Origin of the sequence: Bacillus sp. CH_70 (genome assembly GCF_038007045.1) — a bacterium.
GTDB lineage: Bacteria > Bacillota > Bacilli > Bacillales > Bacillaceae_G > Bacillus_A > Bacillus_A cereus.
Genome location: NZ_JBBOWL010000001.1, coordinates 747,501 through 978,186, shown reverse-complemented (window position 1 = coordinate 978,186; position 230,686 = coordinate 747,501). Strand labels below are relative to the sequence as shown.

The window sequence follows — 230,686 nt, the reverse complement described above, 5'->3', positions numbered from 1 at the left end:
ATAAAAATGCTACGCCTTGTTTATCCCATAGTCCTGGCGTAAAATATAGTTCTTTCGGATTTACAAGTGCTCCTAAGTTAATCGTGTTATTAAACATAAATAGGATTAATATTGGTATAGAGCATATCGCTAATTCTAAAAATGTTTTAGATAGACGCTTATACTTCCCTGCTCGTGACATTGGATCTGAAAAAATGTCATCTTCACTTTCTTCATCTACCTTTTTAAAATATTGCGTACCTGACCACCAATTACCAGCTATATGCTCCCAGCCACTATCTTCAAATAATGTGCAGTAATTAATAAAATCACTTTTTCTACTAAATACTCTATGGTCTATTTTAATCGTCGCATCTTCCGGTTCTGTATATCTAAATGTATAACCAAATGTATTGCTTTCTAGTTGATAGCCTTTCCAAGCCATCTCTTCTAACCATTTTTCCTCTTTCTCAAAGTCTAAAAAGAATTTCAATCTCCACATCATCGTTTCCCCCTAACTATACGTGTAACAAACTTTTTGTAACCGTAATAATGTGCTGCATTCTCATAAAGTCTAAATGCAATACTTCTTTCCCGCGTTCCGTAATGACATACACTTTTCTTCGTTTATCTTCGCTTTTTACCGATTCTATTAACCCTTGTTTTAATAAATTTTCAACCGCACCATACAATGTACCCGCTGCGATTTTCACTTGATGATTACTCAGTTCCTCCACCTTTTGCATAATTAAATATCCATGAGCTGGCTCTAACAAAGCTAAAAGAACGTAATACGTTGTTTCCGTTAATGGTAAATTTTTATCTCTATTCATAAAGACCTCCAATGTAACGATAAGTATATAGCTAAACTATATAGTTTAACTGAATAGTTTCATTTTATACAGTCAGACTGTATATGTCAAATGTAGAAATAACTTTACAATCCATAACAAAAACGCTACCTTTTTAAAAGATAGCGTTTTTGTTTTACCCTTGCTTATTCTTCGCCTTCATTTGCTCTTCATAAACAAACTTCGCGGTCATAAAGTCGTTAGAAAAATCTTTCAATGCATTCTTCATTACATTTAATTCTTCTTGTGATTTAATTTCAATACTGTTTAAGAAATCAAATGCTTTTGATTGTTCCTCCGCAACAAAGTTTTGTGTCATATAGTCATCTTGGAAATCTTGCTTCGCTTTTTCTTTTACTTTATTCATTGCCTCTGTTTTGTTTATGCTTTTCATAGGGTTTTCGAATGCTCCAGTAGGTTGTTCCGGTTTTGGCTCTTCTTTCTTTTCCAGCTGTTGCGCTGGTGCTGGTTGTTGTGGTTCTTGCTTTGGTTGTTCTTGTTGAACCGGCTGCTGTGCTACTTGTTGCTCTTTTTTCGCTAACTCATCTTTTAACTTCTTCACTTGCTCATCAAGAGATTTTTTTTCAGTTTCTAACACACTCATATCACTTTTCAACTTTTGCGTTTCTTCAAAATGTTCATCTACTAATTTATTATATTCTTTCTCAGAGTACATTTTTTCACTGGTTGATGTCGTTTTCTCTTTCGTAACAACTACATTAATAATTATAAATAAGGCTACAATTCCTATTAACGCAGCAAAAATCTTCTTTTTATCCATGATTAATCCTCCAAAATGTAAAATTTCAAAAATTATCATAACAGACCAATTCGTTTTCAACTGTCATATTTTGTCGAATCAATATAATAAAAAAAAGCATCTGAAACAGATGCTTTTTCTCATTCTTAATACGTAAACGTAATCGTCACTAAAGAATACCCTTCTTTCGCATTGTAAGGCTCCGCTTTATAAGAAACTCGATTTGCCCCTTGCGGATAATCGATTTCGCCAATTGCCTTTTTCACATCTTGCAGTGCACCATTCATTGATTGCTTGTACAGCACTTCAATTTTCTCTGGTTTCGCACTATAGCGCTGCTGCATTTTATTTTTTAATTCGGTATAGTTGTTTGCGATATATTCAGTTCCTAAATAGTTTAACTTTGTATCTTTTAATATTTGCTGATATGCAGGCGTTTTCGTACTACCTGCCGCAATTTTGTTTGTCAGTGTACTATAATAATTTGTTGTAGCTTGCGGATAGTCTCCGCGGTTCCACTCATGATTTCTTGCGATTTGTTCATCTGATAAATTGAAATACGAATACGTTACGCGGCCCTGTTCATCTGGAACCGGATCATCGAATGTTGTATCAAGGTGATACCATTTATTTTCGATTTTCACTAAATTCCAAGCATGAGGTTGTCCGTCCCCAGTTCCTGTCACGAAATGATTTTCAATTCCTGCTTCTTTTAATAATTGATACGTTAATAGTGCGTAACCTTGGCAAACCGCAGAACGATTTACTAGTGCTTCATATGCTGTGTAAGCTTTATAAGACGTATCATAAGAAACATGTTTTACTACGTAATCATGAATCGCCTTCACTTTTTCGTGATCATCCATTCCAACTTGAGTAATAGAAGAAACGATTGCTTTCGCTTGTTTCATGACATATTCCGTCTGTTCTTTCGTTTCACGATATGTAATCTTAAGCGTAAATGTATAATTTCCAGGTGATCCAGAAAGTCCATATGAAACATTCGATCTATTATTATTTGTATACTCATTTTTACTTGCAACTTCTTTATATGCGTTAAAAAGTGTATTCATCACTTCGTTTGTATTATTGTTTTTCGTTTTATATGGAAGTGTAATATTTGTCTCGTATGTATTAATACGCTTTTTTACTTCTTCTTTAAAAGCTGTTAATAATGCCGCATCTCCTGTGTCTTTCACATCAGCATTTTTATACTTCAAAGTTTTATATAAAAACTGCGCATACTGTTCACGTGTTACTGTGCCATACGGTTCAAAATTCCCGTTCCCTGTGCCATCTGCGATTCCATTTGACTGCACTGCACTAATTGCGTTTTCTGCCCAAAATGGATTTGGAACATCCTTAAAGGTATGTTTTTGTTTTGCCGCAAGATGGAAAGCATTTGTAAGAATTTGTGCCATTTCCGCACGACTCACAGAAGCTTTCGGTCTAAATTGGCCATTTTCATCACCTTTAAAAACTCCTAAATTCGTTAAAGTTAATACCTCTTCTGGAAACATTGTAGAACTTTGATTAATATCACCGTAAGGATTTTTAAACGTAGACCCATCCTTTAATACGTAACGAGTTCCATCATTACTAAACGAACCGCCTTGTTTATTCGGTACTAACACTCGATAAATTAAAGCCGCAACTTGCTCCCTTGTCGCAACATCTCCAAAACCAAATATCCCATTTCCATAACCGGAAATAATATTCTTACTCGCTAAATCTTTAATCGCAGGATATGACCAATGTGATGTCGGCACATCAGAAAAAACACCCACTTCAGCAGCTTTTACATCGCTACCATTTGTATATAACAACGCACCACCAATAAGTGATAATGATGTAATTGATTTTAATAGTTTTGTATACATAATGTCTTCTCCCAATACGTTCTCTATTTTTGTTGGTTTATGTCGAAAAATCTAAAAATATGACAAAATATATTATACAATTAAAAGTTTTTAAGGGATATATTGAATTTTAAAATATGCAAAAATTCATATTGTTATAAGGATTCATAGTGATATTATGTTATTTTACTTGCGAATATATAAATAAAAAAACGCTCATCTGAGCGTTTCATCTATATACTTATTAGTTACTTTTTCTTCACTTAGAACTCTTCTTCGGTAATCATCCTTCGATCTAACAACTCTTTATACTTCAATATTTCTTCAGCCCCACGGCTCTCCATGCGTATATTGTATAACACTTGTTGTATTGACCTTTGATTGGTCCGTTGAAACATTTACTCCATTTAGAGATAATTCTATTGAATTTTTCACTACTAATCACAAAAATATCTTATAATCTCTATATGACAAATTAATGTATTAAGAGTAGATAAAATGCCAGTTACACTCGAACTTATTCTTTTCATTCTTATAGCAATTAGTGCTGTTGGCTATTTAATAAAAGAATTTCAAAAAACTAGGAAACGAACACTTGGAATTTCACTAGAATTTTTAGTTCTTTTCTGGTCAATATGGAGAATATCAACTATTATAATCTAATTTATAAAACATAAATTCCTTCGAATGAAGTGAAACTCTAATCAGCGGGAATTTTATGGGATAAATTTACCAGTATTTTTACCACAACATTCATGTTAAAATCCCTTGTGAGTACGACATAACTCGACCTTATGAAGCTCCGCAGCTTTTATCGCGGAGCTTTTTTTATTAAAATTAACGCTTTTGTTCACTTTTTTGATACATTTACGAAACATTCATATGTTACGTTATATAAGTCCTTTTTTTAAATCTTATTCATTCTAGCAAAAAGTCCTAGTCCCCCTAGGGCTTTTTTGCATTCAAACAATGAGTTGTATTTTTTCTCAATAACCGAAACTACTTAACTTGGTAAAATAATAATCAGACTGGAATTTAATACCATATTACAATGGATCAAATCGCAAAAAGCACCTTAGGGTGTCTTTTTTATAAAGAATCAGTTTAAAAACTAAAAATAAAAGAACCTCAATAAATGAGGTTCAAAAAATCCACTATTTTAAATTACCTTCGTAAAAAGCAACTCCATTTTGAACATGTTTTAAGTACCACGTAATCGTCCCGCCACAAACATTTTCATTAAAACTATTAGCATATACTCCATTTGAGTAATAAAGAGTTCTTTTGAATTTACCATTAGAATACTCATAAGGAATTGAGCATGTTGCTTGCTTCGGAGAGCTCACAGTTTTTTGCGTATCAGCTGAAGCTGCACCAATTCCCCCTGTTAATGCAATACCTGTTGCTACTGCCCCTACTACTAATTTCTTGAACATAATAAATCCCCCTTTAATAGTTTATATAGCTTACAACTTAAATGTATCACTTTTGTAATTTATGTAAATATCTTGAATATGTAGAAATATTTATTTGATTATTGGTAATATTAGGATTTTATTTTATCAAATGGATAATAGAGGGATTAGAAAAGCATGTGAAAATACAGATAGGTTTATATTAAATGAATGTGGTTCAAATCGGCGAAAGGAACTTTTGGTGTCTTTTTTTGTACATAAAAAAATCTCACCATCTTATAGAAACGATAAGCCCTTTAAAACAATAATTGCAACTATATTAATTTTACATTACATTAAGGTTAGAGAATATCATACTAATAAAGTGTTAAATAGTAGGTGGGGAAAATGGAATTTAACGATTTGGGTATTACCATTAAAGAACTTAGAATTAAAAAAAATATATCACAATCCGACTTATGTCACGGAATATGTTCACAAAGTCAAATTAGTAAGATCGAAAAAGGTGTGATTTATCCATCTAGCATATTATTATATCAATTATCTGAAAGACTTGGTGTTGATCCAAATAATATATTTGCACTAACTCAAAACAAGAAATTAAAATATACAGAAAATGTAAAATATGTAATGAGGGATTGCATAAGGCAACATCAATATAAAGAGCTTTATGAAATAGTAACAAGAGAAAAATACACAAATAATTTTCAAACAAAAGAAGATAAACAATTTCTACTATGGCATGAAGCAATTGCTATATATTGTGTGAATAACTCAACAAAAGTGGCTTTAACTCTTTTAAATAATGCACTAAAACTAACTGTAACCAATATTGATTTTTTATCAGAGAGAGAAATAGATATTCTACATACAATGGCTATACTTCATGCAGAAAATAAAGAATACAAAAAAAGTATTACTATCCTTAAAAGATGTTTAAATAATTTTAACAAATTAGATTTTCCTAGAGATAAAGAAATTAAATTGAAAATCATTTATAATTTAGCAAAAAATTTAAGTTACACATATCAATACGAAGAAGCAATAAAATACATTGATAAGGGTATCCAATTAGCTATTAATCTAAATACTTTTTACTTATTGGGTGAACTATATTATGGAAAAGGTTCAAATTTATTAAAGCTTAAACAATATAATGAAGAAGATGTTGCTAATAACATGCAAAAATCATTATTTATATTTGAATTAACAAAAAACGAAAAAAAATTACAAATAATTAAAGAAGAATATTTTGAAAACAAAAATAACCACTCATAATTTCTTAAAAACTACTTATAAAGTTCACAGGAAAAATCCCAATAGTTTTTAAACCTAGAACCATATTATTGTTTCAATTCAGAGGAAGGCACCTTAGGGTTTCTTTTTTTATTTTCAAAAGGACCTGCTCAATTAATTCTTAAAAACATACTAAGAAACATTGTTTTATTTATCCCATTTTCATTCATGCTATATATAAAATTCTTTAATAAATCCACCTCAAACATACTTATATGCATAGGAGTATGTTTGAGGTGGAACTTCTTCAAATACTAGTTCCTTTTATAAACCGTTTTTTGATGTAGATGACATTATTCTCAATACAATAGAATGAATTATGGGAACATATTTAGCAATATATATCAAAAAACAATATTAAGAAAACCCCCTCCACCTTAAGGTAGAAGGGATCTTCTAATTTCTATTTCAAACTACCTAAAATTTCTGTAAAGATAACCCCAAGCGTATGTGCCCCTGCATCTGGATATCCTAAACTTCTTTCACCAACTACCGCTCCTCTGCCGAATGATCTTTCAACGATAGATTATATGCCTTGAAGTGCTGTTTGCAACATTTCAATTCAGATATACGACAGTAAAGAATACATCATCACTGTGTCAGCAAGCAAAAGTGTATTCTGCATTTCTGAAAACAGTAGATGGCAGATTATGACCTACTGAATCTGCTAAGAAAGAATATACAAGAACATCCTTAACATCCTCTTTATTTCCACTAATGATGACATCAAGAAAATCTTCTATTTGGAATTCTGGAGTAAATAACACAATCTTAGTTGTTCTGTTTGGTTCTAAAGAAACAAAAGTACGAGAGATTTCAACTAATTCATTTTGAGTTGGGAAAAAGGTGTTTCGACTTCTCTTAACAGTTACCGTTACATTACTAGTATGACAGCGTGAATCATTGTTTAACATAATGTTGAGAGCAGTTGGAATAATCCCATTTTCAGAAACTGGAACTCGAAACACTCCAGTAGATTTATGAGCCATATAATCACATCCTTCCAAAATAAAATATATTTACAATATATTAAATGCAAAAAACGTTCATTTTGATATGGACAAATTACATGATTAATATATCTATAATAACCCTCGGTATTACTAAGCCAATGTTTTAAAAGATTAACAAATATCGCGAGAACCAATCGAATGTATATTAAAAGTAAAAAGAATAAGTTGTCTAAAAGACCCCCTATTTTGAGCCAATAATGAGACATTATGTTAATCTTATATGTATAGCTGCACAAAATTGAGAAACTTAAGGAGACAGATAAATTTTATGAGAAAATTATCTATATTACTTACTTTCATTCTAGTATTAGTCAGTGTTACGGCTGCTTGCACACAAGATAAAACAGATAGTGCCGTTGAAAATGGTCCAATAGAAGAACCAACCGCAAAAAATGAAAATGAAGAATTAATAAATTTTGAAGAAAAAGAAGAGATGAGCCGCTTGGAACAAGGTATTTTATTAGTTGGCGAGAGTGTTAAGGGAGGCTATTACTTGGCCGCTGTTCAAAGTGCATATTTAAATGCTAGCAACGATTCCGTCATTGTTAATGTCTCTGTAAAAAATGTACGAGGTCAAACGATTGGACTATCAGAATTAAAATATAACTTAAAAGATGAAAAAGACGGAAAAATCTATAAAGGAAAGGTGCTTGATCAAAACCCTTCTGATATACAAGTTAAACCAAATGAAACGGTAGAATTGAAAATAGCTTTTGAAGTACCACATACCGTAGATGAATATATGTTTTATATTGAAAGCTCTTTAGACCCTCTACAAACATACTGGAAAATTGATAAGCTGCAATCACAAACAAACTAAGTCTAAAATAAGCAAAAAGCAATGAAAAATTTGATATAGATACAAATGAATACTATATAAACGTAAGACCATCGATTTAATGAATCGTTGGTCTTTTTCAAAAAATGCCCCATTAAAAACTAAGAGATAAAAAAGAACTAATCTCTAGAAGAGATTAGCTCAATATATCCAAAGCTATTATGGTACATAGTTTTATGAGCAAACGTTATATAATGTTGTATGGGATACATAACCTGTCATCCCTTTATATGTAACTTTTAACCACTGTTTAGAATTACTGTAATGACCTTGAACATATTCACCAGTTACCCATGTTCCAGTAATTTTCGTACCATCATTAAATGTATGTAAGACAGGTGAATCGACAGTATAACCACTGCGCATCTTTGCACCATATACACCTACCGTACCTCCCTTTGCACAAGCTGCTACTACATTTTCATTTTCAGTAGCATTCGTAGCCGCGAAAGCAGAGCCGTTAAATGTAAATAAAGTAAATATAAAAGCTGTTAGTACTGTACAAATAGATAAACGACGTAACAAAATAAATTCCCCCTTTTTTTATAATTTACTTCTTCACAAATGATTATCTTAAATATTCTAACTATTTTCAATATATTAATGTTGAGAAATATTAGTTGTATTTTTGAAATAAGATTTTATCAAAAACAGTAACAAACTCATATTTTACTGAGAAAGAACCGAAAGAAGTCTTCTACATATCAACTATATAAAAATCCCTCCACCTTAAGGCAGAGGGGACTTTCTAATTCCTACTTCAAACTACCCGCAATCTCCGTAAAGATAACTCCAAGCGCATGCGCACCTGCATCAGGATATCCTAAGCTTCTTTCGCCAACTGTACCAGCGCGGCCCATGCGAGCTACGATTTCTTTCGTGTACTCTGCTCCTTTAACTGCTGCTTCTGCACCTTTTTCAAAGGCAGTTTTCATGTCTTCTTCGTTTGAAGCGCTAGCTAACCAAGAATCTACACATGGAGCAAGTGCGTCAACTAATGTTTTGTCACCAACTACCGCTCCTCTGCCGAATGATCTTTCACCGATAGATTGTATGCCGTGAAGTGCTGCTTGCAACATTTCAGCGAACTCTTTCACTGTTAGCTCACGTTTTTCGCCTGCTGCTTTACTAGCTGAGCGGAATGCTCCGCCCCAAATTGGACCAGAAGCGCCGCCGCAATGTTCCATAATAATCATCGAACAACCGTCAAGGAATGATCCAATCGTTACATTCTCTTGTTCTACAATAGAATGCCACTCACGTTTTAATTGCTTAAATCCTTTTGCAACACTCATTCCGAAGTCACCGTCACCTGCATGTGTATCTAACTCACAGAACGGTACTTCATTTTTAATAATAATGTCGCTCATTTTATCAACGAGATAAATCATGTTGTTTAATGTAATGACATTATTTTTAATCACAGCGTGCTCTTCCACTGTTTCTAGTTCAAAGGAAACTTCCTTCTCTTCTGTTTCTTCAAGTACATTCACGTACTCTACACTTTCAACTGGTCCATCTACTTTAAACGCTGGTGTATTACATTCTTTTGATAGTAATGTTTTTAGCTCGTCATCTAACTTCATTACCGTTAAAGACATACCAGCCATATCAATACTTGTCATATAGTTACCGACGAATACTCTATTAATTTTAATGTTTCTTGCAGCTAGTTCTCTCGTAACGGCGTTGTTAAATAAGTAAAGTTCTTGCAGTGGTGTTCCGCCAAAACCGTTAACTAGAAGTGCGATTTCCTCGCCATCTTTTACTCCTAAATCTTTCATTAAATCATTTGTCATACGGTTAGCTAATTCATCAGCCGACAGCATTTTTTCACGCTTAATTCCTGGTTCGCCGTGAATACCTACGCCGTATTCCATTTCATCTTCCGCAAGTGTGAAAGTAGGTGATCCGCTCGCTGGAACTGTACAAGACGTTAACGCTAAACCGATTGTGCGCACGTTAGCCGCTGCTTTTTCTGCTACAGCTTTCACCGCTCCTAAATCCATACCTGCTTCCGCTGCTGCGCCGGCAATTTTATGAACTAAAATAACTCCCGCAACGCCGCGGCGTCCTACTGTATATAGGCTATCTTCTACCGCAATATCATCGTCCACTTTTACGTAGTCGACTTCAATTCCATCTTCCGTCGCTAAATGCGCACCGTTTTTGAAATTCATAATATCGCCGCTATAATTTTTAATAATTAATAACGTACCTTTTTTACTAGCTGTTTCTTTAATTGCTTGATATACCTGAATTTGTGAAGGTGACGCAAACACATCTCCGCACACAGCCGCATCTAACATTCCTTTTCCGACTAATCCTGCATGTGCCGGCTCATGACCACTACCGCCGCCGCTAATTAACGTTACTTTATTTTCGTTCATTTCTTTCTTCTTAATTACTTTATGTTTTTTCAAAAGCTCAAGCTCTGGGTGAGCCATAACCATTCCGTTACACATTTCCATTACTAATGTTTCTGGTTTGTTTATAATCTTTTTCATTGTAGTTCTCCCTCAATTCCTTTAATATATTGTGATATATTTGAAATCTTCTTCTTACTACTCATGTTAAAATGAAAGCGTTTTATAGTAAACGGACAAAATGGACAATCTGTCTAAAGACACCGCTCTCATTTATAGATAGGATTTTTATATTAATAACATTCTAGGGATGATTCAGATGACCTCTTCTATAATTTCTAAAAAGATAATCGCGAACTCATTGAAGTATTTAATGGAAACAGAGTCGTTTCATAAAATATCAGTGAGCGATATTATGTTACACTGTCAAATGCGTAGGCAAACTTTTTATTATCATTTTAAAGATAAATTTGAACTATTAAGCTGGATTTATAGAGAAGAAACGAAGGAAAACATTATCGATTTTCTTGACTATGAAACGTGGGAAAACATTTTCGATTTATTATTTGATTACTTTTATGAAAATCAAAAATTTTACCGAAATGCTTTTAAAGTTATTGAGCAAAACTCGTTTAATCACTATTTATTTGAGCATACGAAAAACTTATATATGAAGATTATTGATGAACTATCTGTGAGCTGTGGATTCAGCCTTTCTGATGAGACAAAAAATACGATTGCCTCCTTTTATAGTCACGGCTTCGTTGGAACGATAAAAGATTGGATTGAAAGTAAGTGCGAAGTAGATCCTTCCATTATGTCTTCTCTTATGAAAAATATGATAAACAATCAATTACTACTATTACTTGAGCAATCAGCAAAGTAATTAAAGGGTGGCAAAAGCAATGAAAAAGATTATGAATGATGTACAAAATATCGTTCAAGATATGCTGCATGGCTTTTATTTTGAACATAACGACAAAGTAAATTACGATGAAACAAATAACATCATTTATGTAAAAGGTATCGAAAAACTAAAGCAAGACGTCGCTATTATAAGCGGCGGTGGTAGCGGACATGAACCTGCTGATATTGGTTATGTAGGAAAAGGTATGCTTACAGCGGCAGTAAACGGCAGTATTTTCACTCCGCCTACAGTGGAACAAATTGTGGCGGCAACTCGCCTCATACCAAAAGATAAAAGTATACTATTCATCATCAAAAACTTTAAAGATGACGTAGAAAACTTTCTAGCAGCAAAGCAAATTGCTCAAGAAGAAGGAAGAAAAGTTGACCATATCATCGTAAATGACGATGTTTCAATTGAAGATGATGCTTCTTTTAATAAAAGAAGACGCGGCGTAGCTGGCACTGTTTTCGTCCAAAAAATATTAGGTGCGGCCGCTGAGAGTGGACATTCTTTAGAAGAACTAACAACAATCGGGCAAGCTGTCATCAAAAACTTACACACATTAGGAGTTGCTCTTTCACCTGCAAACGATCCAGTGAAAGGAAAAGCTTCATTCACATTAAACGAAGATGAAGTCTTTTACGGCGTCGGCATTCACGGAGAAAAAGGTTACCGTAAAGAAGCACTCTCCTCTTCTGAAATATTAGCGATTGAACTGATGAACAAACTAAAAAGTATTTACCGCTGGAGAAAAGGAGACAACTTCGCTATCCTTATTAATGGACTCGGCGCAACTCCATTAATGGAACAATACATTTTCGCAAACGACATTCGCCGTTTGTCTGAACTTGAAGGATTGCAAGTGACATTCGTAAAGGTTGGTACGCTGTTGACTTCTTTAGATATGAAGGGTGTTTCGCTTAGTTTGCTTAAAATAGAAGATTTGGATTGGGTGAAGTGGTTGAAGGTGGATGTTAGAGTGGGTAATTGGTAAGTAAAAATTATGATGATAAAAGCCTTTAACTATAACAAGTTAAAGGCTTTTTGCAAATTGAAATATCGCTCGAGCGTTCAAAAGAAATTCGTAATCACCTCACTGAATGATGACAGGTCTTCCAAATAAAGCTGGATGATAAATTAACATCGCCCCTACAAATGAACACACTAAACAAAAAACAGCCTCGTATTTTATAACTAGAGAAGAGTTGGTATCAAGCTTTTTCCCCTCTCTTCTTAATATCATTTTAAAAGCTCTATATAATAAATACCCAATAATTGCCCCGAGGGTATTCGTAAATAAATCATCAATATCTGTAATTCTATTATTTAGTAATTGATTTAACTCAATTGCCAGTGAAAAAAGAAATCCTGCACATACGGTGTTTTTTATTTTTTTAAACTGCGGCCAAATCATCGGTAATAAAAAACCTAACGGCATAAACAGTACAATATTCAAAAGATACGTAGTACTACCTGCCGTATCAAATAGAGTCAAATTGATTTGACTTACACGAATCCACGTTTCATATCTACTTATATCCCATACAGTCGCGATCTGCGTCACCCTATACACTAACGAAAGGTAGAATAGAAAAACATACACCCATAAAAAATGCCGAATAGATATAATTCTTTTCTCTTTAAAATAAACTCCAATTTGAAACACAATACAAAACATAATAGTAAAGAAATAAGTATACAAATAACTAATCAAAACTCCTGTATCCATGTAGAATCCCCTAACTTTACATTTTCATCTATGACTTTGTTTTTTTTAGTCTCCTTCATGATGTAACTCATTTATAGGATAGGAAAAACTTTTAAAATAAAGAGTGGGGTAAACATAAAGTTTTTCTTAAATCTTATGTTGGGTTTTATTATTACCAATCTGCTATTCGTTGTTAGGCAACAGTATGCTTAAACTTAGTTTTCACTCTATCCCTTCTCATCCCTCATACTGTAATACCCCAAATTAATAATAACCAAGAAATACCCGCCCATAATTCCGGCAGCGAATGTCCACATGAATTCATGGTGTTCAATTTCATACATAATAATCGCACCTAGTATTGCGGCTGCAAACCGATTTATCATTCCGAGCATCGGTGCTTTTTCTTTTTTTACAATGCTATCTCCGAACTTTTCAATACGCCTTCCTAAAATCCAGGCGCAGTACATACTCACCAAAAGGCCAATGCTTATCCCGACAAACTGGGCTGAAAAAGGCGTCAGAAACCATCCCAATAACATTACGCCTAGCAAACAATACATTTGTATGTTGAACGATCTTAATGCCATACGAATCATGTTATTCTCCTTTATCTTTCTCATTGTAATTCCGTATCATCAATCCAATCTTCCAGGCTTCAAGCTTTCAGCTATATCTTTTTTAAAATGAGGGAATTTGATTTTGCTCACCATTAAATAAGCGAGTACGCATGTACCAAACGCCACGGAAACTGGATTCTTTAAAAAACATAAAATGAGGAGACACATTGCCGCGAATGGGATTGGCATGCCGATAAAGGTCGGGAGTTTGCTTTGCTGTGTGTTAAATCTTGCAAGCCGAAGCATTCCGCAAATACTGTAAGCAAGTGCACATATCATCCCGATAGACTGCAAATTTTTTAAAGCGACACTATATGCAAGAATAGACGGTGCCACACCAAAAGTAACTAAATCCGCAAATGAGTCCAACTCTCCACCAATTTCTGAAACAGAATCCAGTTTCCGAGCGACCATGCCATCAAAAAAGTCAAACAGCATACCTGTAATAATAAAAACTGCTCCCAAATAAATATCGTGAACGAAAACAGCGTAAATAGCTAAAAGCCCACATATAAAATTTGCTATCGTAATCATATTTGGTATGAAACTCATAATACACTTCTCCTCCTTTCTACTAATTGCTTCATCTACGTTCTTACTCATTACAATTAAGATCCTTCTGCTTTTCTTCCAATATCACTTTATTTATTTTCGTTAACGTCTCGGTCATTTGCTCTAGGGCATTTATATCGATTTTAGAAAAATATTTCTCAATTAATACATCATCTAACTCAGACAACCGCTCTATATACTTACTACCGTTTGGACCAAGTGTAAGAAAATACTCCCGTTTATTATTAGGGTTTACTTGTTTTGAAATCATCTTCTGTTTCTCCAATTTCGATAAAACTTGGCTAACGGCACTTTTTGATATATTAAAAGTAGTCGCAATGTGATTTGCCGTCGTGTTTTCATTTAAATTAATATGAAATAGCATGCTCTCTTGCTGTCCTGTAAGACCGAACTCATCTTTTAACTCCTGGAATAGTAAAATGTAGAATTCATTATAAGCTCGGTTCATTTCATTAATTACTTCTTTATACGTTCTAGTCATAGCGTTATTCCTCCATGCTTTTATTTCGTTTTGTCAAATAGTTAAGTTTACTTAACTTAACTATAGTATATCGTTATGTTCGTGTAAAGGGAAATATAACTCTACACTTTACTCACAATGATACAAAAAAGAAGACACTCTTCTAAAACAAGTTTAGTCGCTTCTGTCTCACTGCTTTCCTCATCCAAATACTCGGTATGTCATTCTGAATAATCAAAAATAAAAACAATTAAATTCCATATAGACCCATTACTGGTTAAAATGTTATAATAAAATCACCCTACATAGTTACTCATAGCCAGACTGAGGAACTAGCGTCTTATTAAGTAATGCGCATAACTAAAATAAAAAAGACACTTTACGGTGTCTTTTTTATTTATATTCCTAGGAATTATCTCTTTTATAAACACACTCTATCAAACAGTAAAGGAGACAAACAGATGGAACATCCTGTTGCAAGAGAATTACGTTTTATACGGGTATGTCTTATCATTTTGATTATTGTCATTGCATTCTGGGACCGGGAGAAAACTGTGGAAATTACTGATCACGGTAGCGATCCTATTTTAAACACCAGCAATATGACCCAAGTTGGTGAGAATACATTTGCATACAAAGATGAATCGAATCAAATTAAAATATTTAAGTTTAATCCAGATACAAATGAAATAAAATTAATAAAAGAGTTTTATGCTAACGAATATTAATTACATGAATTAAATAATTCAAATCTGTAGAAGGCACTTTAAAGTGTCTTTTCTTTATGAACTACAAAGTATGAGGACCCAAGTCATTAGCTGCAATTACGACTAAGGCTTTTACTATATAAAAAATAAAACATAGTAAGAATAGAATACTCACTTAAATTATTTTTCACTTCACAAACTACATCCAAAAAGTTGGATAACTTCTTTTACTACTCATATTATTAATGAATAAAGCAATAACTACAATAACAACGGAGCCAATTAAAACTGGTGTTACTAAATAACTCCAACTATTTGCCCCTAAAATAACGATAATCGGATCGGCGCCTGCCGGAGGATGCGTCGTTCTCGTTAACATCATAACGGCTATTGCCATCCCCACCGCTAAAGCAATTGTCCAATATTCATTCCCAAACAAATGATATATTGATAGACCAATGAAAGTTGAAATCAAATGTCCTCCAATAATATTACGCGGCTGAGATAATGGCGCATTCCAAACTCCAAACGCTAATACACAACTCGCACCAAATGGAGCCATTAATAATTCTGTAGAGGTTATGCTCGTTAAATATGTTAAGGTAAGAATTGTTAAAAATCCCCCTAGTAGTCCCGTTAAAGAGTCCTTTACATTTACTTGTAATGGGCTTCTTCCTTTCCCTTTCATTTTTGTAAAATATCGTACACTTATTGGTTGAGGATCTTTCTGCTTAGTTGCTGTTATATTATCCATCGTTCTCCTCCTTTATTTACCAACAATTATAACTCGACATAACTAACCTGTAAATATTAATTTAAGGGGTTAGTTTTAAAATACAAAAAAAGAATCAACTGTTATAAGTTGATTCTCTAAACTTCTTCAAATTTTCGATCCTGAAATTTTGCTACCTTTTTCCGGTTCCCACATATTTTCATAGAACACCATTTTCGTTTTCCACTCTTATCTATAAATAATAAAACACAGTCAGGATTTGAACACCTTTTAAGGGAAATAAGCTTATTTTCTGCTATTAACGTTAAAGCGTCAAATGCAATTAACGATGCGAGTACATCCTCGATTTCTCCAACTGGGATAGATACTAGCTGCTGTTCAATGATTTTATATGTAAATGGTGCCTTCTCAATTTGTTTTTCTAAATACGTAATAAAATCATTAGAAATTTCTTGCTGATCAGCAATTGCCTCAAACTGTTTTCTCAATACTTCTCTTACCTCTAATATGCTAGATGTAACTTGATCCATTCGCTTCTGAATTCCTATAAGTGTTTTTTCATTCCAAAAAGGAAGATTAACCTTTATTACATGTAGCCATTCTAATACATCTTCATTTGTTATTAATAAATCATAACGTTGTCCACGCCTAACTAGCTCTGTATTTACTAAATCTAATGAGGGATTTCCAGATATAAGCGGGAATTGTTTTATTTCCTGCATGTACTCATCACCTTCTCTTTAAACAATCATATTCCAGATTAATACAGAAGTGCAACTTTTTTATAAACTACAAAGTATGAAGATTACAGCCTTTAGCCATAATTACGACTAAAGGCTTTTTGTATGTAAGTAAATGAAAAAGGAGCTTATTTTATGGAACATAATAAAAATGGAATTCTTGCTTTAATTGTTTTATTTTTAGGATTAGTGTTTTTTGTTAGTGGAATGGTTTATCATTTATGGGGAACGGTTTAAAAATAAATAATAATTCATTTAAGAAAAAGTACTCGTATGAGTACTTTTTTAAATGTCATATAAAAACATTCTAAACTTACTTACATGCATACAATCATCAATTATAGTTATATAATTGGGAAGATTATAAATTATCAATCTATATCTATATTGATTAGGAAAGGAGCTAAAAATGTTAGAAATCATTTTTGTTGCTGTATTACTTTTATCTAGTATCATTCCCATCTTTATCAAACGGGGTTTGACGAAAAAAAATGGAGTCATTTTACTAATAAATTATGCATTATTATTTGTCACCATCATTGTAATTGGTGCAAACTGGCGCATGATTCCCGCCTATTTCTTATTGTTCGTTTTAACATTACAAGTTTTTTTGAAACCAAAAACTACAGCCGTTTCTAAAAAGTTAGTGATGAAAGTTTTAAAAGGTTTAGGAATTATCGTAACTGCTATCGCAATGTTTACATTACCTTTACTTTTTCCGATCATAACACTCCCAGAGCCTACTGGAAAATATATAGTAGGAACGAAAGCTTTTCATTTAATTGATACAAATCGAAAAGAAACAACTGTACCAAATAATCATGGAAATCGTGAGTTAATGATAAAAGTATACTATCCTGCCGAAAAGGGATCAGGGAATCCTTCTGCCTATTTTGAGAACATAAACGAGCTGGCTGAACAATTGGCAGTAACAAACGGTGCACCGTATATCGTAACGACACATTTAGGGCTAACAAAAACACACTCTTATCAAGATGCTAAGCCCCTTCAAGATAAAGAAAAATTCCCCCTCCTTTTATTCGGCCATGGGATGGGATTATATGGTCAACAAAATACATTCCAGTTAGAAGAGCTAGCTAGTCAAGGTTATGTAATCATTGCTCTTAACTTCACAGGATATGCAGCAACAACGATTTTCCCTAACGGAAACCGTGTAGACTCTATACCAATTGAAAATACACCTACGGCCTTAAATACCATAGTTCAAAAATGGGAACAGGATACTACTTTTGTTTTAAACGAAGTAATAGAAGGTAATTTCGATAAAAGTTTTAAAACTATTGCAGACTTAATTAACTATGACAAAATTGGAATGTTCGGTCACTCTTTTGGCGGAGCAACTTCCGCACAAATGTTAGTAAAGGATACGCGTATTAAAGCTGCAATTGATATGGATGGCGGATTGTTTGGCGATCCAATGCCTAAAGACGGTCCTCAGAAACCATTCATGTTGATGAATGCTGAGGCTACGATTCATTATATGAAAGAAGCTAAGAATCAAAAGACAACCGGAGTCCAAAATGAACTATTGGAAATATCCTATTTAAGAAATAAAACGATTGAAAAACCGGGCGTGTACACAGTGGTAATTCCAAAAACAAACCATACTAGTTTTACAGATTTAGCAGCATTTTCACCTATTATTAATGAACCAGACGAAGATGTAGCCACAAACTACAAACTGATTAATAAACTTGTAACTAGCTTCTTCGATCAAAATTTAAAAGGCAAAAGCGAAAATCATTTAGAAGAAATTCAAAAACAACACCCTGAACTTCATCTCATTAAACACAAATAACTATTTTCCTAGTTATGTAACCCCTCTTTATGCTTGAGGGGTTTCCACTTTAACACAATTATAAAAAGGCCCCATTACTGGGGCTCTTAAAAAATAATAAGAATAAATGAATTAAAACAAATAACAGACAACTAAAATATATACGCTTTATATTATATAATCTATATATTTATGTAAAATTACATAAATATATAGATTATTATACGCTATACTAAAATAGGAGTCGACAATCGTTATTTTCTTCTTATTTTTAAAGCAATATGGATATACCTTCTTAACTCATTTGGATTGTACAAGCAAAAGAAGACATCTTACTAGATGTCTTCTTTTCTTATATTTTTATGAATTTCTTTGAGCAGATGCTCTCCAAGCACGAAAAGATGTTGGGTGTCCAGAATGAGCTCTTTGCTTTGCAGCAGCAACAGCTGGTTTTTCTTCAATAGTCTTTGGTTTTTCTTTCACAATTGCTGATTTTTCTTCAAGAGTATTCACAGCTGTTTGTATTTTTTCCAACTGCTCTTTTAAGGCTTGCTGTTCAATCTTTAAATCCGTAAGTAAACGTAAAATCATCTCAGAATTAGCCATAAGATCCTCCTCCCCCCAATACACAGAATAAAATACAATATGTAGCAGACGAAATACCGGTGACAAAAATAAGGTCGTCAACTCTTTTTAACTTCCAAAGTTCTTTTATTTTTTTAAGGACCTGCTCCATTCATCCTTAAAAACATAAATTAAATTAAATCCATTAATAAATGGTCTTTATGGAAGGAGGAGTTAATATGGGCTATGGAGGTAGTTGTGGTGGAGGCTGTGGTTTCGGCGGCGGATTTGCCTTACTTGTTGTGCTCTTCATCTTATTAATCATCGTTGGCGCTAGCTGTTGGGGCGGCGGATTCGGCTGCTAAGGAGAGGCACTCTTGAGAGTGTCTTTTTTTTGATATGTGACTCATATACATATTGCTCATAATTTCCGTTCTGGGGATAGTATAATATTAGCTCAGCATGTCAGCTTCCCCCTAATTATTAGTTGGTTCAAATCGATATAATTCTTTTAAATATAGGTTAAAACTATATTTCTCAATGAATAAAACAACTTAACATGGTAAAATAATATTTGGATGGGAGTCCAATATATTATTAAAATTAAGATGGTTCAAGTCGAAGGAAGGCACCTTAGGGTGTCTTTTCTTTATGAAAAATATCTACAACCTTTTCTTTATGACTTCTAACATCAACAAAGGGTGATACAAACTATTACATATGTTTGTACCACCCTTTATTGATGCGTTTAGACTTCACAGGTGCTGAAGTTTTAGACTTCTCCCTTAGTGTACCCATATTATTAGAACATCCTGTAATCTGTAGACAAAATGTAGCTAATAAAAAAAATATTAATAATTTCTTCAATAAATCCTCCTACATACATAAAACACCATATGTTACAAAACAAACATAACATCAACTCTTCATAAAAACAATATAATCCTTGGTCCTTAAGCTATCTCTTAACATAGGAGTACTTCTACATATTGATCAAGCTAAGATTTTAAAATATCCCCTACTTAAGGAATTTGTAAGTATCAAGTAAGAAAAACGAGAACTTTGTTTCGTATAATCAAAATATAAAGTGAAGGAAGAAAGATTATTTCTGGGATTAATATGCATGTGACAAGAGAAGAAATCTACGTTTTTTTAGAATAATAATATGAGTATGTCCAAGTTTTGGAGATTGCTTGCAAATATTTTTAAGTTTTCGCACCAGAACCCTAATTACCCTACCTGTTTTTTACCATCACATATTGGAGGTTAAAACATGAATAAAAAAAAGAAAATACAAAGATCAGTACTTACCTTTACCCTACTCTTTTCTTTAGGCGTTTCATCTTTCCCGCTTACAACAACTATTCACGCAGATACACGTGAGAAACAATCTGCTGAAAAGAAACTAGTCTCTTTAACGGAGCGTACATCATTATTTTTTGAATATCTCCAGCAAGGTAAGTATGCAGAGGCACTCCAGTTGACGTCTACTGCTTTTCAATCTAAGTTTACAGCAACCACATTACAAAACTGGTGGACAAAAAGTGGCTGGAGCGGGATAAAAAGCATGGGAACCCCCGTGATAAAAGAACGAAACTTGGTCCATCAGACGGTAGAAATTCCAGCAGCTACCGAAGGAACTACCATACCGCTACTCCTTAAATTCACACCTGGCGGGAAAGTAGATGAAATTGGAGAAAGGCCACCCGAGGAATCTTTTACCATCCCCCATCCTAGCTATGATCAACCTGACTCCTATCAAGAACGTGAAATCGTCATTGGAAATTCTACCTATCCGTTACCAGCCACATTAACAGTTCCGAAACATAAGCCTGGTGAAAAGCTGCCCGTAGTTGTTCTTGTTCATGGTGCTGGCATCCATGATCGCGATAGCACATATATGGGAACAAAAATCTTACGAGACATTGCGGTGGGCCTTTCATCCAACGGAATTGCAGTGTTGCGCTATGAAAAACGCACCTTAGAACATGCATTAAAGATGAGTGCAGAACCCGTTACGTTAGACCGTGACACTACAGATGATGCTATCTATGCAGCAAAATCAGCAGCGCAGCAGGAAGGCATTGATCCAAATAATATTTTCATTCTTGGACATAGCCTAGGAGCCGGCACAATGCCGCGTATACTGAGCAAAGCGCCTTCCTCACTTGTCCGAGGAAGTATCTTACTCGCACCACCTGCACGCCCTTTGACTGACATTGCCATTGATCAGTATGAATACCTTGGGGCGTCAAAGCAAGAAATCGATGAACTAAAAAGACAGGCTGCTTTTATTCAGGATCCTACTTTCAATCCTGACCATCCTCCAGCTGGCTACAATTTTGGGTCACCTCATTTTATGTATGATGTTTCTAGGTGGCGTCCAGTTGAAGAGACAAAATCACGAAAAGAGCCTTTACTCATTTTGCAAGGAGCACGCGATTATCAAGTAACAGTAAAAAATGAATATACAAAATGGCAAGAAGGGCTTGCAAACCGCGGGAATGTTCAGTTCAAAAAATACCCGAAATTGAATCATTTCTTCACGGAGGGTGACGGAGAATTAAGTCTTCCTAGTGAATACGAAATCCCTGCTAACGTTCCCGAATACGTCATCCAGGACATTATTACATGGGTTAACGAGACAAAAAAATAAGAAAACATCAAAAGCCTTCATGCAATTATCATTGCGTGAAGGCTTTTTGAAACTGGTGATTCAGAGATAGCTATTATAATGCATCAAAACGAAAATTATATTTTTCTACGTACTAAATAAAATGCTAAGGAACCCATAATAACAGGTGCAACGAAGTCAAAGAAATATGAAAAAGTAAAAGTAAAAAGAAAAAGAAATGGTATAAGTGTATAGATAACTGCTAGTCCTATAAATAAAGGAATTCCAAATTGAAACTCTCGACATCGTTTAATTTTCCTATATAAAACTTCCCCAATTAGGCAAGCTATAAGAGCTGGTATACTACCATAAGTGACGATAGTTTTTATGAACCCCTGTAAAACGTCTGGGTGAATAAAGCTAGGGTTAAAAATATATGAAATTAAGAACCATCCAAAAATAAAAGCAAATAGACTTGCAGCATAACTAACTACAAATTTTATCAAAGTAAGCAACGTAATCATCCTCACAATTCCCTAATATTATCTTCATTTTATCATTTTCTCTTAAAAAGATTCCAAAAGGGTATACTTGCCCTTCAGCTTTCTTTTTTAACGCTTGTTCAAGACCTATTTTTTGATGTTATTTTGTATAAAAAACTTTTGGGAGCAACCTGTTCTGTTAGGTTGATAGCGATGGGGTGCCGCCAGCATTTCGAAAAAAATCACGCTAAACAAAAAACTATAACAAACTTTCCATATGGGCAACTAAATTACATAAAAAAAGACACTCTAAGGTGCCTTTCTCCGACTCGATAACCACTTTAATTTTACTAATGTGTATTGGACTTTCCATCCTCATCAATGAATGGAAAGTAGAGATGCTTCAATTATGTACCGATCTGGAGCGTCTCCTATATAGTCAAAAGGATAACAAGTTGTTAATGTTAATGTTGGCTCACTTTTTTCTACAATAACTGTTCGATCTTCTGAATCTGTTATCCAATGCTTGTTAATTTCATATGTATATGTTTTATTTTCATATTCCACGATAAGTTGGTCATTTTCCTTTAATTGACCAAGCTCGGTAAAAACAGTATCTCTATGTCCACTTAAAACTGTATGACCATTTCCAGATGGTGTAGTAGTTAAGTCACTAACAAACATACCTACACCCTTTTTTAGTACTTTATCATCGGCTCCCCAATATATAGAGTATTTCTTTTGTATTTTAGGGATAATTAAATATGCTACTTTATCTCCTAACTGATGGTTTACCTTTGAAGCAGGAATTTGTACAGGTTCTTCTTGTAATGAAGTGTCAGTCTTTATCTCTGTCTCTATTTGATTGATGTTTTGCTTTTCATTTTCTTTAGAAGGTGTGGAGATCTCATATTGTTTAGCCTCGTTAGTTGTCAACGACTCTGCTGATTGTCTAGCACTATACCATTCTAGAAAATAATAAGAAAAGATAGTAAGTCCAATAACAGTTAAACATAAGCCTATCCATTGTTTTTTATTCACTCTTATCACTCCATTTGAAAACGACAGGATTTCTCCTGCCGTTTTAAGGAACTATTTTATGCGTTTGTCTTTTTACGACGGAACATTAATACAGCTCCAGCTAATGCTAATCCTAAGCTTGCTAGCATCATTGTAACACCGTTTGATGCTGTATTAGGTAATTTTTCACCTTGTTTTTTTGTTTCTTTTTTCACAACTGTATTAGTATTTTTCTTTGTTTCTTTTGCAGTTGTTTGAGGCTTAGTTTGTTCTTGTTTATTATTTGTTGTTTGGTTGTTTTGTTTTGAATTCTCTTGCTTAGTGTTTTCTTGTTTAACAGGTTCTTGTTTAGTGTTTTCCTGTTTAGTATTTTCTTGTTTAGGTTGTTCTTGAGGTTTAGTAGTTTCTTTATTTTCTGTTGTAGTATTTGTGCTCTTTGGATATTTATAATCTTCACATGGAATGCCGTCTTTATCATTATCTAAACGGTGCGGATCATTTCCAACACCATATCCATTTTGATCCCAGAATGCTTGAGCATCTTGTTGACTTTTAAAATGGCCACAGTTTTTTGTATCATTAGGACTCTTAGCTGCAAATGCAGAAGAACTGTACCCCACTGTTAATAGTGTTACCGCTGTTGCTGAAGCTAATAATTTTTTCATAAATTTCTTTATCCCCCTAAATGGTATGTATTTACATTGAAATATTTTACATTTAAAAAATTAAAAATACAATAATAATTTGTAGATAAATGTAAGATTTCTAGATAATAATACCAAACTATTAATTCATATATTGTCATATTATGTCGAAAGAAAATAAAAAAAGAGCCAAGGCCCTCTTTAATAACTACTAATAACCATAATCACTATTCTCACAGTAATATGAATTTGGTTTATCACAAAAAATATATGTTGTTTGTTGGATAAATAATGGCCTTGATGAGGCGTTAACTGAAGTGGCATTTAACATCCTCAAATAAGAAAGTCCTTGTATCTCCCTGGTGTTAATCTAATTGTTTGTGGAGTTGTGGATTTAAATGTTCTACTAGTCAATGTGACGAACGCAGCAAATACAAAGCTAAAACTAAAACAAATAAGAGTCTTAGTGTGGTTAGTTGTAAAATTTTCAAATAGAATAATTGTAGAGTTAGGTGGAATTTCAAGACTTGTAAGGTTAGTTTCTGATTCAAAAATTGTAAAGGTCCCTATAAAACTGTTGGTAGAGTTTGAAGAGTTACATGATTATCTTTATTGGAATCAAAATAAACTTACACATCCAAGCTGTTGATGATAGCTAATATTTGATGATCTGTCCATTTGCCATTAATCCTTATATTTTCTTTCGCTATACCTTCTTTTTTAAATCCCACTTTTTCTAATACACGAATAGATGCTAAATTATCAAGCATCGCTCCTGCTTCAATTCTATGTAGCTTTAATTCCCTAAAAGCAAAATCTACAACAAGTTGAAGAGCCTCTGTTGTATAGCCCTTTGCATTATGCTTCTTATCTAAAGTAAATCCCGTATAACAGCTTTGGAGGTCTCTCCTAACAATTTGAGTTAATGAAATGTCTCCGATAAGTTTATCATTTTGTCTTAAAAAGATTCCAAAAGGGTATACTTGCCCTTCAGCTGTCTTTTTTAGAGCTTGTTCAAGACGTATTTTTTGATGTTCTTCTGTATAAAAAACTTCTGGGAGCAACGGGCAAACTCGTTGAAAAAATTCGCGATTTCTAATATGTAAGTTAGCTAACTCGTTAGCATCAGCAGTTTTATAAAGCCGAATATAAATGTGCTTCCCTACTAGTTTCATAACATCCCTCCAACATTTTTATATGTCTAATGAGGAAAAAATATACCGTATACTATATACAGTTGGATATTATCAGGAATCATTTTGCACGAAAGAAAAGACACTCTATATGAGTGTCTTTTCCAATAGTTTTTAGCAGAAGCAAGAAGCTCCAACGATGATTAATAAAATGAATAACACAACTAATAAAGCAAAGCCTCCAGAAAAGCCACAACCGCCACAACTACCACCGTAACCCATAATAGTTCCTCCTTTAGATAAGAGGGGAAAACTAAGGTTCACTCATGTATTTTAATGGATTCGTTTCATCTTATGTTTTTTCGTATTGATTGAGCAGGTCCTTTCGAAAACTATTCACATATTAACTATATTTTTAAAAATGAATAATTTGACTATAACAATAAATAGATAAATTAATATAATGTATTAATTCTAAAAGAAGGGAGGAATAGCCATGCAATTAGTTTGTTTTAAAATAGTAAGTGGTCAGTATTTCTTGTTTGTAGAAGGTATTCAAATTCCTGTACCAATTCCAGCAGTTGCTGCAGCTTTATTAATTGGTTTAGGAGTAATTCCACTTTGTTCTTAATGTAAGGAATTCGGATCATTCCTATCTTTCCATTGGAAAAGCCTCAAGTATATGAATACTTGAGGCTTTTCTTATAATTGAGAAAGACACTTTAACGTGGCTGAAGATCTCCCGATTTAACTAATGCGGCCGTTACATCATCACCGAAAGTATTGAGACAGAATACTTGCTCGTCTATCTTATCCATTACTGTAGCTTCACCTATCTTGCCACCTTGAAGTTTAATAAAATAGTTATGTTCTTCTAAAATTTTACTAAAATCTCTATTTGCCCATCTTTCAGTAATTTCTAATAGCTCTTCTTTATTCTTGAAATTGTTTCCGTTTAGAATGTTTCTTACTTTCTCTGCATTCTTTTTGGACATAGGGGTTGCTCCCTTTCCTTCACACGCTTTTACTTTTTGATGAGTCATGCTATGCATAGCTGAAATCACTTCTTCTTCAGTAGAAGTTACTGTAATGTGAAGTTGTGCATTTGAGCCTTTCACTTCTGCTTCATTCGATAGTGTGTCTTCTTTATTAACCTCTGCAAAAACATGGTCCTCACTCTCAAGCGGGACTTCAGCAAACTGTAACATTCCATAAGTCATACCAGTTGCAAGTACTACTACACCTATAATAGATGTTAGCCAATACGTTAGCTTCTTGTCCATCTTCATTTCCCCTGTCTTCGTCTAAATATATTAACTAAAGAATACCATATTAAATTCCTTTTTATTGAAGAGTCTCTAATTGTTACTATAAAAAACGTGTAAATCGTTTAATAAAAATATAATAACTTCATAATCATGACTATGCCTATTCTCATAACAGGATCTATATACGATGTCACTAAATCATCTGGTGAACTATTAGTTATTAGTACGGCTTTGCATCCTTATTCTCAAAAAGGATAATTATTGTACATACCAATTCTTATGTATGAAGACACCCAAAACAAGTGTTACGAAAAAAATATAAAAAAGACATCTTTTCTAGGGAAAGATGTCTTTTTTATATAAACCTTAATGTTCGTTCTGTAAAACCCTCGCTGCCTTTACTCCTTCTTTCTCTTCTTTTAAGAATAACGATACGATAAATGCAACAATAATAAAGATTAACCCAAGTGCAAATGCACCTTGGAACCCTGACGTTAAACCGTTTAACTTCTCTACTGGATCCAGTGGATTTGCGGAGCTTTCCATATACTTAGTTGTTCCTGAAGACATTTTCGAAATAAAGATAGCTGTACCAATTGCACCAGCTACTTGTTGCAACGTACTAAATAGTGCTGTTCCGTGCGGATATAAATCTGGTGTTAATTGATTTAAACCGTATGTTTGTGCTGTCATGACAAACATGAGTCCAACCATTAATACGCTATGCATGACAATAATTTGTACCATTGATGTATCAGGAGTAATGCCTTTAAATAAGAACATTGCAATTCCTACTAAGACAATGCCGGGAACGATAATAACTTTCGGACTAAATTTATCAAATAGTTTACCTGCGATTGGTCCCATTATGGCGCTAATAACACTTCCCGGAAGCATGATAATTCCTGATTTAAAAGCTGTAACGAGTAAAACGGTTTGCAGGAACATCGGTAATAAAGTCATCGTTGAAAATAACGACATCATCACAATGACAATTAATCCAACTGATAATGTAAACATCGGAACTTTAAATGCTCGTAATTCTAAAATTGGATTCTCAATTTTCAATTGTCGAACGGCAAAAATACATAATGAGATAAGCCCAACAATTAAAGTGCCATATACTTTTGCATCGGACCATCCTAAATCACCCGATGCACTAAAGCTATACACAAGCCCGCCAAATCCTAATGTCGATAAAAGGATAGATGGGTAATCTACTTTTGGCCTTGTTAACTCTGAAACATTTTGAATGTACTTCATCCCAATCATAATGGAAATGATCACGATAGGAATAACAATATAGAATAACCAGCGCCAATTTAATGAATCCACAATTACTCCAGATAATGTAGGGCCAATTGCCGGAGCTGCCATCATCACGAGTGCGATTAATCCCATTGTCGCACCACGTTTTTCAGGTGGACAAATGATTAAAATCGTATTCATTAATAACGGTGTAATTAACCCCGTCGCTACAGCTTGGACGATACGGCCAATTAATAAAACGGAAAATGTCGGTGCGAATCCCGCAATTAATGTACCGACTAAAAACGTTACCATAGCGATCAAAAACATTTGTCTCGTTGTGAGCCATTGCTGAAGTAACGCTGTAATTGGAACTAAGACCCCAACTACTAACATGTAAGCTGTAGAAAGCCATTGAATCGTTGAAGCGGTTACGTCAAATTCTTTCATTAATACCGTTAACGCATTACCAAGTAATGTTTCATTTAATAATGCAACCATTGCTCCTAAAAGTAATGCAATTAAAATGGGGGTATGTTTCAAATTAGAAGTATCAACTTTGCCACTTGTAGGGCTCTTAGTTGTCATATTCATTTACAGATTCTCCTCCTGTTTCTTACTTAAAAAACTTTAAATACACCAGAACACATGTAATATAATATACATATGTAGATTAAAAAGGGAGAATCAATTTTCAGCCACTGTATATTTAATCTACAAAAAAGGAGAATTGTAGATGAATGATAATGAAAAACAACTTGATTTACGTATTAGACGTACACATAAATTACTGTGGGATTCCTTATTTGAATTAATGACGCAATCAAAACAGAAATATAGTACGATCACGATTAACCAAATATGTGACCGCGCAATGGTACACCGAACAACCTTTTATAAACACTTCGAAGATAAAGATGCTTTATTAGCATTTGGATTTAAACGATATAGCAAGATGATTGCTGAAATACCGGTTTCAGATCGATTAAGTAAACCATTTCAAGTAATGGAACAATTTCTACACCATGAAGAAATCGGTAAAATATTAGAAACACAAATGTCTGATGAACAATTTATTAACCGGACACAGCATTTAAGTCACGAAACGAGAAAACAAGAAATAGAAGCGTTAAATCAACTGCACAAAAATCATACGATGCCCAATGATTTAATCATTGAATTTTATTCAGGGGCAATCACCTCATTAAGCGCATGGTGGTTTAAAAGTGAAAGAAAAGTTTCTGCTGCTGAAATGGATAGGTATCTCCATCAACTTATTAATCGGGATATTTTTCAGTTTGAAAAGGAATAAGACTACACCTTTTCAATCATGCAATAAAGTGAAACTTTAATCAGCCCTCACCAATCGGACTTTAACGGACAGCCCGACCCCCACCTAACTTCTTTGCTTCCACTGAATTTTGAGGTGGGGGTCTTACTGCCCGTTAAAGCGGGATCAAATTGACCACAAAATAGGAATATGATATATTTTCCGTAGAATACTATATAAGTGTAACAGCGAATAAATTGGCATATAATAAAAAGAAGAGATGCGCTAACATCTCTTCCTTAACTGCTACCGTATAGGGTGGTGGTTATTATACGTTATTATTTTTTACGAAACCCACCCTTTTGCTTCCTACGGCGCGGAGTGGTTTTTTTGTTGTCCTTACCCAGAAGTTGCTTCCGCAAAAAATACGCTGAAACTTCGTCCACATCTTACGTCCTGATTCTGTACTATCTGTTCCGCTACCAGATACGTAAATGAATGTCATGTTTGGATTTAACTCCGCTAATGTTTTCGCGGCGGATAACATTAAATCAATGAAATAAAACGTCGATAAATTTAAGTTACAAATATTCGGAATTAATATTAAAATAAAAAATGAGGATAGGGGTATGGGATTATAAATTTTATACATAACGAGGGAATAGAAATGAAACTGCAATTAAAAGCGGATTTAGGGCTACTACTAGTTACATTCTTTTGGGGTGCATCCATCCTACTTACAAAGCTTGGACTTGATGGCATAGAAGAATATAATTTAATCGCATTACGATTTATTATCGCTTTTCTTTTATCAGGTTTAATATTTTACAAACATTTATTTAAGATCGATTTTAAAACTGTAAAATATGCATTTATACTCGCTTCTGTCTTATTTATCGTTTACATTTTCGCGACTTTCGGTACAAAGTATACAAGTGTTTCTAATGCTGGTTTCTTACTATGTCTCACAGTCATCTTCATTCCGATATTATCAGCTATATTTTTAAAACACATTCCAGAAAAGAAAGTTATAGTAGGAATCATTTTAACGATAATAGGAATCGGCTTATTAACATTAACTAGCGAATTCAAAATCGGTAACGGCGATATATTTTGCATACTGTCTGCCCTGTTTTATGCGATCCACGTCATCATTACTGGAAGCGTAACGAAACATGTGAATTCCATTGCACTTGGAGTAGTGCAACTCGGTTTCGTCGGCCTATTTAGTCTTATTTTCTCATTCATTATAGAAACACCAAAACTTCCTAGCACGATCGACTCATGGCTAATCATATTAGCTTTAAGCATATTTTGCACCGCAGTCGCATTCATCGTGCAAGTAATTGCCCAGCAATACACTACACCTACCCATACAGGTCTTATTTTTTCATTAGAACCGGTCTTTTCCGCAGGCTTTGCTTTCGTTTTCACAGGTGAAACGCTGACAGGAAAAGGATACTTAGGGGCTACGCTTATATTATTGAGTGTGTTAATTGCTGAGTTGGATTTTAAGAGTTTGTTGAGGCCTAATTATAAGAAGAATATAGAGTAAACATTTCAATATAATCAATAAACATACCCCAGAAAAATATGAGTTTATATTATTTTCATTCTCTTCACTTAGATTTTTTTTTAGATGCTATCTTCAAACAAGGTAGCATCTAAAAAATGTTAAAAGGAATCTCTCCTTAGTATCTTCTTATACTTGATGTAGTTTGCATACTTGACCTTTTCTACGTTCTTTAATTACTTACTGAATATAGTCATACAGATTTTTCGCTAACAATAAACAAGTTACTGTAATGAAAAGAGCACGAACATACCCGCTTCCTTTTTTTATAGCAAACTTGGAGCCAACAACTCCTCCAGCAATTTGAGCAATCCCCATTATAAAACCATATGCATAGTTTACTTGCCCTACATACATAAACATCAACAATGCACCAACATTACTTCCTAAATTAAGAAACTTCGCATTACCTGCTGCTTTTAAGAAATCATATCCAATAAATAAAAGAGAAAACATTAAAAACGAACCTGTTCCAGGACCTAGAAATCCATCATAAAAACCAATAGCAAAAATAAAAAAGGTAAAAATAATGACGTGTCGACCAGACAATTTCTTATGAGTGGAAATACTACCCCAATCCTTTTTGAATATCGTATAAATAGCGACCGCACCAAGCATAATCAACATCAATGGCTTCAGTACTTCTGGATTCATTAAATGAACGGTCCATGCCCCTATTATGGAACCTATGAAAGTGAGCGGAACTAATTTAAACGCCGATTTCAAATCAAGATTACCAGAACGATAAAACACAATATTACTAGTTGCACTTCCCATTGTCGACGCTAGTTTATTCGTAGCTACTGCACTTGCTGGATTCAGTCCTGTAAATAATAAAGCTGGTAAAGCAATGAGCCCACCACCACCTACAACTGAATCAATGAATGCAGCTAAAAATCCAAAAGCAATCAAAATCATTAATACAGATGGGTCTAAATAAAAATCCATACTATTAACCTCCCCTTTAGTCACTATTCGAATAGTAACTAATAATTTGCTAAATGTAAACAGTTATTGTAACGTTGAAATATAAAAGCAAACATCGGAGGACGAAAAAAGTGGACTACATAGTGCAACAGCTTAAAAAAATTGGTTTCAATGAATATGAAGCTAAATCTTATGTATCTCTTGTTAAACAAGGGCCTGTCACAGCCTACCAAGTGAGTAAGGATTCGGGTGTCCCAAGAGCGCGAATTTATGAGATTTTAGGTAACCTTGTAGAAAAAGGAATTGTCATGAAGGAAGAAATAAATGACACCACTCGCTATTCACCTCTACCTGTTGAAATCTTTTTACAGAAGGCGCAATCAGAATGGCAGTCTACTTATGAAGGAATAAGTGATTCATTAAAGAAACTAGAAACTTCCGAGGAAAAAACGGATAATCGAGTGATTACTTTAAAAGACAATAAAACAATCATTAGCTATTGTCAGGCATTAATAAAAAAAGCAGAACGACGTATTGTCATTTCAATGTGGGATGAGATGTATGAAGCGTTAAAAGAAGATCTATCTGAAGTAGCTGATAAAGTTACAATACAAGGTATTACCCTACATGTTGAAAATCCCATTAAAAATCTAGAAGCCCATCGCATAACACCTTATACAGAAACCTTGTCTACAGAACATTGGTTTATTGTATCGATAGATTCTAAAGAGATGATTTATGGACCATCACTTGAAGAGCGTAATATTGCTTTTTATACAGATGACCCCGTTCATATATACTTATTAGAGGATTATGTATGGCATGATGTTTTAGTAAATCGACTTGTCCGACGTAGCCAAGATGACTTGCAGCAATGGATTACTGCAGAAAGAAAGTCTTTCTTTATGGGGAAATGAGAAGCATATTCAAGAGCAAACCAAAAGATTTGCGTATTAAATCTAACAACTTCTCCGTACAAAAATAGCCGACTATTATATAATAAATATTCGGCTATTTTTGTATAAATTTATACAGACGCTGCCATTACCCCAGCGATTAATGAGATAAACGCTTCTCCCACTCTTTCACCTTTTCAATTGTTACATCTAATTTTTTAGCTATTTCTTCTACACTCATTCCTTTAAAAAGCATTCCAGCTGCCGAAAGTGCTTTATCAATTTCTTCTTGCTTCTCTTGTTCATATAAACGACCTACTTTTGTCATCCGTAACCACTCCTTTACCTTTTTATATGCCTTCTGCTATTTTATCATCCAATCTCCACAAATCGCCCAAACTCCTTCAAAAACCTCAATTTAAAATTCCCCACAGGCCCATTCCTATGCTTCGCCACATGAATCTCCGTCATCTCTTTCTGCATCGTTTCCTTATCATAATAATCCTCTCGATACATAAGCATAATGACATCCGCATCTTGTTCAATTTGTCCTGTCTCTCTTAAATCAGATAAAAGAGGACGCTTATCTTGTCTTGCTTCTACGGAACGAGATAATTGCGATAATGCTACTACACAAACATTTAATTCACGCGCCAATACCTTAAGCTTACGAGAAATTTCACTAATCTCTTGAAATCTATTACCCTTATGCTTCGAATCGCCCGTAATGAGCTGCAAATAATCTACAATGACTAAAAGCTTTTTATCACCGTGTTTCCGCTTTAACTTACGGGTTTGCATCCAAATATCTTGCACCGTAACACCTGCATTGTCGTAAATCTCAAATGGCAACTCACCAATCTCCGCAAACGCCTTACTTACCTTCTCCCAATCTTCCATCGCAAAACGATGCTTCGGATTTTTCAGCCTACCTCCTGACACTTCACCTATGCAAGAAGCCATCCTTTTTAACAATTGCTTACTACTCATCTCTAACGAAAACAATCCAACCGCCGCTCCAGACTTCGCCGCATGCAGTCCAACATTTAGTGCAAACGCAGTCTTCCCCATAGAAGGACGCGCACCAAGAACGACAAAATCACCTTCCTGCAATCCGCACGTCATTTTATTTAACGATGTATAACCAGACTCAATACCAGTAATCTCTTTCACATCTTGATGAAGCTCCTCATACAAATCAACTAATGCATCCTTCAAATCAAACTCACATACAGAGTCTTTCTCCTCTAACTCACAAAGTGCCGTAATCGTCTCACCAATAATTTTCTCACTCTTCTCCGCAATAAGGCGCTCGCCCATCTTGTGCCCGAGAACACCCGCCTGATACATTTTCCAGGCACCTCGAACAAGCCCCTCATAATAAGAGAAGTTGGCAGTTGTCGGCACACCATCCATTAACCCTATAAAATACTCCATTCCCCCGATCCCCTCTAAAAACTTTGGATCTACCCTAGAAATGAACGTCACAAGATCAATCGGTTGCCCCTCTTCTTCCATTTTTCGCATTAACTGAAATATAGACTTATGCACCGACAGAGAAAAATACTGCTCCGTCAAACGGCACTCCTTAATAAGCTCTCCATCAAGTAATAGAGAACCTAACACCGTCTTTTCCGCCTCCACATTTTGAATACTCATGGCCGCCACCCGCGCTCCGCTAAAAAGCGCTGCAACTCTTCCTCAGACGGCGCATTCTTCTCCCACTCCTCACACCTCGCCAAAAACTCCTCCGTCTCCCCCGTACTAACAGACGACTCCTTCTTCCTAAAGCTCTCCGTATCCGCCTCAACCTCAGATAATTTCGTAAATCCTTTCCCGTGCCAGCCTCTCAAAATCCCCTTCACATAAGCAACCGTCCGCTTATTATTCTCAAACGCAATTTGAAGAGCCTTCAGCACAAGCTCCTCTGACAAATCTTCCATCCACGCACTCAGTTCCTCCACAGTATGCGGAGACAAACTACCGAAATGTTGCTCATAAAAAGAAAACACGCGACTCCCCGTTTCCTCCTCTATAACCTCTTCTTCCTCTGTCTCCTCACAAACTGGCTCAACATCATCCACAGCCAAATCACTCGGCATACCGAAATGCGCTAAAAGCATCGGAACATTCAGCTCCTCCTCCACGCACTTCTGAAGAAACATATGTACAAACTCCTTATTCTTCACACCCTTAAGCTCACGAAGCACACACTTCTCCACATTCGTATTCGTCACCGGATTATAACGAAGCCAATTTAATACGAATAACTCCCGCGTCTCCGCATCATAAAGAATCTTCCCATAATCAACAAAGCGCTGCACAAGCTTATCAACAGTCTCCCGATTATAACCCGTCTCCATCTCAGCTAACCGCTTCGGAAAAGGAAAAATCCCGCACTGCGTCGTCTTCGAACAAGTTAACAAATAAACATAAAAATATCGCTCCTCCGGCGTCAAATCCAAAACAAAATCATCCTGCCAAAAATTCACCTGCACATTACGATATACCGCCATCCTAATTCCTCCCGTCTCCGTTCAAAATTAAAAGCCCCTTCATAATATATATGGGAGACTGGCCGGGTTTTTGGCGTGTTATTTTAAATTTTTTTTGACTACTACGGTGTTTGTTTTTGTGTTTGTTTTTGTTTTTTCTTAGTGATTTATTACTTGGTAGGGGCTTGTAAGGGGCTTAGGAGGGGCTAGTTATCGGTTACTTCGATTAGGAAGACTCGATCTGAGAAGCCGCCTCGTTCCTCTGCTTTCTTTTTTCGGATGTTGTTGATTTCTTCTAGTGTCGTGCCTTCGTGTTCGGCTAGGGTGTTGATTAGTTCTAGTAGGTCGGATAGTTCTTCTAGTTTATGTTCTTTTGTGTCTGCTTCTAGGTATTCGGTTAGTTCTTCTTGTGTTTTTTTGCAGATTTCTTTTATGTATTCTTCTTTAGGTAGAATTCTTGTTGTGGGTGTTTTTCCGTTGGATTTTATTATTTGTGGGACTTTGTTTCTGATTAGTTTGTTGTAGGTTGGCATGGGATTTTTCCTCCGTTTGGTTTTTCTTCTATTATAATGGAAAAGCAGTTTAACTAGGTGTTAAACTGCTGAATTGCTTCTTTTATATAGTTTTCTTCTTCGGTTGTGAAGATGGTTGGGAATTCGGATAGTGGGAGGTTTGATTTTTGGATTATATCCTCTATATCACTTTGAGGTGTATCAAGATAGTTAGTTACCTCTTCTATTACTTTGAAAAATTCCTTCAAGGTAATTTGAACGTCATGATGACTCGGATCCTTCTCTTCTGTCTTATACTTTTTAAACTTCCCTATCACATCCATAAATCGCCGATCAAACTTTTCTTTTAGTTCCTTATTATTATAAAACGCTCGAACACTACCCGTTGAAAAGTGTTCCTCTAACCATTCCTTATTTTCTTTCTCCCATATAAAAGTTTGTAAAAAAGAAGAAAACAAAGCGACATCCACTCGTTCTTCCTTTTGAAACTTCTTCGTCATCTCATCCATATGTAATAGTACCTTCGCAATTCTTTCTTGCTCTGCCAGAAGCACTTCTCTTTGAAAATGCATCTGTCTTAAAAAGTCTTCTGTCTCAATATCACGCTGCAATATAATATTTTGAATCTCCCCAAGCGAAAAACCAAGATGCTTAAACGATTGGATTTGCTGCAGCACATACAAATCATCTTTCGTATATAGCCGATGCCCACCTTCAGTATAATCACTCGGCTTTAATAAATTAATCTTGTCATAATAACGAAGCGTCCGCACCGTAACATCCCCAACACTTGCAAACTCACTAATCATCCACGCCATACCATCACCTACTCTGCTAACTTCTCTTTCACATACTGAAGCATACGAGAAAAACTCATCTCATTCTGCCTAAAATATTGAAACAAACTTATAACAAGTAACAAAAAAGGAACATTATCTCTATAACGATTTTCATACTCACTAATACCATCATAAAAGTACTCATATTTTCTTTTTCGTAAAACGATATAAATCGCAATAAACAGCACTGCAATCATAATCAAAAGTCGCTTCCCCCTTATTTCCTCTTCTTGTTTCATCACCTATTCTCCTTCCACCGTATACTTATCTTCTTTAAATAACGGAATTCGAATGAAATAACGATATGGTTCGTCGCGTATTACTTTCCACGCAATAATAATTACTTGAACTACCTCAAAAGCGAATACGATTCAAAATAAAACATCACTAATAAGTGAACTAATATTAAATAGAAGAAAGATTAACAAATGAAAGTTGAACGCCTTTCGGCAATGATATTTGTACACCTCACTTTTACGTGCCAGTGTGATGTACATGAGTAGTGGTGAAAAGATTCCTATCGCGGCTGAGAGTAGTAGCATGATGATGGTGTTTCTTTTTTCTTTTGTGGTGGTTTTCATGAGTGGTTTGGTCCCCCTTTTTGATTTGTCTTCTTTAGGTTAGGGGGTGACGTTGGGGGAGATGCAAGAAATAAACTATAATTAGTTCTGAAAAAATAGACACAATGAAGTATCTTACATACTCCATTGTGTCTATTTACCTCATAAAAAACTAATCATCTATCAAAAAACATTTGAAATACATACTGCAGCCAAAATAACATACATGTAATAAACATCCCAAACGCTATATTTTCATTAAATTTCTTAACAATAAAATTCCATTTAACAACAATATATTGATTCACAACACACCAATAGAGAAGAAATAAAATTGAAATACCGGTCAAAAGAATCATAAAGTTCAACACTCTTCCTCCTTTCAATTTTATGATTCTCTTATTATACCCCCCACTAAATTAAAAGATCAACTATATACATACTCTTTAAACACTAAACTTTTCTCTAATTATGAATTCCCCTCACCTTTATCTATATAAAAATCATTCAAGAATTTTAGAAGACTTGACAAGGAAGACCTTCTATTATTTCTAAGTTTCAACATGATTAACAATACAAAAACCACCTCAAACAAATATACCGTCCAAGGTGGTTTTCATATCACTATTAAATTACTACTTCAATCTATCCTGCAACGCACTAATATTAATGATCACAGGACTACCCGACTTCAACGTACCATCTTTTTGTAACATTGGTCCCGAAGTGATACATTGACCTTTCTTCAATGTTGCAAGTCGTTTTTCCCATTCTTTACGTACAGCTGAATCTTGAGCAAGGTTTGATGCAATAGCACTAATTTCATTTTCTGGTGGCATGAAATACACTTTTTGACTTGAATTCTGTAGTCGTGAAATTTCATCCATTGTAAATTGTCCTTTTAATGATTGTGTTGCATACCAACCTGACCAACCAAATTTTCTTCCTTCAGTTAAAATTTTGGCACTTGGTGATTTTTCTCTATGATCAAGATTTTGCGCTTCATCTAATATAACTGGGAATGGTTTATTTTTGTCTCCATGGTGTAATTGATAGTTCCAAATATCCCATAAGATAAACTCTGTAATCATGAGCTGTACATCTCTATTAAAGCCCGTTAATTGTACAATAAACACTTTACCTTTTTGGTTCAGTATGTCTCCCCAATCATATACAGCATTATGATTAAATGGATTCTTATCAATAAAAGGCTTAATTTGTGATCTTGCTGTTTTAGCTGGCCCAGAAGTATCCTCTTCTAATTCTGCTAATAAATAATTTAAATTCATACCTTCGCCATATTTATCTAAACCGCGCATTACTGCCTCATATATAGCGTTTTGTTGCTGAATGCCTAAATCTTTATATACAGCTGAAAATACACTTTTAATTCTTTCAGCAACATCTGTATTATCTTCATCGATATAAATTCCTTCATCCAATTCTTTTTGATTTCGCTTAAATGGATTTACTGGGAATTTATCTTTTGCTACTAGGAATTGTTCAATATTATCTTGGAGTTTCTCTTTGAATTCCGGTTCTAACTTAGAATTCTTGAATCCATCTGTATAGTCAAATATCATACTAGAAATTCCATTTTGCGCCAGCTCAAGTAGTAAACATTGAATGAAGTAACTCTTACCTTGTCCTGATTTACCCGAAATTAAAATATGTCTATTTGCTAGCTCTGAATTTCCGAATTCCCAATATATTTCTTGAGTCGATCCCTCTACTGTTCCTAACAAAACGCGGATGTCTTTTAATTCTTTCGTTCCTCCTGTTCCTTTTTCTTCCTTTTCTTCTTCAGAATGAGGTACAGTTGGAACGACTTTATTGCTAGTTTTTTTTAACACTTGATTAGAATCATGATTCTGATTTAATAATCTATCTGGATTAATATCAGTTCCACCCGAATGGATTTTCATTTTGAGTGCTTCAACTTCTTCGATTACTCCTTCATATCCATCCTCTTCGGTTAATTCCACTAATAAAATATCTTCTTCTATTTTGATGGATCTCCATGATTGTTCCTTTTTGAATGATAAAATTGCTCCTTTTCCGATTTTATCATCCAAATGTCCACTCATTTCGTAATCATCATTTAATAATCTTTTCTTTAGTTCTTCAATTTTCTCATAAGATTTTTCTGGCCAAATGTTGTTTGCAATAAATTTCTCGGCATTTGCTAGCAATAACTGTACAAAGAAGTTTCGGAAAAACTTATGTTTAAATACATGTAAACCATCTTCACTTGTTTTAGAAAGTTGCGTATCAAATAGTTGCTTAGTAGCATTAATTTGCTCTTTTGCTTTTGCAATAGCACTGTCTTGATTTAAGCCGATTTTCACTTCCACTGGATAATAATGCACTGATAATTTATCATCTTGCATTTCTACTCCAATTAACAGTAAATCGTCACTATGTGCACCTTTTCCACCTAGATTTTTCGCAGAAAATACACCTTCACTTTTCGTTAATTTCACCGCTCCAGCAACACGCAATATTTCTTCTAATGAGATAGGAACCCATAAAATATTCTCATGATCTAAAGCACTTAATATATACTTCACAGCTGAAATAATACTTAACTTTTCTCTTGAGAATTGTCCCTTACTTCCTATAATTCGTAGTAACCACTCACCATTTAAACTATTGAACGCTCTAATAGCTGTATTAATTTTTTCAGGTGTCGATACAATTTCTTTTTCCGCTAAATACTGTTCAATAACCGCTCGGTATTGTCTTGCTTTATCCGTTACTGTAATTGCATCATACTGGCTTGATGAAGAATATTGATCACTATAATGAATAACCAATAAATTACGTGATGAATCTTGGAAGAAATCTAAACCTACATTAGGTTCAATAAATGTTACCCAATAAGAAGATTCATATAAATGTTCTAAAACTTGTTCATCATAGGTAGATGTTCTCGTAACAATTGTTTCGTTCTTACGATAAGGGTTTGTACCATCGTTATTTAAATTACTTCCTAATTCATTCATTCCTCTAGCAGTTTGAATTAACAAATGTTCATTATTCAATACATTTTTCAATCCAAATCCTGTACGATAATCTACTTCTGTACTTATAGATGATAGAGATGATAACATTCCATTTAAAGATAATCCTGTTTCAATATCTTCCATTGTACTTTTCGCATGCTTCTCATTTGAAATCATTTTATAGAATGAAATATGAGCGTAACCATATTCTTTCGTACCAATAAGTTTATAATAGAAAACATTTTCTCGAATCAGCCTTAATACGTCTACAGCATCGAGATTCTTTGATGCTAACGATAACTCAAAGAACTCCTCAAATTTTTGAACATCATCATATATAGAAAATTTTTCAAAGGCGCTTAGTATATTACTCTCATGATATAAAGCAACCTCTACTGGTATAATTTTGGACGGCCCTTTTTTATCTATCTGCTTCTTAATAAACTGTACTAAACCTCTTACAACTTCTTTATCATTATTTATATTAATCACATTGATTCGTATCGGAGACTTAGATTCTTGTAAAAATAAGTATTGGAAATGTTCCACAAATTGTTGAAGCTTTTCTTCAACTACATTAGCTAAAAATGCATTAGATTCTCCAATCGCAACCTTATGAAGTGGTTCATAAACAGTCCATTCAGGCGCTTCATTTTGAGAAACCGGTCTATACAATTCATCATTCTGTCCATATATATATGGCAATAGATTGTTAGGATGCAGACGATTTAAAATATGCATCTCAACTACTTCGTTTTTAATTTCATCATTAACACTTAACTGATAGGCAACATTAAGCGGATGCAACGGTGTTAGTATGACCCTTTGTTCCTCTTCAATAACTCCCAATTTAAACAGATTCTTTTCTTCTTCTTTTAACATTACATTTTCTTGTATATGAGCAACACTTTCGTTAAAAGCCTTCAAGTATCTTATAGATAGCTCTCTTAATTGATTATCCACAAAACAAAGACTAGGAACCGTATTATTAAACTTATAGTAATTTAATAATTGTTGATACGCATCTCTCAATGATGGGTTCATTAATAATTCAACCTTATTTAGGCCTGATACCCCTCTAACTGCAAAAGCGATTTCATTTTCAATCCATACTCTCTCGTCTTGTAAATAATTTCGAAATCCTTCTCGTGCTGAAAATTCCCTTGCACCTTGTTTTAATTTATTTGTATCAAGGTTATATTCAAAGCTTTCTTGATGTTCTCTTTTTAATTTCCATACCCTTTCTCCCGATACTGGAACAGTCTTTGCAACTTGCTCTCTAATAAGAATAGGAATTAAAGATGTTTCAATTTGAACAGAAAATGATAAGCTATCATCATTCCATGCAGGGGAAGATTCAGAGACTTCAAAACTTCCACCTTGCCAATTTATAATCTGTGCATCTTCCTCAATAAATACTTCTTCTGGCTCATTAGAAATATCTCCAAAAATAATACGTTCTTCAGCTTTATTCATAACTACGTTTTTCTTATTTACATTCACTTCATAAATCGTTTGAAGCGATTGTAAAAACGCGGCTTCACATTCTATAACAGCAATATGAAACTCATATTTCGACTTAGATTGCATCTTATGCGTATATACAACTTTATGGAATGAAGTCACATTTTGCTTATGCGCTAAACTAACAGTTAGTTTTTTCCCAGATATCCCACAGAACCCCTGTGAATTTTTATGAATGTATTCCTTCTTCAACTTTTCTTCAAATTCAAAGTTCAGATTGATATCTTCTATCTGTGTAGGATTAAAAACGATAATATGGCGTTTACGTCTCCCAGCCTTTGTCTCAGTTTGTGCTTTTTCCCAATATAACAGACCTTCTTTTGAATATTTCTTTGGTGATTCGATATATTCTAATGGACGATCTATCTCAGTCATTTTGTCGTAAGAATCTTTAACAAGAACATAATCCGCTTGCTGCCAATCTTCTTTCTTCAGGCGAGAAACACCTTTCTCATCAAATAATTTTTCTAATTGACTCTCTAAATGTTCATACTCATGCATATGTTGAACTTTCTCAAAGAATGAAGCATTTTCTTCTAGCCTTTTTTTCATTTGAGCTGAAGTAAATTGATTTAAATTTTCATCATAGAAAATGCCTAGATTAGAATAGTCTTCTCTCGCAATCTCTTGTTTTGATAAAAATCCAAGAATTTCTTCATAATCCCAAAGAGATGGTCGCACAATTGTATCATCTAATTTTTTACGTAAATAAAATGAAAGTACTTCCTTCTCTTCTTTATTTAAAGAAGAAGTTTCAATTTCTTCTTTTAATGTTTTCAAAATTGATTTCACATTAAATGGCATACCTTCTTTTTGCAAATCACTGCTACCACCCTTAATACTGTCCAGTGTCTCATGACATATACTAAGTAAAGCTGTTTTCTCCCAAATATCCTTTTGTTCACCGACTTCATTACGAAGTGTTACTAAAAAGTCCGGAGTAACGTTTGCCGATGTAGTCGCAACAACTACTTTCATTTCCTCTGAAACCTTAATAGCAATCGTTTCGTATGGAGTTCCTTGCTTATGCTGATAATAAAACGCCTGCGATAAATCTTGTTCTTTTAATGTGTCATAAAATGCTTGTACTTGTTCATGATTATCAAATTGAAGGTAAAACCGCTCTCCACCCCTAAGATTTTCTGCTTGTAAATAATTTATTAGTTTATCTGAAAGATAATTATAAAATTGGTTTAACATACTGTGCATCACCGCTATCACTTTTTTTGTCTATTAAATTCAGCTTATCAAATAACTGTACAATTTCTTCTTTTGAGTAACGATCGAAGAATAAACCTCTAGCCTCTAAATCTATAAATACTTGCTTCAAAGGTTTTCTTTCCTTTTTTAAACTCAATGCTGTTAGCAGCAATAACATATCTTGACTAATATTAAGCATATAACCAAGTGAACCTCGAGTTTTTAAGAAATATTTTTTCCCAACCTCTTCTATTGATAAAGAGTATCTGTGTCGGGGGCCTTGCATCGTATCTTTTTCATAGGCTTCTTCTATACTACGGAATAAGGATTGTACAAGCGTATCATATTCTAATTCTAAATTTCCTTCATAAGCCCCAAGACCTAAATGTCTTCTATATTCCATAACCCAATCACAAAGCATCTCTAAAAATACTTTTTTATCCTCATCGGATAATTGCTGATATGTTTCCTTTAATTCAGGATAGCCACCTGCTTTTTCTACTCCCATTAGGAAATTTAAATGTTCTAAGCAATTAATATGTAGTAGTAAATGTCTACCTGTATCTTTAATCATTTGATAACCATGAGTATAACCTTTTCTATTCTTACTCGTAGACTCCCAGTCAAGTGTAAAATAAACTTCGTTGTTCTCACTAAAGTTCGCTTTCCCAACTTGTGAAAGCTTTAAAGTCAATTGAGTAATATATAAAAAGTAATAATAACTAAGAAACAAATGATAATGAGTTCTAAAATAATCTTTATGTTCCGCTAAAAATTGAAAATCTTCTTTGAATAGCTTTGAGATAAATGGAATTTGATTAATATACGGACGGCGTTCTTTTTCGTCGCTCTCCAAATGATTTAATTGTTTTAATACAAGACGTGACATTAAATCTGTTGAATCGCTTTTTCCAAAAATCTCTTCTACTGTTTCTTTTTCACCTAATAAGACGTCTAAAAGGAATCTAGCAATATCTTGTTCTCCTTTTTTATCAGCCTTATCACTTAATGGTAAATATTGAAACAAATGCAAATGAAAAATTTTAATTGTATTGTCACTATCCTGCAGAAAGGTACGTAGTATTTGTTCAAATTGCGACTTATCTTGCTTTGATACATCAACAGATTTACTAATCTCTCCAATAAGTTCTTCTAGATTAACTTCCATTTTCAACTTATTTCCGCTGACTAGACGCGTAAACTCTCCTAATACTCCCTGAAACCCTTTTGCGAATTTTGCCCGCTCTGTTCCTCGGGTAGAGAAAGGTAACAGAGGAGATTTTTTATTTATTGTATGTTTTAATCCTAACTTTTCTGGTTTAATACTCAGCGAGTTTTTCAAATCCTCTAAATTCTCTCTTACAATCATTTTCTAATCCCTTCTAAACGTAAATTCTTCAAAATCTTCGTCGTATGTTAGTCTAAACATTCCATTTTCATTAGATTGAACAAACAATAATTCTTTTTCTCTATTTCCTAATTTCATTATCTTATCCACAAATTCAACGAACTGAATACAATCTTCTTTATCCTTTTTATTCGGGCGATAACCTTTTGAAAGTTTGACCATCATTTCATATAATGGATAATCAATTTCTAAATATACAGGAGCTACTTTATCTTCATTGGAAAAAGCAAGTAATATATTTAATTTAAATCGATTTAAAACCTCCGGTTCTACCCCTTTCAAATGTCCTACAAACGGCTTAATTTTAAGAGACTGTGCAACCTGAGTAGTATCATTTGAGTAATCCATAAATACATAATCTGACTTCGGACTTCCGTTCCATAAAAAAATTGATTTTCTGGATAAATTATACATATCTTTTAAATCAGATCGATTTCCTTTATTAAAAGCATATAAATATTCCATATATTTTTTATAATTTTCATCCCCAAATATTTCATTTAAAACCGGAGATAAAAATAATGACATACGTATTAATGTTTTATTGAATACCTGTCTAGATGAATCACTTAGCTCAAAGAAAGAGCCCATCTCTTCTAGCCCTTCTATCCATCCATCAAGTCCATGTAAATTCAAATGCTTTTGGAAAGTATTCTTCATATTTACTGAATTGTTTAGCTCAATTAGCATTTGGTCTACACTATTTGATCGTAGATGAATAGGATCCATTTTAGAAATAACTGCTAGTAAATTTGATTTTTCTTGACCATCAAATAATAAATTCGGTAATAAGGCTTCCGTTTTTTCCATCATACCTGCCCCAAGAAAATCTTCATTGCCATGAGAAGGCACTAAAATATCATAAATAAAATTAAGCATGGAACGTGTCGAAATAATCATCTTATGCTTAACTATTGCTTCAATTAATATACTTAAAACACCATCTCGTATTTGTTGTTGTTGCAATAACTCATAATTCACCATAAAGAATCCATTTATACCACGTTGCTTATCCTTCAAATAAGCTTGATAGAATGGATTTTTTTCTGACTCAACCACAATTCGCTTTAAAATAGATGAAAAATAATCTGATTTTGGCCCTTCACTGGTTAATTCAAAAGGTTGATAATCACTAAAGCTAATCAAGTGGAAATTACCGCTTTGTTGATTAGTAGCAATTTCATTTGCCTCAAATATTCCTGATTCCTCAATGAATTTTGTTAAAATTTGATAGTGCTCTTTTGCATAATCTGATTCAATAAAGTTATGCAGAACTCCTAGGTTAATAGCTAAAATTAGCTTGAATCTAGAACCATCAATCTCACTATCACTATATGGCTTTAATACTTCCGCTAATGTATCAAGGGAACTCTTTTGTGGATCAAAACTTTCCGTAGCATCATTATGCACCGAAAACTCTTCCATCAATTCAGGATATTTATTTTTCACATACGATAATAAATGTGATTTCCCATCTCCAACGCTACCACACAAGAAAATTAATTGACTCGTATTTTGCCCAGCTGCTGCTGTTAGAGCAGACATCATATCGTTCTGTATCGTTCTTTCTACATGTAAATAATCCTTAAACGAACTAAATTCATTAGGATTTTCGATAGCCTCTTGAGATGATTCTTTCAGCTTCGAGAGTTCTGCTAGTAAATAACTCTCTCCTTCTCCTAAAATAAAATCATCATACACAAAATTGTTATCTGCTTCTTCTTCATTATCTACAGACTGTTTATCTTCAATTTCTAACCCTACCGCAATCTCAGCGTTATTTATTTCTGTTAATTCCTCAGTTTGATTTGATGTATTTTGTTTACTTGCAATCTCAATTAGCATTTTTAACTTTTCTTCTAAACTAGCAGATATCTTTTCTTCTAATTTCTCCACAATATGTACACTACTCTTCGGCTGTGGATGTTTGTATTTCGGGACAACAAACTCATAACTCCCGTATACCTCCATAAACCACACTGCAATTTGGAATAGATTTTTATGCATTTTAAAAGCACTCTCTACCCCACTTTCAATATGTTCATGTGCCGCTTTATTTCCTAAATAGCGAACAGTATCAAATGAACGGGAAATTTCCTTTGATAAGATATCTTCTCTTTCTAATTTTTGAATACGCTCTACTTGCTTTAAGTATTGTACGTCGTGCAGTTCATGTTCTTCCGCAATGCGTTTTGATAATAGCTCTGCAAATATTCTTCCCTTAATTAAAACCGATTGGGGATCTTGATAAAAAACATTTTCAATATCTCTCCCCATCTCCGCTAACTCGGGGAATACCTCTTGTAGAAAATCAAATGTATATTTCTCCAATGATGTAACACCTCTTAATCTAAAAATACGTTTCGAATATATTCCATATTATACAATATCTATAGAGGAATTGTTGGTATTAAGAAAAAAGGGAATTAGTGGATTATCCATTCTCAATTAAAAATTTGCAAAAAAATAATCTGGGTTATATAGCTAGCTATATAACCCAGATTACCCCTACTCTTTATTATTTCAAATCTTTAATGAGCATGCATCTGTTTATCCCCTAGAACAAACTCAACTGCACAATACTATCCATCTTCTCTTCTTCTTTGTTAATCTCTAAAATCCTTTGCCCCATTCGCTCTACCAAATTAACGACTAAAGCATTTCCCATACAAAAGTATCTATTTCTTTGTGGCATCCCCGTATTCGTCCAATCCATCGGGAAACCATTTAACAGTTCACATTCAGCTGGTGTTAAATATCTTAGTCTTTTTGTATAAGGATCTTCAATAACATGGGAACTTCTATTACATGTTCCTTCACTTGTTAACATTGTACGACCAGGCTTATCTAAATCATCAGGGAATGCCATTCCTCCCTCAGAGTAGAAATATTTATGCCCCGTCGCCTTTGATACTCGTTCTTCTTTTTTAGGACCTTTAAGGTACTTAAGTTCCTCAAATTCCGTTCTTCCCTTTTTGTTAATCTTATCTATTTTCAAATAGTATGATTCATCCGCAGGGCCAAATTCATCATATACTTTCTTAACTATCTCACCTAATGTCTCAGGAGTCTCAGTTACTGGAACTACTTCTTCCGTATATACTTGTCCATTTATCATTACACCTGAATTATAATATTCGGCATTAAATGTATCAGAAACTTCCACGATATCGATTGGCAATGTGAATTGCCCTCTTTTTTTATTTTCCTTTGGTGCTTCAAGTACATTAAACACTGGCGCGAAAAATCCCTTTTCACATAATATTTCTAATGATTCCATTTTACTCTGGATAGACGAAAAATGGGATTCATTTAGATAAGCAAAGATAAATACTCTTCGCCTTCTTTGTGAATATCCATAATCTGCAGCGTTAATAACTCTCCATTCAACTGCATACCCTGCATCTCTAAAACTTGCCAGCATAATAGAAAAATCACGACCTCTTTGTTTTGCTGGTGACTTTAATAATCTATCTACATTCTCTAACAAAACAAATCTTGGCTTACGAGAATTAACTATGTTCATTATCTCCCAAAAAAGAACACCTTTTTTCCCTTGTATTCCTTTTTCATTTGATAAAGTACGTGCTACAGAATAGTCTTGGCAAGGAAAGCCTCCTACTAATAAATCATGCTCAGGTATTTCCGGCCAAGCTTCAGCTATATCTCTATTTACATGTATTCCTTTATTTTCAAAGCGAGTTGCATAACAATTAAATGCATGTTGTGCTTTAGTTGAGGGTTCCCATTGGTTTCCCCAAAGAACGTCAAAGTTTTCGTTTGCTTCTAGTCCTAACCTAAAACCTCCTACTCCCGCAAAAAGTTCTACTACTTTCACCATAAATACACGAACATCCTTTCGGTATTTTATTTATCTATGCTTCATTATAATAAAAAGTGAGGAAAAGATCAACTATAACATTTCAAGAACCATACTTTTTTACAATTCCTTATTTTAGCTTGTAACAATTAAGAAAACATCTCGTTACTATATCAATATTATAAAGGAAGAAACTTCCCTTGAACAGATCCAATATAACCGTTATCTAATAAAACAACTTGTCTTTTCCTTCTTATAAATTTTACTTATATAAAATTGAAACAGCTTTTTATTATAGCATAACTTTAATATGTATTGTTTAAAATCATACAACGCAGTACTGGATACAGAAAGGAGTTTCTTATGGACTATACTACAATAGAAGAACTAATGAAAAAAGCACATGAAGCTGAAGGAAAAACGTTTGGTGAAATCGATACAACTGACCGACTTGCAAATGCTAAATCAAAAGGTGGACTAGGGCAAGTAATCGAGGAAAGCTTTTTTGGATATGAAGTCAATTCAAACGCAGAAGCTGACTTTAAACACCTTGGTATTGAACTTAAAGTAACTGCATTTAAACAAAATAAAAACGGTTCATTATCAGCCAAAGAACGACTAGTCTTAAATATTATCAACTATATGGAAGAAGTTCATACACACTTTGAAACATCAAGCTTTTGGAAGAAAAACGAAAAACTATTATTAATGTTCTATGAATGGGTACCTGGTGTAGACCGTAAAGATTTTCACATTACAAAAAGCCTTTTATTCACCTATCCCGAAGCTGATTTAGAAATAATTAGACAAGACTGGGAAACCATCGTAAATAAAATTCGTGCCGGCAAAGCACATGAATTATCTGAAGGTGATACAAACTATTTAGGAGCTTGCACTAAGGGTTCCAATAAAAATTCACTTCGCTCACAACCGTATTCTGAAATTCCAGCAATGCAAAGAGCTTTTTCGTTAAAGCCTTCTTACATGACAGCACTAGTTCGCAGGTATCACCTAAACGAAGAACTAGTAAGTTTTACAACAACAAATGAACTAAAAGGAAAATCTTTAGAAGAAATCCTTTATTCAAAATTTGAAAATTACATAGGCTTAACTGATCAAGAAATCGCTCAAAAATTATCTATTGATTACAAACCTACAACCAAAAGCTTTGTTCCACTATTAGTAAGCTCTTTACTTGGTATCAAAGGAACTCGACTCGATAAAATTGAAGAATTTGCGAAAGCTAATATAGAATTTAAAACAGTTCGTTTAGAGCCTAACGGTAAACCCGAACAAAGCATGTCATTTGAAACAATCGATTTTCATCAATGGACAAACGAATCATGGGAAGAAAGCGAAATTAGAGAACGCTTCTATCAAACCAAGTTTTTATTCGTAATTTTTGAATTTAACCAAACAAAAAAAGAAAATCCAAATCGTAAACTCTACTTTAAAGGTATTAAACTTTGGAACATGCCTGCTCCTACAATAGAAAAAGAAATACGTGAACTATGGGAAGAAGTTAATAAAGTAATACATGAGGGTATTCAAATTGAATATAAAAAACGCGGTGACAAAGTCGTCGAAGCAAATAACCTACCTAAAATAAACTTCAACGGTGTCGCGCATATTAGACCAAAAGCTCGCAACGGTGCCGATAAAGTAACTTTACCTGATGGTCAGCATATTACAAAGCAGTGTTATTGGTTAAATAACTCTTATATCGCCCAAATCATTAACAAAACGAATAAATAATTATCTTTCTTATTAACAAAAATGGAATATATCTAGATAGTATATAAAAACTTACCTAGATATATTCCATTTAATATATATGGTTAAAATTAATACACGTTATATACAATATTTAACAATACTTCCATCGATGCGAAATCAGTTGTTTCTTCATTTTCACTTAAAATACTTCTGATAATCCTCTTCATTTTTAAATTCAATCGGCCCTACATCCATTCGGAATTTCCCATTCTCGTACAATAGTGGCGAAGCTTCTGAATGGTCTTTTGAGTAACTTTCTACATGTGAAATTTTCATCTCATTTGAATTCGTGAAATCAATATGAGCAATACATACCCAATAAGCATGGTCATTGATTTCTAATAATGGTGCTGTTACAACACTTCCCATATGATTATCGACAACAGCTTTAGCCTTCATAGAATAAAAACTACCTATTCCATTTCCGACAGCACTATACGCAGCAAATAAAACATATTTCAAAGCTTCTGGTCGATAAATACGAATTGTTTCTTTTCCTGGCTCTTGCGAATCACCATCCAACACAATATACGGCGACACTTTAGACGAACCTAGATTTTTATAATAAGCCTTTCCTATTTCTCCATTAGTTGTTACGTAAAAACAGTATAAGTCTAAGTCTTTATTTGTTTCCCATTCTAAAGTAGCTGTTACCATTTTAGATTTTTGTATATTTATAGATTGTTTTTTCTTCAATTCAACCTTCACTGCATTAATAGTTTTTTGTACTTGAGGCGGAGTAGGAACTATTTTCTTCTCTACAGGGGGAGCAGTTTGTTTTTCATCATCTGCGATTTCTATCCCAAAATTTGTACACAATGCAGCTAACCCACCAAAATAGCCCGCTCCAATAGGATTGAACTTCCATCCTCCTCCATGTCGATACAGCTCTCCAACAATAATGGCACTTTCATCTGTAAATGGATGTGTGATAGGAAAATGAATAATTTCTAATCCTGATTGTGCGTTGCTTATTTTCAATTGAATATGTGAAACATCTCGTAGCGCTTGTTTCTTCTCTTCAGCATTATGAATTGTAATCGAGAATACAATCTTTTGTACATCATCTTTTATATGAGTAAAATCTATCGAAAACCTTTGTTTACTTCCATTTGCGATATTTTGATTTAATTGAACAGATCGACAACTAGAAGAAGGTTGTCCATAGAAAACGAAATCCTCTTCTTTAGTAATCTTCCCATTAAACCCTACTAAAAAAGCTGATGCATCTACATCCATATTCATCGGGGCATCCCAAGTTAAATCTACCAGTAATCCTCTAATCTCCGGATGATTATTAGTGACGTCTATCTTTTGTCCCCTTACTAAAGTATGTATCATCATAATTCCCCCGTCCTATACCTTTAATGTTTTATCATTCAGACCAATTATACTCCTCTTTAGATTTCCCTTTCTATCTTAAATATGAAACCATAATAATGAATTATCATTATAAAAGGAAAAATCTATATAAAAACTTATTAAATTAACTAATCTATATTTAAAATTCTAAATAAATATACTAAGAATGCTATCGATATTTTATAAATACAAAGCACTAAAATTACTTATCTCCTCTATCTCCACCAACCATCTCTCCATACCACTCATCACTCTCCTCCAAAAACACCCTTGTCTCCCCACTCCCCTTATAAAAACTCTCCCAACCCCGCTCCCTCAAAATCCCCTTCCAACTATCACTCTCCACCATCCTCTTAATCACATCATCCCAATAAGCAACCTCTTCCTCCGTCATATCTTTCGGGCCCATAATTCCTTTCCAGTGCTGGAATATGACGTTGATTCCTTGTTCTTTCCAGGTTGGGATTTCTGGTAGTCGGTCTAGTCGTTTTGGTGCGGATACGGCTAGTATTTTTATTTTGCTGGCTTTGTATTGTTTTTCGGCTTCGGATAGGGTCATGGTTGCGGCGTTTATTTGTTTGTTCGTTAGGGCGTTTATGATTTTTTCTTTGTTTTCGTAGACGAAGAATTGTAGTTCGGCTGGGTTTATGCCGAATGCTTTACTTACTTGTACGAAGGATAGGTGATCGTCGTTTCCTAGGCCGGGGGCAACGCCGATTTTGAAGTTTTTCTTATTTTGTTTTAGTTGTTCCATGAGTTGTTTTGCGTTTTCTATGTTTGAGTCTTTTGATACGACAACGACTTCCCAGTCTGATGCGAGTGTCGCGAGCGGTGTGAAGTCTTTATATGTTAGTTTACTGTGGCCTAGTAGGTTGTTCGTTATGAGTAAGCTTGAGTTAATCGCCAGTACGTGACCGCCTTTTTGTTTCGTATATTTCCATCCGACGTCACCGCTGCCACCTACTTTGTTTGTGACAGTGATTGGTTTTGTGAAGATTTTTTCTTCTGTTAGTGTTTTTTGCATTGCTCGTGCTGTTAAGTCCCAGCCTGCTCCTGGAACGTTTGGCGCAACGATTTCTACTTCTTCTATGTTTACTGTATTCGTTTGAGATTTTTCCGAGGAACAACCAGCTATTACTCCTGTCATGATCCATATACATAGTAATAATCGTTTTTTCATAGTCCTCTTCCTATTCGATATTTTCGTTCTGGTCGTCCGATAATGCCGTATGTGTACTCTACTGTGCATTCGCCGGTCGCTACTAAGTATTCTAAATATCTTCTTGCGGTTGTTCTGGAGGCCCCCATTTGTTCTCCCATTTCTTCTATTGTAATGCCCTCTTCAAATCCTTTTATAATCCCTTTCACTTTTTGCAGTGTTAGCGGATCCACACCTGTCGGTAAGTTTTTTATGTCTTGTGTTTGCGAAGTCCCGAAGAAATTATCGATGAGTGCTTGATTTACTTCATTGTTACTATGTAATAGTTGCTTCTTTCTTTTATAGTCTTCAATTGTGCGAACAAATTTTTCTAACGTGACCGGTTTTATAAGGTAGTTACTTACGCCGTTTCGAATTGCTTTTTCTAACATATGGTTTTCATTTGCCGCAGTAACCATAATGACGTCAACGTTTGGAAAGTCAGCATGAATTTGTGGCAATAAGTCTGTTCCAATTCCATCTGGCAAGTAATTATCTAATAGAAGTAAATCGATTTCTTCCTTTTGTAGTAGTTCCATCGTTTCTTTCGCGTTCAATGATTTTCCGATTACTTTTACATCCTTTATTTTTAATAAAAACTCCTCTTGAATTTGCGCGACGCGGAAATCATCTTCTGCAATTGCAACCTTCAACATATGTCCATCCCCCTGTTTGTCATGTACTTTCTTTCAATGTTTTCGGAAGGTAAATTGTAAAAATAGCTCCCCCATTTGTCTCGTTTTGAATTTCAATTGTTCCCTCTAGTAGATCTACCATTTCTTTCACGTTTGCTAGCCCGTAACCACGATCAGTTCCTTTCGTTGAAAATCCTTTTTGAAAAATGGTCGTTATTTTTTCTGTCGGTATCCCTATCCCACTATCTATCACTTCAAACACAATATCGTGCCCAATATCCGTAACGAAGAAAGAAACTCTCTTCTCCTCTCGTTCACTCACCGCATCAAATGCATTATCAATTATGTTTCCAAGTATCGTAATAAGATGCGAAACTTTTATATGATCTGGTAACGGATGAAGCGCACTATCTCCTTCAATATGAAACTCAATTTTCTTCTCAGACGCTGTTCCGATTTTTCCTAATAAAATAGCTTGTACTTTCGCATCGTGTATTTGATGGAACAAAATATGGTTTTGGCTTTGATGAATATTAGATTCTTGTTGAATAAATTCAATAGCTTCTTTGTAATGTCCTAACTGAAGTAATCCTGATAAGACGAAAAGCTTATTTGTAAATTCATGCGTTTGAGCACGTAAGTCCTCTGAATACTTTCTTACCTCAGATATTGTATTCACTAAATTTTGCAGTTCAGTTTTATCTCTAAAACTACATACAACACCTACCGTACTGTTGTTTTCGAGTATTGGTGTCATGTTTAAAATAAACACTTTATCTTGAAATGCGATTTCTTGATCGTTTTCTAGTACTCTCTCCATATGAAATTCCGGTAAAACTTTTGAAATGTGCTGCTGCATATAATCGCCATTTACATATAGCATTTCCTCTGCTGATGTGTTCATCATCGTAATAAAACCATTTTGATCAATGGCAATAATTCCTTCTTTTATAGATAGTAGTATTGCGCTTCGTTCCCGGTATAACGCCGCTATTTCATTCGGCTCTAAACCAAATGTATCTTTACGAATGCTACGCGCTAAAAGAATGCCACCAACAATGCCGGCTAATAATACAGCTAAGGAAAAGAGTATAATTTCTTTCGTTCTGCTCAGTATGTTAGATTCAATACCTTTTATTAAAAACTCTACTGTCACAACGCCTATGACTTGATCGTAGTCTCCGTTATGAACAATAATGGGCGCCTTCGCCATTAAAGCAGGACCACTTGTACCATTTCCTTCGAGCGTATAATAGCCACCAAAAGTGAGTGCTTCATAGTTATACGGGTTGTTACTCTTTGTGCCAATTAACTCCGAATTAGAATGGGAATACATAACCCCATAGCGATCTTCTATAATGACATAATCCGCACCAGCTTGCTCACGAACTTGTTCCGCAATGGATTGGATCGTACTTTTATGTTCGTTATATTGAAAAGCCTCTTTTATAGCTGGCATAAAAGAAAGAGATTTAGCCGTTTGCAGTGCTAACTGTTCTACTTGGCGCTTCGTATCAACGGACTGAATGTAAACAAATATTCCCGTTAATAGGAGAACGACAAATAAAATTAACGCGATAATTAAGCTTACTATTTTCGTTTGTAATGACACTTTGCGTGATTTTTTCATGCTTCATATCCTTTGATAAAATATTCAAAACTATCAATCTCCTTTTTCTATTATTATGACAAAACTGAAAATGAAGCAACTATAAAAACTCTCCATGTACATAAAGTACAAAAAGAATAAAATTGTCATAATATTGAGATTCTATTTAAAGGACAGTACAATTCAACTACAATGAACACGCTTTCATATATACCTTTTATTACTAAGCAAGAGGAGGAATTAGTATGGCTCAAGCAAAATCTAACCGAGTCGCCGGCAATATCTTTAAAGGTTCTGTCGGTAATTTAATTGAATGGTACGACTGGTACGTTTACTCTGCTTTCGCCGTTTATTTTTCAGCAGAGTTCTTTCCTAAAGGAGATCCAACGAGTCAGTTACTGAACACAGCGGCTATTTTCGCAGTTGGATTTTTAATGCGCCCTATCGGCAGTTTATTAATGGGACGCTATGCAGATCGGCACGGACGCCGGGCGGCATTAACCCTCTCCATTACGGTTATGGCCGGTGGTTCTTTAATTATTGCCTGTACACCGAGTTACGAAAGTATCGGTATTATGGCTCCAATTATTTTAGTTCTTGCCCGTTTACTACAAGGATTATCACTTGGTGGAGAGTACGGAACTTCCGCAACGTATTTATCTGAAATGGCTAGTAGTGGACGCCGTGGTTTTTATTCAAGTTTCCAATATGTAACGCTCGTTGCTGGACAGATGGTTGCGTTAGGCGTTCAAATTGTTCTTCAGCAATTACTAAGCGAACCAGATATGAAAGCTTGGGGATGGCGTATTCCATTCATTATTGGAGCGATGGGCGCAGTAGCTGTATTATGGCTTCGCCGCACGATGGATGAGTCGGAGCAGTTCTCAAACATAAAATCACAAAAACGCGAAAGCGCAGGAACCGTTCGTGCACTTATGAAACACCCGAAAGCAGTATTAACAGTAGTCGGCCTAACATTAGGAGGCACTGTTGCATTTTATACGTACACAACATATTTACAAAAGTTCATGGTAAACACAGTCGGCCTTCCGAAAGAAGTTGTAAGCTGGATTAACTTTGTCGCACTACTTATTTTCGTCGTACTTCAACCGATTGCAGGGCTACTATCCGATAAAATTGGACGCCGCCCACTATTAATGGCATTCGGTATTCTCGGAACATTACTAACAGCGCCGATCTTCTTCTTCATGGAAAAAACGACAGAACCAATCGTAGCATTTTTACTCATGATGGTCGGTCTCATTATCGTTACTGGTTACACTTCGATTAACGCAATTGTAAAAGCAGAACTCTTCCCAACTGAAATTCGCGCACTTGGCGTAGGTTTACCATATGCACTAACAGTTGCGATATTCGGCGGAACAGCTGAGTTCATCGCATTATGGCTAAAAAGTATCGGAATGGAATCACTATTCTACTTCTACGTAGCTGGATGTATCGCTATAAGCTTTATTACGTATTGGCGTATGGATGAGTCATCGAAGACTTCGCAGATTGAGGCGGAGCTTGGTGGTGGGGATACACTAGCTAATAATAAGTCTAGTTAAAATTATGTATTCTAGTATCTTCGTTTATTTGAACTCGATTTACTTTATCTAAGAAGGCATAATTTATTCATATATAATTTAAAAACCTTCGGATATTGGTTATATAAACAAAAGATATGGCGATGTTGCAAGAAATACTCAATTAGAGCACCCTACAAATTACACTGAAATATATTGGCATCAACAAGGTAGAAAAAGACAATATACTAGATACACTTTGTATTTAATTCAATACATATTTCTAATAATATCCCCAGTAAGTACCCATGAACCTAAAATATATTGAAATTAATAAAAAACTAAAATAACATCAAGAACTTGCAAATTTACAATATTAAATATCTATCAATATGATTTATTCTATTGATAGATATTTAATTAATTTTACACTTCAGCTAAGGCTTACAAGTATCTCGTATGACTTATCTCAAAATCCCTATTGATGTTACATTTATTCATTTTTAAGACTAGAAACAAATTAATATAGTAAATTCACATTTTAGGGGTACTCTCCCCTCACCATCAAGCTAATATTTTAAAGTACTCCCAAAATAAAATTGTTAGCTCTCTACAGTTATTTATGTGAATTCAGCTCGTTTTTTGTTTTGGATGAAAATTATGTTTGAACTTGATAGCAATGTGGTGCTGCCCCTATTAGGCAAATTCGACAAAGAAAAGACACCCCAAAGGTGCCTTCCTCCGACTTAAACCATCTTAATTTTATTGTGTTGTTATTATATAAGAAAAGAAGACATCGCCTAAGATGTCTTCTTTTACTTGTACACTTGGTGTTAAGAAGGTATTTCTTGCTTAAAAACCATAAAAAAATATAACAATCATCGAGTAAACCTATTATAGCATCAATAAATAGAGTTTTTATATGCATTTTTACATATATATGGATTTATTTATGTTTTATATATATAGTTAAATTGTCTGTTTCTTGTTTTAATTCGTTTGTTTATTTTGAGTGCTCCAGCAATGGAGCCTTTTTTTATGCAATAAAACATTTTCTTAGCATTACTTAGTTGATCTATATTAACTTTACCCTCTTAATTATATCTATATTTTACCAAATAATTATATAGATAACCAGTTTTTTCTAATAATTTAGCGGATTGATAATTTTAATGTTAGTTGTTAATACTTATAGAAAAATTCATCATGCAATGAAAATTGAGAAATCAAGAATTATAAAAAACTTATAGTATCTTTGGGAAAAGTACATTTATAATTTGTATATTAATATGTTATAATTTAATTTCTAAAACTACCAAAAAAGGACTGCCAGTAATGGTGGTCTTTTTTATACTGGTGAGATTGTACTAGGTTGAGCAAAAAAATGGAACCGAAAAAGTTATTTCTAATGAGGATAGCCTTCTTATGATGAAGTTTAATTCAGTGAATCTGCAAGCAAACATAAAAGAAGGAAAAAATTACGATTTTACTTTACGTGGATATAGAGTACCTATACTTTCATGGTTTCCAAATTTAGATGGTGCCGAACCACAAAATTAGCACTATTCTTTAATAAAAAATCCGACTCATTTTTTAATGAGTCGGATTTTTTATTAAAGAGCTATTTCGTATTAATTTGTGCCATCATTTAATATGCTATTTTTAAATGATTTCCAAATTTGATAACTAATTATCTAAATTTCTAAATTCTATACCGCACTATCAATTAGACAATTATTAAATATATCTTCTATCTAAAACATCGTATTATCATTAGCTGCTTCACTTGGAATCTCTTGAATTACATCCCAGTGTTCGACAATCTTTCCATCCTTGATACGAAATATATCCACTATAGCAACTCCCTTATCTTGAGAATTAGTACGAGAATGTACATGAAGAGCAACTGTATCCCCTTCAGCTACTACACGTTTAATCTCTGCAGAGGAATTAGGATTTTTAACAAAATCCTCCTTAAAGAAATCCATGAAGGCTTTTCGTCCATCAGCAACAAAAGGATTATGTTGCTTATAATCTTCGCTAACATATTTAGGGATAATATCGATATTATGTTTGTTAAAAACTTCATTATAGAAATCAACTACCATCTTTTTATTCTTTTCATTTTCTTTCACTTCTTTTGATACAGAAGCAACATTCTCGCTCTTTATTGAGTTCCCTTTGTTATTACCGGTGGAAGCTTGATATACCAAAGTCGAAACTACTCCTAAAATAAATACAGAAATAATTGTTATGATTAAACTTTTCTCTAATTTCATATATACCTACCTCTTCTACTTAAATAAGTTTTCTTCTATAAAAAGTTTGAAGAAGGAGAAACCTTCCCCAAAATGTAATGTCAGGGGTAATGTTAGGAATTTCATTTATCCTAACCTCCCCCTATACAAGGCATATTAGAAACGATTAACTCTAACTTAATACCTCATTAACAGTTGCACTGTCCACAATTTGAATAAACTTCTTAACCTTATCGTTCTCATCAAACTTATAAAGATGACAAAAATCTGCTACAAATGACTTACCTGTAGCTTTATATGTTCCACTATATTTTCCATACACAATAACAGTATTGTTATTAAAAGTATAAATTTCATCTTTAGCGCTATAGTCATCCCATTCCGTGCCAAGACGTTCATGTACGTTTTTCACTACTTCATCTGGACCTATATAAGTACCTGCATATGGAAACCCAACAGCTTCTGTCCAAGATACATTTTCACTTAAATACGTTTTGAACGCATCCAATTTCCCTTCGCCAGTTAACACATACGTTTCATGTAATAGTTTTTGATATTTATTCATATCATTAACCCCAAGGCATTTCTTTTGTTACAACTTTTGCACTTAATTCTAATACACCTTTATTTGCATAGCCTGGATATGCTGCTTCAAGTTTTGCCACAAAATCTTTTGAAGTTCCACTTTCCTCAGAAGCTTGAATCGCAGTTCTTAAATAATCCATTGTCGCAGTAAGTGCTTGATTATTTAGGGATTTTTCGATTGATCCATGGCTAGGTACAATTATGTCAGCATGTAATGCTTGTAATACTTTCAAGTTCTCAATCCACGCCTCCATAGCCACTTTTGAGCTAGTATCCGCTAAGAATACATGTATTTCGTTAAATACATCAATACCACCAATTAATACTTTTAGTTCTTTATTAAATAGGCTAGTTCTGTAATGATCTAAGCCTACTAGTTCAAATGTTAACCCCTGAAAATCAATCGCTTTTTCTTTAAACACTTGAGGTAATACCACGTTACTTGGTGCATTTTCTCCAAGAGCGTCTTTCCAAACTTTTAATTTTCCTAAGACAGAATGAACGATATGTTCAACAGTGGACTCTGTTGCATACGCTATGGCTTCTGGGTAAACAGCTTTAATGCTCTCTAATCCAAAGTAGTAGTCTGGATCCCCATGAATAATAAAGATTTTATCTAAAGATAAGTCGTTTTTTTTCAGATACTCAACAATTTCTTTCGAATCAGATTGAGTAAATTTTGAGTTTATTAAAAATGCATGTCCTGCTTTCTCAACTAATGTTGCTGTGACCATAAAGCTTTTTTCATCCGAACTAAACACCGTTAATTTCACATCTTGTTGATTTGTATCGATTGTTTTAAACATAGTATGTTATTCTCCTTTTGTTAAAGTTATTAACTAATTATCATATTTTTATCTTGTTCCGATAAAGTGAAACTTTAATCAGTGGGGGTTTTGTTCATCCCCCACTGATTATTAGCCCACACCAATCGGACTTTTACGGACAATTGATCCCCCACCTAACTTCTTTGCTTCCACTGAATTTTGAGGTGGGGGTCTTACTGCCCGTTAAAGCGGGATAAAATCTCCCACTCCCATTCATCTGAAAGTGTAATAGTACTGGCGAATATTCCGGAGATGAATGTCAGGTGGCCTAAGATAATATGTTTGCTACTATATCCTAAATTTTCTTAATATAAATTTTTAAAACGCGCTTCAATTTTATCCGGCGTCATTACGCCACCACCAATAGGAATAATTTGATTATCCTTTTGTAAAAGTAAGGAAGGATAGCTATTAACACCAAGCTGTCGAACTTTATTGAAATCATTTTGGACATCTATTATTGTTTCTTGAGCGTTTAAACGTTCTAATACTTGTTCAGGGTCCAAACCATGCTCGATTGCAATTTTGCGATATGTTTCAGGATCACTCAGACTTTGGCCCTCATAATAAAACGCTTTTTGCATAGCCGAAGTGAATTCTAATAAACGGTCTGGCGCTAATGAGCGTAAAGCTGAAAAACCAATTGCAGCATCTTTCGAATTCATTTTAAAAGTCCCTTCCTCCACCAATTTTTGATATGAAGGACCAAATTCAGCACCTGTAAGTTGATTAATTCTTTTATTTCCTTCTTCTATATATGAGAAGTTTTTCATTGGTAAATTATCTAAAAATAACCCTCCACATAAAACCGTTAATGGCACTTCAGTGTGGTTTTTGTAAAATCCTTTAATACTTTCTGAAAAACCATAGCACCATCCACAATATGCATCCCATACGTAAATAAGGTTATCTTGTTTCGTCTCCATTTAAATCTCCTACCTTTTTTTTATTATCCAGCTCAACTAAATTTTTGGTTTATATAAGTACACCTTTTTATACCTTGTTCTTTTTTTAGATACCTTACTAGATTTCCCCAAAACTAATATTTCCAAAGAAAGATCCACCAAGGTTTTTAACAAAAGATAACGTTGCACCTTATTGCCCCGTAACAGAAAATACTAAAGCTTAGAATATGCATTGATTTGAATGTGTTAGTAACTTTCTACACCGGGTGGCAACGTATGGACCACCATCCTTAATTAAATATATAAATCATATTTTTAGCAGATATTAGTTGTAACTAAATTGATTACATCTTTATGTAACTATTTTAGTTACAACTAATATAGAAGTCAATTCTTTTTTTCGAAAACATTAAATTTCTACATTAATCTACAACCAATCCCACTCTTTAAAAAAATATATCAACGATTATTCGATTATATCGATCGTAACTCCGAATATATCAACGTTTCGACACAACATATCGATTTACCGACAAATTTCGAGCGCGTTATCTCCTAAACTAACAACCAATCCCACATCACGTTCACCTGCAAAGAAAAAAAGCACCAGGTCCCCCTAGTGCTCTCCCTCTAAAACAAATGACAAGCCACCTCATGCCCCTTCGCAATCTCAACCATCTTCGGTACTTCCTGTGCGCATTTTTCAGTGGCGAATTTGCAGCGCGTTCTGAATTTGCAGCCGGATGGTGAGTTTAGTGGGCTTGGTACTTCTCCCTCTAGGATGATCCGTTCTTTGCCTGTGTTTGTTGGATCTGGTTCTGGCATAGATGAGAGTAGTGCTTGTGTGTATGGATGTGCCGGTTTTGTGTATAGGTCTTCACTATCGGCAATTTCTACTATGTTTCCTAGGTACATGACTCCGATTCGGTCTGATATGTGTCTTACCATGGATAGGTCATGCGCGATGAATAAATATGTGACGCCTGTTTCTTCTTGGATGTCTTGCAGCATGTTTACGACTTGTGCTTGGACTGAGACATCGAGTGCTGAGATTGGTTCGTCACATAGGATAAAGTCTGGTTTTACAGATAGTGCGCGCGCGATGCTAATGCGCTGGCGCTGGCCTCCACTAAATTCGTGCGGGTAGCGATATAAATGTTCTTCTTTTAATCCTACCTTTTTCAGAAGGTCTAAAATGATTTCTTTTTGTTCTTCTTTTTCGTAGGAACCGTGAATGTTCATCGGTTCGCTAATAATTTGGAATACGTTCATTGCCGGGTTTAATGATGCGTATGGATCTTGGAAAATAATTTGCATTCGTTTTCTATATTCTTTTAGTTCACTTTCTTTTAAACTTGCGATATCTTTTCCGTCGAATAAAACGTTACCTGAAGTGACATCGTGTAAACGAATGATGCTTCTTCCTGTCGTAGATTTTCCGCAACCTGATTCTCCTACTAACCCGAATGTTTCACCCTTTTTAATTGTGAAGCTTAGGTCATCGACTGCTTTTAATTGCTCTGTTTTTCTACCAAATAGTCCTTTTTTAATAGGAAAATACTTTTTTAAGTTCCGAACTTCAATTAAGTTTTCTTCATGCATGGAAATCACCTACCGCCCTATCATTTAACCAACACATGGAACGTCTTTCGTTTCCGATTTCAAAATATGGTGGACGTTCTTTTTCACAAATATCCATCGCATGCGGGCAACGCTCTGCGAATGGGCAACCTTGTGGCGGGTTTAATAAGTTTGGTGTTACACCTTGAATAGGAGCAAGTCTTTCTTTTACGCCGTTCGATATTTTTGGCAAAGAGTTTAATAACCCTTTCGTATATGGATGATTCGGCGATTGGAAAATATCAAGTACAGGTCCTTCTTCCATAATAAGTCCGCCATACATAACGATAACGCGCGTACAGTTTTGCGCGACTATTCCTAAGTCGTGCGTAATAAGAAGTAACGCCATATTCGTTTCGTTTTTTAAGTTTTTCATTAAATCTAGTATTTGTGCTTGTATCGTTACGTCAAGTGCAGTCGTCGGTTCGTCCGCAATGAGAAGGTCTGGGTTACACGACATAGCCATTGCGATCATAACCCGCTGCTTCATACCACCGCTTAGTTCATGCGGATATTGTTTTACCCTTTCTTCTGGCGACGAAAGGCCGACTTGTTTTAACAAGTTAACTGCGATTTGCTCTGCTTCTTTCTTTTTCACTTTTTGATGCCTTATAATTACTTCCATCATTTGTTTCCCAATTTTTACGACTGGATTTAGCGCTGACATTGGGTCTTGAGAGATAAGTGAAATTTGATTTCCTCTAATAGAACGTAATTCTTTTTCAGATTTAGAAAGTATGTTTTCATTATGAAAAAGGATTTCCCCTTCTTTCACTTTTCCTGGTGACGTAACGAGAGACATAACAGACTTCGCCATTACACTCTTTCCGCTTCCAGATTCCCCAACGATACCGACTACTTCTCCTTTATTTAAGCGAAATGTAACGCCGCGAACCGCTTCAACTTCGCCACTTTCTATGAAAAAAGAAGTCTTCAAATTTTTCACTTCTAGTAGTTTTTCAGACACGCTTCTCACTCCTTTCACTTAACACTTTAGTTTTCATGTCCGGCTCCTTTTGGTGCGAAAGCTTTCTTCAATGCTTCACCAATTACGTTAAAACTAAGTACCGTTAAAAGGATAAGGAATCCTGGGAAGAGCGTTAAATACCAAGCTTCACCAATATATCCTTGCGCATTGTTTAGCATGCTGCCCCAAGAAGAATCTGGTTCTCTAATACCTAAACCTAAGAAACTAAGTGATGATTCCATTAAAATCGATGTCGCAATCGTTAATGTCGCGGCGATAATAATGGTTGATAAAATGTTAGGAATGATATGTCTTACAATAATCATAAGTGATTTTTGTCCTGATACTTTTGCGTATAAAACGTACTCACGCTCTTTTACAGATAACGTTTCTGCCCTTACAATGCGCGCGGTGTCCATCCATGTTAGTAATCCGATAATAAGAACTAACGTCGTAATTCCTGGTTTTAAATACGCATTTAATAGTAGCATTAAAAAGAATGATGGAATTGACATCAGTACTTCAACAACTCGCATTAAAAAGTTGTCTAACTTTCCGCCAAAATATCCGCTAATTGTTCCAACTGCGGTACCGATTGTAATAGAAACAACCATCGCAAGAAAACCGACCGCAAGTGAAACTCGTCCGCCATATAACGCTCTCGTTAAGTAATCCCTTCCGTAATCATCCGTTCCGAAAGGATGACTCATACTTGGTTCTTGTAAGCGATCTGGAATTGACATTTTGCTAGGATCGTACGGCGATACGAATGCGAAAATTGATGCGACCGTTAAAACCGCAAGTATAATAACTCCCATTGCAACAAACTTATTTTTCGTAAAGCTATGTTTTATCGTTTGAAATCTCCTATTATTCATTCCAAATCACCCCCTCATTCGAATGCGCGGATCTACTACGCCATATAAAATATCAGCAATTAAGTTACCGAGAATTAACATGAATGATGATAGTAATGTAATTGCCATGATAATCGGATAATCAAATCTAAAAATAGCATTTACCCCAAGTGAACCAAGACCCGGCCATGAGAATACTGTTTCCGTAATAAACGCTCCGCCTACTAAACTTGGAATCGATAATCCGAAAATTGTAATGATTGGTATTAATACATTTCGAAGTACGTGATTAAATAACACTGTTTTCTTCGAAGCGCCGTATGCATATTGAATTTGTACATATTCTTCTTCTAATTGCTGAATCGTACTTGAACGAATATATCTCATATAAACAGATACGTTTTGGAACGCTAGCACCATACAAGGTAAAATACCGTGTTGCACAATATCCCAGACAGAATCTTTACCAACGGTGCGCATACCCATACTCGGAAGTAGGTTCAAATTTAAAGAGAATAAGTAGACTAATAGTAGTGCAAACCAGAAAACCGGCATAGAAATACCAACGTATGAAATAAAGTTTACAATGCGGTCAAAGAATGAATTCTTTTTCACACCTGTAAATAGTCCAAGTGGTATTGCAATTACGAATGAGACGAGTAAAGATGATCCCATTAATCCAATTGTTGCAGGTAATCTTTCTGTGATAAGTTCCAAAACAGGACGATGATTTTGAAGTGAGTAACCAAAGTTTCCTGTTACAATGTTTTTTAACCATAAAAAATACTGCACGTAAATTGGTTGATCTAATCCTAAACTTTTACGAATACGCTCCACATCAATTGGACTCATGTTTGGCGTTACAAAGTTTCGAACTGGATCCCCCGGTGCTAGTTTTATTAATAGAAAAGAAATAATAGAAATAACAAATAAAAGCGGAATTGCATTTAAAAGCCTCTTCGCAATTACTTTATACACAAACTTCCCCCCTCAAGCTAAAGAAGCTGATTTCCACCAGCTTCTTTATTGTTTCTTATTTCACTTCATAAATCTTAGATAGATCTTCAAACATTGTGACAGGAATTGCTTTCGCTTCTTTTAATCCATCAAACTTTTTATCTACTGCAATAACTGCTTTCGGATACGCGATTGGTAGATAAGGTACGTCTTCTCTAGCTGTCTCTTGAATTTTATGGTATAGCTCTGCGCGTTTTGTTTTATCTGTCTCAACTGCAGCTTCTTCCCATAACTTATCGAAATCAGCGTTTTTATATCGTGCATAATTGTATTCAGCATTGCTTAAGAATAAGCTCTTATATGAATCTGGCTCAGGTCCCATTATGTAACCACCAAATGTAATATCATATTCTTTATTCTCTTTATCTAAGCCTTTTTCACTTGCCGCACTAGCATCTAATGCATTTAGTTCAACTTCTAAGCCAACTTCTTTTAATTTTTGTTGTGTATATAACGCTAAGCTTTCCATAATTTTATTATTCGTTACATACATCACACGTACTTTTTCTTTATCTTTCACGCCAGCTTTTGCTAATAAATCTTTCGCTTCTTTTTTATCATACTTATAGTCTTTAATATCTTTCGCATAATACATAGCGTCTGGCGTTAAGATTGAATTTGCTGGTTCTGCAAATTCACCTGAAACGAATGCTGAGTTAATCATTTCTTTCTTATCTAACGCATGTGCAATTGCTTGGCGCACTTCTTTTTTCTTCATAAGCTCCGTATTCATGTTATAAGATAAGTAGAATAATCTACCTTCAGGGAATGTCACCATTGAGAAGTTCCCAGTGCTATCTAATTTCTTAAAGTCTTGTGGCTCAATCATCTTCATGTTGATTTGACCATTTTGCAGTGAAACATTTGCTGTATTACGGTCTTTTACAACTCGGTATACGATAGAGTCTAATTTAGCTTTCCCACCTACATAATCATCAAATCGATCTAATGCAACGTACTCATCTGATTTATACTCTTTAAACTTAAACGGCCCTGATCCTACAGGCTGTAAGTTTTTCTTACTCTTCGCTAAATCTGCTTCCCCTTCAAATACATGTTTCGGAATTGGGAAGAAATCATTCATCACACCTTCGAAAGATGCGCTTACTTGTGGTAAAACGAATTGAGTTGTTAACTCATCTACCTTTTTCACCTCAAGCGGCTTTCCTTTAAAAATAAAGTTTTCACGACTTGAGCTATTTTGCTTCTCATCCAAAATAGATTGGAATGTAAATGCTATATCGTCTGATGTAATTTTCTTACCATCATGCCATTTCAAATTATCTTTTAATTTCAATGTCCACGTTAATTGATCTTCTGAAGGCGTAAAGCTCTCAGCAAGAACAAACTTTTTCTTACCGTCTTCCATATGATATAGCGGCGCATATAAAGCTTGCTGCACAGTTAATGACACACGATCATTCGCATAAAGCGGATTCATCGTATCTGGATTATCGCTAACACCAATCGTTAACGCCCCTCCGTCTTTCGGAGTCCCTGATTTACTAGTGCCCGCTTGCTTCGAAGAATCTTTTTCCCCAGAACAAGCCGCTAATGCAATAAGTAGTATTAGAACAAATGGTAATGCAAATAACTTCTGTTTCATCTTTCGGCCCCCTCGAACTGTTTATACCCATAAGAAAACTCGGAATTAATCCCGAGTTTTCTTATAAGTTTTAAATTACCACTACCTGTATGTAAAGTCAAACTTTTTCGCAAAGGTAGAAAGTTTGTAATCTATTAATGCATTCTTGCGATAAACTATATTTATGCGGAGGAGAAAATAAAAAGACCACGAATAAGTAGCCTCATAAAATGAGTTAAAAAACTATCAACTTACAGAAATCCCCTCTAAAATGATTGTTTTATATGATCGAAAATGTAGAATGAAATTAAAGACAAAAAACACATTTAGGAGGTTATCATGACATTTGATGAATTGAAAAAAAATAAACCAACAACCTCATGGGTTGAGTATGATGAAGATGGGGAATTTTTTACTGAAGAAAATATAAGTGCAACAAATACAGTTCTTGACACTTACATTAACAATTTACAGCGATTAGGAGAGAATCCAACCGAAGTCGAAGTAATGCAAGTTGTTAAAGAGGTAGTTATTAAATTAAATGAATTAAATATCGAACATGACCATTTTATCGAAACAATGGAAAGAGAAGATCTCTATGAATTTATCGATACAGCAGCACGAATAGCTGGCTTAGAATCCGAGGAAGATATAACAGAAGAATGGCGTGAATGGTAAAAAGTTGCATCTCTAATAATTAGAGGTGCAGTTTTTTTCATACACCAATTAAATTAATGATTTGATGTCCGCACAGAATTCATACATTTCAACATAATATTAAAAGGATTCAATTATAAATACTAGCACACCCACATCAACAAAAAAGACCACCAAAAGGCAGTCTCAAAACTCAATCTTATTCCCTACTCCGCGCTCCACCGCTCTCTCATACAAATACTTCGCAACGATAATATCCACTACTGCTAAACCAACTGATTTGAAAATAGTAATTTCTTCATCATTTTCGCGTCCAGCTTTTTCTTTGCTTATAATTTGACCAAGTTCAGCGTGAATGGCGTTTGCTTTGAATAGACCTTCTTTTATCGGAACTTGAAGGTCTCCTGTTTCGTCTAGTGCTGCTTCTTTTGATTCGACTACTACTTTGTTTGCGCTTGTGATGGCGTGAGATGGTAGTTCTTGCATGCTCGGTCTGAATGAGCCGACGGCGTTTACGTGGACGCCTTTTTGTAGTGTTTCTGAGAAGACTGGTGTGGTTGCGTTCGTAGTTGTGACGATGATGTCTGCTTCACGTATTGCTTCATTTGGATCCCTGTAAACGTAAGCAGGTTTACCAAATTTCTCTTGTATATGTTGCGCAAATGCATACGCTTTTTCTTCTGTTCGATTGTATAAAATGACTTTTTCGATATCTCTAACTGCAAATATTGCTTCGGCAATTCCTTTCGCTTGTTCGCCCGTGCCGATAATGCATAAAGTTTTTGCGTTATGACGAGCTAAATATTTTGTCGCTACTCCTGATAAGGCGCCCGTTCGGATCATCGTTAAGTACGATCCTTCTAGAAGTGCGAGCGGTTCTCCCGTTTGAAAGTCTGATAGCATCACAATCCCATTGATTGTTTTCTTTCCTATCTGTTTATTTTGCGGGACTACCGTTACTATTTTTACTCCAAGTGCCTCAAGCCCTTCCGCTACTGAAGGCATAATTAATGCCGTATTTTGCTCATTCGCAAATGGTAATGAGCCTCTTATTGGTGTAATCGTTCTTTCTGCGGAAAATTCTTTTAAAGCAAGCGCCGCGTATTCAATAATTTCATTCATATTTACTAAGTTTCTTTGTTCGTTCGCGCTTATAACTAGCATATCTTTCCACCCCCTTCTTCTATCCTATCAAAAACCCTCGGTTCAAATCATCTCTCGGATCTACAACGAACTGATGAAACCCTGTAATAAATGCATGCCCCGTTACTTTCGGAACGACAGCTTCATATGTACCTACCGCTGTTACGGATAATACTTCTCCCTCGAATTTCCCATCAGTAATGCATTCGTGGACGAAGATTTCTCCCTTTTGTAAGGCATCTTTTTCAAAAAGAGTTGCGATTCTCGCTGAAGTTCCTGTACCGCAAGGAGAACGGTCTACTTGCCCATCAGCAAAAATCGTTACATTTCGTAGCGTAGCACCTTTGTCTTTCGGTTCATCTGAAAAGATAACGCCGTATATTCCTTTCAATCCTTCTTCAAGTGGATGTTTCACTTCCATTTTGCTCTCTATATAATGTTTAATTTTACCGCCCCACGTTTGAATAGCGGGCAAGTCTTTAAAATCAACTTTCAAACCAAATTCTTTACAGTCTACAACAGCGTAAAATGCTCCTCCAAACGCGATATCTACTTGAAATTCATAGTTATCTATTTTAATAGGAACGTCTTTTTTGTATACAAATGAAGGAACATTTTCAAATGATACAGATTCTACTTCACTCCCGTTATATTTTGCATACGCAATAACTTCTCCGGCTGGGCTATCAATAATGAACTTTTGTTTTTCACCCTTTATTTCAAACATGCCTGTTTCAATTCCAACTGTAATGACAGCAATAATGCCATGACCACACATCGTACTCCATCCTTCATTGTGCATAAATAAAACACCAAAATCAGCGTGGGCACTTGCTGGCGGTGTAATGATACAACCGTACATTCCGTGATGCCCTCTCGGTTCATACATCAGAATTTCACGAAGGTAATCCAAATGTTCCATACAGTATGCGCGTCTTTCCAGCTGCGTTTCCCCTTTTATTTCTGGCACTCCGCCCGTAATAATTCGAAGCGGCTCCCCAGCTACGTGTGCATCAATCGTTGTATATATTTTACTAACCTTCATTTCTATCTCTCCCCTATACGTTGATACTATTTCCAACGCAAGTATCATGCCAAATCGTATAGCATTACTTTTTTCAAATCCCCTCAGTAATGTGTATTCTTTTTTCAACAAATTCATATACAACTGTCTACTTTTTTATACACGGCTTGGATGTTACGTTATAAAACACCTCGATAACTTTGCAATTCCTCTCGTACACACATGTAGGATTCCTTTTACCATTATTATTTTCAATGTAAAGTTACTTCGTCCCCCAACATATACTGTTCAAAAGCAAAAAGGAAGTGATCCCATGTATTACGGAACAAAGGGCTGGTACGTAGCTGAACTAAAAAAATTAGGCGTACGCTATCATGAAGGACGAAAACTAGAAAGTTACCGCGGACACATATTACGCAATTTATTAATCGCACAACAAGAGAAATTAAAAGAACAGTAACATTCTAATGTAACGATATCGGCGATTCGACATGCAATATCGACTTACCGACAAATTTCGCTAATTCATCTACCTAAACCACCAACCAATTACACATCAATACAAACAAAAAAGGTCACCCAAACGGGTGACCTTTCTTTCTTATTCACAAACAAGAATCTGTCTAGTAAATGATCCTTTTCTTGTAATACAGCGATCTGTAATTTCGAATCCTGCTTCATGGATCATGTCGTCCATTGTTTCCATCGTGACAACGACTACTTTTTTCGCGATGCGGCGTGCACTTGAGAGAATTGATAGTTGATCTTCTGGTGTGGCATGCGTAAATAAGTCGTACGGCATATCGATAATGGCAACGTCGTAGTTCTCAGTAATTTCCTCGATCGGCCCTTTTGTTACTGTTCCTTCAAATCCGAAATGTGCGATGTTTTTTCTCGTTCCAAGAACTACAAGTGGATTTATATCTCTACCAACGATGTTAATCCCCATAGAAAGTGCTTCTACTACTACTGTTCCAATACCGCAGCACGGGTCAATTGCTCGTACTCCCTCTGGATTTGGTACAGCGATATTTGCAACTGATCTCGCAACACGTGTGCTAAGAGATGTCGAATAACTATGCGGTTTTTTTATGTGATGATACCAAACTGGTTCGCTTTCTACATAGTGCCCGAAGTACCAGCGTCCTCCAAGAGGAACAATCCCGAATACACGCTCTGGATTACGAACATCCGCTTCTCCTTCAATATGCATGCCGAGGTCTCGTTCAATAAGACGTCTTTCTCCATATTCAATTTTATTCTCTCCAACGAGGTCATTGATTTTAACGAAGATAACTTTAAATGTCGCTCCCGCCAAATCAATTTGTTCCACTTGTTTTAAAATGCTTTCTAAGTCGTCTCCTTCATACATAACCTCAACGCGCTCTTTTATAAACGCACTTCTACTCGGGTCAATTTTGACATCACTTTTTAAAATATTAACGTGGGACTCCATTCCAAAGAACGAGCGCATTTCCAAGTAACATAAAGCACGCTCCTCCTCACGAAATGCATACGTATATATACAGGCAGGTGTTTTACTATGATTATTCAATCTATTATCATCCTCTATCGTTTAAAATTGTTCTGATTACAATTACTCAAATACTTTTCTTTTGTATATAAAATTAAATGATATCATATGCCGGAAATAAAGAGAAACTTTAATAAATAAAAGAGACTGCCAATGGCAATCTCTTATTATTTATTAACGGAAAGAAGACACGTTGTTACCCATTTCTTCATAGTAATCTAAAATACCTTGATAAATAGCTTCCGCTGCACTTTGTCTCTGCGCTGGTGTAGCTATTTTATCTGCATCACTTTTATTATCTACAAATGCTAATTCTGCTAATACAGCTGGCATTGTATTTTCTCTAATTACGTATAAATCGCCTTTTTTCACACCACGATCTTTTGTTCCCAGTGCATCTACAAGACGCTCTTGAATTTTTTCTGCTAGTAAACGACTTTCTGATACGTTAGGATTTGTTCCTCTTGCTGTCGCTGATTCATAGTAGAACGTTTCTGTACCTTGTCCATTTTTCTCTTCCGTGCCATTACCATGAATACTTACAAAAATATCCCCATTATTTTTTTGAGCAAATTCTACACGTTTCTTTAAAGAATCAGAAGCACTTGTTCCTGGACGTGTATCATCTGTACGAGTGAATAACACAGTAAATGGTGTCTTTTTCTCAAATATTTTCTGTAATCGTAGTGATACATCTAATACAGTTTCACTTTCTTTCTCATAATAACCTGGATTACCTGAATCCGCTCCACCATGACCTGGATCAATGATAATCGCTTTTCCTTCTAAGAAGTTACCTTGCTTCACTGGGTTTAATTGATTTTTATTAACCCATTGGAAACCAGCGCCCATGCGGATACGAATCCAGCTGCCGTTCTCTTCAATAACAGTTACTTGCTGTGCGTTATGTGTTCCCATTACTTTTGACGAAGAAGAAGCTTCTGCATAAGTAGTGAATCCTTCATTAATAACTTCTGTTTTCTCTACTAAAGGTGTCCATTTATCACCGTTACTTGTTGCAATTTTAATCCATCCATCTCGTTCTTCTTTAATTTCTACCGTTTGTGGATTATGCTGATTCGCACTAATCCCAGAACTTAATGATGGTGCGTGATATGTAATGAATTTTCTATCTATGTACATTTTCTTTGTTTCTACTGGACGATCACTATTCTTGCTAAATTTATCTGTTTGCGCAGTAAGCTGAGCTGCTTGTTCACGCGTAATAGAATCATTCGGTTTCCACCCATTCTCTGTACCTAAAGAAAGTTTTAATTCTACTAAAATATTAACTTCTTCTTTACCCCAATGATTCTCTAAATCAGCGAATTTTGTAGGAACTGGTCCTGTTACTTTGCTTTTCAGATTATATGCTCTTACAAGCATAGCTGCCATTTCAGCACGAGTTACTTTTCCTTCAGGATCAAATACTCCTGGTTCTCGCCCTTTAATAATATTCTCTTTTTCCATGGCTGCAATAAATGAAGCTGCCCAATTATTTTTTGCATCATTATAAGACGGCTTTGCATTCGGATCTACTTTAGCACCAATTGCTGTTGCGATAATCTTTGCTGCCTGGGCACGTGTTAAATTTCCGTATGGCATAAAGTTACCATCTGGCATACCGTTAATTACATTTCTCTCTACTAAATAATAAATTGCGTCTTTCGACCACGCACTATCTGAAACATCAGGAAATTTCTTCGTTTCTGCTAAACTACTAATTGGATGTGCTAGTAAATTTGCTGCTAATAAACCTGCGGCTATTGCTTTGTACTTCATGAAAAATAAATCTCCTCTCAAAACTTCATATTCATACATTTTTTTAATCAAGCTAACTAAAAAATATTAACTATTAATTAATTCCTTTCATAGTGTATAACATTATATATCTATAGTAAATACGTTTCCGGCCTTATAACAAAAATCGCATATATATAACTTATAATGAATGTATATAAAATAAAACTTTAATCAGCTCACAAATAGCGGGATAAAAAAACGATTAGGACATGTCTCCTAATCGCTTCGCCAAATAAAAAGCTGATTAAAAATAATATTTTTAATCAGCTCTCTATTATCTATGAAATTATTCTTCAATTAAATTAGACATTACATATGCATACACTAATGCTTCTGTATGCGCAATAGAACTTTCATGTGTACGTTCAAATGCGTGAGAAGAATCAATACCCGCTCCAATTAAAGCATGTTTCACATCAAATCCCGCGCGAATCGCAGCTGATGCATCAGATCCGTAGTATGGATAGATATCTACTTTATATTCAATATGATTCGTTTTCGCAAGCTCTACTAAATGTTTACGCAGTGCGTAATGATACGGGCCGCTAGAGTCTTTTGCACAAATAGATACTGTATATTCATCAGATGTTTGTCCATCACCTAACGCTCCCATATCAACTGCTAAGTATTCAACAGTTTCTTCTGGAATATTAGAATTACCACCGTATCCAATCTCTTCATTATTAGAAATTAAGAAATGCGTCGTATATGGTAATGTTACGTTTTCATCTTGTAATCTTTTAATTAATTTTAATAAAATCGCAACACTTACTTTGTCATCTAAATGACGTGATTTTATGTATCCACTCTCTGTAATTTGAACGCGCGGATCAAATGAAACGAAGTCTCCTACTTCAATTCCTAATTCGCGTACTTCATCAGCTGAAAATACGCGCTCATCAATACGAACTTCAATATTTTTCTCATCGCGTTTTGCTTCACCTGCATCTTTATATACATGTACAGATGTTTGATGCATTAAAATCGTTCCTGTATATGTCTTGCCACTTGATGTTTCAATTTCGCAATATTCTCCTTCTACAGAGTTCCAGCGAAATCCACCAATCATAGAAAGACTCAGGCGACCATCAGGCTTAATTTCTTTCACCATCGCACCTAACGTATCAACGTGTGCCGTTAATAAGCGGTGCTGCGCATCATTCTTCCCTTTTACCGTTAAAATAAGAGCGCCTTTATTGTTACGCTTCGTTTCTACGTTCCACTCACTGACATAGTTTTCAATGAAATTAATAATTTTTGCTGTATTTCCAGATGGACTCGGAATAGAGACAAGCTCCTTAATCAGTTCCATCGTTTCTTTCGTATGATGTGCCATTGTCGTTTCCTCCTCATTTTCTCTACTATTCAGTATACAAAATTCGCCAGAAAACCTCTACTTATATAGCTTAATTTTCTAAATTGTAGTAAAATTCTTTTTAGTATACAAAAGGAGTCCTGAAATATGAATATATCAAAAAAATATATACACATTGCACTCATTTGGTTTTTAGCATCATTATTTTGTTTACAAATCTCTTATGCCATTCATACTACTACTTCTATTACAATCGGCTGGATATTAACAGCTATCTTCTTCATTATTAGCTTCATTGCAACAAGAAAGCATAGCGTTACTCAGTAACGCTATGCTTTTCCTATAAAACTATTCTTCTGAAACATCTAATAAATAAATACCTCTTTCAAATCCACCGCGCTCTATCTCTTTTTGCTTACGAAGGCGTTCCACATCTTCAATCGATGCACCTTCTGCACGTGCTAATGAAATGATAACCTCTAGCGCATCTGCAAGAGAATCTAGTGCATGTTCGCGTTCTTTCATAGAAGCAAATTCACGAATTTCTTCCGTTCCAATTTTCGCTAAAGCTTGTATGTAGGCTTGACCTGTTAATTTTTGTGCTGTATATGTTTTTCCAGACATTAAAATCTTCTCTGGAACACGATCTCTTACTAACTTGTTATATGCTGACATCATTCATCCTCCTATATTTAATAACATCCGAGCTCTGCTTTATAGAAAAACCATTTTTTCTTCACGCATGCACTTAACATATCAATTCCTGATCCATGTGCTCTTACATGTGGAAAGAAATAGTGCTCTAAGTCTTCGTCCTTACCATATAGAGTTTGATACTCATCTGGAATCGCTTCTTTTTTCACATCTTTTTCTTTCGTCACCCCGTCAGAAAATGCAACACTTGGATGTCCCTCAAAAAATAACGCAGTCCGAACTGCCAAAGATGGTGTTATGCAAAGCAGAATATGTAAGCAAAATAATAGTGATAACACCGATCATTTTCTTCATGTATTACTCCTTAAAAAAAGTGCTAACACAATTATACTAAAATGTGTTAGCACTTTCTCCCCTTTATCCCGAATTAACGAGCTAATAATCAGTGAGGAATGGACAAACTTTATTCCCCTTTAAATGCTGGTAAACGTTTCTCTAAAAACGCAGCAATACCTTCTTTATGATCCGCTGTTTGTCTCATTGCATATTGACCACGCTTTTCTAATTGCAATGTTTGCTCTAAATTAGAACGATTTACTTCACATAAAATTTGCTTCGTTTGAATCATTGCTTTAATCGGCTTTTGTGACCATTCATTAATCTTCTGCTTCACAGCCGTTTGGAAATCTTCGCCGATTACTTCATCAATTAAGCCGATATCAAGCGCTTCTGTCGCTGATAATTTCTTACCTTCCCAAATAATTTGCTTCGTCATATTTTCACCGACACGCTTTTGAAGGAAGAAATGACCGCCTCCATCTGGAATTAAAGCGATTCCAATAAAGTTCATTGCAATAACAGATGATATATCCGCCATTACATAATCAGCTGTTAACGCAATACTTAATCCAAGACCTGCAGTTGGTCCATGAATTGCACTAATAACAAGCTTCGGCATCGTATATAATGTCACGACAACTTCAGAAATAGTATTCATAATGCCATCAAACTTACTTTCATCATTACTTGAAAGCATCGATTTAATATCCCCACCCGCAGAAAAACCACGGCCGTTCCCGCATAACACAACGATATGCGCAGAACTTTCCGCTACTTCTTTCAACTTTTGTAATAACTCTTTTAATGTCGGCTCATCTAACGCATTTAACACCTCTGGGCGATTGACCATAACCGTTGCAACGTGGCCTTCATATTTCACAACGACAGATTCTGTTTTACTTGTTATTTCCATTATATATACCCCTCTTTTCTCCATAAAGATTATACTTATATAATTATAGAAAACCATTGAAAAATCCTTCTTTTTTCTCAATTTTCTGTCTAATAATCTCGCAATTTGTACATATACCGTATAAAACATACAATTCCGTTGAAAAATATAGAAATTAAAGTCGGTTTATCCATGCTTTTCATCTATTTACCATTACAATGAAATGGTGTATTCTTAAGTTTGATAAAGTGAGACTTTAATCAGTGGGGGGTGTTCATCCCCCACTGATTATTAGTCCTCACCAATCGGGCTTTTACGGGCAGTTGATCCCCACCTAACTTCTTTGCTTCCGCTGTATTGTATTTTGAGGCGGGGTCTTACTGCCCGTTAATGCGGGATAAAAAAACAAATATTGAAATTCATTCGCCTTACTATGTAGAAAAGGCTTTATACCCATCTTTTGGGTGTTGTAATAAAGGAATGAAGAACTGGAGGAACATATGGTTAATAAGTTGAAACAAACGGATAACTACTTCCCACATTTCCTATTGCTATTCATTGTGTTTCAACCAATTTTAGATTTATTAACATCTTTTTCAATCTATATACTACACATGAGCGCAACAGTTGGAGTTGTAGTCCGTTTCGCCTTTATGCTTCTTGCATTAGGATACCTACTTCTTCATCACAAACAACAAGATGCGAAAAAGTACATCCTCTATTTATGTTTACTCGGAATTGCACTCGCAATCGGTCTTGTAAATAATATGATGGTTAAATCTCCAGTTTCATTTGGAGAAGAAGTTAAATTCATCTTAAAGAGCGTATATCCAATTGTGCTACTGTTTGGATATATTATCGCCTTTAAAGAGCTAAAAAATAAAGAGTATGTATTTCATAAAATCATTACATATTTCTTATATGCAACTTTAATTTTAAGCATCACAATGATTGTCGCAATGCAAACTGGAACGGATTTCCCAAGCTATCCTCATTCAAAAATCGGTTCAAGAGGTTGGTTCTTCGCTGGAAATGATTTAAGTTCTCTTTTCGCCATTATGTTCCCAATCATTGTCTTATATTCGATTCATAAAACAACTTCTTTCTCGAAAATATATTACTGGATTCCAACAATACTTGCGATGTATGCAAGTATTATGGTCGGAACGAAAGTCGGATATGGCGCAATTGTTATTACATTAGGCGTAGCACTTTTCTTCTCATTCATTGAATATATGATAAATCGTAAAAAAGAAGGAAAAGGATTCACACATATTGTAAATACCGTTGTTGCCGCAGTTATACTAGGAGGTTTAATTGCTCTTACACCGCATACTCCTATCGCAAAAAATATGGGCATTCACATGCAAATATACGAATACAAAAAATCAGTACAAGAAGAGAAAGATCGAAAAGAAGGAAAAGTAATTAAAGAAGATCCAGAAGATGCAAAAAAACATGCAAAAGGTGAACTTACAGATTCTGAAATGAAAAGTTTGATTTACAGTGATCGCGACAAATTCTTAAAAACATACAAACAGTACTATAAAGACGCACCGCTTTCACAAAAACTATTCGGAATGGGTTACGCTGGTAACTACACAGATAAAATTAAATTAATTGAAATGGACTTCCATGACCTATTTTTCGCCTTTGGAATTGTCGGTTTCCTTATTTACTTAATACCACTTCTATACTTTGGTATTAAATTATTCATCCGCATGATCACAAACTTTAAGAAAATCATGACTGTAAAGTATATGCTATTAGCGAGCACACTCATTCTATCACTTGGCATTGGCTTTATGTCTGGCCACGTATTAACAGCGCCAGCCGTTAGTATTTTCTTCGTTGTTATACTCGCTTATATCATTGTTGATTTTGAAATTGAATAGAAAGAAGGTGCTACGAAATATTAGTAGCACCTTCTTTTTTATTTAATTAATGTTTTACATATTCTAAGCTTTCTTTTGCAATATACGCTTCTGTTACAGTAGGATTATCTGAAATAACTTTAACCCACGATTTTCCATTTATTATTTCTTCACCAGTAACTGTAACAACTACATTTGTATTTAAACGATACAGTCGCTCATTTGATATACTAGGATTCTTTTTCACTTCCACGTTATTCATCACACGTGCAAGTTTGTACTTGTTGTATTCTTTTTTACCTAAATAAGAATCAAAACGGTTCATATGCCCCGCTACTTTTTTACCCCAGTTCGCATCAGATGCATATTTCGCATTTAAACCAGCAGCTTTATCACCTGTATATGTTGCTGTATAACGCCAATGTCCTGGATTTAAATATCCTTCATTCATGTATAATTTTGCTGCATGTTCAATACAATCTTCTTTTGAATTGAATGCTTCTCCGTTACCATATGGACTATCGTCTGTTGCTTTTAAACCAAATAAATTATTTTTGTCTTTTGCAAGAGCGCTTGTTCCATAATAACTTTCATGAATTGCTAATGAATATAAGAATAATGCATTTACATTATACTTGCTTTCTACTTCTTTAAATTTCTTTCCTAAACCAATTAATGGAGAGTCTGGCTTAATCGATTTCACATAACTATCTAGTTGTTCAGCTGTATAATCTGTTTTCGAACGTAATGATAAATAATTGAAATATTGATAGAAAGTTTCGTCTCCAAATGTCTTTCCATCTACACTATACATTTGCTGTCCTTGCTTCATGAAAGAAGGTGCCACACCATATCTAAATTCTGTATATCCAGGTGAACTTGTATTATATGTATAATATTTATGGTATAAATATCCATCTGTTTTCACATAATAAGACGACTGTTTCATTTCATTTGTAGGAATTAAAGTGATTTCATTCTTCTTCACATAACCTGTCAAACCAGAAAGTTGAACTTTCACACGATCTTCGCCAACTTCTAACACTTTCAATTCTGTTCCATACTGAATATACGTATATACTGTTGCTAAATTCTCATCATAAATATTAATGATGTTTTGCCCAGTTATTCTTTTCGCACTTGCAAAACCATCTTTAATCCATAAAAATTCGTTCTCGTATTTTACCGCATTCATACCTTTATTTTGAGCAGCCGTAACCGCTTCTTTATACGTATTATAGCGCTCTACTTCTTGCTCTGTTCCATTTTCTCTTACATTTGTCACAACATATTTCTTAGTTTCTACAGGATTGCTATTTCCGTTTTTTTCAATCGTCTGAAGCATGCGATCCAACATAGCTGAAGCCATCCCTCTTGTAGCTGATAAATGTGGTCTAAATGTATTATCTTCTGGATACCCTTTAATAATTTGAGTAGCCACCATAACTTGCACATGCTCTTTATAGTTAATACTATCTTTATCAGTAAAGGTAAGCGGACTTACAGCTACTTTAATATTTTTATAGTCTAACGCTCGCTTTACCATTATCGACATTTCTTCACGTGTAATCACATCATTTGGTGAGAATGTCTCGTTCGTACGACCATTAATAATTTTCGCTCCATATGCTCTACTTACACCATCATATAAACCGTAAGTCTTCGGCACATCCTCGAAATTCGAATCAGCTTTCGGTAAATTTAAAGCCCTTGCTATGAATGTAGCAAACTCTGCTCTTGTTACTAATTTATCAGGCGCATATACATTGTCTCCATACCCCATTAAAACTCCTTTAGTAATAAGTGAGCGCATATGCGTCTCAAACATATGTCCTGTAATATCATCATTTGCCGCATAACTTGAAATAGGAGTTAAAAGTAATGATCCCGTTAATGCCACTGCTGTTATACCTTTTGAAAAAGTCTTCAAGGTTATCCTCCTCGTAATCTACGAATTTATTATCACAAATTTGATTATATAATACTCACAATCATTTTAGCATAATAAATAGGAATTAAAATAAAACGTTTTTTAATTAGAATTTTCATTACATTCAAAACAAAATAAAAGACACTTTACTTTTTTAATAAAGTGCCTTTTTCCATATGATCAATGAGTTTCTTTGTTGCCTGTTTGCCTTGCAACCGAAGCTCATCTATTGTCAATTGTAACTCTTGCTGCACAGTTCCTTGTTGCATTAATTGCTTTTTCGCAATTTCATATAAATATTCAGCACTCCATTCGCCATCCACACTTCCTATAACTGGCTGATTCACTTGACTTAAAAACGAATCAATTTTCGGATCGTATGAAATCCCGACCATTGGAGTTTTGGCTACAGCAGAAAAAACTAGTGCATGAAGACGCATACCAATTAGTAATGAACATTGTGATAAAATGAATATTTTCTCGTCGATATCCATTTTATATGGAAGCATATACGTCTCTTCTCCCATTAAGTCTACTACTTCACGCGAAGCTTTTTGATCAAATGGCTCATGCATTGGAACAAATAGAATTTGGTATCCTTCTTGCTTTAATTTTTTTAATGCCGCAGCTAATTTTTTTATATAATCTTCTTTTGCATTCCAATAACGCACACTAACCGCGATTACTTTTCCATGTATCGAATGCTTTTGCAACCAATCCGATTGTTTTGTCCGTTTCCATGTTAAAACAGGGTCTGGAACAATTTCAATATCGTTTTTTATGCCAAGTCCTTTTAAATATAAAAACGAATCCTCATCTCGAACTGATACATAGGAAGCTTTTGACAAGTTCCATTTTACTAATAGACGATTATATCCTTTTGTAATTGGACCTATTCCTTGTGAATAAATATAATACGGCTTTTTTAATAATCGAGCGAGTCCCATAATACCCGTATAATATAGAATACTCTTCGTACTTGTCTGATCTTGAAGAAGGCTCCCGCCACCACTAATAACTCCATCACTGTTTTTGATCGCATGATAAACAGCCTTTATATCCCAGCGATCTACCGATTCTACACCATACATTTCCTTTGTATATTTAGAATCATTTGATAGTACTACTAGTTCTATATCCGGGTTCTCTTTACTTAACGATTCAATAATTGATTGTAGAATCGCCTCGTCTCCAACATTATAAAAACCATAATATCCTGATAAGACTAAACGCACCCTAAATCTCCTCCAAAACTAGGTAACCGTTTATTTCATCTAACATAAACTGGTACCCATTCCTTACCTAAACACTTAATACCCTACATAGTTTCCTCTTTATCAGCTCATATGAATTTTAATAAAAAATTAAATTTTTATATTTATCTTTTCAAAAATGGTATTTTTTTTATTGATATCCATTTTAATTTCAAAGCACATACACCATACAAAATGGTTGTAATACTTAATGCTATACCACTGAATAATAACGTCATAATTCTTGAAGATGTAACATCTATCACATTAAATAGTTCATACAATCCTAGTCCTAAAATAGATGCTATTGCTAGCACACCAAAAAAGCTTTTTAAATGAATAGAATAGGCAATATAGCTTCGAATATACAAATGATTTACAATACAAATCAATACGTAAGTAATGAATGTACTATACGCCGCTCCATCTATGCCAAACTTCTGCACGAACATTATGTTTAACACGACTTTCACACAACTCGCACCAATAACAATCCATGCAGCTTGTGCAGAACGATTAATGCCCTGTAAAACACCTATTGATAATACCATAACCGCAGTAAAATACGAACTGCCAATCATAACTGTTAACATACTACTGCCTTTTACGTCTGTGAACAATCCGACATTTAACGGTACTGTTAATGCCATCAACCATATTGTTAACGGTGCTGTCAAAACATGCGCTAGTCGATTTGTATTTTGAATTGTTATTTTCGCCAAATTTATATCTCTTTTGGCCAATGCGGAAGTTAAGAGTGGTATTAACGGAAATACAATTGCACTTGCAAAAATAACAATTATTTGCGTGAATGCAAAACCGCGACTGTATATTCCAAATTGTTCTTGAATTTCTGTTGATGATCCTTGTAATACATGCGGTATTGTAAGCGAGTCTACTAAATTTAAAAGTGGCATTGATAAAGCTCCGATAGCGATTGGGATCGATACCCTCAATATCTTTTTGCCGTTTTCTCTTAAATCTCGGAGTGAATAGGAATTGCTTTTATTGTAGTATGGACTTCTATTATATTTTATACGCAAATATATAAGCGAACTAATGACTCCAAGAAAAGAGCCAACCATCGCACCACTAGTAATAACAGTATTACTCTTATCCCATGATACTAGTATGTAAGCAATTATTAACATAAAAAACACACGTACAAATTGCTCAATGACCTGTGATACCCCTGTTGGTTTCATATCACCGAAACCTTGAAAATACCCTCTATAAACTGCCATGTATGGCGCAATGAGTAATGCTAATGAAGTAATAAGCAACGGCATTCTAGTTTCTTGTCCACCAAGCATATTTGCAATTTCAATAGAAAATAATACAATGACTAAACAGCCGAAAACGCCAAATGCTATCCCAATAATTGACGCTGATTTAAATAATTTCGCAATTTCCTTTTGCTTATTTTTTTCGTTCAACTCTGCAATTAGTTTCGAAATTGCAAGTGGAACTCCGGCTACCGATAATGTAAGAGCAATCATATATACAGGAAAAACAAGACGGAAAATACCGAGCACTTCATCTCCTGCAATATTTTGTAATGGAATTTGAAAAAAACTACCAAGCAATTTTGACAAAAAAGTTGTAATGGTTAAAATTGCTGCTCCTTTTACAAATGTTTTATTCATATTTTTTCTCTTTTCTTTTATACATATACTCTCAAACATATTGTTTTAAACGATAGGGATTCACTTTATCCCATTGGTTATCATAACAAATTTATTATAGGTTGAATACTTGGTTTTTTTTACAAAATAGAAAAGAGAACCAATTTACGCCTATCTCTTCACATTCTAATTTCTAATTCCTTCCATTATATGTACACATTATAACTGTTTTCGTTACTCAAAAAGAGCTCTTCTCTATCACTGCGGTACATATTACTAAAAATATTATAAGAATATCCCACAACTCTACATTATAATGTATGTAAGATTGTGAGATATTCTAATTACCATCTAAGCACTTAAGATTTTCAATTGTTCTTTCTGTTCATCGCTTGCCATTACTATGATTGTTTTTTCAATACTCGGATGTACTTGCTCAAGCTTTACACTTGCTCCTACTTTATTTGATTGCTCAACAAAATTTAATAATGCCATAGCTCCTGATACATCCATATAACGCACATCTTTCATACGTAAAACAACCGGTGACTTCACATCTTGTAAAGTAGAGAAAATACGATCTACTGATAAGAAAGAGAGCGGTCCTTGAATCGTATACGTTTCTTCTCTTTCTTTTACGATAGAAGTTTTACGTTCTTTACATTTCACCATATATATGATGAACGAAAGAATAATACCAAATGCAACAGCAATCATTAAATCGAACTTCACCGTCACAATCATCGTTACGAGCATAACAACGACATCACCTTTAGGAGCGACATGCATCTTTTTCATGCTTTCCCAGTCGAACATTCCAATACCAGTTAAAATTAAAATACCTGATAGTACAGCAAGTGGAATATATTGTACGACCGAACCAAGACCCATAATAAAAATGAATAAGATAACACTATGCATACATGCCGAAAGTGCCGTTTTACCGCCACTTCTTATATTCACGATAGACCTTACAGTCGCACCTGCACCTGCTAATCCGCCAAACAATCCGCTCATCATATTACCGATACCTTGTCCAACGAGCTCTTTATTACTTTTATGACGTGTACCTGTCACATTATCCATTACGACCGATGTTAACAACGAGTCAATCGATCCTAATAAAGCAATACTAAGCGCTGGTAAAATAAGTGCTGCTATTCCTGTTCCACTTAAAGATGGAATATGAAGCGTAGGCATCGCTTCTGGAATGGTTCCAATCTTTTCAATTACTTTGTTTAATGAAAGATTTCCGATAATCGGTAAATTTACTGTAAGTCCTTCGAGTAGGGAAGAAAATAAAGGTAGCAAAGCTGTCACACCGACTAGTGCTACTAAACTAGACGGAATCGCCTTAATCCATTTACCAGAAACAATCATTACAATAATCGTTAACACAACAAGTAGAAAACTATTTTGTACGTGCTTTATTTCGCCTAAAATAATGATTAATGCAATACCATTCATAAATCCTGAAACGACAGGATACGGAATATATCGAACGTAAGAACCGAGCTTACATACACCGAATAAAATTTGAAATAACCCTGCCATCATAAAGGCAATAAAACTTGCCTCTAACCCGTGCGTCGCAATAACTCCTGTTGCGATAACGGTAATTGGTCCAGTTGGCCCCGTTACTTGCCCAGGTGTCCCGCCAAATAACGCTGCGAATAAACCTGCAAAAATCGCACCATACAATCCAACAAGCGCTCCCTCAGACGTTCCTGTCGCGGCAATACCAAATGCAATCGCAAGTGGTAACGCAACAATCGCAACAGTAAATCCTGCTAAACATTCCTTTGCTATTTTTTGAAACATAAAAAAACCACCTTTGTATAAAGTCCATGTTCCATTGTACACCTAAAAAGATCCATTCGTTAGCTCACTTTTTACATTCTCGTGACGTAAACGTATTCAATGAAAAGTTTCCCCCTTATCTTTGGAAACAATTGCAACTATGCTATAATGAACAAATTAAATCTTTTACTATATACTTGGAGGCACTATGCTAACTTTTGAAGAAAAATTATCGATTATTGAATCTTTCCCAGAACTAGAAAGAAAGAACGTATCATTAAAACGTGTAAACTTCCACTTTGAAGAAAGTCGTTTAGATAAAAAGAACGTTGTATTTCATTTACACCCAAATGGAAATGGATTTGTGTATGCAAGCGGTATTAAAGGTTACAAAACGGATGATAAAGGTATGGTTAACATCCGTGAGTTTTCAGCAGAAGAATTACGTTCAGTAATTGAGAAATCAATTGACCTTCTATCACAAGAAGAAGTAGTAGCACCTGTAGAACCTGCGAAAGAAGAAGAATGGCAGAACGAAGATGGTCATATTCTTACTCTTATTTCAGAGGATGACATGTGGAACGTGTACGCTGGTGTAAACTTAGACGGTACATTCAACTCTTATCCAGAAGCTGCGGAATACCTTGATGAAGAAGGGTTTTCACGTAAATAAAAATAGAAACCTATTTCATTCAACGACTTTTATAGTAATCGAAAAAGACACTTAAGGTGTCTTTTTTTGTTATATAAACTCCTTTCTCACACTATCTCTATTAATTTTCATAAAATGATTCAGAGGAGGTTTATATGAATACAACTGCTAAATTAATAAATTGGAAAGAACATGGCGATATGATTATTCTAGAATGTGAATTAAATGGAAAACGCTTCGAGATATCAACATATAAACAACGAATATATAATGCACACCTTTTATCAGCTGACGTTTATATTCGTTTAGATTCATCTGATAATATAATTGGAATAAATATCTATAAAAAGTAAGAAAAGCCCCCTATTCCGTAAGCGGGCTTTATCTTTATTACAAAATGTTAGAGTATACTCTCTTTTTTTCATACAGTTTATGTAATTATACATATTCATTAAAAAATACACTAATTGAATATTACATGTAGTAAAATATAACTTGTGGGCACGTTCTATAAAGCAGATTCTTTTAAAAGGCGTAACATATCAATTATTATAGGGGATGTGGCGTCACTTCGATATTGATCTCAAATCTCTTGTCTTTTGTGAACTAACAATCTAGTGTATATAGACGATTCTGCTTTATAGTGTGTGTTTACACTCATAACAAAGGGGTAATGGTAATACGGATAGATTCCGATTCGTATGAAATGAAATGGTTCAAGTCGGAGAGAGGCACCTTAAGGTGTCTTTTCTTTTTGGACATTACATCCATTTTGTTTTTCCACCTTATTTCAAATGCGCTAATTAACCTTCACCAAGAAGAAATGAGAATTAAAAAAGATATTGTTTCTTCTGTTTAATACAGAAAAATGAAGGATACCCCATAGATATGGGGGCATCCTTCATTTTCTATTTTTTCGCACCTTTCAGTGACTCCCTCAGCACAAACTTCTGCAACTTCCCGCTCGCATTACGCGGAAGTTCATCTACAAATAAATAATGACGCGGACGCTTATAATCTGCTAATTCGTCACTTTCTTTGCAATACGTTTCTAAATCAGCTTCTGTTATTGTTTCATCTTTCTTCACAATAACTGCCACAACACGCTCTCCCCATAATTCATCTGGCTCACCAAGTACCGCCACATCTAATATACCGGGATGACTATGAAGGAAATCTTCAATTTCACGAGGGTAAATATTTACGCCACCGCTAATTACCATATCATCAACACGATCTGCAACGAATAAATAACCATCCTTATCAAAGTATCCTAAATCACCAGAATGATACCATCCTTTATACATCGATTTTTTATTTGCCTCTTCGCGATTATGATAGCCAGCCATCATAGTTGGGCCGCGTAAAATAATTTCTCCTACTTCATAAGGAGGTAATACATCATCTGGTTCTGCCGGTGCATCCTCGTTCGGTTTCACAATACGAACTTCATGACTAAAGCATGGCGTGCCTGCTGAACCAGCTTTCGTAATTTGATCCTCCTCTACGAGAAACGCCACAACTGGTCCCATTTCTGTCATTCCGTATATTTGAACAAGGTCAATATAAAGACGTTCTTTACATTCCTTCACTAACGCCGGTGCCATTGCCGCTCCGCCATATATACCGATTTTCATTGAAGTTAAATCATACTGAGTTAAATCTTTTTGCAACAACATATTCCACATCGTCGGTGCTGCAAAGAACGTCGTAATCTTTTCTTCTTGAATCGTATGTAATACTGTTTCTGTATCAAAATGATGCAAAATGACATTCTTTCCGCCAACTTGAATGCGTGGTATGATTCCAGCATTTAATTCACCACAGTGATATAAAGGTGCAACAACAAGCCCAACGCTATCTCTATTATATTTTAGGAAATACGTACAAATCATACTATGCTCAGCCATTTCACGATGACGATGTAACACGCCTTTCGGATGACCTGTCGTACCGCTCGTATACAGCATAGAACAATAATCCATTTCATCAATTTCGATATTTACTTTCTCAGAAGATGCTGCATTCACTTTTTCATGGTAGGAACTTGCATAGGAAGGTTTATCGTTTTCTATAGACCAAAAAGATGTATTTGGAAAATCTCGTTCAATGATAGCAACAGTTGACTCAACTGCTTTTTCAAAGACAACGACTTTCGAGGATGCGTCCTGAAGAATATAAGATACTTCTTTCGCCTTTAAGCGGAAGTTAATCGGGTTAAAAATCGCACCAATTTTCGCACAAGCTAAGTAAACGTTTACAAATTCATGGCAGTTATATAAGTAAACAGATACTGTATCTCCCTTTCTTACTCCGTCTTCTAATAAAGCGTGTGCCGTTTTATTTATTTGTTCATCCCACTGTTTATATGTCCAGCGAATATTTTTTTCAGGTTCCACTAACGCCTCTTTATTCGTATACTTACCAACAGATAAATCAAAAATTCTCCCTATCGTCATGTACATGCCAACAATTTCCCCCTTTTCTCTTTCATAAATCTATCATTTCGTCCATAAGTAGACATTGTCCTTCAATGTTTTGACTAATTTTTCTGATTATTATCGACATAGTTTTACATACGGTACCGCTAGACGGTAAATGAAATTATATCGGCGATTTTTCGAATATATCGACTTACCGACAAAAACTGACAAGATATAATCGGCCCCCCATTACTGCAGGATAAAAAGAGGTTGTTCCGCCTCGGAACAACCTCTTTCTTCTTATGCGAATAGCTCTTCTAAAATTTTCAGTTTATCTTCTGTATATTTTACGAAGCCATCGTTATATGATTTTGGATCTTTCGGATTCGCGAAGTGCGTAATTGCCCCCGTCTTCGGATGAACAAATTTACTTGATGCACCGCAACCAAGTCCGATAATTGATTGTACTTCTTCCATAATGACAATGTTGTAAATACTTTCTTGCGTCGGCATTGCATAACCAACGTTCTCTAAGTTGCCTAAAATATTCTTTTGACGATATAGGTAATATGGTACGTAATTATGCTTTTGCGTCCACTCTTCTGCTTCGTGCATCATCGCTGTAATTTCTTCGCGACCTGCTACTTTATATTTACGTTTGTTTTGCGTCATTTCAGAAGCACGTTTAAATGATAACGTATGAACTGTTAATGATTCTGGCATTAACTTTTCTGTTTCATCTAACGTATGCTTGAAGATATCTAACCCTTCACCAGGAAGACCAATAATTAAGTCCATATTAATATTGTTCATTCCCATTTCACGAGCTAAATGGTATTTCTCAATTGTTTCTTCTACAGTATGATGACGTCCAATTGCTTTTAGTGTCTCTTGATGATATGACTGCGGATTAATACTAATACGGTCAATGTTCCATTTATTTAACACTTCTAGCTTTGCTGGCGTGATCGTATCTGGACGACCTGCCTCAACTGTTACTTCACGTACATTTTTCACGTCTGGGAACGCTTCGTACATTTCTTCATACAGCATATCCATCTCTTCTGCTGTAATACTTGTAGGTGTACCGCCGCCATAATAAATCGTCGTAACTTTCACACCTTTTTCTTTTAAAAACTTACCAATTTCACGAACTTCATAATGTAAACCACCTAAGAACGAATCAACAGACCCTTGGCGTCCATTAATCGCATAAGCCGGGAATGTACAGTATGCACATTTCGTTGGGCAAAACGGAATACCGATATAAATACTTACTTCTTCTTTCAAACGGTATAAATCCGGAACAACTGCTAATTGGCAATCAACAATACGCTGAAGAAGTTCAATTTTCTCTTCATGAATTAAATAACTTTCACGAAGTTCTTGATGCGCTTCTTCTTTTGACATACCATTTTGAAGCATTTTATGAAGAAGTTTCGTCGGACGTACTCCCGTTAAAATACCCCAGCTTTGTTCAAGTCCAGTTAACTGCTGAAGAACAGAAAGATATACATAAGAAACAACGTGCTTCACTTGCTTCATACGCTCTTTTTCATCTGTGAAAGCAGATAAATCTTTCGAGAATGTTTCTTCATACACATTTCCTGTGCTAACATCCGTTAATCGAGCGGATGCTTTCACATTATCCTCAATGTGTATATCAACGATCAGATTCGCTTCCTCTTGTTCAAATCCAATCGTACTATCTTCAAAAAATAAGCCGCCAATATTTTGTAGCGGACGTAAAAAACGATCATCTTGTAACGTTTTAATTGAAATTAACACATTATCACCTTTTCATTTGCAAACTCTCTTTAGTTTACTTGAAGGGCGTTTACAGGTCAATACAGAAGGTTTTACCTGTTTCTCTTACACTTTTTCAAATAATTCTTTTTATGAATATCGCTCATGTATATAGACATCATGATTTTCTCTTGTTAAAATTTATTAGTACAAAAAATCGTTACATAGCGAAAATACAATATAAAAAGGAGGAATGTTAACACTAGATTCCATAATCTAATGTGTTAAAAAAAATATGAAAAAGAAATTTTATAGTGTTTTAACTCTCTCTCTTGCATTACAAACTGTTCTTGCACCTACTTATTCATTTGCAGAGAGTGCTGAAAAATCCGCCGAAGTATATACGGAGGATCAAGTTTTTAAAAGTATTAAAGAGCATGTTAATGAGCATAGTACTCATGAAGAAGATATCGAGGTTACTGGCCAATTCCTACTATACACTTCAAAAAAACATTCATTATATACCGCGAATGATTTAAAAAACAAATCGAATATCGAGATTACAGAACAAGTCGTAACGGCGACAAAGAAAAAAGGAAATGCTTACTACATAACGACGCCAACTGGCGCTGGATGGATAGATAACAATGATAATAGCTTAGAAGTTCAAGAGATTCATAAACTATCTAACCAAAAATTAATCGTAAAAGAAGAAGCTTCCATACATGCCCTTCCGTTCCAATCGTTTAAAGAAGAAGGGAAACTACAACCACAAGTCATTACTCCTACTGAACAAGCTGGAAATTGGTTTAAAGTCCAAATAAACGAAACAGCAAAATGGATTTATGCACCTTCTGCTACATTTGAAGGTACAAAAGCTTCATTACTAAAAAACAGTCGTACTGCTAAAAATAGTTTATTGAGAGCTCCGGAAGCTCTACAAACAAACAATATTTATGGCGTTACATTTAAAGAAATGATTGTCCCAAAAGGAAATGACGATATTCGCCCTGGCTACCCGATGGTACCTAAATATATTACGATTCACGAAACGGCTAATACAGCGAAAGGTGCTAATGCTCTAAATCATGCAAAATTCTTAGATAACCAAGCACGCGGAACAGCTGATCGCGCCGCATCTTGGCATTTCACAGTGGATGATAAAGAAATTTATCAACATCTTCCGGTAAATGAAGTTGGATGGCATGCTGGAAATAAAACTGGAAACTATGAATCTATCGGAATTGAAATTGCCGTTAATCAAGATGGAAACTATGAAAAAGCGGTAGAAAATGCCCGTAAATTGGCAGCTTATTTAATGAACGACTTAAATATTTCTCTAGATAAGGTCCAAAAACATCAATTTTGGTCAGGAAAAAACTGCCCTGCGTTTATGATTCAACGCGGACAATGGAATGCTTTCTTAAAAGGAACTGAAACATACTATAAGGAAAACCAAAAAAATCCCGTAACTGATGACATTACAGGTGGATGGTATGAACAAGACATTCGTCAATTAGCAGCTAGAGGCATTATGCAAGGAGAAGGGAACGGCAAGTACTTCCCAGAACGTCTTGTAACGCGTGCTGAATTTGCTACATTAATTACTCGTGCTTTACAATTACCAAGTGGAAATGCTAAGTTCACAGACTTAGAACAAGTACACCCATCTTTAAGAGACGGTATTAATCGTGCAGCAAGTGCAGGCATAATCCGCGGACGTGGTGATAATACATTTGATCCAAATACTACAATTACACGCGAAGAAGCTGTTATTATGATTGATCGTTCTCTAAAACACGCTGGTATTTTTGCAAAGCAAGTTGAACTACCATTCGTAGACCAAAACTTAATTTACGCTAAAGAAGAAGTACAAAGAGTATATGGATATGGAATTGTAAAAGGTAATGAATTTAATCAATTCGTACCAAAAGGACCATCACAACGTGCACACGCAGCTGCATTTATAAACAGAATGCTTAGCGTGATTGAAGCTTAAAATATTTATCTGTATTAATTTAAAAGGCATCAGAGATTGTATATCTCTGATGCCTTTTATACATCTGTTAACTATTTTTAGCCATGAATCTTAAACGTATTCCTAGTAAGAGGAGCATAAAACCGATGAATGGAACGTAATTCGTATTGTGTCCTGTAGCTGGAAGTTGTTGATTATTAGAAGAACCTTGTCCTTTTTCTGGTAAATTAGGTTTTTCTACTCCCTCACCTGGCTTTCCTGTTCCTTCATCAGGCTTCTCTGTTCCTTCACCCGGCTTTTCTGTTCCTTCACCTGGCTTTTCTGTTCCTTCACCCGGCTTTCCTGTTCCTTCACCTGGTTTTCCTGTTCCTTCATCAGGCTTCTCTGTTCCTTCACCTGGTTTTTCGGGATCTTTATCTGTATCTTTTTTATTTGTAATTTGAAGCTTTACAACTTCAATTTTTTCATTAGAAATCGTAAATTTCATTTCCTTATCGGATAAAGTATATCCTTCTGGCGCTTGGGTTTCTTTTAAAGTGTAATCTCCTGGTTCTAACTTCTTAGAAGTCGCTTTACCGCTCTTATTTGTTGTTAATGTGTCGATTTTTATTCCGTCTTTCCAAATTTCAAACACTGCGCCTGCTAATGTTTTATTTGTATTATTAGCATCTACCTTTGTAATTTCTAATTGACCTGTAATTTCTTCTTTCACTTTTTCATTCATAACTTCTTGTTTTACTACTTCATTTGCTACAACGTTTACTTCTACTGTTACTTCTAACGCCTTATAACCTTCCGGCGCTTTCGTTTCCTCTAACGTGTACTTTCCTGGCACTACGTTTTCGAATTTCACAACACCGTCTTTATTCGTTGTTTTCGCTTCTCCAACTACCTGACCAGCTTCATTTTTTAGTTTAAATTCTGCACCTGCTAGAACTTTTCCACTCTCTGCATCCTTTTTGGTTACTTGTAAGGTTCCTAGTTCTTTTGCGTTTTCTATTTGTACTTCTACTACTTTGTTTGCTTCCACAACGACTTCAATTTCTTCTTTTAGCAATTTATATCCTTGTGGTGCTTTCGTTTCTTTTAATGTGTACTTTCCTGGTTCTAATTTCTGAGAAATTACTTTACCTGTTTTATCTGTTCGTAACGTATCTACTTTCTTGCTGTCTTTATACACTTCGAATTCTGCATCTGATAATACTTTCGTTTTATCTTCCGCATCTACTTTCACAATTTCAAATTGACCTGTTACTTTTTCATTCGTAACCTCTTGTTTTACTACTTCATTTGCTACAACATTTACTTCTACTCTTACTTCTAACGCCTTATAACCTTCCGGCGCTTTCGTTTCTTCTAACGTATACTTTCCTGGCACTAAGCTTTCGAATTTCACAACGCCGTCTTTATTCGTTGTTTTCGCTTCTCCAACTACTTGACCAGCTTCGTTTTTCAATCTGAATTCCGCACCTGCTAGAACTTTTCCACTCTCTGCATCCTTTTTGATTACTTGTAAGCTTCCTAGTTCTTTTGCGTTTTCTATTTGTACTCCTACTACTTTGTCTGCTTCCACAACGACTTCAATTTCTTCTTTTAACAACTTATATCCTTGTGGTGCTTTCGTTTCTTTTAATTTGTATGTTCCTGGCTCTAATTTCTGAGAAATTACTTTACCAGTTTTATCTGTTCGTAACGTATCTACTTTTTTACCATCCTTATACACTTCGAATTCTGCATCTGATAATACTTTCGTTTTATCTTCTGCATCTACTTTTACGATTTCGAATTGCCCAAGGCTCTTACCATTCGTTACTTTTACATCAATAACTTTTTCACCGTCAACTGTTACATGAATTATTTGTTTTGTTAACTCATAACCTTCTGGTGCTTTTGTTTCTTCTAACGTATATTCACCTGGCACAAGTCCGTCTACTTTAACCGTTCCAGACTTATCTGTTGTAATTCCTTCTTTTACAACATTTCCTCTCGCATCTTTCAATGTAAATTCTGCGCCTGCTAAGCGTTTCGTTTGATCTTTATCATCCATTTTAATAATTTGTAGAGAACCTAAGATTATTTCGTTTTCTGCCTCTACTTTTACTACTTCTTTCTCGTTTTGAATTGTTACTTTCCATTCTTTATTTGAAAGCTTGTAGCCCGCTGGTGCTTTCGTTTCTTTCACTGTGTATTCACCTAACGGTAATTTTGGTGACATGACTTTTCCACTCTCATCTGTTTTCAGTTCCGCTACCTTCTTACCACCTTTATACACTTCGAATTCTGCACCTGATAACAATTTCGTTTTATCATTCGCATCCACTTTCACGATTTCAAATTGACCCGTTACTTTTTCATTCGTAACTTCTTGTTTTACTACTTCGTTCGCTACAACGTTTACTTCTACTGTCACTTCTAGCGCCTTATAACCTTCCGGCGCTTTCGTTTCTTCTAACGTATACTTTCCTGGCACTAAGCTCTCGAATTTCACAACGCCGTCTTTATTCGTTGTTTTCGCTTCTCCAACTACTTGACCAGCTTCGTTCTTTAATTTAAATTCTGCACCTGCTAGAACTTTTCCACTCTCCGCATCCTTTTTGATTACTTGTAAGCTTCCTAGTTCTTTTGCATTTTCTACTTGTACTTCTACTACTTTGTCCGCTTCCACAACGACTTCAATTTCTTCTTTTAACAACTTATATCCTTGTGGTGCTTTCGTTTCTTTTAATGTGTATGTTCCTGGTTCTAATTTCTGAGAAATTACTTTACCAGTTTTATCTGTTCGTAACGTATCTACTTTCTTGCTGTCTTTATACACTTCGAATTCTGCGTCTGATAATACTTTCGTTTTATCTTCCGCATCTACTTTCACGATTTCGAATTGACCCGTTACTTTTTCATTCGTAACTTCTTGTTTTACTACTTCGTTCGCTACAACGTTCACTTCTACTGTCACTTCTAGCGCTTTATAACCTTCTGGCGCTTTTGTTTCCTCTAACGTATACTTTCCTGGCACTAAGCTTTCGAATTTCACAACGCCGTCTTTATTCGTTGTTTTCGCTTCTCCAACTACTTGACCAGCTTCATTTTTTAGTTTAAATTCTGCACCTGCTAGAACTTTTCCACTCTCTGCATCCTTTTTGGTTACTTGTAAGCTTCCTAGTTCTTTTGCGTTTTCTATTTGTACTTCTACTACTTTGTTTGCTTCCACAACGACTTCAATTTCTTCTTTTAGCAATTTATATCCTTGTGGTGCTTTCGTTTCTTTTAATGTGTACTTTCCTGGTTCTAATTTCTGAGAAACTACTTTACCAGTTTTATCTGTTCGTAACGTATCTACTTTTTTACCATCTTTATACACTTCGAATTCTGCATCTGATAATACTTTCGTTTTATCTTCCGCATCTACTTTCACAATTTCAAATTGACCTGTTACTTTTTCGGGGATCTTTTTATTCACCACATCTACAGTCACTACTTTATTAGCCTCTATATCAACAGAAACTGAACTAGATGATAATTCATATCCTTTCGGTGCTTCTACTTCTTTTAATGTATAGCTTCCAACTGGAAGTTGTTTCGATAAGGCTTCACCTTTATCATCTGTAACAATTGTTTCCACAACTTTCCCATCTTTATCGATAACATCAAATTTTGCACCTGGTAGAAGTTGACCAGATTCACTATCTTTTTTCAATAATTTAAATTGGCCATTCTCTACTTTTTTCGTATTCTTCATAACAAGTTCAATTACGTTTGTATTATCAATTGTTACTTTGACTGGTGTATCAACTTTTATATATCCTTCTGGTGCACTTATTTCTTTTACAAAATAGTCACCAAGTGGTAAATCTTTAACTTCCGCAATACCCTTTTCGTTTGTTGTAACAGTAGCCACAACGTTATTATCTTTGTCTATAACATCAAATTTTGCGTCTTTTAAAACAATGTTTTTATCATTTTCATCAACTTTTTTAATTTGTAAATTTCCTTTTTCGGCTGCTGGTTTATTCCACTTTGGCCAGTTAAATTTAAAGTTATGAACTTCAAAACCATCTCTTTGGTGTAATCCTCCAACATAGGCTTGTCCATTAATAGAACCACCTTTTGTTTCTACAACTGCATTAGGTGCAAACACACTACCTACTACACCATAACCTTTAGTTGTTATCTTTGTAGCATTAGGAAATACCCAAATTACTTTACTAGCTAACTCAGTAAAAGATGAATTAGGGTCGTATGCTTGAGATGTATTAATTAAATCCGTCGCCATCCCAGTATTTCTTGTATCATACAAAATTGCACCGCCACCAAAACTCACTTCTTCTGCATCTGAATAAATAACAATAAAGTCTTTATTCTCTACATTCGGAAGAAAAACGTCTTTTACATCGAATGCTTTCTTTCCCGTCTGGCCTGAAGAGACGTAAATATTAGGGTTGTTTACATCTTCACCGATTCCAAAGCTCATATTAGGTTTTGGCTTATCAGTGTGTAGTTTACTTGCATCCCCAATTACACCATCAACGTCTTTTCTAAATTCTTTAAACTTAGCATCAATCTCCGCTTGCTCTTTATAAGAGATACGGTCATATGACGTTTTCATTGCGCCATCTGGATCACCGTCTTTTGTCATCGCCACTGTTCCATCTTGAATAATTACTTGTCCTGCTCCCGCTTTCGTAAATTGACCGCCTAGTAATAATGATGGATATCCTTCATCTACCCAAGTTGCTCCAGCTAAGTTATTTGCTCCAGTTGCAGCCGCTACGACTGTATAACTTGATGCGTTCATATTTTTCTGAACAGCCATCGCACCTTCAATATCCGCACTCGTTGCACTATGATCTCCAAAAATGATGGCGTTGTAATAAGATACATCACCTAAACCTTTTAACTCTGTTGTAGCTGCCTCTGCTTTAAATGGTAAATGGATTAAAAAATTCATACATATTAGTAATACAACTATTAAACTACTACTTAACTTTTTAATTTTTTGATTAAATGATTTCCTCAAGAAATTCATTCCCCCTTTTAAACTTCCTAAAATCACAAAAAGAAGCACATTTCATATGTACCAGGTCTTACTCACATTAACTTAAAATAATCCATTTAAATACAACAAAGGAACGCTACAACTACTTAATAAAATTACTACCATTCATTTTTGAAATAATACGTGAACTAAACTGTCATGCGGAAATACTTTTACGTATGGGAGCCCAATAAAATTAATCTGAAGAATATTTCATGTGGTGTAACTATTTTGACAACATCATTCACTTTACATTAGTTTTCTAAAGGATTCAAGTGAATTGTATACATTTCATACACAATTCACATTTTAAAACGTTTTCATTCCTTTTAATAATCTCAACAAAAAAAACGTAGCCAAAAAGCTACGTTTTTCTTTCATCGTTTCGGTGTATTTTTATGATTCTTCAAAAACGGAAGCGGGAATTGCTTACGGAAATGCTCTTTAATCATGTACTCTACACCGTTCTCACTATTTGAACGTGTAATCCAATCTGCTGCTTGCTTTAATTCTACAGGCGCGTTTCCCATCGCTACACCAAGTCCCACGTTTTCAATAACCTCTAAATCTTCCATACTATCTCCAATCGCAACCATCTCATTTAGCGAAATATTTAAATGCTCTCCAAGCAATTGTAATCCGCGTAACTTTGATACATTTTGCGGCAAGATTTCTATTCGTTTTGAATCACATTCGACATACTCTACATCTTGGAATGCTTTTCTTAATGTGTTCAGCCCTCTTTCTTTTTCACCCTTAGTTTGGAAAAGAACATCAATTTTTGGCGCCGCTACCGGATGGTCACGAAGCGCGTCACCTAACGAATCTACAAATTGAACTGGATAAAATAACGGATCTGCGCTTGATAATACAGTGCGCGCAATTAAGTTTGGTGTATTTCTCTCACGATTTCCTATCGAAAACCGTTCATGAGAAATACGTACGTTACAATCAAAGTGCTCTAACACTTGCACAATGTTAAAAGTCTTCTCTTCAGATAATCTTCTTTGAACGTACGGCTTATCTAACGTTGCTGAAACGAAAGCACCACCATGTGTCACTAATATAGAATCTAATTTTAACGCCTTTGCTACTTTATGAGCGGATTGAAAATTACGGCTCGTAAATAACGTAACGTATACATCTTTTCTTTTCACAAATTCAATTGTTTCTCTTAATCCTTTTGCAATTTTTCCATTGTTGTATAGTAGTGTCCCATCTATATTAAGAGCTAGTAAGCGATAAATCATGTCGCACTCCCCCTCTTCGCTGTTGTACTCTATCCATAATTTATGAAATACACCCGATAAATAGAACGAGTTAGAATTACTACTGAAAATTTGGTTTACTATATACATATACACTTAGTAAAGGAGATAGTACAATGCAGGCACCTCCTTCCTTTTATGAAGGCGATACGTTAGAAGTAGCAAAAAAATTACTCGGGCAAAAACTCGTTCATATTGTAGACGGAATAAAGCGAAGCGGAATCATTGTAGAAGTAGAAGCATATAAAGGCCCAGATGATAAGGCCGCACATAGTTACGGCGGCAGACGGACAGACCGCACAGAAGTCATGTTTGGCGCACCAGGGCATGCTTACGTATATTTAATTTACGGTATGTATCATTGTTTTAACGTTATTACAGCACCAGTTGGCACCCCGCAAGGTGTTCTCATTCGAGCCCTTGAGCCGGTAAATGGAATAGAAGAAATAAAACTAGCACGCTACAACAAAACAGACATTACAAAAGCGCAGTACAAAAATTTAACAAACGGTCCTGGCAAACTATGCCGTGCCCTCGGAATTACTTTAGAAGAACGAGGCTTATCATTACAAAGTGACACATTACATATTGAACTCGTCCCAAAAGATGAACACATATCATCACAATATAAAATAGCAGCAGGACCTCGTATTAATATCGACTATGCAGAAGAAGCTGTACATTATCCGTGGCGTTTTTATTATGAGGGACATCCGTTTGTTTCAAAGAAATAAGCAATATCAACAATTTTTCAAATATATCTATCATAACTTACAATATATCAACGGTTCGACAAGAAATATCGATTTATCGACAAATAATAACATTACGAATAAAAGAAGACTGTTCCAAAATGGAACAGTCTTTCCCTTTTACTCTGCACCTTCCGCAGTTGCAATATTATCCTCTAAGTTTTCTCTTGATAATTCAGCCGCCATAAAATCAGCTGTTTCTGGAAGTGCTAAATGCATATGAGCTTTTTGACAAATTTGAATCGTACAGTTTTCTATAACATAGTCGAAAACATGTCCACCCCCGCTTCTTTCATCATCAATATAATGTAAGTGGAATCCAGCTACACCAATACCTTGCGCATAATCTGGTGTCCAAAATCCAGCAAGCGTACCTTCTGTATTTTCAAATGAAAAGATTGGTTGTGATTTCGTCACTTCAACGAGCGGTGTATACGGTTTTTCTTGTCTTGGAACAGTTCTCGTTCTTACTTCACGGAACGTACCGTCCATTCGAATACCGTAAAATAAGTTTTTACTTGGCATTAATTCATGTAATAATGCTTCAACTTCTTCACGATTCATCGGACGCTCTACCGTATAACTCATTTCTTTTTCAAAAAACGTTACAGTCGCAAATGGTGTTGTTTCTTCTGGTTCTACTTTTTCTGCTGAACCGTCTGAACGTAAATGATAAAATTCATTATCAAATGCAATCATTTCACCATCTAATTGATCAAATGTGCCGATGCCAAAATCACCATGTTTTTTCAAATCTTCAAAGCTAATCACACCATCATATATACCATCTAATAGCGCAAGCATTGTAGATGTTTGATATACTTCATTACTCGTTTTCGTTTTTTTTGCATCAATATCAATTAATTGCGCAACAGTCATCTCAAATCTGCCTCCATTAGTTTAATTGGTTTGGTAATAATTTTTCGCTTAATTTAATATTGTCACGATAGTCAATTGGAATATCAATAATGACAGGACCATCTGCTGCTAATGCTTCTTTTAATACCCCTTCTAATTCATCAGGCGTGTTAACACGAAGACCTAACGCCCCGAAACTTTCCGCATATTTCACAAGATCAACATCGCCAAACTCTGTAGCTGATGTTCTGCCGTATTTCATCATTTGTTGGAATGCAACCATATCATATGTGCCGTCTCTCCAAACAAGATGGACGATTGGAGAATTTAAACGTACCGCCGTTTCTAACTCCATCGCTGAGAATAAGAAACCACCGTCACCTGATACGGAAACTACTTTTTTACCTGGTTCTACTAAAGTAGCTGCGATTGCCCAAGGAAGTGCAACACCTAACGTTTGCATGCCGTTACTAAATAATAATCTACGTGGTTCATAAGAACGGAAACATCTCGCCATCCAAATAGAATGGGAACCGATGTCACATGTAACGGTTGTATCGTCACTAATTAAAGAACGAAGTGTACGAATCACTTGAAGTGGGTGCGTAACACCCTCCGAAGCACGGTTCGGAACTTCTGCTTGTTCTGATAATTTTGCGCGTAATCGTTCTAACACCGCTTCTGATTTCGTACTTAATACAAGTTTCGGTAATTTCTCCGCGATGCTATTTACCGTTAAGGCAATATCACCAATTAATTCACGCTCTGGTTGGTAATCATGGTCGATATCTGCTTGATGGTCGTCAAGATGAATAATCGTTCTGTCGCCAAGTTTATTCCAAAACTTTGGATCATACTCGATTGGATCATAACCGATAGAAATCACAAGGTCTGCTTCTTCTAGTAAAATATCACCTGGTTGGTTACGGAATAATCCAACGCGGCCGAAGAAATGATCTTCTAACTCACGTGAAATCGCACCAGCTGCTTGATATGTTTCAACGACAGGAAGTTCTGTATCCGCAATTAATTTACGAACAGCTTTCGTCACTTCATTTGTGCTCGCTCTCATACCGAGTAAAATAACTGGTAATTTCGCTGATTTTATTTTTTCTACTACATATGTAATATCATTTGTGGGAGCGATTCCAAGCTGTGGCTTAGAAAGCGCACCGATAGACTCTACAGTTGTTTCCGCAGTCATAACGTCTTGCGGAAGACTTACTAAAGTAGCTCCCGGATTTGTGGAAGTCGCACTTCGAAATGCATTACTAAGTGCTTCTGGCACATTATCAGGATGCTCTACTTCTACGCTATATTTTGTGATTGGTTCGAATAGTGCAGCATTATCCATAGATTGATGCGTACGTTTTAATCGATCCGTACGCGGTACTGCACCAGCTAAAGCAACAACGGGATCACTCTCCGCATTCGCAGTAACAAGACCTGTCGCTAAATTTGATGTCCCTGGTCCTGAAGTTACAAGACATACGCCCGGTTTCCCTGTTAATCTACCAATAGCAGCTGCCATAAATGCTGCATTTTGTTCATGACGACAAACGATTAACTCTGGTCCTCTTTCTTGCAATACATCAAATACAGAGTCAATCTTTGCTCCTGGAATACCGAAAACATGTGTAACACCTTGTTTAATTAAACAATCAACAACAAGATCTGCTCCTTTTGTTTTTGTCTTCACGTCGTTTGCTTTTACACCTGTACTCAAAACTAATCATCCCTTTATTTCATAATGTGTGTAATAAAGATTTTAATTTCACCTAGTTAATTAAGCTGGTGAAGTATCATTTATCATTATATTACAAATGCATTATTTTTCCAACAATATGAATTCGACATTATTTTGACAAGATTTAAAGAATACGCTTACAACCTTTTGTTTATCTTAAAATAACATTTTTATATCTCTTCTAAAAATGTACAAAAATACTTCCACCTATTCACATTATTAACAAATTTATAGTACCTTGCAAAGAATAATAGTAAGTGATATATTTGTAAATAATGGAATAACCATTATTTGGAATGTTATTCACGATTAGTATATCTCCTTTCAAAAAGTAGATATAGATTGTGTGTGCTGTTTAGAAAAAAGATAGGATTTTCAGCCATAATTCATCATTTTATAAAGGAAAGTGATCGTTATGAACAAAAGTGAATTTTTAGAACAACTTAGTTCTTCCCTACGGAATATGCCTAATTCAGAAAAGGAGGATATTATCTCGGAGTACGAAACTCATTTTATTAGTGGTAAACAAGATGGAATATCTGAAGAGGAAATTTCTAAAAAGCTAGGAAACCCTAAAACTATCGCTAAAGAACTTACTGTTTCATATGTAATAAGTAACGCTGACAATAGACGCAGCCTAAAAAATATTATGACAGCACTGTTTTCTGTTATGAGCTTAAGTGTTTTAAACTTTGCCTTTATCTTTATCGCCTTTTTCGTACTACTCTTTTTATTACCGATTCTTCTAGCACTTATCATTGCCACGCCAGTATTAATTATTTCGCCTATTTTATTAATAGGATTAGGATTCTTTAAAGGGTTTCATCAAATTAGTTATTCCGATGTTTATAATGTGTTCATCGCTTTTTGCGTCGGTTTACTCATATCCGTCATATCTTATCAAATGGTAAAACATCTATATGCACTTTTAGTAAAGTATTTGAAATGGAATATTGCTATTTTACAAAGACACTAATGAATGTAAAAGGAGATTAAAATGAAGAAATATACTTTATATTCACTCATGCTACTTACTCTTTTATTTCTATCAGCTTGTTCAAACATTGCACAACCTAAGGAAGAAAACGATGTACAATCTATTAAAGATGTTGCTATTAAAGTTCCAGAAAATATATTTAGTTCCTCAAAGAAAAACGAAACTATTAATGAAGACGAAATGAAGCAAAATATAAAAAATTATATAGATTATAGTTGGGAGTTATCTGAAAATATCATCCCTTTCGCTTCAACAAATTCTGATAAGAATTTCACGGAATCTGACCAAGAAAAATTACAAAAACTAATTGATTTAGCGAAACAAAACGATGCGAACTTCCATCATTTTATTAGTAACAATACGATTCCTGATGATTACAAACAGCCTTCAAAGGAAATTCATAATTATATTTCAGCATCTACAGCACTTTCAGTAGAATTAGATCAGGAAATAGAAAAATTCGCTCAAGATGGTAACTTATTCAATACTGATTTCTCTTTTACAAAGCGCTTTGAGAAAGTTAATGGTAGGAAGCAAAAAGAAATTGAAAAGTTTTTGAAGGAGAAAAACATTAAAACGGAGTATTTCAAAAAATAACAAACAAAAAAGACGTGTGTAGAGATAATAAACTTGTTTACTTCTTATAGGGCTAACGAAGTAGTTTAATGGAAGAAGAATTTATAGTGAGTGTTATAATAATCAATAACTTAAGCAAAGGGGGCAGCATTTTTGCACAAACTCAATGCATTAATACCAGAGCTATCAGTTTCAGATATGGAGGAAAGTTTAAATTTCTATTCGGAAATTCTCCTGTTTAAAATTCAATACCAAAGACCAGAGGATAAGTTTGCTTTACTGTCTTTAAATGACTGCCAGATTATGATTGAAGAAGTAAATGGTCATTGGAGTACTGGGGAGTTATCTTATCCCTACGGAAGAGGAATCAATTTTCAAATTATCATAAATGATATTGATTCACTATATGCTAGTTTGAAAAAGAACGAGTATCCAATTAAATTTGATATTCAAGAGAATTGGTATAGAGCTGATACTAAATTAAAGGGACAAAAAGAATTTTTAATTATGGATCCTGATGGTTATCTATTAAGATTTGTTCAAAATTTAGGTGAAAAAGATGTTGAGGCAGATTAAGCTATGTAAAACAGGATAAAAATTTAGTAAATGGAGCAAGCTACTTTTTTTCAATAAGCGGCATTAGTTGAAGAAAAATTAACCAACTTTATTATTTTTATAAATTAAAGGCTACAACAATTAAATTTAGTTTTAAATAAATTTAAAACCACCTACAAGTTAATTTTAATAGGTGGCTATTACATTTCTTATACTAAAATTAAACACCTTTATTGTCACTGAAAAAGACGCCCCTATACTAGGAGCGTCTTCTCTCATTACGCTTGTTGTTGCGCGCTATATAATTCTTCAAGTGGCTTCATGATAATTTTGTTAACGTCACCGATTACAACGTTTAGGCGTTGCTCAGTTTCCATTAATTTTGTAATTTTAGCATCTTGTTGAATGCGAGCTACAACTTCTTGTGCTTGTTGGTTGTCTTCTTCAGTGATTTCTTGGCCTTGCATCATTTTTTGTTGTAGGCTAAGTTGCATTGTACGGAACTCATCGAATAAGTTCTTTGAAGCTGTGTCAGCTTGAACTGCTGCGTAGCTCTCTTTTAAAGTTTTGAAGTCTTCGTTTTCAGCGATTGCTTTTTGTAATTCATATGCAACATCATGAATGTTCTTTGTCATTTTATTTTTCCTCCTTTAGAAGGCTAGCGCTTTTCATACGCACTGCCTTTTCAGTGCATTTACATACGCACCTCTTCTTACCATATCAAACTATGCAAGAGATGTGAAGAAATTTCACTTTTATTTCTATGTACTCACCTTATTATCTAAGAAACAATAGTAACAATCCTTGTACGAGTCCGATCATTCCGCCTAATAACGCTCCTAAATACGTAATCATTTTCAATTCGTTTTTCGTAATAGACAGAACTAAGTCTTCTAATCTTTCTGTTGAGAATGTAGACACTTCTTGCTGGACAATTTCCGCAAGGTGTAGATTATTTAGTATACTCTCTACATTTTCTGTTCCCCACTTTAAGCCTTTCGCTACTGCACTTGGAACCACTTTTTCAATAATTGTTTCTCGAACTGGTTCACATACTTGCTGAACAGATTGATTTAAAAACTTACTCACTGTTTCCTCTACTTTAACTGCTGACAGCACGGAGCTTACAATCATTTCTTTCTCTACAAATGCTTCTAATTCTTTTACATCTCTTCCTTTTAACTTTTCCCACTCTTTTTGCAGTACGTCAGTTAAAAGCTGCTTTGTAGCATCTTGCCCTAAAAACTTAATAACTTCTGGCTGCACACGATCCACTACACTTACATTTCCTAAAAACATTCCGACTAAGTTAAGCAGCGTTCCGCGAGAAGCAAAGAAATCATCAATCATTTTTGAAAGACGTGCTTTCCCTTCTTCACTTTCAAAAAAGCTAATTCCTCGCTCTAAAATAAACGCCGAGACATTCGGAATCGCATTCTCTACTTTTTCATTTACAGAATGAGGTAAAGCCTGTTCCCATGTATATGTATAATACTCTGCTAAAAATGCATGAATTTTTTCTGTAATCACATGTTCGATTTTTCGAGTCGCTTCTTCTTCTACATGCGCTACATTCCATTTTTCTAACATATGTCGCAGTGATTGTTCATTCGTAATTACTTTATCCACTTCCACTTGCGCCCAGTGAATTAAACCTTTTTGAAACTCTTCATTTGTTAGCTTTTTTCCAATTCCTTCTGGTGTTAACAAATGTTCTACAACCATATTTCCTAATTGAACAGCAAGTTCATCACGACGCTTCGGAATTAACCCTGGTGTAAATGGAACTTGAAACTTTCCGATATAAATAGGACGATGAGGACGAAATAACATTTTTATCGCTAAATGATTCGTATATCCCCCAATAATTGCTCCGAGTCCTGTCGTCGTTAACATATTTAACCATATATTCATTACAATCAACCTTTCACTTCTCCAAAACTATAGCATATCATCATACGGACAAAAGTATAATGGTATAAAAACGTATTTGCAATATATAGCTTCGCCTATTATGCAAATAGTAGTAAAGGAGTGATTTCGTTGGTTCTCGGTCTTTTAGCTTCTAAACTTCATTACGAACAAACGTATTACACCGAAATCGCTAAACGCGCTCGGCTTTATCATAATGTCGTTGCCCAGTTTACGCCATTTTGTATTGATCCTAAAACAGACCTTATTTCTGGTCTTATTTACGATACAGATACAGGAAAATGGAAAGAGCAAACATTCCCTATTCCTTCTTATATATATGATCGTTATTCTTTTCACGAGGAAACAGACTTTGAAAAAGCAAAATCAATTATTCACTCTTTGCACAATCGTCCTTCCACTACCTTTTTAAATAACACACTTATTAATTTAAGTGAACTACATGATTTATTTCTCACTAATAAAAAACTGTCTCCTTATATACCAAAATTTGAAATTGCAACGATACAAAACATTTTCAAACTGTTGTTAAAAACTAAAGATATTATTATACGCCCCACTAATATACATTCTAAGGATAACTTATATCGAATTGCTTACAAAAATAAAACGTTTCATATCGATACAGTAAATGAAAAATACCATACTTCTATTACAATCAAACGGACAGACGAATTTATATCTTGGTGTAAATCTAACATACGTTCATCCCGTTACATAGCGCACACTATGCTACAACCACCAAATCAATTAACATATCCACTCCACATTCGAACCATTTTGCAAAAAAACAAAGAACAAACTTGGACTGTTATCGGTCAATTTATACAAAAAAGCTCATTTCCTAATCAACTTTTACCCTTAGCAACGGACGATGATTCATTGCATTCATTTTCAAAAATTAAATACGTACTATCTAGTACGGGTGTGCAACTATTGCACGACGCTTTACATGACATTATAAATGAAGTATTCCAAACACTAGATCAGTCTTATTCTTCGTTATTTGAACTAGAACTTTCCACAATTATGGATCAAAAAGGTGCAATCTGGCTTATGTATGTCAACACGATCCCTTCTTACGAACAATACATTCGTCATAGTGATTCATTAGCTGAAAAGATATTTCACGGGCCACTTAAATTCAGTCGCTTTACACCATAATGAAAGGAGGTAAACCTATTTTGAAAGAACATATATATACATTAAACATTTCAGATGAACATCCAAATAGCATTACTTTACCTTACGTTTTTTCTATTACACCACCTATTACATCCCTCTCCTTCGGTATACGTCACATTGCAAGTGAAGAGGTGAAAATTCATTATTCCTTTACTCGCGAAATTATTATCGGAAAACATATTGCCGAAAAACTTTTACTACCTCAATCCACTACTATTCATGCATTCACACAAAACCAAACAATTATTTTCGGACCCTTAATCGGCATTTTTACAACTGGCTTTAACGATGATTCTTCTAACCCTTTAGGAAATCGTTCAATTGCTCTCAGTGAGTTGTTAACACCACCATTCTCATTACGACCGTTCGTATTCGTCTTTGGCGTTCAACATATACACTGGGAAGAAGAGACGATTGAAGGATATTTCTTTCAAGAGAAACAATGGATAAAGAAAAAAGTCCCTTTACCAAATGTCATTTACGATCGATTACCGAATCGACAAGCAGAAAATTATAAACCGATCGTCAGAGCAAAAAGAAAGTTAGAACATGACTACTCTATCCCATGGTTTAACCCAGGTTTTTTTAATAAATGGGAAGTTCATCAACTTCTTATGAAAGACGAATCAATTAGACCCTTATTACCAAACACAGAAGCATTTCAGCATTTTGAACAAGTAGAACGGTTTCTTGGCACGTATAAATCTGTGTACATGAAACCAATACACGGGAGCTTTGGTAGAAATATTCATCAAATATTTTATTCTCAAACAGAGAATTGCTACTACTGTCGTTATCGCGAAAATGAAGAAAATAAACTGAGAAAGTATCAATCATTAGAAACTCTTCTAAACCACGTATTAAAAGGACATGATTTAAAAAAGTTTATCGTACAGCAAGGTATTTCGTTACTTCGCTTTGATGGGCAACCTGTTGATTTCCGCATTCATACAAATAAAAATCATTTCGGTAATTGGATAGTTAGTGCAATCGTCGCCAAAATTGCCGGCAAAGGCAGTTTAACAACGCACGTAAATAGCGGCGGTGATACAAAATTGCTACAAGAACTTTTTCCAGATTCAACGAAACAAGTTCAAATTGAAAATAAATTAAAACATACTGCCTTACAAATAAGTTACGCGCTCGATGAACAAGTAACCGGAAATATTGGAGAAATCGGTTTTGATATCGGTTTAGACACAAAGGAAAATCCGTGGCTCTTTGAAGCCAACTCTAAACCTGGGCGAACTGTATTTCAAGATAAAAAATTAAAAGAACAAAGTGAAATGACGCGCCAATTATTTTACGAATATGCCGTCTACTTAACGGAACATTCTTTACGTGATACAAAAGAAAAAATGTCTCAAATCAAATCCGGGACTTCATCAAACACCGAACATATCCCTTCCCCTATGATTCACTCACAAATACAAAAACAAAAACTTCCACCAAGATAATAAGGTGGAAGTTTTCTATTTACACAAGTTTCACTACAACCTCAGTTTCCACGTTACATACTCCGCAATAAAAAATATGATTGCAATATTCATTTGAATTATTATGCGTTAAACCATCTACTGCACTTAATAATTCTTGATCCATATAGGCACTATAATCGTCTATGTAATCTACAGACTTCCCATAATCTTGGAGTATACTTTGGCAATTTTGACAAGAATATGTTTGTGATTCTAATGCGTTGCAAAGCGGGCAAATCCCCATCATGATTCCTCCATACGTTATCGTTTAAAGCCTCTCTTTTTTAGATTGAAGAGAGCACCTACCCATGCATAGGAGCGATCACTCCATCCCTACTTAAAAATAGAACTATGAAGTTGCTACCGATTTCATTTCAATAAATCATAAATAAGAAGCTAATGATTAGCCTACAAGTAGCAGACTACAATGAGAAAATTATATTTAATATCCTCCTTAGTTTGGCCTGTTTTCTTAAAAATACAACGATTACTCTTATTTCATAATTTACAAAATCAATACGTTTTTTTGACAAAATTTACAAATTATTATTTCGTATATCTTTCTAGGTAACATCCATACTATGAGTACAAACTTAATTACCGATGGATTAGCGCCAACCGGGGCGATAATCTGGTTCAACTCCAGCTAGTCCAACCAAAAAAAATTTTTATAACTCTAAGGAGGATATATTCCTATGGCAAACCAAAATTCTTCAAATCAATTAGTAGTACCAGGTGCAACAGCTGCAATCGATCAAATGAAGTACGAAATCGCTCAAGAATTTGGTGTACAATTAGGAGCAGATTCTACGGCTCGCGCTAACGGTTCAGTTGGTGGAGAAATTACAAAACGTCTAGTTGCAATGGCTGAGCAAAGCCTTGGCGGATTCCAAAAATAAATATATATGGCAAAAAGGTCTCAGGGCATATACCCTGAGACCTTTCTTAATTTACTGCAACATTTGTAAAAACTTCTTCGTACGTTCTTCTTTTGGATTTGTAAATACTTCTTCTGGTGTACCTTGTTCGACAACGACACCACCATCCATGAAAATAACACGGTTGGCAATTTGATGTGCAAAACGCATTTCGTGCGTTACAATAACCATCGTCATGCCTTCTTTAGCAAGTTCTTTCATGACTTTTAAAACCTCTTGAACGAGTTCAGGATCAAGCGCTGAAGTCGGCTCATCAAATAGTAACACTTCTGGCTCCATCGCAAGCGCGCGCGCAATTCCAACGCGCTGTTGTTGTCCACCTGATAATTGGAATGGATATAAATCCACTTTATCTGCTAAACCAACTTTTTCAAGGAAATAGTTTGCTTTTTTCTTTGCTTCTTCTTTCCCTACTTTTTTCACTGTAATGAGCCCTTCCATTACATTCTGAAGTGCTGTTAAATGAGGGAATAAGTTATGGTGCTGGAAGACCATACCTGTTTGTGTACGAAGATTTACAATATCTTTCTTCGATACTTTTTGAGCGAAATTAAGCTCTTTATTACCAATGCTAATATTACCAGCATCCGGTGTTTCTAGTACGTTGAGACAACGCAAGAATGTCGTTTTACCAGATCCAGACGGCCCAATAATAACAACAACCTCGCCCTTCTCAACTGTTAAATCTATATGCTTTAGTACGGTATTATCTCCGAAACTTTTTTGTAAATGTTGAATTGAAATCATAAAAACAAAAACTCCTTTTGTAAAAGGATTATTTTAACGTATAGCGTTCTGAACGCTTTTCTAACATCTGTTGTACGATTGATAATAAGAAACAAATAACCCAATAAATAAGACCTGCTTCAAAATAAACAATTAAAAATTCGTAGTTCATCGCCGCAATTTCCTGCGCTTTTCGGAACATTTCTGTTACTAAAATTAACGATGCTAATGAAGTATCCTTCACTAAGCTAATAAAGGTATTTGAAAGCGGCGGGATTGATACACGCGTCGCTTGTGGTAAAATAACACGTTTTAGCGCTTGCGGGTATGTCATCCCAATTGTGTAAGCTGCTTCCCACTGCCCTTTCGGAATGGAAAGGATAGAAGCACGAATAATTTCCGATGCATATGCACCGACATTTAATGAAAATCCAACAACTGCTGCTGTATATGGCTCAACTTCAATATTAAGAGTTGGAAGTCCATAGAAAATAATAAATAATTGTACAAGAAGTGGCGTTCCGCGAATGATAGATACATAGATACGAGCAATCCATTGTAAAATACGACTACCAGAAATACGTGCGAGCGCTGTTAACGTTGCCAGTATAATCCCGATAATAAATGTAATAAGCGTTAATGGAATTGTTGTAAAAACAGCTTCCTTCAGCATAGGCATGAAGGAAGTCTGCATAATATCTATCCAAGTAGACAATCGATCTGAAACCAATGCACTACTTAGATACATTTTCACCGAACCATTTTTTCGTTATTTTGTCATACGTACCGTCTTTTTTCATATCTTCTAACGCTTTATCTACTTCTTGTACAAGCTTATCGCTACCTTTACGGAATAAGAATCCACTTTCTGAAGCTTCTTTTTCAGTATCTACAATTTTAATTTTCGCATCTTTTTTCGTTTCTAAATAATTTAATACTGATAACTTATCATTAATTGTAAAATCAACGCGTCCTGAAGCTAATAATTCTGCTGCTTGGCTAAATCCTTCTACACCAATAATTTCCGCACCATTTTTCTTAGCGATATCTGCATAGTTACTCGTTAAAGATTGTGCTCCTTTTAATCCTTTTACATCAGCAAATGTAGCAGGCTTATCTTTATCTTTTGCAATAACTAATGCCGCTGAAGATGAAACGTATGGCTTAGAGAAATCGTATTTCTTTTGACGATCTTCACGAATACCAACTTCGTTTGCAACCATATCGAAACGTTTTGCATCTAAACCAGCAAGTAAGCTATCCCACTGTGTTTCTTTAAATACAGGCTTTACACCTAAACGTTTTGCAACTTCTTCTGCTAATTCAACATCGAATCCAGTTAATTTATTGCTTGAATCGTGGAACGTAAATGGTGGATATGTACCTTCTGTACCAATTACAAGTTCACCGCTTTGTTTAATCTTTTGTAACGCATCTTGACTAGCTGTATCTTTTTTCTCTTCTTTACCGCAGCCGGCTACAATCCCGATCGCTAATGTAGTTACTGCAAGCACTGAAAATAATTTCTTCATGATTGTAATCCTCCAAGTATTCTGATAGGAATTTAAAAACTATATTGATTGTATGCAATCTTGAACAATTTTTCAATGAAAATGTTCTTATTTAGTTTATCCTTTTTCTTCATAATCAAACAAAAGGGAAAAATAACGCTACATACAAAAAATAAGTAACATTTTTTAATATAGCATTTATAAAGAAAAAGGTAAAACAATACTTCTTATTTAACTGTCGTAATTCGCTAAAGAGTCGACATGTTCATCAATAAAAAAGAACTTGTGAAAATCACAAGTTCTCCTCCATACCTATTAAGCACTCTGATTGCCTTCCATTTGCGTTTTATACATATCATAATAACGCCCACGCTTTTTCATTAGTTCATCATGAGACCCTTTTTCCAAAATCGTCCCTCTATCGAGCACAATAATTTGATCCGCACTTTTAATCGTTGAAAGACGGTGAGCAATAATAAACGTCGTTCTTCCTTTTTTCACAACTTCCAGCGCTTGTTGAATCATCGCCTCTGTTTCTGTATCAATACTAGATGTTGCTTCATCTAAAATTAAGATAGCTGGATCAAAAGCAAGCGCCCTAGCAAACGAAATAAGCTGACGTTCTCCAGTGGAAAGCGTACTTCCCTTTTCTGTAATTTCTTCATTTATATTGTTTGCAAATCTTTCAGCACCAACATCATGCAATGCTTTTATGATACGCTCTTTTGAAATTTTTTCGTTTTCTAAGCTTACATTGGAAGCGACCGTTCCGCTAAATAAAAACGGATCTTGCAGTACGATTCCCATATGCTCACGAGTTGCTTGTTTCGGCATTTCTCTTACATCATGACCATCAATCGTAAGCTTTCCTTTTTCAAACTCATAAAATTGAAAGAGTACATTCATGATAGAACTTTTTCCTGATCCAGTATGACCAACAAGTGCCACTGTCTCGCCTTGTTTCGCTTCAAAAGAAATATTTTTTAACACTTCATCTTTTCCATTATAAGAAAATGATACATTATCAAATTTTACATTTCCTTTTAAACGAGGCATGCGTTCTTCTTCTACCGCTTCCCCTTTTTCCTCTAACAATTCAAAGACACGTTCTGATGCAACGCGCGCTTGCTCTAAGTTTGCAAGCTGGTTCACCATATTCGTAATTGGCGAGAATAATCGTGTTAAATAATCGACGAACGCATACAGTACCCCAAGTGAAATAATACCTGTAGCACTTAATGACGCACCGCCGAAATACCAAATTACTCCTGTGAAAGCAATATTTCTTAATACAGATACTAAATTATGCGAAGTTGCTGCATTTAAATTTAAAATTTTATTTTGATACTTAAAATAATCGCCATTTAATTCTTCAAATTCTTTTTTCGTTTCACGCTCTTGACGGAACGCTTGAATAATTGGCATCCCTTGAATGGATTCATTCACTGTTCCGTTAATATCAGATAAACGAGAGCGCATTTTATGATTGTATACAGACGCGTATTTTCTATAAAGAATCGCCCAAACAATTAAAATTGGGATAATTAATAAACATAATGAAGCGAGCTTCACATCTAATAAAAATAGCGCAGCGAATATCCCAATAATATAGATGATACTAGAAACGAATGTTGCCAGCACCGTTACATATAAATCACGAATGGCCTCTGTATCATTCGTCACGCGCGAAACAATTTTCCCCGCCGGTAAATGATCAAAGTACCGAATTGGCAACGTTTGAATATGAGAAAAAACATCTTCCCTCATAATTTGAATAATTTTGTTCGCTGCCTTCTGCAAGAAAAACTGCTTTCCGTATGCAAATAATGATACGACTACTAATAAAGCGAAATAGCCACCACCAAGTAATAATAGACGGTTTATTTCTGGCTTATAAAATGCAAATACTTCTTCCTTTGTTAATGCTTGCGCTTTATAAACTTGCACCGCTTTACCATTTTGAACGGTAATCATATCCCCTTTTACAGTACGTGACCCTTCCTCATTTACTTTATTCGGTACAAAATAATATTGAAAACCGACTTGCATCACACGTACTTCTTTACCTTTTGTCTCGCCTTGTTCAAAGCGATCACTTCGCTTATAAAAAGCGCCATTATATGAAACAGCTTCTTCACTCTTTTCTGTTTCATACCAAGGTTTCTCTATCCCGACGATATGATCATCAATCATCGTTTTAGCAACGAAAGGACCAGCAAGCTCTGCGATGACGAAAATAAATAACATTAACATCGCAGCAAAAATCGTCCCTTTCACTTTCATCGCATATTGAAATAATCGTTTTGAAACGCTCATATTTTCACCCCACTATCCGCACTTTCACTTTCACCTTGTTGTCTTTCAAACTGTTCAGCATACCAGCCTCCGCTCTGGATAAGCTGAGCATGCGTACCTTCTTCTATAACTGCGCCTTCATCCATAACGAGAATCCAATCCGAATGTTGCACTGCAGATAAACGATGCGTCGTAATAATCGTTGTCTTTCCGCTTCTTTCCGTTCTTATATTTTCAATGATCGCTGCTTCCGTACGAGCATCTACAGCTGATAAAGAATCATCCAAAATTAAAATTTCTGGATTTTGAATAACAGCTCGCGCAATTGAAATCCTTTGCTTTTGTCCACCTGATAAAGAAACACCTTTCTCTCCAACGAGCGTTTCTAATCCTTCTGGTAAAAACTCTAAGTCTTTTTTAAACGCAGCAATTTCAATTGCTTTCTCTAGTTCTTCTTCAGTCGCTTCCCTATTTCCGAATAAAATATTTTCTCGTGCTGTTTTTGAGAACAAAATATGCTCCTGCGGTACATAGCCAATCCACCCGAGTACATTTTCATTCGTTATTTTATCTAATGTCACATCAGAAACTGCAATATCTCCATCTCCAAGCGGATATTGGCGAAGAAGCTGACGTACAAGCGTCGTTTTCCCGCTTCCTGTTTTTCCGACAACCCCTAGCGTTTCTCCTTGCTTTAATGTGAAAGAAACCTTTTTTAAATTTTCTTCAGTTGATGAAGGATATGAAAAAGACACATCATCAAACTGAATATAATCCGGCTCCTGTACAAGCTTTGGATGTTTCGGATCCTTTACATCTGGTTCATACGCTAACGTTTCATTCACACGGTCAAGCGAAGCATTTCCTCTTTGCATAACATTGATTAATTCACCAATTGCAAACATCGGCCAAATCATCATCCCTAAATACACGTTAAAAGAAACGAGTTCACCAAGCGTCACTTTTGACTGGAACACAAGGTATGCACCGTACACTAAGCCGATTAAATAACTAAGACCGACAAGCATTTTCACAGTTGGTTGGAATAATGCATCAATTCTCGCTACCTTCATATTTTTTTCGTAGACGTCATCTCCTAAATGATGAAATCTTTCCTCGTCTGCATTCTCTTGTACGTATGCACGAATAACGCGCACACCAGCGATTGATTCAAGCACTTTATCGTTCATATCACCAAACGCATCTTGCGCAACGGTAAATCTTTCATGCAATTTCTTTCCATATATATTCATCGCATACGCCATAATTGGAAGCGGGATAAGCGCTGCAAATGTCAGCTCCCAACTAATTGTAAATCCCATCATAAAAACGATCGTAAGCATGTATAAACTAGAATCTACAAGCGTTAATATACCAAAACCAGCTGTCATAGCGATTGCTTTTAAATCATTCGTTGCCCTCGCCATTAAGTCGCCAGTACGATTTTTTTGATAAAAAGTCGGCGTCATCTTAAGTAAATGCCCCATAAATTTAGAGCGCATCGTTTTCTCCAGTACAAATGCACCGCCAAACAATTGATGTTGCCATACGAAAGTGAGGCCATATCCAACGATCGTAACCCCTATTAAAATAAGAATAGATTGCATAATAGCTTCGTTTGATAACGTTCCTGTTTTTATGTTATCTATCGTAACCCCTAACACTTTCGGGGGAATCACTTCAACTATATTTACAATTAAAAGAGCTCCAATGGCGATACTATATCTCTTCCAGTGCTCTTTAAAAAACCACTTTAACTTTAGTAATACTGATAACAATGTAACCTCTCCCTTCTCGTTCTCGTTTATTTCTCATTTCTTTATCCACTATCCAAACCCATTACATTTACATTTCGTAACCCATACAATCTCATCACATTTTTCCACCTTCCAAAGTTTTATATAGGAATATGGAAAATAAACAAAAAAAAGCATACCGCCGCTTGACGATATGCACAGGAATGCATAAAAAGCGTACGTTACGATATACGCAACGTACGCTTTTTATAAGACAAAGATGCCCTATATATCCGCACGGGTTGCGTAATGATATAAATGTTTTCTGCCATTTAACAGAGCTAAGCTCATTACATTTACGATTACAATCATTACGCACACCCCCTTCATTTATTTTCCATTTATAATCTTACAACTTTATCGAGTATTCTGTCAATTGTTTTTTTACACATAAAGTAAAATACACGAAAATGCAAATGGTTCATGACATAATAAACCAGTTTGAAATAAAAGAATGTTCTGTAAGAAAGGGCATACAAAATAAAAAAAGAATAAGAAATCGTTTTCACAAACATTTCATTTGAAAAATGTTATCAAACCCCCTACAATCACCTTATACTCACTCTTACAAGTTGCTATTTTAGGAGGACTAATCATGACAACTAGCAATACGTACAAATTTTATTTAGACGGAGAATGGAGAGAAAGCTCTTCAGGAGAAACAATCGAAATTCCATCTCCATACTTACACGAAGTAATTGGACAAGTACAAGCAATTACTCGCGGAGAAGTAGATGAAGCAATTGCATCTGCAAAAGAAGCTCAAAAATCATGGGCTGAAGCTTCCCTACAAGATCGCGCAAAATACTTATATAAATGGGCTGATGAGCTCGTAAATATGCAGGATGAAATTGCCGATATCATTATGAAAGAAGTCGGTAAAGGCTATAAAGATGCGAAGAAAGAAGTTGTTCGTACAGCTGACTTCATTCGTTACACGATCGAAGAAGCTTTACATATGCACGGAGAAAGCATGATGGGCGATAGCTTCCCTGGCGGAACGAAATCGAAACTTGCGATCATCCAACGCGCACCACTTGGTGTTGTATTAGCAATCGCACCATTTAACTACCCAGTAAACTTATCTGCTGCAAAACTTGCACCAGCATTAATTATGGGTAACGCTGTTATTTTCAAACCAGCAACTCAAGGTGCAATTAGTGGTATTAAAATGGTTGAAGCACTTCACAAAGCTGGCCTTCCAAAAGGTCTTGTAAACGTAGCTACAGGACGCGGTTCTGTAATTGGTGACTACTTAGTAGAACACGAAGGCATCAATATGGTATCGTTCACAGGTGGTACAAACACAGGTAAACATTTAGCGAAAAAAGCTTCAATGATTCCACTTGTATTAGAACTTGGTGGTAAAGATCCTGGTATCGTTCGTGAAGATGCTGACTTACAAGATGCTGCAAACCATATCGTAAGCGGTGCATTCTCTTACTCTGGTCAACGTTGTACAGCTATTAAACGTGTACTTGTACACGAAAACGTAGCCGACGAGCTTGTTAGCTTATTAAAAGCGCAAGTAGCTGAACTATCAGTTGGATCTCCTGAACAAGACAGCACAATCGTTCCATTAATCGACGACAAATCTGCTGACTTCGTTCAAGGCTTAGTTGACGATGCTGTTGAAAAAGGTGCTACAATCGTTATCGGTAACAAACGTGAGCGTAACTTAATTTACCCAACATTAATCGACCACGTAACAGAAGAAATGAAAGTTGCTTGGGAAGAGCCATTTGGCCCAATCCTTCCAATCATCCGTGTTTCTTCAGACGAGCAAGCAATTGAAATTGCTAACAAATCAGAGTTCGGCTTACAAGCAAGTGTCTTCACAAAAGACATTAACAAAGCATTTGCAATTGCTAACAAAATCGAAACTGGTTCTGTTCAAATTAACGGACGTACAGAGCGCGGCCCTGATCACTTCCCATTCATCGGTGTAAAAGGTTCAGGTATGGGCGCACAAGGTATTCGTAAGAGCCTTGAGTCTATGACACGTGAAAAAGTAACTGTATTAAACTTAGTTTAATCTTATAAAAAGAAGCTGATCTATTTTTAGATCAGCTTCTTTTCTATATAAATACTTCCGATTTGGTTTTCCAAATCGAACTAAAACATGCCATAATAATTTTAATTCCTGAAGCACTTCTTCATAAGTGCCACGATCACTCCAAGATAATGGATTGCGTTTCAAATCCACTACAGCAGAGCCAATTATATTTGCATCGATACAATGATTCCTTGCAATGCGTCTTGCTAAAGATGGCATTTTTGAACCTCTAAAATCCATCGGAACTTCGTCTACCATAAGTACAAAACCGATGTGCCAATACAAATCAATAGCATACTTCAGGCAAATCTCTTCTAAAACTCTTCCTACATCCGTACCCTTAAATGAAGGATCTGCAACAAGCACCTCTACGTCTTCTTTAAGAGAAATCTCTCCATGAATCTGCGCTTCAATATAATGATTAAGATTACGGGCTGGCTCTTTGCTTACTAAATCTATAAACGGCCTTTTCAGGTTAGCCAGTAAATGATTAATAAATATTGTTGGAGTCAAATTTCCTTCACCAATTGCAAAATCTCTTACGAATGTCTCTTCTAAAAGAGCAGCTAAAATCATATCAAACTCCTCATAAGTCCCCTTTTCTTTCGGATCTTGATGCGAATCTAAATATGTATATGTAGAACGCGAAGAAACTTTTGGAGATAAAAGAAAATAACATGAACCAAAACGCGGAGCCGGCCCATCTGGATGTAACATTAACTTTAGCGCTCCGTATTTGGGCCGTTGCTCATTCGTTACGCCTTCTAATTGATATGCCCCTCCAAATATTCTCTTTTCCCAAAGGTCACGTTCACCACCAGGATAAGCAGATACGCTTCCATTAGATAGTAATGTTTCAAATTGACTTTTATATACTCCTTGCTCAAACAATGCTTCAGCAACACTTTTCATACTCGAATCAAGTCTGTCTGGATGAAAGTGTAAAGCAATCCTTGCATGAGATTTTAAATTAGCGACAGCTTCTTCAAATATTTCATCTGTAATATTAGACATTTTAAGTATATGATTAATCGTTGCTTTAGCCCCACGTTTTTCGTTCTCTGCATATTTTGAAATATACTCTAAAGCAAATAATTGAGATCTTGATAATTCCATAATCAAACCTCTCCTTTAATTAAAATGACCTTAATCATTTCAATTAAAAGCTTATTCTTTCCTTCTTATGAAACGAACCTGATTTATTTAAAAAAGTAATTTACTAAATCTTAATTATGCATACACGCATTTTTCATAGGCAAATGTACACATTCTACAGAAATGTGATATCCTAGCCATCGCTCAGCAATATGTTCAAATGATAAAACAGATCCCGTTGTAAAAAAACGATGCTTCGGATTCAGATTGTCAGACAAAATTCCTTTGTGCTGTAAAATGGTACTTAACTCTATCGCTGTTTCTTTTGCAGAACTAATAATCGTTACATCTTCTCTTAACTTACTTTTAATCACAAACTCTTCTCTATAATCTGATTATTACTATATCCATTGACGTATAAAAATACATTTGTTACTCTTAAAGACGTTAATTTAATATTTAAATCCTCATTCGTATCTCGGTGAGGTAGAGGTTGCAATCATTAAGAGTATCATTTCAGGAGATGTAGTGGCATTGATGAAGGAATGAGAAAGGAATGGTTGCCGAAGTAAGTCGTGTCCACCATGCACGCTTGCTGGGTCTGCATTTAATAAGTGCAGAACTGTCACAAACGTTTCGTTTGTGGAGAGCTATCGAGAGGTATGTCGTGGGTTTCTTATAAGATAGAAAGCATGTAGCGGCAGATTACGTGCTTTTTTTGTTTTGTTTGGGACTTCTCTTCTCTACTAAGAAGACATACATATCTCCTCGCTTGACTTGGTTATACTAACTTTGGAGGTATTTTCTATGCAACAAAAAAAATGGGGCTTTTGGGTACTAACAGCTTTCGTTGTCGGTAACATGGTTGGCGCTGGTATTTTCATGGTGCCAAGTACGTTGGCACAAACAGCAAGCCCACTCGGTGTCACTTTAGCTTGGTTAACAACAGGGTTTGGTGTTTTAATGCTAGCTCTTGTTTTCGGTAATTTAGCAATTCGTCGTCCTGATTTAACGACAGGACCACAAAGTCATGCATATGCTTTATTCTCAACACCAAAAAAGAAAAAAATGGCTGGTTTCAGTATGGTATGGGGATATTGGGTTGCAAACTGGGCAAGTAACGTTGCCATCATTACATCATTTGCGGGATATTTATCACTCTTCTTCCCAATTATGAAAGATACGCGACTACTATTTTCAATCGGTTCTTTTAACATAGAAGTCGGAAAACTAATTACATTTACGATTTGTTCCATCTTACTTTGGGGAACTCATATTATATTAACAAATGGTGTAAGCGGAGCTGGAAAACTAAACTTCTTAGCAACAACAACGAAAGTAACTGGATTCCTTTTATTCATCGTCGTTACGTTATTTGCATTCGAAGCTTCTAAATTTGGACAATGGTACACACCGATGATTGATAAATCAGGTGCATCACACGGTCTTCTTTCACAAGTAAATTTAGCTGCTCTTACAACGCTTTGGGCGTTTATCGGAATTGAATCAGCCGTTCTTTTATCAAACCGTGCTGTTTCTCCAAAAACGGTAAAACGTGCAACAGTTGCGGGATTACTTATTACAGTTGCAATTTACTTAGGAATTACAATTTTAACAATGGGTGTACTTCACGTTGATAAATTACAAGCTTCTGAACGTCCATTAGCAGATGCATTAAACGCTGCAATGGGTCATGGCGGCGGGAAACTGATGGCATTACTTGCTCTTACTTCCCTGTTCGGTTCTATCTTAGGCTGGATTTTATTAAGCTCAGAAGTACCTTATCAAGCAGCAAAAGAAGGTTTCTTCCCTTCCTTCTTCACGAAAACAAATAAAAAAGGAAGTCCAATTTACTCATTACGATTAACAAACATTATGTCGCAAGTATTCCTATTCTCAACATTATCAGGAACCATTGCGGAAGCTTATACATTCGTTATTACCGTATCGACACTGGCCTACCTCATTCCATATCTCGTTTCACCAATCTTCCAGTTAAAACTAGTCGCAACTGGTGAAACATATAAAAATGAAATGCGGGCAAGAATTACAGATGGCATAGTCGCAGTTATCGCACTTTGCTACGCACTATGGGTTATTAAAACCGGCGCATCCGATATAAAAACGTTCCTTCTCGGAATTGGTTTATTCGTAATTGGATTTGCTTTCTATCCATTAATGAATCGTGATCAGAAAAAAAATAACGAAAAGAAAAACGGGCAAGTTGCATAACGCAATTTGCTCGTTTTTTCTTTTGTAAAACATATATAATAGAACAAAGAGGTGAAAAACATGTCAATCGAATCGCTATGGAGCAGTCGCTTCCAACAACATATTCAAAATATCATTACATACTTTGCACGTATGATTAACGGTTTACTATATAGCTTTATCTTTATTTCATGCGTTGGTGCATATTATTATGCTCAGTTTCTAAAAGCATCTCCTTCTAAAGGAATATCTTTAATAATTATAACGATTGTACTTACATTCATTATAACGAGATGCCCTATCCGTACATTTATTCAAAAACCTGATGCTGTCTATTTGCTTGCATTAGAAGAGAAACTAACATCCTATTTCAAAAAATCTCTTCTATACAATTACATCATTCAGCTTTTCCCATTATTATTTACGTTCCTTATTCTCGTACCACTTGCACTGCAATCATTGCAATTAACTGTACCTTTTTTGTGTACAATCTTTATCATGTTAATGATTACGAAAGCTTGGAACATGTACATACATTGGATGTGGCGTGATAGTCACGAAAAAAATATATGGCTAATCATCCGTATTACTTGTAACGCCTTAATCATTTACATGCTGTTTTATTCCGCAAATGTTCTCATATTAGGCGGATTACTCTTACTACTTGCTTTCCTACTTCTATATACGAAAAAACAGCCTACAAAACGAATACCGTGGGATTACATAATCGAGCAAGAAGAAAAAATGAACGTTCGTTTTTATCAATTCGCTAGCATCTTCACTGATGTTCCGCAACTGAACAAACAAGTAAATAAAAGAAAATGGCTTACAAATTGGATTGAACCTTTATTACATAAAAAAAGAGCAACTTTCTTCTATTTACATACATTAGCATTTTTACGCGGGAATGATTATTTCGGTATATATATTCGCTTAGGATTGATTGGTGCTTTCGCCTTATATTTCATACCAAATATATACGTAAAAGGCGCTATCGCTTACATCGTTCTATATATGATTTCTATGCAGCTCCGTTCACTGTGGAAATATTTTTCAGGAAATATTATTGTAGCATTATATCCAGTCCATACTGAAGAAAGGATGAAGCAATTTCTTAGCTTAATCTTTATATTGCTAAGCATTCAACTCATTGTATTTTCGAGTGTTATACTCATTGCTACAGGTCAATTTTTACATAGCCTTATCATTATGATTGTCGGGTTACTCTGGATCAAATTTATTATTGTACCAAAAACGAAGCAACGCGTTTCTTCGTTTTAACGAAAAGAAATATCTTAAAAGCCAAGGAGCAAATAAATTATCTCCTTGGCTTTTTTATTTTGCTTCCTCAAACAAGAATCACTGAAACAACCGATATTTTATGATTTTTACATACAAAAACGATAATACATGTTTACGTCCTAATAAAAAGGGTATGTATTAAATTAACAAGGGAAACGAACTGGGGGGATTAGAAATTTAAAAGGAAACAAACACTACGATGCATTGCTCAAAGATGATTCTGGAACCGATACTATAATGTAAGGAGCTGACTGCAATGAGTAAAAAAATTGCTATTTTAATAACGGATTATTTCGAGGACACAGAATACACAGAGCCAGCAGAAGCTTTTAAACAAAAGGGATATGAATTAACAACTATTGAAGCAGAAAAAGGTAAAACGGTACACGGTAAGCAAGGAAAAAGTGAAGTTGTAATTGATAAAGGTATCGATGATGTTTCTCCAGAGAACTTTGATGCCCTCTTCATACCAGGCGGATTTTCCCCAGATATACTTCGTGCAGATGAACGTTTCGTTCGCTTTAGCAAAGCATTTATGGATGCGAAAAAACCTGTTTTTGCTATTTGTCACGGACCCCAATTACTCATCACTGCACAAACACTTGAAGGACGCGATGTGACTGGATATAAATCCATTGCGGTCGATTTGAAAAATGCCGGCGGAAATTTTCATGACAAAGAGGTTGTCGTATGCCAAAATCAGCTGGTCACAAGTAGACAACCAGAAGATATACCGACTTTTATTGAAGAATCGTTGCGTATATTAGGATAACTACTTTGGTTAACTAACCTCCTTTTATTTACATGAAAATAATTAATCAGTGGGGTTTTATTCATCCCCCCACTGATTCACCAACTGGTCGTTTACAGGCAATCCGACCACCACAAATAGCAGGATAAATAAAAAGAGGGGAACCCAAAAGTTCAGTTTTAATAATCTTTTGGATTCCTCTCTTTTCTCGCCCCAAAATTCCTTATCACTTTTCATAGGCAGTTCTCATATAGTGAAAATGACTATATAATTCCTATCCATAAGTTAAATAATGATTTCACACATACAAATAAAAAAAGATGGGAGCTCTATTATGAACAACAATCCACCTTCTCCTACCCAAGACAACTCTGAAGACAATAGCCGTGAAATTTCACTACAAACATTGCGGGTCATTGGACTTATCGTCCTCATTAGTGGTTATATCCTCGTCGCTCTCTCAGAAGTAGGTGAACTAAAAGTCTTATTAACAAACCCGAATGCCAATCCTGATTTAGCTGAAGTTGATCCGTTTTAGAGGCTATATAAAAAGCGAGTCCCAGTATAACTGGTTCGCTTTTATATAGTTTCATCCAATTTGAGAAACATTTCTCTCATCCTCATACTTCTCTTTCCCTATTGCCTTCATAAATAATAAAATACTGCTCATACCAACGAGAAAGTACAGAGCACTCATGCCCCAAGATGCAATAAATGAACCTAGCATAACACCTAATGCCCCGTTCATTTTTGCCACTTGAAAGACCATTCCGTTAATCGCCATATAAGAACCTCTTGCCTCATTTGGCACCATATCTGCCATAATAGATTGACGCACTGGCACATACATCATCTCGCCTACCGTTTGGAAAAGCCCTGCAATTAATAAAATCCATAAACTATTGCTCGCTCCAAGTATTGTAAATCCAATTGTATAAATGAATAAACCTACATATAAGATTTTCAAATCATTGAAGCTTTTCAGCATTTTAATAAGAAGTGCTGAACATAACACAACTAAAATTGTATTCTCCGCTGATATCCAGCTCAGCATTCGAATACCCGTTAAATCAAACGTAAAACCATTACTGAAGAAAAATTGTACTGTTTCAAATTCCTTCTGCAAACGTACCCCTAAATAATTATTAATTTGAAACTCTAACGATAATGTACATATACTCGCTGCACAAAAAATTAAAAACGCTCTATCTTTCATTACGACTTTATAACTATCTGCCATATCTTTTAATACATTTTTCTTCTCTACTGTTTTTCTCGCCACATACACCTCTTCCATATATACAGCCATCACATATAAAGTCATAATGGCAACAAGAGTTAATACGATAAACAATTGCAATCTATAGTTTTCAAATAGTAATCCACCAAATATTGCTCCAATTGCAATAGATAAATTAATCGCCCAGTAGTTAATGCTGTACATCACTTTTCGATTTTCAGGTGTACTCACATCAATTAACATCGCCTCTGTCGCAGGATTCATAAGTCCAGAGCCTAAACTATTCACTAACATAAACACAAATGTTAGCCATGGTGAGTCAACGTAATCCGAATTCGCAACTCCCATACAAGCAATGGAAATGACTTGTATACTTTGACCGATAATCATAACCTTTTTACGCCCAAGCCGATCCCCAACATATCCACCGTATAAACCAATTACTAACGAAGCTATGACATTAATAAGTAGTAACGCACCAGCAATCGCACTACCTAACTTTATTGAAAAATAAATCGCCATAAATGGAAAAATCATTGTGGACACAGTACGTGTTAAAAACGAAGTTATAATTCTAATTTTTATATTTCGATGCATACTCCAAAATCCCATTGTTTCCCCCTCCTTATGCTTACTTATTTTACTTTGAAAAAAAGGAAGAAAAAGGTTAGAATATTCTAAAGAGTTTCCCCTTTTATGATAGAAGGAAGTGTATATATGAAAATTATGGACTATTACATTAGACTAAGACTACATGCACAAGATCAACAACATATGCGAAATAGCTTACAAGAATTAGCGGATGTTTTATATTGTAGTACGAAAAACGTAAAGATTTTATTAAAGAAAATGAGCGAGGAGCAATTAATTAGCTGGACTCCTGGGCGAGGACGCGGAAATAAAACAGAAATTCTATTTATACATAATTTCGTAGAAGCGATTGAATGCTATACAGATGAACTGTTAGCGCAAGAAAAATTAAAAGATATCTTTCTTCTTTTAAAAGAACCCCTACCCCTTGCACTTCAAAAAAAGATAGAAAATAAACTACATCATCATTTTGGATACGAACCTTCAAATGATATGTACGACATATTAAAAATTCCTATATCGAGAAAGATAGTCCCATTAGATCCGGCTTTTGTGGCTGTAACTACAGAGAGCCATCTTACGAGTCAAATTTTTGATACGTTAGTCGTTTATAACGATGTTACGGAAAAAATGGAACCACACATTGCGCATACGTGGGAATTAAGTGAAGACGGGCTGACGTGGACTTTTTATTTACGAAAGGATGTATATTTTCATAACGAAACAGTTTTAACTTCTAAAGATGTACGATTTTCATTTGAAAGACTAAAAGAAGTTCACTCTCCTTTCGAATGGTTAACAGAAGAAATTGTTCAAATTGAAACACCATCACCACTGCAAATTCGATTTCATTTAGCAAAACCAAATTTATTTTTCTTACACTATGTAAGTTCCATACAACTAGCAATTTTGCCACATGATGCTAGTATTGAAAATCATCATTATATAGGTACTGGACCTTTCAAACTTGCTCATTACTCTGAAGACAATATCGTACTCGAAGCGTTCACTCATTATTTTAAAGAGCGCGCGTTATTAGATCGTATTGAATTTTGGGGTATTCCTGATCATGTACAAATCGATGCTGATTATGAACTACCAAATGAAGAAGAAAATGAAAGGCATGATATACAAATAGAAGAAATAGGTTGTATTTATGCTGGCTTCAACTTTACAAAACCTGGTCCTCATCACGACATTTACTTTCGAAAGGCTTGGAGAGAACTATATGATGTTGAAACGATACTTCGTAGCATAGAGGGAAGACGAACAATTGCTGCATCAAGCTTTTTCCCTGAAAGAAGTAGCCAAGCTTCTAAAAGATCTTACTCTTTAGAAAAAGCAAAAGTTTACTTAAACAAGAGCACCTATAACGGAGAAACGATACATATTTATTTCTTCGCATTTAAAGACAGTGCAAATGACGCACATTTCCTAAAAGAACGATGTGAAAGTTTAGGTATACAAGTGGAGCTTCACCCATTTCTCGTTTCAGATTATATGAATCGTTCTATCGATCAACATGCCGATATTATTTTCATGGGAGAAGTGTTTGCTTCCAATCATGAACTTGCATTCTTAAATGTATTTAAAAATAAAAGTTGCTTCGTAAATCGGTTCATGGACCCACACTACGAAAAACAAATTAACTGTTTGCTAGATACATTTTTACTAGAAGAAAATAAAGAAAAGCGTTATGAACTCATGTATGAGATTGAAGAGTTTTTACAAGCAGAACACATCATTTTATTTAACTATCACGTTTTAAAAAGAAAAACATACCCTTCTTCTTTAAAAAACGTAACAATTGATTCATTTGGTTGGGCAAATTTTGCGAAGTTATGGATACAACCATCCACGTATTAACATGCAAGTTTTTATAAAAGGAGAAAAACCATGAAACGCACCCTAGAAAAAAGACTTTCTTATCTATACACAGGTGAGTTATTTTCAGTCATTACTTTTATTTTCACAAGTTACTTACTTAATTATGCTTATCCTACGTTACATTTATATTCCCTATATTCTTTTTGGGTCTCATTTCTTCTTTTAGAGTTTATCTTATTACAAGGAGTAATTTACTGGTACGTAAAGTGGAAACGACTAAAAAAAGAGAAAACATCTGTTACGCCCATTAGGATGATTCAATATTTAAAAATACTTAAAAAGATAAATATAGCATTCATTATTACGGGATTTATTACGTTTACTATTGATTTTATAATTTGGTATCCTCACTTACCTTTAGGTGGGCTATCATTCACTCTATTTATTTATATTTTTGCATTACTTGAGTACATTAACTATTATCATACTCAGCTTTCATACGATAACATCTCTGATATAAAACATTTAATCAAATCAAAAAAACTAAAACAGTCCTGTATAAGTAAAGATTTTCAACGTATTTCATAAACGAGAAGGTACTACATCCTTAGTAGTACCTTCTTCACATACAAATATAAACTATTATTTAATTACTTCATCTAAGTGATCTTTCAAGTTCAATAAATATTGCTCAATATCCGGATTCTTCACCACATCATAACAAGCAAAACTCTTTAATGGACTCATACCGAGAAACTTTTGCACGCGGTGTAAATGACTAAGCGCTGATTCTAAACTTTCTCCTTCAAAGAACTTCGTCTTATCTCCAAATGCTTTTTCAGGTGCATTCCAAGTTGTAGAGAACATATACTCTTTCTCTTTTAATAAACCACCTGTTCCGTATTCATCTGCACCTTTAAAGAACAAACCGTATTCATATACTTCATCCATATACGTTTTAAATAAGCCTGGAACACTAAACCAGTAAATTGGTGTTTGATAAATAACAACATCGGCCCATAAAAATTTATCCTGTTCTTCTTTAATATTGTAACCATCTTGAATCGTTGTTGTTTTCACATAATGATTCTCGCCTAATAGAGTAACCATATAATCTACTAACGTTTTATTTAATCGTCCTTCCTTTGTACCGTATTTTTCATGTCCATTTATAATAAATATATTTTTCATTACTTTTCTCTCCCCTATATAATCTACTCTTCAGCTATTAAGCCGAGTTGCTGCTGTAGTGTAAGATTATCTTCTAAATGCCAATCTTCCGTTATCTTTCCGTCTTTCACATGTAAAATATCAATTGCAAAAAAATTAATTTTCTTACCATTATGCGTTCCTGTAAAAGAAAGACGAGCTGTTACTTTATCACCAACAACTAATAAATCTTCAATCTTGCAATGTATATCAGGCACAACTTTACGAAAATTTTGCGCTGCAAACTTTAATCCTTCAATGCCTTGTGGTCGCCCTTTCGGCAATGTATTATCGAAGAAATCTTTAGTAACAGTCTGCGGAATAAGTTCCTCCTTACCTGTATCCCAAAATGCATAAAAACGCTGCGCCGCATGAACCATTTCTGTCGCTTCTTTTTTACTTAGTGAGGGATCAATTGTCATTGCTTTTGGCTTTGGCATTTCTTTTAATAACTGAACTTCAGTTTTTTGTTCCACACCACATGCTACAAGCACAATACAAATAACAAACAAACTCAGAAATCCAAATAACTTTTTTATCCCCATGGAAATCACCACCTCCTCATATAAATCCTTTATGTTTCGTATTGCTATTGTATATGCACTAACTTCATTTATGGAAGTAGTGATATTTTTTTCATATAGTTACCAAAAGTATAGTTTTGTGATACTATAAAGCAAATTCATCCAAAAAAATTTTATGGAGGCTTGTTCCATGAACAATATAGATCCAGTTGAATTAACGAAAGGTTTACCTGGCATACCTTGTCCTATCGCTAAAACGCTTGATGTAATTAGTACAAAATGGACGTTTTTAATCATTCGCGACCTTCTTATCGAAGGAACATTACGCTTTAGTGATTTACAAAAATCAATGGATGGTATTAGTCCAAAAACATTATCGCTTCGACTAAAAGAATTAGAGTCTCAAGGCATTATAACGAGAAAAGTATATCCAGAAGTTCCGCCTCGTGTAGAGTACACATTAACGGATAAAGGAAAGCAACTAGAGGGGATTTTTATTGAATTAAAACGGTTTGGATTAAGTTTATAAAACAAAAACCCCTTACCGTCGTAAGGGGTTTTATTACTTCGCAAAACTTTCAGCCAACTGTTTCTCTCTCCACATAAATGTAATAGCGAGACCAACTATTAAAACAACTCCTGAAAATGCATATGGATAATGAATATTCATATCAAATAATATTCCGCCCATCGCTGGTCCTGCGATATTTCCTAAACTCGTATAAGTCGAGTTCATTCCAGCAACGAATCCTTGCTCTTTTCCAGCTGCTTTTGATAAAAACGTCGTTAAAGCTGGACGAAGTAAATCAAATGCTAAGAAAATGAAGCAAGTAACGAGAAGTACAATCCAATAATTAAAGACTACAGTTGAGACGAATGCTAATACTGCCCCTACAATTAAACATATTTGGATTAATACTTTCTCACCGAACATGTCTACCAATTTGCCAAACATAAATACTTGCACAACTACCCCAAAGATTGAACTAATTGTAATAATTGCTGCAATATCTTTCGGCGAGAAGCCAAATTTATGATCAGAGAACAAGCTAAACACTGTTTCATACGCTGATAATCCGAATGCGAGTACAAATACGATAATAAATGCAATTGCATACATTGGATGTAATGATTTCTTTAAATCACCAATAAAACTTGATTCCTTCGTATTAGAAGAAATCTCTGCAAGTTCTTCTTTCGTTAACGGTTCTTTTAAAATAAAGATCGAAATCACACATGCTATAAAGGCAATTGCTGCTGCAACGAAAAACGGCACACGTATACCGTATTCTGCAATAAATCCGCCGATTCCAGGCCCTATAATGAATCCAGTACTAATAGCTGCAGATAAGTATCCCATCGCCTTTGGACGTTCCTGAATAGATGTAATATCCGCAACATATGCCGTAACACCAGGCATAATAAACGCAGCACTAATTCCGCCTAACACCCTTGCTACATAAAGCATCCATACATCTTTTCCCAATCCAAAAAGAAGCTCTGAAACACCAAAAATAAATAATCCAATGATTATCATTTTCTTCCTACCGTAAAGATCAACCCATCGGCCTGTAATAGGTGAAGTAATGAGCTGTGCCATTGCAAATACTGCAACGAGATATCCCATCGTCTTCCCTGTTAAACCCATATCATTCATAAAGGACGGCATAACCGGAATGATTAATCCAATCCCTAGAAAAGCGATAAATATATTACTCAAAAGAATGACCAATACCATCTTTTGCTCTTTTATCGGTTTCTTCACTTTTTAACACCTCTTCCCGTAAGTTCCTCTCAAAAAATAATGCCCAAGAAGCTTTTTCTTTATCCTGCTCTTTGCGGGCTAGTAATAAGTGAAGATGCCTCCACTCATTAGAATTTCACTCTATCCTTCCACACATACATAAGCATTAGGTGAATGACTATCATTCAGTTTTCCTCAAAAATGAACCTACCTTTTCAGACAGGTTCATCTTACTACTTCTTTATATGTAGTGCATGTGTTAAAAAATCTAGTACTTCTGCCTTTTGTAGCTCGACTTGCTCATCATCTTTATGATCATATAAATAAACTTGTTCCGCTGCTGATTCAACAAGAGCGATAAATAACTTCGCTGTTCGTTCTGCGTGAACCGAATCACGAATTTCACCAGCTTCTTTCGCCTCACTTAAAAATTCGCTTAACCACATATAAAGAGGCTCATACACAGCTTCCCACTCTTTTATATGTTCTGTAGATGCAAGACCCGCATACATTAAAGCTTGTATTTCACGGTATTCCTCTATAAAGTGAAACACTGCATCGATTACTTGTGCCACTTTATTTGAAAAAGGTACATCTTTTTGTACTTTCTCTATCACTGCAAGTATCATCTTTTCAACCATCACTTCTGCTATTGCAGGCATAACAGATAGCTTAGAAGGAAAATATAAATAGAAAGTTCCTTGCGCAATGCCAGCTAATTTCACGATATCAGAAATCTTCGTTTTTTCGACGCCCTTTTCCTGAAACACTTCAATAGCTGCATAGACAATTTTCTCTTTTTTATTCATCATCTAAACCCTTTCACACGCATATTGAATGACTGTCACTCATTTTATAAGATAATTGATTGTACTGTCAATGATAGTGAACTCTAAGAGGAAATCATTTTTTTATAATAAAATCTCCTAATAAACAATTAGGAGATAGAAATACAATATATCTTTAAGAAAGTGCCTTTAATCCTGTCACTCCACATACAATAAGAAACACACTAATAATACGCGCTTTACTTTTCGACTCCCCAAACAAGAACATGTTTAATAAAACGGCACCTGCTGTTCCAATACCGATCCAAACCGCATACGCGACACTGACTTGTAAAAATAAGAAAGATGTATACAAGAATGCGAAGGATGTAGCAAACCCGCCTATATAAATCGCACCATTGGCTAATGTTTTATCTTTACTATACATTTTAAGTCCTATCACACCGACTATTTCACTAATTGCAGCACAAAATACGAAAAACCAACCCATCTTTAAGCAGCTCCTTCCACAGTTTCTTCTTTATTATCAGCTAGCTTTAAACCGATAACGCCAGCTACAACCATCACGATAAAGAATAATTTTCCTACACTGAAACTCCCGCCGAAAAGGAATACATCCATTAAGAAAGTACCTACCGTACCAGCTCCGGCGAAAACAGCATATACAGTCCCTGTTGCAAGATGTTCACACGCTTTAGAAAGGAAGTGAAAATCAACAGCGATAACTCCTAAAATAATAATCCAATGCCACCAAGTATTAGCCGTATTAAAACCAAACACCCAAAAAATTTCAAAGATACATGTTAATATGACATATAACCAAGCTCTATTTTTCATACCTCTCACCTCTTATGACTGACTATCAGTCATTTTTGTTTTAAAAAAAATATGCTCTTTCATCACTACTATATATAAACAACTATCATCCTCATTTACCATTGTATTTGTTCCATTTTTAAACTAACTACATCCTGTCACATAAAAAATGACTGAATGTCATTCATATATATTGTACATGAACATTTTAAAAACTGTCAATGCCGAAAGTTTATTTAAAATTTCTTTCATCCGATTTGTATATTTCTCAATAATCTGTCAATACTGCTAGTAACATAATATTTTCTCCACTCCCCCTTGGAGAGATCCCTTGAATGGAGCAGTTAGCTTTTGCTAGCTGCTCTTTTTTATTTGTCCGCACACTATGATGAAATACTCATAGATCAAATCCATTTTTCATCACATAACAACCATCTATTTATTTTCCAATGAGTTTTTGTATGCACTAATTTTATTCTCAAGCATCTTCTCTGTAACTTCTAAGTTTTCTCTTTGAATCTGAATAGATTTCCTATGATCTTCTAGGAGCTGTAAACGAGCTTCTGTTGTATGCTCCCCTTCTGTATATAATCTAGCGTATTCTCTTATTTTCGCTATTGGCATTTGCGTTTGTTTTAATTTCATTACAAACTGCAACCACTTTATATGTGACTCTTCGTAAAGTCGATTTCCATTTGTATCACGATTTGCAATTAATATATTTTCCTTTTCATAATAACGTAGTGTATGTGTGCTCACGCCTAATAATTTTGCTACCTCGCTAATTGTGTACATACTAAAACTCCCTTCACATGCTTACCCTCATATATTTTATAACCGTATCAAATTTATAAAAAACGTTTGACTTAGAGTATACTCTAACAAATACAATCTAACCATAAATGAATTTGAATTTAGGGGGATTTTATATGAAATACACGGTTATTACTGGCGCAAGTTCCGGAATTGGTTATGAAGCAGCTTTAGCATTTGCATCTCGCGGAAAAAATTTAATACTTGTAGCTCGAAGACAAGAAGAATTAAACGAATTAAAATTGAAAATTAACGAAATGCATCCAGAATTGGATGTTGTCATTCGAAAAACTGATTTATCTGTTACTGCAGATGTTTATAAACTTTATGAAAGCCTACAATCTTTTCAAATTGAAACGTGGATTAACAACGCAGGTTTTGGTAATTTCGCCTCAATTGCTGAACAAAATTTAAATAAAATCGAGACGATGTTGCATGTCAATATAGAAGCACTAACAATACTCTCTTCTCTTTTCGTTCGAGATTATTCAAAGGTTGACGGAACACAGCTTATTAACGTTTCATCGGGCGGCGGATACACGATTGTTGCTGATGCTGTTACGTATTGCGCTACGAAATTCTATGTAAGTGCATTTACAGAAGGGTTGTCTCACGAACTGAAAGAACAAGGCGCAAAACTGCAAGCAAAAGTTTTAGCTCCTGCTGCAACTGAAACAGAATTTGCGAAGCGTTCATTTGATATTGATGAATTCCAATACGATAATGTTGTACCAAAATTCCACACTGCAAAACAAATGGCACAATTTATGCTCGACCTTTATGATAATGATAATGTTGTAGGAATTGTCGACGGCTTAACATATAACTATGAACTTAAAGATCCACTTTATAATTTTGCCGTGAGACAAAAGAATTCAAATTCTTAATAACCTGTCCATTTCTTATGGAAATATATGTTCCCACTATATATGTAAATAATAGTGGGAGCTTTTTCTCTATAAAATTTTCATCCAACATACCGCACCATCGCCACTTCATCACAATAGTCCACCTTTGGACAATGTCTACAATCAATCCATACTTTCTCTGGCAACGCTTCTTTATTTATAAAATCAAATCCACACTTTTGAAAAAATACTGTTTCATATGTTAAGGAAATTACTCTTCTTACATTTATTTTTGTAGCTTCCTCCATTACATGATTTACGAGCATACGCCCTATCCCTTTCCCTGCATATGTATGCGAAACTACTAACGATCGTATTTCTGCAAGATCTTCCCCCAATACATGCAATCCAGCAACTCCAACAATTCTCTCGTCTTCTTTCATAACATATAAACATTGCAAATATTGATAAAGAGACAAAAGAGAACGTGGTAAAACAACTCCCTCTTTTGCATAAACCTCAATAAGACTATAAATTTCTTTCACATCACTCGTCACCGCATTACAGATTTTCATATTACATCCCCTTGCCCCTCAATATTAATATTTATAACTTAAAATGAATTTTAATACATAATTTTATATAATAATACATCTCTCTTTTCTCCTCGTCAATCACTTTATGCAAACAAAAAACCAAGCAATCTAATTGATGCTCGGTTCCTCATCTCGTATCGGCAATACTGTTGAATATTTAATTTCACGAAGTGCCAAACTCGTCTGTATACGTGTAATACCAAGCTTATTCAGCTTTCTAATAAACTGCTCCAGTTCTTTACGATCACGATTTGCAACCTTTAATAAATAATCGTACTCTCCTGTTAAACAGTGACATTCTAACACTTCCGGCATCGATTCTAATTCTTTCTCCAACACTTCCAGCTTGTCAAATTGATGAATATTTGTACTCATAAAAATAAAACATAATAAATCAAATCCAAGCTTTTCTTGATTTAAAATCGCAACTTGCTTATCGATGAAACCTTCCCCATCCAATCTTTTTATTCTTGCATGCATCGCAGCCGGTGATAAATTAACGCGACGTGCCAGCTCTGCATTACTTACTTGTGACTCCTTCTGCAATATATCTAAAATTTGTACATCCAAATCATCCAACACTTTAATAACAGACGACTCCATTACAATTCCCCCTTTTTTCTTACCGATGATTATTCGAAAAAACACCTTATACCTTACGCGAAACTGAATATCATTCCGTAGACATCACTCATAACTAAAGATTTTATCGAGTTTTAACCATTATACAAAAGAATATATTACACAATAAAGAAAAATGCTAAAATTATTTACAATTCGTATTGATTACAAAAAAGGGGATTTTAGCATGCCTTATTTTTACGTCTTTTTACTATTACTAACGAGCTTATTATGGGGAGGAAATTTTGTCGTTGGAAAATCACTCGTCGATCATGCATCGCCGATGACACTGACAAATTTAAGATGGATGATTGCGATTGTTTGTTTATTACCAATGGTATGGTTTAAAGAAAAGAAAATCCTTCCACCACGTACCGCAATACTTCCTTTAATATTGATGGGAATTTCAGGGGTCGCTCTTTTTAACATCTTTCAATTTTTAGCATTAGAAAAAACATCCGCTACGAATGTAGGTCTTATCTCTACATTGAATGCAATTTCAATCGCATTATTTTCAGTATTATTTCTAAAAGAAAAAGTAAATACACTCCAAATCCTATCCATGATTCTTTCATTCTTCGGGGTTATCCTCGTCCTATTAAAAGGTGATTTCTCGCTTTTATTTTCACTACATTTTAATAGTGGCGATTTATGGATGATTGCAGCAGTCTGTATTTGGGGAATCTATTCTGTTTGTAGTAAATGGGCAACAAAAACAACTACACCACTTATGGCAACGTTGTACTCTGGTGTTTTCGGCGTTATTTTATTACTACCGTTTAACATAGGTAGCTTCACTGTTTCAAATATAAATACTTCTTTCATCACATCACTTTTATATACCGGGCTTATTTCGACAGTTCTTTGTATGGTATTTTGGAATATTGGTGTACAAAAATTAGGTGCAACTACATCAGGTATTTTTCTAAACTTCAATCCAATTTTCACAGCCATTTTAGCATTCATATTCCTCGGAGAAGAATTAACGTGGATACAAATTTTAGGAACAATTGTCGTTGTAACAGGATGTTATTTATTTTCTCATTTTAAAACTGTTGCCGTTCAGCCTGTTAGACCTTTAATGCGAAAACATTCTTAATAAAAAAACATCGTCATCTGGGTTGGCGATGTTTTTATTTTCTCTTCATTTCTTTTCTTTTATATACTGCTTTTCCTCTTCTGGCGATAAACGTTCCGTCGCCTTGCCAGTATCTCCACCTTGAAGGCTCCATAAAAAGTTATGCTCCTCAACAGTTTGAGAAAAATCTCCTTTTTCCCATCTATTTATAATAGAAAATAACTTCATTTTATATTGAAAACCTGTACTATTTTCAATATCTCTTTTCACATTAGAAATTTCCTTTTTTGTCATCTCTACAAATCCCCATTTTTCAGAGGATTTTACCTTTTGGTGCACCATTTTATGCATAGTAGAAATAATTTCACCTTCACTAATTTGCGGAGCTTCTTCTGCAGCTTTTTTCTCTTTTTCGTTTGCCGCTCGCTCGGTTTGAATATTTGTATTTTCTTTTTCCACATATGCAAGCAATTTCTTTCCGCCAACTATAGAAGAGATGATTACCATAATGGTAATACATATACCTACAATCCATTTAAAAAGCATTAGCTCTTCATCGCTTCCCTAACAATATGACTATCTACATACTGCTTAAACTTCACGATTTTTCCATTTTCAAGCTGCCATACATGAACAAATTCTGCTTCAAATGATTTTCCTGTTTCTTTATAAACTCCAGAATACATACCTTCAGCAATAATTACATCTTTTCCGTTTACTTCATGATATGTATTTACACTTGCTTTATAATCATCCCATTCTGATCCTAAACGGCTAAATACATTTTCCATTATAGCTTCTACGCCTGTATATGTTCCGCCATACGGGAAACCTTCTGCCTCTGTCCATTCCACTTTTTCAGAGAGGGCTTCTGCTAAATGCTTTGCATTCGAAGAAGCTGATCCTTCATACGTGCTTTGAATAATTTCTAAATTTGATTTAGGCATATTACTTCCTCCCGTTTATTTATTTTTACACAAGACGTAACCAATGTAGTTACATCTTGTGTAAAAAAATATTTAAATTGTTTCATTCGTGATTCATTAGTTGTAATCATTATAGTTACAATGATTCTTCAAGTCAACAATTTATAAATAAAATTTACTTCGTTTTCATTACTTTCTCTTTTAAGAAACGATCTACATATCCTTCTGCTTTTACTACGAATAAATACGCACCCATTGATAATAATGCAAGATCTAATTCATATCCTGGATTCTTTCCATCTCCTAATAAACCTGCTGCTCCATTTACCTTTACGATAGCTCCAGCTAAAATAAGAGCGAATAACAATCCTACATATCGTACACCTAAACCGATAATTAATAATATACCACCAACTAATTCTACAGTTGCTACGCCGTATGCAAGGCCACCTGGTAAACCGATGCTTGTAAACCATCCTGCTACATTATCGATACCTGATTGAAACTTTGCTAAACCGTGTGCAAAGAACGTAACTCCTAACACGATACGAATAATTAAATTCCCAATATATTGATTCATTTTGAACTCTCCTTTTTGTTTTGTTATGGTGAACTTTTATTTACAAGTCAAAACAATACGGTATTTTATTTCATTCGTCAAATACTTTTTTAAAGAAAACAAAAAACATTATCCGTTTTACGGATAATGTTTTCCTACAGAATAGCGCTAATTCAAGCTTTTATTCTATCGCATAGAAAAAGTTGAAACATTTTTCCAGCGCCAATATAAGGCAGTAAAGAAACGTCCTCTTCCACAACTATTCCAACAACATTCACTTTCTCATCTACAGGTAAATCATGTGTAGCAACTTGCATCTCCCCTGCATATCTACCGTACAATTCATTATCAATTGTAATGCTGCCTTTCTTTCTTACAATTGTATGCATCGGCTGTAAAACCACTCTATTTCCTTCCCTTGATTCTACAGATCGAATAACATCACGAGCCGGATCTAGTCTATTTGTATGCACTTGCTCCACCACTTTTAATACTTCTTTATCAGTTATAAATGATTTGTAACGCAATGGAATAATCCCTCTACTCGCACTAGCTACTTCTTGCATACTTTCCAAACTTGCGCTTATATCTCCAATCAATACTTTCTCAACACCACAATCTTGAACAAGTTCTAAGTACGCTTCAAGCGGGCGCATATTGCGATGTTTTTCTAACGTTGGTAACCCTTCATATAACGGACCACGTTTTTCCGCATCTCCTGGAATAAATGCCATCGTTTTTATTCCGCACTCCTGTAAATATTGATTTTGTTTTTGTAAGAAGGACTTTGCTAGTCCCGTCTCTGGACGTGGATAAAAATTATGCCACGCTTCTACATTCTCTACTCGTATATGTTCTGTAAGTAATTCTTTCCAAAATGGCTTTGTAATCGTACTCGCATTTAAAGCTACTTTCATCTTATGAGATACGCTTGCAATTTCTTTTGGCGCAATGCCGTAATCCATTCTTAAACCGGTAATGCCCCAGTCCAATAGTTCTTCCACATTTTCATATGTTAGCCCTAAATGATGTAACGATTTTGGAGAAACATCAACCATTAACTCCATTTCATGTGCAAGAGCTTGTTTCCCTAATATTTGAATTAACTCTTTATACGTATTTGGATCATCTTCTGGAATGTGCAGTGATGTAAAAATAGACGTAAACCCATTTTCCTTCGCTATTTTTAGCCACTCTTCTTGTTTCTCTACTCGTTCTTTTGAAAGATAAATGGAAACTCCGATCATATAAATCTCCCTTTCTATTAATAGAAAAAGAGAAAGGAATCCCTTTCTCTATATGTTTTCTGCCATTTCTTCTTTAAATCCGAAGAAGTACGTAAAGATAAATCCGAAAGCATATGCAATTACTAAACCTAAGAAATAGAGTAAATATTTATTTTCAGCAATTAACGGAATTAAAGATAGCCCTGATACGCCAATTCCAAGAGAAGCTGTTTGCATAACTGCTTGGAATGCACCACCGACAGCCGCTCCTAAACAAGCAGTAATAAACGGTTTCCCAAGTGGTAATGTCACCCCGTATAATAACGGCTCACCAATTCCTAAAAAGCCAACTGGCAATCCACCTTTAATTACGTTACGAAGTCGTTTGTTTTTTGTTTTCACATAAATCGCAATCGCTGCGCCCACTTGGCCAGCACCAGCCATTGCAAGCACTGGTAATAAAGGTGTTACGTGTGTTTGATTAATAAATTCCATATGAATTGGTGTTAAACCGTGGTGTAATCCGACCATAACAAGTGGTAAAAATGTTCCAGCTAGCACTGCCCCAGCAAATGCCCCACCAACATTTAAAATTGCGTTAATACCGCTCGTAATACCATCAGATAAGAATCCCGCTGCTGGCTGAATCGCTAACATCGTAACTATACTTACAGCTAATACAGTAATGAGTGGTGTCACGATAATATCAACTGCATTTGGCACTGCTTTTCGAACTTGTCTTTCCACTACAACCATAAGCCATGCTGCAAAAATAACTGCAAACAATCCGCCCCGTCCGGGCACTAATGCTTCACCAAACAATTTTACGTTTGCCATCGCCGGGTTGAAAATTAAAATACCAGCAATTGCCCCAAGAACCGGTGTCCCGCCAAATTCTTTCGCTGTATTCCAGCCGACTAAAATTCCTAAGAATGTAAAGATACCGCCGCCAATGAGTAGTAACATTTGTAACCACGTTGCATTTGGATCAGCACCAGCATTTTTCGCAAAGTTAGCAACCCCGTTTATAATTCCTGACGCAACAAGCCCCGGAATTAATGGGATGAAAATACTTCCTATTTTTCTTAAAAAGTTTTTCACCGGTGTATTATTTTTCTTCTTAATCTCTGATTTCATCTCTTGCCCAATATCTTCAAGGTGATGATCTGCTACCTCACCAATTCGTAGTCCTGTCAAACCTTCCATTTCAGCTGCTACTTTATTTACTGTTCCTGGACCAACGACAACTTGAAGCGTCTCATCTTCTATAACACCCATAACGCCTTCAACTTTTTTCAAAAGGTCCATATTTACTTTACTTTCATCATGAAGCGTTAAACGTAGTCTCGTCATACAATGAGCAATACTACGAATATTTTTTATTCCCCCAAGTTGCTCCGAAATTTCCTTGGCCATTCTCTCTTCTTTCTTCATAATAGAATCCCCCTCCCTATTACTTTATAGTGCTTTCTTCACAAACCCTTTTGCGTATTTTAGTTTCTCCAGTGCTTCCCCATACTCACACTGCAACAACACCATAACAATGGCAGCTTTTACGTTACGTTCTGCCTTTTCATAATACTCTGCCGCTACTTCATAACTAGCGCCTGTTGCTTCCACAATAATTCGTTTTGACCGTTCTACTAACTTTTCATTTGTGGATTGAACATCTACCATTAAGTTTTTATATACTTTTCCTACACCAATCATCGAAGCTGTTGAAATCATATTCAGCACTAATTTTTGTGCTGTACCAGCTTTTAAACGCGTTGATCCTGTTAATATTTCTGCACCTGTCTCTACTTCCACATTTAACTTTGCATATTTACTTATTTCAGCATTTTTATTACAAGAAATACTCGCTGTACTCGCTCCTACGCTCTGTGCGTATTTCAAGCCGCCAATTACGTAAGGAGTTCTGCCACTTGCAGCAATGCCAATCACTGTATCTTTCTCATTTAATCCAATACTTTTTAAATCTTCTTCCGCTAACTCTTCGCGATCTTCGGCACCTTCCACCGCTTTAGTAAACGCTTTCAATCCACCTGCTATAAACCCTTGCACCATTTTATCATCCGTGCCAAATGTCGGCGGACATTCCACTGCATCTAGAATACCTAAACGACCACTCGTACCAGCACCAATATAAATTAAACGTCCCTCTTCTTCAAAAGATTGAATAACAGTCTGTACAACCTTTTCAATTTGTTCTATCTCTTTTTCAACTGCTAACGCAACAGTTCGATCTTCTTCATTCATACTTTGCAACACTTCTTTTATGCTCATTTCATCCAGATTCATTGTTTTCTCATTACGATGTTCTGTCGATAAATTTTCTAACATATTTCCACCCTCTTTGAAATTATATTTCACACTTTTATTATAACTTTAAGAAACTAAAAATCAATAACTCTTTCTTATTTTATGAAATAAAATTTCACAACATGACATATTTGTGTCAAAGATAATAAAAAAGATGAGTCTCCTCATCTTTTCTTCTACTTTAACTTCCGTAACCGCAACGCTTCTTCTCGCGTCTCCATAAATTGATCCAATACTTTATTACCAATTCGATTGAAAGTAATAACATATAAAGCATCGATCATATTCAATTGTGTCATTCTCGAAGCAATACTCGCAATACGATGATCTTGTTCTACATCTGGCATACAAAGACGAATGTCCGCTTCTTTATATAAGGGGGATGATTGATCTAGCTTCGTAATTCCAATAACAGTTGCACCTTGTCTCTTTGCATACTGCGCCATTTCAAGCACATCTCTCGTTCGACCAGATGTTGAAATCGCAACAAATATATCGCCTTCTTTTAAATTCGTCACAAGCGGCAACATCATATGAAAATCAGATAGCATCATCGCTGTAAATCCAAGCCGCGTAAATTTATAAGCCCCGTCCATTGCTGGCGTAGCTGATCCGCCTACTCCGTAAAATATAATTTTATTCGCATTTACAATAAGATCTGCAGCTTTCTCAAGTTCCCTCTTATCTATTGCAGTAACACTCGCCTCAATTGCAGCTTTATTCACATAAGTAACTTTATTAAATAAATCATACGGTCCATCTTCTGTATTCATCACTGAAAAATCGTTAATATTATAATCAGCAATCGTTAATTCACGAACGAGTGCTATCTTAAATGCTTTAAAACTTCCGATTCCAATCGATTTACAAAAGCGAACGACACTCGCTTCACTTGCGCCTGCATTCGTTGACACTTCTTTCGTCGTTAAGTTCGGAACAATCTCTGCATTCTCCATTATGTACATGGCAACCTTCTTCTCAGCTGGTGAAAATTGATCCATATTACTTTCAATTTTAAATAGTAATGTTGAAGCTTTCACTATTTAACCTCCACTTCTTACGGCTGCGTTCACTTATTTTCTCTTGCTTCAAGAAGGTAAAAACCATCATCGCCAGGAGGATGAAACACATTTACAATGCGATTCCCTTTTTGATAAACAGTTCTTTCTCCTTCTGTCCACTTCTCTTTCCAACCGTTCATCCAAATCGCAACATCAGGTAAAAAAGCAGTATATTTCAGCTTCTGACCGTACTCACCATCTGCTTCTTCCGAAAAAATAGAAACCGGAAAATCTTTCACTTTTGATTCTTTCCATGCAGTAAATGGTATACATACTGCAATAAGTACGATTACACCGATAACCTTCTCCTTCGTAATCTTCACACTTCCCTCTCCTTGTCATATCACATACATAGATTTTACCATAATTACAAACCCTTCATGCTATATGATCATTGCTTTTGGGAATAAAAAAAGAGCTTACCTACATCCGATAAGCCCTTCCTCTCTATACAAAATATTTCTTCAAAAGTGGCGGTGTAATAATCGTCGTCAATATAACAACAATAACAATCGCTGTGAAATTTTCTTTCGCTAATAAATTCGCCGTAAGTCCATTTGCTGCGATGATAAGCGCTACTTCACCACGTGATACCATCCCCGCGCCAATACTAATAGAAGATTGGAGATTAAAACCTGTCAATCTCGCTCCTAAACCTGATCCAATTAACTTTGTGAAAATTGCAATGAGGGTCATAATAATAATGAACCAAAGCTGGCTTCCAATGCCTTGAAATGTAATTTCCATTCCGATACTTACGAAGAATACTGGAACAAATATTGCATAAGCAATCGGTTCAATTTTATGTTCCACTTCATGCTTATACTCTGTTTGAGAAATAGCAATTCCCGCTGCAAACGCTCCAATAATACCTGCAATTCCCATCATTTCACTGTAATAAGAAAAAGAAAAGCAAATAATAAGAGCCGCGCTAATTAACGCTTCTGTTACACGAAGCGGGACAAGCATTTTCATAATCCAAGGAACGACTTTCCAAGCAATAAAAACAATACTTACAAAGAAAATAATTTTCTTTACAATGACAAGTGTTATATTTACATCTTGTGTTCCTAAAAAACTCATTACAAATGCCAATAAAATAACGACAATGACATCATCAAATACAGCAGCACCTAAAATTGTTGTACTTTCTCTCGTATTCATTTTTCCTAGATCACGTAGCGTCTGCACCGTAATACTAACCGATGTTGCGCAAAGTAATAACCCTAAAAAAATGGCATGGGACTGTATTAATCCAAACAGCAATCCTGTTACATAACCACCGATGAAAGGAAAAATAATTCCACCAGCCGCTACTGCAAATGACGATTTCAAATTCCGATTTAACTCTTCTAAATCCGTTTCAAGTCCCGCCATAAACATAAGTAACAAAACGCCAATCTCACTCAGTTCATCAATTAGTTCAGAACTATTAATAATACCGAGTACAGCTGGACCGATAATAATACCGACAATTAACTTACCAAGTACAGAAGGCTGACCAAGTCTCACACTAATGTCACCAGCTAATTTCGTACAAAGTAAAATGACGACAAGTTCAAAATAAAATAACATAGCATCTGCTCCTACTTTAACTTTAATCAGTGGGTCGTTAACCCCCGTCCATTTCTGCAAGTAGTTTCCCCTATTGATCCGCATTTTATTTGTCATATTTTTATTTGACAAAATATTCTGAATTATATTAAGATTAATCCAGCAATTTTAAAAAACTACATACCATAACTGCACCTCCACTTACTTACTCTTTTTTAATGGGCTCATACTATAGTCGCAGTTATGGAAATGAAAAAACGGGGGGAGAGTCCAAAGTGAAGTCATTATTACGAAAAAAAGCGCTTAGTACTGAATCACCAAAGCAGCTAGATAGAACATTAACTGCACTCGATTTAACGTTTTTAGGGATCGGCGCCGTAATTGGGACAGGGATCTTTGTATTAACAGGTATTGTTGCAGCAAAACATTCTGGTCCTGGTATTATGCTATCATTCCTTATTGCTGCATTTACTTGTGCTTGTGTAGCCTTTTGTTATGCTGAATTTGCTTCTTCTATTCCTGTCTCAGGAAGTGTGTATACTTACGCATACATGACAGTCGGAGAAGTCGTCGCCTTCATCGTCGGATGGTGTTTAATGCTCGAATATTTACTTGCCGTTGCAGCAGTAGCTGTCGGTTGGTCTGGTTATTTGCAATCATTACTACAAGGATTCAATATACACCTGCCCGCCATAATCGCCTCGGCCCCCGGCGTAGGAAAAGGTGGTCTCATCGATTTACCAGCTGTCTGCATTTTACTTCTTATTACTGGCCTTTTAAGTTTTGGTATACGTGAAAGTGCACGCATTAATAATATTATGGTTCTTATTAAACTAGCTGTTATCATTGCCTTTATCGTAGCAGGCGCAAAATATGTAAAGCCTGAAAACTGGACACCGTTCATTCCATTCGGATACGACGGTATTATTACCGGAGCTGCCACTGTATTCTTCGCCTTTTTAGGTTTTGATGCAATCGCAACCGCTGCAGAAGAAACGAAAAAACCGCAGCGTGACTTACCAATTGGTATTATCGGTTCTCTTCTTATTTGTACTGTTTTATATATGATCGTATCTTTCGTTTTAACAGGTATGGTTCCTTATACGCAATTAGACGTTTCTGATCCAGTTGCATTTGCATTGCATTTCGTTGGTGAGGACACAATTGCAGGACTACTCGCTGTTGGAGCGATGACTGGAATGACAACCGTCCTTTTAGTCGTTATGTATGGACAAGTTCGTGTTTCGTATGCGATGAGCCGTGACGGTCTACTTCCAAAAGCGCTAGCACGTGTAAATAAAAGAGTAAAAATCCCTTTATTAAATACGTGGATTACTGGTGTTGTTGCCGCTTTATTAGCAGGGCTTTTAGATTTACATTTGCTAGCGAATTTAGTAAACATCGGTACGTTAACAGCCTTTACATTCGTTTGCTGCGCTGTACTTATTTTACGAAAAACACACCCTGATTTAAAACGTGGATTCCGTACACCTTTCGTACCTGTATTACCAGTTGTCGCGATTCTTTGCTGCTTATATTTAATGATCAATTTGTCTAAAACAACATGGATTAGCTTTGCAGTTTGGCTTATAGTCGGCTTATGCTTCTATTTCTTCTACTCTAGAAAGCATAGTCACTTAGCTACCGAAAAAACGAATGATGAAAAGAAAAAAGCATAATAAAATAGCTCGCCGTTTTAGCGGCGAGCTATTTTTCTGTACTATTATATTTTTTCGTTAACGATTGTAAAATGAAAAATATGCCAATGCAAGCTGTCAACCATGCCCAATTTCCTATTGGCGTTGCGTATTTAACAATTCCAATACCTACAAGCAATAGGAAAATAATCACCTGATATATGAGCTTCCACTTTTGCATATATTCCCTCCTTTACTTCGTTCCCTTCTTTTTCTTCTTCCATGCATTTAAACTATCAAAGAAGAAATTAATAAATAACGTGCCTAAACCCGCTAATAAAAACGTCATTAAAAATAGAACCCATATACTTTTTTCTTTTAAGAAATAATATCCTACAAGGAGCACAACCGCGATCCATACATATTCAAGAATTCTTTTTAGCTTTTTCTCTTCCAAATTATTCGCTCCTTCATTCTATACTAATTTTAGTATAACAAAAAAGAAGCCTATCATGATAAGCTTCTTTTCCTCTCTCTTATTTGTTCATACTTTTTTCAACGAGTGAAACCGCATGCTCTAATGTACGATTCATCGTTTCTACCTGTGCATCTTTTACTTTTACATCTTTCACTACAGCTTCGGCCACTGTAATTTTTTGACTCAGTGATTTCACTGAACCATCCGTTACATTTGCATCTTGCGCTTTTTTCACTACTGCTTTTGCAGATTCAATATTGATTTGTAATTTTTCTTTCGGTGTTTTCGGTTGTTCTACTACTTTAGATTGTACAAATGTTACATTAGCTGTTTTTAATTCGTTATATGTTTGAACGATTTGCTCTCCCGTACTCCCTACATTTTCAAACACTTGTTTTGCATTATTATAGCTTTTCTCTAGTTCTTGAAATGCTTCCTTTGAATATTGACCTGGTTTATCACCAAATCCATACGTACCAGCTAGCACTTCCTTTACTTTTCCAAGCTCTTCAAATAACGCAGTTACTTGCTCTAACTTCGTACGGTTAGAGAACTCATTGTACGCTGCTAATACTTCTGAAGAACTTAACGCTTTACTATATAATTTCGCAAGCGCAATTTGTCCATTTAACGGAATACCACCATTTCCGTTACTATCAGGATCCGCTCCAAATGCAAATGGTACGTTTGGATGATACACTTTCCCAGTAGCTGGCTGGCTATTTACTTTTTTACCATCTACGTAAATTGCCACTTCACTTCCGTTATACGTTCCTGTTAAGTGATACGTTTTGTTCGCTTCTAATTGAACTCCAACACGTTTATAGCTGCCGCCAATGTGAGCCCATAATTCAACATATCCACTTCCTGTAGACTCAAATCCAATTCCGCCGCTCTCTGTATTTTGCAAAATACCTTGGCCACGGATTTGATTCATTGAAAATACCGTTTCTAGCGTAAATGTATTTGCTACTTTCTCTTTTTGTGCTGCTGAAAATGGAAGGTATCCAAATGTATTAGATTGCCCGTTTAACTTCATAACATTCTTTTTCAATGCTTTATCATATTCAATAGTCACATTGCCCTTCACATCACCTTTTGTACCAAATGGTGAATTGTCTTTAAATGTACCATCTGCAAAGTTTACATCGAAAACATCAGCTTTTGGTACTTTCACATTCGGATCAATATTATCTTTTTTCGTAGTAATTTCCGCAGTTAACGGCTGCGCGGTTTCATTGCCAAATGAATCAATCGCAACTACTTCAAGTGTATATGTTTTCCCGCCATCTAACCCTGCAAGCGTAAACGTAAGGTCTTTCGGCACTGGATCACGATAAAACTCTGAGAATGCTAACAATTTATTTTTTATTTCACCCGTTTGCTTATCTCTAGCTTGTACACGGTAAGAGTGAACAAGGAGGTTGTCCAATGCTTGCGGGAATGTTACTGTTGCCGCATTTTCTGTTACATTTGATACAGCAAGCTTTGCATCCTTAGCAAAGTAAGGCTTTTCTTTATCACGATCTTCCACATGTGTAAATGTTTCTTTCTTTGCTGGTAATTTAATTTTCCAAGGCTCGCCTGTCCAAGAATTTGTATGGAAATCACGGCGATTAATCGTTACTTCTTCATCATCTACTTCTACTAATAAACCTTGGCTTAACGTACTAGCTCCTGGCGGGATATTCCCTTGTACTTTACCACCTTCAACTTCCATATAACTCACTGAAGATGTACCAACTGATGTAAAGTCTTTTTGATGTATCGATCTCGGATCATCTAATGGATAATGTGAATGACCTGAAAACGTAATAACTTGTGGGTATTCTTTTAATACCGCATTAATTTTTGCGCTATCTTGTGTTCCCCATTCATGACTACCGTATACTGTCTCTTTAATGTGTTGATGTAAAAATACAAAAATCGGTTTTTCTGGATCATCTTTTTGCGCTTTTGCCATTTCTTCTTTTAACCAATTAATTTGCTTGTCTGAATAATATCCATGAGTTGTTCCATTCTCTGGAGACATAACAAGGAAGTGATAACCTTTTACCACTTTATGATAATAAATTGATTCCATACCTGTTTTTTCTAAGAAACGCTTCTGCGCACCTTCTACAGATAAACCGTTCCAATAATCATGGTTACCAAGAGAATTCATTCGCACAGCATCTTTATTTGCATTTTCATTGTACACTTGCATGAAACGATCATATTGCTGCACCGATCCTGTATCCGTGAAATCACCTACAATAACAAATGCATCTTGCTTCGGTGCTAATGTATTAAACTGTTCGATCGCTCTTTTCCAGCGAAACGTATCATCTGTTCCACTATTTTTAATATGCACATCACTTACAACTGGAAAAACTATCTTCTTCTCACTTGATGCCTTTTCTTGCTTTTTCTCTTCCGCCTTGACTGATGTACTCCACGGAAATGATACGAACGCTAATACAAAAACCATTAATAATCCAATAAGGCCTTTTACTTTTCTTAGAGCATTTCTGTCCACGTGAATCCTCCTCATAATAATTGATTCATTACAAGGGCTATTTTATCTAATACATGTTAATGTCGTTTAAATAACAAATGAACTTTATTAGATTTTTGTAAATATACAGTTAATTAGAAATTAAGTCCAACATTCCTCGTACTATTGTATACAACCACCTTTTGTCTAAAAGAGTCTGATCATTCTTTTCCTATGACTATTCACATATAATCTTTTCTATAACGCTAATGATAAGTTAAGATTTAAGCCTATTAGACAATCTTAATTTTTAATATTTCCTTCTTTTTTTAACACATCGGCCATGCTTTTACATTTAATAGTAGTAAAAGACAACTTAAAAGGAGGGGTTGTATTGAAGAATAAAAAAAATATCGGCTGTTTCGCTCCTTTATCTATTATTTGTCCAGACCCTTGTCCACCGCCCCCTCCTCCAAATCCAAATTGCGAGCGAGTAACAAATGAATTTGCAGGGAATTTCCTCATAACTAATAACACCATCCCCTCTGCCAAAGATGCATCACAATCAATGATACTATGGCAAAGTGATGGGATACTACTTATATCAGGTACTGTCTCGGTTTACAATAGTACTAGCAGCACCGAAGCAATTACAATTCAAATCGTTGGAACAGTAACCAATATTTTCACTGTGTTTCCTGGCAATACAATATCGTACACAGGAAAAGACTTACAGTCGGTCAATATTATCAATATAACAAGTAATCCTTCACTATATTTAGAAGGCAAGTACTGTTGCGAATTTACATGTTGCTTATAGAATACCAATTTCATTACTTTCTAAAAAAAAGCATACCATTTACGGTATGCTTTTTATGAGATTGGATAACGTACTGTAATACAAAACTCTCCTTGATTAACAGTCGTTCCTGTCGTAGTAATTCGGACAGTAGTAAAATATCGGACAGTGAAAGTACCACTGCTTTGTGGTTGTACAGTAATTGTATCAACTACTGTTGCACCTACTAAAAAATCAACTGTAATCGGGTTGGCTCCTACATCATATTTCACGTAACCTGAACCATATACTTCTTGCGTGATATTATTTGTATATACAATTTGAGTACCAGCACCTGTAATAGACCAGTCTGTACATACTTGGTCTTGCACAAGTGTTTTATTAGAACAACAAGACAAACTGGAACTTCTCATTCCCATTTCGATCCTCTCCTATTCTGCTATGAAAGTGGATAACGTGTTGTAATACAAAATTCTCCCTGATACGTTCCAGCAGGTGTTGCAGGTAACACAACTTGTATACTATCAAAGCGACGATACGTAAAAGCAATACTCGTTCCTGGGTTTAATGTTTGTGTATCAATTGTACCCCCAGCAGAATCAAGCGCTTCTACAGTAATTGGGCCTGGTCCAACATCATATTTAACAAAACCAGTACCAACTACGTTTTGGTTAATATTATTTGTATAGAGAACATTATCAATTGCTGTTGCAACTACAGTAGCAGACCACGGACTACACACTTTATCTTGCACATAATTTTTATCTGGACAACAAGTTAATGCTGACCCTGAGCACTCACAAGACATAGTTGTTTCCCCTCTCTCTTTTATATTCCCTATATGTGTATGTCCCTCAGAGTCTTTTGCCTGTACTATTCATCTATTTTCAAAAAATATTCAAATGACTAAATAGATTCCGTTTTATTTCTTTTCTTCATATATTTATAGACAAAGATACTAGCAACGATAAGAATAACGCCTCCTAATATTGGTAGCATATATTGCCCAACAACATCTGCTGCTTTTTCCCAATGCGGACCTAATTTCATTCCAAAATAAACATACAAAGTCGTTAACGGGAACATTGCTACAAATGTATATATACTAAATTTCCATATGTTCATTTTCGCCATACCACATGGAACAGAAATAAGCGTTCTAACTCCCGGTACAAAGCGTCCAACAAATGCTACAACCGGTCCATATTTCTCGAAGAAATCATCTGCTTTTTGAATTTGTTCTTCTTTAATGAAGAAGTATTTCCCGTATTTTATTAATAGAGGACGGCCACCGTAATAGCCGAGTGCGTATAACGTTAACGGTCCAGTCGTTCCGCCAAGCGTTCCGGCTAGTACAGCAAGCCAAAAATTCATATCACCCTCGTATACCCAATACCCAACCATGGGCAAAACTACTTCTGCCGGAATAAATTCAAACGTTAATGCTAACACAACTCCAAAATAAGAAAACTGCTTTAAAAATTCGATTATATCTAAAATAATTTGCTCCATATTTTCAACCTCAACTCCTATCCTACGTTTACGTTATGCTTTTCTTGTAATTGAACTGGCGCCATTTTTACAATTCGGTTCAAAATAAATAACACAATTCCAATATCATCTAAAATACCAATAAACGGTAAGAAGTCTGGAATTAAATCAAGCGGCATCGCAACATAACCAACTAAAAACGCAATAGATAAAATTTTCTTCTTTATTGAAACCTCTTTTGAAGTGAAAAAGTCAAATAGGAATGGAACAAATCGGCGAACATGAAATACAACTCTTAATCTACTAATAAGTTTTTTCATTTTTATATCTCCTCTCTTTGTATACAAAAAGGACCCTACCAAACATGGTAAGGGTCCTAAAAAAGACAATAAGGGGCCTTTACCATTGCTGGTAAAGGTCTCACTAACAACGAAACGTTGCCAATAAAGCCGAGGGTTTCTCCCTGTAATGACGACTTTACTGTAATAAGTTACTCCCCTTTATATACACAATTTTATACAATCACATTAAAATATTTTGGGGGGCTTGTCAATATATTTTATATCTCAAGCTCTCTCGCTTACTCTTTACTAAAAATAAATAAACGTATAGGAAATTTCTTACTATCTCATAATATACATAATCGTTTTTGAATGAAAGGAGATGTTTCATTTGCATACCGTATGGAAAGGCGCACTTTCACTTGGACTATTAAATATAGGAATCAAACTATACAGTGCCGTAGAAGAAAACGATATAAAATTTTTAAGTCTTCATAAAGAATGCTTAACACCTATTAAATATAAAAAATTTTCTCCTGATTGTACGGATGAAGAAATTGATGATAAAGATATTGTAAAAGCCTATGAATACGCACCTCATAAGTACATTATTATGGATGAAAAAGAATTAGCTGAGTTGCAAAAAGCTCACGAACCAAGATCTATTCGTATTATATCTTTTGTCCAAAATAACGAAATTGATTCTGTTCTCTACGATCGTTCTTATTTTATAGGCCCTACCTCAGGACATGAAAAATCGTATTTATTATTAAAAGAAGCTCTTGAACGTACGAATAAACTTGGTCTTATCCATATTTCCATTAGAAAAAAACAACATTTAGCTATTATCCGTAACTTTGAAGATGGGCTTATATTACAAACTATTCACTACCCTAATGAAATTCGCGATATAACAAATACACCTAACTTACCAAGTAATGAAAATTATCCGATTCAAAAACAAGAACTCACAGCAGCAATCAATTTAATCCACCATCTTACAAATCCTTTCGAACAAGAGTTATATACAGATGAATATAAAGAAGCTCTTACCGAATTAATCGAAAATAAAATTGAACAACAGGAAAAAACCGAAACCATCTCTCCTGCTCCAAACATCATCAATATTATGGAGACATTACAGGCAAGTATTGAACAAGCAAAAATAAAAAGAGACAATAAAACAGAAAAAGAGGCCAAATAAAATTGACCTCTTTTTTCTTTAAAGCGGATTACATTTTGGCATCTCAAGTCCAGAAGATTGTGCTAATTTTAATAAGTAATAACATTCTTCTCTTGCCATATGATCCGCCATTCTAGCAGATAACGCACTTAATATTTCATTCGATAACTCCATCTCTTCAACCTCATGGAGAAAATGCGAAAATAATTTTAACTCAAGTGAAACATCTTTTGTAAACTTCTTTAATGCAGGAAAATGATGAAGCTCTGTCCGTAAATAACCTGTCATCTCAACTGCCTTTAAGTAAAATTGTTCAAAGTGCTTCGTAAATTCTTCACTCTTCTCTTTCAATCTTTTTTCAACAAGATCTAATCCACCAGAAATAGAGCCTGCATGACCAGCCGCATCCGTTAACCAAACGAGATGATAATGTAATTCATGAAAAACAGGCGGAACTTCTCCTTTCTTTAAAAATTCTAACACCGTTATATATTCTTCTACTTCGTTTACCATATGATTGATGAAAGTTGGCGTAAAATGAATAGTTATTTTTCCCTCGAGTTGTTTCTGTATAATACTTAATTTAAACGTTCGTATTTCCTTTGCGGCCCGTTCTGCCTCTTTTGAAAATGCAATGAGATTCACATTATGAACTTTATTTAAAAGATTCATAAATGTTTCAAGAAAATATGTGGCCTTCTTTATATCTTCTTTTTCCTTCGGAGCTAATGCATCAAGTAAAAATTGCGAATGATCAGTAAGCACCCTTAGCCAAAATTGATGCTCAAACAACGCACTTTCTTCATAATTCCGCTCCACTAAATCGCCTCCGTTTATTCATCCTTCTCTATCACTTGAAGTTTATATCCATCTGGGTCTTGTACTACAATACTCTTCTCACTTTTGTTTTCTGTATATGCAATTTTATAAAACACTAACCTCTTCTTTAAATTCTCTATGTTAGAAATTGAAAATGTTAAACCAGCGCATGAATTCGTAAAACTCTTCTCTCGTCCCCCTAACATGCGATTCATAACAAAACTAATTCTCTTTGAATCAGAATCATACCAAACCCCTGTTACATCCAATTGAGGTCTTTCTAAACTAGGTCTTATTCCTAAAATCCCTTCGTAAAAATACAAAGTTTCCTTTAAATTTTTCACTTCTAATATAATACATTGCTCCACATTCATTCCCCCTGTACCTATTACCTTTTTATATGTGTCATAAATGCCTATTATGTCTGAATACAATACGTAGTGATGAAGATATGAGGAGGTTTATTAATGGATAAATACATGAAATCATATGTGCCATATCATAGCCCTCAAGATCCTTGTCCTCCTATTGGAAAAAAATATTACTCTACCCCTCCTAATTTATATTTAGGTTTTCAACCGCCAAATTTACCACAGTTCTCACCCAAAGAAGCACTACAAAAAGGAACTTTATGGCCTGTTTTTTATGATTATTACGAAAATCCTTATAAAAAAGGGCGGTGACTACTGACGTGAATCAACCACTACCAGAAGAATATTATCGACTTTTAGAGAATCTCCAAGAATTAGACTTTGTATTAGTGGAACTAACACTTTACTTAGACACCCACCCAGACGATACAGCAGCTATTAATCAATTTAATGACTTTTCCTATAAACGAAGAGTATTAAAACAACAAATGGAAGAAAAATATGGACCGCTTCAACAATATGGAAATAGCTATTCTAATGCCCCTTGGGAATGGAGTAAAGGTCCTTGGCCATGGCAAATATAAAGGAGAGAAACTATGTGGATTTATGAAAAAAAATTACAATACCCTGTTAAAGTAGGAACTTGTAATCCAGCACTTGCAAAATTATTAATTGAGCAATACGGTGGTGCAGATGGAGAATTAGCCGCTGCACTACGTTACTTAAATCAGCGCTATACAATTCCAGATAAAGTCATTGGCCTCCTTACCGATATTGGTACAGAAGAATTTGCACATCTTGAAATGATTGCTACGATGGTTTATAAGCTGACAAAAGATGCGACTCCTGAACAGATGAAGGCAGCTGGTCTCGATCCTCATTACGTTGACCATGACAGCGCACTTCATTACCATAACGCAGCTGGCGTTCCATTTACTGCAACCTATATACAAGCTAAAGGTGATCCAATTGCCGACCTATACGAAGATATTGCTGCTGAAGAAAAAGCGCGTGCCACATATCAATGGCTTATTAACCAATCTGACGATCCCGATATAAATGACAGTTTACGCTTTTTACGCGAACGAGAAATTGTCCATTCACAACGTTTCCGAGAAGCGGTTGAAATTTTAAAAGAAGAACGCGATAGAAAAATATATTTTTAATACACGTATCCTAGCGATATGTGTTTTTTTATGTTAAAAGTTAAATCCTTCCTATTAAACATATAAATAGTATATTTATTCGATTTAATGCATTATTTTTTAATATTTTCAAAATTCCCTATTGCTTTCTAGTCATCAGACCTTTAAAATAATAACAGTTACTCGACAAATTATTTGAATTTTCGACAAAAACACTCATTAGGAGGATTTTCTTTATATGCGTACAACTTTAAAACCAGCGCAAATACTTTCGATTAGTTTATTACTATTCGCAGTTTTCTTCGGTGCTGGTAATATGATTTTCCCGCCCCTTCTCGGTCTTTCTTCCGGAGAAAATATGTGGGTTTCTATTACAGGATTTATTATTACAGACGTCGGTTTATCTTTACTTGCTATCGTTGCTGTTGCCCTTGCTGGTGGTAGTTTTAACACTTTAGCGAGCCGTGTTCATCCAAAATTCGCAGCAGTATTCGCTATCATTATTTATCTTTCAATCGGCCCACTATTTGTTATTCCACGAACTGGATCTGTATCTTATGAAATCGGGATTGCACCACTTTTCCCGGATCAATGGTATTCTATGTTAGTTTTTAGTGCGATTTTCTTTACAGTCGTTTACTTCTTATCATTAAATCCATCCAAGCTAGTAGATCATATCGGTAAAATATTAACGCCAATTTTACTTGTAATTATTGCAATTATGGCAACAAAAGCGATTCTTTCACCAGGAACGTTTGCAGAGCCTATCGGTGACTATAAAGACATCCCGTTTTTCAAAGGATTTCTTGAAGGATTTTTAACGTTAGATGCAATTGGCGCTCTCGTACTATCAACAATTGTTGTAAATGCAATTCGTCAAAACGGTATACAAGAGAAGAAATCTATCGCAAAATATACAATCATTTGCGGAAGCATTGCTGCTCTATTCTTAACAATTGTTTACTTCTTACTCGGTTATATCGGAGCTTCAAACGGGAACTTAGGGCAATTCGAAAACGGTGGTCAACTATTAGCTACTGTTATGTATCAATTCTTTGGGACAAGCGGTAATATTTTATTAAGTATCGCCATTATCTTCGCTTGTTTAACAACGGCAATTGGTGTTGTAAGTGCATTTGCAAATTACTTCACAACAGTGCTAACAAATGTTTCATACAAAAAGCTTGTGCTATACGTTTGTATCTTTAGTTTCGTTATTTCAAACTTAGGATTAAGCTTATTAATTAAAATCACACTACCTGTATTAATTATTTTGTACCCAATTACGATCATTTTAGTTTTCGTATCATTTATCGATAAATATACGAAACGTAAACCTTCTGTCTACATCGGAGCAATGATCGCAGCATTTATTATTAGCTGTATTCACGCACTTGATAATGTGGGAATGATACCAAGTTTTATCGCTAATATCGTACACACGATTCCTTTTTATAACTTAGGAATCGGCTGGATCGTTCCAGCAATAATTGGTGGTATAATCGGATACTTTATTCCGCAAACAGAAGCTGAAGGCGAAGTTTCTACAAAATAAAGAAAAGAAGCAAGCATGAAATACATGCTTGCTTCTTTTTATTTTCACACCGTATGCTTAAAAGTAAATAACTCTTCTTTCGACTGCACAACAGATTGTCCCTCTTCTACAACATCCTTCTTTAGCTCTCCTCCTAACCTTACTTTCATCATCGCCTCTTCGATACTTTTTACAATCATATTTCCTGAAAAAATAGTAAGTCCAAAAAATGTAATCGGAACGAGAGGGATCCATGGATTCACTGTTAATGATCTAAAATAGACTCCAATTAAACCTGACCATTCATGTGTGTAAGAGTCTATTTCTTCTATCGGTCCTAAAAACTGAACTGTTCCGCCAAAGAATATTTCCAGTAATCCTAAGTGCAGTAAAATAGTAAGAGTTTGCGTAAACTGCTGAAAAAATACAAGTATAAACGTCATATAGAGATGCGGGAAAATATGCTTTATAACAATATGCCTTCTCGATCCACCTAATATGCGCGCGGCATCAACAAATTCTTCCGTTCGCAATTTACGAACTTCCTTCGCCACATACAGTGCAATAACTGGCATTACAAGCAGTACAAGTAATACCACTTGAAACGAAGCCCTTTCAAAAAAGGTTGTTGTCTCCTCTCCGCTTCCAAATGTATTTGCAGATTGAAGAAAAAAATACGCAATCATAACTGTCGGAATAACTGTAAAACTATCAAAGAAAGCCTCAATTTTTGAAAATCCTCTTTTTATATACGTTCCGAGTACGACACCGAAAAACACACCTATTACCATTCTAAGTGCCGCAATTAAAATAGATATACCAATCGTCCACTTCGCGCCCTCAATGACTAAATGTAACAGGTCATACCCTTTCCGGTCTGTCCCGAGTAAAAATTGTAATGAAGGTGGAAACGGTGGCACTTGTGGATTTTCATCCGCATCATATTGCAATGTAACTTGTCTAATATGTCCATCATTCCATAACGTATTTCCGATGCTCAAAAGAACTAATAGGAGAAGAAACCCAATGCTTATCCAAAATCTTTTATCACGTTTTATATACGTCCACATATTATAATCTCTCCTTCATCGCAGCCGGAATGAGATAATGAAACAATTTAAATAAAATAAAAATCGGAATATATATAAGAAGCACACTAACGATGAAAACCTCAACTCTAATACCAAAATACGATTTCAAAAACATAAAAATACCACCCGTATTAAAAATCCATTCTATAATATATAAATTAGATAACATAAAAAAGATATTCGTTTTCGCAAAGAATAATGTACTAAGCAACACATTTCGTAAAATATGACGATTTAAAATATGAAAGCGCCCCAGCCCTTTCGCCTTAGCAAATAGTACATAATCTTTTTCTAGTTCATTTTCAAAACGAAGCACGACCATTTTTACAAACATAATCGTAGTCGGGATGCTCAAACACACGATTGGCAACCCCCTAATCGACTCGCCTCCAATTGAAGCAATTTGAAAAGGTAAAAAACCTGTTTGTTTAAAAAACCATACAACTAAAATTTGTGATACTAAAATAAGAAGGATATCTGGAATGGATTCTAGGAAGATAAGAAATGATTTAATTCGATGTTGTATACGCGGTGAACTACTCATAATTACATAAACAATACAAAATGCTACAAATAATGAAATGAAAAAAGCAGCTAAAAATATAATAATTGTTTCTTTATAATGGACAAACAACTGTGGAAATAAAAATTTATCTCCCACATATTTAAAATTGGAGATGTCCATTAAATTCACAAACACTTCTTGTAAACTCTTTATGTACTGTGATGCATGCAGCTCAAATCCATAAAATAGTTTCGGCAATGTCCCTAAACAAATAATACCCAAAATCGAAATAAGAAATTGAAACGTCACTTCCATCCCATTCAGAAAAAATTTTTTGACCACGTTTTCCCTTCTCTCTTTATATAATTTACTCTCTAATATTATTCTTAATTTTCTGAATTGTAAATATTTTAAGAGTGAAAAATCACTAGGCTATGATCCTAGTGATTCCTTATGCGCATGCCTTTCTCTTTTCGCAAACGGCATATACAAAACCAAACATCCAATAAGCGCAGCTATTTCTAATGAAATAATATAGTAAGGATGCGGCCCTAACATATCAAGTAATGAAGCTGTTTCTGGCTTATGAGCTAAAAACATATAATTACCACCTGTTTTGTAATTTACAAACGAAACAATTGGAATCAATATGTTTAAAAATATCATTGTGCGTTTAATAGATTGTACTGTCGGACGATATCCTTCCACCCAAGTCATAAAGAGTGGTGCCCAAATGAGCAATATATGCGCGATAAAATATTCAATGAAACGAAAATGCGGAAAAGCATACTGCAAGTTTGGCGTTAAAATAGCTTGTGATGCACCAATAATTCCCGTGAAAAATACAATCTCATATATGCGGTAACTTTTCGTTACGATCATAATCGACGCTAATAATAAACTAATCGTACATAATTCAAACGGTAATGAAGTAGCTAGCTCAAAAATCCCCGCTTTCCACTCCCACATATGAAGCCCAATTTCACTACCTATAAATAAAAATGCAATTGCATATCGAACCGTTATATTCCACTCACTTTGACGTAATACATCTTGGTATTGATACAGAAAAAATATCCCCACCAACATAATAAATAATATAAGGGCATGTTGCCTTGAGTATGGAATAAATGGTTTTAATGGGTGTGCGCTAAAATAAGCTTCCATCTTCCTTCCTCCTTTCCTCCATACAATATTATTGTAAGAAAGAAACGACGAGTCAATTCATTTGCTTACACTAGGACAACCTCTACCTTACATTTACATATTCATACCTTACAAAACTGTAAGGTTATTGTAAGCTAAAACGATTTGTCAGATTCTTCACCTCTTCTATACTTAATGTAGATACTAAAACGAACGAAAAGGTGATAAATAGATGAAGAAGAAAAATAAAGTGTTAATTACTAGTGTAGTAGCAATCGGAATTGCAGCTGGATCATACTTTGCATTTGCTGGGGGCGGTTCAGATGTAGCAATGGCATATAGCGGATATAAAGTAACCGAAAAACAAATCCAAAACGCGCAAAAATTTGGTGGCGAAGTTATTCCAAATGGAATTGAAACTATTTCATTCGATCCAACAAAAGGAACATATGAATTAGCTGTAAAAAAAGGCGATGAAGTGAAAAAAGGTCAGCTTCTATTTAAATACAATGACCCGACTGCTAAACAAGGGGTAACAGAAGCAGAAATGCAAAAGAAAATCGCACAAAAAGAAGTAACGTTGTTCCAAAAACAAATTGATGCGGCGAAACAAAAATTACAAAAAGATAAAAATTCAGGCCTTCCTGCTGAAGCATTAAAAGCATCAGAAGCTGAAGTTGGGCAATTAGAATCACAACTTGAAATGAAAAAGTTTGAAGTTGAAAAAGCTGATGAAATGATTAAAACAGCAAAAGAGAAAGTAAACACTCTTTCTGTAACAAGTCCTGCTGATGGCGTAATTGATGATATCGTGAAAACTGCTGACGAAAAAACAGGTATGAGCGGAGTTACTCTTCGTCACGCTGGTCAATTTAAAGTAAAAGGTCAACTTTCTGAATATGAGCTTGCTAGTATGAAAGTTGGGCAAGAAGTAACTGTTTCATCAAAAACTGTCGCTGGTAAGACTTGGGCAGGAAAAGTAACAGAAATCGGTTCTACACCATTAAAGAGCATGGATGAAAATAAAACTGTTTCTAACTATCAATTCACTGTCACATTAGATAATAGTGACGAATTACAAAACGGATTCCACGTTTACGTAACAAGTAAATCTGGCGAAGCAACTGGTACAATTGTTCCGAAAAGCAGTATCGTGAAAAAAGGTGACAAAAATGTTGTCTTCGTTGTAAAAGACGGTAAAGCGAAAGAACAAGCAGTTACTGTTGAATTCGAGACTGATAGCGAAGCAAAAGTTTCTGGAGTGAAAAAAGGAGAGGAAATTATCTCTAAGCCTGAAAAAGACTTAAAAGATGGTATGGAGGTTGTCGCCCAGTGATTAACTTAAAAGGCATCACGAAATCCTTCCAAAATGGTGCAGAGTCCGTTCAAATATTACACGGAATTGATGTAACACTGAACCAAGGAGAATTCACTTCGATTATGGGACCTTCTGGTTCTGGTAAATCAACATTAATGAACATTATCGGTTGCTTAGATAAACCGACGACAGGTACGTACGAACTAGCTGGTCAAAACATTTCAAACATGTCTGAAACAGAACTTGCACACGTACGTAATAAAGAAATCGGATTCGTATTCCAAAACTTCATGTTATTACCTAGACTTACAGCACTTCAAAATGTAGAGCTACCTCTTATTTACGCTGGAGTCGATAAAAAAGAAAGACGTGAGCGCTCGTTAGCTGCTTTAACAAAAGTAGGCTTAGCTGATCGCGCTACTCACTTACCGAACGAATTGTCTGGTGGGCAAAAGCAGCGTGTCGCTGTTGCACGTGCAATCGTAAATAACCCAAAATTCATTTTAGCCGATGAACCGACGGGAGCACTTGATACGAAAACAAGCACACAAATTATGGACCTCTTTTACGAATTAAATAAACAAGGCTCAACAATTATTATGATTACCCATGATCGTGAAATCGGAGAAGCTGCAGCACGTCAAATTGTAATTCGTGACGGAAATATCGTCCAAGATTGGAGAGGTTAATTTTGAATACGAGTGAAAATATACGCATGGCCCTTTCCTCTATCTTTGCTCATAAGATGCGTTCTATCTTAACAATGTTAGGTATTATTATCGGTATTAGTGCCATTATTACTATCATCTCAATGGGTGATGGTACAAACGCAAAGTTTAAAAAAGAATTAGGCCAAGGAAAAGATAATGAAGTAACGATTTACTACAACAACCCTGATTACGGAACAGATAGTGCCAAAATCACACCTGATATGCTAAACCGTCTGCAAACTGTACCAGGCGTTAAAGATGTATATCCAGACGTAAGTATGAAAGTAAAAGCATCTGCTGGTTCAAAAGATGTAAATCTTGATTTAAAAGGTGGAACAGGCGCCTTTATGAAAGATTCAAAAATAAAATTAGTTCACGGTCGTGAATTAAATGACAGTGAACTAAACCAAGCAATCCCTGCTGTTATATTAAATGAAGAAGCTTTCAACAAATTATTTAGTGGTTGGGAATCAAACCAATACACAGATATAAAAGGAAAGCCTTATAAAATAGTCGGTGTATACGAAACGAAAAACGACTTCGGAATGCCTATGCCTGAAGGTTATACGTCACTTGAAAACGCGCCTGTCATTTCAGGAGTAACTGAGTATGACTCTGTAAGATTAACAATGACCTCTCCGACAGAACGTAAAAGTGTAGAAAAACAAGCTGTTTCTGTCTTAAACGAAATGAAAGCTCCTAAATTTGAGCACAAATTCGAAGCACAAGATTTAGGTGAATTTACGAAACAACTAGACGAATCAATCGGTATGATGAAAATGGTATTCGGTGGTATTGCTGCTATCTCCTTACTTGTTGGTGGTATCGGTGTAATGAACATCATGCTCGTATCTGTAACAGAACGTACACGTGAGATTGGTATTCGTAAAGCACTTGGTGCAACACGTGGTAAAGTATTAACACAATTCTTAATCGAATCTTGTATTTTAACAGGACTTGGTGGTTTCATCGGATTCATGCTTGGTATTTTCTTCGCTTGGATCGTCTCAATCTTTGCTGGATGGCCACTCGTTGTCTCAAAAGAACTTGGACTTCTTGCCGTAGGTATTTCAATGCTAATCGGTATTGCATTCGGACTACTACCAGCCAACAAAGCTGCAAAACTTGATCCAATTGAATGTTTACGATATGAATAAACAAAAACGTAGGAGTTTACACTCCTGCGTTTTTTATTTACCTATTAAATCGAGTTTCTTCTATTATATATATTTCACGTTACAACTATCACTCTAATACTCTTCATTATTTATAGGTACTAAGGCTATTATCTAATCCTATTATTGCAAAAATACTATGTAACAGACGAAAATCAAGGCGTAATTTTTTCCATGCTTCGACTGATTTTGTAACAATTATATCGATATTTCATTAAATTTCACCTCATTTATATCTTTTTACATCTAAAAAGGTTATCATTCCATAACTATCTTCTCATTCAGACAGTAAAATACGCTATTTTTGTAACACTATAGATATCCACAAGAAATATTACCGTAACATTATTAATGTTACGGTAATTGAAATGCTACTCGTTTTGTGTTTTACATGCCCTAATACGCCAAAAAACAACAAGGAAGCGCTATCAGGATATTTATGGAATTGTTACAGAATATTAATGCCCCGTTACGAAAGCTTTGTAATTTTATGTTTTTCGCAAATAAGAAAATAATGGTTGCTATAATGAGGTCAACGAAAACAAATGCAATGGAGGCTATTATGAAAAAATTTATGGGTATAGCAACAGCAGCGGTTTTTGGTCTTGGGATTTTCACAACATCTGCTAAAGCAGAAACGATCGTAACGACTGACGTACTAAACGTACGAGAAAACCCAACTACTGAATCAAAAGTTGTAGGAAAATTATTAGATGGATATAAAGTAAATGTTTTACATACAGAAAATGGTTGGTCAAAAGTTCAATTGAATAGCGGTAAAGAAGCTTTCATAAGCGCTGACTATACAAAAGACACTTACTACGTAACAGCAAACGTATTAAATGTACGTGCTAGTGCAAACACAGATTCAGAGATTCTTGGTAAGTTGAAAAAAGATGATGTAATCGAAACAACACACCAAGTACAAAATGATTGGATTCAATTTGAATATAACGGAAAAACAGCTTATGTTCATGTTCCTTACTTAACAGGTAAAGCACCAGTTAAAGTTCAACCAGTAGTTAAAGCTGAAAAAACAACTACAGTTCAAGATACAGCTAAAGTTCGTGAAGCAGTTAAAGCTCAGGAAGTAGCTGAAACTCAAGCAAAAGCTCAAGCAGCTTCAGCTACTAAAGCTCGCGAAGCAGCTGAAGCTCAAGCAGAAGTTAAAGCTCAAGAAGCGGCTAAAGCTCGTGAAGCAGCTAAGGCTCAAGAAGCAGCTAAAGCTCAGGCAGATGCTGAAGCTCAAGCAGAAGCTAAAGCTCAAGAGGCGGCTAAAGCTCGTGAAGCAGCTAAAGCTCAAGCAGATGCTGAAGCTCAAGCAGCGGCTAAGGCTCAAGAAGCAGCTAAAGCTCGTGAAGCGGCTAAAGCTCAAGCAGATGCTGAAGCTCAAGCGGCTAAGGCTCAAGAAGCAGCTGAAGCTCGTGAAGCGGCTAAAGCTAAAGAAGCAGCTAAAGCTCAAAAACCAGCTACACAACAACCTGCTGCAAAAGAAACTGAAACAAGTGCACCATCATCTTCTCGTGAGTTACGTGTTGTAGCAACAGCTTACACAGCAGATCCACTTGAAAATGGTTATAAAGCAGGCGACCAAGTAAAATCAGCTATGGGTCACAACTTAACAGCTAATCCAAACATGAAACTAATTGCAGTTGATCCAAGTGTCATTCCATTAGGTTCAAAAGTATGGGTTGAAGGTTACGGAGTAGCAATCGCTGGTGATACTGGTGGAGCTATTAAAGGTAATAAAATCGACGTTTTAATGCCAGATAAAGGCACATCAAGTAGCTGGGGACGTAAAACAGTTACAGTTAAAGTATTAAACTAGTTAGTAAAAAAGAGTCAGTCTCATCGTTGAGGCTGGCTCTTTTTTATGATTCTTACATTCTTTCTTTCTCTTGAAAGTAAGTAATATTATCTCGAAGCCACTTCCTCTCCGACATAAACAAGTTTCCACGTTTTTTGTACACTTTATCAAATGTCTTTAAAACTTCTTCCTGATTAACAAACTTATGTAGGAAACGAAGAGCAATGATAATCTCTGATTCATCCGTAGGCTCTACTTCATTTTTACGTCTTCTAGCGACAATTTTATTCACACGTTCGCAAATTGGTCTCATTGCCATTTCGTCGCCATAGATATAAATAGCTCGAACAGCTTCATATTTCACCATCACATTTCTATCATGCAAAGCTTCAATATAAACTATTTGTAAGTCTGTTCTTCCGATTTCTGCTAAAGTCTCAATAGCTGCTGAACGAATATAAGCACTATCGCAGTGTAAAAGTTTCGTTAAAGATAGAATCGATCGCTTTGTTCCAATCTCATGTAAAGTGGCACATATATTTACAATATCATCTCGATTCTCTTCCACTGTAAGTAACTTCAATAAAGCATCTTCTGCTCCCAACGATTTACACAACTTTAAAGCGATGACAGCGGAATAACGAACTCCACTATTTTTATGATATATGTAAGGAATAATTTTATGTGCATTGCTCGCTTCAGATAATTTACTTAAATCTATAAGCATACTATCCAACACTATCCTGCTTTCTTCACTTTCTAACCGATTTATCAAATAATCTGCTATATACATCTCTCTAGTATTTATTGCAAGTTGTGTAATTAAAAAATAAAGGTTTGTTTTTATATATACTTTTCGTGCTTCCGTTACTTTCTCTTGCAAACAAGAAAAAAGGGATAAATCATTTAACTGCATCGCTTCTTCATACGCACATTGCCGAATACCTGCTTCTTCATCATCCATCCGCCTTAATAAATCATCTATATACTCTTCCATCTCCTTCTCTCCCGTCCAAATGAAATCTATCTCTTTGCATTCTATATACGATAGACTACTATATCAATAGAAAAAAGAGGATGCCACAGCATCCTCTCCTTCTCTTCTCTATTCCACACAAGTAAACTGCGTCCAAGCTCCTACATAATCTAGTAAGAATAACTCCTCTTCCGCAATTGTACCGACGATATTTTTCCGTTCATCTATCGGCATTTCTTTCAAGATGATTTGCAGTTCACCTTTATACTTTCCGAATGAGTTATTACCAATTACAACTTGCCCTCTTTCCTGTAGCACACTTTCACGCACTGGGAAGTCATAATCTTTGTACTTTTTACGTACTTCTGTAGAACGTACCATATACTCTGTTATGTCGCCGCGTCTTACGTGTAATTCTTGCAGCGTAGCTCTCTTCTCTACTTCAGTCGCTTCGTCTACAAATTGTACTTTCAGCTGTAACATGTATCGATTTAAGTTTCCTAGTTTCTCTAACTCTTCCTCACTCGCATAAGCATTTCCGATAATGACATCATCAATTAGCCCTGTCGCCCATAAATGCTTCGCTTGCACTTCAATTGGTAAATTACGATGCTCTTCTAACGTACATAATCCGTCGTTAATATCCCATGGACCGATGTTTGCGGCATGTGATGTAATAAATGCTGCACTGCGAATACCATGCTTTTTAAAGCGTTCACTACAGCGAATGAAATAATCGTACGGAAGACCAGTGAATTTTTGCGGATAAAAATTATGACAACCAATTAAAGCTGATTTATTCGCTTGATGCGAAAGAATATTTTCTAAGTACGCAATATCGTTACTTACATTTAACTCAATTTTTAAACCGTACGGATTATTCGTCATTTTCGCTTCCGTTAATCCGTCAAAACCTACATCTAAACGAATACCGTCTGCACCTAACTCTGCGAAAAATGATAGATCGCTATAACTAATATCAAGCTGATCAAACACAGCCGGAGCTACATCTAGAATAACTTCCATATTATTATCTTTTGCGTGATTAATAATCTCTTTAAATTCAGATACAATTTCTTCTTTCGGACGATTCACAGATAACAAACAAGTAAATATTCTTGAAAAACCGTGTCGTGCCGCTGCCGAAATATATGCCATATCTTTTTCTTTCGTTGAATGTTCTGGATAAAGTGAAATTCCTAATTTACGCTCCATGCTTTTGCATCTCCTTCACACGTTGTATTAATGCCATGCTCGTAAATCTATATTTTGCAGATAAACATGTTGCACATAAAATTGTCGGTACAATAATTACGTACGGTGATTGCAATCCTAACATTACATATGCACCCATTGAACAACCGATAAATAAAACTGATACTAGTAGTAACACTAATAAAGATTTACTTTGTACCCATTTCGAATAATGGGCAATACACTGTCCGACCACGAATGTAATTAAGATGATAATTGCTCCGAGCATTCTGTTTTCTCCTCTCCTGCTAATTGTTGTTTCTCATACATTTTGAAGAATGGATAGTAAATAACGAATGAGATCGCAAAGTTAACAAGTACAAGTACACCAGCCATAATTGTCCAGTCCGTGCTAATAATCGCTGCAATTGGTGCTAACATCGTAAATGGCAGTTTCGCCATCATGAGTGGAATCATACCTGAAACAACTGCGAAATATGATACTGTCGTTGTCACTAACGGTGTAATAACGAACGGAATAATTAAGATTGGGTTCATTACAATCGGAGCCCCGAAAATAATTGGCTCGTTAATATTGAATAAACCTGGTACGAATGATAATCTACCTAACTCTTTTAGGAACTTAGATTTAGAGAACATAAACATAATTACTAAAGCTAACGTTGAGCCTGATCCGCCAATCCATACGAACCATTGAATGAATTGCTCTGTAAATAAGTTTGGTAACTGATGTGCATTTCCTGTAGCCGTGAATACTTCCATATTTTCAAGAATTGCTGAATCCCACATCGGACGAATAATTGGTCCTAAAATCGCTGGTCCATGTATACCGAATGACCAGAAAAACACGATTAAGAATACTGTTAATAAACCACCGAATAAATTATTTCCTACTAATACTGATTTTAATGGTGCGATTAAATATGTGATCGTTGTATTCACATCAAATTTCAAACCGTAGCGAATGCCCCAGAATAAAAGAATAACTGCTAATGTTGGAATTAATGCTGCAAACGAATTTGAAACTGCTGGTGGTACACTATCTGGTAATTTAATCGAGATATTATGCTTAATCATAAAATGATAAATTTCTACTGCAATTAATGCTGTAACAATTGCACCGAATAAAGACGTTGCACTTAATGTTCCTACTGAAATATATCTCCCTGCATCAATAACACCTGGTACAGCTTTCGTAATTTGAATTGGTTCAACTGATGCTAGTAAAAAGGCGAGTACAGATAATAGCCCTGCACTTAACTGATTGAGCTGATAAAAGTTCGCGAGCGAAGCCCCTACACCAAACGCTGCGTATAATGCCATTAGTCCTACTGTAAATCGGAATGGAATATCTAAAATATGGCGAAACGGTGCAATCCATTCCATATATGCATCAATTGGTAAATTTAAAAAGATAACGAAAAATGATCCGACGATCGTTAACGGTAATGTAGAAATAACACCGTTTCGAATTGCTAATAAATGTCGTTGTCCTGCGATTTTTTGCGTTGTTGGCATAATCTTTTGTTCCATAAAACTCATAAACCCATTCATCAATAGCCCTCCTCTTTCTCTCTACTATAAAAGAATGAAATAAACTTTATAACATTATAATGTTTATATTTAAAAAGATATAATTATGCTAAAACTAATTGTTCTGCTTGCCTAAGCACTTTCAAACCATCACACATGCCATAATCTCGTTGGTCTATAATCGCAACTGGTATGTTGTATGAGTTTGCAAGAAACTCTACAGCTGGAAATAAATATTTCACTTGTGGACCAATTAAAACGACATCAGCTTCCTTAATTTCAAGTTTCACAAGTTCTGAATCAACCGCCTTAATTTTATAATTCTTCCCCTGTTTCTTTGCCTCTTCTTGCATTTTTCTTACGACCATACTCGTTGACATACCTGCTGCACAACATAATAAAATATACATCTTATACTGTCACTTTCTCTTCCACTCGTTTATGAAGAGTAATAAATTCTTCAACTAGTTCTTTCACTGTAATTGCATTCATTAAATGGTCTTGTGCGTGCACTAACAGTAAACTGATTTCTGCATGATTTCCTCTTGCCTCTTCTTGAATTAAATCCGTTTGAATACGATGCGCTGCTGAAATTTCCTCACTAGCAAGTTTCATCTTTTCACCGGCATTCTCAAAATCTCCTTGTCTTGCAAAAGCAATTGCTTCAAGCGCCGCGCTTCTCGCATTGCCACCATGTAAAATTAACGCAAATGGAGTTTGCATATCAGCCATTTTAAATTCCCCCAAGCTATATGTTTTCTATATTTTTATCTTATTATGAAAACGCATACAATTAAACATAAAAAACTTCCGTTATGTAACGGAAGTTTTTATATACTTTTTCAAAATGATAATAAAATCTCTTGAAAATCTTCAATTACCTCGGTCTGAGTAAGTTTCTCTATCGTAGTTTGACTAGACATAATATCATATAAAAAATCATAAAGCCTTTGCAAATCTTCATTATTATTGCGCTTTACACTAAATAAAATAATTACTTGTACTTTTTTATCTCCCCAATCAACAGCTTTTTCAAGTGTGCAAAACATCAAAAAAGTTTCCTCACTTAATAACTGCATCGGATGCGGGATTGCAACTGAATTCCCAACCGCTGTCGGAGACGTATTTTCTCTTTCCATAACAGAAGCATAAAAGTTTTCTGGTACATAGCGTTTCTCAGCAGCTTTCTCACATAAAAACTGAATAACATCCTCTTTCGTAGAAGCACTATGATTTAAAAAGATTAAATCTTCCTTAATATATTGCCGCACACTATTATTCACATGCGTAAACAACCGCTGACCAATCGATTTAATCTCTTTATCATCAAATATTGAATTCACTTTTATAACTGGAACAGGCAAGCCACTCGGTATATGAATCGTACTAATAATACAATCTATTTTTTCTTTATAAAGATCTTCTACTTTCAATTGATAATAGCCTGTAATACCTACAATCTCTAATTTATCTCGGAACTGTGATAAAATTTTATATTTTAATAGTTGTGCACTTCCTTGACCAGTCGCACAAACTAATAAGCATCTTTTCTTTTGATTCTGCTCCTGCAAACGGCTCATCGCTCCGCCGAAGTGAATTGCTATATAACCAATTTCACTTTCAGGGATCGATTCACCCGTATATTCACCAATGATATCTCCAACAAGAACCGCAATTTCAAAAGCATACGGATAATTCTTTTTCACTTCTGCCAAAAGAGGATTTCTCGTATTTAACTTATACTTCAAACGATTTAATAACGTTTTTAAATGAATACCAAATCCAAATAATAATTCTTCATCATAATAAAAAATAAGATTCCGTTCTTCCGCTACTTTAAAAAGAATATGTTGCATAAATGCATATATATCTTTTCCTAATAGCTCTTCTACATTTTCATAGCGATCTCTCGTTGTAACAGCTGTACTTAATAAATGCATCGTCACATATAATACTTCTTCTTCTGGAAATGAAAATTTCAACTCTTTCTCTAAATCTCCTAAAATCTGCTTCGCAATTGTATATTCTTTCTTTATTATAAGTTCTGATTGCTCCGTATGCAGTTCTTTCATATAATGTTGACTTTGACAACGCTTTAATGCGATTGCAATATGAATGACTAAATTATCAATTTCTATATCAGATAAATATATTGTTCCGCCTTCAATATACTTTAATATAATCGAACGAATGAGTGATATATGAGGTAGCGATAAATATGTCTCCGTCTGCTCAAATTGCTCATGAAACGGAGTATGGTCATAACGCGGTAAACCATATTGTGATAAACAAGAACGAATATTAAATTCCTCTCCAACAATACGTATACCATAATACGGTCTCTTCTCAATTTGTAATTTATAGCGACTACATATATCTGTAACATCTTTCATAATTAAATTGACCGTTGATTTGCTCACATAAATCTCTTCTGCTAATTCTGAAAGCTTCACATATCCCTCTGTCGTTAAAACACGCTGCAGAATGTACGCTATTCTTTCTTCATAAGAAGTTGGGATCTTTTCCGTCTGTTTTTGAAATAGACTCACACAAAAGTCTTCAAATTTCTTCGTTTGTATAATTTCTAATTCGTACCCAGTCCCTCTTTGCGATTCGATTTTCGCTCCGTTTTCTTCCAATATATCATTTAATAATTTTATATCCTTTTGAATCGTCTTCGTCGATACATGTAAACGGCCCGCTAAAAAAGCTCGATTTAACATCGATTTCTCTTCTAAAAACTCCTCTAAAATAGAAATTAATCGCTGATGCACCTTTGTCATAGCTCTTCCTCTCGCTCTTTATATATAAATGGGGAAAAGCTGCTGAAATCAGTAGTTTTTCCCCTTTATATTCTCTCTATTTCTTTAATGTGAATCCGAATTTATCCCATGCTTGTAAATAGTCTAGTAAGAAAATCTCTTCTTCTACAATTCGACCAACTACATTTGTTTTTCCTGTATTCACCATATCTTTTAATGCAATTTGTAATTCGCCTTTATACTGGCCATATTGTTCATTATCAATTAATAAATCTCCACGCTTAATTTCACGCGTATTATGAGGTTTAAACTCTTCTTTTTTATATTTCACACGACTTTGTGTAGAACGAATCATATATTCAGATACATCTCCGCGATAAAAATGTGGTTCGTCTAATACGATAATTCTTTCTAATTCTGTCGTTGTATCATATAGTTCTATATCAAATGTTTGTTTCTCTTTATTTAATGCACCTAGTGCTTGTAATTCTTCTTCTGACGCATATGCGTTTGCAATAATAACATCATCAATTAATTCCGTCGCAAATAAATGCTTCGCCTGTGTTGTCATCGGTAATTCACGATGCTGCTCTAATGTACATAACCCTTCTGTTACTGGCCAAGGTCCGTATGTTGCATCAAATGATGAAATAAAAGCAGCCGTTCTCATACCGTAACCTTTAAATTGTTTCGAGCATTTAATGAAATGATCGTATGATAAACCTGAATAACGATGCGGATAAAAATTATGACAACCAATTAAATTTTCACGATTTGGTCTATGACTCATAATGTTATCTACATACTTCGTACCATTGCTCATATTAATCTCAATTTTCAAACCATACGGATTATAAGTCATAATTGATTCTTCTAATCCTGAGAAACCAACATCTAAACGAATACCGTACGCACCCAATTCATGGAAGAATGATAAATCATTATACGAAATACCTAATTGTTCAAAAACAGATGGACTAATATCAACTAATACTTGGAACCCTAATGCATTCGCATGTGAGATCGTTTCTTTAAATTCTTCAATAATTTTCTCTTTTTCTCCATCCACAGATAATAAACATGTGAACACACGTGTAAACCCATATTTACTTGCTAATGTTAAATACTCCTTATCTTTCTCTACTGTTGAATGTTCTGGATAAATAGAAATACCTAATCGTCTCATATGTACACGCCTCTTTCTTCATCATATTGTAAACCTTTTCAAATATATGTAGTGAAAAAGTATATATCCCCTTCTTGTTCACTACTCCTTTGAATCCGCTTTCTTTAAAGAAAAAACAATTTCTATCATTCTTAACACCTACAAGTCTATACATCTATACTTTACATCTTTTTTTCATAGTTGTGTAGCCTTTACACAAATTTGTCAGTTTTTCACCTTAAAAATTGTTATCCGTTTTCAAGACACCTTCCTTGACTGTTGCATTGGCCAATACATATACTCGAAAGAAAAGAGAAAATTTTATATAGGGGATGAATATATGGGAGAAGCAATACTCGTAAAACGAGAACCGTTATGGACAAAAGAGTTTGTTGCTTTAATTTTTGCAAACTTATGTATGTTTTTAGGGTTTCAAATGTTAATTCCAACCTTACCTGTTTATGTGAAAGAAATTGGTGGCACAAGTTCCAATATCGGATTGGTTGTCGGCATGTTTACCGTTGCGGCACTTTTTGTTAGACCGCTAACTGGGAACGCCTTGCAAAAATTTAATAAAAAAATCATCTTAATGATCGGTACTGCTATTTGTTTACTCGCTATGGGCAGTTACCTTTTCGCCTCAACAATCTTTCTCTTGCTTGCTGTTCGTATTTTACACGGAGCTGGTTTCGGTATTACAACGACTACATATGGGACTGTCGTTTCTGATTTAATTCCCTCAGCTCGCCGCGGAGAAGGCATGGGATATTTTGGTCTTTCTGGAACAATTGCAATGGCCCTCGGTCCACTTATCGGACTATGGCTTATGCAAACATATAACTTCACAATTCTTTTTTTATGTGCATTATCGTGCACAATTGTTTCATTAATATTAACGAAACTACTTCAAATCCAAAAAACGAAACAGCCTCCACAACAATCATCTAGTACTTTTCTCGATGGATTTATTGAGCGTAAAGCTTTACTTCCTTCATTATTAATATTATGTATTACATTAATGTACGGAGGAATCGGAAGTTTTATCACACTATTTGCTACAGAAGTCGGCATAGCTGATATTAGCCTCTTCTTTTTATGTAACGCACTAGCAATCGCTGTAACTCGTCCATTCTCTGGAAAGCTATATGATGCAAAAGGCCATACATTCGTCATCATTCCGGGAGTTATTATAACGTTTACAGGTATTATTTTATTGTCGTATACGACGACAATTCCGAGCTTAATTATTGCTGCAGCATGTTACGGAAGTGGTTTTGGAGCGATCCAACCTGCACTACAAGCATGGATGATTGACCGCGTAGCACCGCATCGACGCGGCGTAGCAACCGCTACATTCTTCTCCGCATTTGACCTTGGAATCGGCGCTGGAGCGATTATATTTGGATTTATTGCTCATTTTACAAACTATGCAACTGTATATCGTTACTCCTCTCTATTACTTATTGCTTTTCTCTTCATTTACATTACAAGCATAAGAAAACAAAAGCATAGCGATAAAAACACGGAAAAAGCTGCTGGATAAATCAGTAGCTTTTTTATCGTATTAAAAAATTGTTTTCCCTCGTTTTGCTGTTATAAAACTACATGCATTTTCCTACATATTTTTTTAACTTTCATCAAAAAATATACGATGAACTCGCAGACGCTTTCCTTGATATTCAACTGAACAACATTATTCTAAAAAGTGTGATTTCTTTACAAAATTAAGATTTATACAAGATGAAAACCAATAAAATACAGCTGTTTCTTTAAGGGATTGTAAACTTTTCTTCCCTTTGTAAATTTAGTGTAAATTTTACTAGCAAACCGTTTACAGTGACTCAAGGTTCAGTTAATAATTACATCGTACATGAAATTTAAGGAGTGGAATGCGTGGAATATAATGTTCAAGATATGATCTTCCAGTTCATTGGTGGATTAGGTATTTTCTTATTCGGGATTAAATACATGGGCGATGGACTGCAACAAGCAGCTGGAGATCGTCTTCGCGATATTCTAGATCGTTTTACAACAAACCCACTTATGGGTGTACTAGCAGGTATGTTAGTTACTGTATTAATCCAATCCAGTTCAGGAACAACCGCTTTAACAGTCGGACTTGTAAGTGCCGGATTTATGACATTAAGACAAGCAATCGGTGTTATTATGGGTGCAAACATCGGTACGACAGTTACTGCATTTATTATCGGAATTAAAATCGGAGAATATGCTCTCCCAGTTATGGCAGTTGGAGCAATCCTACTATTCTTCTTTAAAAATAAAAAAGTACATTCTGTAGGTCAAGTTGTATTCGGTTTTGGTATGTTATTCTTCGGTTTAGAATTAATGAGCGCAGGTATGAAACCTCTTCGTTCTTTAGAATCATTCCAAGAATTAACAGTGAGCATGAGTGATAATCCAATTTTAGGAATTGTTGTCGGTACAGTCTTTACTTTAATTGTACAAAGTTCAAGCGCAACAATCGGTATTTTACAAGAACTATTCGGTCAAGGTGCAATCGATTTACAAGCAGCTCTTCCTGTATTATTCGGTGATAACATCGGTACAACAATTACAGCTGTATTAGCAGCGATCGGTACTTCAATTGCAGCAAGACGTGCAGCATTAGTTCACGTTATCTTTAATATTATCGGTACAATTATCTTTACAATTTTATTAGTACCATTTACAAGTTTAATTCAATATTTCCAAACATCATTAAACTTGAATCCAGAAATGACTATTGCATTTGCACACGGAACATTTAACGTAACAAATACAATTATTCAATTCCCGTTCATTGCAGTGTTAGCATGGATCGTAACAAAAATTATTCGTGGTGAAGATGCAGCGATTGACTTCAAACCACAACATTTAAATCCAATCTTTATTGAACAATCTCCAGCCATCGCTTTAACTGAAGCTCAAAAAGAGATTATCCGTATGGCTGAGTTTTCATTACATGGATTAAAAGAAGCAAATCAATTTTTAAATACACAAGACAAAAAACACGCAAACATGGCTACTCAATTAGAAGGAGCTATTAACAATTTAGATAAAAAAATTACCGAGTATTTAGTTTTACTATCAGAAAAGCCACTTTCACCTACGGATTCTGAAAAACATTCTGTTTTAGCAGGTGTTGTTGGAGATATTGAACGTGTCGGTGATCATGTAGAAAACCTTGTAGAACTTGTAGATTTCCAAATTTCAAACCGTGTTTCACTATCAGACGAAGCATTAACTGAATTAAACGAAATGCTAGAATTAACGATTTCAACACTGCAAGACTCAGTTGAAGCTTTAACAAACTTCGATACTGAACTAGCTCAAACTGTTATTGCAAAAGAACGCAAAATCGACCAAATGGAACGTGTTCTTCGTAAACGTCACGTATTACGTCTAAACGAACGCAGCTGTTCAGGTGATGCAAGTATCATCTTCGTCGATATGGTAAGTAACTTAGAGCGCATTGGCGATCACGCTGTAAATATCGCTGACGGTGTTTTAGGCGAACAAGGAAAAATCAATTTAAAACAATCATTATAATAAGAAAGAGACGCTAACTTAAGCGTCTCTTTCTTATTATATTTTAACAACTGTTCTTCCTTTTAACTTTCCTTGCAATATAAGTGTAAACTTCTTCTCTAATTCTTCTAATGTACATTCTTCTGTATAAGATAGTAACTCTTTATTTCCCCATTCATTCGCTAAAAGCGTCCACACATCTCTTCTCACATCCACTGGACATTGCACGGAATCTACCCCTAAAAGGCTTATACCTCGTAAAATAAACGGATATACCGTGGTTTGTAGTTCCTGGCCTGCCACATTACCGCATGTCGTTACACAACCACCATACTTTACTGTTTTTAAAGCTGTTTCTAACATATGTCCACCTACAGTATCGATAACTCCGGCGTATATCCCTTTTAACATTGGTCTCCCTGATTCATCATTCAATTCCGCGCGATGAATCACTTTTTTCGCTCCTAGACGTAGTAGCATTTCTTCCTCTTCCATTTTTCCTGTCGCTCCTACTACGTTAAACCCTAACTTACTTAATATACTAACAGCTACACTCCCTACGCCGCCTGTAGCACCCGTTACTAAAACATCTCCCATACTAGGCTTGATTCCTGCTCCAATAAGCTTATATACCGACAAGGCCGCAGTAAAACCTGCTGTCCCATACATCATACTTTCCTTTAATGACAATCCTTCTGGTAAAGGCACGACCCAAGATGATGGCACGCGAATATATTCTCCGAAACCACCAGAAGTATTCATCCCTAAGTCATATCCCGTTACAATAACTTGATCTCCTACCTTAAAAGAGTTATCTTCACTACTCACAACTTCTCCTGCAGCATCAATTCCCGGCGTATGAGGATATGTTCTCGTAACCCCTTTATTACCAGTAGCTGAAAGGGCATCTTTATAATTTAATGAAGAATAATGAACTTGTATGAATACGTCTCCCTCAGGTAAACTACTTACTTCTCTCTCAACAACTTTTCTTACAAACTGATGATTTTCCGTTTCGTTCACAACGATTGCTCGGAATGATGTATGATTCATTATGCTCTCTCCTTTATCCGTCAAATTCTTCTTTATTATATAGAAGAAATAGGTAAGCTTACTCATTTCTTCTTGGATATATTTCAACAAATCTTACTTCCCTATCGCTTTCTCATAATATATATTTTCATTTCTACTAATAGCCCTTATACTTATTCTACATCTACAAAATAATATATAGAAAATCTGACTTTTTATAAATAAATTGAATTTTTACGAAATGTAAATGATTTGTAATGTTTTTTTTCGCTAAATTTCATTATAATAAGTGGATATGAGTGTCGTATTTCAATCCAAATGAAGGAGTACAAGAAATGGAGCAAAACCCATCTTTGCAAGAAAATACACGCAGTAAACCGAAAAAAAATAAGAAAAAAATAAAAATTATTATAAGCGCTATACTATTCGTTTTATTAATAGGCGGCGGTTATACTTGGTTTTTAGTAAATAAAGCATCTTCTGCTGTTCGAAATGCCGCACACGATTTAGCACGCGGTGATAAATCTGATTTACGAGATAAAGCTGTAAAACCTATTACAAATAACGTCTCTGTTTTAATAATGGGTGTTGATGAAAGCGATGTCCGAGGAAAAGAATATGGTGAAGCTATAAGAACAGATGCGCTTTTACTTGCAACATTTAATAAAGATAGCAAAACTGTTAAACTATTAAGTATCCCACGTGACACATATACTTATATCCCAATAGAAAAGAAAAAAGATAAAATTACACACGCTCATGCATTCGGTTCTGCTAAAAACGGAAAAAATGGTGGACCACAAGCAAGCATTGATGCAGTTGAAAAATTAATGAATGTTCCTGTCGATTATTTTGTGAAATTTAACTTTAAATCATTTATAAAAATCGTCGATGACTTGGGCGGTGTTGAAGTTGATGTACCAGTTGAATTTACTGAGCAAGATAGCAATGATAATGCTGAGGCTATTCACCTAGAAAAAGGTGTTCAAAAGTTAAATGGCGAAGAAGCTCTTGCTCTTGCTAGAACAAGACACATCGATAGTGATGCAATGCGTGGACAACGTCAACAACTCGTTATCGAGGCTATTTTAAAGAAACTAACAAGTGTTGGTTCTGTAACAAAAGTTGGCAACATCATTGATGATATTAACGGACAATTCGTTACAAACTTAACATTTGATGATATGCTTTCATTCTATAAATATGGATCGGATTCGGAAATTGAGAAATTACAAATCCAAGGTGATGATTGCTATATGGCAAAAGGTGACGATACATGTAGCAAATCTGCTGGTGGTGGTCGAACTTACTACTACAATCCAGATAAAAAAGAACTAGCTAATGTTACAAATGAACTTCGTACTCATCTTGGGCTACCTGCATATACAAAGTCTGACTCAGACTCTGATTCGAAAAAGACAAAAGAATCTAAGTCTGAAAATTCAAGTGAACGCGAATCAAGTAACAATGAAGTGAAAAATAAGAACAAAAATAGCAGTGAAGATACAGAAACATCGTCTAACGACAATGAATAATAAAGAAGCAGTACTCTATGGAGGTAGAGTACTGCTTCTTTTTATTTCTTCAGAATCAAAAATCAGAACTTTCTAACTATCTTTTTTAATATTTTTAAATTATAATAAATAGTAGCAATCTATTCCAATTATCAGGGGGCTCATACATATGAAAGCTGCAGTAAAACATAACATCTCAGATTTTAAAGACTACTTAAAATCCAACGATATATACATGGAAGAAAATATAGATGAAAATGATGGATCTGTTCATTTTTCAGTAGGATTAGAGACAGAAGCTGGCGCAAAAATTCAACTTATCGCTGCTTTCCAAAACGAACATCCTACGGTAGATATATACTGCTTCAATGTTGCTCACGTGCCTGATGCAACATCAATAAATGATATTTTACATGTTATTAATGAATTAAACACATCTTATCGCTTTGCAAAATTCACATTAAACAAGCAAAATGCAATTGATATTTCAGCATCTCTTGCATTCTCAGAACCAAACTTTAATCCAGCACTTGTCTTTGAACATACGAGAATGCTATATAAATTAGCAAATGACGAATATAAAAACTTAATGAAAGTTATTTGGGCATAAAGTAAAACTATAATCCGTTAGGTTTACGGGCAATAAATAAAAGGATGGGCTGTAAGCAGCACCATCCTTTTATTTTGATATCATATCGATCCACATTTTAACAGCAGTGCCTACAATTAAAGTGGACAATACATATTGCAGTACTTTTTGATTTAGCCTCTTCCCGACTCGTGCTCCAAGTGGCGCAGCAAATATACTGGCAACCGCAATAATTAGAGCTGGAATGATAACTACTTGCCCAGTAATCACTTTTCCTGTAGTAATCCCTATTGAGGAAATAAACGTAATAGCGATAGATGTCGCGATCGTCATGCGCAGTGGTAATTTTAAAATAACTAGCATAATGGGAACTAAAAGGAACGAACCTCCAGCTCCTATAATGCCTGAAGCTCCCCCTACAACGAACGCTAACAAGCTTGCTAACCATTTATTATACTTCACATCTCCACTATTATTTTGTTTCGGTACAAACATCATAATAGCTGCAATTGTAGCTAATGCTGCATAAACAACATTGACTGTATGTTCCTCTAATATGTTAGCACCGAAACTCCCTATGAAGCTTCCTATTAATATACTAGCTCCCATATACATAACTAACGTTTTATTCATGTCATTACTTTTCCGGTATGCCCACGCGCCTGCAAAAGTTGCAAAGAATACTTGTACCGCTGTAATACCGCTCACTTCATGTGACGTATAGCCAGTAAATCCTAGCAATACTGGAATGTATAAGATCATCGGATAATTAATAATCGCGCCACCAATCCCAACCATTCCTGATATAAATGATCCTATAAACCCAATTATAAAAAGTAATACGACTAAGCTCATCTTACATCCCCCGCCTTCTAAAAAGAAGGTGATTTAAATGAATAAGTTTACATTCCCATCCGAAGCATCTGCTAAATATGCCCCTACACCTGCAAACTCTACCCCTTCCATAATCTCTTCCTCTTTTAACCCTAATAAATCTACTGTCATTTGACAAGCTACAAGTTTAATTCCTTGTTCTTTCGCCAAATCAATTAAATCTGGCAAAGGCATTGCGTTATGTTTTTTCATAATGCCTTTAATCATCTTCGGCCCCATGCCAGCAAAATTCATTTTGGATAATCCCATCTTATCAGCACCGCGTGGCATCATTTTTCCAAATAATTTTTCTATAAATGTTTTCTTTACATTCACATGTTCATCTTTCCTTAAAGCATTTAATCCCCAGAAAGTATGAAAAATAGTTACCTCTTGATCATACGCCGCTGCGCCATTTGCAATAATATAAGCAGCCATCGCTTTATCGTAATCTCCGCTAAATAACACGATTGTCGTTTTCTTCTGTTGTTCCATATTGTTCTCCCTCCAATTACCTATAGGGGTATTTATTTGTTTATAAAAAGGCCCAAATCACTTACTTCACTATATGACTTTACCTTCCCACGCTAACATACCACCTACCATATTGATTGCTTGAAAACCGTAGCTCTCTAGAAACTGAACTGCTCTTCCACTTCTTCCGCCAGAGCGACAAACGATAATATACTCTTTCTTTTTATCCAACTCATGCATTCGAAACTCTAATAGCCTTAGCGGAATATTACATGCTTCTGGAATTCTTCCTTCTGCTACTTCTTCTACTTCACGGACATCTACGATATTTACTGCTTCTTTACGTAACAATTTTTCTTCTAATTCTTTTGCTGTCATTTCTTTCATTTTAAAGTCCCTCCTCACAAAGCATTCATACCACCTGAAACGTTTATTACTTGCTGAAACCCTAGTTTTTTCAACATCTTTGCAGCTTGCTTACTTCTCATTCCACTTTGGCAAATAACGATTACTTCCATATTTTTATCTAACTGACCTGCTCTACTAGCTAACTCATTTAACGGGATATTCTGAAATCCTTTCATATGATTTCCTCTATATTCACCTACTGTACGAACATCAATAAAGTACTTCCCCTTTTTCCCCACTATACTTTTTAATTCTTTTCCATTTATATTTTGAACACCTTTCACTGGTAAAAAGCGCGAAATAACAAACCATGTAGCAAGTACAATGAAAAGCGTACTTAATATTGTGTTCATATAACCAACCTCTCTGCATTTATAACAATATTTTTTCCTACGCCTTCTTAATCCAAAACTTCAGCACATCAGCTTCTTCTACATGCTTTACGATTTCATGACCAGTTTTGTTTGCCCACGCTGGAATATCCTTAATTGACCCTTTATCCGTTACATGTATTTCTAACACTTCTCCAGTTTGCAAAGTATCCATCGCTTTCTTCGTTCTTACAATCGGCATTGGACATGCTAAACCCTTCGCATCTAATACTTGTTTTATATTCATCATCAATTCCTCCAATTTGTTATTTTTATAATGACTCATGTACTGCACAACGATTTGGGCCAATCTCCATTTCACGCTCTTCTTCCACACTCGGATGAATTTTCCCCATATTCGTTTGACGAATTTCTTCATATGCATTTGGTTGTGGTGGTAAGTTCTCTGTCACAGTTTTACGAAACTCTACTTCATCAGCAATATTTAACCCTACATTCTCTTTAAATAGATCTTGTAAGCTCGCACTCACAATGCCTCTTTCATCCATTTCACTTATTTTTGAATAATGAGCTGGTAAAACAATTAAATCTTGAGACAGTTCCTTATAAAGTGTATATAACGTATTTCTTAAATCACTCACCCAATCTTCAGCCTTACCAGCAAGATCAGGACGTCCAATTGAATCTACAAATAAAATATCGCCTGATAATAAATAAGAATCATCTATAATAAATGACGTACTTCCAATCGTATGCCCTGGTGAGTATAACGCGTCAATTTCAATCTTTGTACCCCCCACCGTAATAACAGATCCTTCTACAAGTGGTTCATATGAGAAAACGACTTCCTCGGCATCTTTTGGCGGTAACCAATACGTACCACCTACCTTTTCTGCTAACTTACGCCCACCAGAAATATGGTCTGCATGTAAATGTGTATCCATTACATTCGTAATCGTAACGCCATGCTCTTTCGCAAACTCTTCATATGCCTCGGCTGTCCTTACCGCATCAATAACTGCTGCTTCACCGTTAGAAACAACCATATAAGATAAACAGCCTTTTCCAAGACGATTAAATTGATATATACTTCCTCCGCCCTGTACATCCCCTACTTTTAACGGCTTCACATATTCACTCCAAGCTTTCATGCCACCAGCTAAATAATAAATATTTTGTAATCCAACCTCTGTTAATTGCTCTGCCACAAATATAGAAGACCCTTCTTTTGCACATACTACTAAAACATCTTTATCTTTAGGTAATTCACTTACAATATGATCTACACCATCTAACAAATCAAAATAAGGTTTATTAATAGAAGAAACTTGCTTCCCTTCAATTTTCCAATCTTCATAATCCGTCTCATTACGAACATCTAAAATGAATAACTCTCCGAATAAAACTTTCTCTGCAACATCTTTTGCTTGTAACATCTTAATGTCCATTTAATTACCCCCATAGGTATATTTTTGTTTAAAAAATTTTATTTCTCCACATTTCCTTGCCACCCTAACATACCAGGAATGACATTTTTCACATTTGAAAAACCTTTCTCTTTCAACATTTGGCAAGCTACATCACTGCGGTTACCAGTTCGACAAATAACATAAATTTGCTTCGTCTCATCTAACACTGCGCTGTCTAATTCACCTAATGGCACCGAAATGGCAGATGGAATATGGCCAAAAGCAAATTCCGCTGCTTCGCGAACATCTAATACAATGCTCTCTTCACCATGAGACAATATAGACTGTAATTCTGCATTCGTAATTGTATGTGGATATTTCACAATTTCATTCACTTCATGCTCGTTTGCTTTCCTAACATAATGCACCAATACATCACCCTCGTGTTTCGTCCCGATATATTGATGTCCTACTTTACCCGCCCAACTTTTTATATCTACCGTAGATCCTTTATCTGTTGCCTTAACTTCAATCACCTGCCCTGGTGTTAACCCTTCTATTGCCTTCTTCGTTTTCACAATAGGCATCGGACAAGCCAAACCTTTACAATCTAAACTCATATCCACTTTTATACTCATAATCGATTCCTCCACAATTTATATACATATACCTGTAGGGGTATATTAAAACGTTTTTGAAAATCTGTCAACACTTACGTTTGACAGATTATCGGCTTTTTACAAGTAATTGAACAGCTTCTTTAATTAACTCTTCATTTGAACCATTTCCACTTTCAAACTGTTCACGTAAACATTGCTCTAAATTCGTTCCAACAACGAGTCCAATTGTACGATCAAGTGCAGAACGAGATGCTGTTAACTGTGTAATAACTTCTCGGCAATCTTTTCCTTCTTCCATCATACGAAGCACACCACGAACTTGACCTTCAATACGTTTCAATCTATTTTTCATATCTTGATTATATTCCATTCTATAATCACCTCATTACCATTATGTCACCATTTATAACCTATGACAATATATTATACCCTATAGGGTATTTTGTAAACCCCTATTTTTAATTTTTGTCTTATATGTTCGCGAAACAAAAATTAAAACCTTAATCTATAGGTTTTCATCTTTCACTAAATCTTGAAGTAGAAGATGAAAAATATCAATATACAACACGTTCTGGCAATACTGTCCCATACAATTTAAAACCACCATCTACATTCTTTACCTTATATCCTTTTTCCATTAACATACGCGCTGCAACATACCCTCTCATACCAAGTTGGCAAGTGATATATATTTCTTTTTCCATTGGTACTTCATCCAATCGATCACGTAATTCATCTAACGGAATATTAATAGAGCCTTCAATCATTCCCTGTTTTAGTTCGTTAGGCTCTCGAACATCAATAAGGTACCCACCATTTTCAACAATGTGATCTATTTCATGCCATTGCACTGTGTCCACAAAACCATCTACTATATTACTTGCAGCATACCCCACCATGTTTACTGGATCTTTTGCAGAAGAATATGGCGGGGCATATGATAATTCTAAATCCGGTAAATCGATTACAGTTAAATTTGCCTTCATTGCCGTTGCAATAACATCGATACGCTTATCTACTCCATCACGCCCTAAAGCCTGTGCTCCGTAAATTTTTCCGCTTTCTTTATTAAAGATTAATTTTATTAGCACTGGCGTAGCATTCGGATAGTATCCCGCATGAGAATTTGCCTGTACATGTACTACCTCATAGGGTATATTTAATCGTTTTAATATTTTCTCATTTACTCCAGTAGAAGCAACTGTTAAATCAAAAACTTTAGCCACAGAAGTTCCCATCGTACCTTTATATAAAGACTCCGTATGACCATGAATAATATCTGCTAACATGCGACCTTGACGATTAGCTGGCCACGCTAAAGGAATCATCGTTTCTGTTTCTGTAACAAAATCTTTCACTTCAATCGCATCACCAATTGCATATACATGTGGATCCGATGTTTGAAATTTCTCATTTACTGTTATCGTCCCTCTAACTCCTAATGCTAATCCTGCATCCTTCGCTAAACTACTCTCTGGTTGTACACCAATTGCTAAAATAATCATATCTGTCTCTATAATTGAACCACTTTTTAAACGTACAACAGTCCCGCCCTTTTCTAATGCATCTACACCATCTTCAAAAACAAGCTCAACATTGTGCACCTTCATATGCTCATGCACATATGCTGCCATTTCATAATCGATTGTTGGCATTACTTGATTTGCCATCTCTACAAGAGTAACCTCAATCCCGCGTTCTCTTAAATTCTCAACCATTTCCACTCCAATAAATCCGCCACCAATAACCGTCGCGTGACGTGGTTTCTTCTCATCAATGTACGCTTTAATACGATCTGTATCAGGTACATTCCGTAACGTAAACAACGACTTCGCTTCTTCAATACCCGGGATAGATGGAACAATTGGTTTCGCCCCTGGTGAAAGAATTAACACATCATATTCCTCGTTATATGTTTTACCTGTAGTTACATTCTTTATCGTAATTGTTTTCTCTTCTTTATTAATCTTTACTACTTCACTCAATACACGTATATCTAAATTAAAACGCTTTGACATCCTTTCAACAGTTTGTACTAATAATTTTTGTCTTTCTGTAATGACACCGCCAATATAATATGGCAATCCACAATTTGCAAATGAAATATATTCACCGCGTTCAACCATAATAATTTCATCTTCCTCACTTAAACGACGAAGCCTTGCAGCTACTGATGCCCCGCCGGCAACTCCGCCTACTACAACTATTTTTCTGGACATATTTTAAACCTCCATATTATTTAATTTTCTCATGTACCACAAAAACCTATACCTGTATGGGTATATGATAGAGTATAAAAAATTTAATTTCAATCAATATGTCTTTCTTTCACAAATTTGAAACAAAAAAAGAACTTAGATATTTCCAAGTTCTTTTTCATATAGCTCTGTTCTATAACTTTCTTTACTATTACATCAATACCTAAAAATGGTGTAGTATGAGGGCATACTTGTTTTAGATAACTGAACTACACCTACATTTAAATTTCCAAACTCAATAGTTTCACTTGAAGTTAAATATATTTCGCTTAAAATTCTTAAATACCAAAGTCTAAAAAAATGAATCCAAATGGATTTACTATATTTATTCAGACCATCTTTTAATATTATTAAACACATTGTCTGTTATCCGATTTCCAAAATTCATATTTTTATTCCCTCTTGTATGAATGGCTATTATTTTGATACCTGTATCAAAATAATGATATACAGGTGATCCACTTTGCCCTTCATAAGTATCAATCTTGTATGTTAGTCTGCTAGGATTAACACCTTCAATTGGACCATAATCTCTCCACATTGTGTAACGTTCATTTCCTATTTTATCAGCTGGATATCCAGGAATCACCGCAAGTAAACCTTTTGGTGATTCTACATAGGTAGTTCTATATCCAAACCAACCTGTATAATCTCCTGGAGACCCATTTAATTTAATCGTTCCATAATCATAATTTGAATTTTCGTTATCAGTCCATCCACTTACCGAGTAAAGTTTTGTTCCTTTATAAGGTAAATACGGTGCTTGTCCTCCATTACGTCCTGGAGTTACAATAACATTTGTTGCCCATCCACCAATTTCTTTATTGTAAATACAATGTCCAGCTGTCAGCACTGTATCTTTACTAATTAGTGCTCCTGTACATCCATAAATTTCTCCACTATTATACTGAGTTGCTATATGGACTACGGCACTATACGGATATGAAGTTGTATCATTAACCCGTATTCGATCATCTATTCCTATAACAGAATAGGTAAGAATGTTAGGTGAATAATTTAACTTCGTATTTTCTAAGAAGGCTCCCCAATCTTCCCTACCATGTTTACGCCCTTCAAATGAAGGCGAAACAAGATCTTCTTCCCTTCGATCATTACTATACAAAGATTGTTCTTGAAAAAGTACACGTTCTCCCTCATTTGAAACTGATGTCCACGGTACATCTTCTGCATACACCTTTTGATTCACCAAAAATACTATACAAAAAAAGATAAAAAGAACACCAAAACTATAAAGAGCCAACCTACATCTTATAGAAATAAAGCTATACACCATAACTTACCTCCTATACAAATGATAGCGAACAATTGAAGATCCCTTTATAAATTCTAGTTTTTCTTTTTTCAAAAGTCAACGTAATTAATAATGATAATCATTATTAATTACGTTGACTTAACAAAATCACACAATTAGTCACATTCTTTACTCTGCGTTCAAAATTCTGTCTCATTAAAGTTTCACCTTATTACATAAATCCATAACCTTCTTCACAATCAACTCCGCAGTATTCTCTCCCGGTGGCATTAACAAATTTGTAACTGTTCCATACACAATAGGACTTAATTCTACTTCATATCCGCCATATGCATATTCGTCTTTTGTGGGTAAATAACCAAGATATCCGTTCATATATCCACCAAAGACAACTAATTCATTTTGAAGGATTTCTTTCATTTCTAGGGCAGTTTCTGAAAATGGTTCCATCGGTATGCCAGAGAAAATCCCATCATTAACTTGAAACAGTTGCACTTCTAAATCAATACTTAACCGCCGAATACCTTGCCTATATTTCTCTAAAACGATAGTAAGCCATTCGTCCGTATTCACGCCCCACTGCTTCTCAGCTAATCGAGCCATGCTTCGTATCTCATCAATTTCAGGAATATCATTCAACTTCATTTGCATCATACTCGAAACTGTCCTTAGTTTTACAATTGGACTATATGTAACTGTTGGTAACATCGTTAATACATGTCCACTAAGTATGTAAGCCATTTGTTTTAACGCTTCCCTTGAACCGCGATATTTCGCATTCACATTTCCAGCGGCACCTTGCACGATAATAACAGGGCAGTTCACTATCTGCTCTAGAATCTCTCTCGTCATTCCAGGATAATCCGCTGATAATTCATCACTATCACCTTTTAAAACATTCGGATGCGCAGTACAAAATACTAAAACCCCAGATAACTCCTTCGTTTCAGCATCTCTTATTGCTAACATACCAATTCGTTTATCTACAACACCATCTATATTTGTTCCCATCTTCGCTTTTCCATCAGATGTTCTCTCTCTTCGGTTTATCCCAATATCACCTTTCGTAACACCCCAGCCAACTTCACATCGCTTTAAGTGGTTATTCGCAGTCACAGCACCATGCACTACATTATTTACTAAAATCGTTTTATACGACTTTACTAAAGGATGATCACCGACTGTTTCCGGCCCAGAGTGTGTATGTGTATAAACAACAGTTATTCGCTCAACTGGCACATGAACCTCACTCGCTACTCGTTCACGAATCATATTCGTATCTTCTACTAACATACCGATATTATCAATACTTATAAACACAGTCTTCATTTCATCTTTTTCAAATACAAACACTGTCCCGTAAATACGTTCTTCAACATTATTTATGCCTGTCTCTCTGTGATATCCGACAAAATCAATACCTACAGGCGGCGTAATATCAACCTTACATACCCCTATTTTGCTCATTTAGATCACTCCATTTCTCTATGTAACTCCCTTTTTTCAAGAATAGCATATTTTTCCTATTATAAATAAAAAAGAACGGACACAGTATCCTATGTCCGTTCTTCCCCTCACACATACTTCCGATGCACCATCTTCCCATCATAAGAAAACACAACGCCCTTACTCTCCACGATGGACTCCATATGCACCGTTCTTCCCCATAGCTGATGAAGATATGGTAATACTTTTTCTAAGTATTTTAAATCGAGCTCGATTCCTTCATAACTATGTTTAATGTATAATTCTCCGTTCTTTAAGTAGTCTCCATCTTCTACTACTAAGTACGGGAACCCACCATTTGTCCGCATATTTACGAGTTGATCACGCACATTTTCCCATTCTTTATCTATTACTTTATATTCTTTTCCTTGGCGCTGGAATAAGTACATATCTTCTCGCATAACAAGATCTTTATTTAAGTAGTTTCTTAGGAACGATACGTCCCATTCAATTTCGCGTACTTCAAACATTTTATCACGGCCAGATCCTGGTTTTACGCCTCGTCGCTTCATTTCTTCAGTCGGATTGTTGTACCGTTCTTCAATATCTTCAAACATTTTAATACCGAGGTAGTATGGATTAATACTTGTTTTTGATGGCTGTACAACACCTGCATTTAATTTCGCAAATTCAATTGCTTCATCAGATGTTAAGTCCATTTCACGAAGTATGCGTTGATGCCAGTAGGACGCCCAGCCTTCGTTCATGATTTTCGTTTCAAGCTGCGGCCAAAAATATAACATTTCTTCGCGCATCATCGTTAATATATCACGCTGCCAATCTTCTAACTCACGGCTATATTCTTCAATAAAGAGAAGTAAATCTTTCTCTGGTTGTGGTGGGATTTTCTTCTTTTTACGCACATTAGAACGTTCCTGCTTTTTATTGCGATTATCTAAATTCCATAAATCATCGTATTGCGAAACCTTTTTCTTTTCTACTTCGTCCTCTTCTAAATCATCAATACTCCATGCGAGCTTCGGACGCATAAGCGACGGATCAATATGCTCTTGAATGGCAAGTACGGCATCTAAAAATGTTTCTACCTCTGCTTTTCCGTACTTATGCTCATACGCTTTCACACGGTCCGCTGTTGCCGCCATACTCTCTACCATATCTCGCTTCGTATTTGAAAAACGAATATTATTTTTGAAGAAATCACAGTGTGCTAAAACGTGCGCGACAATTAATTTGTTTTGAATTAAAGAGTTCGTATCTAATAAAAAGGCGTAACATGGATCAGAGTTAATAACGAGTTCGTATATTTTACTAAGTCCCAAATCGTATTGTAATTTCATTCTGAAAAATTGTTTTCCAAAACTCCAATGTGAAAACCTTGTCGGCATCCCATATGCACCAAATGTATAAATAATTTCCGCTGGACATATTTCATAACGCATCGGATAAAAATCAAGCCCAAATCCAGTCGCAATTTCCGTAATTTCCGCAATCGCATATTGCAGTGCTTTATCGTCACTCGCTCTCATTATTTTCCCTCCTTACACTTTCCCTTAAGAAAGTGTATGATGAAAAACAAGCTTTCATGAGGATTGATTGCATAATAAAAAGACACCCCCGCAAAAACGAGAATGTCTCATCTATTAACCTTCAATAATCTCCATCTTCTCCGTAATCGGAGTACGAGCTTTTCCTTCTGGCGCTTTATCGAAATAGCCGATATGAAGAATTCCAACGATACGTTGTCCTCTTGTTAAACCGATTCCTTCTATAAATAATGGATTGTAGTTTAATCCGCCTGATTTCCAAACGCAACCTAATCCGCGTTCCCAAGCAAGAAGTTGGAAGTTTTGCATAAATGCACATGTTGCAGCGTAATCTTCATCACGTTGAATTTGACGCGGATCTTCATTTATATATACAACGATTTGTGCAGGCGTGCTTAAGAAACGATCTGATAAAATTTTACCGCGTTTCGCTCTTTCTTCTTCTGTGAAAGAGTTTAATACTGCATCTACTAATTTCTTGCGGCCTTCTCCGATGTATAGTTTACAATTCCATGGTTCACGGTGCTTATGATTTGGTGCCCATGTTGCATCGTTTAATAGTTCAATTAATAAATCTTTTTCTACTGCTTTGTCTGTAAATGTACGAACAGAGCGCCTTTCTTTAATCACATTAGCGATGGAAGTATATGTAGTCATATTTATCTCTCCCTTATTTTTATCTATATGTATAAGTTTATCTTCAGTATTGATATTGATTTTCAATTTCGATTATACCTTAGTTTTTTACTATTAATCAATGTTTTATGTTGGAAAACTTCTAAAAACATCATTCCATGCTGTGAATAAAAAAACTTAACTTGTTCACAAGTATTTCACATTTTATGGAAATGATATGTGTACAGTTTTCCACACTATCCATCTAGGAGGAGTTTACATGTACAAAAAAATCGCGGTAAGTATGACTATGGCAGCATTATTATGCGGAGCAATTATCTTCCCCGCTTCTGCTGCCACACCGAAAGAAGTAACAATGCATCACCATAAACCAATTTTAGAAGAAGAAATGCAGTCGCTAAAAAAGCTCGGTTATAACAAACATGAAATTTGGAAAGCTGCTCATATTGCAAGAATTAGTAATAAAGAAATAAAAGACGTTTTAGCTTACTATAAGCAAAATAAATCTTGGGAGAAAACAGCCGAGCATTTCGGTGTAGATCCAAGTAAGCTGAAAAAACATCATATGAATAAAGAAACAAAACAAGCACTACTACAACAGTTGGCAACTATGCAAAAATCCACACCGGATCAGTTAAAGCAAAAAATGAAAGAATATAACATCAAATTGCGTCATCTTACTGTGTTAACAATCATCTCTCAAAAAAGCAATACCCCTCTTGATGATGTATTAAAAATGAAAAAAGACGGAATGGACATTAAACAAATTGCCGAAAAATTAAATGTAAAAAGAGAAGATATACGAGCGGAAATGATGAAATTAGTGAAGTCTATTAAAGAGACGAAAACAAATTAACACGCCAAAAAGGAAGAGGTATTCACTACTCTTCCTTTTCTTTATAAACTTTTAATTTTTAAGTATAAATTCCCGTCTTTCCCAAAAACTAACACAAGTAAATGATATATTAGGGGGTGCAAAAATGTTTCGTTTAACATCAAAAAAGAAAAAACAAACCGTCTGTTCTGTCCCAGAGTTTATTCATGCTATGAAAGAATCCAGCGACTTTTCTTCTTCTAACGTTATAGAAGATGGGACATTATGTTTGTTTTATTATAAATCGACAGTAGAATCACTTATTATTAAACGATTCATTTTAGCACCTATAAAAGATAAATTGGACGAGATCCAACATATTGATGATATCTTAAATATTGTATCTATTGAAGACATCATCATCTCTCCTTCCATTGATGATATTCGTGAAAAATTATTAGGTGGATACGTATTATTACAGCTAAAAAAAGGTTCAGAGCAAGAAGCTTATGCACTTCTACGCGCTGAAAGTACCGTTTTAGGAACTCGTTTAGTAAATGACACGGAAAATGAATATAGTGTTATTGGCCCTAAAGTTGGTTTTGTTGAAAATGTTGATATAAATATACATTTATTACGCCGAAATATCGTAACCGAGCAATTAATCTTCAAAGAAGTTAGCGTTGGTTCTATGTCAAAAACCAAAATCGTAGTTGCTTACATCGAAGGAATTACAAATGAACAGCATATTAACACCGCAATGCAACGGCTACAAGATATTGATTTTGATTACCCTTTCGATGCAACTATGATTGAACAGTTTATTAGTGATAATAGTAACTCTCCCTTCCCTGTTTTACTCCCTACAGAGCGTTTAGATCGCTCCGTTTATGCATTACTTAATGGGGGGGTTGTCATTTTAACCGACGGTTCACCATATGCATTAGCTGGACCAGCAACATTACTCGATTTCTTCGTCTCTCCAGAAGATTATTATTTACCATGGATAGCTGGCTCATTTCTTAGATTAGTTCGCTTTTTCGGAGCAGCATTCTCGCTATTTTCATCAGCTATTTATACAGCTGTATTAACGTATCACTATCAAATGATTCCTGTGGATTTACTAGGTCCGATTATTTTTTCAAGAGCTAATGTACCCTTTCCGCCCATTTTAGAAGCACTTTTTTTAGAAATCACAATCGAATTGCTCCGTGAAGCTGGAGCACGATTACCTACAAAAGTTGGACAAACAATCGGCATCGTTGGCGGGATTGTAATTGGCCAAGCATCTGTTCAAGCTGCTTTAACGAGTAACATTTTATTAATTGCAGTTGCTTTATCAGCACTAGCTTCTTTTACAACACCAACAGTAAAAATGTCTTCTACTATCCGGATATTACGATTCCCTCTCATCATTTTAGCTGGAGCATTTGGTGGTGTAGGTCTTATCGTCGGATTTGTATTCATATTGGCTCATTTAATTCGCTTAAAATCACTTGGATCACCTTATTTATTACCTTTATACCCATTTCGCGGATTAGGTACAGCTGAAGGACTTCTTCGCCTTCCATTTAGTCAAACTGCAGGACGAGCTTCTTTTCTAAGACCGAAAAAGAAATGGCGCTATGATCCAAACAAGGCGAAAGAAAAACGCGATGGTGAGGAAAAATGAAAAATATTTTATTATGCTTTTTCATTATCATTTTAATTTTCCAATCTGGTTGTACAGAAGCAAATATAGTCGATACACAGCGAATAATTCACGTAGGTGGATTCGATATAATGAAAGATAAAAAATTTCGCGGGACAATTTTATATCCAGATTACACAAAAGGAGTACAATCTAAACCAGAAACTCAATCAACTCATGCAGGTACAATTGAAACAATATCTTCCCTTCTAAACGCCAAATCGCCACATACAATCGCTGTAGGTCAAATGCGTGTGGTTCTATTTGGAAAGGCATTTGGTGAACGTGGAATTGGAGATGTTATTAACAACTTACAACGTGATCCTAACATTGGCCGAGATGTGCAACTAGCACTTGTGGATGGTTCGGCAGAAGAATTACTTAAACATGTCAAAACAAACGGATCGCTATATCTATCTGAATTACTGGAACAAAACATAAAAAACGAGACAATCCCTCGGACAGCTTTAAATATTTTTTTATATAACTTCTATTCATCTGGATACGATCCATTTCTGCCTTACATTCAATTATCAGAAGACAAATCTGCTTCCATTAAAGGGCTCGCATTTTTAAAAAAGGATAAAGTGGTTATGTATACAGATAAGAAAAGGTCTTTTTTATTTAAATTACTCATTAATCCAACTAAAAATGGGCGTTACGAAGTTCCGATACGTCAAGGTAAACATAAAGGCTTAATCGCGACCCAAAACTTATCTGGAAATAGTGTTTGTTCCCTTTCCGACGCCGGTGACATTCCGAAAGTTTACATTCACCTGAATTTAAATGGACTAATAAAAAATGCTCCCAGTTGGCTTGATTTATCAAAGAGCGAAAATGTAACTTACGTAAAAAGACATGTAGAAAAAAAACTTGAGAAGGATTTAAACGAATTAATACAAACATTCCAAGAAAAAAAAATCGATCCAATTGGGATACGTGAAGAAATTCGTAGTCACTCAAGAAAATGGAGCATGAAACAAATTCAGGACATGTATCCTAACGTAGACGTTGCTGTCAACGTAAAGATTAATGTCGTACAATCTGGTATTGGAGAATAGTGAGGTGCTATCATGACTGGACAAGATAAAACACATACAGTTTCCCCCTATTTCACATTCCTTCTATTACACTCTCTTCAAATTGGAGTCGGTGTACTAGGATACCAAAGGATTATTGCGCAATTTGCCGGTTATGATGCTTGGATTTCTCTTATTATCGCTGGTATTGCAACTCATATCGTGTTATTTTGCATGCTGAAAATGTTAGAAAAGGATAATGATTTAATGAATATCCATACGACATGCTTCGGAAAGTGGATTGGAACATTTTTTTCAGTATGCTTTGCCGCATACCTTTTATTATTTTGCCTTACTGTTCTTCGTACATATATTGAAGTTATTCAAGTTTGGGTCTTTCCTACAATTAAACCGTGGAAATTGACTTTACTATTTTTACTTGTAGCTTATTACATAATTAGAGGCGGTTTTCGTTCTGTAACAGGAATATGTTTTTGGGGCGTTATCATACCGATTTTCGTCCTATTTTTCTTAGTTTTCCCAATGAAATATGCACATGTCCGTAACATTTTCCCAATTCTCACTCATTCACCTTTAGATATTCTAACTGCAGCGAAAGCATCTGCATTAGAATTTCTTGGATTTGAAGCAATTCTTGTTTTTTATCCATTTATTAAAAAAGGAAAATCATTAAATAAATGGGCGCATGGTGGTATTGCCTTTACAACGATTCTATACGTAATACTGGCCATCGTTTCCCTCATGTACTATAGCCAAGGGCAACTACATCATACAATTTGGCCAACATTAACGATGCTAAAAATTATAAAGGTTCCTTTCATCCAAAGGTTTGAGTACATCATTATTTTCATATGGTATCTTATTATTTTACCTAATCTTTGTTTAACCATTTGGTCTTCTTGTTGCATTAGTAAAAGATCTTTTCACATACCGTTTAAAATCACACTTCCATTTTTTGTCGCAGCTATTTTTATTTCATCCTTATTTTTCACAAACCGTGAAAGTATCAACACATTAAATACCGTACTATCTCAAGCGGGTTTATATATTGTATACGCTTATATCCCACTTTTATTTCTATTCCATTCGCTAAGATGGCGCTTCAAAAATCAGTCGAAAAAATCTTCAACCGATACACCGTAATCTCTGATACAATTTGATTAATACATTTGTAAAGGGGACAAGCGAATGAAAAAGTATGTATTTTCTTTACTTGCAGTACTAAGCTTAATTCTTGCTGGATGCGGAAGTACTGGTACAAATGACCAAAAATCTTCTGAATCAAAAAAAGAAGAACATGACCACGCATCGCACACTCAGCAAGCTGACATTCAAGAGAAAACAAAAGGAGTCGACACACTTCCGACCTTCCTAGATAAGCTTGATCCACAAATGAAAGATATCTACACCGTCGCTGGACAAAATGCAGAGCTATTAGATTGGATTCCATGCTATTGTGGTTGCGGTGAAAGTGTAGGACATAAAAATAATAAAAACTGCTTTATTCGTGAAATTAAAAAGAATGGTGAAGTTGTTTGGGACTCCCATGCAACGACTTGCGTCAATTGCCTAGAAATCGCAGTTGAATCTGCTTCCATGAAACAAAAAGGAAAATCAACGCTTGAAATTCGTAACTATATCGATAATAAATACAAAGAAGGCTATGGTAAACCAACACCTACGCCAATGCCAAAAGCTTAAAAAACGAGGAAACTCCTCGTTTTTTCTTTTCATTCACTTTTTTTCTTAACAAATTCTTTCAAGTGTATTTCTCCTTACTTATCACACACTATATATAACTCTCGGTAAGGAGGGTACACAGTGCAAACATATAACGACTATGATAAAGCTCTCTATTACACGTATTGCTGTAATTGGGATAAATTACTCGTTCTCATGGTTCAAACGAACGATCAATTATTTTCTAAGCGTATTGAGCATTTTTTACACGCTTATCAATACAGTAAAGAACTCCCAGAAGTTGATAAACAATTGCAGCTCCTATTTCAATATATTGACCACGCATCCCAAAAGTCGCATGTAGAAGAAGTAGAACAAATTCAAATGTAAACTATAGCGCTATTCTCTTCCGGAGAATGGCGCTTTTTTAAAATATTTATATCAATAAAAGTTTCTCCTTATAAAACTTTTATTGATAAACATATTTTTTCTTTCTTTTCCATACCACTTCATACTATAATTTAGTATGTAACTATTATAAGAGAGGTATAAAATATGGGACGAGAAAAAAAGCAAGAATATGCTTTACTTACCGCATGGGGAGCTTCTTTTATCGCTACACTAGGAAGTCTGTACTTTTCCGAAATCATGAAATTTGAGCCTTGTGTTCTTTGTTGGTATCAACGTATTTTTATGTATCCATTCGTTTTATGGCTCGGTATCGCTGTGGCAAAGAAAGACTATCGCATCGCAAATTATTCTTTACCAATCGCAACTATTGGTGCTTGTATTTCTTTATATCACTATGCAATTCAAAAAGTCGCAGCATTTTCAGCTGCTGGGGCAGCTTGTGGACGTGTACCATGTACGGGAGAATACATAAACTGGTTCGGCTTTGTGACAATCCCGTTTTTAGCACTTATCGGCTTTATTACAATCGCTGTTTGTAGCTTTATTGTCATCAAAAACAAATAAGGAGATGAAAGAATGAAAAAAATGCTTATATTTGGTGGTATTATTATCGCCTTGTTTGCGGCAATTTTCGCTGTAACACAAATGGAAGAAAAAAAAGCTTCAACTAGCCAAAAAATTGATAATGCTACTGGTAGTCAAACAGATGGTCCTGACTACTACACAAATAAAATCTCTCTTTCAGATCTTCAAAAGAATTTAAAAGAGAAAAAAGAAGAAACAGTATACTTTTATCAAACATCTTGCGTTCATTGCCAAAAATTATCTCCTGTCGTAGTGCCAATGGCTAAAGACTTGAACGTTGATATGAAAGTTATGGATATTGAAAAATTAGATGCTCCTTGGGATGAATATAAAATTCAAGGTACACCAACAATCATTCATTTTAAAGATGGCAAAGAAGTGAGCCGTATTAGTGGTGAACAGCCGAAAGACAAATTAAAAGAATGGCTTGAGCAAACGAAAAAGTAACGAGAAAAGGAAACTCCTTCTACACATGAAATGGGCGTAAAATCCCACACTAATGTATAAGGAGGGGGTTTTATGCCAGAAGTAAGATGTTCTGTTTCCAACTGTTCTTTTTGGGGACAAGGTAACTTTTGTCAAGCAAGTGCGATCATCGTTCAGCCTGATGCAGATGAAACTGGTCAAACTGAAAATGATTCATATACAGCTGCTGTTTTAACAAACGAGACGCTAGAAAGTTCTGTAGCAACGAGTGTAGAGACTTGTTGTCATACATTTAAGCCTAAATATTAAACATAAAAAGCATACGATTAATCGTATGCTTTTTTACATCCCTCTCCAAAAATCATGCATAATAAAAAAGTACAAAATAACGAGAACGGCCGTCCCGCATAGGGTAATGCGCCGATATATACTCTTCTCTCCTTCCCTCGCTTTCACAAACGCCCAAATAAATCCGAAGAACAATATTAAATCAACATATGGAACATAAAAAGAAAAGACGAGAAACGCATATAAATACACGATAAATAAACAGGTCGTTACTAAGAAAACTTTAAACGCAAATTCACTTTTCATAATATAACCGCCCCCTATCTGTACTGTATTATATTCAGCAAAATACAATAGTTGCAGTTAAACTCCAAGTATAAATAAGCTACCGTCTATAATACGGTAGCCATTACGGAACATTGTATTTCCGTTTATATATATTACTTAAAATCGAAGAAGGAATTTGCTCGTAACGAATTTTCTCTCCTGTTTCATCTATAATATACGAATTGTTTCCTATATAATATATTCCATCTTTTCGTTTTGAGTACACCGGATATCTTTCATTTGGCAATACAGTTTTTACCTTCGTTAACTGTCCATTTGGTTCTTGCCAATATATATCCGCGCGGTCTACTAACGTAAGTACTCCAATTTGTTCTTTTTCTATTTTTCGACCATTCCAGCTCACAACGCGATAACCAAGCTTATTCGCTTCATATTCAGGGCTCGTATGAAAACGAGAAATGATTACTTTTGTTTGTAATTGTACTCGGTCATATAACCATTGTATATCCCTGTCATGCATGCGAATACAGCCATTTGATTCCCTACTTCCAATCGTCCATTCCCGGTTTGTCCCATGAATCGCATATTCATTCTTATCTAGCCCAAGCCATCTCGTACCAAGAGGGTTATTCGGTGCACCCCCAGCTATTTTTTTTCGATGGTATTCTTTATTTTTAAATTTCGTTATAATACAAAAATTACCTTCAGGCGTAGGTGTACGATCTCTTCCAGTCGTTACTGGAAATGTTTTTGTGTAATTTCCATTCTCAAAAAAAGACAACTGGTTTGTCGTAAGATTAACTAGTATTAAATGATCTGTATCAGCAAAAGCACTAACCGGTAGGAAGAAAAATAATAGTAAGACGAAACATACCCTTTTCACCTATATCCCCCCTAGCGCTCACCATAATAATTGTAATTAGCTTTACTTTGCTCTTATAAATGAAAACTATCCATTTACAATAACGCCCCCATTTACATGTATCATTTGTCCGGTAACATAAGAAGAATCACCAGACGCTAAATATACGTATGCCGGCGCTAACTCATATGGTTGACCAGGCCGTTGCATCGGGACATTGCTTCCAAACTGAGAGACTTTCTTCTCATCAAAGCTCGATGGAATAAGCGGTGTCCAAATCGGTCCCGGTGCAACACCATTTACACGAATCCCTTTTTGCACTAATGATTGAGAAAGTGATCTTGTAAACGCTACAATTGCTCCTTTCGTTGCGGAATAATCAATTAAAGTTTCATTTCCTTCGTATGCAACGATAGACGCGGTATTTATAATGACATCCCCTTGCTTTAAATGAGAAAGTGCGGCTTTCGCAACGTGAAAATAAGAAAAAATATTAATACGAAAAGTCTTTTCTAGCTGTTCTGCTGTAATATACTCTAGTCCTTGCTGCGGATATTGCTGCGCGACATTATTTACTAAAACCTGTAAACTACCTAGCTGCTGGACGGTCTCTTGAACAACATCTTTACAATGCTGTTCATCACTTAAATCACCCGGCAACAATACACACTTTACACCTTCTTTCTCAACATATTGCTTCGTCTCATTAGCATCTTCTTCCTCATCTAAATAAGCAATCGCAATATTTGCTCCCTCTTTCGCAAAAGCGATGGAAACAGCTCGTCCAATCCCACTATCTCCCCCTGTAATTAATACATTCTTTCCTTTTAACTTTTCGCTACCTTTATAATTTGAATCTTCAAACTGCGGAAGTGGATTCATTAATGATTCAATACCAGGCTGTTTATTTTGATGTTGCGCTGGCATTGTTACAAAGTTTTTTTGCTGTGGCATAGCTTCTTTCAACTCCTTTTCCTTATAATGTGCATAATAAAAACTGAAATTCACACATCAAGTTACGATTAATATTCGAATTTAAGACACAAAATATGAATTGTTGTAAACTTTTTATACAAAACTATTGCAAAATAGTTAAAAAACGAATATTATATATAACTGTTGTGAAAATTATTCGTAAACAGAAAGGATGTTTATATGTTTAACCTTTCAAAACATAAAACTTCTATTAAAACTGAAATTATGGCAGGTATTATTACCTTCTTAACAATGGCATATATCATTGTCGTAAACCCAGTCATCCTTGGGGATGCAGGTGTTCCATTTGAACAAGCATTTACAGCAACAATTATCGCTGCTGTTGTCGGAACATTATTTATGGCAATCTTTACAAACTTACCAATCGCAATCGCGCCAGGTATGGGATTAAATGCTTACTTCTCTTACTCTGTTGTAAAAGCTCATGAAGGCATGACTTTCGCAATTGCATTCTCTGCTGTATTCGTAGCAGGTATGATTTTAATTTTGTTATCATTCACATCTTTCCGTACAAAATTAATGGAAGCAATTCCTGAAAACTTAAAACATGCAATTACTGCTGGTATCGGTCTTTTCATCGCCTTTATCGGTTTACGTTTAACAGGTATCGTTACAAAAAATGATGCAAATTTAGTTGGACTTGGTGATCTTCACTCTGCTCCAGTTCTACTAGCATTGGCTGGGCTTGGAATTACTATTGTTCTTATGTCTTTAAATGTAAATGGCGCACTATTTATTGGTATGCTATTAACTGGTATTATCGCTTTCTTCACAGGGCAATTAACATTCTCAAACGGTGTTACATCAATGCCTGGATTACCAGAAGGAATTATCGTTTCAAATCCAATTACTGCTGTATCTGACGTAATTAACTACGGATTATATGGCGTTGTATTCTCATTCTTCCTTGTTACACTATTCGATACAACAGGTACATTACTTGGCGTTGCACAACAAGGTGGATTTATGAAAGACGGAAAGCTTCCAAAAGCTGGACGCGCTCTTCTATCTGACTCATTCTCAGCAACAATCGGTTCTATGTTCGGAACAACACCATCAACAGCTTACATTGAATCATCTGCTGGTGTTGCAGCTGGTGGTCGTACTGGTTTAACAACTGTTACAGTAGCTGTTCTATTCGCACTAGCAGCATTCTTCGGCCCATTAGTAAGTGCTGTTTCTGGTGTATCAGCTATTACTGCACCATCATTAATTATCGTTGGTAGTCTTATGATGGGTTCAGTTCGCCACATCGATTGGGATGCATTTGATGAAGCATTCCCAGCATTTTTAGTAATCTTAAGCATGCCACTTACATCAAGTATCGCAACAGGTATCGCACTTGGATTTATTTCATATCCACTTATGAAAGTGGCAAAAGGTAAATTCCGTGCTGTTCACCCACTTGTGTATGTATTTGGAATTTTGTTTGCTTATCAATTGATATTCTTACCACATTAAAATCCCTCTTCCTGAGGGATTTTTTTATAAATACTGTTTGACAACACCATTCATTTGTGGAATAATTCAAAATAGTTAAATATTCGATGTCTTATCAAGAGCAGGTGGAGGGATGAGCCCTACGAAGCCCGGCAACCGACCCATTTATGGGCACGGTGCTAATTCTTACAACACATTGTGTTGAAAGATAAGAGTAATATGATAAGGCGTCTTTTCTATATGAAAAGGCGTTTTTTATTTTCACTCCCTCCTCTCTCTTTTTAGTTTAGGAGGGATTTTTTTATGAAAAAATTATGTTCCATCGTACTTATTTTTCTCTTATTTACATTAGCGGCTTGTACAAATGAACAAGATGCTATCTCTTCACAAAAGCAACAAACTGTGAGAAAGGCGACTACAACGGTAGAAAATCAATTACAAACAGAAATTCCAAGCCAAATGAAGAAGCCATTAAAAATCGCATTAATTATGCAAATGTCCATCGGAACTTTTTCCTCTCAATATATTGAGGGTGTCAAAAAACAAGTTGAGCTATTTGGCGGCAGTGTACAAGTCTACAATTCTGATAACGATTTAGCAAAAATGGCTGCAAATTTAGATACTGCTATTAATTCAAAAGTGGATGGTATTTTAATTGATCATGGCCGTTCTGAAGCACTAAAACCTGGAGTAGAAAAAGCGTTACAGGCGAACATTCCCGTAGTTGCGTTCGATAACGATCTACGCTTGCCAAGTGTGACAATTATTGATCAAGATGACTATAGTCTTGCATGGAAATCATTAAAAACGTTAGCGGAAGATTTGAATGGACAAGGAAATATCGCAGTTGTATGGGTCGGCGGATTTGCTCCAATGGAACGTCGCAATGTTATCATTGATGCTTTTTATAAACGGTATCCAAATATAAAAGAAGTTGCAAGGTTCGGTACTGCTAGTAATAACACACCGCTCGATACACAAACACAAGTAGAAGCTTTACTAAAGAAATATCCGAAAAAAGGCGATTTACAAGCTATTTTCGCTTCGTGGGATGAGTTTGCTAAAGGGGCTGTTAAAGCACTTGAACAAGCTGGTCGTACAGATATAAAAGTATATGGCATTGACTTAAGTAATGAGGATTTACAACTCATGCAAAAAGAAAACTCACCTTGGACTGCTACAGCTGCAACTGATCCAGCTGAAGTAGGTAAGGTTCAAGTACGATTTTTATACAAAAAAATTGCTGGTGAACAAACGCCAGATATTTATTCACTAGAACCTTATTTAGTAAAGAAAAATAGTTTACCAAAAGAAAATATAACAATGGATCAGTTATCAAAATATATAAACGGTTGGGGAGACTCAAAAGATGCATATTCCCCTTGGATGAAAAAATTAGAGAAGGAGAAAAAATGATGACGTTCTCTCTTCAAAACATTACACATTCTTATCATGTCGCTACACCTGTTCTAGAAGATGTTTCTATTCATATTCAAAAAGGAAAAGTACACGCTTTACTAGGCATGAACGGTGCGGGAAAAAGTACTTTACTAAAAATAGCAACTGGTGAAATTCAACCAGTTGTTGGCGATATAAAAATTGATACTCAGTCTGTTTCCTTTACTTCACCGCGCGATGCAAAAAAGCATGGCATTTCTTTCGTAACACAAGAAGTAGATCACGGACTTATTCCCGGATTATCTGTATTAGAAAATGTACTAATCGATCATTTAGCAATGCACAATAAAGTACTATTTTCAAAGTCCAAATTAGTCGCACTTGCTAAACAACATTTGCAAACTGTACAGGTAAATTTAAATGTTTCGGAAGATGTTTCAAACTGTTCATTACATGAAAAACAATTACTTCTTATCGCAAGAGCTTTATCTAACAATACAAATTACCTTTTATTAGATGAACCTACTTCTTCTCTTGGACCAAAAGAAGTTGAAACCTTTGGGAAACTATTAAAAGATTTAACATCAAAAGGAATTGGCATCCTTTTAGTTTCTCATCGTTTATCAGAGATTCGAAATTTCGCGGATGATGTAACTGTATTACATAATGGTCAAGTTGCCCTTTCTGAAACCATTACAACGATTACAGATCAACAAATTGTGGAAGCAATGACTGGAAAACAACTTACACTTCCTATTAATACCGCACCAAAAACCGGGAGCGAGGAACTATTTAAAGTACAAGAGCTTCTATTACACGAAGGTCATTCTCCCCTTTCTCTTACAATACGAAAAGGAGAAACTGTTGTGATATACGGATTAATTGGAAGTGGAAAAACAACACTTGCTGAAACGTTATTTGGTGCTCTTCATACTTATCACGCAGAAATAGACGGTCAAAAACTAACGATTAAAACACCACGAGATGCGATTAAAGCGAAAATCGCACTTGTACCAGAAGAAAGAAGAAAACAAGGCGTATTTCTTTCAGAAGATATTATAAGTCACACAAATTTACATCAATCAGGTTGGAAACGAAAACAAACCGAATTAAATGATGCTACTACAGCAATTTCTTCTTTCGGTATTTCACCAAATGACCCAAAGGCACATATTCATTCACTTAGCGGTGGAAACCAACAAAAAGTCTCAATTGCAAAGTGGAGTGGATTCAAACCTAATCTATTTCTTTTAGACGAGCCAACTAAAGGTGTAGACATCGCTGCGAAACAAGACATTTTTCAATTCATTCGCAACATTACAGAAAACGGAAGTTCCGTAATTTATTTCACAGGAGAACAAGATGAAGCGTTGCATATTGCTGATCGCATTCTTATACTGGCAAACGGAGAATTTGTAGGTGAATACTTACCAAGCGAACTATCTCCTGAACAGCTTTTACATTTATCTGAAGGGAGCTATTCCATTGAATCTCGTTCATAAAACGAAAACTAAGAAACTATATTTACCTACTCATCTTTTTTATCAATTTAGTACAATTGCTATTATTATAGGTGTTACAATTTTTTTCTCTATCGTCAATGATTCTTTTTTAACATATAACAATATTAGTGATATTTTACGTTCTATCTCCATCGTAACGTTACTTGCAATCGGCGTTACCTTTACATTGATTGTAGATGGATTTGATTTATCAGTCGGCTCTACCGCTAGTTTAGCAACAATTGCAGCTGCTTCTTGTCTCGTTTTATATCGACAAGAACTATTAGTCACACTCCTTGTTCCTATTCTTTGCGGGTTATTAGTTGGATTATTAAATGCACTACTCGTTATCCGAATTAAACTACCCGATTTACTAGCTACATTAAGTATCATGTATATCGTCAATGGACTACACTTAACATTTTCAAAAGGATCCTCAATTTATGAAGGAATGTCCGGTGCAACAGGACATTTTATTCCATCCTTTTTATTTATCGGTCAAGGTTCCGTCTTAGGAATTCCAGTCCCTGTCATTATCATGCTTACTGTCGTTTTAATTGCACATCTATTTTTAGAAAAAACAACGTACGGTCGTTTCTTTTATATGACTGGTGGGAATCGAGAAGCTGCTAGATTAGCCGGTATTCCTACTGATCGTTACCGTGTATATGCTTATATGATTAGTGGTTTACTAGCTTCTATTGGCGGCATTATTCTATGCAGCCGCGTTGGAACAGGACAAGTTTCAGCTGGTGCTCCATTATTAATGGATGCAGTCGCAGCTGCCTATATCGGTTACGCAATGTTCGGTGCCAAGAAACCAAATATAGTCGGAACATTCCTCGGATCGGTATTAATCGGAATTATACTAAATGGCCTCACAATGATGAACGTTCCTTATTATGCACAAGATATCATTAAAGGCAGTATTTTAATTACAGCTTTAGCCTTTTCATTTATTAAAAAGAAGCGTAAATAAAAAATAGAGCATCGAAATTCGATGCTCTATTTTCCCTTTGCAACAATCACACGAAAGCCTCCACTATTCCTAAACTATGAAAAAGATAGCAGCAGTTAAAAATTATTAATATTTCTCGTTCATCTGTAATTCTTTACTATACTTTTGAATGGAAACTGACGAAACAACCATTACCATTCCTACACTAAATCCAATAAGCTGATCTAGTAGCATCTCATCATGTATGAGCCAGCGAAGTAGAAATACCCCTCCAAAAATAAGCATTGCAGTAAATCCGGTATGCCTAAGTCCTTTATATACATTTTCCATATGTATCACCTCTTCACATAACATTATCCATATTATACCATAAAACCATCAAGTAACCGTATCGTCCTCTGACAATATGCAGCTACCTTTTGATCATGTGTAACAACTAGCACTGTTTTTCCTTCTTTATTAATCTCTTGTAAAATACTCATAATTTTCTTCCCGTTTTCTTGATCAAGAGCACCAGTCGGTTCATCAGCAAGTATAATTTTTGTATCTTGTGCTAAAGCCCTTGCTATTGCTGTTCTTTGCTGTTCTCCTCCTGATAACTCGTAAGGATATTTGTTAATATGCCTCTCCAGTCCTACCATTTCCAGCATTTCTTTTGATATTTGCATACGTTTCTTATGAGAAATTCTTCTATATACAAGTGGAAGCATTACATTTTCAATAATCGTATAATCATCGAGTAGCGAAAAGTTTTGAAACACAAATCCAACTTCCGTGTTTCTATACTTATGATAGTTTTGCTTTAATGTACTCGTATCCATTCCATCTAAAAAATACTTTCCAGCAGAGGGGCTATCGATTAAGCCAATAATGTTAAGGAGAGTAGACTTCCCCGAACCAGAGGGGCCCATAATGGCTATCATTTCGCCTTTTTCTATTGTAAGATTAATATCCTTTAAAGCATTAAAATTACTCTTTCCGTATCCCTTAGCCACATTTGCGAGCTGAATCATCTATAACACCTCTTTCATATATGTATTTTTTATTTTTAGTACATTGAAATAAATGATTGCATATATAACGAGGATCATTACAAGTGATAAAGCACCTATAACAACCAATGATTCTATAGAGACTTTTAACGTTCCAAAGAAAGATACTATACTATTTTCTAGCCCTTTCTGAATTTCAATTACTCCGCTATTCTCCCATTGAAAATACATTATTCCTATACATATCGCTAAAACGAATAGCAACATATACTCAATAATAAATGGAAGACATATTTGAAAAGTGCTTGCACCTAACGCTGATTTAATAGAAATATTTTTACGCTCCATATAAAGTGCTGCCATTGATGTCAATACAATAGATAGAAATGAAAAAAATAAGACTGTACCGCTTAATAATAAGGGGTATGACATATTATCAATACCTTGTTTTTCATTTTCTAACAATTTATTCGGATTTGTAACATAATACGAATAACCCTTACCTTCCGTTACCTTTAATACTTTCTTTTGAAATTCATTTATATTTATCTGCTCCTTTGTTTCTATAATTAACCCATTGTATAAAAGTTCTACACTATAGAACTCTATTTCTTCTGTTCCAATTGGTAAAATCGCCATGTCATCTAATAATGTAATACGATTATCCGATATTTCACCACTTCGAGGATATGTAAATGGTGAATTTTTTTCTAAAAAGCCAATTACTTTTAGCTTCATTTTTCCAGATGGTATAACATCACCAATAGATACCTTTTCTATATAATTAGCCCCTAATATAACAGGTCTAATATCAAATACTGATTTATGAAATTCCGATTCCTCAAAATATCTTCCTTGTGAAATTCGTATATGAAAGTACTTATTAATATCTTTATCAACAATAAGAGTCTTTATCGTTCCATTTTCTTTTTTTAAACTAAGTGAATAGTTACGGAACAAATAATTTGTTTTATTTGTTATTGGTATCGTATTAGATAACCCTTGCATGAAATGTTGATAATCACTTTTTGCTTTTTCTTCGCTAAACAATGTTATATCTTGCGTCGCATAAAGTTCATAGAAATTTTTATGATTCGATAAATTATTTGCTACCGTCATCATTTTTCGATATCCCGAAAGATTACTAACAAATTCTATTGCTGAAGAAAATGCAATAATTAAAGAAATTACTATAATCAAACTTGGTAACAACCGTTTTTTCACAGACCGTATAGAATCAAATATAAAAAACATGAAGACCTCCTACGTTCTTAAATGTTTTCCGGGATATATATTTATAATGTGCTTGATTGGAATTACAGTAACAAAAATTGTAAGAAAAATTATAAAAACAACATTGCATATCAATACATATAGTGTTAACGGTTTTACTAAGTATGTCTGAAAGTAAGTATGAATTGTTCCCGAAAATATTTCTAACGTAATAAAAACTAAGAACATCGCTGCTAGAGAAATAAACAAAATTTGAATATATAGTTCGCAGTAAATAGATATATTAGAAGCACCTACTGCTTTTTTTAATGAAATCTCTCTTTCTTTTTTATAAATCCAAAATAAAACCGCAGAAATGCCAGAAACAATTGCAACAAGAATAAATTTATAATAATACTTATTTGCTGGATCTATATGTGTCACATGTAGTTCCTGAAGATCTCGTTCATTCAGTATTTGAACATCTCCCGAAAGCACTTCTTTACTCCTATCCATAAACTTTTTTATTTCGTTATGAATAGATGATGTAGGATTAACAACTGTTAATTGTAATTGTTTACTCGCGATAATACCTTTTTTAGATATAGTAGGTAAGTTTTGAAGTGGAACGTATATACCTGCTACACCGACGTCACTGTCTTTTCTTGATATAGTTCCTATTTTTTTATATGTATCATCAAATTCATATAACTCCTCTACATTCGTTTGATCGCCAACAACCATATCGTTTACATTTTCACGATGAAAATATTGTCCTTCAGAAATATATGGCTTCCAATAATAATCATCTTTTAAGTTCACAGCTATGATCTTTGTTGCCCCTGAACTATTTAATGCTTTTAAATGCTCTACATAAATATCACTTTTAACAAAAGTATCTTGTATGAAAGGAATTATCTCTTCCAATTCAGTTGCATTCGCTATCGGAACAGTTAAAATTTGATTCTTCTCTGGAAAACCGATTTGAAAAGCAGATATAAAGTTTCGTTTAGACTCTGTTAAAAGTGCGGCTATTGATATAGAAAGAAAAGAAATAAAAAATGACATAAAGAGAATTAAGAAAAACAGTTTATTGCTTTTTATATTTTTAAAAGCTAGGTACATGTCTGTGCTCCTTTTAAATAAGAAGGAGATGATGAACATCCCCTTCTCCTTATCCAAGTATTTATAAAGACAACTGTTTAATGCTTTTTACCACTGTAATCGTAAGTTACCGTTACTATCAAAAGTACCTTTGTGTGTATCTTCTTGATAGTCATTATTCTCATTTGCATAATGCTCCGAGTATAGTCCTTTTGCCCCAAAGGCGTTATATGCACCATTACTCACAGTTGCGTTTAATGCTCTTCCAGATTCATGGGACCCTAATTTGTCTGAAGCGCTTTCAATATATGAATTATTTCCATTTGATTTAATAAAAGAAATTGCTACTGAACAACGAGATGCATTTTGATTCGTAGTAGTTTGAGCTCTGTAAGATAGTAGGTTACCGCTTTTGTGACCGCTTAGAGTTGGATAGAATGCACTTGTTGAGATTGATGTTGCTAATAATATTAAAGTCGCAATCGAAAAAACCTTTCCCTTCATTAACAATCACCTCGTAAATTAAATAGTTTTGTAGCGCTACATCGTCATAATACCTCTCAAGTAAATTCTCCTCAATAAGACACCCCAATGTTTTACAAACTCTTTAAACACTTAAACATTCATACATTTTTAAAAAGTAACGTATAAGTAGCAATATAAAAAGGCTGCAGAGAAATTCTTCTCCACAGCCTAATATTTATTTTTGCAAAAACGCCTGCAAATCTGCAAACTGTCTCTTTGCATCTTCATAGCCTTGCTCGTATAAATTTTGTAGTTTTGCTGTATCTTTTTCCATACGATCTACTTGAAGCGACACTTCTGGGCGAATAACAAATAAATTACCAGCTTGCTCTTCTTTTTCAATATAGTGAAGTGTTTCATTATACACTTCATAACGATTCAACATCGTGTTAACAAGATTCGGATATTTTTTATAAGCTTTTCCTGCAATCCATCCGAATTTTGATTTTTTCTTCGCGTAACCATGATTTCTCGTTAAAATAACGACTGATTTTTTAAATCCATCTTCCTGTGCTTTACGAACTGGAATTGGATCAGAAATCCCGCCATCTAATAACTGCTTACCACGATAATTTACTACTGGTGCAATGAAAGGCAATGAACTAGACGCTTGTAATAAATTTAGTGCATCATCATTCGTTCCTTCTTTCTCAAAATAAACAGATTGTCCAGTTTCACAATCCGTCGTTCCTACAAGGAAACGTTCTGGGCTATTAAAGTATGTTTCAAAATCAAACGGAACATGCTTTTCTGGAATTTCATGAAAAATGAAATCCATATCAAATAGCTGACGTTTTCTCCATAAGTTTTTATACGACAAATATTTCGGATGTGATGCATAATCAATATTGACCGTTTTATTTCTATTTCTTTGTCTGGAAAGATACGACGCTGCATGACAAGCACCAGCTGATACACCGATTACATATGGAAAATATAAATCTTGTTCCATAAAGTATTCTAATATCCCACCCGTATATACACCACGCATACCGCCGCCTTCTAATACTAACCCCGTATTTTCAAGCATGTTACTCTCTCCTCTATATATATTGACTCTTTAATTATTCACCATGTTAAGTATCTTTTTCTATTATATATGAGTTCTTTCAGAAATTATATTTAAAAGACTTGAGAAAAAGGAGTTTTTTCTTCCAATTATATTTCCAAATGATCGGAGACATCCTTTATAAACCTTTGAATAAAGTCTTGCTCTTCTTTCGTATATCCATCTAAAAGTAACAACCACTTTTCTTCAGCTTGCTTATGCAATTTTTCATGAGCTTTATATATTTCATTTCCGCTTTCCGTTAAGCTGAAGAAGATTTCTTTTTGATTATCTAACATTTGCATCTTCTCAACGAATTGCTTTTGAAACAACTTCGTACAAATTTTAGAGATTGCTCCCTTCGTCATGCCCATTTCTGTCGTAATTGCCGTTACATTCATCAAACCATTTTTTCCGATACATTCGATTACATGTAACTCAGATAAAGACATACTACTTACACCTGTCTCACGAAGAAACTTCTCGTTTTGTCGTTTTAAATGTTCTTCTTTTTTATGCAAAAGTGTACGAATGTCCGACAGTATTTCCATTTGCTTCGTTGTATGCTTCAATCCGTTCGCCTCCTAAGTTTCCAAAGAAACAATTTAACTATATACCATTTTAAAATTATTTTTTCATCTTTACAAGTGAGAAAATCATGTTAAAATAAATTTAGTTTCCAAGGAAACCAAAAATACAAGGAGGTTAACAAGATGAAAAAATCTAAACTAACTTTCATTTTATATGTTGTCTGTATTAGTGCCTTACTCGGTTCCTTCGCTCAAAATATTTACACACCTATCTTACCGATGATTCAAAATTCTTTTCACACTTCTCTTTATCTTGTAAATGTAACAGTTTCACTTTTCACATTCATTCTTGCAATTATGCAGCTCGTATATGGACCTTTAATTGATACAAAAGGGAGAAAATCTGTCCTTATCCCTAGTTTAGTCATTAGTACAATTGGTTCAATCGGATGTGCTTTTTCGGCAAACATTTATTTATTTCTCTTTTTTAGAGCTGTTCAAGCTATAGGAATAGCGGCTATACCTGTAGTTTCAGCAACGATTATCGGCGATTTATTTGAAGGAAAAGAACGCGGAGAAGCGATGAGCCTATACCAAATGTTACTTGCCCTCGCACCTGCAATGGCTCCTCTCATAGGTGGATTTCTTGGCAGTATAAATGGTCACTTATCTGTATTTCTCTTTTTATCTACACTTGGCATTATCTTATTAATTATAAACATTTCACTACTTCCAGAAACAAAGCCAAATGTAATTAAGCAGTCTAAAGCACAAAAGAACTACTCTCTTATCTTAAAAAATAAAACTGGATTTTCTATTACTCTTATTGGCTTCATTCAATTTTGTATTTACTTTTGCTTTCTCGTTTTTTTACCGAGCATTTTAGCAAATTCATTTTATCTAGTTGCAAGTGAAATTGGTCTTATGTTTGTACCAATGTCTCTTTCTATCATGCTAGGAAGTTTTTGCTACAAGTTTTTGCAAAAACGCCTCACAACAAAGCAAACTTTATTTATTACGAGTTACTTCAATATTATATGTGTCTTTTTATTCTCTTTCATATATAACATCAATATCCCATTCATCATTATCGTTACATCTTTGTACGGTTTTAGTATGGGACTTTCTATGCCAACTCACACTACTTTATTAACAGAAGAATTCGTGCAAGAACGTGCAACAGCTATCGGTATGTACAACTTCATCCGCTATCTTGGTATGGGCACAGGGCCACTTATAGGTGGATTTCTTTTATTTAACCAAAATTACTTTTGGATTTTCTTCCTAGGCGCAATTATGTTTTTACTTGTAATCTTATATGCAATGAAAATGCTAAGTTTTCATTCTGTACAAAAAGCAAAATAGAGCCCCCAAAAAGGTCGGCTCTATTTATCCTCTTTGATCCGCAACAATATGAATATCAATATACTTTGTTTGTCTCATAATTTCATTTACAATAGAGCCTTTTCGTATTTCTTCCCACCTTGTTCTAGCCGATTGTCCAAGTAAAATTTGCGTCACCTGTAATCTTTTTGCCACTTCAATAATAACATCTGCTGGCTTTCTTCCCTTTGCTTCTTCTAATACAAAACTTGCATCAAATTGATTCGTGAGCGTCTTCCACTCTTCAATTGTTTGTTTTTTACCAGCTGAAAGAGAGTCTATATTTTCTCTTTCAACATTTAATACATACAATTCAGCATTTAACCGATCAGCCATGCGCCATCCCCGTCTTATTAATTTCTCCGCTGTTGAACTGTATTGTACACAAACAAGAATTTTTTCTTTTACGCCAATTGGTTCTATTACTGTTTGGCTAATTTTCTCGTCCATATCATCGGCAACCTCGCGAAGTGATAATTCCCTAAGTGCTCCTAAATTATTAAGCGTAAAGAAATTTTGTAAGCTTTGCTGAATTTTTTCTTCTTTATATATCTTTCCGTCTATTAACCTCTTCCGAAGTACTTCCGGTGTTGCATCAACGAGCTGAATTTCATTTGCTTTTTGTAAAATAAAATCTGGAACTCGTTCTCTTACTTTTACATTCGTAATTTGAGCTACAATATCATGAACACTTTCTAAATGTTGAATATTAAAAGCTGATAATACCGATATACCAGCCTCTAACAATTCCTGCACATCCATATAACGTTTTTTATGCTTAGAACCAGGAACATTACTATGCGCAAGTTCATCCACTACGACTACTTGCGGCGCGCGTTTTTTTATTCCTTCCACATCAAGCTCATAAAATACCTTTCCTTTATACTGTATTTCTTTCAAAGGAACTTTTTCTAAATCAGCAATTGCTTCTTCCGTCTCTTTTCTTCCATGCGTTTCAATTAAACCAATTACAATATCAATTCCATCTTTTTTCATTTCCCTTGCATCAAAGAGCATTTTATAACTTTTTCCTACGCCTGGAGCTGCTCCTACATATAACTTTAACTTTCCGCGATTTTGCTGACGAATATATTCTAAATATTCCTCTGGCGTTCGCCTTTGAAACTTCGGTTCATAATCATCTGCATACAAAATAAACACTACCTTTCATTCGAAACAACGCTACCTCAATCCGTTAGATTGAGGTAGCACTGTTACTATTTCATTAATTTTTGTAATGCTAAATTTAGCTTTAAGACATTCACTCGATCTTCTCCAAATAAACCAAGTGCAGCACCTTCTGTTTGATCTTTAATCAATTGATTAAGTTTTTCTTTCGAAATATTCGTTAATTTTGAAATGCGATCCACCTGCACCGAGGCCGCCTTTGGACTAATATCAGGATCAAGCCCTGAACCTGAATTTGTCACTAAATCTATAGGTACTTCTGTTACTGGAACGCTCGGATTTTGTTTCTTCCACTCTTCAATACTTTTCTCTACTCGTTTCTCTAAATCTGGATTAGATGGTGCATAGTTATTTGAACCAGATGCTTCAGCCTTATATTCAATACTAGAAACACGCCCTTGAAAATAACGTGGATCCGTGAAGTTTTGCCCGATTAATTTAGAACCAATCACTTCATTTTTATCATTATATATTAGACTTCCATCCGCATTATCCTTCATCACGGCTTGTGCAATACCAGTAACAATAAGTGGATATACAAGTCCACACAACACTAGAAATGTAAAAGTAATACGGATAATTGGTGATAGTATACTTTGTTTCTTTTCCATCTTTTTCCCCTCTTCCTTATATGAACAAGCCGACAATTATATCAATTACTTTAATTCCAATGAACGGAACGATAACTCCGCCAAGCCCATAAATAAGTAAGTTTCGGCTAAGCAATGCATTAGAACTCATCGGTTTATATGCAATACCTTTCATCGCTAACGGAATGAGTAATGGAATAATAACAGCGTTAAATATTAATGCTGATAAAATCGCTGACAGTGGTGATGTTAACTTCATTATGTTTAGTGCTTCCATTTGCGGAATCGCAAGTGTAAACATTGCTGGAATAATTGCAAAATATTTCGCTATATCATTCGCAATACTAAATGTCGTCAATGCACCACGTGTCATTAACAATTGCTTACCAATTCCTACAACCTCAATAATTTTCGTTGGATTCGAGTCTAAATCAATCATATTTGCTGCTTCTTTCGCAGCTGTCGTACCACTATTCATCGCTAATCCAACGTCAGCCTGTGCTAATGCCGGAGCATCATTTGTACCATCACCTGTCATCGCTACAAGTTTCCCTTTATCTTGCTCTGCTTTAATAACCGCAATTTTATCTTCTGGTTTACACTCGGCAACGAATTCATCTACTCCTGCTTCTTTTGCAATCGTTGCTGCTGTTAACGGATTATCACCTGTACACATAACCGTTTTAATCCCCATTTGACGCAACTGTTCAAAACGCTCACGCATACCCGGTTTTACTGTATCCTTTAAATAAATTAAACCGTAAATACGATTATCTACTGCAACTACAAGTGGTGTTCCGCCCTCTTTTGAAATTAAGTCTGCTTTTTGATTTACATCTTTCGGAATTGTTCCACCTTGTGACCCAACCCATTCAATAACAGCACCGACAGCACCTTTTCTCACTTTCGTTCCGTCTTGTAAATCAACACCGCTCATTCTCGTTTCTGCTTTAAACGGAACAAACTCCCCTTGTTCTGCAAGTTCTCTATTATATGATATAGATTTTCCCTGCACATACTCGATAACAGATCGACCTTCTGGCGTTTCATCTAAAACAGAACTAATAGCAGCCCACTTTCCAACTTGCTCAATCGTTTCATTTCCTACAGGCAATAATGTATGAGCCATCCGGTTTCCAAAAGTAATTGTACCTGTTTTATCTAAAATAATTGTATTAATATCGCCCGCAGCTTCTACTGCTTTCCCTGACATCGCTAACACGTTAAATTTTGTCACCCGGTCCATCCCAGCAATACCAATCGCTGATAGCAAACCACCAATTGTCGTTGGAATTAAACATACTAACAATGCTACAAGTACAGCTGTATCAATTTGAAAACCTAAATAATTTGTAAAAATCGGCAACGTCACAACGACGATCAAGAAAATAAGAGTTAAGCTCGTTAATACTGTATTTAAAGCAATCTCATTCGGCGTTTTTTGACGAGCAGCTCCTTCTACTAAAGAAATCATTTTGTCGATAAATGATTCACCAGGATTACTCGTAATAACAATTGTAATTTCATCACTTACCACCATCGTTCCACCTGTTACGGAACAAAAATCACCGCCTGCTTCTTTTATAACAGGAGCTGATTCCCCTGTAATTGCAGATTCATCTACAGATGCTAATCCTTTGATTACTTCGCCATCATTCGGAATCATTTCTCCTTGTTTTACGATAACAACGTCACCTTTTCTAAGATCAGTTGCTGAAACTTGGACAATGTCTCCATTTTCTTTTACAACATTTGCAAACACATCTTTCTTCGACTGCTTTAAAGAATCGGCTTGTGCTTTACCACGGCCTTCTGCTAATGCTTCTGCAAAATTCGCAAATAAAACTGTAAATAATAGAATGAGAGAAACTGTTATATTAAACCATCCTGGTATACTACTAGAACTGCTTGGAAGAAAAGATAAAATGAACGTAATGATAAATCCAATTTCCACAACGAACATAATCGGATTCTTTATCATGACTTTCGGATTCAATTTCGCAACGGATTGTTTCATCGCATGTGTTACGATATCACGATCCATCGTTTTCGCTTGTCTAACTTCATCTTCTACAGCATGTATTTGTGACTTATTTAATTGTTTTTCTTTTACTACTACCGGTCTCATCATTTACCCTCCATTACTTCAATGTAAGAAATTCTGCAATTGGTCCGAGTACTAACATCGGGAAAAATGTTAATGCACCGACAATTACAATCGTTCCGATGAAGATGCCACCAAATAAACTATTATCTGTACGGAACGTTCCAACTGTTTCTGGCACTACCGTTTTTTCTTTCAACGAAGCTGCCACAGCTAGCATCGTAATTAAACTGAAGTAGCGTCCTAAAAACATAACTAAACCAGTCGTAATATTCCAAAACGGTGTATTATCTCCTAATCCTTCAAATCCAGATCCGTTATTCGCAGCTGACGATGTATATTCATATACAACTTGTGTTAAACCGTGGAAACCGGAATGAGAAATAGCATCCGTTCCTAAATTTGTTGAAAGAGCTAATGCCGAAAATCCTAAAATGAGCAATGGATGAAATAAAATCGTGACTGCGATTAATTTCATTTCCTTACCTTCAATCTTTTTACCTAAAAACTCTGGTGTCCGTCCAACCATTAACCCAGATATAAACACCGCGATAATTGCATACATAATAATGTTTACAAAGCCTGCTCCAACTCCGCCATACACTGTATTTAACATCATATTTACGAGGGGAACTAGACCACCAATTGGTGTTAACGTATCATGCATCGTATTAACAGCGCCTGTTTCAGCAGCTGTCGTTACTGTTGCGTATAGTGAAGAAAATACTGTTCCAAATCGTACTTCTTTCCCTTCTGTACTTCCTTGTACATGTTCGATACCCATTCCATTTAATGCCGGGTTCCCGTTTAGTTCAGATGTCGTAATCGTTATAAACCCTAGTAAAAATACCATAAATAGTGACACGAAAAGGATGCGGCCTTGTTTTTTATTTCCGACCATTCGTCCGTACGTAAATGGAAGCGCTGTTGGTAATAACATCATAAGCATCATTTGCAAAATATTACTCATTTGTCCTGGATTTTCGAAAGGATGCGTAGAGTTTGCTCCGAAAAATCCACCGCCGTTATTTCCAAGTTCCTTAATGGAAACGAATGATGCAACAGGTCCACGTAATATACTTTGCTTTGCCCCATCAATTGTTTGTGCTGTAACCGCTCCATCTAACGTTTGCGGTACGCCAAGTGCGACAAAAACTAGTGCCGCAATAAATGCGATAGGAAGAAACACTCTCGTTAACGCTCTCGTAAAATCAACGAAAAAGTTACCAAGTTCTTTTCCAGCAAGTCCTCTTATAAAAGCCATAACGAGCGCTAATGTCGTTGCTGGTGCCGCAAACATTAAAAATGTAATCCCGATTAATTGTGATAAATAGGATAAACCATTTTCACCGCTATAATGCTGTAAGTTTGTATCAGCCATAAAACTAATTGCTGTATTAAAAGCGAGCGTAGGCTCCATCCCTTCAATATGCGCTGGATTTAGTGGCAGCACACCTTGTAATCTGAAAATGAAGTATACGACAACGATCATAAATCCATTTAATAAAACTAATGATAATGCGTACTGTTTCCACGTTTGATTGTATGCTTTTACACCCGTAATTTTAAAAATAAGTTTTTCAAAAGGCCCGAATACTTTATCTAACGTTTTGCTACCTTGAAAAGCTTTTTCTAAATAAATCCCCGTTGGCTTTGCTACTAAAATAAATAAGAGCATTGTAATAATGACTGCAACCCAAATCATAATGAATGATTCCCCCTAATTAAAACTTCTCTGGATTTAATAATGCATACACTAAATACACTGTAATTGCTGCGACAATAACCGATAAGACAATCATCATGATTGCTTTCCTTCTTTCACAACTTTATCTGACCAACTTGCAAGACTTGCCATCGATGCAACTAATAAAATAAAAATCCCGACCATTACAACATCTAACATAACTATCCCTCTCTTCTTTTTTGTAAAAATTTACCATTAAAATATTAAAAAAGAACACTGAGCTCTACTCAGTGTTCAAAAAATGAACAACAAAAAGTAAACCTCCTCTCTAAACGCTTACGAGGTTAGCTGTCGGATTCGGGCCTAAAGAGTAGCCCTACTTTCAAAACTGAAAGATTCACCCCAAGTGACGATGCACAAAATTGGTTCCCCCGCTCCATTTCTGGAACTCAGCGATTTTAGGTTTTTTTGGAAATTTTATGAATGATTTATGAGAGTAAATATACTCCTCTATTTTTCACTTGTAAAGGGGTAAATTTCTGAAAATAATAATATTTACATTCATTTAAACGCTTACATTGAAGTTTATTAATATCATTTCATCTATTTTCTTTATTTCTCTTCTCTTTTCTTAAAAATGACCTTTTAAATATGAAATAAAAAGAGCGAATGACATGAAGTGCATAGCTTGTTGCACTCAGCATTCGCTCTTTTTTATTCAACCTTTATTCTCCTCGTAAAAATGCACGTAAATTTCTCCCACGAATATAAACTTGTGTCAATTCTGCATGTAGCTGCTCATACTCGGTAATATCCATCTCTAAATACAAAGCATCTTTTGATGGTAATATAATATATGGCCCTGGAAAAAGGGGATCAATCTGGACCAATTCTTGAACTCGCTCTACCGATACTGCCCAACGATTTGCTATATCTCCAAGTAATAGTACCTTCATCATTTCTTCCCCCGCCCTATTCAAAAAATAAAAAAGAAATATTATCACAATTTGTAAACACGACAAACTTAGCTCCAATTGTTTCATAGAGCCTCGCTGGATATCGTTTATTCCTTGTAACAACAGTAATAGGTGCTTGAAAAGAAAAACGAATGTGTTCTGTGAAGAAACTAACGATTGGAAGCTCATCCCCTAGTAAAATGACCTTCTTAATACACTCACAAATACTAGTAAAATCCTGCTCCTTACTACAACTATAAGTCCAATCAAACCCACAATTCCTAACTTCAGCCGCTACCTCTTCATTTGCTGTAAAAATAACTAACTCATGTTGAAATGCAACTAGATCTCTTAAACTATTTACCTTACTTTCTTCTCCAACACAAATAAGTGTTAGTTCCATGTACCTCATCCTCCTTAGTATAAAAGAAATCAAACATAGATTGATATTCCCCTATACTAATCAGATCGATGAAGTGATGTATCCATCATGGCACCGTCCTCTCTCAAGACGCTTACGAAGTTAGCTGTCGGATTCGGGCTTTGAGAGTAGCCCTACTTTCAAATTTGAAAGATTCACCCCTAGTGACACTGCACAAATTGGTTCCTCCGCTCCATATAATTGGACTCAGCGTTTACAAAAAAATATATTCTGGCTGATATATTACTCCTGTATTTTGAAAAAGTAAACAGAAAAAAAGCCAGTTATAAAACTGGCTTTTCACTTATCTATACACGCGTTCTATTCACTTTATACGCAAAATGATTCGTCGGTCCATGACCACTACCAATATTCAATGGCTCTTCAATTGCTATACTAATAAATCGTTTTGCTTCTTGAACAGCATCTTCAATTGAGTATCCTTTCGCAAGTCCTGCTGTAACCGCTGAAGCAAATGTGCACCCACTTCCGTGCGTTTGCTTTGAAGGAATTCGCTCGCTTCTAAACTCAATAAATTCTTCTCCATCAAAGAGGAAATCAATTACTTCATTACCTTGATATTCTGCATGTCCGCCCTTCATAAGCACATATTTAGCACCTAATTCGTGCAATACTTTTGCAGCTTCCTTACTATCTTCAACATTATGAATCTCCATCCCAGTTAACACTTCTGCTTCTGGAACATTCGGTGTTATAACGGTTGCTACTGGTAATAAATATTCTTTTAATGCATGAACTGCTTCTTGCTGTAATAATGATGCACCGCCTTTTGCGATCATAACGGGATCTAGCACAATATTATTCCAGCCAAATTTTTTAATTTGTTCTGCAACAATTTGAATTATTTCACTACTAAATAACATTCCTAGTTTCACTGCATCTGGTGTTAAATCCGTACCAATTGAATTCAGCTGTTCTGTAATACCTTCTAACGGAACAGGATATACCCCTTGAACGCCAAGCGTGTTTTGAGCAGTAATTGCCGTAATAGCCGTCATTCCGTATACTCCAAGCTCTTGGAATGTTTTTAAATCTGCCTGAATTCCAGCACCGCCGCCGCTATCAGACCCTGCAATTGTTAAAGCTTTATTCACTTTCATCCCACTCATCCTTTTCTATCCAAAATAGCGATGATAAATCGTTTTTGCTTCGCTTATATCTTTCGTTCCATGTACGAGCACACGGCCATCTTTAAAGGCGACTAACCTCTTGTCTTCAACAGAAAATGATAGTAAATATGGATTTACATTTAAATCATTCACGCGACCTTCCAGCAACTCTTTATATTGTTCAAAATTCATTTCCTCTTTATGAGGTGGTCTAATTTGAACTGTATTTCGCCCGCATAAAACTGCTGTTTTTGATGTGTTCTCTTTATTTAAATACGGATATAATGCATTCTCTCCGCATGAAGAACAATTATGCTGGCGAAGCTTTTGCACATTCATACATGAATACTCATTCTTCCACATATCAAACGATACAAGCCCATCTCGAAGTGATTCGTAATCTTCTACTAACAGTTTAAGAGCTTCTGTTACTTGATGAGAAACGACAAGAGATACAGCAGGTGATATAATACCCGCTGTATCACATGTTGCCCCGCCAAGCGGAATCGACTGCAATAAACATGATAAACATGGTGTTTTACTAGGAATGATTGTATAAGAAAGACCGTAACTACCTACACATGCACCGTAAATCCATGGAATAGAATATTTTTGTGCTATATCATTCACAATAAAGCGTGTTTCAAAATTATCAGTCGCATCAATCATTACATCAACGTTTGTAACAAGTTCTTCTAGCTCTTCAGCTGTTACGTCTTGAACGAGAGCTTCTATTGTTACATCGCTATTAATCTCTTCTAAACGTTTTTTAGCCGCTATAGCTTTCGGAAGATTATTCTTTACGTCGCTCTCTGCATACAATTGTTGTCTTTGTAAATTACTCCAATCTACATAATCACGGTCAACAATTGTTATCTTGCCAACACCTGCTCTTACAAACATCTCTGCATTTGCACTACCTAATGCACCTGCACCGATAATAAGTACATGCTTTTCTCTTATCTTTTGCTGCCCTTCTGCTCCAATTGGAGAAAATAGTTCTTGGCGAGAATATCGATTATTCAACTACGCTCATTCCTTCTAAAGGACTACTTGCAGTTGCACAGCGCTTACGTGCAATACGACCTGCTTCAAATCCTAAACGTCCTGCTTCAATACTTAGTTTCATTGCCTGTGCCATTTTAATAGGATCTTTTGCTCCTGATACAGCTGTATTTAATAACACGCCATCTGCTCCTAATTCCATTGCAAATGCCGCATCAGCTGGGCTACCAATACCAGCATCAACGATAACTGGTACTGTCGCTTGTTCAATAATGAAGCCCAAATTTAATGGATTTACAATACCAAGTCCTGATCCGATTGGAGATGCTCCTGGCATAATCGCATGCACGCCAAGCTCTTGTAATTTACGTGCTAATACAACATCATCAGATGTGTACGGAAGTACGATAAATCCTTCTTCCAGTAACATTTCAGATGCCTTTAACGTTTCTACCGGATCCGGTAATAACGTTCTATCATCACCAATAACTTCTACCTTTATCATGTCACAAAGCCCAGACGCTTTTGCTAATTTTGCAATGCGAACAGCCTCTTCAGCATTTTTTGCCCCTGCTGTATTTGGTAATAACGTATATTTTTTCACATCAAGTTTCTCTAATAAATTAGGTTGCTTTGCATCAAAGATATCCATACGACGTACTGCAAACGTTAAAATTTCAGCTTCAGAAACGTCAATTGCCTTTTGCTGTACGTCAAAATCAGGGAATTTACCTGTACCTAATAAAAGTCTAGAATGAAATGAAAATGGTCCAATGTTCAACATAATCAACCGCCTCCTACGAAAGTTACAATCTCAATTTGATCTCCATCAAAAACAGATGTATCTGTATGATCATCTTTTTGTAAAATATCTTTATTACGCTCTACTACAACAATTCTGTTATCTAGCTCTAAATGTGTAAGTAGCTCAGCTACTGTTTTTACACTCGCTGGCACTTCAATTTGGTTACCATTAATTTTTAATCTCAAACTTCCATCCCCTTTCTAAACTCTTCTAGAAAGCAATGAATCTAGCAAATGATTCTCTTGCTTTCCTTCTATTAAATCAGCCATATATTGGCCAGAAATAGGACTTAATAAAATACCGTTCCGATAATGGCCCGTGCAAGCATATAAACCTTTTATTTCTTCATGCTCTCCCATATAAGGAGCTTCATGATTCGATTGTGGTCTTAATCCTGCCCACGTGCTTTCCCATTCTGCTTCTTTTAAAGCTGGCAATATTGTATAAGCACGCTCCAATATAGAAGTTATACTTTCTGGCTGCACAGTTTTATTGAACGTATGGGGCTTCATTGTTGCCCCAATTACGTAACGTCCACCGCGCTTTGGAGCAATGTAAAATCTTTCTTGAAAAATAGGTGCTTTTAAAAGTTGTTTTCTACTTTTTACCGCAACCACTTCTCCTTTAACTGGATATGTACCCCAATCGCGGTGAAAATAACTGAGTAACTTCGTGCTCCATGAACCTCCTGCAATAACGACTTTCTCACATGTGACAATACCTTCACTTGTAATAACTCCAGTCACTTTATTATTTTCAATACGAATATCAAACACTTCTGTCTGTTCATATATATCAGCACCTGACATTGCCGCAGAATGTGCGAATGCTTTCGTAAGCTCTGGTGCAATAACATGACCGTCTTTCGGATAATATACTGCTCCTATAATAGATTCGGATAGATACGGCTCTTTTTCCCGCACATGGTCTCCCGTTAGAAAATAGGAATCTTCACCTGTTTTTTGCTGCCAATCCATAATGTGAAGAATTCTTTCCTTCTCATCTTCATTTTGAGCAATACGATAAATTCCTTTTTCTTCATATCCAATATCAATACCCGTCTTTTCACGTAAAACTGCTGCAAGTTGTGGAAATATAGCTCGGCTTTCTCTAGCAAGTTCAAATAGCGGATCATACGCATCCCATTCTGCCTGAACACCAAGTAGACCAGCAGCTGCTTTTGAAGCTTCCGATGCAATTCTTTGCTTCTCTACAATCGCTACTTTATGTCCTCTTTCTGCTAGAAAATGTGCAACTGAACTACCAATTACACCACCACCAATAATCGCTACATCATACTTCTCACACATGTTTTTCCGCCCACTTTCTTATTGATTCCTTATAAGATTTCGCTTTGCTATACGGGTCACTACTACTTACAATTCCGGACATAACTGCTATACCGCTTACACCGTTAGTAAGGACATCCACTGCGTTTTCTGGAGTAATTCCTCCAATTGCTGTAATCGGTATAGATAAACACCTTGCAATGTCAGAAATTTCTTCAAGCCCTCTCGCTGGCACACCTTTTTTACAATCTGTCGGAAATACATGACCATAAACGAGTGAATCCGCTCCATTTTTAAATGCTACTATCGCTTCATCTAGCGAATGCACAGAATAACCGACATGCAAATACGAAAACTTTTCTTTCACTGACTTTACATCTGTGCTTCGATACCCTAGTTGAACACGAGGAATATTTAATAAAATGGCAATATCAATTCGATCATTTATGACAATTTTAGAAGCCGGAAAGCCTTCCATTAAAAGACTTTCCACACCTTCATATAACTCCTTCGTACTCTTCTCACGCTCACGAATATGCAAATAATCAATCTCACTCTCAATTTGCACCGCTACATTCACTAACTCTTCGAATGGCATATGGCCATTTGAGATTACGTGGAGCTCATTTTTCATATTCATTCGCCTACTTTAAAATATTTTCGAATAGTTCATCGGCTGGAACGGTTTCTTTCGTCATTCCTTTGTCCTTCAGCCATTTATTTTGTTTCTCCCAAGATTCTTTTGAATCTGATAAAAATGGCTCATCTTTCGTTTCCATCTTCTCTAATAAAATTTTCATACTTTCCTTTTCAACTTCTGGCACAAGTGGGAAGTTTTCTTTTTCTTGATGATTTAATAAAATATTCAATGCTTCATCTGGGTTTTTCTTCATGAAATCATAGCCTTTTTTCGTACCACGTAAGAAAGCTTGCAACGCTTCTTTATCTTTTTTCAACGTTTTATCACCTGTTACAAACACAAGTTCATGATAGTTCGGTACTCCGTAATCAGCTGGATTAAAGTAAGCTGGTTCATGGCCTTCATGACGCATAACCGGTACTTCATGATTAATGTATGCCCCTGTTACCGCATCCACTTTTTTCGTAATTAAGGCTGGTACTAAATCAAATCCAACATCAACTACTTTCACTGTATCAGGATTACCACCAGCTTCTTTTACCATCGTTTTTAAATACATCTCACTTAAAGGTGTTCCAGAATATCCTACTGTTTTTCCTTCTAAATCTTTCGGTGATTGAATACCCGCTGATTTCAGCGATACGACATGATTTAATGGTGAACGTACGACAGCCCCAATTGATTTCACTGGAATTTGCTCATTTGCTCTTGCCATAACAACATCTGGCTGATAATACAAGCCAACTGTCACCTTCCCTGCTGCTGCCAATGTTAATGGATCAGTCGGATTAGAAGGGAATTTAATATTTACCTTTACACCTTCTTCTTTAAAGTATCCTTTTTCAATTGCTGCATAAATAAAGCTATGTACCGCATTTGGATACCAATCTAACATGACTGTTATTTCTTTCTCTTTTTTACTTTTTTCTGATGCTGAATTACTTGAACATCCTGTAATCATTGCAATTAATAATGTAAACACAAAGATGCGCTTTAAAAATTTCATGAATGCTTCCTCCAACTAATGAATTTCTTTTCTAATATGGAAATAAGTACGACGAAGAAAATAGCTAATAATGATAACAATACAATGGGTGCAAATACGCCAGCTCCATCTAACTGCGTCATCATTCTCTTACTGAAATATCCAAGTCCAGCTTGTGCACCGAGCCATTCTCCAATTGCTGCTCCGATAACACTAAGCGGAACTGCAATTTTTAAAGCTGAGAAAAAATAAGGAAGAGCAGACGGCAACTTTAATTTAAGAAAAATATCTCTTTTCGTTGCTCCATATGTAACTAAGAGCTCCTCCCATTCTTTTTTTGTACTACGCAGTCCATCATACGTATTGACCGCAATCGGGAAAAACGTAATTAAAACTGTGACAACAACCTTACTCCAAATTGTGTATCCAAACCATAAAACAAATAGCGGAGCAAGCGCAGTAATCGGAATCGTTTGTGAAGCAACTAATAATGGATAAAATGCTCTTTCCATCCATGTACTCGCATTCATTAACATCGCTAGCCCTACACCTAATACGATAGAAATAACAACACCTATTAAAACGACGTATAACGTTGCAGGTAAATGAACCGTAAATAATATGTCTTTTAGTTTCCATATCTTCATTACAATCGCAGACGGTGACGGTAAAATGTACATCTCATCTACAATTCTTGCTCCTATTTCCCACACAGCTAGTAAAATACTAGAAAGTGTAATAGCAGGAACTAATTCTTTCAATCGGTTCATCACACAAGTACCTGCCTTTGTAACATACTAAGAAGCTCATCTTTCAGCGCTAATACTTCCGGTTTATATAAATCTTTTCGTGTTCTGTTATGATCAAGTGGTACAATCCGCTCAGTCAAAGTCGTTATCGGCTGCTGTTCCACTACTAAAACTCGGTTCGAAAGAAATAACGCTTCTTCAACATCATGAGTAATGAATAAAATTGTTTTTTCCCACTCTTGCCATTGTTCAAACAGCCATTCTTGCAAAGAGGCCTTCGTTAAAGCATCTAACGCGCTAAACGGTTCATCTAATAACAATATCTCCCCGCCCGTTAACAAAGTTCGGATAAAAGATACGCGTTGCCTCATACCACCAGATAAATCTTTCGGATGTTTTGTCTCATATCCTTGTAAACCAAATTTATATAACAGTTCCTTTGCCTTTACTTGTGCTTCTTTCTTCTGTACACCTTGGCACTCTAGCGGCAGAGCAGCATTCTCAATAATTGTTCTCCACGGCAAAAGCATATCTTTTTGCGGCATATATCCTACAGGATGGTGCTTTGTTTCTGTCAGTTCTATCTTTCCAGTACTTACCTTCTCTAGGCCTGTAATAAGGCGAAATAAAGTACTTTTCCCACATCCACTCGGTCCGATAATACTGACAAACTCTTTCTCATGTATAGAAGCATTTAATTCATGGATGATTGGTTTCTCATCGTAATGAAAAGAAACATTATGAAACTGTAGTATGTTCTTGCTCCTCAAATCCCCACATCTCCTTACGATAGGACATATCCCAGAATAAATATTCAAATCGACTGGAATATAAGAAAATCTCCTCTAATCTATCTAGTTCTTTCTCAGACTTTCCAACTGCCATTTCATTTAATAAATCTATTAACCAAATACAAAGATTACCGTATTCTTCCGAACTATACCCTTGAATCCACTCACCAAAAAACTCATGATCTCTTGCTCCAGGAATATCATTTAAACGCTTTCCAATTTCCCAGTAGCTCCACATACATGGAAGAAGCGCTGCTATTAATTCTGCAAGTGTGCCATTTTGAGATACAGACATCATGTAATTTGTATAAGCTAAATTTTTAGCAGATGGCTTTGCAGACTCTATCTCCTCTATAGAAATTCCAAGTCTTTTTGCATATTGTTTATGGATTGTCATTTCGCCATTTAATATTCCATCAATTTGTTCAGCGAACTTTCCCATTACTTGTGGATTCGTTGCTTTTACAACACCAATCGCATATAATTTTGCATAATCTAGCAGATATAAATAATCTTGAATAATATAATACTGAAATTTATCTTTTTCTAACGTGCCATCTCCCATACCCACTACAAACGGATGATTATGACTCATCTCCCAAACCGGTTGCACAGTTTCTAATAATCTATCGCAAAATTTCATTTCTCTATCCCCTTTCAATATATGTATCTAAATAAAAAACCACTTCTATATATAAGAAGTGGTTACAGCAAATAAAATTATACATTTATTCGATGTTCCACTTCCCTTCGCTAGTATTACCTAGATCAGGTGTTATAAGGGTTAAGGATTATTCCTCTCTCAGCAAATCAAGCACCCCTAGTGGTTTCAATATGAAATTTTCAAATAAAAAAGCCCCGTTTCTATACGCAAAGAAACGGGGACTCATTGTTAGTGTCCGAATTGCTTCCCTACGCTAGCATAATCTAGATCAGGTAATAAAAAGGATCAAAGGCTTACGGCCTACTCTCAGCTGGCAACACCAGCTCTCCTAGCAAACTATAAAATTATCACTGTCAGTATAACACCCTAATAAGACATCATCAACTATTTTAATTTTCTTAATTATCAACAAAAAAATTAAAGTTATACAATACATACATTCTATTTTAGAAAATAAAACTCCAATTAATTGTTTAAAAAGGAATCATTATCCTCAAAAAATTTATTTTTATATTGATTTCATATTACATTTATGTGAATACACCCACTATATTATATCTTTATACTATAATAAAATTACAACTATACAACTAGAGGAGGTCTCTATTCCATGAATATGAAAGCTACTGCTTTAACAGCAACTACTGTAGCGATTGCTTCTTTACTTCCTTCTATGGGTGAAACAAATGTACAAAAAGCAAACGCTGAACAATTATCTAATGTTAAAACTGGGTATGTCAAAGTCGATCAAGTAGCATTACATACAGAAGATAACGTAAAGAGCACATCAATTGATACAATTCGCTTTAATACAAAAGTGAACATCCTTGAAACAACTAATGGTTGGTATAAAGTATCTGTTCATAATAAAGTAGGTTATGTACAAAAAGATGCTATTTTACTAAAAAACAAACTTCAATCTAATGATCAATACATCGTCAATGCTAATGCATTAAACGTTCGCTCTGAACCTAATTTAGAATCTTCCATTTTAGATGTATTACCAAATGGCAAGTTTATTACCGTTCAAGAAGATCAAGGCGAATGGTATAAAATATCACATAATGGCCAAACGGGTTACGTACAAAAAGCATTCATCTCTAATGGTTCACAACCCTTAGTAAAAGGAATCACCGTTCAAAATAATACAAAATATACTGTTGCAACACCTAATCTGAATGTACGTAGCAACACTAGTACAAGTAGCGCTCTACTCGGTTCATTACAAAACGGTACACAAGTACAAGTAGTAGAAACTGTAGGAACTTGGTATAAAATTCGTTTTGGCACAGGATACGGATATGTAGCAAAACACTATGTAGTACAAAATCAACCACAGGCTAAAACAGATCAGCCTTCATCTATTCCAGCTGCTTTCAAATTCCCTGCTCAAGGAAGAATTAGCTCAACCTTTGATATACGATGGGAACAAATGCATTATGGTATAGATATTGCTGCTCCAGGGAACGTCTCTATCCAAGCTGCTGCTGCAGGTAAAGTTGTGAAATCTTATTATTCAGCTAGCTATGGCAATGTTGTGTTCATTGCGCATCAAATCAATGGGAAATTATATACAACTGTTTATGCTCATATGAAGGATCGCACTGTACAAACTGGTGATCAAGTACAAGCTGGACAATTAGTAGGTCATATGGGCAACACAGGTCATTCATACGGGCAACATCTTCATTTTGAATTACATAATGGAGAATGGAATTTTGAAAAAACAAATGCAGTAAATCCACTGCCATATTTAGTTCGGTAAATTGTATGCCACGCAATATACCTCTTATAATTGAATACGCAGCCTTTTTAGGTTTAATCTGTTGTTTAATCATTTACAATACAAACATTGTATTTTTATCTATTATTATTGCTTTTGTTGCATTAGAAATTATGATGGAATCATTTCAAGTGCAACTAAAACAAAAAATTGCCCATATTTATAACGCTATATTTCTTTTGAGTGCTCTCATAACAAATATAATTAGTAATGGCTTTTATTTATCTACTGTATTTCCAGTATTCTTTATGGCTGTTTTATTATTTGTAGCTAGATATATTAATGTCCCTTATAACCAAAAACAAAAACAAGAACAAGAAGCTTAGAAAGAGGAGACACTGTGTACCAATCTTTCAAAGATGCTCCAATAAAATACATATTGCATTTGTATAAGAAAGCCAATACTTTTTTTGGTATACAAGGAAGTTATACTGCACAACTTCTCCTATATGGAATGTTGTTTCTTGTTTTAATCACTTTCTCCTTGTTTTACTAACAAAAAAGGATCTCACATAAACTGGAGATCCTTTTTAATTTATATTAATTTTTCATATCGAAAATATTGTTTATCCACAAGCATATTTTTCATAAATAAAGCTCAGATTATATTTTTTCTCTAAGCTCATTCGTTGTTCGTCATCGCACCAATAGAAAAGAATATCATGAATCGTTGCGTAACGCTTATTTTTAAGAAATAGCCTAAAGAATGATGGTAAACAATCATGTAATTGTATAAATATATAATTGCGTAGTGTTTCTTCTTTATATTCAATGCCCTTACAAATATACAGTAATTCTTCACAATAATATGCATGCTGTGGAACTTGTATCATCTCGAAAAATGGCACATAAGATAGTAGCTTTCCAATAAAATGACCGTATCGATCCATTACTCCTATCGTCATATGCTCCATCATTTCTTTCATTACATATAAATAATCATCTACATGTGTTGTCTTTAATGGGTCTAAGCGATCGGAAATTTGAGATAATACAGCTCTTTGACATGCTAAAACTGCCTGACTAGGTCCATAATATGATAGGAAATCTGTACACTTACGATATTTCCGTAATAAATCATGTGTATATAAATCATATACGAAAGTATTACAATACATTGCTAAACTCATCATATCACTATTTAATTGCTCTTTTGATAATGATTTCGCTCTCTTGCACATATAAAAGAATGTAAATTCCAATACTTCTTTATGAGATAATAAATGTTTACAATCGGTTATACATTTCTCATTAAATTTAACTCTATCCCAAATTTCAATATCCCTATCTGTCAATTCACCTATACGATATTTAATAATTAAATAGTTTAAAGCAACTGATTGCGTCAAAAGATCCCATGTTTCATATTCCAATGAAGTATGAACAAACTCAGCTAATCCTTGTGCTATCATAAAAGCATTTGCCTCTTCATACCAACCAATCTCTTGGCATAAGCGAAGAATACGCACTAAAGTTGGAATTTCATCTTTATGAAACTGCGGTAAATTCTTTACTTTATTCATGCCATATACGATAAATGCCGCTAAATTTTCTTCTTTATAAAATTCTTTCTCTTTCCATACTAATATAGTTCGTTCTTTCCCCTCACCTTTTGGGTGACAAGGTACAAGCAAAGAAAATAATTCAGCAAAATTATTTGGTTCTATATATGTATCTGTAACCAAATTCCAATTTGGATCGCCCTGTACAGCCTTCATATAATTCCCCTTCCCTTTTCATCTATGTAGGAAATATTAATTTATTATCGTACCACTAAAAATTAATATTGTTATATTCAAAATCTCTCATAATACTTATATCTATCAGTATATCATCTTTTCTCTTATTAAAAATGAAGAATAACAAATTTAAAAAAACTGTGGAAATTATTAACCATATCCTTATTATATAATGTCTCAGATACATCACGCTAACATATTAGTTTAATCCATATATACTAGAATAATGCATCTGAACTTTATATATAATTTAGCTCTTTATGAGTGACCATTAAAATCTCGGTTAATTAAAGTTTCAATTTACTCTGTACGCTCTGAGATTTCGCTCAAGGCAAATCCAGCTTGATCATCTGCCGATTCCCTTATAGCTAAATCTCCTAGTGCTAACATGCCAATAAGCTGACCACTATCAACTACTGGTAACCGTCTAATTTGATACTGTGCCATTAGCTCTGTAGCTTTTTCAATAGAATCATTTGGAGAAACTGAGATAATATTTGTTGTCATTACATTTGTAATTTTATTAGATCCAGGATGTTTTTCAGCAATCCCTCGAACAACTAAATCTCGATCAGTAACAAGCCCAACAACCTGCTCATTTTCAACAACAGGAATTAACCCAACCGATTCTTCCTTCATTTTTACAGCTGCCTCATATACATTGTCTAGCGGTGTACAATGTACAATATGGGTACTCATTAAGTCTCTAACTCGTGTCATTATTTATTTCCTCCTTTTTATACATACCATAGCTTTTCCAAAATTCCTTTATTTATTTCTGGAAAGTAAAATGATAAAAAGGATCAACAAAATAAAAAAGAGCCAGCATAATGCTGACTCTTTTTTGTATGACCCGTACGGGATTCGAACCCGTGTTACCGCCGTGAAAGGGCGGTGTCTTAACCACTTGACCAACGGGCCATGGCTCCGCAGGTAGGACTCGAACCTACGACCGATCGGTTAACAGCCGATAGCTCTACCACTGAGCTACTGCGGAATAATATATGGTGGGCCTAAATGGACTCGAACCATCGACCTCACGCTTATCAGGCGTGCGCTCTAACCAGCTGAGCTATAGGCCCATATACTTTACAGGGGCAGTAGGAATCGAACCCACACTGGAGGTTTTGGAGACCTCAGTTCTACCTTTAAACTATGCCCCTAAATGATGCCGGCTAGAGGACTTGAACCCCCAACCTACTGATTACAAGTCAGTTGCTCTACCAATTGAGCTAAGCCGGCATAAAAAAATGGTGGCTCGGGACGGAATCGAACCGCCGACACGAGGATTTTCAGTCCTCTGCTCTACCGACTGAGCTACCGAGCCAACATAAATGGCGGTCCCGACCGGGGTCGAACCGGCGATCTCCTGCGTGACAGGCAGGCATGTTAACCACTACACCACGGGACCATTTGGTTGCGGGGACAGGATTTGAACCTGCGACCTTCGGGTTATGAGCCCGACGAGCTACCGTGCTGCTCCACCCCGCGACAATATTAAATTAAAAAATGGAGGAGGTAGAGGGATTCGAACCCCCGCGCGACTCTCGCCGCCTGTCGGTTTTCAAGACCGATCCCTTCAGCCGAACTTGGGTATACCTCCATGAAGGAAAAAAATAAATATTTTATTATTATATGTCTAAACCATTTTTAAAAATGGAGGAGGTAGAGGGATTCGAACCCCCGCGCGATTCTCACCGCCTGTCGGTTTTCAAGACCGATCCCTTCAGCCGAACTTGGGTATACCTCCGAGACATATATTAAATAAAGTGGAGCCTAGCGGATCGAACCGCTGACCTCCTGCGTGCAAGGCAGGCGCTCTCCCAGCTGAGCTAAGGCCCCATGTTTTTTTGAATATCGGGAAGACAGGATTTGAACCTGCGACCCCCTGGTCCCCAAACCAGGTGCTCTACCAAGCTGAGCCACTTCCCGTTAATAAAAGCGCGCCCGAGAGGAGTCGAACCCCTAACCTCTTGATCCGTAGTCAAACGCTCTATCCAATTGAGCTACGGGCGCATATGGTGCCGAGGGCGGGGGTCGAACCCGCACGGTGGTCACCCACCGCAGGATTTTAAGTCCTGTGCGTCTGCCTGTTCCGCCACCCCGGCATGTCATATTGAAAATTGGAGCGGAAGACGGGATTCGAACCCGCGACCCCAACCTTGGCAAGGTTGTATTCTACCACTGAACTACTTCCGCAAGACATGTATGAGTTATTTTATTAAAAGTGCGGGTGAAGGGAGTCGAACCCCCACGCCAAAGGCGCTAGATCCTAAGTCTAGTGCGTCTGCCAATTCCGCCACACCCGCATGTTTTATTAAAAATGGTGAGCCATGAAGGATTCGAACCTTCGACCCTCTGATTAAAAGTCAGATGCTCTACCAACTGAGCTAATGGCTCTTAATGGCTGGGCTAGCTGGATTCGAACCAGCGCATGACGGAGTCAAAGTCCGTTGCCTTACCGCTTGGCTATAGCCCATTAATTAAGAATGGTGGAGGGGGCAGATTCGAACTGCCGAACCCGAAGGAGCGGATTTACAGTCCGCCGCGTTTAGCCACTTCGCTACCCCTCCGACATATATGGTGGAGGATGACGGGATCGAACCGCCGACCCCCTGCTTGTAAGGCAGGTGCTCTCCCAGCTGAGCTAATCCTCCATTTTGCCTGGCAACGTCCTACTCTCACAGGGACAAGGTCCCCAACTACCATCGGCGCTAGAGAGCTTAACTTCCGTGTTCGGTATGGGAACGGGTGTGACCTCTCTGCCATCATTACCAGACTGTATTCATTTAAGACAAGAATCATTTTAACTTATTTACTTTTAAAAGTCAATAAGTTTTTTTATATTCTTTCAAAACTAGATAACATTGCTTCATATTATATGGTTAAGTCCTCGATCTATTAGTATTCGTCAGCTCCACATGTCACCATGCTTCCACCTCGAACCTATCAACCTGATCATCTTTCAGGGATCTTACTAGCTTACGCTATGGGAAATCTCATCTTGAGGGGG

229 protein-coding genes, 20 tRNA genes, 2 rRNA genes, 5 pseudogenes and 6 riboswitches (2 of these 262 only partly in view) are annotated in these 230,686 nt (G+C 35.4%); of the genes and pseudogenes, 70 read left to right on the top strand and 186 right to left on the bottom strand.

All coding sequences use genetic code 11. The annotated features are described in order from the left end of the window. From N2V79_RS04945 to N2V79_RS04925, 5 genes are all read right to left on the bottom strand, one after another. Positions 1–484, bottom strand: partial view of a DUF2812 domain-containing protein gene (locus tag N2V79_RS04945; RefSeq protein ID WP_340719627.1) — the 5' portion only. Its footprint begins 128 nt before the window's first position; 484 of the gene's 612 nt are visible here — the first part of the coding sequence; it begins with the start codon at positions 482–484; its stop codon lies off the left edge, out of view. 13 nt (positions 485–497) lie between these two features. Next, positions 498–812, bottom strand: a complete 315-nt coding sequence (locus N2V79_RS04940) for a PadR family transcriptional regulator (RefSeq protein ID WP_001078069.1) — start codon at positions 810–812, stop codon at positions 498–500. Positions 813–966: 154 nt separating this feature from the next. Further along, a complete protein-coding gene (locus N2V79_RS04935; RefSeq protein WP_120460753.1) occupies positions 967–1,611 on the bottom strand; it encodes a hypothetical protein in 645 nt (214 codons plus the stop codon). A gap of 125 nt (positions 1,612–1,736) precedes the next feature. After that, complete coding sequence (locus tag N2V79_RS04930; RefSeq protein WP_075717251.1) at positions 1,737–3,470, bottom strand: S-layer homology domain-containing protein; 1,734 nt, start codon at positions 3,468–3,470, stop codon at positions 1,737–1,739. Positions 3,471–4,603: 1,133 nt separating this feature from the next. After that, positions 4,604–4,885 carry an LCI fold-containing protein gene (locus N2V79_RS04925; RefSeq protein ID WP_053565111.1) on the bottom strand — a complete coding sequence of 94 codons (282 nt, stop codon included), beginning with the start codon at positions 4,883–4,885 and terminating at the stop codon, positions 4,604–4,606. 366 nt (positions 4,886–5,251) lie between these two features. On the opposite strand from N2V79_RS04925, the gene N2V79_RS04920 reads away from it, so the two are divergent. Continuing rightward, the gene (locus N2V79_RS04920) at positions 5,252–6,142 is read left to right on the top strand and encodes a helix-turn-helix domain-containing protein (RefSeq protein ID WP_053565112.1); all 891 of its coding nucleotides are present in this window, start codon (positions 5,252–5,254) and stop codon (positions 6,140–6,142) included. A 421-nt stretch (positions 6,143–6,563) separates the two neighbouring features. Here N2V79_RS04920 and N2V79_RS04915 read toward each other — a convergent pair whose 3' ends face one another. After that, positions 6,564–6,683, bottom strand: coding sequence for a DAK2 domain-containing protein (locus N2V79_RS04915; protein WP_071713771.1), 120 nt, complete (start codon positions 6,681–6,683; stop codon positions 6,564–6,566). A gap of 76 nt (positions 6,684–6,759) precedes the next feature. Beyond that, positions 6,760–7,149, bottom strand: coding sequence for a hypothetical protein (locus N2V79_RS04910; RefSeq protein WP_000940659.1), 390 nt, complete (start codon positions 7,147–7,149; stop codon positions 6,760–6,762). A 292-nt stretch (positions 7,150–7,441) separates the two neighbouring features. On the opposite strand from N2V79_RS04910, the gene N2V79_RS04905 reads away from it, so the two are divergent. Beyond that, positions 7,442–7,993, top strand: coding sequence for a DUF4352 domain-containing protein (locus tag N2V79_RS04905; protein ID WP_001228903.1), 552 nt, complete (start codon positions 7,442–7,444; stop codon positions 7,991–7,993). Positions 7,994–8,185: 192 nt separating this feature from the next. Here N2V79_RS04905 and N2V79_RS04900 read toward each other — a convergent pair whose 3' ends face one another. Together N2V79_RS04900 and dhaK are read right to left on the bottom strand one after the other, a co-directional pair. Further along, complete coding sequence (locus N2V79_RS04900) at positions 8,186–8,536, bottom strand: SH3 domain-containing protein (protein ID WP_000946191.1); 351 nt, start codon at positions 8,534–8,536, stop codon at positions 8,186–8,188. A gap of 230 nt (positions 8,537–8,766) precedes the next feature. After that, positions 8,767–10,518: a dihydroxyacetone kinase subunit DhaK gene (gene dhaK / locus N2V79_RS04895; RefSeq protein ID WP_078401827.1), complete on the bottom strand. Its 1,752-nt coding sequence runs from the start codon at positions 10,516–10,518 to the stop codon at positions 8,767–8,769. A gap of 178 nt (positions 10,519–10,696) precedes the next feature. Between dhaK and dhaS the strand changes: the two genes are divergently transcribed. Both dhaS and dhaQ read left to right on the top strand, forming a co-directional pair. Beyond that, positions 10,697–11,263 (top strand): dihydroxyacetone kinase transcriptional activator DhaS, encoded by a 567-nt coding sequence (gene dhaS / locus N2V79_RS04890; protein ID WP_000204220.1) that lies wholly within the window; start codon positions 10,697–10,699, stop codon positions 11,261–11,263. Positions 11,264–11,282: 19 nt separating this feature from the next. Further along, the gene (gene dhaQ, locus N2V79_RS04885) at positions 11,283–12,281 is read left to right on the top strand and encodes a DhaKLM operon coactivator DhaQ (protein ID WP_327886662.1); all 999 of its coding nucleotides are present in this window, start codon (positions 11,283–11,285) and stop codon (positions 12,279–12,281) included. Between the two features lie 99 nt (positions 12,282–12,380). On the opposite strand, the gene N2V79_RS04880 is transcribed toward dhaQ, so the two are convergent. The 4 genes from N2V79_RS04880 to N2V79_RS04865 form a co-directional block, all read right to left on the bottom strand. After that, positions 12,381–13,016, bottom strand: coding sequence for a VanZ family protein (locus N2V79_RS04880; RefSeq protein WP_053565114.1), 636 nt, complete (start codon positions 13,014–13,016; stop codon positions 12,381–12,383). A 206-nt stretch (positions 13,017–13,222) separates the two neighbouring features. Then, a complete protein-coding gene (locus N2V79_RS04875; RefSeq protein ID WP_053565115.1) occupies positions 13,223–13,594 on the bottom strand; it encodes an ATP synthase subunit I in 372 nt (123 codons plus the stop codon). A 39-nt stretch (positions 13,595–13,633) separates the two neighbouring features. Then, the gene (pssA, locus tag N2V79_RS04870; protein ID WP_142338998.1) at positions 13,634–14,218 is read right to left on the bottom strand and encodes a CDP-diacylglycerol--serine O-phosphatidyltransferase; all 585 of its coding nucleotides are present in this window, start codon (positions 14,216–14,218) and stop codon (positions 13,634–13,636) included. Beyond that, positions 14,211–14,669: a MarR family winged helix-turn-helix transcriptional regulator gene (locus tag N2V79_RS04865; protein WP_029441765.1), complete on the bottom strand. Its 459-nt coding sequence runs from the start codon at positions 14,667–14,669 to the stop codon at positions 14,211–14,213. Before N2V79_RS04865 ends, pssA begins: the two co-directional genes overlap by 8 nt. Before the next feature lie 440 nt (positions 14,670–15,109). Here N2V79_RS04865 and N2V79_RS04860 point away from each other — a divergent pair, with 440 nt between their 5' ends. Beyond that, positions 15,110–15,376 (top strand): YmzC family protein, encoded by a 267-nt coding sequence (locus N2V79_RS04860; RefSeq protein WP_000400965.1) that lies wholly within the window; start codon positions 15,110–15,112, stop codon positions 15,374–15,376. A gap of 178 nt (positions 15,377–15,554) precedes the next feature. Here N2V79_RS04860 and N2V79_RS04855 read toward each other — a convergent pair whose 3' ends face one another. Next, positions 15,555–16,109: an HPP family protein gene (locus N2V79_RS04855; RefSeq protein WP_000368844.1), complete on the bottom strand. Its 555-nt coding sequence runs from the start codon at positions 16,107–16,109 to the stop codon at positions 15,555–15,557. 116 nt (positions 16,110–16,225) lie between these two features. Beyond that, positions 16,226–16,810 (bottom strand): CGNR zinc finger domain-containing protein, encoded by a 585-nt coding sequence (locus N2V79_RS04850; RefSeq protein WP_197234185.1) that lies wholly within the window; start codon positions 16,808–16,810, stop codon positions 16,226–16,228. Between the two features lie 427 nt (positions 16,811–17,237). Between N2V79_RS04850 and N2V79_RS04845 the strand changes: the two genes are divergently transcribed. Then, positions 17,238–18,647 carry an alpha/beta hydrolase family protein gene (locus N2V79_RS04845; RefSeq protein ID WP_340719626.1) on the top strand — a complete coding sequence of 470 codons (1,410 nt, stop codon included), beginning with the start codon at positions 17,238–17,240 and terminating at the stop codon, positions 18,645–18,647. Between the two features lie 339 nt (positions 18,648–18,986). Here the strand turns inward: N2V79_RS04845 and N2V79_RS04840 are convergent, their stop codons facing one another. Further along, positions 18,987–19,232, bottom strand: a complete 246-nt coding sequence (locus N2V79_RS04840; RefSeq protein ID WP_000013671.1) for a hypothetical protein — start codon at positions 19,230–19,232, stop codon at positions 18,987–18,989. Positions 19,233–19,429: 197 nt separating this feature from the next. Here N2V79_RS04840 and N2V79_RS04835 point away from each other — a divergent pair, with 197 nt between their 5' ends. Beyond that, on the top strand, positions 19,430–19,555 hold the full coding sequence (locus N2V79_RS04835; protein WP_000540377.1) for a YjcZ family sporulation protein: 126 nt from the start codon (positions 19,430–19,432) through the stop codon (positions 19,553–19,555). A 908-nt stretch (positions 19,556–20,463) separates the two neighbouring features. Further along, complete coding sequence (locus N2V79_RS04830) at positions 20,464–21,846, top strand: alpha/beta hydrolase (protein ID WP_340719625.1); 1,383 nt, start codon at positions 20,464–20,466, stop codon at positions 21,844–21,846. 95 nt (positions 21,847–21,941) lie between these two features. Here N2V79_RS04830 and N2V79_RS04825 read toward each other — a convergent pair whose 3' ends face one another. The 6 genes and pseudogenes from N2V79_RS04825 to N2V79_RS04800 form a co-directional block, all read right to left on the bottom strand. After that, a complete protein-coding gene (locus N2V79_RS04825; protein WP_053565118.1) occupies positions 21,942–22,328 on the bottom strand; it encodes a hypothetical protein in 387 nt (128 codons plus the stop codon). A 28-nt stretch (positions 22,329–22,356) separates the two neighbouring features. Beyond that, a pseudogene (locus tag N2V79_RS04820) lies at positions 22,357–22,476 on the bottom strand (GNAT family N-acetyltransferase); the annotation flags it as partial. Between the two features lie 188 nt (positions 22,477–22,664). Continuing rightward, positions 22,665–23,327, bottom strand: a complete 663-nt coding sequence (locus N2V79_RS04815) for a class D sortase (protein WP_065228392.1) — start codon at positions 23,325–23,327, stop codon at positions 22,665–22,667. 56 nt (positions 23,328–23,383) lie between these two features. Next, the gene (locus tag N2V79_RS04810) at positions 23,384–23,971 is read right to left on the bottom strand and encodes an excalibur calcium-binding domain-containing protein (RefSeq protein WP_000734535.1); all 588 of its coding nucleotides are present in this window, start codon (positions 23,969–23,971) and stop codon (positions 23,384–23,386) included. Between the two features lie 608 nt (positions 23,972–24,579). Next, positions 24,580–25,125 (bottom strand): GNAT family N-acetyltransferase, encoded by a 546-nt coding sequence (locus tag N2V79_RS04805; protein WP_340719624.1) that lies wholly within the window; start codon positions 25,123–25,125, stop codon positions 24,580–24,582. A gap of 132 nt (positions 25,126–25,257) precedes the next feature. Beyond that, positions 25,258–25,365 carry a YjcZ family sporulation protein gene (locus N2V79_RS04800; protein WP_000540375.1) on the bottom strand — a complete coding sequence of 36 codons (108 nt, stop codon included), beginning with the start codon at positions 25,363–25,365 and terminating at the stop codon, positions 25,258–25,260. Positions 25,366–25,579: 214 nt separating this feature from the next. Here N2V79_RS04800 and N2V79_RS04795 point away from each other — a divergent pair, with 214 nt between their 5' ends. Continuing rightward, positions 25,580–25,714, top strand: a complete 135-nt coding sequence (locus tag N2V79_RS04795; RefSeq protein ID WP_001177693.1) for a hypothetical protein — start codon at positions 25,580–25,582, stop codon at positions 25,712–25,714. 91 nt (positions 25,715–25,805) lie between these two features. Here the strand turns inward: N2V79_RS04795 and N2V79_RS04790 are convergent, their stop codons facing one another. Together N2V79_RS04790 and N2V79_RS04785 are read right to left on the bottom strand one after the other, a co-directional pair. Then, positions 25,806–26,366: a PRK06770 family protein gene (locus N2V79_RS04790; protein WP_340719623.1), complete on the bottom strand. Its 561-nt coding sequence runs from the start codon at positions 26,364–26,366 to the stop codon at positions 25,806–25,808. A gap of 351 nt (positions 26,367–26,717) precedes the next feature. Then, entirely contained in the window at positions 26,718–28,193 is a 1,476-nt protein-coding gene (locus N2V79_RS04785) for an MDR family MFS transporter (protein WP_001057560.1), read from the bottom strand. Positions 28,194–28,335: 142 nt separating this feature from the next. Between N2V79_RS04785 and N2V79_RS04780 the strand changes: the two genes are divergently transcribed. Further along, a complete protein-coding gene (locus N2V79_RS04780; RefSeq protein ID WP_053565121.1) occupies positions 28,336–28,911 on the top strand; it encodes a TetR/AcrR family transcriptional regulator in 576 nt (191 codons plus the stop codon). 625 nt (positions 28,912–29,536) lie between these two features. After that, entirely contained in the window at positions 29,537–30,424 is an 888-nt protein-coding gene (locus tag N2V79_RS04775) for a DMT family transporter (RefSeq protein WP_059304083.1), read from the top strand. Between the two features lie 198 nt (positions 30,425–30,622). Here the strand turns inward: N2V79_RS04775 and N2V79_RS04770 are convergent, their stop codons facing one another. Then, entirely contained in the window at positions 30,623–31,390 is a 768-nt protein-coding gene (locus N2V79_RS04770; protein WP_340719622.1) for a TSUP family transporter, read from the bottom strand. 110 nt (positions 31,391–31,500) lie between these two features. Between N2V79_RS04770 and N2V79_RS04765 the strand changes: the two genes are divergently transcribed. Then, a complete protein-coding gene (locus tag N2V79_RS04765) occupies positions 31,501–32,286 on the top strand; it encodes a TrmB family transcriptional regulator (protein ID WP_000384585.1) in 786 nt (261 codons plus the stop codon). A gap of 139 nt (positions 32,287–32,425) precedes the next feature. On the opposite strand, the gene N2V79_RS04760 is transcribed toward N2V79_RS04765, so the two are convergent. From N2V79_RS04760 to dcm, 12 genes and pseudogenes are all read right to left on the bottom strand, one after another. After that, the gene (locus N2V79_RS04760) at positions 32,426–32,593 is read right to left on the bottom strand and encodes a hypothetical protein (RefSeq protein ID WP_000169783.1); all 168 of its coding nucleotides are present in this window, start codon (positions 32,591–32,593) and stop codon (positions 32,426–32,428) included. Positions 32,594–32,637: 44 nt separating this feature from the next. Next, a complete protein-coding gene (dnaB, locus tag N2V79_RS04755; RefSeq protein ID WP_340719621.1) occupies positions 32,638–33,924 on the bottom strand; it encodes a replicative DNA helicase in 1,287 nt (428 codons plus the stop codon). Further along, positions 33,921–34,781: a DnaD domain-containing protein gene (locus N2V79_RS04750; protein WP_340719620.1), complete on the bottom strand. Its 861-nt coding sequence runs from the start codon at positions 34,779–34,781 to the stop codon at positions 33,921–33,923. The genes dnaB and N2V79_RS04750 overlap by 4 nt, the downstream gene beginning before the upstream one ends. Before the next feature lie 185 nt (positions 34,782–34,966). Continuing rightward, on the bottom strand, positions 34,967–35,293 hold the full coding sequence (locus N2V79_RS04745) for a nucleoside triphosphate pyrophosphohydrolase (RefSeq protein WP_340719619.1): 327 nt from the start codon (positions 35,291–35,293) through the stop codon (positions 34,967–34,969). A gap of 53 nt (positions 35,294–35,346) precedes the next feature. After that, entirely contained in the window at positions 35,347–36,090 is a 744-nt protein-coding gene (locus tag N2V79_RS04740; RefSeq protein WP_340719618.1) for a MerR family transcriptional regulator, read from the bottom strand. 8 nt (positions 36,091–36,098) lie between these two features. Then, positions 36,099–36,350: a hypothetical protein gene (locus N2V79_RS04735; protein WP_340719617.1), complete on the bottom strand. Its 252-nt coding sequence runs from the start codon at positions 36,348–36,350 to the stop codon at positions 36,099–36,101. A gap of 3 nt (positions 36,351–36,353) precedes the next feature. Continuing rightward, positions 36,354–36,692: pseudogene (locus N2V79_RS04730) on the bottom strand (DUF4870 domain-containing protein). A 155-nt stretch (positions 36,693–36,847) separates the two neighbouring features. Then, a complete protein-coding gene (locus N2V79_RS04725) occupies positions 36,848–37,030 on the bottom strand; it encodes a hypothetical protein (protein WP_233462297.1) in 183 nt (60 codons plus the stop codon). A gap of 276 nt (positions 37,031–37,306) precedes the next feature. Continuing rightward, complete coding sequence (dptH, locus tag N2V79_RS04720; RefSeq protein ID WP_340719616.1) at positions 37,307–42,400, bottom strand: DNA phosphorothioation-dependent restriction protein DptH; 5,094 nt, start codon at positions 42,398–42,400, stop codon at positions 37,307–37,309. Beyond that, positions 42,381–43,769: a DNA phosphorothioation-dependent restriction protein DptG gene (dptG, locus tag N2V79_RS04715; protein WP_000637020.1), complete on the bottom strand. Its 1,389-nt coding sequence runs from the start codon at positions 43,767–43,769 to the stop codon at positions 42,381–42,383. Before dptG ends, dptH begins: the two co-directional genes overlap by 20 nt. Positions 43,770–43,772: 3 nt before the next feature. Next, positions 43,773–46,139, bottom strand: a complete 2,367-nt coding sequence (dptF, locus tag N2V79_RS04710) for a DNA phosphorothioation-dependent restriction protein DptF (protein ID WP_340719615.1) — start codon at positions 46,137–46,139, stop codon at positions 43,773–43,775. Positions 46,140–46,365: 226 nt separating this feature from the next. Continuing rightward, the gene (dcm, locus tag N2V79_RS04705) at positions 46,366–47,649 is read right to left on the bottom strand and encodes a DNA (cytosine-5-)-methyltransferase (RefSeq protein ID WP_340719614.1); all 1,284 of its coding nucleotides are present in this window, start codon (positions 47,647–47,649) and stop codon (positions 46,366–46,368) included. A 342-nt stretch (positions 47,650–47,991) separates the two neighbouring features. Between dcm and N2V79_RS04700 the strand changes: the two genes are divergently transcribed. After that, positions 47,992–49,383, top strand: coding sequence for a Sau3AI family type II restriction endonuclease (locus N2V79_RS04700; RefSeq protein WP_088024844.1), 1,392 nt, complete (start codon positions 47,992–47,994; stop codon positions 49,381–49,383). A gap of 156 nt (positions 49,384–49,539) precedes the next feature. On the opposite strand, the gene N2V79_RS04695 is transcribed toward N2V79_RS04700, so the two are convergent. The 4 genes from N2V79_RS04695 to N2V79_RS04680 form a co-directional block, all read right to left on the bottom strand. Further along, a complete protein-coding gene (locus N2V79_RS04695) occupies positions 49,540–50,745 on the bottom strand; it encodes a TerD family protein (RefSeq protein ID WP_340719613.1) in 1,206 nt (401 codons plus the stop codon). Positions 50,746–50,968: 223 nt separating this feature from the next. Next, positions 50,969–51,946: a tripartite tricarboxylate transporter substrate binding protein gene (locus tag N2V79_RS04690; protein ID WP_340719612.1), complete on the bottom strand. Its 978-nt coding sequence runs from the start codon at positions 51,944–51,946 to the stop codon at positions 50,969–50,971. After that, the gene (locus tag N2V79_RS04685; protein ID WP_340719611.1) at positions 51,943–52,620 is read right to left on the bottom strand and encodes a response regulator; all 678 of its coding nucleotides are present in this window, start codon (positions 52,618–52,620) and stop codon (positions 51,943–51,945) included. Before N2V79_RS04685 ends, N2V79_RS04690 begins: the two co-directional genes overlap by 4 nt. Positions 52,621–52,639: 19 nt before the next feature. Continuing rightward, a complete protein-coding gene (locus N2V79_RS04680; RefSeq protein WP_340719610.1) occupies positions 52,640–54,229 on the bottom strand; it encodes a sensor histidine kinase in 1,590 nt (529 codons plus the stop codon). A gap of 224 nt (positions 54,230–54,453) precedes the next feature. Between N2V79_RS04680 and N2V79_RS04675 the strand changes: the two genes are divergently transcribed. Both N2V79_RS04675 and N2V79_RS04670 read left to right on the top strand, forming a co-directional pair. After that, the gene (locus N2V79_RS04675) at positions 54,454–55,776 is read left to right on the top strand and encodes an MFS transporter (protein WP_000035842.1); all 1,323 of its coding nucleotides are present in this window, start codon (positions 54,454–54,456) and stop codon (positions 55,774–55,776) included. Between the two features lie 84 nt (positions 55,777–55,860). Beyond that, positions 55,861–56,003: pseudogene (locus tag N2V79_RS04670) on the top strand (tyrosine-type recombinase/integrase); the annotation flags it as partial. Between the two features lie 1,485 nt (positions 56,004–57,488). Here N2V79_RS04670 and N2V79_RS04665 read toward each other — a convergent pair. From N2V79_RS04665 to N2V79_RS04625, 9 genes are all read right to left on the bottom strand, one after another. Beyond that, a complete protein-coding gene (locus N2V79_RS04665; RefSeq protein WP_000764214.1) occupies positions 57,489–58,013 on the bottom strand; it encodes a nuclear transport factor 2 family protein in 525 nt (174 codons plus the stop codon). Positions 58,014–58,164: 151 nt separating this feature from the next. After that, a complete protein-coding gene (locus tag N2V79_RS04660; protein WP_197241396.1) occupies positions 58,165–58,557 on the bottom strand; it encodes a nuclear transport factor 2 family protein in 393 nt (130 codons plus the stop codon). Between the two features lie 4 nt (positions 58,558–58,561). Next, on the bottom strand, positions 58,562–59,383 hold the full coding sequence (locus N2V79_RS04655) for a cytoplasmic protein (RefSeq protein WP_197241397.1): 822 nt from the start codon (positions 59,381–59,383) through the stop codon (positions 58,562–58,564). Positions 59,384–59,709: 326 nt separating this feature from the next. Next, positions 59,710–60,330, bottom strand: coding sequence for a DsbA family protein (locus N2V79_RS04650; RefSeq protein ID WP_000448622.1), 621 nt, complete (start codon positions 60,328–60,330; stop codon positions 59,710–59,712). 609 nt (positions 60,331–60,939) lie between these two features. Next, positions 60,940–61,911, bottom strand: a complete 972-nt coding sequence (locus tag N2V79_RS04645; RefSeq protein ID WP_000544135.1) for an ABC transporter ATP-binding protein — start codon at positions 61,909–61,911, stop codon at positions 60,940–60,942. Beyond that, positions 61,904–62,896, bottom strand: a complete 993-nt coding sequence (locus N2V79_RS04640; protein ID WP_001291152.1) for an ABC transporter ATP-binding protein — start codon at positions 62,894–62,896, stop codon at positions 61,904–61,906. The genes N2V79_RS04645 and N2V79_RS04640 overlap by 8 nt, the downstream gene beginning before the upstream one ends. A 26-nt stretch (positions 62,897–62,922) precedes the next feature. Beyond that, positions 62,923–63,774, bottom strand: a complete 852-nt coding sequence (locus tag N2V79_RS04635; protein ID WP_001065285.1) for an ABC transporter permease — start codon at positions 63,772–63,774, stop codon at positions 62,923–62,925. A 6-nt stretch (positions 63,775–63,780) separates the two neighbouring features. Continuing rightward, complete coding sequence (locus N2V79_RS04630) at positions 63,781–64,731, bottom strand: ABC transporter permease (RefSeq protein ID WP_340719609.1); 951 nt, start codon at positions 64,729–64,731, stop codon at positions 63,781–63,783. A gap of 55 nt (positions 64,732–64,786) precedes the next feature. Then, on the bottom strand, positions 64,787–66,376 hold the full coding sequence (locus N2V79_RS04625) for an ABC transporter substrate-binding protein (protein ID WP_340719608.1): 1,590 nt from the start codon (positions 66,374–66,376) through the stop codon (positions 64,787–64,789). 318 nt (positions 66,377–66,694) lie between these two features. On the opposite strand from N2V79_RS04625, the gene N2V79_RS04620 reads away from it, so the two are divergent. Next, positions 66,695–67,033: a hypothetical protein gene (locus tag N2V79_RS04620; protein WP_000141782.1), complete on the top strand. Its 339-nt coding sequence runs from the start codon at positions 66,695–66,697 to the stop codon at positions 67,031–67,033. A gap of 165 nt (positions 67,034–67,198) precedes the next feature. On the opposite strand, the gene N2V79_RS04615 is transcribed toward N2V79_RS04620, so the two are convergent. Next, entirely contained in the window at positions 67,199–68,176 is a 978-nt protein-coding gene (locus tag N2V79_RS04615; RefSeq protein ID WP_340719607.1) for an ornithine cyclodeaminase family protein, read from the bottom strand. A gap of 19 nt (positions 68,177–68,195) precedes the next feature. After that, positions 68,196–69,200: a proline racemase family protein gene (locus tag N2V79_RS04610; RefSeq protein WP_197241401.1), complete on the bottom strand. Its 1,005-nt coding sequence runs from the start codon at positions 69,198–69,200 to the stop codon at positions 68,196–68,198. A 208-nt stretch (positions 69,201–69,408) separates the two neighbouring features. Between N2V79_RS04610 and N2V79_RS04605 the strand changes: the two genes are divergently transcribed. Continuing rightward, the gene (locus tag N2V79_RS04605; protein ID WP_100910561.1) at positions 69,409–69,639 is read left to right on the top strand and encodes a YflJ family protein; all 231 of its coding nucleotides are present in this window, start codon (positions 69,409–69,411) and stop codon (positions 69,637–69,639) included. A 141-nt stretch (positions 69,640–69,780) separates the two neighbouring features. Here the strand turns inward: N2V79_RS04605 and N2V79_RS04600 are convergent, their stop codons facing one another. The 3 genes from N2V79_RS04600 to N2V79_RS04590 form a co-directional block, all read right to left on the bottom strand. Beyond that, positions 69,781–70,734: a TRM11 family SAM-dependent methyltransferase gene (locus N2V79_RS04600; protein WP_001059316.1), complete on the bottom strand. Its 954-nt coding sequence runs from the start codon at positions 70,732–70,734 to the stop codon at positions 69,781–69,783. 153 nt (positions 70,735–70,887) lie between these two features. After that, positions 70,888–72,495 (bottom strand): N-acetylmuramoyl-L-alanine amidase, encoded by a 1,608-nt coding sequence (locus tag N2V79_RS04595; RefSeq protein ID WP_000875329.1) that lies wholly within the window; start codon positions 72,493–72,495, stop codon positions 70,888–70,890. Positions 72,496–72,802: 307 nt separating this feature from the next. Then, the gene (locus N2V79_RS04590) at positions 72,803–73,852 is read right to left on the bottom strand and encodes a M42 family metallopeptidase (RefSeq protein ID WP_000930086.1); all 1,050 of its coding nucleotides are present in this window, start codon (positions 73,850–73,852) and stop codon (positions 72,803–72,805) included. 126 nt (positions 73,853–73,978) lie between these two features. Here N2V79_RS04590 and N2V79_RS04585 point away from each other — a divergent pair, with 126 nt between their 5' ends. Beyond that, a complete protein-coding gene (locus tag N2V79_RS04585) occupies positions 73,979–74,158 on the top strand; it encodes a hypothetical protein (RefSeq protein ID WP_001027085.1) in 180 nt (59 codons plus the stop codon). Positions 74,159–74,179: 21 nt separating this feature from the next. Here N2V79_RS04585 and N2V79_RS04580 read toward each other — a convergent pair whose 3' ends face one another. The 3 genes and pseudogenes from N2V79_RS04580 to N2V79_RS04570 form a co-directional block, all read right to left on the bottom strand. Further along, positions 74,180–74,506 (bottom strand): nucleoside triphosphate pyrophosphohydrolase, encoded by a 327-nt coding sequence (locus N2V79_RS04580; RefSeq protein WP_001277350.1) that lies wholly within the window; start codon positions 74,504–74,506, stop codon positions 74,180–74,182. A 17-nt stretch (positions 74,507–74,523) separates the two neighbouring features. Further along, positions 74,524–74,839: pseudogene (locus tag N2V79_RS04575) on the bottom strand (hypothetical protein). A 109-nt stretch (positions 74,840–74,948) separates the two neighbouring features. After that, on the bottom strand, positions 74,949–75,761 hold the full coding sequence (locus N2V79_RS04570) for an enoyl-CoA hydratase (RefSeq protein ID WP_001999174.1): 813 nt from the start codon (positions 75,759–75,761) through the stop codon (positions 74,949–74,951). A 455-nt stretch (positions 75,762–76,216) separates the two neighbouring features. On the opposite strand from N2V79_RS04570, the gene N2V79_RS04565 reads away from it, so the two are divergent. Next, complete coding sequence (locus N2V79_RS04565) at positions 76,217–77,611, top strand: O-antigen ligase family protein (RefSeq protein WP_340719606.1); 1,395 nt, start codon at positions 76,217–76,219, stop codon at positions 77,609–77,611. A 46-nt stretch (positions 77,612–77,657) separates the two neighbouring features. On the opposite strand, the gene N2V79_RS04560 is transcribed toward N2V79_RS04565, so the two are convergent. The 4 genes from N2V79_RS04560 to N2V79_RS04545 all read right to left on the bottom strand — a co-directional run bounded on the left by N2V79_RS04560 (position 77,658) and on the right by N2V79_RS04545 (position 84,219). After that, on the bottom strand, positions 77,658–79,520 hold the full coding sequence (locus N2V79_RS04560) for an S-layer homology domain-containing protein (protein ID WP_340719605.1): 1,863 nt from the start codon (positions 79,518–79,520) through the stop codon (positions 77,658–77,660). 146 nt (positions 79,521–79,666) lie between these two features. After that, entirely contained in the window at positions 79,667–80,755 is a 1,089-nt protein-coding gene (gene csaB / locus N2V79_RS04555) for a polysaccharide pyruvyl transferase CsaB (protein WP_001241596.1), read from the bottom strand. 143 nt (positions 80,756–80,898) lie between these two features. Further along, on the bottom strand, positions 80,899–82,419 hold the full coding sequence (locus tag N2V79_RS04550; RefSeq protein WP_064532641.1) for a putative polysaccharide biosynthesis protein: 1,521 nt from the start codon (positions 82,417–82,419) through the stop codon (positions 80,899–80,901). 330 nt (positions 82,420–82,749) lie between these two features. Next, entirely contained in the window at positions 82,750–84,219 is a 1,470-nt protein-coding gene (locus N2V79_RS04545) for a SulP family inorganic anion transporter (protein WP_064532639.1), read from the bottom strand. 187 nt (positions 84,220–84,406) lie between these two features. On the opposite strand from N2V79_RS04545, the gene N2V79_RS04540 reads away from it, so the two are divergent. Continuing rightward, on the top strand, positions 84,407–84,871 hold the full coding sequence (locus tag N2V79_RS04540; RefSeq protein WP_000954998.1) for a hypothetical protein: 465 nt from the start codon (positions 84,407–84,409) through the stop codon (positions 84,869–84,871). 134 nt (positions 84,872–85,005) lie between these two features. Continuing rightward, the gene (locus tag N2V79_RS04535) at positions 85,006–85,203 is read left to right on the top strand and encodes a hypothetical protein (protein WP_001098258.1); all 198 of its coding nucleotides are present in this window, start codon (positions 85,006–85,008) and stop codon (positions 85,201–85,203) included. Positions 85,204–85,758: 555 nt separating this feature from the next. On the opposite strand, the gene N2V79_RS04530 is transcribed toward N2V79_RS04535, so the two are convergent. Beyond that, entirely contained in the window at positions 85,759–87,315 is a 1,557-nt protein-coding gene (locus N2V79_RS04530; protein WP_075716845.1) for a fatty acid--CoA ligase, read from the bottom strand. A gap of 258 nt (positions 87,316–87,573) precedes the next feature. Beyond that, positions 87,574–89,061, bottom strand: coding sequence for a coproporphyrinogen III oxidase (locus tag N2V79_RS04525; RefSeq protein ID WP_000908776.1), 1,488 nt, complete (start codon positions 89,059–89,061; stop codon positions 87,574–87,576). Between the two features lie 253 nt (positions 89,062–89,314). On the opposite strand from N2V79_RS04525, the gene N2V79_RS04520 reads away from it, so the two are divergent. After that, positions 89,315–91,018 (top strand): S-layer homology domain-containing protein, encoded by a 1,704-nt coding sequence (locus tag N2V79_RS04520; protein WP_000726527.1) that lies wholly within the window; start codon positions 89,315–89,317, stop codon positions 91,016–91,018. A gap of 67 nt (positions 91,019–91,085) precedes the next feature. Here N2V79_RS04520 and N2V79_RS04515 read toward each other — a convergent pair whose 3' ends face one another. Beyond that, a complete protein-coding gene (locus N2V79_RS04515; protein ID WP_340719604.1) occupies positions 91,086–96,020 on the bottom strand; it encodes an MSCRAMM family protein in 4,935 nt (1,644 codons plus the stop codon). Between the two features lie 386 nt (positions 96,021–96,406). After that, positions 96,407–97,279, bottom strand: a complete 873-nt coding sequence (locus N2V79_RS04510) for a Cof-type HAD-IIB family hydrolase (protein ID WP_000640430.1) — start codon at positions 97,277–97,279, stop codon at positions 96,407–96,409. A gap of 134 nt (positions 97,280–97,413) precedes the next feature. Here N2V79_RS04510 and N2V79_RS04505 point away from each other — a divergent pair, with 134 nt between their 5' ends. Beyond that, a complete protein-coding gene (locus N2V79_RS04505; protein WP_001148798.1) occupies positions 97,414–98,031 on the top strand; it encodes a DNA-3-methyladenine glycosylase in 618 nt (205 codons plus the stop codon). A gap of 138 nt (positions 98,032–98,169) precedes the next feature. Here N2V79_RS04505 and alsD read toward each other — a convergent pair whose 3' ends face one another. Next, entirely contained in the window at positions 98,170–98,928 is a 759-nt protein-coding gene (gene alsD / locus N2V79_RS04500) for an alpha-acetolactate decarboxylase (protein ID WP_000215024.1), read from the bottom strand. Positions 98,929–98,944: 16 nt separating this feature from the next. Continuing rightward, the gene (gene alsS / locus N2V79_RS04495) at positions 98,945–100,633 is read right to left on the bottom strand and encodes an acetolactate synthase AlsS (RefSeq protein WP_023521267.1); all 1,689 of its coding nucleotides are present in this window, start codon (positions 100,631–100,633) and stop codon (positions 98,945–98,947) included. 436 nt (positions 100,634–101,069) lie between these two features. Here alsS and N2V79_RS04490 point away from each other — a divergent pair, with 436 nt between their 5' ends. From N2V79_RS04490 to N2V79_RS04480, 3 genes are all read left to right on the top strand, one after another. Next, positions 101,070–101,630, top strand: a complete 561-nt coding sequence (locus N2V79_RS04490; protein ID WP_064532632.1) for an HAAS signaling domain-containing protein — start codon at positions 101,070–101,072, stop codon at positions 101,628–101,630. A gap of 21 nt (positions 101,631–101,651) precedes the next feature. Continuing rightward, the gene (locus N2V79_RS04485) at positions 101,652–102,248 is read left to right on the top strand and encodes an NDxxF motif lipoprotein (RefSeq protein WP_340719603.1); all 597 of its coding nucleotides are present in this window, start codon (positions 101,652–101,654) and stop codon (positions 102,246–102,248) included. A gap of 132 nt (positions 102,249–102,380) precedes the next feature. Beyond that, positions 102,381–102,803, top strand: a complete 423-nt coding sequence (locus N2V79_RS04480; protein ID WP_082188056.1) for a bleomycin resistance protein — start codon at positions 102,381–102,383, stop codon at positions 102,801–102,803. Positions 102,804–103,060: 257 nt separating this feature from the next. Here N2V79_RS04480 and N2V79_RS04475 read toward each other — a convergent pair whose 3' ends face one another. Further along, entirely contained in the window at positions 103,061–103,417 is a 357-nt protein-coding gene (locus N2V79_RS04475) for a YlbF/YmcA family competence regulator (protein ID WP_000164614.1), read from the bottom strand. 142 nt (positions 103,418–103,559) lie between these two features. Further along, positions 103,560–104,696: a DUF445 domain-containing protein gene (locus tag N2V79_RS04470; RefSeq protein WP_142339035.1), complete on the bottom strand. Its 1,137-nt coding sequence runs from the start codon at positions 104,694–104,696 to the stop codon at positions 103,560–103,562. Between the two features lie 129 nt (positions 104,697–104,825). Between N2V79_RS04470 and N2V79_RS04465 the strand changes: the two genes are divergently transcribed. Further along, the gene (locus tag N2V79_RS04465; protein WP_053565152.1) at positions 104,826–105,878 is read left to right on the top strand and encodes a YheC/YheD family endospore coat-associated protein; all 1,053 of its coding nucleotides are present in this window, start codon (positions 104,826–104,828) and stop codon (positions 105,876–105,878) included. A gap of 20 nt (positions 105,879–105,898) precedes the next feature. Further along, entirely contained in the window at positions 105,899–107,356 is a 1,458-nt protein-coding gene (locus N2V79_RS04460) for a YheC/YheD family endospore coat-associated protein (RefSeq protein WP_053565153.1), read from the top strand. Positions 107,357–107,375: 19 nt separating this feature from the next. Here N2V79_RS04460 and N2V79_RS04455 read toward each other — a convergent pair whose 3' ends face one another. Beyond that, positions 107,376–107,621 carry a hypothetical protein gene (locus tag N2V79_RS04455; protein ID WP_000510474.1) on the bottom strand — a complete coding sequence of 82 codons (246 nt, stop codon included), beginning with the start codon at positions 107,619–107,621 and terminating at the stop codon, positions 107,376–107,378. A gap of 451 nt (positions 107,622–108,072) precedes the next feature. On the opposite strand from N2V79_RS04455, the gene sasP reads away from it, so the two are divergent. Beyond that, complete coding sequence (gene sasP / locus N2V79_RS04450) at positions 108,073–108,276, top strand: small acid-soluble spore protein, SasP family (RefSeq protein WP_000013339.1); 204 nt, start codon at positions 108,073–108,075, stop codon at positions 108,274–108,276. Positions 108,277–108,327: 51 nt separating this feature from the next. Here sasP and N2V79_RS04445 read toward each other — a convergent pair whose 3' ends face one another. The 5 genes from N2V79_RS04445 to N2V79_RS04425 all read right to left on the bottom strand — a co-directional run bounded on the left by N2V79_RS04445 (position 108,328) and on the right by N2V79_RS04425 (position 114,625). Next, the gene (locus tag N2V79_RS04445; protein WP_053565154.1) at positions 108,328–109,062 is read right to left on the bottom strand and encodes an amino acid ABC transporter ATP-binding protein; all 735 of its coding nucleotides are present in this window, start codon (positions 109,060–109,062) and stop codon (positions 108,328–108,330) included. A gap of 28 nt (positions 109,063–109,090) precedes the next feature. Then, positions 109,091–109,789 carry an amino acid ABC transporter permease gene (locus N2V79_RS04440; protein WP_000281499.1) on the bottom strand — a complete coding sequence of 233 codons (699 nt, stop codon included), beginning with the start codon at positions 109,787–109,789 and terminating at the stop codon, positions 109,091–109,093. Next, positions 109,776–110,573: an amino acid ABC transporter substrate-binding protein gene (locus tag N2V79_RS04435; protein WP_000732843.1), complete on the bottom strand. Its 798-nt coding sequence runs from the start codon at positions 110,571–110,573 to the stop codon at positions 109,776–109,778. Before N2V79_RS04435 ends, N2V79_RS04440 begins: the two co-directional genes overlap by 14 nt. A 294-nt stretch (positions 110,574–110,867) precedes the next feature. Next, positions 110,868–112,868 (bottom strand): ABC transporter ATP-binding protein, encoded by a 2,001-nt coding sequence (locus N2V79_RS04430; protein ID WP_053565155.1) that lies wholly within the window; start codon positions 112,866–112,868, stop codon positions 110,868–110,870. Then, on the bottom strand, positions 112,865–114,625 hold the full coding sequence (locus N2V79_RS04425; RefSeq protein ID WP_053565156.1) for an ABC transporter ATP-binding protein: 1,761 nt from the start codon (positions 114,623–114,625) through the stop codon (positions 112,865–112,867). Before N2V79_RS04425 ends, N2V79_RS04430 begins: the two co-directional genes overlap by 4 nt. A 613-nt stretch (positions 114,626–115,238) precedes the next feature. Between N2V79_RS04425 and gapN the strand changes: the two genes are divergently transcribed. Next, a complete protein-coding gene (gene gapN, locus N2V79_RS04420) occupies positions 115,239–116,678 on the top strand; it encodes an NADP-dependent glyceraldehyde-3-phosphate dehydrogenase (protein WP_000213615.1) in 1,440 nt (479 codons plus the stop codon). Here the strand turns inward: gapN and N2V79_RS04415 are convergent. Both N2V79_RS04415 and N2V79_RS04410 read right to left on the bottom strand, forming a co-directional pair. Beyond that, on the bottom strand, positions 116,670–117,815 hold the full coding sequence (locus N2V79_RS04415; protein ID WP_340719602.1) for a DUF3626 domain-containing protein: 1,146 nt from the start codon (positions 117,813–117,815) through the stop codon (positions 116,670–116,672). The two genes, gapN and N2V79_RS04415, sit on opposite strands and share 9 nt — an antisense overlap. Positions 117,816–117,925: 110 nt before the next feature. After that, positions 117,926–118,174: pseudogene (locus N2V79_RS04410) on the bottom strand (glutamate racemase); the annotation flags it as partial. 99 nt (positions 118,175–118,273) lie between these two features. After that, a riboswitch (Lysine riboswitch) is annotated at positions 118,274–118,455 on the top strand. Positions 118,456–118,601: 146 nt separating this feature from the next. Here N2V79_RS04410 and N2V79_RS04405 point away from each other — a divergent pair. From N2V79_RS04405 to N2V79_RS04395, 3 genes are all read left to right on the top strand, one after another. Next, positions 118,602–120,026 carry an amino acid permease gene (locus N2V79_RS04405; RefSeq protein ID WP_023521252.1) on the top strand — a complete coding sequence of 475 codons (1,425 nt, stop codon included), beginning with the start codon at positions 118,602–118,604 and terminating at the stop codon, positions 120,024–120,026. Between the two features lie 60 nt (positions 120,027–120,086). Beyond that, complete coding sequence (locus tag N2V79_RS04400; protein ID WP_340719601.1) at positions 120,087–121,286, top strand: ABC transporter permease; 1,200 nt, start codon at positions 120,087–120,089, stop codon at positions 121,284–121,286. Between the two features lie 277 nt (positions 121,287–121,563). Next, the gene (locus tag N2V79_RS04395) at positions 121,564–122,079 is read left to right on the top strand and encodes a type 1 glutamine amidotransferase domain-containing protein (protein WP_340719600.1); all 516 of its coding nucleotides are present in this window, start codon (positions 121,564–121,566) and stop codon (positions 122,077–122,079) included. A gap of 57 nt (positions 122,080–122,136) precedes the next feature. On the opposite strand, the gene N2V79_RS04390 is transcribed toward N2V79_RS04395, so the two are convergent. Next, positions 122,137–122,295: a hypothetical protein gene (locus tag N2V79_RS04390; RefSeq protein WP_340719599.1), complete on the bottom strand. Its 159-nt coding sequence runs from the start codon at positions 122,293–122,295 to the stop codon at positions 122,137–122,139. Positions 122,296–122,392: 97 nt separating this feature from the next. Between N2V79_RS04390 and N2V79_RS04385 the strand changes: the two genes are divergently transcribed. Beyond that, positions 122,393–122,596, top strand: a complete 204-nt coding sequence (locus tag N2V79_RS04385) for a hypothetical protein (RefSeq protein ID WP_053565161.1) — start codon at positions 122,393–122,395, stop codon at positions 122,594–122,596. 51 nt (positions 122,597–122,647) lie between these two features. Here N2V79_RS04385 and N2V79_RS04380 read toward each other — a convergent pair whose 3' ends face one another. Beyond that, a complete protein-coding gene (locus N2V79_RS04380; RefSeq protein WP_098126282.1) occupies positions 122,648–123,910 on the bottom strand; it encodes an MDR family MFS transporter in 1,263 nt (420 codons plus the stop codon). A gap of 84 nt (positions 123,911–123,994) precedes the next feature. Between N2V79_RS04380 and N2V79_RS04375 the strand changes: the two genes are divergently transcribed. Continuing rightward, positions 123,995–125,755 carry an SgrR family transcriptional regulator gene (locus N2V79_RS04375; RefSeq protein ID WP_140155570.1) on the top strand — a complete coding sequence of 587 codons (1,761 nt, stop codon included), beginning with the start codon at positions 123,995–123,997 and terminating at the stop codon, positions 125,753–125,755. A gap of 30 nt (positions 125,756–125,785) precedes the next feature. Continuing rightward, positions 125,786–126,304: a hypothetical protein gene (locus N2V79_RS04370; protein ID WP_000831576.1), complete on the top strand. Its 519-nt coding sequence runs from the start codon at positions 125,786–125,788 to the stop codon at positions 126,302–126,304. 54 nt (positions 126,305–126,358) lie between these two features. Here the strand turns inward: N2V79_RS04370 and N2V79_RS04365 are convergent, their stop codons facing one another. Together N2V79_RS04365 and N2V79_RS04360 are read right to left on the bottom strand one after the other, a co-directional pair. Further along, positions 126,359–126,907, bottom strand: coding sequence for an NAD(P)H-dependent oxidoreductase (locus N2V79_RS04365; RefSeq protein WP_064532614.1), 549 nt, complete (start codon positions 126,905–126,907; stop codon positions 126,359–126,361). Between the two features lie 23 nt (positions 126,908–126,930). Next, positions 126,931–127,470, bottom strand: a complete 540-nt coding sequence (locus tag N2V79_RS04360; protein WP_064532611.1) for an ester cyclase — start codon at positions 127,468–127,470, stop codon at positions 126,931–126,933. A gap of 169 nt (positions 127,471–127,639) precedes the next feature. Between N2V79_RS04360 and N2V79_RS04355 the strand changes: the two genes are divergently transcribed. After that, positions 127,640–127,978, top strand: coding sequence for a winged helix-turn-helix transcriptional regulator (locus N2V79_RS04355; RefSeq protein ID WP_001059470.1), 339 nt, complete (start codon positions 127,640–127,642; stop codon positions 127,976–127,978). Between the two features lie 33 nt (positions 127,979–128,011). Here the strand turns inward: N2V79_RS04355 and N2V79_RS04350 are convergent, their stop codons facing one another. The 5 genes from N2V79_RS04350 to N2V79_RS04330 form a co-directional block, all read right to left on the bottom strand. Continuing rightward, on the bottom strand, positions 128,012–129,214 hold the full coding sequence (locus N2V79_RS04350; RefSeq protein ID WP_048655892.1) for an MFS transporter: 1,203 nt from the start codon (positions 129,212–129,214) through the stop codon (positions 128,012–128,014). Between the two features lie 212 nt (positions 129,215–129,426). After that, positions 129,427–130,005 carry a TetR family transcriptional regulator gene (locus N2V79_RS04345; RefSeq protein ID WP_340719598.1) on the bottom strand — a complete coding sequence of 193 codons (579 nt, stop codon included), beginning with the start codon at positions 130,003–130,005 and terminating at the stop codon, positions 129,427–129,429. A gap of 151 nt (positions 130,006–130,156) precedes the next feature. After that, complete coding sequence (locus N2V79_RS04340; RefSeq protein WP_000539671.1) at positions 130,157–130,471, bottom strand: DMT family transporter; 315 nt, start codon at positions 130,469–130,471, stop codon at positions 130,157–130,159. A gap of 2 nt (positions 130,472–130,473) precedes the next feature. After that, on the bottom strand, positions 130,474–130,818 hold the full coding sequence (locus N2V79_RS04335; RefSeq protein WP_000796022.1) for a DMT family transporter: 345 nt from the start codon (positions 130,816–130,818) through the stop codon (positions 130,474–130,476). A 414-nt stretch (positions 130,819–131,232) separates the two neighbouring features. Next, the gene (locus N2V79_RS04330; RefSeq protein WP_000288069.1) at positions 131,233–131,592 is read right to left on the bottom strand and encodes a MerR family transcriptional regulator; all 360 of its coding nucleotides are present in this window, start codon (positions 131,590–131,592) and stop codon (positions 131,233–131,235) included. Between the two features lie 134 nt (positions 131,593–131,726). Here N2V79_RS04330 and N2V79_RS04325 point away from each other — a divergent pair, with 134 nt between their 5' ends. Then, positions 131,727–132,497 (top strand): SDR family NAD(P)-dependent oxidoreductase, encoded by a 771-nt coding sequence (locus N2V79_RS04325; RefSeq protein WP_340719597.1) that lies wholly within the window; start codon positions 131,727–131,729, stop codon positions 132,495–132,497. Positions 132,498–132,577: 80 nt separating this feature from the next. On the opposite strand, the gene N2V79_RS04320 is transcribed toward N2V79_RS04325, so the two are convergent. Then, the gene (locus N2V79_RS04320) at positions 132,578–133,033 is read right to left on the bottom strand and encodes an N-acetyltransferase (protein ID WP_000686663.1); all 456 of its coding nucleotides are present in this window, start codon (positions 133,031–133,033) and stop codon (positions 132,578–132,580) included. Between the two features lie 129 nt (positions 133,034–133,162). Continuing rightward, on the bottom strand, positions 133,163–133,657 hold the full coding sequence (locus N2V79_RS04315) for an Lrp/AsnC family transcriptional regulator (RefSeq protein ID WP_000446096.1): 495 nt from the start codon (positions 133,655–133,657) through the stop codon (positions 133,163–133,165). A gap of 205 nt (positions 133,658–133,862) precedes the next feature. On the opposite strand from N2V79_RS04315, the gene N2V79_RS04310 reads away from it, so the two are divergent. Further along, on the top strand, positions 133,863–134,774 hold the full coding sequence (locus N2V79_RS04310; protein ID WP_340719596.1) for a DMT family transporter: 912 nt from the start codon (positions 133,863–133,865) through the stop codon (positions 134,772–134,774). 45 nt (positions 134,775–134,819) lie between these two features. Here N2V79_RS04310 and N2V79_RS04305 read toward each other — a convergent pair whose 3' ends face one another. The 9 genes from N2V79_RS04305 to N2V79_RS04265 form a co-directional block, all read right to left on the bottom strand. After that, entirely contained in the window at positions 134,820–135,299 is a 480-nt protein-coding gene (locus N2V79_RS04305; RefSeq protein WP_069355055.1) for a PRK06770 family protein, read from the bottom strand. Beyond that, positions 135,299–135,700, bottom strand: a complete 402-nt coding sequence (locus N2V79_RS04300) for a nuclear transport factor 2 family protein (protein WP_059304115.1) — start codon at positions 135,698–135,700, stop codon at positions 135,299–135,301. Before N2V79_RS04300 ends, N2V79_RS04305 begins: the two co-directional genes overlap by 1 nt. Before the next feature lie 154 nt (positions 135,701–135,854). Continuing rightward, a complete protein-coding gene (locus N2V79_RS04295) occupies positions 135,855–136,259 on the bottom strand; it encodes a DoxX family protein (RefSeq protein ID WP_001077751.1) in 405 nt (134 codons plus the stop codon). A gap of 152 nt (positions 136,260–136,411) precedes the next feature. Further along, complete coding sequence (locus N2V79_RS04290) at positions 136,412–137,485, bottom strand: DUF871 domain-containing protein (protein ID WP_069355054.1); 1,074 nt, start codon at positions 137,483–137,485, stop codon at positions 136,412–136,414. 48 nt (positions 137,486–137,533) lie between these two features. Beyond that, positions 137,534–138,898 carry a PTS transporter subunit EIIC gene (locus N2V79_RS04285; protein ID WP_090978485.1) on the bottom strand — a complete coding sequence of 455 codons (1,365 nt, stop codon included), beginning with the start codon at positions 138,896–138,898 and terminating at the stop codon, positions 137,534–137,536. 24 nt (positions 138,899–138,922) lie between these two features. Next, on the bottom strand, positions 138,923–139,807 hold the full coding sequence (murQ, locus tag N2V79_RS04280; RefSeq protein WP_340719595.1) for an N-acetylmuramic acid 6-phosphate etherase: 885 nt from the start codon (positions 139,805–139,807) through the stop codon (positions 138,923–138,925). 155 nt (positions 139,808–139,962) lie between these two features. Next, entirely contained in the window at positions 139,963–140,826 is an 864-nt protein-coding gene (locus N2V79_RS04275) for a MurR/RpiR family transcriptional regulator (protein WP_000648171.1), read from the bottom strand. 29 nt (positions 140,827–140,855) lie between these two features. After that, positions 140,856–141,170 carry a hypothetical protein gene (locus N2V79_RS04270; protein WP_000704960.1) on the bottom strand — a complete coding sequence of 105 codons (315 nt, stop codon included), beginning with the start codon at positions 141,168–141,170 and terminating at the stop codon, positions 140,856–140,858. A 124-nt stretch (positions 141,171–141,294) separates the two neighbouring features. Further along, complete coding sequence (locus N2V79_RS04265; RefSeq protein ID WP_061113410.1) at positions 141,295–142,518, bottom strand: cation:proton antiporter; 1,224 nt, start codon at positions 142,516–142,518, stop codon at positions 141,295–141,297. A 101-nt stretch (positions 142,519–142,619) separates the two neighbouring features. On the opposite strand from N2V79_RS04265, the gene N2V79_RS04260 reads away from it, so the two are divergent. Continuing rightward, a complete protein-coding gene (locus N2V79_RS04260; protein WP_153592908.1) occupies positions 142,620–144,080 on the top strand; it encodes an amino acid permease in 1,461 nt (486 codons plus the stop codon). Positions 144,081–144,108: 28 nt separating this feature from the next. On the opposite strand, the gene N2V79_RS04255 is transcribed toward N2V79_RS04260, so the two are convergent. From N2V79_RS04255 to N2V79_RS04240, 4 genes are all read right to left on the bottom strand, one after another. After that, positions 144,109–144,279: a hypothetical protein gene (locus N2V79_RS04255; protein ID WP_084745984.1), complete on the bottom strand. Its 171-nt coding sequence runs from the start codon at positions 144,277–144,279 to the stop codon at positions 144,109–144,111. A gap of 12 nt (positions 144,280–144,291) precedes the next feature. Then, on the bottom strand, positions 144,292–144,495 hold the full coding sequence (locus N2V79_RS04250; protein ID WP_000391504.1) for a hypothetical protein: 204 nt from the start codon (positions 144,493–144,495) through the stop codon (positions 144,292–144,294). Positions 144,496–144,574: 79 nt separating this feature from the next. Then, positions 144,575–147,034, bottom strand: coding sequence for a LamG-like jellyroll fold domain-containing protein (locus N2V79_RS04245; RefSeq protein ID WP_161114512.1), 2,460 nt, complete (start codon positions 147,032–147,034; stop codon positions 144,575–144,577). Between the two features lie 261 nt (positions 147,035–147,295). Beyond that, on the bottom strand, positions 147,296–147,544 hold the full coding sequence (locus N2V79_RS04240; protein WP_043924624.1) for a hypothetical protein: 249 nt from the start codon (positions 147,542–147,544) through the stop codon (positions 147,296–147,298). Here N2V79_RS04240 and N2V79_RS04235 point away from each other — a divergent pair. Continuing rightward, positions 147,429–147,812, top strand: a complete 384-nt coding sequence (locus N2V79_RS04235) for an S-Ena type endospore appendage (protein WP_231009435.1) — start codon at positions 147,429–147,431, stop codon at positions 147,810–147,812. The two genes, N2V79_RS04240 and N2V79_RS04235, sit on opposite strands and share 116 nt — an antisense overlap. Before the next feature lie 53 nt (positions 147,813–147,865). On the opposite strand, the gene N2V79_RS04230 is transcribed toward N2V79_RS04235, so the two are convergent. From N2V79_RS04230 to N2V79_RS04215, 4 genes are all read right to left on the bottom strand, one after another. Next, complete coding sequence (locus tag N2V79_RS04230) at positions 147,866–148,210, bottom strand: DUF3992 domain-containing protein (protein WP_000525819.1); 345 nt, start codon at positions 148,208–148,210, stop codon at positions 147,866–147,868. A 20-nt stretch (positions 148,211–148,230) separates the two neighbouring features. Then, on the bottom strand, positions 148,231–148,599 hold the full coding sequence (locus N2V79_RS04225) for a DUF3992 domain-containing protein (RefSeq protein WP_001277540.1): 369 nt from the start codon (positions 148,597–148,599) through the stop codon (positions 148,231–148,233). A gap of 98 nt (positions 148,600–148,697) precedes the next feature. Next, positions 148,698–149,303, bottom strand: coding sequence for a DedA family protein (locus N2V79_RS04220; protein WP_000435017.1), 606 nt, complete (start codon positions 149,301–149,303; stop codon positions 148,698–148,700). A gap of 17 nt (positions 149,304–149,320) precedes the next feature. Continuing rightward, positions 149,321–149,602, bottom strand: coding sequence for a YkvA family protein (locus tag N2V79_RS04215; protein WP_000733844.1), 282 nt, complete (start codon positions 149,600–149,602; stop codon positions 149,321–149,323). Positions 149,603–149,954: 352 nt separating this feature from the next. On the opposite strand from N2V79_RS04215, the gene ku reads away from it, so the two are divergent. Then, positions 149,955–150,767 carry a non-homologous end joining protein Ku gene (gene ku / locus N2V79_RS04210; protein WP_064532597.1) on the top strand — a complete coding sequence of 271 codons (813 nt, stop codon included), beginning with the start codon at positions 149,955–149,957 and terminating at the stop codon, positions 150,765–150,767. Between the two features lie 18 nt (positions 150,768–150,785). Here ku and N2V79_RS04205 read toward each other — a convergent pair whose 3' ends face one another. Then, on the bottom strand, positions 150,786–151,565 hold the full coding sequence (locus N2V79_RS04205) for a DUF2935 domain-containing protein (RefSeq protein ID WP_064532595.1): 780 nt from the start codon (positions 151,563–151,565) through the stop codon (positions 150,786–150,788). Between the two features lie 14 nt (positions 151,566–151,579). Beyond that, positions 151,580–151,999: a VOC family protein gene (locus N2V79_RS04200; protein WP_140155568.1), complete on the bottom strand. Its 420-nt coding sequence runs from the start codon at positions 151,997–151,999 to the stop codon at positions 151,580–151,582. A 33-nt stretch (positions 152,000–152,032) separates the two neighbouring features. Between N2V79_RS04200 and N2V79_RS04195 the strand changes: the two genes are divergently transcribed. The 4 genes from N2V79_RS04195 (at position 152,033) to brnQ2 (ending at position 154,636) form a co-directional block, all read left to right on the top strand. Beyond that, on the top strand, positions 152,033–152,248 hold the full coding sequence (locus N2V79_RS04195) for a spore coat associated protein CotJA (RefSeq protein ID WP_000362188.1): 216 nt from the start codon (positions 152,033–152,035) through the stop codon (positions 152,246–152,248). Between the two features lie 8 nt (positions 152,249–152,256). Continuing rightward, positions 152,257–152,520, top strand: a complete 264-nt coding sequence (gene cotJB / locus N2V79_RS04190) for a spore coat protein CotJB (protein WP_001075543.1) — start codon at positions 152,257–152,259, stop codon at positions 152,518–152,520. A 12-nt stretch (positions 152,521–152,532) separates the two neighbouring features. After that, a complete protein-coding gene (gene cotJC, locus N2V79_RS04185; RefSeq protein WP_000265278.1) occupies positions 152,533–153,102 on the top strand; it encodes a spore coat protein CotJC in 570 nt (189 codons plus the stop codon). Positions 153,103–153,319: 217 nt separating this feature from the next. Continuing rightward, positions 153,320–154,636, top strand: a complete 1,317-nt coding sequence (gene brnQ2, locus N2V79_RS04180; RefSeq protein ID WP_161114510.1) for a branched-chain amino acid transport system II carrier protein BrnQ2 — start codon at positions 153,320–153,322, stop codon at positions 154,634–154,636. Between the two features lie 44 nt (positions 154,637–154,680). Here the strand turns inward: brnQ2 and N2V79_RS04175 are convergent, their stop codons facing one another. From N2V79_RS04175 to N2V79_RS04165, 3 genes are all read right to left on the bottom strand, one after another. After that, positions 154,681–155,685 (bottom strand): ABC transporter permease, encoded by a 1,005-nt coding sequence (locus N2V79_RS04175; protein WP_069355050.1) that lies wholly within the window; start codon positions 155,683–155,685, stop codon positions 154,681–154,683. Between the two features lies 1 nt (position 155,686). Continuing rightward, complete coding sequence (locus N2V79_RS04170) at positions 155,687–156,553, bottom strand: ABC transporter permease subunit (protein WP_069355049.1); 867 nt, start codon at positions 156,551–156,553, stop codon at positions 155,687–155,689. A 90-nt stretch (positions 156,554–156,643) separates the two neighbouring features. Further along, positions 156,644–157,378 carry a YwaF family protein gene (locus N2V79_RS04165; RefSeq protein ID WP_000388700.1) on the bottom strand — a complete coding sequence of 245 codons (735 nt, stop codon included), beginning with the start codon at positions 157,376–157,378 and terminating at the stop codon, positions 156,644–156,646. A gap of 211 nt (positions 157,379–157,589) precedes the next feature. Between N2V79_RS04165 and N2V79_RS04160 the strand changes: the two genes are divergently transcribed. The 4 genes from N2V79_RS04160 (at position 157,590) to entC (ending at position 162,388) form a co-directional block, all read left to right on the top strand. Beyond that, complete coding sequence (locus N2V79_RS04160) at positions 157,590–158,693, top strand: efflux RND transporter periplasmic adaptor subunit (protein WP_000728804.1); 1,104 nt, start codon at positions 157,590–157,592, stop codon at positions 158,691–158,693. Then, positions 158,690–159,364, top strand: coding sequence for an ABC transporter ATP-binding protein (locus N2V79_RS04155; protein WP_000609100.1), 675 nt, complete (start codon positions 158,690–158,692; stop codon positions 159,362–159,364). The genes N2V79_RS04160 and N2V79_RS04155 overlap by 4 nt, the downstream gene beginning before the upstream one ends. A gap of 26 nt (positions 159,365–159,390) precedes the next feature. After that, on the top strand, positions 159,391–160,542 hold the full coding sequence (locus N2V79_RS04150; RefSeq protein WP_423249793.1) for an ABC transporter permease: 1,152 nt from the start codon (positions 159,391–159,393) through the stop codon (positions 160,540–160,542). 457 nt (positions 160,543–160,999) lie between these two features. Continuing rightward, positions 161,000–162,388: a cell wall-binding protein EntC gene (gene entC / locus N2V79_RS04145; RefSeq protein ID WP_340719594.1), complete on the top strand. Its 1,389-nt coding sequence runs from the start codon at positions 161,000–161,002 to the stop codon at positions 162,386–162,388. A 52-nt stretch (positions 162,389–162,440) separates the two neighbouring features. Here entC and N2V79_RS04140 read toward each other — a convergent pair whose 3' ends face one another. The 8 genes from N2V79_RS04140 to N2V79_RS04105 form a co-directional block, all read right to left on the bottom strand. Then, positions 162,441–163,364 (bottom strand): HEAT repeat domain-containing protein, encoded by a 924-nt coding sequence (locus tag N2V79_RS04140; protein ID WP_340719593.1) that lies wholly within the window; start codon positions 163,362–163,364, stop codon positions 162,441–162,443. Between the two features lie 108 nt (positions 163,365–163,472). Then, the gene (locus tag N2V79_RS04135) at positions 163,473–164,558 is read right to left on the bottom strand and encodes a DUF871 domain-containing protein (protein ID WP_053565185.1); all 1,086 of its coding nucleotides are present in this window, start codon (positions 164,556–164,558) and stop codon (positions 163,473–163,475) included. Next, positions 164,548–164,826, bottom strand: a complete 279-nt coding sequence (locus N2V79_RS04130; RefSeq protein ID WP_000900048.1) for a hypothetical protein — start codon at positions 164,824–164,826, stop codon at positions 164,548–164,550. The genes N2V79_RS04135 and N2V79_RS04130 overlap by 11 nt, the downstream gene beginning before the upstream one ends. Continuing rightward, positions 164,802–166,112 carry a PTS sugar transporter subunit IIC gene (locus tag N2V79_RS04125; protein WP_053565186.1) on the bottom strand — a complete coding sequence of 437 codons (1,311 nt, stop codon included), beginning with the start codon at positions 166,110–166,112 and terminating at the stop codon, positions 164,802–164,804. Before N2V79_RS04125 ends, N2V79_RS04130 begins: the two co-directional genes overlap by 25 nt. A gap of 83 nt (positions 166,113–166,195) precedes the next feature. Continuing rightward, positions 166,196–166,501 (bottom strand): PTS sugar transporter subunit IIB, encoded by a 306-nt coding sequence (locus N2V79_RS04120; RefSeq protein WP_000275645.1) that lies wholly within the window; start codon positions 166,499–166,501, stop codon positions 166,196–166,198. A gap of 1 nt (position 166,502) precedes the next feature. After that, positions 166,503–166,823 (bottom strand): PTS lactose/cellobiose transporter subunit IIA, encoded by a 321-nt coding sequence (locus N2V79_RS04115; protein ID WP_098679549.1) that lies wholly within the window; start codon positions 166,821–166,823, stop codon positions 166,503–166,505. A 110-nt stretch (positions 166,824–166,933) separates the two neighbouring features. After that, positions 166,934–168,874, bottom strand: a complete 1,941-nt coding sequence (locus tag N2V79_RS04110; protein WP_254489129.1) for a BglG family transcription antiterminator — start codon at positions 168,872–168,874, stop codon at positions 166,934–166,936. 76 nt (positions 168,875–168,950) lie between these two features. Further along, positions 168,951–170,039, bottom strand: a complete 1,089-nt coding sequence (locus N2V79_RS04105; protein ID WP_340719592.1) for a DUF871 domain-containing protein — start codon at positions 170,037–170,039, stop codon at positions 168,951–168,953. 319 nt (positions 170,040–170,358) lie between these two features. On the opposite strand from N2V79_RS04105, the gene N2V79_RS04100 reads away from it, so the two are divergent. After that, entirely contained in the window at positions 170,359–171,561 is a 1,203-nt protein-coding gene (locus tag N2V79_RS04100; RefSeq protein ID WP_000503255.1) for an MFS transporter, read from the top strand. A gap of 350 nt (positions 171,562–171,911) precedes the next feature. Further along, positions 171,912–173,567 (top strand): Na/Pi cotransporter family protein, encoded by a 1,656-nt coding sequence (locus N2V79_RS04095; RefSeq protein WP_050842626.1) that lies wholly within the window; start codon positions 171,912–171,914, stop codon positions 173,565–173,567. Between the two features lie 36 nt (positions 173,568–173,603). Here the strand turns inward: N2V79_RS04095 and N2V79_RS04090 are convergent, their stop codons facing one another. Next, positions 173,604–174,599: a YhdH/YhfP family quinone oxidoreductase gene (locus tag N2V79_RS04090; RefSeq protein ID WP_053565189.1), complete on the bottom strand. Its 996-nt coding sequence runs from the start codon at positions 174,597–174,599 to the stop codon at positions 173,604–173,606. A 314-nt stretch (positions 174,600–174,913) separates the two neighbouring features. Between N2V79_RS04090 and N2V79_RS04085 the strand changes: the two genes are divergently transcribed. Together N2V79_RS04085 and N2V79_RS04080 are read left to right on the top strand one after the other, a co-directional pair. Beyond that, the gene (locus N2V79_RS04085) at positions 174,914–176,113 is read left to right on the top strand and encodes an LCP family protein (protein WP_000437406.1); all 1,200 of its coding nucleotides are present in this window, start codon (positions 174,914–174,916) and stop codon (positions 176,111–176,113) included. 148 nt (positions 176,114–176,261) lie between these two features. Then, complete coding sequence (locus N2V79_RS04080) at positions 176,262–176,702, top strand: hypothetical protein (RefSeq protein WP_340719591.1); 441 nt, start codon at positions 176,262–176,264, stop codon at positions 176,700–176,702. Between the two features lie 69 nt (positions 176,703–176,771). Here N2V79_RS04080 and N2V79_RS04075 read toward each other — a convergent pair whose 3' ends face one another. The 13 genes from N2V79_RS04075 to N2V79_RS04015 form a co-directional block, all read right to left on the bottom strand. Continuing rightward, positions 176,772–177,536, bottom strand: a complete 765-nt coding sequence (locus N2V79_RS04075; RefSeq protein WP_000060742.1) for a sulfite exporter TauE/SafE family protein — start codon at positions 177,534–177,536, stop codon at positions 176,772–176,774. A 33-nt stretch (positions 177,537–177,569) separates the two neighbouring features. Next, positions 177,570–178,049 carry a DsrE/DsrF/DrsH-like family protein gene (locus N2V79_RS04070; RefSeq protein ID WP_044783307.1) on the bottom strand — a complete coding sequence of 160 codons (480 nt, stop codon included), beginning with the start codon at positions 178,047–178,049 and terminating at the stop codon, positions 177,570–177,572. A gap of 69 nt (positions 178,050–178,118) precedes the next feature. Beyond that, entirely contained in the window at positions 178,119–178,415 is a 297-nt protein-coding gene (locus N2V79_RS04065; RefSeq protein WP_000661802.1) for a rhodanese-like domain-containing protein, read from the bottom strand. A 14-nt stretch (positions 178,416–178,429) separates the two neighbouring features. Further along, positions 178,430–178,789 carry a rhodanese-like domain-containing protein gene (locus tag N2V79_RS04060; RefSeq protein ID WP_069355043.1) on the bottom strand — a complete coding sequence of 120 codons (360 nt, stop codon included), beginning with the start codon at positions 178,787–178,789 and terminating at the stop codon, positions 178,430–178,432. Positions 178,790–178,826: 37 nt separating this feature from the next. Continuing rightward, positions 178,827–179,057: a sulfurtransferase TusA family protein gene (locus N2V79_RS04055; protein WP_340719590.1), complete on the bottom strand. Its 231-nt coding sequence runs from the start codon at positions 179,055–179,057 to the stop codon at positions 178,827–178,829. 22 nt (positions 179,058–179,079) lie between these two features. Then, positions 179,080–180,216, bottom strand: a complete 1,137-nt coding sequence (locus N2V79_RS04050) for an MBL fold metallo-hydrolase (RefSeq protein ID WP_340719589.1) — start codon at positions 180,214–180,216, stop codon at positions 179,080–179,082. Between the two features lie 38 nt (positions 180,217–180,254). Further along, on the bottom strand, positions 180,255–180,815 hold the full coding sequence (locus tag N2V79_RS04045; RefSeq protein ID WP_340719588.1) for a sulfurtransferase TusA family protein: 561 nt from the start codon (positions 180,813–180,815) through the stop codon (positions 180,255–180,257). A gap of 88 nt (positions 180,816–180,903) precedes the next feature. Further along, complete coding sequence (locus N2V79_RS04040; protein WP_000456206.1) at positions 180,904–181,167, bottom strand: metal-sensitive transcriptional regulator; 264 nt, start codon at positions 181,165–181,167, stop codon at positions 180,904–180,906. A gap of 184 nt (positions 181,168–181,351) precedes the next feature. Further along, positions 181,352–183,016: a CoA-disulfide reductase gene (gene cdr / locus N2V79_RS04035; protein ID WP_340719587.1), complete on the bottom strand. Its 1,665-nt coding sequence runs from the start codon at positions 183,014–183,016 to the stop codon at positions 181,352–181,354. Between the two features lie 364 nt (positions 183,017–183,380). Next, positions 183,381–184,349 (bottom strand): trypsin-like serine peptidase, encoded by a 969-nt coding sequence (locus N2V79_RS04030; RefSeq protein WP_053565197.1) that lies wholly within the window; start codon positions 184,347–184,349, stop codon positions 183,381–183,383. A 174-nt stretch (positions 184,350–184,523) separates the two neighbouring features. Next, positions 184,524–185,795, bottom strand: a complete 1,272-nt coding sequence (locus N2V79_RS04025) for a neutral/alkaline non-lysosomal ceramidase N-terminal domain-containing protein (protein WP_340719586.1) — start codon at positions 185,793–185,795, stop codon at positions 184,524–184,526. A gap of 107 nt (positions 185,796–185,902) precedes the next feature. Beyond that, positions 185,903–187,321, bottom strand: coding sequence for a stage V sporulation protein SpoVR (gene spoVR, locus N2V79_RS04020; RefSeq protein WP_048564410.1), 1,419 nt, complete (start codon positions 187,319–187,321; stop codon positions 185,903–185,905). A gap of 114 nt (positions 187,322–187,435) precedes the next feature. Next, positions 187,436–187,996, bottom strand: coding sequence for a nitroreductase family protein (locus N2V79_RS04015; RefSeq protein ID WP_000214819.1), 561 nt, complete (start codon positions 187,994–187,996; stop codon positions 187,436–187,438). Between the two features lie 238 nt (positions 187,997–188,234). On the opposite strand from N2V79_RS04015, the gene N2V79_RS04010 reads away from it, so the two are divergent. The 9 genes from N2V79_RS04010 to N2V79_RS03970 all read left to right on the top strand — a co-directional run bounded on the left by N2V79_RS04010 (position 188,235) and on the right by N2V79_RS03970 (position 194,930). Beyond that, entirely contained in the window at positions 188,235–188,831 is a 597-nt protein-coding gene (locus N2V79_RS04010) for a hypothetical protein (protein WP_200458780.1), read from the top strand. A gap of 124 nt (positions 188,832–188,955) precedes the next feature. Then, positions 188,956–190,461, top strand: a complete 1,506-nt coding sequence (gene gerYA / locus N2V79_RS04005) for a spore germination protein GerYA (protein ID WP_029441671.1) — start codon at positions 188,956–188,958, stop codon at positions 190,459–190,461. Then, positions 190,458–191,540: a spore germination protein GerYC gene (gerYC, locus tag N2V79_RS04000; RefSeq protein ID WP_088022320.1), complete on the top strand. Its 1,083-nt coding sequence runs from the start codon at positions 190,458–190,460 to the stop codon at positions 191,538–191,540. Before gerYA ends, gerYC begins: the two co-directional genes overlap by 4 nt. A gap of 12 nt (positions 191,541–191,552) precedes the next feature. Then, on the top strand, positions 191,553–192,662 hold the full coding sequence (locus tag N2V79_RS03995) for a GerAB/ArcD/ProY family transporter (protein WP_088022322.1): 1,110 nt from the start codon (positions 191,553–191,555) through the stop codon (positions 192,660–192,662). 45 nt (positions 192,663–192,707) lie between these two features. Beyond that, a complete protein-coding gene (locus N2V79_RS03990) occupies positions 192,708–193,220 on the top strand; it encodes a PCYCGC domain-containing protein (protein WP_000761026.1) in 513 nt (170 codons plus the stop codon). Positions 193,221–193,340: 120 nt separating this feature from the next. Continuing rightward, the gene (locus N2V79_RS03985; RefSeq protein ID WP_001195459.1) at positions 193,341–193,589 is read left to right on the top strand and encodes a YhdB family protein; all 249 of its coding nucleotides are present in this window, start codon (positions 193,341–193,343) and stop codon (positions 193,587–193,589) included. Between the two features lie 165 nt (positions 193,590–193,754). Beyond that, positions 193,755–194,174, top strand: a complete 420-nt coding sequence (locus N2V79_RS03980; RefSeq protein ID WP_000532261.1) for a disulfide formation protein C — start codon at positions 193,755–193,757, stop codon at positions 194,172–194,174. Positions 194,175–194,186: 12 nt separating this feature from the next. Next, on the top strand, positions 194,187–194,642 hold the full coding sequence (locus tag N2V79_RS03975) for a thioredoxin family protein (protein ID WP_016082775.1): 456 nt from the start codon (positions 194,187–194,189) through the stop codon (positions 194,640–194,642). Positions 194,643–194,714: 72 nt separating this feature from the next. Continuing rightward, positions 194,715–194,930: a DUF1540 domain-containing protein gene (locus N2V79_RS03970; protein ID WP_001115481.1), complete on the top strand. Its 216-nt coding sequence runs from the start codon at positions 194,715–194,717 to the stop codon at positions 194,928–194,930. Between the two features lie 33 nt (positions 194,931–194,963). Here the strand turns inward: N2V79_RS03970 and N2V79_RS03965 are convergent, their stop codons facing one another. From N2V79_RS03965 to N2V79_RS03955, 3 genes are all read right to left on the bottom strand, one after another. Next, on the bottom strand, positions 194,964–195,215 hold the full coding sequence (locus N2V79_RS03965; RefSeq protein ID WP_000834195.1) for a hypothetical protein: 252 nt from the start codon (positions 195,213–195,215) through the stop codon (positions 194,964–194,966). Between the two features lie 103 nt (positions 195,216–195,318). Then, positions 195,319–196,080, bottom strand: coding sequence for a L,D-transpeptidase (locus N2V79_RS03960; RefSeq protein WP_088022326.1), 762 nt, complete (start codon positions 196,078–196,080; stop codon positions 195,319–195,321). A gap of 66 nt (positions 196,081–196,146) precedes the next feature. Next, on the bottom strand, positions 196,147–197,013 hold the full coding sequence (locus N2V79_RS03955; RefSeq protein WP_053565202.1) for an SDR family oxidoreductase: 867 nt from the start codon (positions 197,011–197,013) through the stop codon (positions 196,147–196,149). 201 nt (positions 197,014–197,214) lie between these two features. Here N2V79_RS03955 and N2V79_RS03950 point away from each other — a divergent pair, with 201 nt between their 5' ends. The 4 genes from N2V79_RS03950 (at position 197,215) to N2V79_RS03935 (ending at position 202,374) form a co-directional block, all read left to right on the top strand. After that, positions 197,215–198,516, top strand: coding sequence for an NCS2 family permease (locus N2V79_RS03950; protein ID WP_000482715.1), 1,302 nt, complete (start codon positions 197,215–197,217; stop codon positions 198,514–198,516). 88 nt (positions 198,517–198,604) lie between these two features. After that, a riboswitch (SAM riboswitch) is annotated at positions 198,605–198,710 on the top strand. An 88-nt stretch (positions 198,711–198,798) separates the two neighbouring features. Further along, a complete protein-coding gene (locus N2V79_RS03945; protein WP_340719585.1) occupies positions 198,799–199,911 on the top strand; it encodes a sugar ABC transporter substrate-binding protein in 1,113 nt (370 codons plus the stop codon). Continuing rightward, positions 199,908–201,395 carry a sugar ABC transporter ATP-binding protein gene (locus N2V79_RS03940; RefSeq protein WP_043936808.1) on the top strand — a complete coding sequence of 496 codons (1,488 nt, stop codon included), beginning with the start codon at positions 199,908–199,910 and terminating at the stop codon, positions 201,393–201,395. Before N2V79_RS03945 ends, N2V79_RS03940 begins: the two co-directional genes overlap by 4 nt. Beyond that, on the top strand, positions 201,379–202,374 hold the full coding sequence (locus N2V79_RS03935) for an ABC transporter permease (RefSeq protein ID WP_001054980.1): 996 nt from the start codon (positions 201,379–201,381) through the stop codon (positions 202,372–202,374). Before N2V79_RS03940 ends, N2V79_RS03935 begins: the two co-directional genes overlap by 17 nt. A 105-nt stretch (positions 202,375–202,479) precedes the next feature. Here the strand turns inward: N2V79_RS03935 and N2V79_RS03930 are convergent, their stop codons facing one another. From N2V79_RS03930 to N2V79_RS03900, 7 genes are all read right to left on the bottom strand, one after another. Continuing rightward, complete coding sequence (locus N2V79_RS03930; protein ID WP_002195168.1) at positions 202,480–202,707, bottom strand: hypothetical protein; 228 nt, start codon at positions 202,705–202,707, stop codon at positions 202,480–202,482. 8 nt (positions 202,708–202,715) lie between these two features. Beyond that, positions 202,716–203,366, bottom strand: coding sequence for an ABC transporter ATP-binding protein (locus N2V79_RS03925; protein WP_340719584.1), 651 nt, complete (start codon positions 203,364–203,366; stop codon positions 202,716–202,718). Further along, positions 203,367–204,599: an ABC transporter permease gene (locus tag N2V79_RS03920; protein WP_053565206.1), complete on the bottom strand. Its 1,233-nt coding sequence runs from the start codon at positions 204,597–204,599 to the stop codon at positions 203,367–203,369. A gap of 9 nt (positions 204,600–204,608) precedes the next feature. Next, a complete protein-coding gene (locus N2V79_RS03915; RefSeq protein WP_340719583.1) occupies positions 204,609–205,682 on the bottom strand; it encodes an ABC transporter permease in 1,074 nt (357 codons plus the stop codon). Between the two features lie 87 nt (positions 205,683–205,769). Further along, positions 205,770–206,165 (bottom strand): hypothetical protein, encoded by a 396-nt coding sequence (locus tag N2V79_RS03910; RefSeq protein WP_141548272.1) that lies wholly within the window; start codon positions 206,163–206,165, stop codon positions 205,770–205,772. A 196-nt stretch (positions 206,166–206,361) separates the two neighbouring features. Then, entirely contained in the window at positions 206,362–207,216 is an 855-nt protein-coding gene (locus N2V79_RS03905) for a patatin-like phospholipase family protein (protein WP_340719582.1), read from the bottom strand. A gap of 128 nt (positions 207,217–207,344) precedes the next feature. Continuing rightward, on the bottom strand, positions 207,345–207,806 hold the full coding sequence (locus N2V79_RS03900) for a MarR family transcriptional regulator (protein ID WP_088022289.1): 462 nt from the start codon (positions 207,804–207,806) through the stop codon (positions 207,345–207,347). Between the two features lie 141 nt (positions 207,807–207,947). Between N2V79_RS03900 and N2V79_RS03895 the strand changes: the two genes are divergently transcribed. Beyond that, complete coding sequence (locus tag N2V79_RS03895) at positions 207,948–209,129, top strand: MFS transporter (RefSeq protein WP_340719581.1); 1,182 nt, start codon at positions 207,948–207,950, stop codon at positions 209,127–209,129. A gap of 24 nt (positions 209,130–209,153) precedes the next feature. Here N2V79_RS03895 and kdpDN read toward each other — a convergent pair whose 3' ends face one another. The 19 genes from kdpDN to tenA form a co-directional block, all read right to left on the bottom strand. Then, on the bottom strand, positions 209,154–210,308 hold the full coding sequence (gene kdpDN / locus N2V79_RS03890) for a KdpD-like non-kinase potassium sensor (RefSeq protein ID WP_002195165.1): 1,155 nt from the start codon (positions 210,306–210,308) through the stop codon (positions 209,154–209,156). Positions 210,309–210,364: 56 nt separating this feature from the next. Next, the gene (gene kdpC / locus N2V79_RS03885) at positions 210,365–210,946 is read right to left on the bottom strand and encodes a K(+)-transporting ATPase subunit C (RefSeq protein ID WP_075719630.1); all 582 of its coding nucleotides are present in this window, start codon (positions 210,944–210,946) and stop codon (positions 210,365–210,367) included. A gap of 16 nt (positions 210,947–210,962) precedes the next feature. Then, on the bottom strand, positions 210,963–213,053 hold the full coding sequence (gene kdpB / locus N2V79_RS03880) for a potassium-transporting ATPase subunit KdpB (RefSeq protein ID WP_029441657.1): 2,091 nt from the start codon (positions 213,051–213,053) through the stop codon (positions 210,963–210,965). 13 nt (positions 213,054–213,066) lie between these two features. Next, positions 213,067–214,734, bottom strand: coding sequence for a potassium-transporting ATPase subunit KdpA (kdpA, locus tag N2V79_RS03875; protein ID WP_000638328.1), 1,668 nt, complete (start codon positions 214,732–214,734; stop codon positions 213,067–213,069). Between the two features lie 19 nt (positions 214,735–214,753). After that, the gene (kdpF, locus tag N2V79_RS03870) at positions 214,754–214,831 is read right to left on the bottom strand and encodes a K(+)-transporting ATPase subunit F (protein ID WP_223153441.1); all 78 of its coding nucleotides are present in this window, start codon (positions 214,829–214,831) and stop codon (positions 214,754–214,756) included. After that, positions 214,831–214,935 carry a SipW-dependent-type signal peptide-containing protein gene (locus N2V79_RS03865; RefSeq protein ID WP_000887894.1) on the bottom strand — a complete coding sequence of 35 codons (105 nt, stop codon included), beginning with the start codon at positions 214,933–214,935 and terminating at the stop codon, positions 214,831–214,833. The genes kdpF and N2V79_RS03865 overlap by 1 nt, the downstream gene beginning before the upstream one ends. A gap of 100 nt (positions 214,936–215,035) precedes the next feature. Then, a riboswitch (cyclic di-AMP (ydaO/yuaA leader) is annotated at positions 215,036–215,181 on the bottom strand. A 134-nt stretch (positions 215,182–215,315) separates the two neighbouring features. Then, positions 215,316–215,438: a hypothetical protein gene (locus tag N2V79_RS03860; RefSeq protein WP_001034421.1), complete on the bottom strand. Its 123-nt coding sequence runs from the start codon at positions 215,436–215,438 to the stop codon at positions 215,316–215,318. A gap of 3 nt (positions 215,439–215,441) precedes the next feature. Beyond that, positions 215,442–215,675 (bottom strand): hypothetical protein, encoded by a 234-nt coding sequence (locus tag N2V79_RS03855; RefSeq protein ID WP_002025339.1) that lies wholly within the window; start codon positions 215,673–215,675, stop codon positions 215,442–215,444. A 13-nt stretch (positions 215,676–215,688) separates the two neighbouring features. Continuing rightward, complete coding sequence (locus N2V79_RS03850) at positions 215,689–216,075, bottom strand: hypothetical protein (RefSeq protein WP_000424087.1); 387 nt, start codon at positions 216,073–216,075, stop codon at positions 215,689–215,691. Positions 216,076–216,168: 93 nt separating this feature from the next. Next, a riboswitch (cyclic di-AMP (ydaO/yuaA leader) is annotated at positions 216,169–216,316 on the bottom strand. Between the two features lie 85 nt (positions 216,317–216,401). Then, a complete protein-coding gene (gene thiD / locus N2V79_RS03845) occupies positions 216,402–217,214 on the bottom strand; it encodes a bifunctional hydroxymethylpyrimidine kinase/phosphomethylpyrimidine kinase (protein ID WP_029441655.1) in 813 nt (270 codons plus the stop codon). Between the two features lie 15 nt (positions 217,215–217,229). After that, a complete protein-coding gene (thiF, locus tag N2V79_RS03840) occupies positions 217,230–218,249 on the bottom strand; it encodes a thiazole biosynthesis adenylyltransferase ThiF (RefSeq protein ID WP_098251182.1) in 1,020 nt (339 codons plus the stop codon). Next, a complete protein-coding gene (gene thiG / locus N2V79_RS03835; protein ID WP_000931980.1) occupies positions 218,242–219,012 on the bottom strand; it encodes a thiazole synthase in 771 nt (256 codons plus the stop codon). The genes thiF and thiG overlap by 8 nt, the downstream gene beginning before the upstream one ends. A 2-nt stretch (positions 219,013–219,014) precedes the next feature. Beyond that, positions 219,015–219,218, bottom strand: coding sequence for a sulfur carrier protein ThiS (gene thiS / locus N2V79_RS03830; protein WP_088022297.1), 204 nt, complete (start codon positions 219,216–219,218; stop codon positions 219,015–219,017). Between the two features lie 15 nt (positions 219,219–219,233). Further along, positions 219,234–220,343 carry a glycine oxidase ThiO gene (thiO, locus tag N2V79_RS03825; protein ID WP_088022299.1) on the bottom strand — a complete coding sequence of 370 codons (1,110 nt, stop codon included), beginning with the start codon at positions 220,341–220,343 and terminating at the stop codon, positions 219,234–219,236. Beyond that, complete coding sequence (gene tenI / locus N2V79_RS03820; RefSeq protein WP_088022301.1) at positions 220,336–220,956, bottom strand: thiazole tautomerase TenI; 621 nt, start codon at positions 220,954–220,956, stop codon at positions 220,336–220,338. Before tenI ends, thiO begins: the two co-directional genes overlap by 8 nt. Positions 220,957–220,966: 10 nt before the next feature. Beyond that, a complete protein-coding gene (locus N2V79_RS03815; RefSeq protein WP_000670422.1) occupies positions 220,967–221,968 on the bottom strand; it encodes an ABC transporter substrate-binding protein in 1,002 nt (333 codons plus the stop codon). Continuing rightward, positions 221,965–222,717 carry an ABC transporter permease gene (locus tag N2V79_RS03810; RefSeq protein ID WP_001080857.1) on the bottom strand — a complete coding sequence of 251 codons (753 nt, stop codon included), beginning with the start codon at positions 222,715–222,717 and terminating at the stop codon, positions 221,965–221,967. Before N2V79_RS03810 ends, N2V79_RS03815 begins: the two co-directional genes overlap by 4 nt. After that, positions 222,717–223,466 carry an ABC transporter ATP-binding protein gene (locus N2V79_RS03805; RefSeq protein WP_001256790.1) on the bottom strand — a complete coding sequence of 250 codons (750 nt, stop codon included), beginning with the start codon at positions 223,464–223,466 and terminating at the stop codon, positions 222,717–222,719. The genes N2V79_RS03810 and N2V79_RS03805 overlap by 1 nt, the downstream gene beginning before the upstream one ends. Next, positions 223,435–224,130, bottom strand: a complete 696-nt coding sequence (gene tenA, locus N2V79_RS03800; protein WP_000666826.1) for a thiaminase II — start codon at positions 224,128–224,130, stop codon at positions 223,435–223,437. The genes N2V79_RS03805 and tenA overlap by 32 nt, the downstream gene beginning before the upstream one ends. Before the next feature lie 85 nt (positions 224,131–224,215). After that, a riboswitch (TPP riboswitch) is annotated at positions 224,216–224,319 on the bottom strand. Positions 224,320–224,379: 60 nt separating this feature from the next. Further along, positions 224,380–224,491: riboswitch (TPP riboswitch) on the bottom strand. A gap of 270 nt (positions 224,492–224,761) precedes the next feature. Here tenA and N2V79_RS03795 point away from each other — a divergent pair. Together N2V79_RS03795 and N2V79_RS03790 are read left to right on the top strand one after the other, a co-directional pair. Continuing rightward, the gene (locus N2V79_RS03795) at positions 224,762–225,916 is read left to right on the top strand and encodes an SH3 domain-containing protein (RefSeq protein WP_001056045.1); all 1,155 of its coding nucleotides are present in this window, start codon (positions 224,762–224,764) and stop codon (positions 225,914–225,916) included. A 5-nt stretch (positions 225,917–225,921) separates the two neighbouring features. Continuing rightward, positions 225,922–226,260 (top strand): hypothetical protein, encoded by a 339-nt coding sequence (locus N2V79_RS03790; RefSeq protein ID WP_001137818.1) that lies wholly within the window; start codon positions 225,922–225,924, stop codon positions 226,258–226,260. Positions 226,261–226,500: 240 nt separating this feature from the next. Here the strand turns inward: N2V79_RS03790 and N2V79_RS03785 are convergent, their stop codons facing one another. The 24 genes from N2V79_RS03785 to N2V79_RS03670 all read right to left on the bottom strand — a co-directional run. Then, complete coding sequence (locus tag N2V79_RS03785; protein ID WP_000648915.1) at positions 226,501–227,652, bottom strand: DUF3965 domain-containing protein; 1,152 nt, start codon at positions 227,650–227,652, stop codon at positions 226,501–226,503. A gap of 321 nt (positions 227,653–227,973) precedes the next feature. Continuing rightward, positions 227,974–228,393, bottom strand: a complete 420-nt coding sequence (locus N2V79_RS03780) for a CBS domain-containing protein (RefSeq protein ID WP_000199012.1) — start codon at positions 228,391–228,393, stop codon at positions 227,974–227,976. A 129-nt stretch (positions 228,394–228,522) separates the two neighbouring features. Then, positions 228,523–228,594 (bottom strand) — tRNA-Glu (locus N2V79_RS03775). A 1-nt stretch (position 228,595) separates the two neighbouring features. Beyond that, positions 228,596–228,670 (bottom strand) — tRNA-Asn (locus tag N2V79_RS03770). A gap of 8 nt (positions 228,671–228,678) precedes the next feature. Beyond that, positions 228,679–228,755: transfer RNA gene (locus tag N2V79_RS03765), tRNA-Ile, on the bottom strand. A 10-nt stretch (positions 228,756–228,765) separates the two neighbouring features. Further along, positions 228,766–228,836 (bottom strand) — tRNA-Trp (locus N2V79_RS03760). 6 nt (positions 228,837–228,842) lie between these two features. Then, positions 228,843–228,915 (bottom strand) — tRNA-Thr (locus tag N2V79_RS03755). 9 nt (positions 228,916–228,924) lie between these two features. Further along, positions 228,925–229,000: transfer RNA gene (locus N2V79_RS03750), tRNA-Phe, on the bottom strand. An 8-nt stretch (positions 229,001–229,008) separates the two neighbouring features. Then, a tRNA-Asp gene (locus tag N2V79_RS03745) sits at positions 229,009–229,084 on the bottom strand. Between the two features lie 3 nt (positions 229,085–229,087). Then, positions 229,088–229,164: transfer RNA gene (locus tag N2V79_RS03740), tRNA-Met, on the bottom strand. 19 nt (positions 229,165–229,183) lie between these two features. Further along, positions 229,184–229,276 (bottom strand) — tRNA-Ser (locus N2V79_RS03735). Positions 229,277–229,330: 54 nt separating this feature from the next. Beyond that, positions 229,331–229,423 (bottom strand) — tRNA-Ser (locus N2V79_RS03730). 20 nt (positions 229,424–229,443) lie between these two features. Further along, a tRNA-Ala gene (locus tag N2V79_RS03725) sits at positions 229,444–229,515 on the bottom strand. A 15-nt stretch (positions 229,516–229,530) separates the two neighbouring features. Further along, positions 229,531–229,605 (bottom strand) — tRNA-Pro (locus tag N2V79_RS03720). A 10-nt stretch (positions 229,606–229,615) separates the two neighbouring features. Continuing rightward, a tRNA-Arg gene (locus tag N2V79_RS03715) sits at positions 229,616–229,689 on the bottom strand. A 3-nt stretch (positions 229,690–229,692) separates the two neighbouring features. Next, a tRNA-Leu gene (locus tag N2V79_RS03710) sits at positions 229,693–229,781 on the bottom strand. A gap of 16 nt (positions 229,782–229,797) precedes the next feature. Continuing rightward, positions 229,798–229,872, bottom strand: a tRNA-Gly gene (locus N2V79_RS03705). A 29-nt stretch (positions 229,873–229,901) separates the two neighbouring features. Then, positions 229,902–229,982 (bottom strand) — tRNA-Leu (locus tag N2V79_RS03700). 15 nt (positions 229,983–229,997) lie between these two features. Continuing rightward, positions 229,998–230,073, bottom strand: a tRNA-Lys gene (locus tag N2V79_RS03695). Between the two features lie 4 nt (positions 230,074–230,077). Next, a tRNA-Gln gene (locus N2V79_RS03690) sits at positions 230,078–230,152 on the bottom strand. Between the two features lie 11 nt (positions 230,153–230,163). Next, positions 230,164–230,246: transfer RNA gene (locus N2V79_RS03685), tRNA-Tyr, on the bottom strand. Positions 230,247–230,254: 8 nt separating this feature from the next. Then, positions 230,255–230,330: transfer RNA gene (locus N2V79_RS03680), tRNA-Val, on the bottom strand. Positions 230,331–230,335: 5 nt separating this feature from the next. Further along, positions 230,336–230,452 (bottom strand): 5S ribosomal RNA (gene rrf, locus N2V79_RS03675). 102 nt (positions 230,453–230,554) lie between these two features. Beyond that, a 23S ribosomal RNA gene (locus N2V79_RS03670) occupies positions 230,555–230,686 on the bottom strand; it runs 2,792 nt beyond the window's last position.

Excerpts from the sequence above, each read along its gene's own strand:
- N2V79_RS04390 (WP_340719599.1), bottom strand. The coding sequence starts at position 122,295 with ATGAAAAGTGATAAGGAATTTTGGGGCGAGAAAAGAGAGGAATCCAAA.
- N2V79_RS04010 (WP_200458780.1), top strand. The coding sequence starts at position 188,235 with ATGTACAAAAAAATCGCGGTAAGTATGACTATGGCAGCATTATTATGC.
- N2V79_RS04680 (WP_340719610.1), bottom strand. The coding sequence starts at position 54,229 with ATGAAAAAATCACGCAAAGTGTCATTACAAACGAAAATAGTAAGCTTA.
- N2V79_RS04745 (WP_340719619.1), bottom strand. The coding sequence starts at position 35,293 with ATGCCAACCTACAACAAACTAATCAGAAACAAAGTCCCACAAATAATA.
- N2V79_RS04735 (WP_340719617.1), bottom strand. The coding sequence starts at position 36,350 with ATGAAACAAGAAGAGGAAATAAGGGGGAAGCGACTTTTGATTATGATT.
- N2V79_RS04700 (WP_088024844.1), top strand. The coding sequence starts at position 47,992 with ATGGACTATACTACAATAGAAGAACTAATGAAAAAAGCACATGAAGCT.
- gapN (WP_000213615.1), top strand. The coding sequence starts at position 115,239 with ATGACAACTAGCAATACGTACAAATTTTATTTAGACGGAGAATGGAGA.
- N2V79_RS04225 (WP_001277540.1), bottom strand. The coding sequence starts at position 148,599 with ATGTCTTGTGAGTGCTCAGGGTCAGCATTAACTTGTTGTCCAGATAAA.
- N2V79_RS04535 (WP_001098258.1), top strand. The coding sequence starts at position 85,006 with ATGAATACAACTGCTAAATTAATAAATTGGAAAGAACATGGCGATATG.
- N2V79_RS04440 (WP_000281499.1), bottom strand. The coding sequence starts at position 109,789 with ATGTATCTAAGTAGTGCATTGGTTTCAGATCGATTGTCTACTTGGATA.
- N2V79_RS04125 (WP_053565186.1), bottom strand. The coding sequence starts at position 166,112 with ATGAATGGGTTTATGAGTTTTATGGAACAAAAGATTATGCCAACAACG.
- N2V79_RS04785 (WP_001057560.1), bottom strand. The coding sequence starts at position 28,193 with ATGAATATGACAACTAAGAGCCCTACAAGTGGCAAAGTTGATACTTCT.
- dptG (WP_000637020.1), bottom strand. The coding sequence starts at position 43,769 with ATGATTGTAAGAGAGAATTTAGAGGATTTGAAAAACTCGCTGAGTATT.
- N2V79_RS04265 (WP_061113410.1), bottom strand. The coding sequence starts at position 142,518 with ATGACAAATAAAATGCGGATCAATAGGGGAAACTACTTGCAGAAATGG.
- N2V79_RS04255 (WP_084745984.1), bottom strand. The coding sequence starts at position 144,279 with ATGCAAAAGTGGAAGCTCATATATCAGGTGATTATTTTCCTATTGCTT.
- N2V79_RS04665 (WP_000764214.1), bottom strand. The coding sequence starts at position 58,013 with ATGAAATTAGAGAAAAGTTTAATCATAACAATTATTTCTGTATTTATT.
- N2V79_RS04195 (WP_000362188.1), top strand. The coding sequence starts at position 152,033 with ATGGATAAATACATGAAATCATATGTGCCATATCATAGCCCTCAAGAT.
- N2V79_RS04620 (WP_000141782.1), top strand. The coding sequence starts at position 66,695 with ATGACATTTGATGAATTGAAAAAAAATAAACCAACAACCTCATGGGTT.
- N2V79_RS03865 (WP_000887894.1), bottom strand. The coding sequence starts at position 214,935 with ATGTTAGATGTTGTAATGGTCGGGATTTTTATTTTATTAGTTGCATCG.
- N2V79_RS04610 (WP_197241401.1), bottom strand. The coding sequence starts at position 69,200 with ATGAAGGTTAGTAAAATATATACAACGATTGATGCACACGTAGCTGGG.
- N2V79_RS04590 (WP_000930086.1), bottom strand. The coding sequence starts at position 73,852 with ATGGCACATCATACGAAAGAAACGATGGAACTGATTAAGGAGCTTGTC.
- N2V79_RS04175 (WP_069355050.1), bottom strand. The coding sequence starts at position 155,685 with ATGTGGACGTATATAAAACGTGATAAAAGATTTTGGATAAGCATTGGG.
- N2V79_RS03855 (WP_002025339.1), bottom strand. The coding sequence starts at position 215,675 with ATGATGAAGGTACTATTACTTGGAGATATAGCAAATCGTTGGGCAGTA.
- sasP (WP_000013339.1), top strand. The coding sequence starts at position 108,073 with ATGGCAAACCAAAATTCTTCAAATCAATTAGTAGTACCAGGTGCAACA.
- cdr (WP_340719587.1), bottom strand. The coding sequence starts at position 183,016 with ATGTCCAGAAAAATAGTTGTAGTAGGCGGAGTTGCCGGCGGGGCATCA.
- N2V79_RS03995 (WP_088022322.1), top strand. The coding sequence starts at position 191,553 with ATGACTGGACAAGATAAAACACATACAGTTTCCCCCTATTTCACATTC.
- N2V79_RS04740 (WP_340719618.1), bottom strand. The coding sequence starts at position 36,090 with ATGGCGTGGATGATTAGTGAGTTTGCAAGTGTTGGGGATGTTACGGTG.
- N2V79_RS04650 (WP_000448622.1), bottom strand. The coding sequence starts at position 60,330 with ATGGAGACGAAACAAGATAACCTTATTTACGTATGGGATGCATATTGT.
- N2V79_RS03895 (WP_340719581.1), top strand. The coding sequence starts at position 207,948 with ATGAAAAAATCTAAACTAACTTTCATTTTATATGTTGTCTGTATTAGT.
- N2V79_RS03925 (WP_340719584.1), bottom strand. The coding sequence starts at position 203,366 with ATGATTCAGCTCGCAAATGTGGCTAAGGGATACGGAAAGAGTAATTTT.
- N2V79_RS04130 (WP_000900048.1), bottom strand. The coding sequence starts at position 164,826 with ATGCTCGGAGCAATTATCATCTTAATTACATTCGTGGTCGGACAGTGT.
- N2V79_RS04825 (WP_053565118.1), bottom strand. The coding sequence starts at position 22,328 with ATGATTACGTTGCTTACTTTGATAAAATTTGTAGTTAGTTATGCTGCA.
- N2V79_RS03915 (WP_340719583.1), bottom strand. The coding sequence starts at position 205,682 with ATGTACCTAGCTTTTAAAAATATAAAAAGCAATAAACTGTTTTTCTTA.
- N2V79_RS04830 (WP_340719625.1), top strand. The coding sequence starts at position 20,464 with ATGAATAAAAAAAAGAAAATACAAAGATCAGTACTTACCTTTACCCTA.
- N2V79_RS04065 (WP_000661802.1), bottom strand. The coding sequence starts at position 178,415 with ATGAAAGAAATGACAGCAAAAGAATTAGAAGAAAAATTGTTACGTAAA.
- N2V79_RS04260 (WP_153592908.1), top strand. The coding sequence starts at position 142,620 with ATGGGCTCATACTATAGTCGCAGTTATGGAAATGAAAAAACGGGGGGA.
- N2V79_RS03905 (WP_340719582.1), bottom strand. The coding sequence starts at position 207,216 with ATGCTTGAAAATACGGGGTTAGTATTAGAAGGCGGCGGTATGCGTGGT.
- N2V79_RS04360 (WP_064532611.1), bottom strand. The coding sequence starts at position 127,470 with ATGGGGATAAAAAAGTTATTTGGATTTCTGAGTTTGTTTGTTATTTGT.
- N2V79_RS04845 (WP_340719626.1), top strand. The coding sequence starts at position 17,238 with ATGTTAGAAATCATTTTTGTTGCTGTATTACTTTTATCTAGTATCATT.
- dnaB (WP_340719621.1), bottom strand. The coding sequence starts at position 33,924 with ATGAGTATTCAAAATGTGGAGGCGGAAAAGACGGTGTTAGGTTCTCTA.
- dcm (WP_340719614.1), bottom strand. The coding sequence starts at position 47,649 with ATGGTGAAAGTAGTAGAACTTTTTGCGGGAGTAGGAGGTTTTAGGTTA.
- N2V79_RS04625 (WP_340719608.1), bottom strand. The coding sequence starts at position 66,376 with ATGAAACAGAAGTTATTTGCATTACCATTTGTTCTAATACTACTTATT.
- N2V79_RS04110 (WP_254489129.1), bottom strand. The coding sequence starts at position 168,874 with ATGACAAAGGTGCATCAGCGATTAATTTCTATTTTAGAGGAGTTTTTA.
- gerYA (WP_029441671.1), top strand. The coding sequence starts at position 188,956 with ATGTTTCGTTTAACATCAAAAAAGAAAAAACAAACCGTCTGTTCTGTC.
- kdpA (WP_000638328.1), bottom strand. The coding sequence starts at position 214,734 with ATGATTTGGGTTGCAGTCATTATTACAATGCTCTTATTTATTTTAGTA.
- alsD (WP_000215024.1), bottom strand. The coding sequence starts at position 98,928 with ATGACTGTTGCGCAATTAATTGATATTGATGCAAAAAAAACGAAAACG.
- N2V79_RS03815 (WP_000670422.1), bottom strand. The coding sequence starts at position 221,968 with ATGAAATTTTTAAAGCGCATCTTTGTGTTTACATTATTAATTGCAATG.
- N2V79_RS04115 (WP_098679549.1), bottom strand. The coding sequence starts at position 166,823 with ATGGCTGATATGCAAACTCCATTTGCGTTAATTTTACATGGTGGCAAT.
- N2V79_RS03955 (WP_053565202.1), bottom strand. The coding sequence starts at position 197,013 with ATGCCACAGCAAAAAAACTTTGTAACAATGCCAGCGCAACATCAAAAT.
- N2V79_RS04905 (WP_001228903.1), top strand. The coding sequence starts at position 7,442 with ATGAGAAAATTATCTATATTACTTACTTTCATTCTAGTATTAGTCAGT.
- N2V79_RS04435 (WP_000732843.1), bottom strand. The coding sequence starts at position 110,573 with ATGAAGAAATTATTTTCAGTGCTTGCAGTAACTACATTAGCGATCGGG.
- N2V79_RS04415 (WP_340719602.1), bottom strand. The coding sequence starts at position 117,815 with ATGGAATTATCAAGATCTCAATTATTTGCTTTAGAGTATATTTCAAAA.
- N2V79_RS04840 (WP_000013671.1), bottom strand. The coding sequence starts at position 19,232 with ATGGCTAATTCTGAGATGATTTTACGTTTACTTACGGATTTAAAGATT.
- N2V79_RS03785 (WP_000648915.1), bottom strand. The coding sequence starts at position 227,652 with ATGAAGGCTGTACAGGGCGATCCAAATTGGAATTTGGTTACAGATACA.
- N2V79_RS04635 (WP_001065285.1), bottom strand. The coding sequence starts at position 63,774 with ATGAATAATAGGAGATTTCAAACGATAAAACATAGCTTTACGAAAAAT.
- N2V79_RS04805 (WP_340719624.1), bottom strand. The coding sequence starts at position 25,125 with ATGAAACTAGTAGGGAAGCACATTTATATTCGGCTTTATAAAACTGCT.
- N2V79_RS03850 (WP_000424087.1), bottom strand. The coding sequence starts at position 216,075 with ATGGAACTAACACTTATTTGTGTTGGAGAAGAAAGTAAGGTAAATAGT.
- N2V79_RS04070 (WP_044783307.1), bottom strand. The coding sequence starts at position 178,049 with ATGGAACAACAGAAGAAAACGACAATCGTGTTATTTAGCGGAGATTAC.
- N2V79_RS04075 (WP_000060742.1), bottom strand. The coding sequence starts at position 177,536 with ATGAGCTTAGTCGTATTACTTTTTATAATTGGGTTTATAGGATCATTT.
- N2V79_RS04430 (WP_053565155.1), bottom strand. The coding sequence starts at position 112,868 with ATGAGCGTTTCAAAACGATTATTTCAATATGCGATGAAAGTGAAAGGG.
- N2V79_RS04380 (WP_098126282.1), bottom strand. The coding sequence starts at position 123,910 with ATGGGATTTTGGAGTATGCATCGAAATATAAAAATTAGAATTATAACT.
- N2V79_RS04790 (WP_340719623.1), bottom strand. The coding sequence starts at position 26,366 with ATGGACAAGAAGCTAACGTATTGGCTAACATCTATTATAGGTGTAGTA.
- N2V79_RS04875 (WP_053565115.1), bottom strand. The coding sequence starts at position 13,594 with ATGATTCGTATGGCATTAAGATCGTTCAACATACAAATGTATTGTTTG.
- N2V79_RS04485 (WP_340719603.1), top strand. The coding sequence starts at position 101,652 with ATGAAGAAATATACTTTATATTCACTCATGCTACTTACTCTTTTATTT.
- pssA (WP_142338998.1), bottom strand. The coding sequence starts at position 14,218 with ATGAGTAAGAACGTAGATGAAGCAATTAGTAGAAAGGAGGAGAAGTGT.
- N2V79_RS04865 (WP_029441765.1), bottom strand. The coding sequence starts at position 14,669 with ATGACTAGAACGTATAAAGAAGTAATTAATGAAATGAACCGAGCTTAT.
- N2V79_RS04935 (WP_120460753.1), bottom strand. The coding sequence starts at position 1,611 with ATGGATAAAAAGAAGATTTTTGCTGCGTTAATAGGAATTGTAGCCTTA.
- N2V79_RS04810 (WP_000734535.1), bottom strand. The coding sequence starts at position 23,971 with ATGAAAAAATTATTAGCTTCAGCAACAGCGGTAACACTATTAACAGTG.
- N2V79_RS04105 (WP_340719592.1), bottom strand. The coding sequence starts at position 170,039 with ATGAGACGATTAGGTATTTCTATTTATCCAGAACATTCAACAGTAGAG.
- N2V79_RS04850 (WP_197234185.1), bottom strand. The coding sequence starts at position 16,810 with ATGCAGGAAATAAAACAATTCCCGCTTATATCTGGAAATCCCTCATTA.
- N2V79_RS04550 (WP_064532641.1), bottom strand. The coding sequence starts at position 82,419 with ATGAATAAAACATTTGTAAAAGGAGCAGCAATTTTAACCATTACAACT.
- N2V79_RS03790 (WP_001137818.1), top strand. The coding sequence starts at position 225,922 with ATGCCACGCAATATACCTCTTATAATTGAATACGCAGCCTTTTTAGGT.
- N2V79_RS04400 (WP_340719601.1), top strand. The coding sequence starts at position 120,087 with ATGTCAATCGAATCGCTATGGAGCAGTCGCTTCCAACAACATATTCAA.
- N2V79_RS03990 (WP_000761026.1), top strand. The coding sequence starts at position 192,708 with ATGAAAAAGTATGTATTTTCTTTACTTGCAGTACTAAGCTTAATTCTT.
- N2V79_RS04835 (WP_000540377.1), top strand. The coding sequence starts at position 19,430 with ATGGGCTATGGAGGTAGTTGTGGTGGAGGCTGTGGTTTCGGCGGCGGA.
- dhaS (WP_000204220.1), top strand. The coding sequence starts at position 10,697 with ATGACCTCTTCTATAATTTCTAAAAAGATAATCGCGAACTCATTGAAG.
- N2V79_RS04345 (WP_340719598.1), bottom strand. The coding sequence starts at position 130,005 with ATGATGAATAAAAAAGAGAAAATTGTCTATGCAGCTATTGAAGTGTTT.
- N2V79_RS04220 (WP_000435017.1), bottom strand. The coding sequence starts at position 149,303 with ATGGAGCAAATTATTTTAGATATAATCGAATTTTTAAAGCAGTTTTCT.
- N2V79_RS04800 (WP_000540375.1), bottom strand. The coding sequence starts at position 25,365 with ATGGGTTACGGTGGTAGTTGTGGCGGTTGTGGCTTTTCTGGAGGCTTT.
- N2V79_RS04315 (WP_000446096.1), bottom strand. The coding sequence starts at position 133,657 with ATGGAGTCGTCTGTTATTAAAGTGTTGGATGATTTGGATGTACAAATT.
- brnQ2 (WP_161114510.1), top strand. The coding sequence starts at position 153,320 with ATGCGTACAACTTTAAAACCAGCGCAAATACTTTCGATTAGTTTATTA.
- thiD (WP_029441655.1), bottom strand. The coding sequence starts at position 217,214 with ATGAAAGTGAATAAAGCTTTAACAATTGCAGGGTCTGATAGCGGCGGC.
- N2V79_RS04385 (WP_053565161.1), top strand. The coding sequence starts at position 122,393 with ATGAACAACAATCCACCTTCTCCTACCCAAGACAACTCTGAAGACAAT.
- N2V79_RS04505 (WP_001148798.1), top strand. The coding sequence starts at position 97,414 with ATGCAGGCACCTCCTTCCTTTTATGAAGGCGATACGTTAGAAGTAGCA.
- N2V79_RS04060 (WP_069355043.1), bottom strand. The coding sequence starts at position 178,789 with ATGAACACAATATTAAGTACGCTTTTCATTGTACTTGCTACATGGTTT.
- N2V79_RS04150 (WP_423249793.1), top strand. The coding sequence starts at position 159,391 with ATGGCCCTTTCCTCTATCTTTGCTCATAAGATGCGTTCTATCTTAACA.
- N2V79_RS04690 (WP_340719612.1), bottom strand. The coding sequence starts at position 51,946 with ATGAAAAAACGATTATTACTATGTATATGGATCATGACAGGAGTAATA.
- kdpF (WP_223153441.1), bottom strand. The coding sequence starts at position 214,831 with ATGATTGTCTTATCGGTTATTGTCGCAGCAATTACAGTGTATTTAGTG.
- N2V79_RS03965 (WP_000834195.1), bottom strand. The coding sequence starts at position 195,215 with ATGAAAAGTGAATTTGCGTTTAAAGTTTTCTTAGTAACGACCTGTTTA.
- N2V79_RS04930 (WP_075717251.1), bottom strand. The coding sequence starts at position 3,470 with ATGTATACAAAACTATTAAAATCAATTACATCATTATCACTTATTGGT.
- N2V79_RS04595 (WP_000875329.1), bottom strand. The coding sequence starts at position 72,495 with ATGAAGTACAAAGCAATAGCCGCAGGTTTATTAGCAGCAAATTTACTA.
- entC (WP_340719594.1), top strand. The coding sequence starts at position 161,000 with ATGGAATTGTTACAGAATATTAATGCCCCGTTACGAAAGCTTTGTAAT.
- N2V79_RS04290 (WP_069355054.1), bottom strand. The coding sequence starts at position 137,485 with ATGATCGGAGTTTCCATTTATCTTTCAAAAGAACGAGTAGAGAAACAA.
- tenA (WP_000666826.1), bottom strand. The coding sequence starts at position 224,130 with ATGAAATTTTGCGATAGATTATTAGAAACTGTGCAACCGGTTTGGGAG.
- N2V79_RS04780 (WP_053565121.1), top strand. The coding sequence starts at position 28,336 with ATGAATGATAATGAAAAACAACTTGATTTACGTATTAGACGTACACAT.
- N2V79_RS04285 (WP_090978485.1), bottom strand. The coding sequence starts at position 138,898 with ATGAAGAAAGAAGAGAGAATGGCCAAGGAAATTTCGGAGCAACTTGGG.
- N2V79_RS04675 (WP_000035842.1), top strand. The coding sequence starts at position 54,454 with ATGGCTCAAGCAAAATCTAACCGAGTCGCCGGCAATATCTTTAAAGGT.
- murQ (WP_340719595.1), bottom strand. The coding sequence starts at position 139,807 with ATGTTAGAAAATTTATCGACAGAACATCGTAATGAGAAAACAATGAAT.
- N2V79_RS04940 (WP_001078069.1), bottom strand. The coding sequence starts at position 812 with ATGAATAGAGATAAAAATTTACCATTAACGGAAACAACGTATTACGTT.
- N2V79_RS04310 (WP_340719596.1), top strand. The coding sequence starts at position 133,863 with ATGCCTTATTTTTACGTCTTTTTACTATTACTAACGAGCTTATTATGG.
- N2V79_RS04230 (WP_000525819.1), bottom strand. The coding sequence starts at position 148,210 with ATGGGAATGAGAAGTTCCAGTTTGTCTTGTTGTTCTAATAAAACACTT.
- N2V79_RS04320 (WP_000686663.1), bottom strand. The coding sequence starts at position 133,033 with ATGAAAATCTGTAATGCGGTGACGAGTGATGTGAAAGAAATTTATAGT.
- N2V79_RS03780 (WP_000199012.1), bottom strand. The coding sequence starts at position 228,393 with ATGACACGAGTTAGAGACTTAATGAGTACCCATATTGTACATTGTACA.
- N2V79_RS04340 (WP_000539671.1), bottom strand. The coding sequence starts at position 130,471 with ATGGGTTGGTTTTTCGTATTTTGTGCTGCAATTAGTGAAATAGTCGGT.
- kdpC (WP_075719630.1), bottom strand. The coding sequence starts at position 210,946 with ATGGAAAAGAAACAAAGTATACTATCACCAATTATCCGTATTACTTTT.
- gerYC (WP_088022320.1), top strand. The coding sequence starts at position 190,458 with ATGAAAAATATTTTATTATGCTTTTTCATTATCATTTTAATTTTCCAA.
- N2V79_RS04395 (WP_340719600.1), top strand. The coding sequence starts at position 121,564 with ATGAGTAAAAAAATTGCTATTTTAATAACGGATTATTTCGAGGACACA.
- N2V79_RS04030 (WP_053565197.1), bottom strand. The coding sequence starts at position 184,349 with ATGGTGTATAGCTTTATTTCTATAAGATGTAGGTTGGCTCTTTATAGT.
- N2V79_RS04615 (WP_340719607.1), bottom strand. The coding sequence starts at position 68,176 with ATGCTAGTTATAAGCGCGAACGAACAAAGAAACTTAGTAAATATGAAT.
- N2V79_RS03950 (WP_000482715.1), top strand. The coding sequence starts at position 197,215 with ATGTTTAACCTTTCAAAACATAAAACTTCTATTAAAACTGAAATTATG.
- N2V79_RS04660 (WP_197241396.1), bottom strand. The coding sequence starts at position 58,557 with ATGAATAAATATCAAAAACTATTACATGAAACGTATGTGTTAACTGGC.
- N2V79_RS04685 (WP_340719611.1), bottom strand. The coding sequence starts at position 52,620 with ATGTTGAAGGTTGCAATTGCAGAAGATGATTTCCGCGTCGCGCAAATT.
- N2V79_RS03975 (WP_016082775.1), top strand. The coding sequence starts at position 194,187 with ATGAAAAAAATGCTTATATTTGGTGGTATTATTATCGCCTTGTTTGCG.
- N2V79_RS03920 (WP_053565206.1), bottom strand. The coding sequence starts at position 204,599 with ATGTTTTTTATATTTGATTCTATACGGTCTGTGAAAAAACGGTTGTTA.
- N2V79_RS04375 (WP_140155570.1), top strand. The coding sequence starts at position 123,995 with ATGATAGAAGGAAGTGTATATATGAAAATTATGGACTATTACATTAGA.
- N2V79_RS04490 (WP_064532632.1), top strand. The coding sequence starts at position 101,070 with ATGAACAAAAGTGAATTTTTAGAACAACTTAGTTCTTCCCTACGGAAT.
- N2V79_RS04370 (WP_000831576.1), top strand. The coding sequence starts at position 125,786 with ATGAAACGCACCCTAGAAAAAAGACTTTCTTATCTATACACAGGTGAG.
- N2V79_RS04470 (WP_142339035.1), bottom strand. The coding sequence starts at position 104,696 with ATGAATATATGGTTAAATATGTTAACGACGACAGGACTCGGAGCAATT.
- N2V79_RS04545 (WP_064532639.1), bottom strand. The coding sequence starts at position 84,219 with ATGTTTCAAAAAATAGCAAAGGAATGTTTAGCAGGATTTACTGTTGCG.
- N2V79_RS04540 (WP_000954998.1), top strand. The coding sequence starts at position 84,407 with ATGCTAACTTTTGAAGAAAAATTATCGATTATTGAATCTTTCCCAGAA.
- N2V79_RS03940 (WP_043936808.1), top strand. The coding sequence starts at position 199,908 with ATGATGACGTTCTCTCTTCAAAACATTACACATTCTTATCATGTCGCT.
- N2V79_RS04510 (WP_000640430.1), bottom strand. The coding sequence starts at position 97,279 with ATGATTTATCGCTTACTAGCTCTTAATATAGATGGGACACTACTATAC.
- N2V79_RS04530 (WP_075716845.1), bottom strand. The coding sequence starts at position 87,315 with ATGTACATGACGATAGGGAGAATTTTTGATTTATCTGTTGGTAAGTAT.
- N2V79_RS04300 (WP_059304115.1), bottom strand. The coding sequence starts at position 135,700 with ATGCCTAAATCAAATTTAGAAATTATTCAAAGCACGTATGAAGGATCA.
- dhaK (WP_078401827.1), bottom strand. The coding sequence starts at position 10,518 with ATGAAAAAGATTATAAACAAACCAGAAACATTAGTAATGGAAATGTGT.
- N2V79_RS04330 (WP_000288069.1), bottom strand. The coding sequence starts at position 131,592 with ATGTACACAATTAGCGAGGTAGCAAAATTATTAGGCGTGAGCACACAT.
- N2V79_RS04770 (WP_340719622.1), bottom strand. The coding sequence starts at position 31,390 with ATGGATTTTTATTTAGACCCATCTGTATTAATGATTTTGATTGCTTTT.
- N2V79_RS03810 (WP_001080857.1), bottom strand. The coding sequence starts at position 222,717 with ATGAACCGATTGAAAGAATTAGTTCCTGCTATTACACTTTCTAGTATT.
- N2V79_RS04025 (WP_340719586.1), bottom strand. The coding sequence starts at position 185,795 with ATGAGCAAAATAGGGGTATGTAAGGTTGATATTACGCCGCCTGTAGGT.
- N2V79_RS04565 (WP_340719606.1), top strand. The coding sequence starts at position 76,217 with ATGGTTAATAAGTTGAAACAAACGGATAACTACTTCCCACATTTCCTA.
- N2V79_RS04100 (WP_000503255.1), top strand. The coding sequence starts at position 170,359 with ATGGGAGAAGCAATACTCGTAAAACGAGAACCGTTATGGACAAAAGAG.
- N2V79_RS04725 (WP_233462297.1), bottom strand. The coding sequence starts at position 37,030 with ATGATTCTTTTGACCGGTATTTCAATTTTATTTCTTCTCTATTGGTGT.
- N2V79_RS04515 (WP_340719604.1), bottom strand. The coding sequence starts at position 96,020 with ATGAATTTCTTGAGGAAATCATTTAATCAAAAAATTAAAAAGTTAAGT.
- dhaQ (WP_327886662.1), top strand. The coding sequence starts at position 11,283 with ATGAAAAAGATTATGAATGATGTACAAAATATCGTTCAAGATATGCTG.
- tenI (WP_088022301.1), bottom strand. The coding sequence starts at position 220,956 with ATGAAAAATGAGCTCCACGTAATCTCAAATGGCCATATGCCATTCGAA.
- N2V79_RS04365 (WP_064532614.1), bottom strand. The coding sequence starts at position 126,907 with ATGAAAAATATATTTATTATAAATGGACATGAAAAATACGGTACAAAG.
- N2V79_RS04045 (WP_340719588.1), bottom strand. The coding sequence starts at position 180,815 with ATGAGTATAAAAGTGGATATGAGTTTAGATTGTAAAGGTTTGGCTTGT.
- N2V79_RS04215 (WP_000733844.1), bottom strand. The coding sequence starts at position 149,602 with ATGAAAAAACTTATTAGTAGATTAAGAGTTGTATTTCATGTTCGCCGA.
- N2V79_RS04355 (WP_001059470.1), top strand. The coding sequence starts at position 127,640 with ATGAACAATATAGATCCAGTTGAATTAACGAAAGGTTTACCTGGCATA.
- N2V79_RS04645 (WP_000544135.1), bottom strand. The coding sequence starts at position 61,911 with ATGCATGAAGAAAACTTAATTGAAGTTCGGAACTTAAAAAAGTATTTT.
- thiO (WP_088022299.1), bottom strand. The coding sequence starts at position 220,343 with ATGTGTGAGAAGTATGATGTAGCGATTATTGGTGGTGGTGTAATTGGT.
- N2V79_RS04160 (WP_000728804.1), top strand. The coding sequence starts at position 157,590 with ATGAAGAAGAAAAATAAAGTGTTAATTACTAGTGTAGTAGCAATCGGA.
- N2V79_RS03945 (WP_340719585.1), top strand. The coding sequence starts at position 198,799 with ATGAAAAAATTATGTTCCATCGTACTTATTTTTCTCTTATTTACATTA.
- N2V79_RS04920 (WP_053565112.1), top strand. The coding sequence starts at position 5,252 with ATGGAATTTAACGATTTGGGTATTACCATTAAAGAACTTAGAATTAAA.
- N2V79_RS04570 (WP_001999174.1), bottom strand. The coding sequence starts at position 75,761 with ATGGAGAAAAGAGGGGTATATATAATGGAAATAACAAGTAAAACAGAA.
- N2V79_RS04135 (WP_053565185.1), bottom strand. The coding sequence starts at position 164,558 with ATGGAGCGTAAATTAGGAATTTCACTTTATCCAGAACATTCAACGAAA.
- N2V79_RS04335 (WP_000796022.1), bottom strand. The coding sequence starts at position 130,818 with ATGAAAAATAGAGCTTGGTTATATGTCATATTAACATGTATCTTTGAA.
- N2V79_RS04880 (WP_053565114.1), bottom strand. The coding sequence starts at position 13,016 with ATGGATACAGGAGTTTTGATTAGTTATTTGTATACTTATTTCTTTACT.
- cotJC (WP_000265278.1), top strand. The coding sequence starts at position 152,533 with ATGTGGATTTATGAAAAAAAATTACAATACCCTGTTAAAGTAGGAACT.
- N2V79_RS04750 (WP_340719620.1), bottom strand. The coding sequence starts at position 34,781 with ATGGCGGTATATCGTAATGTGCAGGTGAATTTTTGGCAGGATGATTTT.
- N2V79_RS04305 (WP_069355055.1), bottom strand. The coding sequence starts at position 135,299 with ATGCTTTTTAAATGGATTGTAGGTATATGTATTACCATTATGGTAATC.
- N2V79_RS03795 (WP_001056045.1), top strand. The coding sequence starts at position 224,762 with ATGAATATGAAAGCTACTGCTTTAACAGCAACTACTGTAGCGATTGCT.
- N2V79_RS04760 (WP_000169783.1), bottom strand. The coding sequence starts at position 32,593 with ATGACAAAAGTAGGTCGTTTATATGAACAAGAGAAGCAAGAAGAAATT.
- N2V79_RS04695 (WP_340719613.1), bottom strand. The coding sequence starts at position 50,745 with ATGATACATACTTTAGTAAGGGGACAAAAGATAGACGTCACTAATAAT.
- N2V79_RS04120 (WP_000275645.1), bottom strand. The coding sequence starts at position 166,501 with ATGTATATTTTATTATGTTGTGCAGCAGGTATGTCAACGAGTATGGTC.
- N2V79_RS04140 (WP_340719593.1), bottom strand. The coding sequence starts at position 163,364 with ATGGAAGAGTATATAGATGATTTATTAAGGCGGATGGATGATGAAGAA.
- N2V79_RS03930 (WP_002195168.1), bottom strand. The coding sequence starts at position 202,707 with ATGTTATGTGAAGAGGTGATACATATGGAAAATGTATATAAAGGACTT.
- N2V79_RS04855 (WP_000368844.1), bottom strand. The coding sequence starts at position 16,109 with ATGGATAATATAACAGCAACTAAGCAGAAAGATCCTCAACCAATAAGT.
- N2V79_RS04040 (WP_000456206.1), bottom strand. The coding sequence starts at position 181,167 with ATGGAATATAATCAAGATATGAAAAATAGATTGAAACGTATTGAAGGT.
- N2V79_RS04405 (WP_023521252.1), top strand. The coding sequence starts at position 118,602 with ATGCAACAAAAAAAATGGGGCTTTTGGGTACTAACAGCTTTCGTTGTC.
- N2V79_RS04925 (WP_053565111.1), bottom strand. The coding sequence starts at position 4,885 with ATGTTCAAGAAATTAGTAGTAGGGGCAGTAGCAACAGGTATTGCATTA.
- N2V79_RS04015 (WP_000214819.1), bottom strand. The coding sequence starts at position 187,996 with ATGACTACATATACTTCCATCGCTAATGTGATTAAAGAAAGGCGCTCT.
- N2V79_RS04795 (WP_001177693.1), top strand. The coding sequence starts at position 25,580 with ATGCAATTAGTTTGTTTTAAAATAGTAAGTGGTCAGTATTTCTTGTTT.
- N2V79_RS04655 (WP_197241397.1), bottom strand. The coding sequence starts at position 59,383 with ATGTTTAAAACAATCGATACAAATCAACAAGATGTGAAATTAACGGTG.
- N2V79_RS04055 (WP_340719590.1), bottom strand. The coding sequence starts at position 179,057 with ATGATGAATATAAAACAAGTATTAGATGCGAAGGGTTTAGCATGTCCA.
- N2V79_RS04585 (WP_001027085.1), top strand. The coding sequence starts at position 73,979 with ATGAATATATCAAAAAAATATATACACATTGCACTCATTTGGTTTTTA.
- thiG (WP_000931980.1), bottom strand. The coding sequence starts at position 219,012 with ATGTTGAACATTGGACCATTTTCATTTCATTCTAGACTTTTATTAGGT.
- N2V79_RS04580 (WP_001277350.1), bottom strand. The coding sequence starts at position 74,506 with ATGTCAGCATATAACAAGTTAGTAAGAGATCGTGTTCCAGAGAAGATT.
- N2V79_RS04050 (WP_340719589.1), bottom strand. The coding sequence starts at position 180,216 with ATGGACATTAAGATGTTACAAGCAAAAGATGTTGCAGAGAAAGTTTTA.
- N2V79_RS03970 (WP_001115481.1), top strand. The coding sequence starts at position 194,715 with ATGCCAGAAGTAAGATGTTCTGTTTCCAACTGTTCTTTTTGGGGACAA.
- N2V79_RS04475 (WP_000164614.1), bottom strand. The coding sequence starts at position 103,417 with ATGACAAAGAACATTCATGATGTTGCATATGAATTACAAAAAGCAATC.
- N2V79_RS04090 (WP_053565189.1), bottom strand. The coding sequence starts at position 174,599 with ATGAATCATACATCATTCCGAGCAATCGTTGTGAACGAAACGGAAAAT.
- N2V79_RS04455 (WP_000510474.1), bottom strand. The coding sequence starts at position 107,621 with ATGGGGATTTGCCCGCTTTGCAACGCATTAGAATCACAAACATATTCT.
- N2V79_RS03910 (WP_141548272.1), bottom strand. The coding sequence starts at position 206,165 with ATGAAGGGAAAGGTTTTTTCGATTGCGACTTTAATATTATTAGCAACA.
- N2V79_RS03980 (WP_000532261.1), top strand. The coding sequence starts at position 193,755 with ATGGGACGAGAAAAAAAGCAAGAATATGCTTTACTTACCGCATGGGGA.
- dptH (WP_340719616.1), bottom strand. The coding sequence starts at position 42,400 with ATGTTAAACCAATTTTATAATTATCTTTCAGATAAACTAATAAATTAT.
- N2V79_RS04860 (WP_000400965.1), top strand. The coding sequence starts at position 15,110 with ATGGAACATCCTGTTGCAAGAGAATTACGTTTTATACGGGTATGTCTT.
- N2V79_RS04910 (WP_000940659.1), bottom strand. The coding sequence starts at position 7,149 with ATGGCTCATAAATCTACTGGAGTGTTTCGAGTTCCAGTTTCTGAAAAT.
- N2V79_RS04520 (WP_000726527.1), top strand. The coding sequence starts at position 89,315 with ATGAAAAAGAAATTTTATAGTGTTTTAACTCTCTCTCTTGCATTACAA.
- N2V79_RS04325 (WP_340719597.1), top strand. The coding sequence starts at position 131,727 with ATGAAATACACGGTTATTACTGGCGCAAGTTCCGGAATTGGTTATGAA.
- N2V79_RS04295 (WP_001077751.1), bottom strand. The coding sequence starts at position 136,259 with ATGAATCAATATATTGGGAATTTAATTATTCGTATCGTGTTAGGAGTT.
- N2V79_RS04445 (WP_053565154.1), bottom strand. The coding sequence starts at position 109,062 with ATGATTTCAATTCAACATTTACAAAAAAGTTTCGGAGATAATACCGTA.
- N2V79_RS04085 (WP_000437406.1), top strand. The coding sequence starts at position 174,914 with ATGGAGCAAAACCCATCTTTGCAAGAAAATACACGCAGTAAACCGAAA.
- N2V79_RS04080 (WP_340719591.1), top strand. The coding sequence starts at position 176,262 with ATGAAAGCTGCAGTAAAACATAACATCTCAGATTTTAAAGACTACTTA.
- N2V79_RS04775 (WP_059304083.1), top strand. The coding sequence starts at position 29,537 with ATGAAACTGCAATTAAAAGCGGATTTAGGGCTACTACTAGTTACATTC.
- spoVR (WP_048564410.1), bottom strand. The coding sequence starts at position 187,321 with ATGAGAGCGAGTGACGATAAAGCACTGCAATATGCGATTGCGGAAATT.
- kdpB (WP_029441657.1), bottom strand. The coding sequence starts at position 213,053 with ATGAGACCGGTAGTAGTAAAAGAAAAACAATTAAATAAGTCACAAATA.
- N2V79_RS04165 (WP_000388700.1), bottom strand. The coding sequence starts at position 157,378 with ATGGAAGCTTATTTTAGCGCACACCCATTAAAACCATTTATTCCATAC.